The sequence below is a fragment of the Sphingomonas sp. 77B genome, assembly GCF_056497825.1.
Map to the genome: position 1 here is coordinate 803,272 of NZ_JBWMBY010000001.1, position 226,729 is coordinate 1,030,000.

The 226,729-nt window shown below is 66.2% G+C and carries 198 protein-coding genes, 4 tRNA genes and 2 rRNA genes (2 of these 204 running past the window's edge); 70 read left to right on the forward strand and 134 right to left on the reverse strand.

All coding sequences use genetic code 11. The annotated features are described in order from the left end of the window. On the forward strand, positions 1–357 hold the 3' end of the coding sequence (locus AC1GI4_RS03715; RefSeq protein WP_479628588.1) for an IS481 family transposase. The gene continues 594 nt to the left of window position 1, outside the view; only the last 357 of its 951 coding nucleotides appear in the window; its start codon lies beyond the left edge, outside the window; it ends in the stop codon at positions 355–357. Between the two features lie 79 nt (positions 358–436). Here the strand turns inward: AC1GI4_RS03715 and AC1GI4_RS03720 are convergent, their stop codons facing one another. Continuing rightward, positions 437–688 (reverse strand): Rho termination factor N-terminal domain-containing protein, encoded by a 252-nt coding sequence (locus AC1GI4_RS03720; protein ID WP_294275475.1) that lies wholly within the window; start codon positions 686–688, stop codon positions 437–439. 144 nt (positions 689–832) lie between these two features. Between AC1GI4_RS03720 and purF the strand changes: the two genes are divergently transcribed. Both purF and AC1GI4_RS03730 read left to right on the forward strand, forming a co-directional pair. Next, positions 833–2,284: an amidophosphoribosyltransferase gene (gene purF, locus AC1GI4_RS03725; protein ID WP_433910915.1), complete on the forward strand. Its 1,452-nt coding sequence runs from the start codon at positions 833–835 to the stop codon at positions 2,282–2,284. Continuing rightward, positions 2,284–2,994: an SDR family NAD(P)-dependent oxidoreductase gene (locus AC1GI4_RS03730; RefSeq protein ID WP_479628600.1), complete on the forward strand. Its 711-nt coding sequence runs from the start codon at positions 2,284–2,286 to the stop codon at positions 2,992–2,994. Before purF ends, AC1GI4_RS03730 begins: the two co-directional genes overlap by 1 nt. Before the next feature lie 122 nt (positions 2,995–3,116). On the opposite strand, the gene AC1GI4_RS03735 is transcribed toward AC1GI4_RS03730, so the two are convergent. From AC1GI4_RS03735 to AC1GI4_RS03750, 4 genes are read right to left on the reverse strand one after another with little or no spacing between them, the layout of a single operon-like run. Further along, positions 3,117–4,088 carry an AAA family ATPase gene (locus AC1GI4_RS03735; RefSeq protein WP_479628601.1) on the reverse strand — a complete coding sequence of 324 codons (972 nt, stop codon included), beginning with the start codon at positions 4,086–4,088 and terminating at the stop codon, positions 3,117–3,119. Positions 4,089–4,098: 10 nt separating this feature from the next. Next, positions 4,099–5,271 carry a D-alanyl-D-alanine carboxypeptidase family protein gene (locus AC1GI4_RS03740; protein WP_479628602.1) on the reverse strand — a complete coding sequence of 391 codons (1,173 nt, stop codon included), beginning with the start codon at positions 5,269–5,271 and terminating at the stop codon, positions 4,099–4,101. Positions 5,272–5,302: 31 nt separating this feature from the next. After that, positions 5,303–5,980, reverse strand: a complete 678-nt coding sequence (locus AC1GI4_RS03745; protein ID WP_479628603.1) for a septal ring lytic transglycosylase RlpA family protein — start codon at positions 5,978–5,980, stop codon at positions 5,303–5,305. Beyond that, the gene (locus tag AC1GI4_RS03750) at positions 5,964–7,007 is read right to left on the reverse strand and encodes a lytic murein transglycosylase (protein ID WP_479630342.1); all 1,044 of its coding nucleotides are present in this window, start codon (positions 7,005–7,007) and stop codon (positions 5,964–5,966) included. Before AC1GI4_RS03750 ends, AC1GI4_RS03745 begins: the two co-directional genes overlap by 17 nt. A 141-nt stretch (positions 7,008–7,148) precedes the next feature. On the opposite strand from AC1GI4_RS03750, the gene AC1GI4_RS03755 reads away from it, so the two are divergent. From AC1GI4_RS03755 to AC1GI4_RS03770, 4 genes are all read left to right on the forward strand, one after another. Beyond that, positions 7,149–7,238, forward strand: a tRNA-Ser gene (locus tag AC1GI4_RS03755). 115 nt (positions 7,239–7,353) lie between these two features. Beyond that, a complete protein-coding gene (locus tag AC1GI4_RS03760; RefSeq protein WP_479628604.1) occupies positions 7,354–8,346 on the forward strand; it encodes an SDR family oxidoreductase in 993 nt (330 codons plus the stop codon). Positions 8,347–8,441: 95 nt separating this feature from the next. Next, on the forward strand, positions 8,442–10,487 hold the full coding sequence (locus AC1GI4_RS03765) for a M13 family metallopeptidase (protein ID WP_479628605.1): 2,046 nt from the start codon (positions 8,442–8,444) through the stop codon (positions 10,485–10,487). Positions 10,488–10,878: 391 nt separating this feature from the next. Further along, positions 10,879–13,314: a TonB-dependent receptor plug domain-containing protein gene (locus AC1GI4_RS03770; RefSeq protein ID WP_479628606.1), complete on the forward strand. Its 2,436-nt coding sequence runs from the start codon at positions 10,879–10,881 to the stop codon at positions 13,312–13,314. A 43-nt stretch (positions 13,315–13,357) separates the two neighbouring features. On the opposite strand, the gene AC1GI4_RS03775 is transcribed toward AC1GI4_RS03770, so the two are convergent. Next, positions 13,358–14,581: a histidine-type phosphatase gene (locus AC1GI4_RS03775; protein ID WP_479628607.1), complete on the reverse strand. Its 1,224-nt coding sequence runs from the start codon at positions 14,579–14,581 to the stop codon at positions 13,358–13,360. 145 nt (positions 14,582–14,726) lie between these two features. On the opposite strand from AC1GI4_RS03775, the gene AC1GI4_RS03780 reads away from it, so the two are divergent. Further along, on the forward strand, positions 14,727–16,535 hold the full coding sequence (locus AC1GI4_RS03780; RefSeq protein ID WP_479628608.1) for a DUF885 domain-containing protein: 1,809 nt from the start codon (positions 14,727–14,729) through the stop codon (positions 16,533–16,535). 6 nt (positions 16,536–16,541) lie between these two features. On the opposite strand, the gene AC1GI4_RS03785 is transcribed toward AC1GI4_RS03780, so the two are convergent. Further along, on the reverse strand, positions 16,542–18,281 hold the full coding sequence (locus tag AC1GI4_RS03785) for a chloride channel protein (protein WP_479628609.1): 1,740 nt from the start codon (positions 18,279–18,281) through the stop codon (positions 16,542–16,544). 148 nt (positions 18,282–18,429) lie between these two features. Here AC1GI4_RS03785 and AC1GI4_RS03790 point away from each other — a divergent pair, with 148 nt between their 5' ends. Further along, positions 18,430–20,052, forward strand: a complete 1,623-nt coding sequence (locus AC1GI4_RS03790; RefSeq protein WP_479628610.1) for an alpha-N-arabinofuranosidase — start codon at positions 18,430–18,432, stop codon at positions 20,050–20,052. Positions 20,053–20,095: 43 nt separating this feature from the next. Continuing rightward, positions 20,096–21,205, forward strand: a complete 1,110-nt coding sequence (locus tag AC1GI4_RS03795) for a DNA alkylation repair protein (protein ID WP_479628611.1) — start codon at positions 20,096–20,098, stop codon at positions 21,203–21,205. A 29-nt stretch (positions 21,206–21,234) separates the two neighbouring features. On the opposite strand, the gene AC1GI4_RS03800 is transcribed toward AC1GI4_RS03795, so the two are convergent. Next, the gene (locus tag AC1GI4_RS03800) at positions 21,235–21,555 is read right to left on the reverse strand and encodes a hypothetical protein (RefSeq protein ID WP_433910938.1); all 321 of its coding nucleotides are present in this window, start codon (positions 21,553–21,555) and stop codon (positions 21,235–21,237) included. A 161-nt stretch (positions 21,556–21,716) separates the two neighbouring features. Between AC1GI4_RS03800 and AC1GI4_RS03805 the strand changes: the two genes are divergently transcribed. The 4 genes from AC1GI4_RS03805 to AC1GI4_RS03820 are packed head-to-tail and all read left to right on the forward strand — an operon-like array spanning position 21,717 to position 26,274. Further along, the gene (locus tag AC1GI4_RS03805) at positions 21,717–22,211 is read left to right on the forward strand and encodes a Csu type fimbrial protein (RefSeq protein ID WP_294270904.1); all 495 of its coding nucleotides are present in this window, start codon (positions 21,717–21,719) and stop codon (positions 22,209–22,211) included. Positions 22,212–22,233: 22 nt separating this feature from the next. Beyond that, positions 22,234–22,950, forward strand: a complete 717-nt coding sequence (locus AC1GI4_RS03810) for a fimbrial biogenesis chaperone (protein ID WP_479628612.1) — start codon at positions 22,234–22,236, stop codon at positions 22,948–22,950. Continuing rightward, positions 22,928–25,327 (forward strand): fimbria/pilus outer membrane usher protein, encoded by a 2,400-nt coding sequence (locus tag AC1GI4_RS03815; RefSeq protein WP_479628613.1) that lies wholly within the window; start codon positions 22,928–22,930, stop codon positions 25,325–25,327. The genes AC1GI4_RS03810 and AC1GI4_RS03815 overlap by 23 nt, the downstream gene beginning before the upstream one ends. After that, on the forward strand, positions 25,324–26,274 hold the full coding sequence (locus tag AC1GI4_RS03820) for a Csu type fimbrial protein (protein WP_479628614.1): 951 nt from the start codon (positions 25,324–25,326) through the stop codon (positions 26,272–26,274). Before AC1GI4_RS03815 ends, AC1GI4_RS03820 begins: the two co-directional genes overlap by 4 nt. 131 nt (positions 26,275–26,405) lie before the next feature. Here AC1GI4_RS03820 and AC1GI4_RS03825 read toward each other — a convergent pair whose 3' ends face one another. Together AC1GI4_RS03825 and AC1GI4_RS03830 are read right to left on the reverse strand one after the other, a co-directional pair. Further along, positions 26,406–26,774, reverse strand: coding sequence for a DUF4440 domain-containing protein (locus tag AC1GI4_RS03825; protein ID WP_294270893.1), 369 nt, complete (start codon positions 26,772–26,774; stop codon positions 26,406–26,408). A 325-nt stretch (positions 26,775–27,099) separates the two neighbouring features. Then, a complete protein-coding gene (locus AC1GI4_RS03830; protein ID WP_479628615.1) occupies positions 27,100–27,345 on the reverse strand; it encodes a hypothetical protein in 246 nt (81 codons plus the stop codon). A gap of 137 nt (positions 27,346–27,482) precedes the next feature. Between AC1GI4_RS03830 and AC1GI4_RS03835 the strand changes: the two genes are divergently transcribed. Continuing rightward, on the forward strand, positions 27,483–27,815 hold the full coding sequence (locus AC1GI4_RS03835) for a hypothetical protein (protein ID WP_479628616.1): 333 nt from the start codon (positions 27,483–27,485) through the stop codon (positions 27,813–27,815). A 174-nt stretch (positions 27,816–27,989) separates the two neighbouring features. On the opposite strand, the gene katG is transcribed toward AC1GI4_RS03835, so the two are convergent. After that, positions 27,990–30,215 carry a catalase/peroxidase HPI gene (katG, locus tag AC1GI4_RS03840; RefSeq protein WP_479630343.1) on the reverse strand — a complete coding sequence of 742 codons (2,226 nt, stop codon included), beginning with the start codon at positions 30,213–30,215 and terminating at the stop codon, positions 27,990–27,992. Between the two features lie 299 nt (positions 30,216–30,514). On the opposite strand from katG, the gene AC1GI4_RS03845 reads away from it, so the two are divergent. Further along, positions 30,515–31,063 (forward strand): pseudouridine synthase, encoded by a 549-nt coding sequence (locus AC1GI4_RS03845; RefSeq protein ID WP_479628617.1) that lies wholly within the window; start codon positions 30,515–30,517, stop codon positions 31,061–31,063. A 192-nt stretch (positions 31,064–31,255) separates the two neighbouring features. Here AC1GI4_RS03845 and AC1GI4_RS03850 read toward each other — a convergent pair whose 3' ends face one another. Then, complete coding sequence (locus tag AC1GI4_RS03850) at positions 31,256–32,197, reverse strand: IS481 family transposase (protein ID WP_479628618.1); 942 nt, start codon at positions 32,195–32,197, stop codon at positions 31,256–31,258. A 171-nt stretch (positions 32,198–32,368) separates the two neighbouring features. Here AC1GI4_RS03850 and AC1GI4_RS03855 point away from each other — a divergent pair, with 171 nt between their 5' ends. Then, positions 32,369–33,199 carry a 23S rRNA (adenine(2030)-N(6))-methyltransferase RlmJ gene (locus AC1GI4_RS03855; RefSeq protein ID WP_433910946.1) on the forward strand — a complete coding sequence of 277 codons (831 nt, stop codon included), beginning with the start codon at positions 32,369–32,371 and terminating at the stop codon, positions 33,197–33,199. A gap of 39 nt (positions 33,200–33,238) precedes the next feature. Here the strand turns inward: AC1GI4_RS03855 and AC1GI4_RS03860 are convergent, their stop codons facing one another. From AC1GI4_RS03860 to AC1GI4_RS03870, 3 genes are all read right to left on the reverse strand, one after another. Further along, positions 33,239–34,714, reverse strand: a complete 1,476-nt coding sequence (locus AC1GI4_RS03860; protein WP_479630344.1) for a glucoamylase family protein — start codon at positions 34,712–34,714, stop codon at positions 33,239–33,241. 62 nt (positions 34,715–34,776) lie between these two features. Next, positions 34,777–37,860, reverse strand: coding sequence for a TonB-dependent receptor (locus AC1GI4_RS03865; RefSeq protein ID WP_479628619.1), 3,084 nt, complete (start codon positions 37,858–37,860; stop codon positions 34,777–34,779). A 4-nt stretch (positions 37,861–37,864) separates the two neighbouring features. Then, positions 37,865–38,929 carry a LacI family DNA-binding transcriptional regulator gene (locus AC1GI4_RS03870; RefSeq protein WP_479628620.1) on the reverse strand — a complete coding sequence of 355 codons (1,065 nt, stop codon included), beginning with the start codon at positions 38,927–38,929 and terminating at the stop codon, positions 37,865–37,867. Here AC1GI4_RS03870 and AC1GI4_RS03875 point away from each other — a divergent pair. From AC1GI4_RS03875 to AC1GI4_RS03885, 3 genes are all read left to right on the forward strand, one after another. Beyond that, positions 38,928–39,143 (forward strand): hypothetical protein, encoded by a 216-nt coding sequence (locus tag AC1GI4_RS03875; RefSeq protein WP_479628621.1) that lies wholly within the window; start codon positions 38,928–38,930, stop codon positions 39,141–39,143. The two genes, AC1GI4_RS03870 and AC1GI4_RS03875, sit on opposite strands and share 2 nt — an antisense overlap. A gap of 32 nt (positions 39,144–39,175) precedes the next feature. Continuing rightward, on the forward strand, positions 39,176–41,431 hold the full coding sequence (locus tag AC1GI4_RS03880; protein ID WP_479628622.1) for a glycoside hydrolase family 3 N-terminal domain-containing protein: 2,256 nt from the start codon (positions 39,176–39,178) through the stop codon (positions 41,429–41,431). A gap of 288 nt (positions 41,432–41,719) precedes the next feature. Continuing rightward, on the forward strand, positions 41,720–42,697 hold the full coding sequence (locus AC1GI4_RS03885; RefSeq protein WP_294270866.1) for a potassium channel family protein: 978 nt from the start codon (positions 41,720–41,722) through the stop codon (positions 42,695–42,697). 102 nt (positions 42,698–42,799) lie between these two features. Here the strand turns inward: AC1GI4_RS03885 and AC1GI4_RS03890 are convergent, their stop codons facing one another. Both AC1GI4_RS03890 and AC1GI4_RS03895 read right to left on the reverse strand, forming a co-directional pair. Continuing rightward, a complete protein-coding gene (locus AC1GI4_RS03890) occupies positions 42,800–43,459 on the reverse strand; it encodes a hypothetical protein (RefSeq protein ID WP_294270863.1) in 660 nt (219 codons plus the stop codon). A 66-nt stretch (positions 43,460–43,525) separates the two neighbouring features. Continuing rightward, positions 43,526–44,101 carry a hypothetical protein gene (locus AC1GI4_RS03895; RefSeq protein WP_479628623.1) on the reverse strand — a complete coding sequence of 192 codons (576 nt, stop codon included), beginning with the start codon at positions 44,099–44,101 and terminating at the stop codon, positions 43,526–43,528. Positions 44,102–44,718: 617 nt separating this feature from the next. On the opposite strand from AC1GI4_RS03895, the gene AC1GI4_RS03900 reads away from it, so the two are divergent. After that, positions 44,719–45,540, forward strand: a complete 822-nt coding sequence (locus tag AC1GI4_RS03900) for a sensor histidine kinase (RefSeq protein WP_294270858.1) — start codon at positions 44,719–44,721, stop codon at positions 45,538–45,540. Here AC1GI4_RS03900 and AC1GI4_RS03905 read toward each other — a convergent pair. Continuing rightward, entirely contained in the window at positions 45,478–46,137 is a 660-nt protein-coding gene (locus AC1GI4_RS03905) for a response regulator transcription factor (protein ID WP_479628624.1), read from the reverse strand. The two genes, AC1GI4_RS03900 and AC1GI4_RS03905, sit on opposite strands and share 63 nt — an antisense overlap. Further along, positions 46,127–47,407, reverse strand: coding sequence for a sensor histidine kinase (locus AC1GI4_RS03910; protein ID WP_479628625.1), 1,281 nt, complete (start codon positions 47,405–47,407; stop codon positions 46,127–46,129). Before AC1GI4_RS03910 ends, AC1GI4_RS03905 begins: the two co-directional genes overlap by 11 nt. 575 nt (positions 47,408–47,982) lie before the next feature. Here AC1GI4_RS03910 and AC1GI4_RS03915 point away from each other — a divergent pair. Further along, positions 47,983–48,318 carry a carbohydrate porin gene (locus AC1GI4_RS03915; RefSeq protein ID WP_479628626.1) on the forward strand — a complete coding sequence of 112 codons (336 nt, stop codon included), beginning with the start codon at positions 47,983–47,985 and terminating at the stop codon, positions 48,316–48,318. 354 nt (positions 48,319–48,672) lie between these two features. On the opposite strand, the gene AC1GI4_RS03920 is transcribed toward AC1GI4_RS03915, so the two are convergent. Further along, on the reverse strand, positions 48,673–50,229 hold the full coding sequence (locus AC1GI4_RS03920) for a DHA2 family efflux MFS transporter permease subunit (protein WP_479628628.1): 1,557 nt from the start codon (positions 50,227–50,229) through the stop codon (positions 48,673–48,675). 125 nt (positions 50,230–50,354) lie between these two features. Between AC1GI4_RS03920 and AC1GI4_RS03925 the strand changes: the two genes are divergently transcribed. Together AC1GI4_RS03925 and AC1GI4_RS03930 are read left to right on the forward strand one after the other, a co-directional pair. Beyond that, positions 50,355–51,407 (forward strand): type III polyketide synthase, encoded by a 1,053-nt coding sequence (locus AC1GI4_RS03925; RefSeq protein ID WP_479628629.1) that lies wholly within the window; start codon positions 50,355–50,357, stop codon positions 51,405–51,407. Next, positions 51,404–51,922: an isoprenylcysteine carboxyl methyltransferase family protein gene (locus AC1GI4_RS03930; RefSeq protein ID WP_479628630.1), complete on the forward strand. Its 519-nt coding sequence runs from the start codon at positions 51,404–51,406 to the stop codon at positions 51,920–51,922. Before AC1GI4_RS03925 ends, AC1GI4_RS03930 begins: the two co-directional genes overlap by 4 nt. Here the strand turns inward: AC1GI4_RS03930 and AC1GI4_RS03935 are convergent. Both AC1GI4_RS03935 and AC1GI4_RS03940 read right to left on the reverse strand, forming a co-directional pair. Next, positions 51,885–52,124 (reverse strand): hypothetical protein, encoded by a 240-nt coding sequence (locus AC1GI4_RS03935; protein ID WP_479628631.1) that lies wholly within the window; start codon positions 52,122–52,124, stop codon positions 51,885–51,887. The genes AC1GI4_RS03930 and AC1GI4_RS03935 overlap by 38 nt on opposite strands. 539 nt (positions 52,125–52,663) lie before the next feature. Then, positions 52,664–53,542: a LysR family transcriptional regulator gene (locus tag AC1GI4_RS03940; RefSeq protein ID WP_479628632.1), complete on the reverse strand. Its 879-nt coding sequence runs from the start codon at positions 53,540–53,542 to the stop codon at positions 52,664–52,666. 89 nt (positions 53,543–53,631) lie between these two features. On the opposite strand from AC1GI4_RS03940, the gene AC1GI4_RS03945 reads away from it, so the two are divergent. The 4 genes from AC1GI4_RS03945 to AC1GI4_RS03960 all read left to right on the forward strand — a co-directional run bounded on the left by AC1GI4_RS03945 (position 53,632) and on the right by AC1GI4_RS03960 (position 56,479). Then, positions 53,632–54,735, forward strand: coding sequence for an NAD-dependent epimerase/dehydratase family protein (locus AC1GI4_RS03945; protein WP_479628633.1), 1,104 nt, complete (start codon positions 53,632–53,634; stop codon positions 54,733–54,735). A 21-nt stretch (positions 54,736–54,756) separates the two neighbouring features. Beyond that, a complete protein-coding gene (locus AC1GI4_RS03950) occupies positions 54,757–54,876 on the forward strand; it encodes an ATP-binding cassette domain-containing protein (protein WP_479630345.1) in 120 nt (39 codons plus the stop codon). A 240-nt stretch (positions 54,877–55,116) separates the two neighbouring features. Further along, entirely contained in the window at positions 55,117–56,316 is a 1,200-nt protein-coding gene (locus tag AC1GI4_RS03955) for an FAD-dependent oxidoreductase (RefSeq protein ID WP_479628634.1), read from the forward strand. 25 nt (positions 56,317–56,341) lie between these two features. Further along, positions 56,342–56,479, forward strand: coding sequence for a hypothetical protein (locus AC1GI4_RS03960; RefSeq protein WP_479628635.1), 138 nt, complete (start codon positions 56,342–56,344; stop codon positions 56,477–56,479). A 39-nt stretch (positions 56,480–56,518) separates the two neighbouring features. Here the strand turns inward: AC1GI4_RS03960 and AC1GI4_RS03965 are convergent, their stop codons facing one another. From AC1GI4_RS03965 to AC1GI4_RS03975, 3 genes are all read right to left on the reverse strand, one after another. After that, positions 56,519–58,477 (reverse strand): AAA family ATPase, encoded by a 1,959-nt coding sequence (locus AC1GI4_RS03965; protein WP_479628636.1) that lies wholly within the window; start codon positions 58,475–58,477, stop codon positions 56,519–56,521. A 253-nt stretch (positions 58,478–58,730) separates the two neighbouring features. Next, positions 58,731–59,744 carry an RNA 3'-terminal phosphate cyclase gene (gene rtcA / locus AC1GI4_RS03970; protein ID WP_479628637.1) on the reverse strand — a complete coding sequence of 338 codons (1,014 nt, stop codon included), beginning with the start codon at positions 59,742–59,744 and terminating at the stop codon, positions 58,731–58,733. A 27-nt stretch (positions 59,745–59,771) separates the two neighbouring features. Beyond that, a complete protein-coding gene (locus AC1GI4_RS03975; RefSeq protein ID WP_058717031.1) occupies positions 59,772–60,998 on the reverse strand; it encodes an RtcB family protein in 1,227 nt (408 codons plus the stop codon). Between the two features lie 257 nt (positions 60,999–61,255). Between AC1GI4_RS03975 and rtcR the strand changes: the two genes are divergently transcribed. Further along, positions 61,256–62,848: an RNA repair transcriptional activator RtcR gene (gene rtcR, locus AC1GI4_RS03980; protein WP_479628638.1), complete on the forward strand. Its 1,593-nt coding sequence runs from the start codon at positions 61,256–61,258 to the stop codon at positions 62,846–62,848. Between the two features lie 40 nt (positions 62,849–62,888). Here rtcR and AC1GI4_RS03985 read toward each other — a convergent pair whose 3' ends face one another. After that, a complete protein-coding gene (locus tag AC1GI4_RS03985) occupies positions 62,889–63,086 on the reverse strand; it encodes a hypothetical protein (protein ID WP_479628639.1) in 198 nt (65 codons plus the stop codon). 287 nt (positions 63,087–63,373) lie between these two features. Here AC1GI4_RS03985 and AC1GI4_RS03990 point away from each other — a divergent pair, with 287 nt between their 5' ends. Beyond that, positions 63,374–63,577, forward strand: coding sequence for a hypothetical protein (locus AC1GI4_RS03990; protein ID WP_479628640.1), 204 nt, complete (start codon positions 63,374–63,376; stop codon positions 63,575–63,577). Here AC1GI4_RS03990 and AC1GI4_RS03995 read toward each other — a convergent pair. Then, a tRNA-Gln gene (locus AC1GI4_RS03995) sits at positions 63,544–63,618 on the reverse strand. The genes AC1GI4_RS03990 and AC1GI4_RS03995 overlap by 34 nt on opposite strands. Before the next feature lie 63 nt (positions 63,619–63,681). Beyond that, entirely contained in the window at positions 63,682–64,779 is a 1,098-nt protein-coding gene (locus tag AC1GI4_RS04000) for a branched-chain amino acid aminotransferase (RefSeq protein ID WP_479628641.1), read from the reverse strand. 57 nt (positions 64,780–64,836) lie between these two features. Here AC1GI4_RS04000 and AC1GI4_RS04005 point away from each other — a divergent pair, with 57 nt between their 5' ends. Then, the gene (locus AC1GI4_RS04005) at positions 64,837–65,334 is read left to right on the forward strand and encodes a MarR family transcriptional regulator (RefSeq protein ID WP_294275867.1); all 498 of its coding nucleotides are present in this window, start codon (positions 64,837–64,839) and stop codon (positions 65,332–65,334) included. A 203-nt stretch (positions 65,335–65,537) separates the two neighbouring features. Here the strand turns inward: AC1GI4_RS04005 and AC1GI4_RS04010 are convergent, their stop codons facing one another. From AC1GI4_RS04010 to AC1GI4_RS04240, 47 genes are all read right to left on the reverse strand, one after another. After that, positions 65,538–66,935: a polysaccharide deacetylase family protein gene (locus AC1GI4_RS04010; RefSeq protein ID WP_479628642.1), complete on the reverse strand. Its 1,398-nt coding sequence runs from the start codon at positions 66,933–66,935 to the stop codon at positions 65,538–65,540. Further along, positions 66,935–67,387: a hypothetical protein gene (locus tag AC1GI4_RS04015; RefSeq protein WP_479628643.1), complete on the reverse strand. Its 453-nt coding sequence runs from the start codon at positions 67,385–67,387 to the stop codon at positions 66,935–66,937. The genes AC1GI4_RS04010 and AC1GI4_RS04015 overlap by 1 nt, the downstream gene beginning before the upstream one ends. A gap of 20 nt (positions 67,388–67,407) precedes the next feature. Further along, positions 67,408–68,175: a hypothetical protein gene (locus AC1GI4_RS04020; RefSeq protein WP_479628644.1), complete on the reverse strand. Its 768-nt coding sequence runs from the start codon at positions 68,173–68,175 to the stop codon at positions 67,408–67,410. Then, positions 68,172–68,576 carry a hypothetical protein gene (locus tag AC1GI4_RS04025; RefSeq protein WP_479628645.1) on the reverse strand — a complete coding sequence of 135 codons (405 nt, stop codon included), beginning with the start codon at positions 68,574–68,576 and terminating at the stop codon, positions 68,172–68,174. Before AC1GI4_RS04025 ends, AC1GI4_RS04020 begins: the two co-directional genes overlap by 4 nt. Continuing rightward, positions 68,552–70,006, reverse strand: coding sequence for a hypothetical protein (locus AC1GI4_RS04030; protein ID WP_479628646.1), 1,455 nt, complete (start codon positions 70,004–70,006; stop codon positions 68,552–68,554). The genes AC1GI4_RS04025 and AC1GI4_RS04030 overlap by 25 nt, the downstream gene beginning before the upstream one ends. Before the next feature lie 4 nt (positions 70,007–70,010). Next, complete coding sequence (locus AC1GI4_RS04035) at positions 70,011–73,991, reverse strand: coiled-coil domain-containing protein (protein WP_479628647.1); 3,981 nt, start codon at positions 73,989–73,991, stop codon at positions 70,011–70,013. Positions 73,992–74,136: 145 nt separating this feature from the next. Further along, the gene (locus AC1GI4_RS04040) at positions 74,137–77,886 is read right to left on the reverse strand and encodes a TIGR02594 family protein (RefSeq protein ID WP_479628648.1); all 3,750 of its coding nucleotides are present in this window, start codon (positions 77,884–77,886) and stop codon (positions 74,137–74,139) included. Between the two features lie 4 nt (positions 77,887–77,890). After that, positions 77,891–78,325 carry a DUF1799 domain-containing protein gene (locus AC1GI4_RS04045; protein ID WP_479630346.1) on the reverse strand — a complete coding sequence of 145 codons (435 nt, stop codon included), beginning with the start codon at positions 78,323–78,325 and terminating at the stop codon, positions 77,891–77,893. Further along, positions 78,241–78,561 (reverse strand): hypothetical protein, encoded by a 321-nt coding sequence (locus AC1GI4_RS04050; RefSeq protein ID WP_479628649.1) that lies wholly within the window; start codon positions 78,559–78,561, stop codon positions 78,241–78,243. The genes AC1GI4_RS04045 and AC1GI4_RS04050 overlap by 85 nt, the downstream gene beginning before the upstream one ends. A 14-nt stretch (positions 78,562–78,575) precedes the next feature. Then, positions 78,576–79,517: a phage tail tube protein gene (locus AC1GI4_RS04055; RefSeq protein WP_479628650.1), complete on the reverse strand. Its 942-nt coding sequence runs from the start codon at positions 79,515–79,517 to the stop codon at positions 78,576–78,578. 4 nt (positions 79,518–79,521) lie between these two features. Next, complete coding sequence (locus tag AC1GI4_RS04060) at positions 79,522–79,701, reverse strand: hypothetical protein (RefSeq protein ID WP_479628651.1); 180 nt, start codon at positions 79,699–79,701, stop codon at positions 79,522–79,524. After that, entirely contained in the window at positions 79,698–80,132 is a 435-nt protein-coding gene (locus AC1GI4_RS04065) for a phage tail terminator protein (protein ID WP_479628652.1), read from the reverse strand. Before AC1GI4_RS04065 ends, AC1GI4_RS04060 begins: the two co-directional genes overlap by 4 nt. After that, positions 80,132–80,554, reverse strand: a complete 423-nt coding sequence (locus tag AC1GI4_RS04070; RefSeq protein ID WP_479628653.1) for a gp436 family protein — start codon at positions 80,552–80,554, stop codon at positions 80,132–80,134. The genes AC1GI4_RS04065 and AC1GI4_RS04070 overlap by 1 nt, the downstream gene beginning before the upstream one ends. A gap of 232 nt (positions 80,555–80,786) precedes the next feature. After that, positions 80,787–81,380: a hypothetical protein gene (locus AC1GI4_RS04075; RefSeq protein WP_479628654.1), complete on the reverse strand. Its 594-nt coding sequence runs from the start codon at positions 81,378–81,380 to the stop codon at positions 80,787–80,789. After that, positions 81,368–82,261: a Mu-like prophage major head subunit gpT family protein gene (locus AC1GI4_RS04080; protein ID WP_479628655.1), complete on the reverse strand. Its 894-nt coding sequence runs from the start codon at positions 82,259–82,261 to the stop codon at positions 81,368–81,370. The genes AC1GI4_RS04075 and AC1GI4_RS04080 overlap by 13 nt, the downstream gene beginning before the upstream one ends. A 15-nt stretch (positions 82,262–82,276) precedes the next feature. Further along, a complete protein-coding gene (locus tag AC1GI4_RS04085) occupies positions 82,277–82,678 on the reverse strand; it encodes a hypothetical protein (RefSeq protein ID WP_479628657.1) in 402 nt (133 codons plus the stop codon). After that, complete coding sequence (locus AC1GI4_RS04090; RefSeq protein WP_479628658.1) at positions 82,678–83,694, reverse strand: phage protease; 1,017 nt, start codon at positions 83,692–83,694, stop codon at positions 82,678–82,680. The genes AC1GI4_RS04085 and AC1GI4_RS04090 overlap by 1 nt, the downstream gene beginning before the upstream one ends. An 83-nt stretch (positions 83,695–83,777) precedes the next feature. Then, complete coding sequence (locus AC1GI4_RS04095) at positions 83,778–84,269, reverse strand: phage virion morphogenesis protein (protein WP_479628659.1); 492 nt, start codon at positions 84,267–84,269, stop codon at positions 83,778–83,780. An 87-nt stretch (positions 84,270–84,356) separates the two neighbouring features. Further along, on the reverse strand, positions 84,357–85,610 hold the full coding sequence (locus AC1GI4_RS04100) for a phage minor head protein (protein WP_479628660.1): 1,254 nt from the start codon (positions 85,608–85,610) through the stop codon (positions 84,357–84,359). Next, positions 85,603–87,174, reverse strand: coding sequence for a DUF935 domain-containing protein (locus AC1GI4_RS04105; protein WP_479628661.1), 1,572 nt, complete (start codon positions 87,172–87,174; stop codon positions 85,603–85,605). Before AC1GI4_RS04105 ends, AC1GI4_RS04100 begins: the two co-directional genes overlap by 8 nt. Positions 87,175–87,272: 98 nt before the next feature. Further along, positions 87,273–88,973 (reverse strand): hypothetical protein, encoded by a 1,701-nt coding sequence (locus tag AC1GI4_RS04110; protein ID WP_479628662.1) that lies wholly within the window; start codon positions 88,971–88,973, stop codon positions 87,273–87,275. Further along, positions 88,970–89,542 carry a phage protein Gp27 family protein gene (locus AC1GI4_RS04115; RefSeq protein WP_197939203.1) on the reverse strand — a complete coding sequence of 191 codons (573 nt, stop codon included), beginning with the start codon at positions 89,540–89,542 and terminating at the stop codon, positions 88,970–88,972. The genes AC1GI4_RS04110 and AC1GI4_RS04115 overlap by 4 nt, the downstream gene beginning before the upstream one ends. After that, on the reverse strand, positions 89,539–89,703 hold the full coding sequence (locus tag AC1GI4_RS04120; protein ID WP_197939202.1) for a hypothetical protein: 165 nt from the start codon (positions 89,701–89,703) through the stop codon (positions 89,539–89,541). Before AC1GI4_RS04120 ends, AC1GI4_RS04115 begins: the two co-directional genes overlap by 4 nt. A gap of 169 nt (positions 89,704–89,872) precedes the next feature. Then, positions 89,873–90,157: a hypothetical protein gene (locus AC1GI4_RS04125; protein ID WP_197939201.1), complete on the reverse strand. Its 285-nt coding sequence runs from the start codon at positions 90,155–90,157 to the stop codon at positions 89,873–89,875. A 3-nt stretch (positions 90,158–90,160) separates the two neighbouring features. Continuing rightward, complete coding sequence (locus tag AC1GI4_RS04130; protein ID WP_197939200.1) at positions 90,161–90,460, reverse strand: VpaChn25_0724 family phage protein; 300 nt, start codon at positions 90,458–90,460, stop codon at positions 90,161–90,163. Beyond that, positions 90,460–90,786 (reverse strand): DUF2730 family protein, encoded by a 327-nt coding sequence (locus tag AC1GI4_RS04135; RefSeq protein ID WP_479628663.1) that lies wholly within the window; start codon positions 90,784–90,786, stop codon positions 90,460–90,462. Before AC1GI4_RS04135 ends, AC1GI4_RS04130 begins: the two co-directional genes overlap by 1 nt. Next, the gene (locus tag AC1GI4_RS04140) at positions 90,783–91,004 is read right to left on the reverse strand and encodes a hypothetical protein (protein ID WP_479628664.1); all 222 of its coding nucleotides are present in this window, start codon (positions 91,002–91,004) and stop codon (positions 90,783–90,785) included. The genes AC1GI4_RS04135 and AC1GI4_RS04140 overlap by 4 nt, the downstream gene beginning before the upstream one ends. After that, complete coding sequence (locus tag AC1GI4_RS04145; protein WP_479628665.1) at positions 91,001–91,366, reverse strand: hypothetical protein; 366 nt, start codon at positions 91,364–91,366, stop codon at positions 91,001–91,003. Before AC1GI4_RS04145 ends, AC1GI4_RS04140 begins: the two co-directional genes overlap by 4 nt. After that, positions 91,363–91,671 carry a hypothetical protein gene (locus AC1GI4_RS04150; protein ID WP_479628666.1) on the reverse strand — a complete coding sequence of 103 codons (309 nt, stop codon included), beginning with the start codon at positions 91,669–91,671 and terminating at the stop codon, positions 91,363–91,365. Before AC1GI4_RS04150 ends, AC1GI4_RS04145 begins: the two co-directional genes overlap by 4 nt. Further along, complete coding sequence (locus AC1GI4_RS04155) at positions 91,668–92,255, reverse strand: glycoside hydrolase family 108 protein (protein WP_479628667.1); 588 nt, start codon at positions 92,253–92,255, stop codon at positions 91,668–91,670. The genes AC1GI4_RS04150 and AC1GI4_RS04155 overlap by 4 nt, the downstream gene beginning before the upstream one ends. Before the next feature lie 61 nt (positions 92,256–92,316). After that, positions 92,317–92,673, reverse strand: a complete 357-nt coding sequence (locus AC1GI4_RS04160; RefSeq protein ID WP_479628668.1) for a hypothetical protein — start codon at positions 92,671–92,673, stop codon at positions 92,317–92,319. Further along, positions 92,673–92,948 (reverse strand): hypothetical protein, encoded by a 276-nt coding sequence (locus tag AC1GI4_RS04165; protein WP_479628669.1) that lies wholly within the window; start codon positions 92,946–92,948, stop codon positions 92,673–92,675. Before AC1GI4_RS04165 ends, AC1GI4_RS04160 begins: the two co-directional genes overlap by 1 nt. Next, positions 92,945–93,637, reverse strand: coding sequence for a regulatory protein GemA (locus AC1GI4_RS04170; RefSeq protein WP_479628670.1), 693 nt, complete (start codon positions 93,635–93,637; stop codon positions 92,945–92,947). The genes AC1GI4_RS04165 and AC1GI4_RS04170 overlap by 4 nt, the downstream gene beginning before the upstream one ends. Further along, on the reverse strand, positions 93,634–93,810 hold the full coding sequence (locus tag AC1GI4_RS04175; RefSeq protein ID WP_479628671.1) for a hypothetical protein: 177 nt from the start codon (positions 93,808–93,810) through the stop codon (positions 93,634–93,636). The genes AC1GI4_RS04170 and AC1GI4_RS04175 overlap by 4 nt, the downstream gene beginning before the upstream one ends. Next, positions 93,807–93,938, reverse strand: a complete 132-nt coding sequence (locus AC1GI4_RS04180; protein ID WP_479628672.1) for a hypothetical protein — start codon at positions 93,936–93,938, stop codon at positions 93,807–93,809. The genes AC1GI4_RS04175 and AC1GI4_RS04180 overlap by 4 nt, the downstream gene beginning before the upstream one ends. A gap of 3 nt (positions 93,939–93,941) precedes the next feature. Beyond that, the gene (locus AC1GI4_RS04185; protein ID WP_479628673.1) at positions 93,942–94,907 is read right to left on the reverse strand and encodes an AAA family ATPase; all 966 of its coding nucleotides are present in this window, start codon (positions 94,905–94,907) and stop codon (positions 93,942–93,944) included. 87 nt (positions 94,908–94,994) lie between these two features. After that, on the reverse strand, positions 94,995–95,177 hold the full coding sequence (locus tag AC1GI4_RS04190) for a hypothetical protein (RefSeq protein ID WP_479628674.1): 183 nt from the start codon (positions 95,175–95,177) through the stop codon (positions 94,995–94,997). 43 nt (positions 95,178–95,220) lie between these two features. Next, on the reverse strand, positions 95,221–97,155 hold the full coding sequence (locus AC1GI4_RS04195; RefSeq protein WP_479628676.1) for a transposase domain-containing protein: 1,935 nt from the start codon (positions 97,153–97,155) through the stop codon (positions 95,221–95,223). Then, positions 97,152–97,616, reverse strand: coding sequence for a hypothetical protein (locus tag AC1GI4_RS04200; RefSeq protein ID WP_479628677.1), 465 nt, complete (start codon positions 97,614–97,616; stop codon positions 97,152–97,154). Before AC1GI4_RS04200 ends, AC1GI4_RS04195 begins: the two co-directional genes overlap by 4 nt. Next, positions 97,613–97,840, reverse strand: a complete 228-nt coding sequence (locus tag AC1GI4_RS04205; protein WP_479628678.1) for a hypothetical protein — start codon at positions 97,838–97,840, stop codon at positions 97,613–97,615. Before AC1GI4_RS04205 ends, AC1GI4_RS04200 begins: the two co-directional genes overlap by 4 nt. Further along, positions 97,833–98,015, reverse strand: coding sequence for a hypothetical protein (locus AC1GI4_RS04210; RefSeq protein ID WP_479628679.1), 183 nt, complete (start codon positions 98,013–98,015; stop codon positions 97,833–97,835). The genes AC1GI4_RS04205 and AC1GI4_RS04210 overlap by 8 nt, the downstream gene beginning before the upstream one ends. Further along, positions 98,012–98,272: a hypothetical protein gene (locus AC1GI4_RS04215; protein WP_479628680.1), complete on the reverse strand. Its 261-nt coding sequence runs from the start codon at positions 98,270–98,272 to the stop codon at positions 98,012–98,014. Before AC1GI4_RS04215 ends, AC1GI4_RS04210 begins: the two co-directional genes overlap by 4 nt. 8 nt (positions 98,273–98,280) lie before the next feature. Next, positions 98,281–98,967 carry a hypothetical protein gene (locus AC1GI4_RS04220; RefSeq protein ID WP_479628681.1) on the reverse strand — a complete coding sequence of 229 codons (687 nt, stop codon included), beginning with the start codon at positions 98,965–98,967 and terminating at the stop codon, positions 98,281–98,283. Positions 98,968–99,092: 125 nt separating this feature from the next. Continuing rightward, a complete protein-coding gene (locus AC1GI4_RS04225) occupies positions 99,093–99,329 on the reverse strand; it encodes a hypothetical protein (RefSeq protein WP_197939182.1) in 237 nt (78 codons plus the stop codon). Further along, positions 99,326–99,829 carry a winged helix DNA-binding protein gene (locus AC1GI4_RS04230; RefSeq protein WP_479628682.1) on the reverse strand — a complete coding sequence of 168 codons (504 nt, stop codon included), beginning with the start codon at positions 99,827–99,829 and terminating at the stop codon, positions 99,326–99,328. Before AC1GI4_RS04230 ends, AC1GI4_RS04225 begins: the two co-directional genes overlap by 4 nt. Further along, the gene (locus AC1GI4_RS04235) at positions 99,826–100,764 is read right to left on the reverse strand and encodes a ParB N-terminal domain-containing protein (protein WP_479628683.1); all 939 of its coding nucleotides are present in this window, start codon (positions 100,762–100,764) and stop codon (positions 99,826–99,828) included. Before AC1GI4_RS04235 ends, AC1GI4_RS04230 begins: the two co-directional genes overlap by 4 nt. A gap of 2 nt (positions 100,765–100,766) precedes the next feature. Beyond that, a complete protein-coding gene (locus tag AC1GI4_RS04240; RefSeq protein ID WP_479628684.1) occupies positions 100,767–101,030 on the reverse strand; it encodes a helix-turn-helix domain-containing protein in 264 nt (87 codons plus the stop codon). Between the two features lie 28 nt (positions 101,031–101,058). Between AC1GI4_RS04240 and AC1GI4_RS04245 the strand changes: the two genes are divergently transcribed. Both AC1GI4_RS04245 and AC1GI4_RS04250 read left to right on the forward strand, forming a co-directional pair. Then, a complete protein-coding gene (locus AC1GI4_RS04245; RefSeq protein ID WP_479628685.1) occupies positions 101,059–101,778 on the forward strand; it encodes a helix-turn-helix domain-containing protein in 720 nt (239 codons plus the stop codon). A 12-nt stretch (positions 101,779–101,790) separates the two neighbouring features. Further along, entirely contained in the window at positions 101,791–102,321 is a 531-nt protein-coding gene (locus AC1GI4_RS04250; RefSeq protein ID WP_479628686.1) for a hypothetical protein, read from the forward strand. Positions 102,322–103,212: 891 nt separating this feature from the next. Here the strand turns inward: AC1GI4_RS04250 and proC are convergent. The 5 genes from proC to AC1GI4_RS04275 all read right to left on the reverse strand — a co-directional run bounded on the left by proC (position 103,213) and on the right by AC1GI4_RS04275 (position 106,331). Then, the gene (gene proC, locus AC1GI4_RS04255; RefSeq protein WP_479628687.1) at positions 103,213–104,013 is read right to left on the reverse strand and encodes a pyrroline-5-carboxylate reductase; all 801 of its coding nucleotides are present in this window, start codon (positions 104,011–104,013) and stop codon (positions 103,213–103,215) included. Next, on the reverse strand, positions 104,010–104,513 hold the full coding sequence (locus AC1GI4_RS04260; protein WP_175312383.1) for a type III secretion system chaperone family protein: 504 nt from the start codon (positions 104,511–104,513) through the stop codon (positions 104,010–104,012). The genes proC and AC1GI4_RS04260 overlap by 4 nt, the downstream gene beginning before the upstream one ends. A 138-nt stretch (positions 104,514–104,651) precedes the next feature. After that, entirely contained in the window at positions 104,652–104,933 is a 282-nt protein-coding gene (locus tag AC1GI4_RS04265; RefSeq protein ID WP_294275017.1) for an accessory factor UbiK family protein, read from the reverse strand. A 21-nt stretch (positions 104,934–104,954) separates the two neighbouring features. Next, complete coding sequence (locus AC1GI4_RS04270) at positions 104,955–105,524, reverse strand: TspO/MBR family protein (protein WP_479628688.1); 570 nt, start codon at positions 105,522–105,524, stop codon at positions 104,955–104,957. A 72-nt stretch (positions 105,525–105,596) separates the two neighbouring features. Next, complete coding sequence (locus AC1GI4_RS04275; RefSeq protein ID WP_294275015.1) at positions 105,597–106,331, reverse strand: TlyA family RNA methyltransferase; 735 nt, start codon at positions 106,329–106,331, stop codon at positions 105,597–105,599. 164 nt (positions 106,332–106,495) lie between these two features. Here AC1GI4_RS04275 and AC1GI4_RS04280 point away from each other — a divergent pair, with 164 nt between their 5' ends. Then, positions 106,496–107,176: an RBBP9/YdeN family alpha/beta hydrolase gene (locus AC1GI4_RS04280; protein ID WP_433910966.1), complete on the forward strand. Its 681-nt coding sequence runs from the start codon at positions 106,496–106,498 to the stop codon at positions 107,174–107,176. Positions 107,177–107,503: 327 nt separating this feature from the next. On the opposite strand, the gene AC1GI4_RS04285 is transcribed toward AC1GI4_RS04280, so the two are convergent. The 6 genes from AC1GI4_RS04285 to AC1GI4_RS04310 form a co-directional block, all read right to left on the reverse strand. Continuing rightward, positions 107,504–107,677 (reverse strand): hypothetical protein, encoded by a 174-nt coding sequence (locus tag AC1GI4_RS04285; protein ID WP_479628689.1) that lies wholly within the window; start codon positions 107,675–107,677, stop codon positions 107,504–107,506. Next, complete coding sequence (gene dxs, locus AC1GI4_RS04290; RefSeq protein WP_433910968.1) at positions 107,674–109,599, reverse strand: 1-deoxy-D-xylulose-5-phosphate synthase; 1,926 nt, start codon at positions 109,597–109,599, stop codon at positions 107,674–107,676. The genes AC1GI4_RS04285 and dxs overlap by 4 nt, the downstream gene beginning before the upstream one ends. Positions 109,600–109,722: 123 nt before the next feature. After that, the gene (locus AC1GI4_RS04295; protein WP_479628690.1) at positions 109,723–110,427 is read right to left on the reverse strand and encodes a hypothetical protein; all 705 of its coding nucleotides are present in this window, start codon (positions 110,425–110,427) and stop codon (positions 109,723–109,725) included. A 98-nt stretch (positions 110,428–110,525) separates the two neighbouring features. After that, positions 110,526–110,837 (reverse strand): hypothetical protein, encoded by a 312-nt coding sequence (locus tag AC1GI4_RS04300; protein WP_479628691.1) that lies wholly within the window; start codon positions 110,835–110,837, stop codon positions 110,526–110,528. Positions 110,838–110,993: 156 nt separating this feature from the next. After that, the gene (locus AC1GI4_RS04305; protein ID WP_433910971.1) at positions 110,994–111,587 is read right to left on the reverse strand and encodes a hypothetical protein; all 594 of its coding nucleotides are present in this window, start codon (positions 111,585–111,587) and stop codon (positions 110,994–110,996) included. Between the two features lie 54 nt (positions 111,588–111,641). Further along, a complete protein-coding gene (locus tag AC1GI4_RS04310) occupies positions 111,642–113,453 on the reverse strand; it encodes a DUF885 domain-containing protein (protein ID WP_479630347.1) in 1,812 nt (603 codons plus the stop codon). A gap of 191 nt (positions 113,454–113,644) precedes the next feature. Between AC1GI4_RS04310 and AC1GI4_RS04315 the strand changes: the two genes are divergently transcribed. The 3 genes from AC1GI4_RS04315 to AC1GI4_RS04325 are packed head-to-tail and all read left to right on the forward strand — an operon-like array spanning position 113,645 to position 117,482. Next, positions 113,645–115,180, forward strand: a complete 1,536-nt coding sequence (locus AC1GI4_RS04315; RefSeq protein WP_479628692.1) for a DUF4153 domain-containing protein — start codon at positions 113,645–113,647, stop codon at positions 115,178–115,180. Then, on the forward strand, positions 115,177–115,899 hold the full coding sequence (locus tag AC1GI4_RS04320) for a response regulator transcription factor (protein WP_479628693.1): 723 nt from the start codon (positions 115,177–115,179) through the stop codon (positions 115,897–115,899). Before AC1GI4_RS04315 ends, AC1GI4_RS04320 begins: the two co-directional genes overlap by 4 nt. Beyond that, the gene (locus tag AC1GI4_RS04325) at positions 115,896–117,482 is read left to right on the forward strand and encodes a sensor histidine kinase (RefSeq protein ID WP_479628694.1); all 1,587 of its coding nucleotides are present in this window, start codon (positions 115,896–115,898) and stop codon (positions 117,480–117,482) included. The genes AC1GI4_RS04320 and AC1GI4_RS04325 overlap by 4 nt, the downstream gene beginning before the upstream one ends. On the opposite strand, the gene AC1GI4_RS04330 is transcribed toward AC1GI4_RS04325, so the two are convergent. The 3 genes from AC1GI4_RS04330 to AC1GI4_RS04340 all read right to left on the reverse strand — a co-directional run bounded on the left by AC1GI4_RS04330 (position 117,473) and on the right by AC1GI4_RS04340 (position 120,080). Next, positions 117,473–119,089: a DUF5597 domain-containing protein gene (locus AC1GI4_RS04330; RefSeq protein WP_479628695.1), complete on the reverse strand. Its 1,617-nt coding sequence runs from the start codon at positions 119,087–119,089 to the stop codon at positions 117,473–117,475. The two genes, AC1GI4_RS04325 and AC1GI4_RS04330, sit on opposite strands and share 10 nt — an antisense overlap. An 81-nt stretch (positions 119,090–119,170) precedes the next feature. Next, the gene (locus tag AC1GI4_RS04335; protein ID WP_294275005.1) at positions 119,171–119,563 is read right to left on the reverse strand and encodes a hypothetical protein; all 393 of its coding nucleotides are present in this window, start codon (positions 119,561–119,563) and stop codon (positions 119,171–119,173) included. Positions 119,564–119,624: 61 nt separating this feature from the next. Then, entirely contained in the window at positions 119,625–120,080 is a 456-nt protein-coding gene (locus AC1GI4_RS04340) for a hypothetical protein (RefSeq protein ID WP_479630446.1), read from the reverse strand. Between AC1GI4_RS04340 and paoA the strand changes: the two genes are divergently transcribed. The 5 genes from paoA to AC1GI4_RS04365 all read left to right on the forward strand — a co-directional run bounded on the left by paoA (position 120,034) and on the right by AC1GI4_RS04365 (position 128,282). Next, a complete protein-coding gene (gene paoA, locus AC1GI4_RS04345) occupies positions 120,034–120,621 on the forward strand; it encodes an aldehyde dehydrogenase iron-sulfur subunit PaoA (protein ID WP_479630348.1) in 588 nt (195 codons plus the stop codon). The genes AC1GI4_RS04340 and paoA overlap by 47 nt on opposite strands. Continuing rightward, entirely contained in the window at positions 120,618–121,568 is a 951-nt protein-coding gene (locus tag AC1GI4_RS04350; RefSeq protein WP_294275003.1) for an FAD binding domain-containing protein, read from the forward strand. Before paoA ends, AC1GI4_RS04350 begins: the two co-directional genes overlap by 4 nt. Further along, positions 121,565–123,775, forward strand: coding sequence for an aldehyde oxidoreductase molybdenum-binding subunit PaoC (gene paoC, locus AC1GI4_RS04355; RefSeq protein WP_479628696.1), 2,211 nt, complete (start codon positions 121,565–121,567; stop codon positions 123,773–123,775). The genes AC1GI4_RS04350 and paoC overlap by 4 nt, the downstream gene beginning before the upstream one ends. A 166-nt stretch (positions 123,776–123,941) precedes the next feature. Beyond that, positions 123,942–125,303: a cation:proton antiporter gene (locus AC1GI4_RS04360; protein WP_479628697.1), complete on the forward strand. Its 1,362-nt coding sequence runs from the start codon at positions 123,942–123,944 to the stop codon at positions 125,301–125,303. A 510-nt stretch (positions 125,304–125,813) separates the two neighbouring features. Beyond that, complete coding sequence (locus AC1GI4_RS04365) at positions 125,814–128,282, forward strand: glycoside hydrolase family 9 protein (RefSeq protein ID WP_479628698.1); 2,469 nt, start codon at positions 125,814–125,816, stop codon at positions 128,280–128,282. On the opposite strand, the gene AC1GI4_RS04370 is transcribed toward AC1GI4_RS04365, so the two are convergent. Then, positions 128,231–128,659, reverse strand: coding sequence for a hypothetical protein (locus tag AC1GI4_RS04370; protein WP_479628699.1), 429 nt, complete (start codon positions 128,657–128,659; stop codon positions 128,231–128,233). The genes AC1GI4_RS04365 and AC1GI4_RS04370 overlap by 52 nt on opposite strands. A 169-nt stretch (positions 128,660–128,828) precedes the next feature. Here AC1GI4_RS04370 and AC1GI4_RS04375 point away from each other — a divergent pair, with 169 nt between their 5' ends. The 5 genes from AC1GI4_RS04375 to AC1GI4_RS04395 all read left to right on the forward strand — a co-directional run bounded on the left by AC1GI4_RS04375 (position 128,829) and on the right by AC1GI4_RS04395 (position 134,384). Beyond that, positions 128,829–129,281, forward strand: coding sequence for a MarR family winged helix-turn-helix transcriptional regulator (locus AC1GI4_RS04375; protein WP_479628700.1), 453 nt, complete (start codon positions 128,829–128,831; stop codon positions 129,279–129,281). Then, positions 129,278–130,681: an efflux transporter outer membrane subunit gene (locus AC1GI4_RS04380; RefSeq protein ID WP_479628701.1), complete on the forward strand. Its 1,404-nt coding sequence runs from the start codon at positions 129,278–129,280 to the stop codon at positions 130,679–130,681. The genes AC1GI4_RS04375 and AC1GI4_RS04380 overlap by 4 nt, the downstream gene beginning before the upstream one ends. Further along, positions 130,678–131,862: an EmrA/EmrK family multidrug efflux transporter periplasmic adaptor subunit gene (locus tag AC1GI4_RS04385; protein WP_479628702.1), complete on the forward strand. Its 1,185-nt coding sequence runs from the start codon at positions 130,678–130,680 to the stop codon at positions 131,860–131,862. Before AC1GI4_RS04380 ends, AC1GI4_RS04385 begins: the two co-directional genes overlap by 4 nt. Further along, a complete protein-coding gene (locus tag AC1GI4_RS04390; RefSeq protein ID WP_479628703.1) occupies positions 131,862–133,421 on the forward strand; it encodes a DHA2 family efflux MFS transporter permease subunit in 1,560 nt (519 codons plus the stop codon). The genes AC1GI4_RS04385 and AC1GI4_RS04390 overlap by 1 nt, the downstream gene beginning before the upstream one ends. A 162-nt stretch (positions 133,422–133,583) precedes the next feature. Continuing rightward, a complete protein-coding gene (locus AC1GI4_RS04395; protein ID WP_479628704.1) occupies positions 133,584–134,384 on the forward strand; it encodes a ThuA domain-containing protein in 801 nt (266 codons plus the stop codon). On the opposite strand, the gene AC1GI4_RS04400 is transcribed toward AC1GI4_RS04395, so the two are convergent. The 14 genes from AC1GI4_RS04400 to rpsB form a co-directional block, all read right to left on the reverse strand. Next, positions 134,385–135,785, reverse strand: coding sequence for an L-serine ammonia-lyase (locus AC1GI4_RS04400; protein WP_479628705.1), 1,401 nt, complete (start codon positions 135,783–135,785; stop codon positions 134,385–134,387). It abuts the gene before it with no gap. A gap of 73 nt (positions 135,786–135,858) precedes the next feature. Further along, entirely contained in the window at positions 135,859–136,173 is a 315-nt protein-coding gene (locus tag AC1GI4_RS04405; RefSeq protein WP_294274991.1) for a PilZ domain-containing protein, read from the reverse strand. A 137-nt stretch (positions 136,174–136,310) separates the two neighbouring features. Continuing rightward, the gene (gene rpmE, locus AC1GI4_RS04410) at positions 136,311–136,541 is read right to left on the reverse strand and encodes a 50S ribosomal protein L31 (RefSeq protein WP_042487709.1); all 231 of its coding nucleotides are present in this window, start codon (positions 136,539–136,541) and stop codon (positions 136,311–136,313) included. Between the two features lie 100 nt (positions 136,542–136,641). Beyond that, positions 136,642–137,085: a 3-hydroxyacyl-ACP dehydratase FabZ gene (gene fabZ / locus AC1GI4_RS04415; RefSeq protein WP_294275020.1), complete on the reverse strand. Its 444-nt coding sequence runs from the start codon at positions 137,083–137,085 to the stop codon at positions 136,642–136,644. A 52-nt stretch (positions 137,086–137,137) separates the two neighbouring features. After that, on the reverse strand, positions 137,138–137,806 hold the full coding sequence (locus AC1GI4_RS04420; RefSeq protein ID WP_433910992.1) for an OmpH family outer membrane protein: 669 nt from the start codon (positions 137,804–137,806) through the stop codon (positions 137,138–137,140). Then, positions 137,806–140,541: an outer membrane protein assembly factor BamA gene (gene bamA / locus AC1GI4_RS04425; protein ID WP_479628706.1), complete on the reverse strand. Its 2,736-nt coding sequence runs from the start codon at positions 140,539–140,541 to the stop codon at positions 137,806–137,808. Before bamA ends, AC1GI4_RS04420 begins: the two co-directional genes overlap by 1 nt. A 79-nt stretch (positions 140,542–140,620) precedes the next feature. Beyond that, on the reverse strand, positions 140,621–141,757 hold the full coding sequence (gene rseP / locus AC1GI4_RS04430; RefSeq protein WP_479628707.1) for an RIP metalloprotease RseP: 1,137 nt from the start codon (positions 141,755–141,757) through the stop codon (positions 140,621–140,623). Beyond that, positions 141,754–142,911: a 1-deoxy-D-xylulose-5-phosphate reductoisomerase gene (gene dxr / locus AC1GI4_RS04435; RefSeq protein ID WP_294274987.1), complete on the reverse strand. Its 1,158-nt coding sequence runs from the start codon at positions 142,909–142,911 to the stop codon at positions 141,754–141,756. Before dxr ends, rseP begins: the two co-directional genes overlap by 4 nt. Continuing rightward, entirely contained in the window at positions 142,911–143,678 is a 768-nt protein-coding gene (locus AC1GI4_RS04440; protein WP_479630349.1) for a phosphatidate cytidylyltransferase, read from the reverse strand. The genes dxr and AC1GI4_RS04440 overlap by 1 nt, the downstream gene beginning before the upstream one ends. A 65-nt stretch (positions 143,679–143,743) precedes the next feature. After that, positions 143,744–144,412: a polyprenyl diphosphate synthase gene (gene uppS / locus AC1GI4_RS04445; RefSeq protein ID WP_479630350.1), complete on the reverse strand. Its 669-nt coding sequence runs from the start codon at positions 144,410–144,412 to the stop codon at positions 143,744–143,746. Positions 144,413–144,501: 89 nt separating this feature from the next. After that, a complete protein-coding gene (gene frr, locus AC1GI4_RS04450; protein WP_042487694.1) occupies positions 144,502–145,059 on the reverse strand; it encodes a ribosome recycling factor in 558 nt (185 codons plus the stop codon). Between the two features lie 3 nt (positions 145,060–145,062). Beyond that, positions 145,063–145,788 carry a UMP kinase gene (gene pyrH / locus AC1GI4_RS04455; protein WP_294273174.1) on the reverse strand — a complete coding sequence of 242 codons (726 nt, stop codon included), beginning with the start codon at positions 145,786–145,788 and terminating at the stop codon, positions 145,063–145,065. A gap of 445 nt (positions 145,789–146,233) precedes the next feature. Beyond that, positions 146,234–147,169 carry a translation elongation factor Ts gene (gene tsf / locus AC1GI4_RS04460; RefSeq protein WP_294273177.1) on the reverse strand — a complete coding sequence of 312 codons (936 nt, stop codon included), beginning with the start codon at positions 147,167–147,169 and terminating at the stop codon, positions 146,234–146,236. A gap of 160 nt (positions 147,170–147,329) precedes the next feature. Beyond that, on the reverse strand, positions 147,330–148,139 hold the full coding sequence (gene rpsB, locus AC1GI4_RS04465; protein WP_294273180.1) for a 30S ribosomal protein S2: 810 nt from the start codon (positions 148,137–148,139) through the stop codon (positions 147,330–147,332). A gap of 284 nt (positions 148,140–148,423) precedes the next feature. Between rpsB and AC1GI4_RS04470 the strand changes: the two genes are divergently transcribed. After that, positions 148,424–148,747: a hypothetical protein gene (locus AC1GI4_RS04470; RefSeq protein WP_479628708.1), complete on the forward strand. Its 324-nt coding sequence runs from the start codon at positions 148,424–148,426 to the stop codon at positions 148,745–148,747. Here the strand turns inward: AC1GI4_RS04470 and pssA are convergent. Together pssA and AC1GI4_RS04480 are read right to left on the reverse strand one after the other, a co-directional pair. Beyond that, positions 148,683–149,507 carry a CDP-diacylglycerol--serine O-phosphatidyltransferase gene (pssA, locus tag AC1GI4_RS04475; protein ID WP_433910996.1) on the reverse strand — a complete coding sequence of 275 codons (825 nt, stop codon included), beginning with the start codon at positions 149,505–149,507 and terminating at the stop codon, positions 148,683–148,685. The two genes, AC1GI4_RS04470 and pssA, sit on opposite strands and share 65 nt — an antisense overlap. Before the next feature lie 11 nt (positions 149,508–149,518). Further along, complete coding sequence (locus AC1GI4_RS04480; protein ID WP_294273194.1) at positions 149,519–150,241, reverse strand: phosphatidylserine decarboxylase; 723 nt, start codon at positions 150,239–150,241, stop codon at positions 149,519–149,521. Between the two features lie 142 nt (positions 150,242–150,383). Between AC1GI4_RS04480 and AC1GI4_RS04485 the strand changes: the two genes are divergently transcribed. Then, positions 150,384–151,604 carry an NADP-dependent isocitrate dehydrogenase gene (locus tag AC1GI4_RS04485; protein WP_058717884.1) on the forward strand — a complete coding sequence of 407 codons (1,221 nt, stop codon included), beginning with the start codon at positions 150,384–150,386 and terminating at the stop codon, positions 151,602–151,604. A gap of 269 nt (positions 151,605–151,873) precedes the next feature. Here AC1GI4_RS04485 and AC1GI4_RS04490 read toward each other — a convergent pair whose 3' ends face one another. Next, the gene (locus AC1GI4_RS04490) at positions 151,874–152,326 is read right to left on the reverse strand and encodes a c-type cytochrome (protein ID WP_433910997.1); all 453 of its coding nucleotides are present in this window, start codon (positions 152,324–152,326) and stop codon (positions 151,874–151,876) included. A gap of 113 nt (positions 152,327–152,439) precedes the next feature. On the opposite strand from AC1GI4_RS04490, the gene AC1GI4_RS04495 reads away from it, so the two are divergent. Next, positions 152,440–154,218, forward strand: coding sequence for a cation:proton antiporter domain-containing protein (locus tag AC1GI4_RS04495; protein WP_433910998.1), 1,779 nt, complete (start codon positions 152,440–152,442; stop codon positions 154,216–154,218). A 136-nt stretch (positions 154,219–154,354) separates the two neighbouring features. Here the strand turns inward: AC1GI4_RS04495 and AC1GI4_RS04500 are convergent, their stop codons facing one another. The 6 genes from AC1GI4_RS04500 to AC1GI4_RS04525 form a co-directional block, all read right to left on the reverse strand. After that, positions 154,355–157,027 (reverse strand): valine--tRNA ligase, encoded by a 2,673-nt coding sequence (locus tag AC1GI4_RS04500; protein WP_479628709.1) that lies wholly within the window; start codon positions 157,025–157,027, stop codon positions 154,355–154,357. Positions 157,028–157,122: 95 nt separating this feature from the next. Beyond that, positions 157,123–158,745: a histidine kinase famiy protein gene (locus AC1GI4_RS04505; RefSeq protein WP_479628710.1), complete on the reverse strand. Its 1,623-nt coding sequence runs from the start codon at positions 158,743–158,745 to the stop codon at positions 157,123–157,125. Positions 158,746–158,806: 61 nt separating this feature from the next. After that, positions 158,807–159,382, reverse strand: a complete 576-nt coding sequence (locus AC1GI4_RS04510; RefSeq protein ID WP_479628711.1) for a DUF2497 domain-containing protein — start codon at positions 159,380–159,382, stop codon at positions 158,807–158,809. Between the two features lie 42 nt (positions 159,383–159,424). Beyond that, positions 159,425–160,957, reverse strand: coding sequence for a TolC family outer membrane protein (locus AC1GI4_RS04515; RefSeq protein ID WP_479628712.1), 1,533 nt, complete (start codon positions 160,955–160,957; stop codon positions 159,425–159,427). 6 nt (positions 160,958–160,963) lie between these two features. Further along, positions 160,964–161,632, reverse strand: coding sequence for a protein-L-isoaspartate O-methyltransferase family protein (locus AC1GI4_RS04520; protein ID WP_479628713.1), 669 nt, complete (start codon positions 161,630–161,632; stop codon positions 160,964–160,966). Between the two features lie 151 nt (positions 161,633–161,783). After that, the gene (locus AC1GI4_RS04525) at positions 161,784–162,215 is read right to left on the reverse strand and encodes a hypothetical protein (protein ID WP_479628714.1); all 432 of its coding nucleotides are present in this window, start codon (positions 162,213–162,215) and stop codon (positions 161,784–161,786) included. Positions 162,216–162,386: 171 nt separating this feature from the next. Here AC1GI4_RS04525 and AC1GI4_RS04530 point away from each other — a divergent pair. The 5 genes from AC1GI4_RS04530 (at position 162,387) to AC1GI4_RS04550 (ending at position 169,023) form a co-directional block, all read left to right on the forward strand. Continuing rightward, positions 162,387–162,460 (forward strand) — tRNA-Cys (locus AC1GI4_RS04530). A gap of 157 nt (positions 162,461–162,617) precedes the next feature. Beyond that, positions 162,618–164,504 (forward strand): M61 family metallopeptidase, encoded by a 1,887-nt coding sequence (locus AC1GI4_RS04535; protein WP_479628715.1) that lies wholly within the window; start codon positions 162,618–162,620, stop codon positions 164,502–164,504. 132 nt (positions 164,505–164,636) lie between these two features. After that, positions 164,637–165,197: a PAS domain-containing protein gene (locus tag AC1GI4_RS04540; protein WP_479628716.1), complete on the forward strand. Its 561-nt coding sequence runs from the start codon at positions 164,637–164,639 to the stop codon at positions 165,195–165,197. Next, positions 165,194–168,640: a CheR family methyltransferase gene (locus tag AC1GI4_RS04545; RefSeq protein ID WP_479628717.1), complete on the forward strand. Its 3,447-nt coding sequence runs from the start codon at positions 165,194–165,196 to the stop codon at positions 168,638–168,640. The genes AC1GI4_RS04540 and AC1GI4_RS04545 overlap by 4 nt, the downstream gene beginning before the upstream one ends. Continuing rightward, on the forward strand, positions 168,637–169,023 hold the full coding sequence (locus AC1GI4_RS04550; RefSeq protein ID WP_479628718.1) for a response regulator: 387 nt from the start codon (positions 168,637–168,639) through the stop codon (positions 169,021–169,023). Before AC1GI4_RS04545 ends, AC1GI4_RS04550 begins: the two co-directional genes overlap by 4 nt. A 220-nt stretch (positions 169,024–169,243) precedes the next feature. Here the strand turns inward: AC1GI4_RS04550 and AC1GI4_RS04555 are convergent, their stop codons facing one another. Genes AC1GI4_RS04555 through AC1GI4_RS04575 form a run of 5 tightly spaced genes read right to left on the reverse strand, consistent with a single transcriptional unit; the run spans position 169,244 to position 175,637 of the window. Next, a complete protein-coding gene (locus AC1GI4_RS04555; protein ID WP_479628719.1) occupies positions 169,244–170,524 on the reverse strand; it encodes a TolC family outer membrane protein in 1,281 nt (426 codons plus the stop codon). Then, positions 170,517–172,919, reverse strand: a complete 2,403-nt coding sequence (locus AC1GI4_RS04560) for an FtsX-like permease family protein (RefSeq protein WP_479628720.1) — start codon at positions 172,917–172,919, stop codon at positions 170,517–170,519. Before AC1GI4_RS04560 ends, AC1GI4_RS04555 begins: the two co-directional genes overlap by 8 nt. Before the next feature lie 25 nt (positions 172,920–172,944). Then, positions 172,945–173,703 carry a GIN domain-containing protein gene (locus AC1GI4_RS04565; RefSeq protein WP_479628721.1) on the reverse strand — a complete coding sequence of 253 codons (759 nt, stop codon included), beginning with the start codon at positions 173,701–173,703 and terminating at the stop codon, positions 172,945–172,947. Positions 173,704–173,717: 14 nt separating this feature from the next. Continuing rightward, positions 173,718–174,395: an ABC transporter ATP-binding protein gene (locus tag AC1GI4_RS04570; protein ID WP_294273249.1), complete on the reverse strand. Its 678-nt coding sequence runs from the start codon at positions 174,393–174,395 to the stop codon at positions 173,718–173,720. Positions 174,396–174,407: 12 nt separating this feature from the next. Continuing rightward, a complete protein-coding gene (locus AC1GI4_RS04575; protein WP_479628722.1) occupies positions 174,408–175,637 on the reverse strand; it encodes an efflux RND transporter periplasmic adaptor subunit in 1,230 nt (409 codons plus the stop codon). Between the two features lie 90 nt (positions 175,638–175,727). Here AC1GI4_RS04575 and AC1GI4_RS04580 point away from each other — a divergent pair, with 90 nt between their 5' ends. Beyond that, complete coding sequence (locus AC1GI4_RS04580; protein WP_479628723.1) at positions 175,728–177,035, forward strand: sigma-54-dependent transcriptional regulator; 1,308 nt, start codon at positions 175,728–175,730, stop codon at positions 177,033–177,035. Then, positions 177,025–178,206, forward strand: coding sequence for a sensor histidine kinase (locus tag AC1GI4_RS04585; RefSeq protein ID WP_294273259.1), 1,182 nt, complete (start codon positions 177,025–177,027; stop codon positions 178,204–178,206). Before AC1GI4_RS04580 ends, AC1GI4_RS04585 begins: the two co-directional genes overlap by 11 nt. Positions 178,207–178,445: 239 nt before the next feature. Here AC1GI4_RS04585 and tpiA read toward each other — a convergent pair whose 3' ends face one another. Together tpiA and glpK are read right to left on the reverse strand one after the other, a co-directional pair. Next, positions 178,446–179,171 carry a triose-phosphate isomerase gene (gene tpiA, locus AC1GI4_RS04590; RefSeq protein ID WP_479628724.1) on the reverse strand — a complete coding sequence of 242 codons (726 nt, stop codon included), beginning with the start codon at positions 179,169–179,171 and terminating at the stop codon, positions 178,446–178,448. A gap of 2 nt (positions 179,172–179,173) precedes the next feature. Beyond that, positions 179,174–180,667, reverse strand: a complete 1,494-nt coding sequence (gene glpK / locus AC1GI4_RS04595) for a glycerol kinase GlpK (protein WP_479628725.1) — start codon at positions 180,665–180,667, stop codon at positions 179,174–179,176. 121 nt (positions 180,668–180,788) lie between these two features. Here glpK and AC1GI4_RS04600 point away from each other — a divergent pair, with 121 nt between their 5' ends. From AC1GI4_RS04600 to AC1GI4_RS04610, 3 genes are all read left to right on the forward strand, one after another. Next, positions 180,789–182,294 carry a glycerol-3-phosphate dehydrogenase gene (locus tag AC1GI4_RS04600; protein WP_479628726.1) on the forward strand — a complete coding sequence of 502 codons (1,506 nt, stop codon included), beginning with the start codon at positions 180,789–180,791 and terminating at the stop codon, positions 182,292–182,294. Next, complete coding sequence (locus tag AC1GI4_RS04605) at positions 182,291–183,100, forward strand: DeoR/GlpR family DNA-binding transcription regulator (RefSeq protein WP_479628727.1); 810 nt, start codon at positions 182,291–182,293, stop codon at positions 183,098–183,100. The genes AC1GI4_RS04600 and AC1GI4_RS04605 overlap by 4 nt, the downstream gene beginning before the upstream one ends. A 62-nt stretch (positions 183,101–183,162) precedes the next feature. After that, positions 183,163–183,915 carry a FadR/GntR family transcriptional regulator gene (locus tag AC1GI4_RS04610; protein ID WP_042490680.1) on the forward strand — a complete coding sequence of 251 codons (753 nt, stop codon included), beginning with the start codon at positions 183,163–183,165 and terminating at the stop codon, positions 183,913–183,915. A 134-nt stretch (positions 183,916–184,049) separates the two neighbouring features. Here AC1GI4_RS04610 and AC1GI4_RS04615 read toward each other — a convergent pair whose 3' ends face one another. The 5 genes from AC1GI4_RS04615 to AC1GI4_RS04635 form a co-directional block, all read right to left on the reverse strand. Beyond that, positions 184,050–186,302: a TonB-dependent receptor gene (locus AC1GI4_RS04615; protein ID WP_479628728.1), complete on the reverse strand. Its 2,253-nt coding sequence runs from the start codon at positions 186,300–186,302 to the stop codon at positions 184,050–184,052. Positions 186,303–186,447: 145 nt separating this feature from the next. Next, a complete protein-coding gene (locus AC1GI4_RS04620; RefSeq protein ID WP_479628729.1) occupies positions 186,448–187,443 on the reverse strand; it encodes a DUF2891 domain-containing protein in 996 nt (331 codons plus the stop codon). Further along, positions 187,440–188,345 carry a DUF979 domain-containing protein gene (locus tag AC1GI4_RS04625; protein ID WP_479628730.1) on the reverse strand — a complete coding sequence of 302 codons (906 nt, stop codon included), beginning with the start codon at positions 188,343–188,345 and terminating at the stop codon, positions 187,440–187,442. Before AC1GI4_RS04625 ends, AC1GI4_RS04620 begins: the two co-directional genes overlap by 4 nt. Further along, entirely contained in the window at positions 188,342–189,004 is a 663-nt protein-coding gene (locus AC1GI4_RS04630) for a DUF969 domain-containing protein (RefSeq protein ID WP_433911025.1), read from the reverse strand. The genes AC1GI4_RS04625 and AC1GI4_RS04630 overlap by 4 nt, the downstream gene beginning before the upstream one ends. Beyond that, on the reverse strand, positions 189,004–192,594 hold the full coding sequence (locus AC1GI4_RS04635) for a hydantoinase B/oxoprolinase family protein (RefSeq protein WP_479628731.1): 3,591 nt from the start codon (positions 192,592–192,594) through the stop codon (positions 189,004–189,006). Before AC1GI4_RS04635 ends, AC1GI4_RS04630 begins: the two co-directional genes overlap by 1 nt. A gap of 160 nt (positions 192,595–192,754) precedes the next feature. Here AC1GI4_RS04635 and AC1GI4_RS04640 point away from each other — a divergent pair, with 160 nt between their 5' ends. Next, positions 192,755–195,442 (forward strand): TonB-dependent receptor, encoded by a 2,688-nt coding sequence (locus AC1GI4_RS04640; RefSeq protein WP_479628732.1) that lies wholly within the window; start codon positions 192,755–192,757, stop codon positions 195,440–195,442. Here the strand turns inward: AC1GI4_RS04640 and AC1GI4_RS04645 are convergent. Beyond that, entirely contained in the window at positions 195,420–196,154 is a 735-nt protein-coding gene (locus AC1GI4_RS04645; protein ID WP_294275467.1) for an acid phosphatase, read from the reverse strand. The genes AC1GI4_RS04640 and AC1GI4_RS04645 overlap by 23 nt on opposite strands. 240 nt (positions 196,155–196,394) lie before the next feature. Here AC1GI4_RS04645 and AC1GI4_RS04650 point away from each other — a divergent pair, with 240 nt between their 5' ends. From AC1GI4_RS04650 to AC1GI4_RS04675, 6 genes are all read left to right on the forward strand, one after another. Next, entirely contained in the window at positions 196,395–199,124 is a 2,730-nt protein-coding gene (locus AC1GI4_RS04650) for a TonB-dependent receptor (RefSeq protein ID WP_479628733.1), read from the forward strand. 141 nt (positions 199,125–199,265) lie between these two features. Further along, entirely contained in the window at positions 199,266–199,769 is a 504-nt protein-coding gene (locus AC1GI4_RS04655; RefSeq protein ID WP_479628734.1) for an RNA polymerase sigma factor, read from the forward strand. Further along, on the forward strand, positions 199,766–200,776 hold the full coding sequence (locus AC1GI4_RS04660; RefSeq protein WP_479628735.1) for a FecR family protein: 1,011 nt from the start codon (positions 199,766–199,768) through the stop codon (positions 200,774–200,776). The genes AC1GI4_RS04655 and AC1GI4_RS04660 overlap by 4 nt, the downstream gene beginning before the upstream one ends. A 512-nt stretch (positions 200,777–201,288) precedes the next feature. Beyond that, a complete protein-coding gene (locus AC1GI4_RS04665) occupies positions 201,289–204,072 on the forward strand; it encodes a TonB-dependent receptor (protein ID WP_479628736.1) in 2,784 nt (927 codons plus the stop codon). A 76-nt stretch (positions 204,073–204,148) separates the two neighbouring features. Then, complete coding sequence (locus tag AC1GI4_RS04670) at positions 204,149–206,431, forward strand: alpha-N-acetylglucosaminidase (RefSeq protein ID WP_479630351.1); 2,283 nt, start codon at positions 204,149–204,151, stop codon at positions 206,429–206,431. Next, positions 206,428–207,546: an acyltransferase family protein gene (locus AC1GI4_RS04675; RefSeq protein ID WP_479628737.1), complete on the forward strand. Its 1,119-nt coding sequence runs from the start codon at positions 206,428–206,430 to the stop codon at positions 207,544–207,546. The genes AC1GI4_RS04670 and AC1GI4_RS04675 overlap by 4 nt, the downstream gene beginning before the upstream one ends. A 51-nt stretch (positions 207,547–207,597) precedes the next feature. On the opposite strand, the gene galA is transcribed toward AC1GI4_RS04675, so the two are convergent. From galA to AC1GI4_RS04690, 3 genes are all read right to left on the reverse strand, one after another. After that, a complete protein-coding gene (gene galA / locus AC1GI4_RS04680; RefSeq protein WP_479628738.1) occupies positions 207,598–210,483 on the reverse strand; it encodes a beta-galactosidase GalA in 2,886 nt (961 codons plus the stop codon). Continuing rightward, complete coding sequence (locus AC1GI4_RS04685) at positions 210,480–213,287, reverse strand: glycosyl hydrolase 115 family protein (protein WP_479628739.1); 2,808 nt, start codon at positions 213,285–213,287, stop codon at positions 210,480–210,482. Before AC1GI4_RS04685 ends, galA begins: the two co-directional genes overlap by 4 nt. Before the next feature lie 332 nt (positions 213,288–213,619). Continuing rightward, positions 213,620–215,302 carry an alpha-L-fucosidase gene (locus tag AC1GI4_RS04690; RefSeq protein WP_479628740.1) on the reverse strand — a complete coding sequence of 561 codons (1,683 nt, stop codon included), beginning with the start codon at positions 215,300–215,302 and terminating at the stop codon, positions 213,620–213,622. 350 nt (positions 215,303–215,652) lie between these two features. Between AC1GI4_RS04690 and AC1GI4_RS04695 the strand changes: the two genes are divergently transcribed. Next, a complete protein-coding gene (locus AC1GI4_RS04695) occupies positions 215,653–217,782 on the forward strand; it encodes a TonB-dependent siderophore receptor (protein ID WP_479628741.1) in 2,130 nt (709 codons plus the stop codon). A 15-nt stretch (positions 217,783–217,797) separates the two neighbouring features. On the opposite strand, the gene AC1GI4_RS04700 is transcribed toward AC1GI4_RS04695, so the two are convergent. Beyond that, a complete protein-coding gene (locus tag AC1GI4_RS04700) occupies positions 217,798–219,003 on the reverse strand; it encodes a carbohydrate porin (protein WP_479628742.1) in 1,206 nt (401 codons plus the stop codon). Between the two features lie 762 nt (positions 219,004–219,765). Between AC1GI4_RS04700 and AC1GI4_RS04705 the strand changes: the two genes are divergently transcribed. Beyond that, complete coding sequence (locus tag AC1GI4_RS04705) at positions 219,766–220,572, forward strand: transporter (RefSeq protein ID WP_479628743.1); 807 nt, start codon at positions 219,766–219,768, stop codon at positions 220,570–220,572. Between the two features lie 59 nt (positions 220,573–220,631). On the opposite strand, the gene AC1GI4_RS04710 is transcribed toward AC1GI4_RS04705, so the two are convergent. After that, entirely contained in the window at positions 220,632–222,395 is a 1,764-nt protein-coding gene (locus AC1GI4_RS04710) for a methyl-accepting chemotaxis protein (protein WP_479628744.1), read from the reverse strand. Positions 222,396–223,021: 626 nt separating this feature from the next. On the opposite strand from AC1GI4_RS04710, the gene AC1GI4_RS04715 reads away from it, so the two are divergent. Beyond that, positions 223,022–224,151 (forward strand): IS3 family transposase gene (locus tag AC1GI4_RS04715; RefSeq protein WP_479628745.1). Its coding sequence is split into 2 segments (ribosomal slippage): positions 223,022–223,274 and positions 223,274–224,151, totalling 1,131 coding nucleotides; the frame shifts between segments, so codons are not numbered across the junction. A 264-nt stretch (positions 224,152–224,415) separates the two neighbouring features. Here AC1GI4_RS04715 and AC1GI4_RS04720 read toward each other — a convergent pair. From AC1GI4_RS04720 to AC1GI4_RS04730, 3 genes are all read right to left on the reverse strand, one after another. After that, a tRNA-Met gene (locus tag AC1GI4_RS04720) sits at positions 224,416–224,492 on the reverse strand. A 47-nt stretch (positions 224,493–224,539) separates the two neighbouring features. Beyond that, a 5S ribosomal RNA gene (gene rrf / locus AC1GI4_RS04725) occupies positions 224,540–224,654 on the reverse strand. A 135-nt stretch (positions 224,655–224,789) separates the two neighbouring features. Further along, positions 224,790–226,729 (reverse strand): 23S ribosomal RNA (locus AC1GI4_RS04730); it runs 851 nt beyond the window's last position.

Consider the following 226,729-nt stretch of genomic DNA (forward strand, 5'->3'; position numbering starts at 1 on the left):
ATCCAGTTCACCAACCATGCCCACCAAAAATACGCCTTCCACCACATCTTCGATCGCGTCTGCGACGAGAACGGCATCGAGCACCGGCTCACCAAGGTGAAGCATCCCTGGACCAACGGCCAGGTCGAGCGGATGAACCGCACCATTAAGGAAGCGACCGTCAAGCGCTACCATTACGACAGCCACGACCAGCTCCGGCAACATCTCGGCGACTTCGTCGCCGCCTACAACTTCGGCCGCAGGCTCAAGACGCTCAAAGGCCTCACGCCCTACGAGGCCATCTGCAAAGCATGGCAGAACGAGCCAGCACGCTTTACATCAAACCCGCACCATCAAATACTGGGACCAAACACCTAGGCCTCCTCTTAAAATTCCTCCCCAAGCTCGCTTGGGGAGGGGGACCGCCGCGAAGCGGTGGTGGAGGGGCAAGCCCCTATCACCCGTGCCCCCGAATCGCCTCGACCAACTCCGCCTTGTTCATCTTCGACCGCCCCTCGATGCCGATCTTGCGCGCCTCGGCCATCAGATCGTCCTTGGTTCGATCCTCCAGACGGGTGGACCTATGGTCCAGGCTGCCGTTCGCCTTGGCGTTGGCGATGCGTGCGGCTTTTTCCTTGGACTGGCCCTGCTTGCGCAGTTCCTCGTACAGGGCGTCGTCCTTGATCTGCGCGCCGTGATCGCGGGCCATGTGGCATCTCCTGATTTCGGGCCCGAAACGCCGGTCTGGCGAAAATGATCCCGGCAACGATGACAAACAGGCGACAAACGTGGCCGACGTTCCTATATGCGCCCCGTCTGCCCCTTAGTTGCGAACGTTGCGAGCGCCTCTCTTATGCTGACCACCAACCCCTTCGACGACGACAAACTCCGCGAGGAATGCGGCATTTTCGGCGTGTCCGGCGCCGACGGCGCGGCCGCGCTGACCGCGCTCGGCCTGCATGCGCTCCAGCATCGCGGACAGGAAGCGGCGGGGATCACCAGCTTCGACGGCACGCTGTTCCACACGCACCGCGCCATGGGCCATGTCGCGGGCAATTTCGACCGTGACGACGTGATCCGCGGCCTGCCCGGCGACGTCGCCTGCGGCCATGTCCGCTATTCGACCACGGGCGAGACCGCGCTGCGCAACGTTCAGCCGCTCTATGCCGACCTGTCGACCGGCGGCTTCGCGATCGCGCACAACGGCAATATCTCCAACGCGATGAAGCTGCGTCGCGAGCTCGTCCGGCGCGGTTCGATCTTCCAATCGACCAGCGACACAGAGACGATCATCCATCTGGTCGCGACCTCCAACTACCGCACCCTGCTCGACCGTTTCATCGACGCGCTGAAGCAGGTCGAGGGTGCCTATTCGCTGATCGTGATGACGCCCGAGGGCATGATCGCCTGCCGCGACCCGCTGGGCATCCGTCCGCTGGTCATGGGCCGCCTGGACGGCGCGGTGATCTTCGCGTCGGAGACGGTGGCCCTCGACGTGTGCGGCGCGACCTTCGAGCGCGCGGTCGAGCCGGGCGAACTGGTCATCGTGCAGGGCACCGAAATCCGCTCGATCCGTCCCTTCCAGGCGGTCGATGCGCGGCCCTGCATTTTCGAGTGGGTATATTTCAGCCGGCCCGATTCGATCGCGGGCGACCAGTCGGTCTATTCCGTTCGCAAGGAAATCGGCGCACAGCTTGCGATCGAGACGCCGGTCGACGCCGATCTGGTGATCCCGGTCCCCGATTCGGGCGTGCCCGCGGCGATCGGCTATGCCCAACAGTCCGGCATCCCATTCGAGCTCGGCATCATCCGCTCGCATTATGTCGGTCGCACCTTCATCCAGCCGGGCGACAAGGTCCGCCATCTGGGCGTCAAGCTGAAGCACAATGCGAACCGCGCGCTCATCGAGGGCAAGCGGATCATTCTGGTCGACGATTCGATCGTGCGTGGCACCACCAGCCTCAAGATCGTGCAGATGATGCGCGAAGCTGGCGCGGCAGAGGTGCACATGCGCATCGCGTCGCCGCCCACGCGCCACTCCTGCTTCTACGGCGTCGACACGCCCGAGCGCGCCAAGCTGCTCGCGGCCAAGCTGGACCTGGGCGGCATGACCGACTTCATTCATGCCGACAGCCTGTCCTTCGTGTCGATCGAGGGCCTGTACAAGGCGCTCAATGCGGCGCGCGGCGACAAGCCGAGCTATTGCGACGCCTGCTTCACCGGCGACTATCCAACGACACTGACCGACCATGACGAAACCGCCTCGGTCGACCAGTTCGCGATGCTGGCCGAGCGGGTCGCCTGATGGCGGGTCCGCTCGACGGCAAGCTGGCGCTGGTTACGGGTGCCAGCCGGGGCATCGGCGCGGCGACGGCCATCGCGCTGGGCGCGGCGGGTGCGCATGTCGTCCTGACCGCGCGCAGCCCCAAGGGGTTGGAGGAGGTCGAGGAGACGATCTTCAACGCCGGGGGATCGGCAACCATCGCGCCGCTCGACCTGACCGAGAATGAGTCGATCGGACGCCTTGCAGGGGCGATCGGCGAGCGCTGGCAGGCGCTGGACGTGCTGGTGCTGAACGCCGGGATGCTGGGTTCGCTGGCCGCTGTGCCCGCGATCGACGCCAAGGAGTTCGCCCGCGTCCTGACCCTGAACGTCAGCGCGCAGGCCGCGATGATCGCCGCCTTTGACCCGATGCTGCGGCGTTCGGGTGGCGCGCGGGTGATCGGCGTAACCTCGTCCGTCGGGCGCAAGCCGCGCGCATATTGGGGTGCTTACGGCGCATCCAAGGCGGCATTCGAGACACTGATCGGCGCCTATGGCGACGAGACGGCGGAGATCAGCAAGATCCGCACCGCCATCGTCGATCCCGGCGCAACCCGCACGCAGATGCGGGCCAAGGCCTATCCGGGTGAGGATCCGGCCTCAGTCAAGGCACCCGAGAAGGTGGCGGAACGGATCGCCGCGCTGGCGATCGAGGGTTTTGCGTCCGGGCATTTCGAACGGGTGGGTTTGTAAGGGCGGCTTGATTATCGGTGGGGCGTGGGCTTCGACTTCGCTCAGCCTGAACGGCTGTTCTCATTTGCCGCCACGCCCCACAGCCGTTCAGCCTGAGCGAAGTCGAAGCCCAAGGGAATCGTTCACCGCAAGGTCGCGATGATCCCCGCCATCTCGAACACCGTCCCTTGCGCATCGAGCGACAATCCGCGCGCCGCCCCGGCCAGATCCTGCGCGGCGGCATAGGCGTCCAGCGCCACTTTCAATCCCGGCCCCGACCGCCCGCGCGCGCGGCCTGCGATAAAGGCAGGCACCCGGTCCAGGAACGCTTCGTACCGCGCCTGCGAAGCCTTTCCCGCCAGCGACTTGGCCAGCTTCACCCGCTCGGCATTGCCGGGGTCGCCGGTCTCCGCGATCCGCGCGATGGCACTATCCAATCCGGCGATGTTGAGACCGGCAAAGCGCAAGGCCCGGCCCGGCGCTCCGTCCGCCACCGCGACCAGCGAGGCGATTTCGTCCTCGTCCGCCTCCGGCAGTTGCTGGCGCAACACGCGCGCAACGTCGCCATCGGACAGACGCTCGAACCGCAACAACCGGCACCGCGACCGGATCGTCGGCAGCAATCGTCCCGGAGCATGGCTGACCAGTAGGAAGATCGTGCCCGCGGGCGGCTCCTCCAGATTCTTCAGCAACGCGTTGGCGCCGCCGCGTTCCAGATCATCGATCGCGTCGATCAATACGACTCGCGCCGGGCCCATGGCCGGCGCGGTGGCGAACATCGGCTGCAGGGTGCGTACTTGCGCGATGGTAATCGACCGCGCGAGGTCCTGATCGGGCTTTTCCGCATCCTTGGGCAGGCGCGCCATCACCCGGAAATCGGGATGCGACCCCGCCGTCATCAGCTTTGCCGTCGGATGATCCTCCGGCACCGCCAGCCCGGGCGGAAGGGCCCCTGCCCCGCTCGCCCGCGCCAGCAGCCGCGTGGCCGCCGCGCGCGAGAAGCTGGCCTTGCCCACGCCCTCCGGCCCGGCGATCAGCCAGGCATGGTGCAGTTTGGCCCCGCCCAGCGCAGCGGCGAAGGCAGCCTGGCCCGCATCATTGCCGACCGGCAGCATCGTCAGGAGATCAACCGAAGAACGAGGTCAGTCCGGCCCAGGCGCGGCCGAAAAAGCCCGCTTCGGCGACATCCTTGTCCGCCACCAGCGGCAAGCGCTGCGCGGGCATATCGGGCGAGCTGACGACCAGATCGGCGATATGCTGGCCCGCCTTGATCGGGGCCTTGATCGGGCCCTGATAGACGACCTTGGCGCTGATCGCGGGGTCCAGGCCTGCGGGCAGCGTCACGGTCAGCTGGCGCGGCGCGATCAGGCCGACCTTGCTCGACGAACCCATCTGGACCTCGGCATCGGCGACCTTCTTGCCCTTGGCGACGACCGGCTTGGCCTGCCACGCGCGGAAGCCCCAGTTCATGAACTTCACCGATTCCTCGGCCCGCGCGCCGAAGCTGTTCAGCCCGGCGACGACCATCACCAGACGGCGGCCATTCTGCTCGGCAGAGCCGGTGAAGCCATAGCCCGCTTCCTCGGTGTGGCCGGTCTTCAGACCATCGGCGCCCGCGACGCGACCCAGCAGCGGGTCACGGTTCGCCTGGGTGATGGCGTTGCCGCCCATCGTCTTGCCCCAGGAGAAGTCCCGGCGCGAATAGAATTGCTTATAGAGCTGCGGGAAGTCCTGGATCGTGTGCTCGGCCAAGTCGGCGAGGTCGCGTGCGGTGACATAGGTCACGCCGCCGTCCGGCCAGCCATTGGCGGTGCCGAAATGGCTGTTGTTCAGCCCGATCTGCTTGGCGGTGCGGTTCATCCGCTCAACGAAATTCTGCTCGGTGCCCGCGATATGCTCGGCCAGCACGACGCACGCGTCGTTGCCCGAAAGGGTGACGATACCATAGAGAAGGTTGGCGACGCTGACCTGTTCGTTCGGCGATAAGAACATGGTCGAACCCGCCTGCGGCCCGTGCCACTTCTTCCACGTCTCCGGCTGCACCGTGACCATGTCGGTCAGCTTCAGCTGGCCCTTCTTGATGAGGTCGAAGGCGACATAGACCGTCATCATCTTCGCCATCGAAGCGGGCGGCATCCGGCGGTCGGCATCCCGCTGGAACAGGATCGCGCCCGAGGACAGGTCCTTCATGAAGGCGACCGGCGCGGGCGTGTCGAACTGCGGCGCCGCCGCGATCGAGGGGGTGACCATCGCGACGAGGGCGAGCGGGGCGGCGAAGGATGCGTACAGGGTCTTCATGGGTGTTCCGTGACCAAAGGGAGCCGACAGGTCAATCCTGATGCAGGATGCGGGCGTCGTCATAGCCCGCCTCTGCCGCCGCGTCACGCAACGCTTTGGCGGAATCGGCATTCAGTCCGGCGCGTTCCACCCGCCAGACACGACCGGCGGGCATCGCCCGAGCCGCGAAACGCCGAGCCAGCGCTTCCGCGCGGGCATGGCTGGAAAAGCTGGCGATCTGAACGCGGTAGCGGGCCTGCGGATCGAGCGCGATCGGACGGGCGACCGGCGGAACCGCGCTCGCCCCCGCCAGGATCAGCCCCGGCTTGTCGCTACCCGGCGACAGCGCACGCACCCGGATATGCGCGACCGAACGACGGTTCGTGCCCAGCAGCTTGGCCGCACCCAGCGACAGGTCCGCCACCCGGTCGGCACGCCCCGGCCCCCGATCGCCGACCCGCGCGATGATCGTCCGCCCGGTATCGACATCCGTCACCTCGACCATCGATTCGAGCGGCAGCGTGCGGTGCGCGATCATCACGTCATCGGGATCGAAGCGCTTGCCGGTCGCAGTGCGCCGCCCGGCCAGCTCATGCCCGTACCAGCTCGCCTGTCCGGTGGCGTCGTACCTTCCGTAGCGTGCGGGCGAGGCTTCCTCTGCCGGAGCGGCCCAGACCGGCGCGGCGAAGGCCAGCGCCAGCAGTGCGATCGCCTCAACCCGCAATCGCATCGGCCAGCAACCCTACCGACAGCGCGTAGAAGTTCGAGCAGTTGTAATCCAGGATCACGCGGTAATTGCCGGTCAGCAGATAGGCGGTCGCCCCCTGCCCGTCCGGCTCCATCAGCGTGGCCAGCACCTGATCGTTGGGCCAGGCCGCCCCTTGCGGCACGATGCCCATTGCGCGCCACTCCGCGATGGTCCGCCAGCCGCTATGCCGCTCGAACACGCGCGGGCAGCGCGGGCTGACCAGCCGGTTGCGCACCAACGAGCGGTCGAACCCGGCGGGCACCGTCACCGCAAAGCCCCAGGGCTGGCCCGCGCGCCATCCGGCATTGACGAAATAATTGCCGATCGAGGCCAGCGTATCGGCCTCGCTGTTCCAGATGTCGGCGCGCCCGTCGCCATCGCCGTCGCGGGCGAGGCGCAGATAGATGGAGGGCAGGAACTGCGGATTGCCGGTCGCGCCTGCCCAACTGCCCTTCAGCTGGTCGCGGGTGACGCCCCGGTCCATCATCTTCAGGGCGGCGATGAACTCGCCCTCGAAAAGAGGCCGCCGCCGCCCTTCATAGGCCAGGCTCGCCAGCGAGCGCAGCAAATCGAAATTGCCGGTATAGGCCCCGTAATTTGTCTCATGCCCCCAGATTGCGACCATGATCGATTCCGGGACGCCCGTCTCACGCTCGATGCGCGACAGGCGTGGGCGCTGCGCCAAATATTTGGTCCGCCCCCGCCCGATCCGCGCGGCATCGACATGCGCGGCCTTATAGGGCGCGAAGGGACTGAACCCGCTATTCGCCGGGCCACCGGGCTGGCGCCGGTCCAGCTCGATCACGCGCGAATTGAGCGTCAGCGTCGGTAGCACCGAGTCCAGCGTCGTGCGACTGACGCCTTGCGCCAGCGCGGTGCCGCGCACCTGTTGCAGATAGGTCTGGAACCCGGCCTCGTCCTGCGCGCAGGCGGGTGCCGCGCTGACCGACGCCGCAAAGATCGACACGATGGCGAGGCGCTTCACACGCCGGGTAATGTCCCCCCACATGGGCATCTATGTGCCACAGCCGAGCCAAAGCCGGAACCTCGCGCCACCGCAACACTGGCACGCCCAGCCGCTCTGTCCGCCCCCAAATCGATAGTGGATTCAGCCAGCGGCTTGGCGTAGAGCCCCCTTCCACCGCGACCCGGAAGAGTGGCCGAGCGGTTTAAGGCACCGGTCTTGAAAACCGGCGATGGTGCAAGCCATCCGTGGGTTCGAATCCCACCTCTTCCGCCAGACGACGCTCGCGCCCATGCGCTTTCAAGCCCGATGAACCCTATCGGGTTTCGCCCGTTACGAACCCCACGCAATTTCAGGCCTTAAACCCCGGGCTTTCGTGAAGGATATCGACATGGGCGACATGGAAACCTCGCGGCGCGGTGTCCTCGGCGGAGCGGCCCTGGGGCTGGCGGCGACGGCGGCGCCTGGAGCGGCTCCGGCGCAATCGGGTGGCGACGGCGTGCCCAGCCTGCGTGATCCGCGATCGGCTTATACCCGAACGCCCTTTCCCGAGCAGCGTCAGCCCTGGCCAGCGCTCGCCAGCAAGATGACGCCCCGGCCAGACCATGGCGAGGCCAGCTATCGCGGGTCGGGCAAGCTGACGGGACGGAAGGCGCTGCTGACCGGCGGCGACAGCGGCATCGGGCGTGCCGCGGCCATCGCTTTCGCCCGCGAAGGCGCCGATGTTGCGATCAACTATCACCCAAGCGAGGAGCCGGACGCCCGTGAGGTCGCCGACCTGATCCGTCAGGCGGGGCGCAAGGCCGTGCTGCTGCCCGCCGATATCCGCACGCAAAAAGCCAGCGAGGACGTGGTGCGCAAGGCGATCGGGCAGCTCGGCGGGCTGGACCTGCTGGTCAACAATGCCGCCTATCAGCAGTCCAAGGCGGACATCATGGAAATCAGCGACGAGCAGTTCGTCCGCACCTATGAGACGAACGTCTATCACGTCTTCCGCTTTTCCAAGGCGGCGATCCCGTCGATGCCGCCGGGCTCGGTCATCATCAACACCATCTCGCAGAACAGCTATGATCCGGGCGAGGACCTGATCGACTATGCCTCGACCAAGGCAGCGATCCAAAACCTGACGCGCGGCATGGCCAAGCAGCTGGCCAAGAAGGGTATCCGCGTCAACGCCGTGTCGCCCGGCCCGATCTGGACGCCGCTTCAGGTCGCGGGCGGGCAGTTGGCGGGTAAGATGCACGAGTTCGGCCAGGACACCTCGCTCGGCCGCGCGGGGCAGCCCGCCGAGCTGGCCTCGCTCTATGTCGCGCTGGCGAGCGGAGAGGCGACCTTCTCGACCGGCACCGCCGTCGGCGCGCATGGCGGCAAGGGCTTTCCGTAAGCGGCGATCATGACATGAAGTTCATGCTATGATCCTTGACTTGCGGGGGGTTAAGGGTGCTCCATCGAGCATAATCTCCCGTTTGCAGGATCATCATGAAGCGCTTTGCTTTTGCCGCCGCCCTTCTCGCCTCCTCCGCCGCCATCGCCCAGACGGGCCTTCTGCCCGGCGTCGACAAGGCCCTGATCGACCCCAGCGTCAAACCCGGCGACAATTTCAACGACTATGCCAATGGTACGTGGATCAAGACCGCGCAGATCCCGGCGGATCGGTCCTCGATCGGCGTCGGCCTCGACGTCTCGCTACGGGCCGAGGCGCGTACCGCCGCGATCATCAAGGGCGCGGCATCGGCCAAGGGCGCGCCCGGCAGCGACGAACAGCGCATTGCCGACTATTACGCCGCCTATACCGATACCGCCGGGATCGAGGCGCGGGGCCTGAAGCCGATCCAGGGCGATCTGGCCGCCATCGCCGCGATCAAGGACAAGCGGGACCTGTCGCGCGCGATCGGTGCGGCGATGCGGTCGGATACCGATCCGTTCAACAACAACAATTACGCCAGCACCAACGACCTGTTCGGCCTGTTCGTCAGCCAGGACCTGAACCAGCCGACCCGCAACGTGCCCTATCTGATGCAAGGCGGCCTGGGCCTGCCCGACCGGGATTATTACCTGTCCGACAAGCCGGAGATGGCGGAAATCCGCACCGCCTACCGCGCCTATCTGACCCAGTTGATGACGCTGGCCGGACTGTCCGATCCGCAAGGCCGCGCCGACCGGGTCTTCGCGCTGGAGATGAAGATCGCCGCCGCGCAGACCGATATCATCGCCAGCCAGGACGCGCATAAGGGCGACAATCCCTGGACCCGCGCCGATTTCGCCAGCAAGGCGCCCGGCATCGACTGGAACGCGTTCTGGACGGCGTCGGGCGTGCCCGCCAGCCAGCAGGACTTCATCGCCTGGCAACCCGACGCGATCACCAAGCTGTCGGCGCTCGTCGCCAGCGTGCCGCTGCAAAGCTGGCAGGACTGGTTGGCCTTCCACACCATCAATCAGGTCACGGGTTCGCTGCCCAAGGCGATCGACGATGCCTCGTTCGGCTTTTACGGCCGCACGCTGAACGGCACGCCCGCGCAGCAGCCGCGCGAGAAGCGGGGCATCTCGGCCGTCAACGGTGCGCTGGGCGAGGCGGTCGGCAAGATCTACGCCGCGCGCTATTTCCCGGCCTCGTCCAAGGTCGAAATCCAGAAGATGGTGAAGAATATCGTCGCCGCCTTCGACCGCCGCATCGCCGCACTCGACTGGATGGCGCCCGCGACCAAGAAGGAAGCGCGCGCCAAGCTGGCGGTGCTGAAGGTCGGAGTCGGCTATCCCGACCATTGGTGGAATTACCCGAAGTTCGAGGTCCGCGCCGACGATCCCGTCGGCAACGCGCAGCGCGCTAAGCTGTCGCTCTATCGTTATCATCTGGCGAAGCTGGGCAAGCCGGTCGATCGCGGCGAATGGTGGATGACGCCGCAGACGGTGAACGCGGTCAACCTGCCACTCCAGAACGCACTGAACTTCCCCGCCGCGATCCTCGAAAGCCCCTATTTCGACCCGAAGTTCGACGCGGCGGCCAATTACGGCGCGATCGGATCGGTGATCGGGCATGAGATCAGCCACAGCTTCGACAATCTGGGGTCGGATTTTGATTCGACCGGGCGGCTGCACAATTGGTGGACGCCCGCCGACCTGAAGCGGTTCGAGGGTGCCGGTCAGTCCCTGGTGGCGCAATACAGCGCCTATGAAGCGCTGCCCGGGCTCCACCTGAACGGAGAGCAGGAATTGGGCGAGAATATCGCCGACGTCGCCGGACTGACCGCCTCCTATGAGGCGTACAAGGCCTCGCTGGGCGGCAAGCCCGCGCCGGTGATCGACGGGCTGACCGGCGACCAGCGCTTCTTCCTGGCCTTTGCGCAGAGCTGGCGGACCAAGATGCGCGAAAAGGCGCTGCGGGCGCGGATCGCAACCGATGTCCACGCACCTGCTCCGTGGCGGGTGCTGACCGTGCGCAATCTCGATGCCTGGTACGGCCCGTTCAAGGTACAGCCCGGCCAGAAGCTGTACCTGACGCCCGAACAGCGCGTCCACGTCTGGTAAGTCTTTTTTTGCTTCCCTCTCCCCTGGACAGGGGAGAGGGTTAGCGGAGCTTGCCAGCCTTCTGGCTAGCGCAGCTTGGGTGAGGGGTCGAGCGAGCCAAAGGCTCGCGCGCTCTTCGAGCGCTTCACCCCTCACCCAGCTCCGACTAAGCCTTTGCTCTCGCAAAGACCAAGTCTGCGCAACCCTCTCCCCTCAGAGAGGGGCGAGGGAAATCGAATAACGAATGTCTTTAGAATGGGCGGCATTCGATCATCGCATTGGTCAACCATCCGTCACCGCCAAGCCAACCTTATCGCCCCCCAAGGAAGCCTTGCGCCCCAATTCCCAGCATCGGTGTAGAGATAGAAGCAACAAAGCTCATCTCGTTGATAAAGATAGGGGGAATGACCCGATGCGCACCGCGCGATCGCTGCTGCTTGGCGGCACCATTTTGCTGAGCCCGCTGCTGGCGGCACCCGTTCTGGCCCAGAGCACCACCGATGCCCCACCCCAGGCCCAGGCTGAACCCGCCGCCGCGCCTGCCCAGAACGACATCGTCGTTACCGGCACCCGCGCACAGGGACGCAGCCGTCTGGACTCCGTGTCGCCCGTCGATGTCCTGAGCGGCAATGCCCTGCGCGCGCAAGGGACGACCGAGCTGGCGCAGGCGCTGTCGAGCGTCGCGCCCTCGATCGACTTCCCGCGCCAGGCGGCGGTCGACGGCACCGACGCGATCCGGCCCGCCACGCTGCGCGGCCTGTCCCCCGACCAGACGCTGGTGCTCATCAACGGCACCCGCGCGCACACCTCGGCGCTGCTCAACATCAACGGTTCGATCGGGCGCGGCGCGGCGGCGGTCGACCTGAACACCATTCCGACCGTGGCGCTCGACCGGGTCGAGGTGCTGCGCGACGGCGCGTCGGCACAATATGGCTCGGACGCGATCGCGGGCGTGGTCAATCTGCGCCTGCGCGAGGCTCGTTCGGGCGGCGGCGCGAACGTGACCTTCGGCACCTTCGCCACCCAATATGACGCGGCCCGCACCTCGCGCTCGGTACGCGACGGCGAGTCCGTGACGATCAGCGGCTGGAAGGGCTTCGGCCTGGGCAGCGACGGCTTCCTGACCCTGTCGGGCGAATATGTCGCGCGCCAGCCGACCAACCGCGCCGATATCGACCCGCGCGGCCCGGCGCCCCAGCGGATCCGCGCCCGTTTCGGCGATCCGCAAATCGAACAGGGCACCGTCTACCTGAACGCCGCGCTGCCGCTCGCCGACACCGGCTGGACCGCCTATGCCAATGGCGGTTTTCAGCAGCGCAGCAGCGAAAGCGCCGCCTTCCCGCGCGTCGCGGGGGCGAACAATGTGAATGCGGAGGCGGTTCGCGGCCTGTATCCGGACGGCTTCCTGCCGCTGATCGGCACGACCTCGCGCGACTATAATGCGACCGGCGGCGTGCGCGGCACGATCGGCGAGTGGAATGCCGACCTGACCGTCAGCTATGGCCGCAACACGATCGACTTCGCGACGCTGAATTCGGCCAATTCGACCTATGGCAATGCGACGCTTCGCGACTTCGACGATGGTCGCCTGACCTATGACCAGCTCGTCACCGGGCTGGACCTGTCGCGCGAATACACGCTGGGCGCAGCGGTCTTCAACGTCGCGGCGGGGGCCGAGTATCGCCGCGAGGGCTTCAAGATCGACGCGGGCCAGCCCGAAAGCTACAACCGCGCACCCGGCGCGGCGGCCAACCTGGCCTCGGGCGCGCAGGGCTTTGTCGGCTTCCGGCCGGAAAACCAGGTCGATGTGCATCGCAGCAACGGCAGCCTCTATCTGGATGTCGAGGCCAAGCTGTGGGATCGCCTGACCCTGGGTGCCGCCGTCCGTGGCGAAAGCTATTCGGACTTCGGCGAGACGGCGACCGCGAAATTCTCGGCCCGTTACGACGTCGCACCATGGCTGGCCTTCCGCGGCACGCTGTCGACCGGCTTCCGCGCGCCGTCGCTGCAGCAGCAATATTACACCTCGACCCAGACACTGGTGACCAACGGGCAGATCCTGGAGACGGGCCTTTATCCGGTCAGCGACAACCTCGCCCGGACGCTGGGCGCATTGCCGCTGGAGCCGGAGAAGTCGCGTAATTATTCGCTGGGCACGGTCGTCCGCTTCGGCGGGTTCAGCCTGACCGTCGACGGATACCGCATTCGCATCCGCAACCAGATCGTGTTGTCGGAGAACATCCAGTCTTCCGCCAGCACCCAGGTCGCAGGCCTTCTTGCACCATTCGGCGTGCAGGCGGCACGCTTCTTCATCAACGGGGTCCAGACCACGACCAAGGGCCTGGACATCGTCGCCGCCTATAACTGGCGCACCGAGACGCTGGGCAATTTCAACCTGAGTGCGGCGGCGAACATCAACGACCTGTCGGTCGACCGCGTACCGACCTCGACGGCCACGCTAAACCCCGCGCCCAGCCTGTTCGGTCGCAACCGTATCCTGACCATCGAGCAGGGCACGCCGCGCACCAAGGTCGTCGGCTCGGTCGACTGGACCCGTCAGGCCGTCGGCGCGACGCTGCGCGCGGTCCATTACGGCGATGTGCTGCAACCCGGATCGGTCGTCGCCAACGACCTCCATACGGGTGCACGCACCATCGTCGATCTGGAGGGGCGGTATCGCTTCAACGACAATGTGTCGCTGGCGCTGGGTGCGTCGAACCTGTTCGACGTCTATCCCCGCACGACGCCCGCCGCGCTCAACAACAATGGCGTGACGGCATTCCCCTATTACTCGCCGTTCGGCTTCAACGGGCGGCAGCTTTACGGCCGGTTGAACCTGACCTGGTGAGTCTTTGCCAATTCCTCCCCAAGCATGCTTGGGGAGGAATAATTTAGCGGGTCAGCTGCGCCTGGAACGCCTGCATCGTGCAGAGCCCCACCACGCCCCGTGCCGTGCAACCCGCGATTGGCAACACCGCCACATAAGGCGCCTCGACGGCCGGATCGGCCAGCTTGCGCAGCTGCTCCAGCGTCTGTGAGCGATAGAGCGCGCGGACATAGGCCCGTCCCCGCGCATCGACCAGCCGTTCCAGCACGATCGCCCCGCCGGGTGCCGGATCGTCCGCCGCCAGCCCCGGAACCTTCCAGTGCAGGTCGAGCAACCCGCCCAGGCTGGCGATATTGGTATCGTGGCCCGAGATCATGGTGACGGCCGGTGCCTTCGCCGCCGTCAGCCCCTGGAGGATCAACGGCGCGATCCCCGCCATATTCGCCTTGGCGACATAGCGCGGGCGGGCGAGAAGGCGGAACTCCTCGGCGTGAAAGACACCCAGCCGCTCGATATCGGCGGGCGTGGCGCGCCCCCAGCCGACCTCGGCCATCGGCTTGCCCTCGGCATATTCGAGCAGCAGGATCTGCGCGGCCGTCGAGGCGCGGTCGATCGCGCCGTTCAGCTTGGGCCGCTTGTCGGGCTTGGCCGGAGCGAGGCCGGTCGGCTTCTGCCGCACCCCGCAGCTGGGCGTGACGGGCTGGCAGAGGATCGTATCCAGCCGCGCCAACTCGGGTGCGAGCCGTTGGTCGAGCGCCGCAAGGCCTGCCTCGCCCCCCGCCCCGGCCAGCACCGCCGCTCGCGCCTTGGCGGCATCGAAGGGCACCGCACGTTCATCGATCGGCGAGAAGATTGGGTCGGCCACATCCTGCGGCTTGTGCTCGATCGCGACGCTGCAACCTGGCGCGAGCGCTTCGGCATAGGCTTCGGCCGTCCGGATCGTCCGTTCGTCGCTGTCGGCGACGATCCGGATCGTGGCACAGCCCGAACGCGGCAACAGGGCCGCCGCCGTCCATGCGCTCCGATCATAACCGCCCAATCGCTCGACGCCCACGCGTCCATGCGGGGTCAGATAACCGGGTGCGACCGGCCACTTCGGCCAATTTTGATTGGACGTTCCTTCGGGCATGGGCGGCGACTTGGTCGGCGGCCGAACGCCGTGCCGCATGAGCAGAACCACCCGGTCGAGCTTCAAGCCGGTTGGCGGCGCGGGCTCCTGCGCCAATGCCGCCCCCGCCAGCGACAGCCCGACGATCGAAGCTCCCGCCAGCCGTAGAAATTTCCGCATGATGTCGCCCCGCCCCTTTGGTGTCACGGCGTGGGTAGGGCGGCCGAAAGACAGCAAAGCGACACCTGCATGAACTTTATGTTACACGTCGAAGTCGGGCGTATCCCCGTTTGACCTGGATCGAAGCGCCGGTCATCCTGTGGACATGACCAGCTTTTTCTCCCGTCGCGAAACCCTGGCGGGCATCACCGCCCTCTCCGCCACCGCCTCTGTCCGGGCGGCCGCCCCCGCCAGCGATGCGAGCGCATTGCTCGATCGGCTGGCGTGGCAGTTGCTCGAACTGGTCCCCGAACGGGCGACGACGCTGGGCGTGGATACCGGCACCCATGCCGATCTTCGGCGCAGGCTGGAGGATCGCTCGCCCACGGGTATCGCAGCGCGCCAGCGTTTCCTGACCGATGCCCTGAAGCAGGTGGCACAGGTTCCGCGTGCCGGGCTCGATCCCTCGACACAGACCAGCCTGGCTGTGGTCGAGAGCGCCTTCCAGACCGCGCTCGACGGCATGGCGCTGCCGTACGGCGTCGCGACCATCGGCGACTGGCGCAACACGCCCTATGCCGTCATCCAGAATGTCGGTTCCTGGCTAGACGTGCCGCAGATGCTGGACGGAGACCAGCCGGTTCGCGACAAGGCGGATGCCGAGGCCTATCTCGCCCGCCTCGCCGCCATGCCCGCGCAATTGGACGGCGAGACGCTGCGTATCCGGCAGGCGCGCGAGCAGGGGCTGGTGCCTCCCTCCTTCCTGCTCGACAAGACGATCAAGGGCATGACCGGCACCATCGCCGAGGCGGCGAAGGCGGACGGCCCGCTGATCGGCCCGCTCGCTCGCAAGACGAAAGAGATTCCCGGCGACTGGACGAACCGCGCGGCGCAGATCGTGCGCTCGGCGATCGTGCCCGCGCTGGAACGGCAGCTGGCCGAGTTGCAGGCCGAGCGCGCCGTCGCCGTCGCCGCACCCGGCCTGAATGTCCGCCCGCATGGCCCTGAATGGTATGCCTGGGGCCTGCGCGCGGGAACCACCACGCGACGCAGCGCGGCGGACCTTCACGCCATGGGCGTCGCCCGGCTCGCCGACCTCCAGGCGCAGATGGACACGATCCTTCGGAAGGAAGGTCTGACCCAGGGCAGCGTCGCCGAGCGCGCCATCGCGTACCAGAAACGGCCGGGCATCGGCTTTCCCGATGGCGACGAAGGGCGGCGGCAGATCATCGCCTATATGCAGGGCCGGATCGACGCGATCCGCCCGCGCCTGCCCGATGCGTTCCGGCGTCTGGTGCGCGGCAATCTGGAAATCCGGCGGATGCCGGTGGCGCAGGAGCCGGGCGCGCCCGCAGCCTATGGCGGCCCCGGCACCATCGACGGCAGCGTGCCGGGCAAGGTCTGGGTCAATCTGGGCGATCCGTCGATCCACAACCGGGTCACCATCCCCGATCTCGTTTATCATGAGGGGATACCCGGCCATGTCTGGCAGGGCGAATATGCGCAGAAGCTGCCGCTGATCCGCTCGATCCTGGCCTTCAATGCCTATTCGGAGGGCTGGGCGCTCTATTCCGAACAGCTGGCGGACGAGCTGGGCATGTACCGGGACGACCCTGCCGGGCGGCTCGGCTATCTGATGGGACTGGCATGGCGCGCGGTTCGGCTGATCGTCGATACCGGCATCCATGCGATCGGCTGGTCGCGCGACAAGGCGCTGGCCGAGTTCATCGCCGCGACCGGCCTGCCCCGCAGCAATGCCGAAAGCGAGGTCGACCGCTATTGCTCATGGCCGGGTCAGGCCTGCGGCTATGAGGTCGGACGGGCGGAGATCGTCGCGCAACGCACCCGCGCGCAAAAGGCGCTCGGCCCCCGCTACGATCTGCGCGATTTCGACCAGGCGGTGGTCGATGGCGGCAACGTGCCGCTCAACGTGCTGGCGGAGAATGTGACCCGCTATATCGACGGGGCCCGCTGAGCGAGATCAATCCTCGCCGAACAACGCCCGCTGCGCCTTGTCCATCTCTTCGGCATAACGGCGGCGGACATAGGGTTCGGACAGCAGGCCCAGCACCGTCCGATCCGGGCCGACGACCGCCATTTCGTCGGCCCCCGCCGCGTCCAACGCGCGCATGATCGCCTGCACATCGGTATCGGGCGACAAGGCCCGGTCCTGATGGATGGCGAGCGTCGCGATCGGCTCGGCCGCGTCCAGACCGTCGACATAGGCTCGCGCGGTCTGGACGATCCCGGCGTAACGGTCCTGATCGTCGACCAGCACGACGCGGCTTGTCGAACCGAGCGGAAAGGCACGGCGAAACTCGGCGATGGTCCACTGGGCGGGCGTTCCGCGTTCGACCCGGCGCATCATCCGCCCGGCGGTCAGGCTTCGCATCCAGCCGACATCACGCGCACTCTTGATCGTCTCGCCACGCAGGTGAAGTCGCCAGGTCGAGAAGGAATAGCCGAACGTCTCGCGCACGATCGTCGTCGTGACCAGCGACGCCGCGATCGCCGCACCCGCCAGCGAAAAGTCGTGCGTGGCCTCCAGCACCAGCATCGCCATGGTCATCGGCCCGCCGACCACCGCCACCGCAAAGGCGGCCATGCCGACCAGTGCGGCATTCTGCGGATCGACGACCGGCGCCCCGACACCCAGGGCGATCAGGTCGGCATAGATATGCCCGAGCAGACTGCCGAGGAACAGCGAGGCGAAGAACAGCCCCCCGCGAAACCCGAAGCCCAGCGACACGATCGACGCCGCGCTTTTCATCACGAAGATGGCGGCGAGAAAGCTGAGCGGCAGGCCATATTCCAGGTCGAGATGCAGCGCCCCATGCCCTGCCGACAATACCTGCGGCGTCAGCCAGGCGAGCGGGATCAGCAGGACACCGCCCAGCACCGGCCGCCACGCCGCCGGGATCGGCAACCGACGGGTCAGCGTCTCCATCTCCGCGACCGCGCGCATCAGGACGATGCCCAGCGCCGCCGCCACCGCCCCCAGTCCGGCATAGACGAGATAATGATGGGTCAGCACGGCCTCGCCCGCAACCGCATTGACCAGATAGGGTTGCGCCCCCAGCATCTGCGCGACCAGCACGCCGGTCAGCGTCGCGGCGGCCACCGGCGCGATGGCGGCGGGTGTATAGGCGCCGATCACGATCTCGAACGCATAAAAAGCCCCCGCCAGCGGCGCGCCGAACGCCCCCGCGATGGCGGCGCCCGTCCCTGCCCCGACCAGTACGCGCAGGTCGCCGCGCCGAAGCCGGAGCCAGCCGCCGGTGATCGAGGCCAGCCCCGCGCCCAATTGCGCATAGGCCGCCTCCAGTCCGACCGACGCGCCGAAGCCATTGGAAATGATCGTCTGGCCCGAGATGACGAGGCTGTCCGACCAGGACATACGCCCACCATGCAGCGCATTGGCCTCGACCGCATCGACCAGCCGCCGCTGGCGCGCGCCGGTGACCCGCGAAAACAGGACCAGCGCCAATCCTCCCAGCGGCAAGGCAAGCAGCGCCAGAACCGGGACAGTGCCGGTGGCGCTCAATCGCTGATCCCCCTCCAGCGCGAACAGCAGGCGCTGCAACCCCCGCGCGATCGCGCCTTGGGCGACACTCATCAATCCCGCACCGGCCCCGATCGCGATCGCCAGCAGGACGAGACTCGCCTCGCTCGATCGAACCCGATGACGAAACCAGGATGGGGAGAGTCGGGGGAAGGACATGGCTTCGCTATGTCGCGAAACCGGCAGGCCTGCCAGCGTTCTCGATGTCTGTCGTGACGGATCGGCGATAGGTTGCCCCCGTGCGCGCGCCCTATTAGTCTTACAACATAACGATTCCTGGGGAGGATGACGGGTGGGGACGATGACCATGATGCGCCGCTTTGCATGGGCTGTCAGGCTGGTATTGGCGTTGGCGGCTACGCCTGCGGTGGTCCAGGCAAGCCCTGCCGCCCTTCAAGCCGCCGCGCCTCGCACCACCCTGCTGCTGCATACCGATCGCGCCGGTCCCCGGATCGCGCCGGAGATTTACGGGCAATTTGTCGAACATCTCGGACGCGGCGTGTATGAAGGAATCTGGGTCGGTGAGGACTCGTCCATTCCCAATACGCGCGGCATCCGCAACGACGTGACCCAGGCTTTGCGACAGGTGAAAGTGCCCGTGATCCGCTGGCCCGGCGGATGTTTCGCCGACGGCTATCACTGGCGCGACGGCATCGGCCCGCGCGACAAACGGCCGCGCAGCATCAACGCGGCCTGGGGCAACGTGCCCGATACCAACGCCTTCGGCACGCACGAATTCATGGACTTTCTGGACCAGATCGGGGCCAGGTCCTTCGTCTCCGTCAATGTCGGATCGGGCAGCGTGCGCGAGGCCGACGAGTGGCTGCGCTACATGACCGCCCCCGCCGAAAGCTCGGCCGGGGCGGAGCGGGCCGCCAACGGCCATGCCGCGCCATGGTCGGTGCCCTATGTCGGCGTCGGCAACGAAAGCTGGGGCTGCGGCGGCAAGATGACGGCCGAGACCTATGTTGCCCAGTATCGTCAATATGCCGCCAATCTGCGCACCTTCCACGGCGATCCGGTCAAGCTGATCGCCGTCGGCGCGGACACGGACGATTATGAGTGGACCGAAAAGGTCATGGCCGGAACGATGAAGTCACGGCCCCATCCCACCCCCCTCGCCTATATCAATCCCCGGCCGCTTCTGTGGGGGCTGTCGCTTCATTTCTATACCTTCACCGGCAATGACTGGTACGCCAAGGGCCGCAATGTCGGCTTTAACCGCGACGACTGGGCCAGGGCGTTGGGGCGGGCGCAACTGACCGACGAGATGGTCCGTCGCCACGCTGCGATCATGGACCGGCACGACCCCGAGAAGAAGGTCGCGCTGGTCGTCGACGAATGGGGCGCCTGGTTCAACAGCGAAAAGGACGCGCCCTCCGCCCTCTATCTGGAAAGCACGCTGCGCGATGCGGTAATCGCCGGGCTGAGCCTCAACATCTTCAACAATCATGCCGACCGCGTGCGGATGGCCAATATCGCGCAGATGGTGAACGTCATCCAGTCGTTGATCCTGACGCGCGGCAAGGAGATGGTCGTGACGCCGACCTGGCACGTCTTCGACCTGTACAAGGTGCATCAGGGCGCGACGCAAATACCCGTCGATGTCGATACGCCCGATTATGTCCAGGGGACGACGCGCCTGCCGACGATCAGCGCCTCGGCCTCGCGCGATGCGGCGGGCAAGCTGCACCTTTCGATCGTCAATCTCGATCCGGACAAGCCCGCTCCCATCGACGTGGTGGCGAGCGGCCTGTCCGGTCGGCGCGCGCAGGCCTCCGCGATCACCGCCGACCGGATCGACCGGAAGGTGGAGTTCGGACAGCCCGATCCCTTTCTACCGACGCCGGTGCGGGGGATCGCGATCAACGGCGACCGCGTGACGCTGACCGTTCCGGCCCGTTCGGTGACGATGGTGACGGTGCAATAGCCGCTGGATCGGCAGCGATATCGCGGGCAGATCATCGCCCATCATGAGCGAACCCAAAACCTATCCCCTGATGAAGGACATTCTGGGCCCCGAGGCGGTGGCGATCATCGCAGATGCGGGCGAAGCCGCGGCGTCGGTGTTCGATCGAGCGGCCTTTGTCGATACCGCGCTGGCGGGGCTGGACCCGCTGTCGATCATGGAGCGTGTCCGCCACATCGCGGATGCGCTCCATACGGCCCTTCCGACCGATTACGCGACCGCGCTCGGCATCGTCCGCGCCATTGCGCCGCGCCTGACCCACAGCTTTCAGGCGATCGCCGTGACCGAATTCGTCGCGCGTTATGGGCGACAGGATTTCGAACGGTCGATGGCGGCGCTCGCCGATCTGACCCGCTTCGGTTCGGCGGAGTTCGCCATACGCCCCTTCCTCGCCGCCGATCCGGAGCGGACGCTGGCACGGATGCAATGCTGGACCACCCATGACGATGCGCATGTCCGCCGCCTGGCCAGCGAGGGAAGCCGCCCCCGCCTGCCCTGGGGATCACGCGTCCCCGCGCTGAAAGCCGATCCCACCCTTGCCGCGCCGATCCTCGACGCACTGCGGGACGATCCCAGCCCCTATGTCCGCAAGTCGGTCGCCAACCATCTGAACGACATCGGCAAGGATCGCCCGGACTGGCTGCTCGATCACCTGCAGCAATGGGACGGTGGCGCGCCGCGCACGGCGTGGATCATCCGCCATGCGTTGCGCACGCTGATAAAGAAAGGCGACCGGCGTGCCCTGGCGATGATCGGGGCCGGACATGGCGCAAACGCTCGGGTCGAACGCTTTGCGGTCACGCCGCCCGTCGTGTCGCTCGGCGAAGCGATCGCGATCACAGTCGATCTGACGTCCCTGGCCGAGGCCAGCCAGCGCCTCGTCGTCGATTACCGGCTCCATTATGCGCGGGCCGGGGGCAAAACGGCGGCCAAGGTCTTCAAGCTCAAGACCTTCGATCTGGCCGGATCGGCAACGGCGACGCTGCGTATCGGGCAGACGATCCGGGATTTCAGCACGCGGCGCCATTACCCGGGCCGCCACGCGGTGGAACTGCTGGTCAACGGCCGGGTCATGGCCACCGCCGCCTTCGACCTGATTTTGCCGGAGGCTTAGCGCTTCTCCCCGAAAAGCGCCAAGCCGCGTCAGTTGCCCTCGGCGTCGACCGTGAACACGATCGGCTTGCCGCGCGAATTGGGGTCCCAACCGGCGGCGAGTGCCGAGCGTACGCACCGCGACATCGTCGCGTCATCCAGTTGGAGCCGCCCGCGCGGCAACCCCTTCAGCAAGCGCTTGGGGGCCGGAAATTCCATCTGCGCCTCGCGCTTGGCGCCTTGTTCGACAAGCGCGATGGTCATGCCTTTCCACCCCTCATCGTCCGACAGATGAGGCTCGCAATGGAGGCGCCAGTCATAGGTGACGCCGTCGACGGTCACGCTACCGGCCTGAATCTGGGATTTCGACATGCCGCCAGCCTCTAGCATGGCAACCGGGCAAAGGCACGGGCCGCCGTGACCAGCCCTGTCAAGCGACGCGCCAATCCAAAATCTCGTCCGATTCCGAAGCTTTAGCGGCTCGGTAACCTCGTTGCGCTTTTTTCGGAGAGTGATTTGGAGGCACCACGACCGTGAAATCCTATCTCGCTCCCCTCGGCCTGACTGCGCTGGCCAGCATCGCGATCGCCGATCCGGCCGCCGCACAGCAGAGCACGCAGTTCCAGGTATCGATGACGATCCAGGCCGAGTGTCGGCTGACCTCGGCCAGCGACCTCGCCTTCGGCAATACCGGCGTGATCCAGACGGCGATCACCTCGACCAGCACCATCGGTGTCCAGTGTACCAACACGACGCCCTATAATATCGGCCTCAATGCCGGGGCGGGTACGGGGGCGACGGTGGCTACACGGCGGATGACGTCCGGCTCGGGCGCGACGGTGGTCTACGAACTGTTCCGCGACCCTGCCCGGTCCCAGATATGGGGCAATACCGCAGGCACCGACACGCTGGCCGGGATCGGCAATGGCGCGGTGCAGTCGCTGACCGTCTATGGACGCGTCCCACCCCAGACCACGCCCGCGGCGGGAAGCTATACGGACACCGTCCAGGTCACGGTGACATACTGATGGGGCCGCAGGAGAAGCGCGCATGAAGGCGTCCCTCGCGGCAGCGGCGATGATGCTGGCGATCCCGGCGATCGGCCACGCTTCCGACATCCGGGTGGCGCCGGTTGCGATCGATCCGTTGCCGGGCGCGCGCACGACCTCCCTGACGCTGACCAATGCCGAACAAAGGCCGGTGCGTGTCCAGGTCCGGGTGATGAGATGGACATCGCGCGACGGCACCGATGTGCTGACCCCGACCAGCGACGTCGTCGCCAGCCCGCCCTTCTCGACCCTGGCGCCGCAACAGCAATATCTGGTCCGCGTCGTACGCACCGCTAAGGCCGCGCCGGTGGGCGAGGAGGCGTACCGGGTCCTCATCGACGAGGTGCCCGAACCCACCCAGGCGCGGCCGGGCACCGTCAATCTGGTCGTCCGCCAGTCGATCCCCGCCTTCTTCTCCGACATTCCCCGCCGGACCCCCGATGTCGAATGGCGGATCGACCGGACGGGGAACGGCGCGGCCCTGCTCGGGCGCAACAAGGGCAATCGGCGCCTGCGTGTTGCCGACCTTCAGCTGATCGCGGGTAGCCAGCAGCTTCTCGCCCGGTCAGGTCTGGTCGGCTATGTGCTGGCCGGGTCGGAGCTTCGCATTCCGCTGAACCCCGGCACCGCCCTGCCGAGCGAAACCGACCTGCGGATGCGGGCGGTGTCCGATGGTGGCCCGATCGAGGTCTCCCTTGCGACCCAGCCGCGCCGGTGAACTGGCCTGGATTCTCCTGGTCACGCTGGGCTGCGCGAAGGCGGCATGGGCGCAGGACAGCGACACCCTTCGTGTCGGTGTCGATGTCGATCCCAGTCGCCAGGAACAGGCGCTCCAGCTCGAGGTCTATCTGAACGAGAAGCCCACCGGCTATGTCGCCTCGTTCACGCAGCGCCCCGATGGCGGGTTCACGGCCCCCGTCGCCCAGTTGCGGACGCTGGGCGTCCGGGTGCCCGCCGAGGCGGGCGCCGGCGATGTCCCCCTCGAACGCATCGAAGGCCTTCGTTACCGCTATGAAGAGATGCGCCAGGTGATGTGGCTGGCCGCGGGACCGACCGTACAGCGCCCGACATTGATCGACGGGGGGCGCGGCGATCGGACCATCACGACGCCCGAACGACCGCCCTTCGGGGCGGTGCTCGACTATACGTTGTTCGCCAGCGGCGACCGAAGCGCGGTCGGGCCGCGCTTCACCGGCGCGTCGGGCGCGTTCGGCACGCGCGTCTTCGGCGCGTTCGGCCTGTTCGAGAGCAGCGCGGTCGGCCTGTTGTCGGGGGGCATGCGCTTCACCCGGCTGGCCACGACCTATAGCTATGAAGACCCCGGCCGCCTAGTGACGCTGCGCGCGGGCGACACGATCAATGGCGGCCATGCCTGGACCCGGCCGATCCGCATGGGCGGCCTTCAGATCCAGCGGACATTCGGGATGCGCCCGGACCTCGTCACCATGCCCGTCCCGCGCCTCAGTGGTACGGCGGCGGCTCCCTCGACCCTGAACCTGTTCATCGATCGCGTCCGCGCCCTGTCGACGGCTGTGCCGCAGGGCCCCTATGCGGTAATGCACCCGCCGGTCGTGCAGGGTGCCGGCATCGCCACCGTCGTCGTGCGCGATGCGCTGGGCCGCGAGACGGTGTCGACCGCGCCCTTCTACGCCTCGCCCCAGTTGCTGGCGGACGGATTGACCGACTTCAGTGCCGAGATCGGCTTTGCCCGGCGCAATTATGCGATCGTGTCGAACGATTATGACCGGCGCCTGATCGCTTCCGCGTCGGCGCGGCACGGCGTAACCGACCGCCTGACGCTGCAAGGCCATGTCGAGCTGGGCGCGGGCCTGGTGCAGCTCGGCGCGGGAAGCGTCGTGACGCTGCGGGATCAGGCGCTGCTGTCGCTGGCCGGAGCGGTCAGCCGATCGGGCGAAGGCACCGGCGGCCTGATCGACATCGCCATCGAGTCGCGCCGTCCCGGCATTTCCATCCTCCTGCGCTCGATGCGGACGCTTGGCCACTATGCCGACCTCGCCTCGCGCACCGCCTCGTTCGGCCCGGTCCTGGCGGGGGATCGGCGCATCTTCGGTGCCCCCCGAGAGATCGATCAGTTCTCGCTCTCGCTGCCGATCGCCACGACATCGGCCTCGATCGGGGTCAGCCTGGTCAATTCCAAGACCGCATCGGGCGACCGCTATCGCCTCGCCAGCCTATCCTCGACGGCCAATGTCGGGCGGCTGTCGCTGTTCGCCAATGCCGTCGCGGACCTGAGCGGCGACCGCAACTTCGCCCTGTTCGTCGGGGCAAGCCTGCCTTTCGGACGACGTGCCTCGGTCACGACGGGGGCGACCGTATCGGACGGCCGCGTTTCGGGCTATGCCGAGATGTCGCGTCAAGGCGCGCATGAGCCCGGTTCCTGGGGATGGTCAGTGCGAGTCGCCGACGGCCGCGAGCGAGCGGGCCACGCCATCGTCCGCCACACGACCGGCTTCGCGCAGTTCGAGGCGACCGGCCTGTATGTGGGCGGCAACGTCTCCGGCACCCTGCAGGCGGAGGGCGCCATCGCGCTGATCGGCGGCGATCTCTATGCCGCGCGACGCCTCGACCAGTCCTTCGCAGTGGCCGATGCGGGCGCGAGCGGCGTGCGGGTCTACCGCGAGAACCGGCTGGTCGGCACCACCGGCGCGTCCGGCAAGCTGCTGGTCCCCGACATCGCCCCGTTCGAGCCGAGCGCGATCTCGATCGACCCATCCTCGCTGCCCGTCGATGCCCGCATCAACTCCACCCATGCCGAGGCGGTGGCCTTTACCCGCGTCCCCGCCTTCGTCACGTTCGGCATAGCGCGCGAGACCGACACCGCACTGGTGGAGTTCGTCGATGGCGACGGGCGGTTGCTGCCGCTCGGCTCGGGCATTGCACGGCCGGGATTGTCGGAGGATGTCGTCGGCTATGACGGCGTCGCCTTCCTGGGGGCCCTTCGCGCGCAGAACGAAGCGATCGTCACCGATCCCGACGGTCGACGCTGCCGCGCGCGTTTCCCCTTCGTCAGCCAGCCGGGCGAGCAGGTTCGCATCCGTGCCGTCTGCGCCCCGATGGCGGGGCCGAGCACATGAAACCGTTGCTCCTCGCATTGCTGGCCGCCTTCGCCCTTCTCATGATGCCCGGCACCGCGCAGGCCCAGACCTGTTCGGCGACGGTGTCGTCCATCGATTTCGGCAGCCCCTCGCTCCTGTCCGGCGGCTCCGTCGACGTCACGGGCACGGTCACCGTCACCTGCACCGGCATTCCATTGCTCAGCGTCGTCAAAATCTGTCCCGGCATCGGCGCGGGCAGCGGCGGCACCGACGGATCGGCCCGGTTGATGACGGGCCCGGCGGGATCGCTGCGCTTCCAGCTCTATCAGGACGCGGCGCGATCGATCGCCTGGGGATCGCTGGACAATCCCAGTTTGGGCAGCGTGCCGCCAATCATCATATCCAACCTGCTCAATGGCGCCGGTTCGGCGACGCGCAGCATCTATGCGCGGCTGTTCGATGGCCAGGCGACGGCGGTGCCGGGCGCCTATCGCGCCAGCTTCATCGGGAATGCCACTTTGTTCAGCTATGGGGCCGAACTGCTCGGCACCAGTACCAACTGCACGGGGTTCGCGGGCTCCGCCTCGATCCGGCCGACCTTCGAGGTCACGGCCGCCCCGGCCAAGGGCTGCACCGTGGCGGCGACCGACCTGACATTTCCGCCAACCGGCGTGCTGTCCCGCGTCGTGACGGCGCAGAGCGGCATCAGCCTGACCTGCACCAACCAGACGCCCTACGCCCTGCGCCTCGATGCCGGACGCAATGCCGATGCCTCGGGCACCCGGCGGATGCGCGGCGCGTCGGGCGGCTTCATTACCTATGGGCTGTTCCGCGACGCCGCGCAGTCATCGTCCTGGGACAGCGGCGTGCAAGCCTCCGGCACCGGCCTTGTCCAGGCGCTCGCCGTCCACGGTCGGGTGCCCGCCCAGGCAACGCCTGCGCCCGGTGTCTATACCGACACCGTCGTCGTCACCGTCACCTATTGAGGTCGATACCCGATCTCGCGCGAGGTTCGCCCCCAGGCAGGAGCGGGTCGAGACTTTTCAGACGACAAGGTTTCGTAAGCCCCGCGTCGCGACCGGGCCAATGGGCCTGGCCGCGACGCGGGGCTTCGCCGTTACGCTTCGGCCAGGGGCTTGGTCAGTTTCGGCGTCTGCTGATGCTGCACGACGCGCCAGACTTCATGTTCGAGCCGCCGGATCACCGAGGTGCAATAGGCCTCATAGGCTTCTTCGCCGCGACTGGCGGCGACGTGATAGCCGATGACGATCAGGCCCTCCTGCGGGCGCGAGACCTGTCGTTCGGTCAATTCGGCATGGTCCCAGACGGGCGTATCCGCCACCGCCGATACCGCCGCCTCGCCGGTCAGGACGAAGGGCGGCCGGGGCAGGACCATCACGACCTCGGCATCGACCTTTTCCCGGTAATTCTCCGGGCCCTGGGTCCACAGGCTTTCCTCAAAGCTCCAAAGGCGTTCATCATCCATCTTGGGACTCCCGATTGTAAACGGATTGCACGCGCGGTGGCGCTCGTCAGGCAAAGTCGCCGAATGTGACGACTTCGGCCTCAACACGATCGGTCACGGACTATTCGTCCAGCGGAGGGTGGCCGGGACGCAATGCCCGGGCATCGTCCGCCGCCTGTTCGTCGCGCGGAATCGCCTGCGGATCGTGCAACTTGCTGGGCTGATCGGACATGACGGCTCCACTCGCGCGACCGGCGTTTGTACGCCGGTCAGCCGATAGAACGCCGCCGAACGTCATCGGAGCCGTTCAGGAAAAAGGAAATTTCCCCGGCGCCGGATCGGGCCGTCAGCTTTTCGCCGTCACCGGAACAGACGCCCGCGCGGCGGGGGACGGCGCAGGGTCGACCGGCTGCCCCGCCTGCGCCTGCCTCCGCGTGGCGTAGAGGTGCCGAAGGATGAGGGCCAGATCGTCCTCGGTCAGGTCGGATGCCGGATCGATCACCGCCCCTTCGGGCAAAGCCTCCACCCATGCCGCCAGGCGGTTGCACGCTGCCCCCAGATCGGGATCGAAGCTGTCGTCAAAAGCGGCCATTCGATCAACCTAATGTCTCCGACGTCGCCTGCAAAGGACCTTGCCGCCGGAACGACCCTGATCGGCAATCGTCTGTTCCTGACCCTGATCGAGAGGCCCATCATGACCGGCATGACTTCCGCACGACATATCAGAGCATGAAGCCGCCACTGACGACGCCCGACGGCCGCTATATCGTCGTCCGGGGCCGGTTGTGGCGCAAGAGCAATCCTGCCCTGCCCCCGGACGAACGGCAGATGCAGGTCGATGCACTGATGCAAGCGCGACGCGCGGTGCGAACCGCCATGGCGGAAGGCGATGCGACACGCCTCGCCTATGCGCGGGCCGAGGTGGATGCTGCCAAGGTCGCGTTGGGCGAACGAGGTCCGGTCTGGTGGAACGACGGCGCGCCGGATCTCAACCGCTATATGATCCGCAACACCGATTATGCCGAATGGTATGCGCGTTGCCGCCTGGACCCGGAAACTTGAGGCCCGGTTAATCCAAAGCTCCCCAGGCGCGTCGCCGAATAGTGACGCTTTGGCGCCAAAGGTCACACTGGCTTGGCACCCCATGGGCATTCCGCCACGCCAGCGCATGAAAAAGGGGCGCAGCGACCCGGACCTGCGTCCGGGCACGCCGCGCCCCCATCTCGACCTACCGGCTTAGCTGGCCTGGTTGGCCGATACCGGCTTGGCCGTCACGTCGAAGCGATCGGCATTCATCACCTTAACCCAAGCCCGCACGAAGTCGCGTACGAACTTCTCCTCATTGCCGTTCTCGGCATAGACCTCGGCGGTCGCACGCAGCTGCGAGTTGGAGCCGAAGATCAGGTCGGTTCGGGTCGCGCGCCACTTCTCCTGGCGGCCGCCCCGATCATAGCCGATGAACTTCTCGTCGCTCGACGCATCGACCAGATCCCAGAAGGTATCATTGTCGAGCAGGTTGACGAAGAAGTCGTTGGTCAGCTGTCCCGGACGATCGGTCAGCACGCCCTCGGTTGCGTCGCCGACGTTCGCGCCCAGCACGCGCAGGCCCCCGACCAGCACCGTCATCTCCGGCGCGGAGAGGCCGAGCAGCGCCGCACGGTCGAGCAACAGCTCCTCGGTCTTCACCGGGTTGCGGGTCTTCAGATAGTTGCGGAAGCCATCGGCCTGCGGCTCCATCCACTTGAAGCTCTCGACATCGGTCCATTCCTGCGTCGCGTCACCGCGACCGCCCAGGAAGGGCACGCTGACCTCGAACCCGGCATCGCGCGCGGCCTTCTCGACCGCTGCCGAACCGGCCAATACGATCGCATCAGCCAGCGAGATGTCGCCACGCAGCTCGTTCAGCTTGGCGAGCACCGTCTGCAACTGCTCGGGCTCATTGACCGCCCAATCCTTCTGCGGGGCCAGCGCGATGCGGGCACCGTTCGCGCCGCCGCGATGGTCCGACCGGCGATAGGTCGATGCCGAGGCCCAGGCGGTCTTGACCAACTGTGCAACGGTCAGCCCGCTCGACAGCACCGCTTCCTTGAACGCGGCGATCGCCACGTCCGAAGGCGCGGTGCCTTCCGGCACCGGGTCCTGCCAGATCAGCGTCTCTTCGGGCGCTTCCGGCCCGAGATAACGAATCTTCGGCCCCATGTCGCGGTGGGTCAGCTTGAACCACGCACGGGCGAAGGCATCGTCGAGCGCCGACTGGTCGTCGCGGAAACGCAGCGCGATCTCGCGGAACTCGGGGTCCATCTTCAACGCCATGTCGGCGGTGGTCATCATGGTCGGCGCGCGCTTGTTCGGGTCACGCGCGTCGGGGGCCATGTCCTCGGGATCCGGATTGACCGGGGTCCACTGCTTGGCGCCCGCCGGGCTCCGCGTCAGTTCATAGTCATATTTGAACAGCAGGCGCAGATAGTCGCCGGTCCACTTGGTCGGATTGTTCGACCACGCACCCTCGATGCCCGAGGTCGTGATATGCCCCTGGCCGATCTCCTCGCTATCGGTCAGCCAGCCCAGCCCCTGCTGGTGGATCGCTTCGGCCGCCGGGTTCTTGAAGCCCGTCGGCGGCTTGGCGCCATGCGCCTTGCCGAAGGCATGGCCACCGGCGGTCAGCGCGACAGTCTCTTCCGAGTTCATCGCCATCCGCTGGAACGTCGCCTTCATGTCGCGCGCGGATTTCAGCGGATCGGGTTCACCGCCCGGCCCTTCGGGATTGACGTAGATGAGGCCCATCTGGATTGCCGCGAGCGGCCCCTCCAGTTCGGGCAGTTCCTCGGTGATGCGCGTCTGCGCACCTTCGTCGACCCACAGTTCCTCCGCGCCCCAGAAGGTGTCACCTTCCGACGCATAGACGTCCTTGCGGCCGCCCGCGAAACCGAAGGTCGGCCCGCCCATGCTCTCGATCGCAACATTGCCGGCGAGAATGAACAGGTCGGCCCAGCTGATATGCTTGCCGTATTTCTGCTTGATCGGCCACAACAGGCGCCGCGCCTTGTCGAGATTGCCGTTGTCCGGCCAGGAGTTCAGCGGCTCGAAACGCTGCTGCCCCGAGGACGACCCGCCGCGACCATCGGTCACGCGATAGGTCCCGGCGGCATGCCACGCCATGCGGATCATGAACGGGCCGTAATGGCCGTAGTCGGCGGGCCACCACGACTTGCTGTCGGTCATCAGCGCCAGCAGGTCCGCCTTGAGCGCGGCATAGTCGAGCGTGTTGAACGCCTCGGCATAATCGAAGTCTGCGCCCATCGGATCGGGCGAGACGCCGTGCTGGTGGAGCATATCGATGGGCAGCGCGTCGGGCCACCAGTCCTTGTTGGTCCGTCCCAGCAGCGACCGGGCCTTGACCTCGCCGCCACCCTTGCCGCCCATCGGGCAACCACCGCTCTTGGGCTGTTCGTAATCGGCCATCTCGATGTCCTCTTCCAATCGGTACTGTCTTCTGGAACGAAGATCGCACATGCACGGAAAATCTGTCCAATCGATTATTCGGAACGGATAGATCACCTTAATCGATCGCAAAAACGGTATCACGGTCTTGAAGCGAATGCCCGTGACGACGACGGGTTGCGTCCGGACCCGGAAGGCTGCGGCCCGCCGTGTCGAAGCATCGGCCAAGCGCGCGGGCTTGCAGCCCGGCGTCGACAGAGCCTAACCGACGGGACATGCGGCGCAAGACATCACCGTAGCTGGGCGTTATGGGCAACAGCATGCCCCGGCTGCTCCTGTTCAACAAACCCTTCGGCGTCCTGTCGCAATTCACGGATCGCGGATCGCCCACGGTTCGGTCTACCCTATCGGACTTCATCACGGTGAAGAACGTCTACCCCGCCGGGCGGCTTGATCGCGACAGCGAGGGCCTGTTGCTGCTATGCGATGACGGACGGCTTCAGGCACGTATCGCCGATCCGCGCTTCAAGATGCCCAAGACCTATCTCGTGCAGGTCGAAGGCGATCCGCAGGAGCCCGAACTGGAATGTTTGCGGCGCGGCGTCCAGCTGAAGGACGGCATGACGCTGCCCGCCGAGGTCGCACGCATCGACGCGCCCGATCTGTGGCTGCGCGATCCGCCGATACGCCAGCGCAAGCTCATTCCCGACAGCTGGTTGAAAATCACCATCCGCGAAGGGCGCAACCGCCAGGTCCGCCGCATGACCGCCGCGGTCGGGTTGCCCACCCTCCGACTGGTCCGCTGGTCCATCGGCGACTGGTCCGTCGCCGGGATCGCGCCGGGTCAGTTCGAAACCTTATCGCTTTAGGACCGATCGACATTCAGGCGAAATGCCACACATTCCTCCCCTGCAAGGGGAGGGGGACCATCCAGAGGATGGTGGAGGGGTGTCGCCGGTGGTAATGGAGGTCCAACCTCTCCAACCGGGACACCCCTCCGTCAGGCCTTCAGCCTGCCACCTCCCCTTACAGGGGAGGAATAACATAAATGTCGATCCGGCCTAGGTGTTTGATCCCGGCATTTGATGGTGCGGATTTGATATAAACCGAGCGGGCTCGTTCTGCCATACCTTGCAGATGGCTTCGTAGGGTGTGAGGGTCTTGAGTCTGCGGCCGAAGTTGTAGGCGGCGACGAAGTCGCCGAGATGTTGCCGTAGCTGGTCGTGGCTGTCGTAGTGATAGCGCTTGACGGTCGCGTCCTTGATGGTTCGGTTCATCCGTTCCACCTGCCCGTTGGTCCACGGATGCTTTACCTTTGTCAGCCGGTGCTCGATGCCGTTCTCCTCGCACACGCGGTCGAAGATGTGGTGGAAGGCATATTTGTGATGAGCGTGGTTGGTGAACTGGATGCCGTTATCTGTCAGCACGATGTGGATACGATAGGGCACGGCCGCGACCAGATTGCGCAGGAACTGCGCCGCGATCATCTTGCCGCCTTCCTGATGCAATTCGACGAACGCGAACTTGCTGGTCCGGTCGATTGCAACGAACAGTCGTAGTTTGCCTTCGGCAGTCTGAACCTCGGCAATGTCGATGTGGAAGTAGCCGATCGGGTACGTCTTGAACTTGCGTTTCGGAGCCTTGTCGCCGGTGACCTCGGGCAGGCGGCTGATCCCGTGACGCTGTAGACAGCGATGCAACGACGAGCGCGTCAGGTGTGGGATCGTCGCCTGAAGCGCGTAGAGGCAGTCATCCAGCGGCAGTAACGTATGCCGGCGGAAGGCCACGATGACAGCCTCCTCCTCGATGGTCAGTACCGTGGAGTGCGGATTCTTCGGTCCGGTCGGCAGATCCTTGACCGCTGTGCGCTTCTTCCACTTCGCCACGGTTTTTTGGTTGATCCCGTGGCGCTTCGCCAGAACCCTCAGGCTCTCTTGACTATGCTGTATCGCTCGACGGACTGCCTCTGTCGTGCGGGCGCTCCCGTGTAAAACCTGTCCCATAAGGCTTCCTTCCAGGCTTGCGCCGATGATGCACCATCAAATGCCGGGATCAAACACCTAGCTCCCGCGCAGGCGATACAGTGCGGCTTTGACGCCCCCTCCCCGGCTCTCCTATGAGCGCCGAACAGGTCGCTTAGTAATGCGCCCCATCGGCAGGTTTCTGGATTTCGAATGAATTATCGCCACTCCTTCCATGCTGGCAACAGCGCCGATGTCGTGAAGCACAGCCTGCTGATCGCGCTGGTCCGGGCCTTGCAGCAAAAAGAGGGTGCGTTGACCCTGATCGACACCCATGCCGGTTGCGGGCTGTACGACCTGGGCGGCGAGCAGGCGCAACGCACCGGCGAGGCCGCGCACGGCGTGGTGCGGGCATTTGCAGATGCGAACCCGTTGCTGGACGACTATCGCGCGGCGGTGCGGGCCGTAAATGTCGAGGCGGAGCCGCGCCTCTATCCCGGCTCGCCACGGTTCCTGGCGCAACTCCTGCGCCCGCAGGATGTGCTGATCCTTAACGAAAAGCATCCCGAGGACGTGCGGGAGCTGCGCGGCGCGATGCGCGGTACCCCTGCGGCCGTGCATGAGCGCGATGCCTATGAGCTGTGGCTGGCGATGCTGCCGACCCGCACGCCGCGCGGCGTGGTGGTGGTCGATCCACCCTATGAACAGACCGACGAACGCGCCCGCATCACCGCGACGCTGGCGGCAGCACACCGCAAATGGGCGCATGGCGTGACGGTCGTCTGGTATCCGCTGAAGGACCGCGCGACTCACCAGCGCTGGAAGCACGATCTGCGCAATCTCGGCATCCCCAAGTTCCTGTCGGTGGAACATTGGATTTATGACGCCGACCAGCCCGGTATCTACAACGGCGCAGGCCTCTTCATCGTCAATCCGCCCTATGCCTTCATGCAAGGGCTGCCGCCCCTGCTGGAAGCTCTCCGCGCCGCGCTGGCGCCGGAGGGGCATAGCGGGGAAATTACGGCGGATTGGCTGAACGCCTGAGGACAAAGCCGGAGCAACGTTCGCCCCGACGCCAGTCGCTTATGCCGATGACAGCCAGCCGCCGGTGAACCCGGCCCGCTCGAGCCCTGCGCGGATATAGGGGTTCTTCTGCATCGTCTTCCAGACCAGCCCGCTGCGCCAGTTTTCGATCATGCAGGCGATCGGCCCCTGGTCGATGCCGAGATAATCGTCCGCGACCCAGCCGATATAGGGCACCACCTTGTCGTGCTGCAGCTTGACGTCGGTCAGGGTCAACGTCGGGTTGAAGCTGTCGCGAAAGCCGTAGCGGTCGTAGATGGCGGTGCCATAGGTCGAATACATCGCCCGCGCCGCAGGCAGCACGATCTCCGGTGCGAATGCGATCGATCCCAGCGCCGCGGTCGGCGCGATCGTCCCGTCGTCGCGGTCACCGGGTCCCCGCGCGGAGTAGGAGAAGAACTGGCGCTTGCGCCCGTCGATCTCGCGGACGAAATCGCCCGGCCCGTCGCACGCGGTCAGCCCCCAGACATTCTCGCCATAGCCGCGCCAGCGTCCGGGATTGTTGATGGCATAGCGGCGCTGCGCATAGGTCGCGCGGCGGCTATTCTCGAAATAGCCGAACCCGCGCCGCTTGGAATAGGTGTCCATCAGATCGCGAAAGTCGATCCACACCTGGCTATATTGATGCCCGAACAGGGGCGGAAAGGCGGTGAACGGGTCGTCATATTTCTCGTCCCAGGACGGGTCAAACTTGGCGGTCCACGCGTCCCAGGTCGTCGGTGGCAACGCATGCGTCGGTGAGCCGAGCGCCAGGACGTAGAGGATCAGGCTCTCGTTATAGATATTCCAGTCCGAGCCGATGAACCCGCTCTCGGGATGCCAGCCCATCGACACGAACGGCTTGCGCGGCGTGATCCAGTCCCATTCAACCGCGCGGTAAAGCTGATCGGCCAGCGCCCGGATTTCGCGCTCGGCCGGGTCGGTTTCGTCGTCGAACCAGGTCTGCGCGAAGAGCACGCCACCCAGCAGGAGCGCCGTGTCGATCGTCGACAGCTCGGTCTTGGCGAAGCGATGCCCCTTGGTGACGCCCAGGAAATGGTAGAAAAAGCCCTTATAGCCGCTCATCCCCTCCTTGTCGGGGCCTTGCGGCGCATTCGCGAAAAAGCGCAGCGTCGCCAGCGTCCGCTGCGCGGCGGCGGCCCGCGTGATCCAGCCGCGCGTCGCCGCGATCGGATAGGTGGTCAAGGCAAAGCCGACCGCCGCGATCGAGGCGAAGCTGGGGGTCGGCCAGCGATCGGGGGCGAGGCCCGTCACCTGGTCGGTCGTATTCCAGAAATAGCTGACGGTGCGCCGCTGGATATCGTCCATCAGCGGGTCGCTGGCGTTCGCGGGCGTGGTGCCTATCCTGGGCAGTACGCCCGGGAAAGCCATCTGCGGCGCACGTCTTGGCGCCAGCGGCCCGGCGGTACACCCCGCCAGCCACCCCGCCCCGCCCAGCGCCGTGGCGCGCAGGATATCGCGTCGATCGAACGTCATGCGGTCATTCTCGAAATTGAACCGCCGCCCCGGTGCTGGCCGGGGCGGCGGTGGAGGACGCATCAGAAGTTGAACCCTGCCGACAGCTTCACCGTGCGCGGCGGATTGCCGCCGATGCTGTAGGTCGACACTTCCCGATAGATGCTCGGCGAACCCGGGGTCCGCGTCGTGTCGCTGGGGTCGTTGTTATAGTCGACATAGTTGCGGTCGTTCATCGCGTTGATGATGTCGACGCGGAAGCGGATACGCGTCTGGTCGCTGATGAACTTGAGCGGCACATATTTGGTGAACGCCAGGTCAAGCTGGCGACGGCCCCAACGATCACCCAGCCCGAACACTTCCGAGCCCACCAGCGTCCGCTGATACGGGTTCGACGTGTCGAGCAGCGCGCGCTGGAAGGTCGGGCTCTCGATCTGGAACTTCGCCGACATCGTCACGCCCAGCGGCGTGTCGACGCTGCCCGCCACCACGAAGCGGTGACGCGGCACCACGCCCGAACGCAGCATCGGGTAATCCGACGCCTTGGGGAAATCGAGCAGGAAGTAGGACGACTGGTCGTTGTTAGGCCGGTTATCCACCGCCGCCGTGAAGGTATAGGTGGCGTCGATGCTCCAGGGCGAGGCCGCCGAATAGGCCTTGGTCAGCTTGGCATAGGCCGAGTCCGCGCGCGTCTCCAGCCCATTGTCGCCGAGGATAATCGCGCCGTACCCGCTGGGCGCAAAGCTGGTGTTCGGCCCCTGCGGCGCGCCCGTGGTCGGCGACGGCGCGAAGAACGAGCCGTCGGGACGACGCGTGCCGAGCAGATAGACGAAGCCGTCCTTGCTGACGATGCGCGTATAGCCGACCTCCAGCTCGACCGGGTTGAACCGCCCGCGCAGGCCCAGGCTGAACTGGTCCGAATAGGGGATCTTCAGGTCGTTCTTGATGAAGCGGAACTCGCGCCCGCCCGGGCTGCCATTGCCGATCAGCTGCTGTCGCCCCGCCTCGGTCAGATAGACCGGGTTCCAGGGAATGCAGTTCGGCCCGGGCGTACACGGATTGATCGTGTCGGCGCCCTGGAACAGGAACTCGCGGCGCTGGAAACGGCCGTTGGACAATTCCTGCTGCAGGAAGTCGAACTGATTGCGGTCATAGGACCGGCCATAGCCGCCGAACACCGCGAACCGGCCCTGCTCGTCCAGGCGATAGGTGAAGCCGACGCGCGGCTGCCACGCGCCCTTGAACGCCTTCCGATTGCTGCCGGTCGAGATATAGTCGCTGATCCGGTAGTCGGCGTTGACCAGGTTCGGATAGTTGGCGGGCGACACCGCGTTGACGTTCTCGGTAGTCGTCACATAGTTCAGGAACGCCGGGGTCCGCTCATAATCCCAACGCAGACCGAGGTTCAGCGTCAGCCGGTCGGTCACGTCCCAATCGTCCTGCGCATACAGGCCCAGCTGGAAGTTCTTGGAGCGGATGCGCGGATCGCCCAGGGTGCCGTTCGTGCCGAATTGCAGGCTGTAGGGAATCTGGTCGTTGAACCCGCTCGCCGAGGGCAAGGTGGTATCATAGAGATAGAGTGGATTGATGAGGTTCTGCTCCAGCGAGTTGAGCGTCACCCACTTCGCCTTCGCGCCGACCTTGAAGGTGTGGTTCTCGACCCCGGTCCAGGTGAAGTCATCCTGGATGGTCCAGCCCTTCTGCCCCTTGTCCTGGAAGCCCAGCCCGGCCCCGGTGCGGAACAGGTCGAAGGTCGACACGCTGCTGCCGTTGCGCGTCGTGGTGCGGAACTGCTGCCCGATGCCGTTCTCGGCGGGCTGCGGCGACCAGGCGACATCCTCATAGGACAGGCGCACGTCGTTGATCCACCGATCCTCGCTATGCTGCCAGCGCAGCATCCCACGCTTCTCGTTCACCTTGCTCAGCGTACGCGTGGAGAAGGCGGCATTGCCGTTGCCGATCTGCACGCCGGTCTCGTTGCGGTACTTGCCGGTCAGCTCGATCAGGTCCTTGTCGGTCGGCTCCAGGTCGATCTTGCCGAAATACAGGTCCTGGCGGAAGCTCGAGTTGAACGACCCGAAAATGTCGCGATACTGCGCAGGCAGGCTCGACACCGCGACGCCGTTGGTCGGCAGGATGTCGATCGGCACCTGCCTCCGCTTGCCTTCGTAGCTGACGAAGAAATGCGCGACGTCCTTGACGATCGGCCCGCCCAGCGCGACGCCGAACTGCTTGTCCTCCGAGGGGATCTTGGCAATCTTGGTCGGGAAGATTTCAGTCGGGCGACGGTCGCGCAAATTCTGGTTGGTGAAGTCGAAGAAGCCCTCGCCATGGAACTCGTTGGTGCCCGACTTGGTGCCCGCGATGATCGCGACCGAGCTGACCTGATCCAGCTCCGCCTTGTAGTTGGACGACAGCACCTGATACTCGCCGATCGCGAGCTGCGGGAACGGGTTGCCGGGCGAACTGTCCTGCCCGGTCAGGCCGCCGCGCAGCACGTAATCCTTCTGGCTGACGCCGTCGATGAAGACGTTGACCGAGTTCGACCCTTGCGCCCCGCCCTGGATGCGCGAGCTGCCGTCCGAGCTTTCGATAAAGCGCACGCCGGGTGCGAGATCGGCGAAGGCCAGGAAGTTGCGGCTGTTCTGCGGCAGCTGCTCGATCAGGCGCGGCGTGATGTTGATGCCGACCTGCCCGCCGGACAGCGAGCGGATGCGGCTGCCGGTGACGATGATGTCGCCCTGCTGCGCTTCCGCGGGCGGCGGTGCGGTCTCGCCGGTGGTGGTGTCGCCCGGCGCGGGCTGTGCAGGCGCCGGAGGGGTGGTCAGGTCGAGGTCGAGCCCGGCATTCTGCCCGACGCGCAAGGTAAACTGATCGGAATTGCGCGTGCCTTGCTTCAGGCGGATTTCCAGCCGGTACGACCCCGCCCGCAGCGACGGGAAGTTATAGCTGCCGTCCGCGCCGGGGACGACGGTGCGACGAAAGCCGGTATCGGCCTCGATCAGGGTCACGTCCTGCACGGGATTGTCGGGTGCGCTGCGGATCACGCCACGCAGCGCGGCCTGCCCGGCCTGGGCGGCTGCGGGCGCGCTCCACATCGTCGCGGTTCCCAGCCCCGCGAGCATCGTCGCGCCCGCCAGCGCCAGCCTGAATGCGTTCCTCTTCATAACCCTATCCCCTGTCGGTTTCTCTTGTTGTTTCACGCACCATCAGATGCGGCACGATCACCTCGTCCGCCGTGGTCACCCGGCCTTCCGAAGGCGGTTCGCGCTTCGCTGCGATCTGTTCGGCAAGATGGGTCACGGCGCGCGCACCCATCGCCGCGATGTCGATCGCGACGCTGGTCAGCGCCGGGCTCACCAGCCGGGCCAGCGGAATGTCGTCGAACCCGGCGACCGCTACCTGCTCCGGCACCGCGACACCACGACGCTTCAGCGCCATCAGCGCGCCGATCGCCATCATGTCGTTCGCTGCGAAGATCGCATCCGCCTCCAGCGACCCGCTTGCGACGCGTTCGCCGACCATGGTCCCGCTGGCCTCGTGGAAATCACCCTCGATCACGTTCAGCGCCACGCCCGCCGCCGCTGCGGCGGCCTCGGCGCCAGCGCGTCGCTGCTGCGCGTCGAAATTGCTCGCCGGGCCGGAGATATGGACGATCCGCTTCGCCCCGCCCGCCGCGAGATGCGCGACCGCCGCAGCCGCCCCGCCATGATTGTCGATGCGCAGATTGAGACTTCCGTCCTGCGGCGCGCATGCCAGGAAGACGGCCGCCGGCCCGCGCGGCATGTGCCGGGCGAGGACGGCCGGATCGAGTTCCGGCGCCATCACCACCAACCCGTCGACCTGCCCGCGAAGCGCCGCCAGGGTATCGACCCCGCGCCCCGCATGGAGCACGGTCAGCAACAGGCCGAGTCCGCGCTGGCTCGCCTCGCGGTCCATGCCGCGCAGCAGCTCGGAATAGAATTCGCCATGCAGGTCGGGCAGCACCACGCCGATCGCGCCGGTTCGTGCCATGCTCAGGCTGCGTGCGCCCGCATGGGGAACATAGCCAAGCTGCGCCGCCGCCTCCTCGACCCGCACGCGCATCTCCGCGCGGACATGGTCGCGCCCGTTGAACACCCGCGACACCGACGCGACCGAGACACCCGCCACGCGCGCGACGTCATGGATCGTCGCATACGCGCCGCGCGCCGCCGGAGCAGCGGCAACAACCGAGTCGGGTCGGTCGGACGACATGATCGACGAAGCATCCTCTCTGTTTCGCGGGCTTGTAACCGCTTACAGAAACCGCTTACATGAACCAGGAATGACAATCAATCGGCTGATTGTTCAGCTGGGCGCCATCCCGACGGTCGCTGGTTATGTGATCCAAGGTCCTGTTTTTGCTAACCGCAGCGATCGCGGTGGGCAGACATGGGGGACCTGGATCAAGTTCCCGGCCACGGCGTAGATGGCGCTTGAAAGAAGACGAAAGGGAGCAGGATGAACGGTCAGGATCGGCGGATATCGCGGCGGGCATGGCTGGCGGGTGCGGGCGCGGCGCTGGCCTGGTCGGCCAGTCCGGCACGCGCCCTGCTTGCCATCGCAGGCGAACGCCCGCTTCCCGCCTCCGTCGAGTCGCTGCTCTCGCGAATGACGCTCGCCGAGAAGGCGGGGCAGCTCAATCTGCTCGCTGCCGCCTGGGCCGGGGGGGCCGCCATCTCGCTCAACCCGGCGGGCGCCGCGTCGAGCTTCGACGCGCAATTGCGCATGGTTCGCAGGGGCGAGTTGACCGGCGTCTTCAACGGCAACGGCGCGGAGATGGCGCGGCGGATGCAGACCGAGGCGGTACGTCGCTCGCGGCTGAAAATCCCGCTGCTGTTCGCGGCCGACGTCATCCACGGCCTGCGCACCGTGTTCCCGGTCCCGCTCGCCGAAGCCGCGAGCTTCGACCCGGACCTGGCGCGTCGCACGGCGCGCGCGGCGGCGGTCGAGGCGTCGGCGTCGGGGATCGACTGGACCTTCGCGCCGATGATCGACATCGCACGTGACGCCCGCTGGGGCCGGGGCGTCGAGGGATCGGGCGAGGACGTGCTGCTCGGCCGACTGATGGCGGCGGCCCGGGTCGAGGGTTTCCAGGGCAGCGGGCTCTCCGCACCCGACGCGGTTGCCGCCTGCGCCAAGCATTTCGTCGCTTACGGCGCGGGCGAGGCCGGGCTGGACTATAACAGCGTCGATGTGTCCGAACGGACGCTGCGCGACATCTATTTCCCGCCTTTCCAGGCCGCCTTCGCGGCGGGCGCACCGACCGTGATGGCATCGTTCAACGATCTGTCGGGGATCCCAGCAACGGGGAACCAGTGGCTGCTCGATACGGTCCTGCGCAAGGAATGGGGTTTCGGCGGGCTGGTCGTTTCCGATTACACCGGCGACGAAGAACTGATCGCGCACGGCTTCGCCAAGGACAGCCGCGATGCGGCGCGCCTTGCCTTCCTCGCGGGCGTCGACATGTCGATGCAGAGCGGGCTCTACCTCAAGCATCTCCCCGATCTGGTCGAGAAGGGCGAGGTGCCGCTGGCCCGGCTGGACCAGGCGGTGCGACGCGTGCTGGCGCTCAAGGTCGCGCTGGGCCTGTTCGACGACCCCTTCCGCCGCATCGACCCGGCGCGCGAAAAAGCACGACTGCGCACCCCCGAGGCCCTGGCGCTCGCGCGCGAAGCGGGTACGCGCAGCATCGTCATGCTCCGCAACGAGGGCAACCTGCTCCCCCTGCCCCGCACGGGAAAGAAGATCGCGCTGATCGGGCCGTTCGCAGGTGACCGGCACGACCTGATCGGGCCATGGAATGTCTATGGCACCGATCGCGAGGCGGTAGACCTCGTCACGGCGGTGCGTGAGACCTTGCCCGACGCGACCCTGGACGACGGCAGCGATCCGGCACGCGCGGTCGCCGCGGCGCGTGCCGCCGATATCGTCGTGCTCGCGATCGGCGAGACCCAGAATATGTCGGGCGAAGCGCAGTCGCGCACCGAGATCACCGTGCCTGCAGAGCAACAGGCGCTTGCCGAGGCGATCGCCGCGACCGGCAAACCCTATGTCGTGCTGCTGCGCACCGGGCGGGCGCTGGCGCTGAGCGGTGCGGTGGCGAAGGCCCCCGCCCTGCTGGTGACATGGTTCCTCGGCTCGCAGGACGGCCCGGCCATTGCCGATATTTTGTTCGGCACGGCATCCCCCTCCGCGCGGTTGCCGGTGTCCTTCCCGCGCGCCAGCGGGCAGGTCCCCTATTATTATGCGCATCGCAACACCGGCCGTCCCAACCCGCCCGGCGCGCTGCAGCCCTATAAGGCACATTTTCGCGGCTATCCGAACAGCGCCTTGTTCCCGTTCGGGCATGGCCTGACCTATGGCGACATGGCGTATTCGGACCTTCGTCTGAGCAGCCAGACGCTGGGCGACGCACCGCTCACGATCCGCGCGACCATCGCCAATAACGGCCGCATGACCGCGACCGAAGTCGTTCAGCTCTATATCCACGACGTCGTCGCCAGCGTGACCCAGCCGGTACGTGTGCTGAAGGCTTTCACCCGCGTCACCCTTGCCCCGGGCGCGCGTCAGGACGTCACCTTCACCCTCACCCGGGCCGACCTGTCCTTTATCGGTCGCGAGCTGACACCGACCACGGAACCCGGCGCCTTCCGGCTGTGGGTCGCCCCATCGGCGGAAGTCGAAGGACTTGGCGGTACGTTCACGCTGACGTGACCAATGAAGGCAGCTCGGAAGTCGTATCGGCTCGGTGCGCACGTCGTGCTTCGCCCGACCGCTGGTGACCGGGACCAGCATGTTCGATCCACCCGCCTTCGCGTTAAACCGCGATAGCATGAGATGGGCTCACCCCTCCCCTTCAGGGGAGGGACAAGTGCTCGTTCAACGACGGGCGACCTATCCATGTCTGCGCCCATACGTTAGCCCCGTGGGATGACAGCGCGCGGTTCGCACAAATTATGGCCTGCAACCGGCACCACGCCTTCGCTCCGGAGGCGGCTCGGCATGCCCGTCTGGCTATCGCTGCTGTGGCGCGTCGGCCTCGTCATCGCGTTGATCGGCATCGCGTTGGCGGGGCACTGGTTCGACCGGGCCGGACTTCGCGACAATATCGACGGCCATATCAGCTTCGCCGACGTGCTCTACTTCACGATGATTACCATCACGACGGTCGGCTATGGCGACATCGTGCCCGTGACAGAGGGGGCCAGGCTGTTCGACACGTTCGTCGTTACGCCGATCCGCCTGTTCGTCTGGCTTATTTTCCTGGGAACTGCCTATGACTTTCTCCTGCGACGCGTCTGGGACCGTTGGCGTATGAAGGTGATCCAGCGGCGATTGAGCGATCACACGATCGTCACGGGCTTTGGAACATCGGGCAGCGAGGCGGTCGCCGAGATGCTGCGGCGTGGGGCCGATCCCGCCACCATCGTCGTGATCGACGAACGTGCCGCGGCGATCGAACTGGCCGAACAGTTGGGCGTCAACGTCATGCAAGGCGACGGCAGCCGCAACACGACGCTGGAGGCGGTGCAGATCGCGCGCGCCAGGGCGGTCATCGTCTCCGCCGGGCGCGACGACACCTCCATCCTGATCGTCCTGACCGCCCGCCGCCTGGCCCCCGGCGTGCCGGTCAGCGTCATCATCCGGTCGGAGGACAATGAACCGCTGGCCCGTCAGGCGGGCGCAACCACGGTCATCAATCCGGCCAGCTTCGCCGGATTGCTACTGGCCGGCTCGACCTATGGCGAGCATCTGGCCGATTATATCGCGGATTTGGCCGCGCACGGTGGACGGGTTTCGCTGCACGAACGCGACGTCACGCCAGCCGAATACGGCAAGCCACTGTCGGCGCTCACCACCGGCCTGGGCGTCCGGATCCATCGCGGGGGCGGCGCGATCGGCTTCTGGGAGGACGCGGCCCGGCGGCTCGAACCTGGCGACCGCCTTGTCGAGATCGTTCCGGCCGAGCGCCTGTCCTGAACGGCGCCATCTCGCTACGCTCGCTCCAGCGTCCGCCATCGGCCCGGCTGACGCAATCCCGAGCCACGCCAGCTGGTCGCCAGCCGGGCTCACCCGACGGGATCATGGCGTCGGCGCGGTTTTCGGGGCGGTGATGGGCGCGCCGGTGACGGCGGCGGAGGTTCGGATCTGCGCGGCGACGATCTTTTGCGCCTCCATGCGAATGGCCGCCTGCACGACGGGGTTGGCCAGGTCGATCGGCCCGGCATTCGGGTTGCCCGCGATCGCACGACTGTTGGACACCAGGGTCGCGATCGGGGCAGCAGAGCCGTCCGCCAGCTTGTAGCGATCGGCCATGGCACCGGGGCACGTCTGGCCGGTCGCGGCGAAAAAGGCGTCCGCGCTCTTCACGTCCTGACACATGCGGGCGATCGCCACATTGTCAAAGCCCATGGCGTGCCAGGCGGCGGCGTCGGAGCGGCGTTGGCACCCCTCGTCATTGCGGCCGACATTGATGTTGAAGGCGATCGGCCCGCCCGCCGCACCGCCGCCGGTGCCGACCAGGCAGGGATTGGCGCCGCCGAAATAACTGCCCTGCGCGCTGGGCGTCGTCCAGGTGTGGCCGCCATAGGTCACCTCCTGCTGCTGCGGCACCTGGGTTTGCGGCCCCGTGATCGCCATGACATTGACCGTGCTATTGGCCTGCGAGTCCATCTGCTGCGCTGCCACCGCCGCCGGAAGGATCGCGAGCGCCGCAGCCACACCACTGACGAGACGTTTCATCATTCCTCTCCTTGCATCCGAACAAAGCCGGGGTGGCACGAGGGCCACCCCGCGAGGCGCCGGGCTTTAGTTGACGTCCCAGCCCAGCGAGCCGAAGGTGAAGGCCCCGACGCCCGCCGCGCCCGCCATCGTCCAGTCGGTCGAGGTGGCGTTGAAGGAGTCGTTGTGGGTCGAGTCGAACGAGGAGGTCAGCTTGAAGTCGGCGCTGCTCTGGCCGAAGTTCATGACCTGCATGTTCAGCGCCGCCGAGCCGCCGGTGATGCCGCCGTACAGACCCGCGTTGAAGCTGGTCGACACGATCGACCCGTTGTTCGAGGCATCGACATTGGCGAGGATCGAGGTACCCGACGAACCGACGCCGCCGACCACGGCATAGCTGGAACCCAGCGGCAGGCTGCTGATGTTCATCGTGCCGCCAAAGCCGCTGCCCGAACCGCCCGAAAGCTCGCGGTTCATGTCGATGCTCAGCGTCTGGCTGTTGGTGCCGTTCACGCTGCCCGTGTCGATCGCGCCGTTGGTGAAGCCCCCGGCGCCCAGGCCGATCCCGGCCCCGCCGTTAATGGTGCCGGACGTCTGCGCGGCGGCGGGTACCGCCAGGCCCAGCGCCAGAACCGAGATCGAGGCATAAAGTACTTTCTTCATGATACGCTCTCCTGTTGCCCATGGTCATGGGTGTTCGTCCGGCGGATCGCCCACCGGGCGGCCTTGTCGCACCATGGGGGCGGCCTTCCCCATGGCGACGGACGTCAGGACCGGCGGCGATGTCGCCGGAGCTGCGAGGGTCCGTGCCTCGCTTCCCGAGGGAAAGCGGCGCAGTGCCGTCGGTACCGCGCAGATACCGACGGACACCGCCGGGAGATCGGATCGGTCGATGCGATCGGGTGCCGGGCGCCGCCGCCCGGAAAGCCCGTCGCCACGGGGGGCAGAGTGTGCGACCCGATGGTCCCAAGCCCGATGAAGGCGGGGCAGCGGCCATTCGTTCGCCCGCGCGCCGCCGACAGAGGTGACGGGGTCCGCCGGATCAACCGCCAGTCTCGACGCTCACCGCCCGGTTTGTCGTCCGTGTCGAACATCCCGCACCTCCTGAACGAAGGCATAAATCGGCGACCGGCGATCGAAAATTCCGCACGATTACGGACGCCTAGGTGTCGGCATCCGCAATCCTACGGAATTGCCAGCCCCGTCGTGCGGGCGCAGCAAGGACGGGTCGGGCGCGCGATCCGGGGATCGCCGAACCCGTAGCGCAGGGGAGTCTGGAGATGCCGGGGGAAGAACCGATCATGTATGTCACGATCCGCTGCGCGGACCTGCCGCCCAGCCTGAGCATCGTCCCGCACGAGCCAGGCGCAAGCCTGACCACCCCAGGCGCAAGCCAGACCGCCGAGGCGCTTTCGATGGCGATCCGCGTACCGGCCGTCACCGATATGGGCCGCCGGGTGACCCTGTCCATCCTGCCGCCGCCCCGCGACGCGCTGGACGTGCTGATGCAGACCGAGGCGCAGCACCGCGCGCGCAACCTGGTGTCGCTGTCGATCGCGTTGGCGCATCAGTCGCTGGGACCGCTCACCGCCGATCCGGCGGTCGCGGCCTTTATCGATCGCCTGCGCAGCCTGGATGCGGTGGCCCGCATCGGATGCGACGTCGCCGGGGAATTCTGCACCCTGCCCAGCGTGTTCGGACAGGTACTGGCGCGGTTCGACGATCCCACTTGCCCGCGCATCACCCAGTCCGGGCCGTCGGTGGCGATCGCGGCGCGCTGGGCGCATCTGCTTGCGATGGTGACGCACGAGCTGGCGGCCAATGCGATCCGTCACGGCGCCCTGGGCCTGGGCGGTGGACGGGTCGATCTGCGCTGGACGGTGGTTCGTCACCCGGACGACCCGGAACCCGATTTGCATCTCAGCTGGCGGGAATTGGGCGGCCCGCCGGTATCCCCGCAGGCCAGAAGCGGTTTCGGCACCCGCCTGCTGCGTGACATGATCGGCGCACAGGCAAGGTGCGAGCCCGCGATGCGCTTCCTACCGGGCGGGTTGGTCTATACCCTGACCATCAAGCTCGCCACCAGCGATGTGCGCGACTGACGCCGACACGGCGTGGTCGGCCTCCAGACCCAGCCGGATCAGCTGGGCAAGACTGGTCGCGCCGGTCTTTTCCATCAACTTGGTACGATAGGTCTCGACGGTGCGCGGGCTGATCCCCAGCTCTCGCGCCGCCTGCTTGCTGGTCGAGCCGGCGGTGATGAGCGCCAGGACTTCGCGTTCGCGGCGCGACAAGATCTCCACGCATTGCAGAGGCGCCGCGCGCTCGTCGGCAAGACGCCGGGCATTCTCGATCGCGTTCATGATCGTGCATGCCTCGAACGGCTTTTCTATGAAGTCCAGCGCGCCCGCCTTCATGGCCTCCACGGCCAGCGGCACATCGGCATGGCCCGCAATGACGACGACCGGATCGCTGCGCCCCATCTGCGGCAGGCGACGCACCAGCTCGATCCCGCTCGTTCCCGGCATCAGGACGTCGCAGATGATGATGCCGACGGGCAGCGCGTCGATCATGTCCAGGAACAGGTCCGCACTGCCGAAGGTCCGCGCGGGAACGCCGCCCGTGGACAACAGCAACGCGAGCGAGCGACACATTTCCGGCTCGTCGTCGATGATGTAGACGGATGCGTCATGCGGCATGGCCGGTCTCCCCCTGCAAACGGCTTGGAACGGTAAAAAGAAAACGGGCGCCCCCCAATTCGGTGATCGCATCGCACCAGATGTGCCCGCCATGCGCCTCGACGATACCGCGACAGATCGCCAGACCGATGCCGACGCCCTCCGGCTTGGTCGATCGGAAGGGCGCAAAAAGTCTGTGGCCGTCGCCGTCCGGCAGGCCGCAACCGCTATCCTCGACGGCAACGATCAGCCTGTCCTCCGACGGCTTGCGCCAGGTGCGGACGACGATCCGCCGGTCGGGTCGTTCGCGCACGGCATCGACCGCGTTGACCACCAGGTTCAGCATGACCTGCTGAAGCTGGACCGCGTCGCACAGTATCTCGGTCGGTTCGTCGGGGAACACGATATGCAAGTCGGCCCCCGCCTCCCTGACCGCCATTCGCCCCAGCTTCTCGACATCGACCAGCAGCGACGACATATCGATCCAGGACAAGGTCGGGGCGCGCCGTCCGACAAATTCCTTCAACTTCTTGAGCACGGCCGAGGCCCGAAAGATCTGCTTCAGCGCATCGTCGAGCGCGCCGCGGGCGATATCCAGATCGGGGGGATTGCGCGTTATCAGCGCATGCGCCGCGCCGACATAATTGGCGACGAAGGCCATCGGTTGATTCAGCTCGTGCGCGATCGAGGAACCGAACTGGTTCAAGGTCGTCGCCCGCGCCATCCGGTATAATTCGCGCTGGGTCACGGACAGATTTTCGGCCGCGACCATCGCATCCGTCTCGTTGCGGATATAGATCATGCGATACGTCTGGCCCTTGATCGGCAGAGGCTTTGCAAGGACGTTGAGATGGAGCGCTCGCCCCGGCCCCATCTCGACCGAGCAAACACCCGCGTCTCGAACGGTGCCGAGCGGCAGGACCGCACTGAGGCGCAATCCGATCAGATTGGTGCAAGACATACCGAAAAGAGCCGCCGCAGCCTCGTTCGCGGCTGCGATCGTATCGCGCGAATCCGCGACCAGCATGGCGGCCGGCGAGTCTTCGAACATCGTCTGCAACGTCTGTTCACGCCGGAACATCCGCGCCGCCGCCCGACGCTCACGACGGCGCAACCGCTGCGTCATTTCACCGCTGATGGCCAGTCCCGTGCAAAAGAGCAGCACGATCCCGACATTGCGCGCCGTCACCAGTGCCACACCGCTGCTGGCGAACAATGCGGTCCCCGAGATGGAAAAGGCCGTCGCAATCGCTCCGGCAGCAAATCCGCCCTGGAGCGAAGCAAATATCACCGCGCCGATGCAGAACAGGAAAGGAAGCTCAACATCAAGCCATGATCGCAATATCCATGTTATTGCGACGGCCAGAATACTGGCCGATATAGCAAGGTCGAACCTGGGCGCGGACACCTCATCACTTCCGCTATCATCAATCAATGCCCAAAATCGCTGCATCGCCCGACGTCGACCGAGCCACCCTATGCGATCAGGAATATTTCAGCAATACAATACCTTATAATGCCTCTTGTCTGAGCTTTATCGCAATGCAGCATGTATGGATGGGATCATCCGCTTTCGATTGATCCTTCTCCTAAGAGCTACCGACAGATTTCGAACAAATCACATTTTGGAATATTTTAGGATCCACCTGGCGTTGATGAAGATGCGGATACAATCGCCCCTTTGACATCAATCGTTTGACTAGGATGGTGATTTCCGAGCAAATTGAATATTCTGGGAAAACATCACAATGGTCCACGCCTTTATTGCCAGCGAATAGGCAGAAATCTGGCACCCTATTTTTACTCCATCCGCTTCACTCTTCCCGCGCCTCGACCTTGGCCGCTCGTTCACTCCGGGCTTTGACCATGGTAGAGCGTCGCGGGATGAGCGTCGGCGCGGCCATCTGGACCGGCTCGCACGGCCGACTCCGGCTCGGCGATCGCCAGCGTCCGTTTCTCCAGGCGTCGCGTGCTCTGGCCGGTGGAACCGACAGGGTCTTTCCAGACGAGGGCGTGTTCAAAATCAACTACGGCATCGCGGCCTCTCGCAACGTGCGGATCAGCCCGAACATCCAGTATGTCGTAAGCCCGGACAATTTCGCCAAGCGACGCGCGGTCAAGCGGTCGGGCAACATCTTGGCGTACGGCCTGCGCGTTTCGATCGATGGGGCTGCCCTGCTGCGAATGCCCGCGCCGCGGTGACGCGCCTCCTTAACGCTCTGGAGGGCAAGGCGTTGATCTTTCGCCGACGCTGCGTCGCGGATCGACGCATCGTGCAGGTCACGGTCTCAACCTCCGGGACGGCCCTGGTAGCGCGGTCGACCACCGCGATGCGCTTATACCTTTAGATTGGGATGACATGATGTTGACCCGTCATTGCGAGCGCAGCGAAGCAATCCAGGGCAGCGCACGGAACCCTGGATTGCTTCGCTGCGCTCGCAATGACGGGTGATTTTTCGTGGTGTCATCTCGCGATAAGCCCCACATATTCTCGGTTTGTCGCCGGTTTCACTGATACGAAACCGGGGTCCGCAAACCTGCAGGTCTGTACCGGCATCATTCCACGGGGGTGCGCCGTACCCACAGCACAGCGATCACGATGATGGCGGTCAGTACGCCACACATCGCCCAGGCCGCGTTTACGGCGGGGACGAGTGCGGCCTTCTCGACCAAGGGCCGCACCATCTCGACAGCGAAATCGTCCAGCGGCTGGCCACGCTGTTCCAGGAATGCGTCCCTGGGAATACCGATACGCAACGCGGTGCCCAGGTCGCCTGCCTGCAGTCGGCTGGCGATGTGGTGGCCTTCGGTTGCGGCCCGGCTGAAGATGATCGTGTCGACCAGCGCCAGGCCCACCGCGCCGCCCAGGTTGCGCATCAGATTGAACAGCCCGCTGCCATCGGCGACCAGCGTCCGGGGCAACCGGCCCAGTGCCATGCGGGTCGGCGGCAACAGACAGAACATGATCGCCGCCCCGCGCACGACCTGCGGCAGGATCATCTCATGGAAATCGGTCTGCGCGGTCTGGCCCATACTCATCAGCAAGCCGACGCCGAACAGGCCGAAGCCGAAGGCGGTCAGCCAACGCGGATCGACGCGCCGCTCGGCCCACACGGCGATGGGGGCGGTCACCAGCTGCGCGATGCCGGTGACCAGCATGATCTCGCCGATCCGCAACGCACCGTGCCCGCGCACCAGCCCGAGGAAGAAGGGCATCAGATAGGTCGAGCCGAACAAGCCGAACCCCAGCACGAAGCTGAACAGGCATCCGATCGCGAAGTTGCGGTCGGCAAAGCAATGCAACTCGACCAAGGGCACCGCCGCCCGCCATGTCCGAACGACAAAGCCGATGCCACACGCGACGAAGACCGCAAGCAGACCCGCGACCCGCGCATCGCCCCAGCCGCGCGTCGGCGCATCCTTCAGGCCGATCTGAAGCGCGACGAGCGCGGCGGCGAGGAGGATGAGTGCCAGAATGTCGATGGCCCGACGCTCGCCGGATCGCTCGACCGCCGCCTGCCCACGCAACAGCCACGCGACGCCAAGCGCGGCGACGATGCCCGGTACGATGTTGATGCGAAACAGCCAGTGCCATGAAAAAGACTGCGTCACCCATCCGCCGACGATCGGCCCGACCGTCGGCGCCAGCACGGCGGCGACCCCGGCGATCGTCGTCGCCAGCCCCTGCAGCCGAACCGGAAACAGGAGGAAGACGGCGGAAAATACGATGGGGATCAGCGTGCCGCCGGAAAAACCCTGTACGACGCGCCAGAGGATCAGGCTGTCGAAACCGTCGCTCATCGCGCACCCGATCGAGGCGAGCGTGAACAGGCTGACCGCGCCGACAAACAGCCGTCGCATGCCCAGCACATCGGTCAGATAGCCGGTCAGCGGGATCGCGACGATCTCGGCGGTCAGATAGGCGGTCTGGATCCACACCATCCGGTCGGGCGGAATACGCAAAGCCGCCTGGATCGTGGGGAGCGAAGTCGCGACGATCTGCACGTCCAGGATGGCCATGAACATGCCCAGGCACATGAAGGTGAAGCCCGCCCAAGCGGCGAACCCTGCCGCCTGCGGCTCCGGTGCGATCGATGCGGCCTCGGGTGTCATATCGTCGCTTCGCCTGCCATGGATCCGCCCTATCCTGTATTTTTCGACACGTTGAACAAGCTGCGACGCGGATCGTTGCGCTCCGGTATCCATTTCTGCCGGTTGCCCGGCTACTCGGACGATGCATGGTTCAATCGGTTGCTCTTCTGGCGCTCGCAACGCGTACGCCCCGTCATCGACTGTCCCAGGATCAGGCCCTCGCCACCGCGCGCGAGCTGATCGGCGACCGTTTCGCCGACTTCGATCGGCTGGCCCCGGTGTTCGCCAATGCGGGCATCGCCGAGCGTCAGCTGGCGATGCCGCTCGACTGGTATCGCACCCCCCGCTCCTTCGAAGAGCGGAGCGCCGCCTATCTAGACGTCGCGCTCGACCTGTTCGTCGCGGCATCCGACGGCGCGCTGGCCGAGGCGGGACTGGCGGCGGGCGATGTCGATGCGATCGTCACCGTCTCCTCGACCGGGATCGCCACGCCCAGCCTGGAGGCGCGGGCGATGGGGCGGCTGGGGTTCCGCAACGACGTACGCCGGGTGCCGGTCTTCGGCCTGGGTTGCGCGGGCGGGGCCACCGGGCTGGCGCTGGCCGCCGATCTGGCACGGGCCCGGCCGGGTTCGACCGTGCTGTTCGTGACGGTCGAGCTGTGCAGCCTGGCGCTCAGGACCAACGGCGCGGACAAGGCCGACCTGATCTCGACCGCCCTCTTCGGCGACGGCGCGGCGGCGTGCCTGCTGCGCACCGGAGCGACTGGTTTCGCAAACATTGTCGGCAGCGCGGAAAAGACGTGGAACGACACGCTCGACATCATGGGCTGGCGAACCGAACAGACCGGGCTGGCCGTGGTCCTGAACCGTGCGATCCCGACCTTTGTCGAACGCGAGATGCGCCAGGCCGTCACCGAAATGCTGGGCGCGCAGGGATTGGCGCTGTCGGACGTGGACCGCTTCATCTGTCATCCGGGCGGCGCACGCGTGCTGGACGCGCTGGAAAGCGCGCTGGGATTGGAACATGGCGCGATGGTGCAGGAACGCGCGGTGCTTCACGATCATGGCAACATGTCCGCGCCCACCGTGCTGTTCGTACTGGACCGCTATCGCCGTGAAGGCCTGCCGCATCGCTCGGTCCTGAGCGCGTTGGGACCCGGCTTCACGGCGTCCTCGCTGGTGCTGGAGTGTGATCGATGAACCTGCCCTATGCCATCATGGCGTTCGTCACCCTCCAGCGGCTGAGCGAACTGGTCATCGCCAAGCGCAATACGGCGCGGCTGATGGCGGCGGGCGCGCGCGAATATGGCGCCAGCCATTATCCGGTGATGGTGGCGATGCACACCGCCTGGCTGCTGGCCTTGTGGGTCAGCGTGGGCGACCGAACGGTGTCCTGGCCGCTATTGCTGGTCTTCGCGGTGCTGCAGGCCATGCGTATCTGGGTGCTGGCGACGCTGGGGCCGCGGTGGACGACGCGGATCATCGTCCTACCCGGCGCGTCGCTCGTCGCGAGGGGACCGTTCCGTTTCCTGCGCCACCCCAATTATGCGGTCGTCACCGCCGAGATCGCGGTCCTGCCCCTCACCTTCGGGCTGATCGGCATCGCCGCGGTGTTCACGGTGTTGAACGCGGCGATGCTGTACGTCCGTATCGGCACGGAGAACCGCGCGCTCGGTCTCAGCGCCGGGTCGCCGCCGCCTCCCGCTCGGCCTTGATCCGCAGCATCGCGGCGTGACAGACGGCCGAGGTCTGATCGATCTTCTGGATCATACAGCCTTCGACCTTCTTGCGGCTCATCGACTTCATCTCCATCGGGCACAGGCGCCGCGCCTCGGCCACGCAGGCCTTCTTGCCCTGATCCGACTCAGCCTGCGCCGTGGCCGCGCTCATCGCGACGGGCAACAGAACGGCGCTCACGGCGAGAATGGCATATTTCATCATAGTGACACCTCATGGCGGCGCGAAAATCGGACAGCGCCTGCACAGCCCTTCCTGATACGCGGTAGCGACAGGAAAGACGCATCGCCACTCACCTTTTCCATCCAAAAAGGCCCTCCGCGACATGAAACGGGAGAGGTGCTCGTTTTGTCGGCACAAGCTGGCGGCGCTAATAGTGGATTACCATTGGTTGCTCATGCCGCTGCAAAAACCGGCTGTCCGAAACATGCCTGGCCTAGCGTTCGCCCGCCAAGCGCAGAATGCGCTCCGATAGCGTTATCGAAGCCGGGATAGCGGCCGATCCCGTTGGTGATCTCATAACGCCGTGCCGCCTCACGCCGCGACAAACCCTCATCCTCAGACTGCCGCAATCACTCGATCGCGCAGATCATGCGAATATGCTCTCGGCGTCCATGCCGACGTCGAACGGCTAGCAGGGTCGAACTACAGCGCGACTTTTTCCAAAATCCCCGTTGCTTCCGGCAATTTGCAAACAGCTCTAAAAAATCGGGTCGGGGTCAGCGCATGAACGCTGTCGCCAACATGTCGAATACGACACGACATCGCCTGATGCGCTTCAAATCCTCGTGCATCACGATCCAGATAGGCAAAGGCAGGTCCAGCGCATCGGCGAGGATACGCACCAGCGCCGGATCGCGCTTGGCGACGACTGCCTGGCAAATGCCGATCCCGAACCCCGCCTGGATGGCCGCGAACTGCGCCGCGTCATTGTCGACCCGCAAGGCGAACGCCGACCGATCGATACCCGGCAGGTGCCGCATGGCCGCGCGGATGAAATCCGTCTCGGTATCGAAGCCGATCAGGTCGTGGCCGGACAGGTCGGCCAGTATTTTCGGCACCCCGCGCCGGTCGAGATAATCGCGGTGCGCATGGAAACCGAGACGAACATCCCCGACATGGCGGGCGACCAGGGCTTTCTGGGTCGGCGTGAACATCCGCACCGCTATGTCGGCATGGCGTTGGAGCAGATCATCGGGCTGATCGGACAGTGTCAATTCGATCGTCAGTTCGGGATGCGCCCGGCGGAGATCCGCCAGGATCGGTGGCAGGTGCATGACGCCGACTGACTGACTGGCGCTGATCCGCACGACACCGGAGACGGCATCCGGATCGCCGCTACCCGATCGCCGTAGCGCCGCCGCGGCGGCGACCAGCGCATCGGCATGGGGGCGCAGCGACAACGCATGATCGGTCGGCGACAACCCTCGTTGCGAGCGGACGAACAACTTGCCATCGATCGCCTGTTCGAGCGCATCGATATGGCGGGCGATGCCCGGTTGCGTCATGCCGAGCGCCCGAGCCGCCCCGGACAAGGATCCCTCGCGCAGCACGGCGGCGAAACTGCGATAGACGTCCCAGCTCGGTTCGTTGCTCATCGATTTCCGTATAGCAGCTTGTCGCTTTTCAACAATTCCCGTTGCATCAAACCTCACCCATCATCGCCGCCATAACGATGGAGGCGATGATGACACAGCGAACAGCCCTGATCCTGGGCGCTACCGGAGGTATCGGCGGAGCGATGGCCCGGCGACTGCTTGCCGCCAATTGGACCGTCCGGGCTCTAATCCAAGGCGATACCGCCCGCCTCCCTAAGGGATGCATCGGCGTGACGGGCGATGCGCTGAATCCGGCGGCCGTGATGGCCGCAGCCATGGGAGCGGACGTCATCGTCCATGCCGTGAACCCGCCGGGCTATCGCGACTGGGAGAAGCTGGTCCTGCCGATGATCGACAGCACGCTGGCGGCGGCGAAGGCGAGCGGCGCCCGTATCCTATTGCCGGGGACGGTCTATAATTTCGGCACGGATGCCTTTCCAAGGATCGCCGAAGATGCCCCGCAGCATCCGCATACCCGCAAGGGCGCGATCCGCGTCGAACTGGAACGGCGCCTGGAAGCCGCCGCCGACGCTGGCGACGCCAGGGTCCTGATCGTCCGCGCGGGCGACTTCTTCGGCCCGGGCGCCGCGAACAACTGGTTCGGTCAGGGACTGATTACACCCGGTTCGCGCCCCCGCGTGATCCGTAATCCCGGAACGCGCGGCGTGGGTCATCAATGGGCCTACCTGCCCGACGTCGCCGAGACGATGGCGCGGCTGCTCGACTGCCCGAACCTCCCGGCCTTCGCGCGTTTTCACATGGACGGACATTGGGACCCGGACGGCCGCCAGATGGTCGAGGCGATTGCCCGCGTGCTCGGTGACCCAGCCGTGCCGATCCGCCCCCTGCCCTGGTGGCAGCTTCGCTTGGCCGCGCTGCTCGCCACGACGCCGCGCGAGTTGATGGAGATGCGCTATCTCTGGCGACAGCCGGTGCGCCTGGCGAACGATCGTCTGGTGGCGGAACTCGGGCAGGAACCCCACACGCCCCTCGCCGACGCGGTTCGCGTGACACTGGCGGGCCTCGGCTGTCTCCAACATCGGGTGACGCGACCATGCACGACTGGAAGATCAGCGCCACCCGCCCTGCCCTTTCCGTCCACCACGATATCTATGTCGAGCTTCCTCACGCTCTCCAACCTCTCCGCCGCCACGCCTGACGGTCGACCGCTCGTCCATGATCTGACTTTGTAGGTCGGTGCTGAGCGTACCGGCCTGGTCGAGCGCAACGGATCGGGCAAGTCGACGCTGCTGCACATCGTCGCAGGCGAAGCGCTTCCCTCGTCCGGCACGGTCCACCGCGCGGGCACGGTCAATCGGCCTGCCCGGCTTTAGCACGGCGGGGATAGCGTCGTCCCGGCGCTCAGTGTCCACAGCCAGCTGTCGATCCTGACCAGGATCGAAGCCGGGGATGCACTAAGGCGGACTTCGACACCGCCGACTGGGTACTGCCAGCCGCGATCGATAGGAAGCCTGTCCGGCGGTGAGCGGACGTCGGTCGGCATAGAGCAGTCCGTGGCCATCGCCAGCATCAAAGAGGATGCCGTCACGCCAAAGCTCGGTTAAGCTGGTGCGATGCAGCGTCTTCATATTGCCATAGCGGGCTGTGGCCCGGCCGGTCTCGCCACGGCGTTGTTGCTGCATCGCGACGGCCACCATGTCACGTTGTTCGAGCGGTTCGATGCGCCCCGCCCGGTGGGATCGGGGCTCATGATCCAGCCGACCGGCTTTGCCGTTCTGCGCGAACTCGGGCTGGCCGATACGTTGCTCGGCCACGGTGCGCGCATCGATCGGCTCCATGGCGAGGCGGGAAGCAGCGGCCGGGTCGTCCTCGACGTTCGCTATGCCGCGCTCGGCAAAGACGCAGGGTTCGGGATCGGCGTCCACCGCTCAACCTTGTTCGCCATGCTGCATGAGGCCGTCACTGCCGAGCGGATCGCCATCGAAACCGGATGCGCGGTGACAGGGAGCGAATTGGCAGCAGATGACCGCCGACTTCTGCTCTTGGAGAGTGGCCGTCGCATCGGGCCGTTCGACCTGATCGTCGATGCGCTCGGCACGCGGACGCCGCTGGCGCCACCCTGTGGTCGCCAACTCGCCTATGGTGCGCTCTGGGGCACGTTGGACTGGCCGGATAATGCCGGTTTCGATCCAGGCACGCTCGAACAGCGCTATCGGCGGGCGAGCGTGATGGTCGGCGTTCTGCCTATCGGCCGGTTTCCCGGCGGCATGCGCCTTCAGGCCGCGCTATTCTGGTCGTTGCGCGCGGATCGGCTGGCCGAATGGCATATGGCGGGAATCGATGCCTGGAAGGCCCAGGTAGCCGCACTATGGCCAGCAACGCGAGGATTGCTCGATCAGATTCGATCGGCCGATCAACTCGCCTTCGCCCATTATGCACACCGCACGTTATCGACGCCTGCGGAGGCGGGCATGATCCACATCGGCGATGCCTGGCATTCTGCCAGCCCGCAACTGGGCCAAGGCGCGAACATGGCGCTGCTCGATGCCTATGCCCTGGCGCTAGCGTTGCGACGATCACCGGATGTCGCGGCGGCACTCGGTTCGGCGGTCTCGATGCGGCGGCGGCACGTCCGCCTGTACCAAGCACTGACCGCGCTGCTCACCCCCGTGTACCAGTCCGACAGCCGTACGATCCCATTCGTGCGCGACCGCATCGTCGGGCCCTTGTCCAAGCTCTGGCCAGCCACCCGCATCCAGGCAGCGACGGTCAGCGGGCTCATCGGCAATCCGCTGAAGCCGCTGTTCGGTTAGCAAGTCTGCGCGCTGGAATGGACGAATGCAACGTATCGCACCGACGGAAGGCTACCATTCCATCATCCTAAAAGCGGACACTGACACGGGTCGCCACCTCAAACAGGCGTTCGAGGCCGCCGTGCTGGCGCGGGCGCCCAAGACAGACCGGGCCGCGTTCTGACGATCGAGCGGGGTGGCAGCGGCCACCCCGCCCATCGAATCAAAAGCCAAGTCGCACCGATTGGCCAGGCTTCACGGCTACCTCCGCGCGCAGCCGTTCAACCAGTTCCAGCGCATCCGCCGCTGGCCAGTGACGCAACTGGCGCACGACCACCGCGAAGTCGCCGGGAGTCAGCCCCTCTACCATGCCAAGGCATGCCGGGGCGGGCTCTCCGAAAAAACGCAGGAAGGCGGCGGCGGCGCGCTCTGCCCCGAGCGGTTTCAGCCGGAGTTTAAAGACGAACCGCCGCAATGTCGCCGGGTCCAGCCCCGCCTCATGGTTCGTCGCCGCGACGACCGGCAACGGATGCAAGTCGAGCCATGTCAGCAGTTCGTTGACCTGCCCCACTTCCCAACTCGTTCGCGCGGTGCTGCGGTCGAACAGCAGCGAGTCCGCCTCGTCGAACAATAGCACAGCCTCCCGCCGCCGCGCCTCGGCAAAGGCGTCGGCGATCTGCGCCTCGGTCTCGCCGACCCATTTGGACAGCAGGTCGGACGCCCGCTTGACCAGCAGCGGCCGGTCGAGCGCCCGTGCCAGATGATGCGCAAAGGCGGTCTTGCCGGTGCCCGGCGGGCCCGTCAGTAGCAGCGACACGTCGCTTGCCCCGCCATTTGCCATGGCTGCGAACAGGCGATCGACCGGCCGATCGGTCTCGAACAGGTCGAGGTCGAACGCGGCCGGGCCGGGCGGCGGCAGCGTGCCACCGCGTAGCGCCCGCACCAGCGCCTCGGCTGCGACGGTGCCGCCATCTTCTTCACCGGCCAGTTTACCCGCACGCGCCGCCATGCGCAGGACGGTCGCCGCTTCGGGCGCGGCGTCGAGCAGGGTGGAAAAGCCCGGACCGGGCGTCACCTGCTCCTCCCGCGCCACCCGGTCGAGCATCGCCGCTGCCGCCGCCCGCGACGGCAGGTCTAGCCGCAGCACGAAGCTCATCCGCCGCAGTATCGCCGCATCGACATTGCCGATCGCGTTGGTCGTCCAGATCACCGGCACCGGGTTGGCCTCCAGCAGCCGGTTGACGAAGACCTTGCTGCCCTCGCGCCGGCTGAACCAGTCGCCACCCGTGGACGGGCTGGCATCGCCGATCAGGTCCTCCATCTCGTCGAACAGCAGCACCGCTGGTCCCCGCCCGCCGAGCAGACGTTGTGCCAAGGCCAGCGCCGCGACGCGCTCCCACCGACGCGGTTCCTCGCCGTCTTCGTCCGCCTCACCCACACCGTGCAGCACCGCGCCTGCCGCCGCCGCCAGCGTCCGCGCGAGTTCGGTCTTGCCGGTGCCAGGCGGGCCGTAGATCAGGATGTTGACCCCCGCCGCCGCCTCGCCCAGCGCACCGCGCAGCAGGCGGACGAGGAAGTCGATCGGTTCGACATGCGCAAAGGCGTCGAGCCCCAGCGTGGCCGCCTGCCGCCGACCGACCAGCGTGTCGAGCATCGCCTCTTCGCTTGCCGGAGCCCGGTCGAGCAGACGTTGCAAGGTCCAGCGGATCTCGACATCCGCCTCACCCTCGCGGGTTGCCGTGAAGCAAGCCAAGCCCAGCCGCGTGACCGCACCCCGCCGCGCCGCGCGGTCCGCGTCCTCCGCACCCGCCCCGGCCATCTCGCCGAGGAGTTGCGGCAGATCATGCCCGTGACGGCTGAGCAATCGCACCAAGGCACCGACGCGCGGCAAGCGGTCGCACGCGACTATGAGCCGCAGCAGGGCTGCATCGATCGGCGACAATCCCAGCAACTGCGCCAGCGTGGCCGCCAGTTCGAGCGCCTCCGCCCGCACCGGTCCCCCGCGCGGAGCAGCGAGACCCGTGAGAAGGGTTTCCCAACTCCATTCGCCTTCCATGTCGGGCAGCAGCCAGGGCCGATGCGGCTCCGCCCATTCCAGCAGCGCCTTGGCGAGCGCTGCCGTGGCGGGCAACGCGCCCGCCGTCCGGAGCATCAGGCCCCGGACGATACCCAGTTCGTCCATGTCGTATCCACGAGTCTCTCAGGCCGACGGCGCAAGCGCGCGTCGACGTCATTCCTGTCGAAAGGGTGAGGTGCGGCGGGGGCGGATGCCGGCCCGCCGCCAACGTCGTGGGACGTTTACGCGAAAGGCCGGAGACCGCCGACCCGTGCACCGCAATAGGCGGCAAGGTCGAACACAACATGTCTCCGTATGGCCCGCCGGTTGGTGCGGGCTCGAGGGGCAGATAGCAGAAAGTCGTTACGCTCGCAATCCGTCAGGCGATCGTCAAGGTATGCGCTCCTCCTGCCTGCTGCTCGAACCGGGTGCGCCGCCCGGTGAAGCGCTCGATCACCGTCGCCGCCGTGCGGGCATGCTCGCTCGGCTTGACCGTGGTGAACACGCCGCCCCCCGCCAAGGCCATCGGCAACAGCAACTGGTCGGCGAGATACGGCCCGGCAAAGGCCTCGCACCCCAGATAGCCGCGCATCCGCCCCACCGCCGTCTTCGCAACCCGTTCCGCCGTCACGCCCAGTTGGGCGAAACCACTGACAATCTCGGTGACATGCTCGAACTTCGCCTCCAGTAACAGGATGTTGCCCGGCCCCTGATCGACCGGCAACTCGCGCATGAAGCATTCGCGCTCCGACCAGTCGAACGCCTTGCGGACAACGGCGATCTCGCGTTCGGCGATCGACATGGGCAGCCCGGCGAACAGCGCGCAGGCCGACACGCCCAGCGCCTCACCCCGCGTCAGGCATTCGATCGGCCGGAGCGGGCCGGGGTTGATCTCCACCTCGATCCGCCCACCACCGCGCGGGTAGAAACCATGCCGGACCAGCCGCGCCTCCACCTGCCCGCCCATCCGCCGGACGACGGACAAGAAGCTGCGCTGGATGAACTCGAACGGCGGGGCCAGCATGTTGTGGGTCCCGCCCTCCAGCACCAGACGCGACGGACCGTCGGCGAGCAGCAGCGGCATCAGCACCGTCTGCAACACCAGCCCCGTCGATGCCGCCGTACCGACCGAAAAGCGATAGTCGCCCGCCATAACCCGGCCGGGACGGAAGGTCAGGTCGGACGCTCCAACAACCAGCCCCTCGCACGTCGCATTGCCGATCGCGCACGCCGCCTCGATCGCGGTGACATGCTGACGCATCAACCCCGGCTTCGACCGCTTGGCGCGGACATTCGTGATGCGGATCGGCTCCCCGGTGACGAGCGACAACGCGCACGCATTGCGCACGACCTGTCCCCCGCCTTCGCCCTCGCTGCCATCAATCTCGATCATGATATTTACTCTGACCAATGGTGTGCGTCACCCTTTGACGCACACCACCTGTTTCAACGTGTGGACGATCTCAACCAGATCGGCCTGGGCGGCCATCACAGCTTCGATCGGCTTATAGGCCTTGGGCGTCTCGTCGATCACGCCCTCGTCCTTGCGGCATTCGACACCGGCGGTGTCGGCGATATGCTCGTCGAGCGTCACCAGCTTCTTGGCCGCCGTCCGGCTCATCACCCGACCCGCGCCGTGGCTGCAGCTATCGAACGAGTCCGGGTTGCCGAGCCCACGGACGATGAACGACTTGGCGCCCATCGATCCGGGGATGATCCCCATCACGCCCTTGGCCGCACGCACCGCGCCCTTGCGGGTCACCAGCACGTTCTCGCCGAAGTGGTTTTCGCGCGTGACGTAATTGTGGTGACAGTTGACCGCCTCCAACTCCGCCTCGAACGGCTTGGCGATGACCTTGCGCAGGGCGGCGATGACGTTGGTCATCATCATCCGCCGATTGAGCGCCGCATAATCCTGCGCCCAGCCGACCGCCTCGACATAATCGTCGAAATGGTCGGTCCCTTCCGGGAAGTACGCCAGGTCCTCATCCGGCAGGTTCAGGTGCCATTTGCGCATGTCCTGCTTGGCCAGTTCGATGAAGAAGGTGCCGATCGCATTGCCGACCCCGCGCGATCCCGAGTGCAGCATCACCCACACTCGCGCCTCTTCGTCGAGGCACAGCTCGATAAAGTGGTTGCCGGTGCCCAGCGTCCCCAGATGCACGAGGTTGTTCGTGTTCTTGAGCCGCGGGTGCTTCTCGCAAATCCGGTCGAACCGTTGGACGAGCGTCGCCCACGCCGAGACGATCGCGGGCGGCGGCGAGCCCCAACTCCCATTGTCGCGCTTGCCCCGGCCGACGCTGCGGCCATGCGGCACCGCCTGCTCGATCGCCGAGCGCACGCCCTCGAGATGATCAGGCAGGTCGCTCGCCATCAGCGAGGTCCGCGCCGCCATCATCCCGCAGCCGATGTCAACACCGACCGCCGCCGGAATGACCGCGCCCTTGGTCGGGATCACCGAACCCACCGTCGCACCGATGCCGACATGGACGTCGGGCATGGCGGCGACATGCTTGAAGATGAACGGCATCTGCGCCGCCCGCGCCAATTGCGCCCGCGCGCCGTCCTCGACCGGCACGCCCCGCGTCCAGGCCTTGATCGGCACCCCGCCGGGGACGTCGGTGTATTCGTAAGCGGTGGCGGTCATTGTCTAACTCCTCGGACTTACCTGTGAGGCGGCCGGCCTATTCCGGCCGCCTCTGCCGCGTGTCGGACCGCTCGATACCATGCGATCCGACAAATATGGCTCTGCGAGGAGCGTGCCAAATGCCGCGCGACCGTCGAAAATCATGCCTATCCACTTCGTAATTGAGGATTTTGCCGACACTTCGATCATGAGCGGGTTGATCCATTCCTCAAGTGGTTACGATCGACATGGATCGTCGTTTATCCTAACGTATCGCCATGAAGCCCACTGTCGCTATCGGTTTCCTTGGCTCGACGCTCGATGCCGCTAAGTTCGACGCCGGGCGGTGGAACCGATGGCGGCCGACGGTCGGCCTCACCATGCACGAAGACCTGCGGGTCGACCGGCTCGTCCTGATCCACGGGACTCAGCATGCGCGCCTTGCCGCATTCGTGGCGCTCGACATCGCCTCCGTGTCGCCGGAAACGCGGGTCGAGATGCAGGTGATGGACTTCGCCGACCCATGGGACTTCGAGGAGGTCTATGGAAAGCTGCTCGACTTCGCGCGGGCCTATCCGTTCGATCCGGATGCGGAAGACTATCTCGTCCACATCACGACCGGCACGCACGTCGCGCAGATCTGCCTGTTCCTGCTGACCGAGGCGCATTATCTGCCGGGTCGGCTGCTTCAGACACAGCCTGCCCGTGGGTCTGGCGGCGCGGCGGGGACGTGGAACATCATCGACCTCGACCTGTCGCGCTACGACAGCATCGCCACGCGGTTCGCCGCCGACAGCGCCGAGAGCACCAGCTTCCTGAAATCTGGCATCGACACCCGCAACGCCGCCTTCAACGCGATGATCGACGAGATCGAGCAGGTCGCGGTCCGCAGCCGCGCACCCTTGCTGCTGATGGGTCCGACCGGCGCGGGCAAGAGCCAGCTCGCCCGGCGCATCTATGAGTTGAAACGGGTCAAGCGGCAGGTGAAGGGTCCGCTGGTCGAGGTAAACTGCGCGACGCTGAAGGGTGACAGCGCGATGTCGGCCCTGTTCGGCCACCGCAAGGGCGCCTTCACCGGCGCCGCTGCGGATCGTGCCGGGCTGCTGCGCACGGCGGACACCGGCGTGCTGTTCCTCGACGAGATCGGCGAACTCGGCCTTGACGAACAGGCGATGATCCTCCGCGCGATCGAGGACAAGCGCTTCCTCCCCGTGGGCGCCGACCGCGAAGTCGACAGCGACTTCCAACTGATCGCCGGCACCAACCGCGACCTTGCCGCCTGCGTGGCGGCGGGGACGTTCCGCGACGACCTGTATGCGCGGCTCAATCTCTGGACGTTCGCGCTGCCCGGCCTTGCCGAGCGCCGCGAGGATATCGCGCCCAACCTCGACTATGAGCTCGATCGCCACGCCGAGCGTGAGGGCGACCGCATCACCTTCAACAAGGAAGCGCGCGATCGCTATCTTGCCTTCGCGACCAGTGCCGAGGCGCGCTGGCCGGGCAACTTCCGCGACCTCGCCGCCAGCGTCACCCGCATGGCGACCTTCAGTCCGTCGGGACGGATCAACGTCGACTGCGTCACCGCTGAGATCGCGCGGCTCAAGCGCCTATGGACGAGCGGGTCGGACGCACCCGATACACTCGCCGGACTGATGTCGCCGGAGCAGTTGGAGGCGCTCGACCCGTTCGATCGGGTCCAACTGGCGCATGTCGTCGCAACATGCCGGGTCAGCCGCTCCTTGTCCGAAGCCGGCCGCACCCTGTTCGCCGCATCCCGCCGTCAGCGCACCTCGACCAACGACGCCGATCGCCTGCGCAAATATCTGGCGCGGTTCGATCTGAGCTGGACCGACGTGATGGGCGATCGCTGACCGTGTAGGATAAGGGGCGGCTGATGCCGCCCCGTGCCGCTCAGGCCGCCGCCGTGATCCTGCTCCATCCCGTGCGGAAGGCGCTGATCTCGTCCGCCCAGAGGCGATGCGCCGTGTCCACGAGATCGGGATACTCACCGGCCCATCCGCTCGGCAGATGCTGCCGCGCCAATACGCAGAGGTGAACATGCTGACGGGCGACACGGAGTCCGTCACCGGCGAAGTGCAGCACTGCCATCGTTGACAGGCGGCAACAGCCCGCCAGATGAACCGCCGCATAGGCCACGCCATGTCGAGCCCGTCCCGCTCGCTGAAAGCGCTGCTAGATCCGCAGCCGCGCACAGCCGCGAGGATCCTGACACGCAATGGAAAGCCATAGGAATCAGTCGATTTTGACCACCGCTGGCGCGAGACCTTGCAGAAGGCGGATCGCAACGGCCTACATTTCCACGACCTGCGCGGCAACACGTGCACGGTCCCGATGCAAGCAGGCGCCACGCTATCCGAAATCGCCGCGATACTTGGATGGACCATCTCAACGATCGCCCGAATGCGAAACCTTTACCAGGCGATAGCCGCCTTGCGCAGCGATTCTGCGGTCGCAACCCTGGAAGCCGGATAAACGAAATTGTGGAAGAGGGCGCGGAACACCGCGCCCCGCAAACCGAAATCGATGGAAAATCCAGTGATTTCAATGGCTGGGGCGGCAGGATTCGAACCTGCGTATGACGGTACCAAAAACCGTTGCCTTACCGCTTGGCGACGCCCCAGTGGAGAGGCGCGCCTTATACCCGGCGCGCCGCACTTGAAAAGCCCCAAAACAGGGGAAATCGTCAGCCGAGGCGGCGCATCCAGCCATGCGGGTCGGGGGCTTGGCCGCGCTGGATCGATACCAGCTGCTCGCGCAGGCGCGTGGTCAGCTGGCCGGGGCCGCCGCTGCCAATGGTGAAGCGGCCCGCGGGCTCGGCGACGCTGCCGATCGGGGTGACGACGGCGGCGGTGCCGCAGGCGAAGGCCTCGACCAGGCGGCCGCTGGCGGCGTCGGCGCGCCAATGGTCGATGGCATAGGGTTCCTCGCGCACGGTCAGACCCTGCGCCCGCGCGATCGTCAGGATCGAATCGCGGGTGATGCCGGGCAGGATCGTGCCGGTCAGCGGCGGGGTGACGAGGCTGCCATCGTCGAACACAAAGAAGACGTTCATGCCGCCCAGCTCCTCGACCCAGCGGCGCTCGACCGCGTCGAGGAAGACGACCTGGTCGCAACCATTGGCGATCGCCTCCTTCTGGGCGAGCAGGCTGGCGGCGTAATTGCCGCCGCACTTGGCTGCGCCGGTGCCGCCGGGGGCGGCACGGGTATAGCCCTGGCTCACCCAGATCGACACGGCAGGCGCGCCGCCCTTGAAATAGGCGCCAACCGACGAGGCGATGACCATATAGAGATATTCGGCGGACGGCTTCACGCCCAGGAACACTTCGCTCGCGAACATGAAGGGGCGCAGATAGAGCGCGCCGCCATCCTGTTCGGGGATCCAGTTGCGCTCGATCTCGACCAGTCGCTCGACCGACTCCAGGAACAAGTTTTCGGGCAGCTCGGGCATCGCCATGCGTCGCGCCGAATCCTGGAAGCGGCGGGCATTGGCCTCGGGCCGGAACAGCGCGGTGCCGCCATCGGCCAGGCGATAGGCCTTCATGCCCTCGAAAATCTCCTGCGCATAATGCAGGACCGAAGCGGCCGGATCCAGCTGGAGCGGCGCGCGCGCGGTGATCTGCGCATCGTGCCAGCCCTTGTCGTCGCTGTAGCGGATCAGCGCCATGTGATCGGTGAACACCCGGCCGAAACCCGGATCGACCAAACGTGCCGCCCGCTCGCTCGCTGCGACCGGCGTCGCAGAAGGATCGAAACGAAACGTAAGGGCTTGGGGCGCTTCCATGGTCATCTCTCTGTTTTGGGTTGCCGTGGCCTAGGGCGTGTGAGTAGACGGGTCAACATGGCTGCCTCTAACCAGTCCGCATCGGCACAGTTTCTCCGTGAACCAGAACTCCGCAGGGGTATGGAATTGCTGTATTTCGGCAATAGCCACCTCGTGCGCTCGATCGATCGCGGCCTCGCCGCGCAAGGGCTGGGCCGTGCCCATCACCGGGCGCTGTATTTCATGGCGCGCAAGCCCGACATGACGGTCAGCGAGCTGTTGTCGCTGCTGGCGATCACCAAACAGTCGCTGGGCCGCGTGCTCAACGAACTGGCGACGCGCGACCTGGTCGAGACGCGGCCCGGCGATCGCGACCGGCGGCAAAGGCTGCTCCGGCTGACGCCTGCCGGAGCGGCGATGGAGGCCGAGCTGTTCGATGCGCTGCGCGAGAAGCTGTCCAAGGCTTATGCGCGCGCAGGGCAACAGGCGGTGACCGGGTTCTGGACGGTGCTGGAAGGGTTCATCCCCGAGAATGAGCGCGCCCGGATCGAGGATTTGCGGTCCAACGACGGCTGAGGGCGACTGCTTCCTTGCTGATTTTCCTGCCCACAAAGGGAGTTGGCAGGCCGGAGGCTAGAGCAAGATGACATGAGATGAACTCACCCCTCCCCTTCAGGGGAGGGGCCGGGGGTGGGGCGCCTCCGCTGAAGCGGGACAAGAGAAGCTGGAGTCTTTGACAAGACAACCTAGAGCATTCTCATTCCCGCTTCAGAGCCCGATCAGGGCGTTTCCAAATCCTCGACCGTGACGACGTCGATGCTCGCCCGATTGGCGTCGAGGTACGCTAGGAGCTGGTCGAACGCCCCCTGCCAGTTCGACATCGATCCCGATAGGCCGTCATGAAAGACTAGGAAGCCAACGCCCTTTTGCGCGATCGCCCGATCGACATGGTTCTTCCAATAGGTGGTGAAGATAGCGCTGTTGTTGCCCCACTGAAATTCCCCGGCTCCCATCGCCCGAATGCGCATGGGATCGCCCCACGGGTACGTCTCGACCAGGTTGAACTCGCCAAAATAATAGGCCCGCATCGAGCGATAGGACTGTCGAAAGGCCGGGTACGCGATCATGTCCGTCACGCCGACGTTGCTATAATAGGAGCCTGTGTTGCCGCCGCTTAGACCCCAGGCGTTCTGTAGATTGCGCAGCTTCGCAATGTCGGCCGTGCGCTGGTCGGCCGACATGACGTCGATGCCGCCGGGGCCGGTCGCCGCCTCGGTCGAATAGGCCTGACTTGCGATTTGCCATCCCAGATTGTCGTGGAGGGTCTTAATCGTCGTGACCGAGAGCCTGCCCGCGCGCCCCGCATCGATCGCAGGCGACAGGTACAGCACACCGCGAAAGCCGTAGCGGGCGAGCGCGCGCGACGCATAGGCGATCGTCGCGGGATACTGGTCGTCGAAGCTAATGATGAACTTCGCTTTCGTCAGCCCATTCGCGACGACCTCGACGTTCCCCACGGCCAATGCGGTGCTGGTCGCGGAATTGGGGGCGACTTCGACCATAGCCCAGGTCAGCGCTGAAAGATTTGCCCCCGTCCCCGTCGCCGTGAAAGCCGAAACAGGCACAGTGAAGCTCCCCCACCTCTGCTCGCCACCTTTCTGCCCTTCGCGGATCAACGAGGCGGCGTTGTAGACGTGGTAATTCGCGCCGGGGCTGCCGGGGCTCCCCTCCGAATACAGGCGGATTTTGAAGTCACCGAGACGAGGGTCGACCCCGCTGATCGGCTTGGTCCAGAAGCGGATCAGCTGCCCGGCTGCAGGGACCGCCGTGGCCTGCACGGCCGCCGGTCGCAGTGATCGCGTCCCGAATCCCGCCATGGTCAGCGTCAGGCGGGTGTCTCCGTAAAGCGGATCTGCGGCGACATCGCTGGCATCGCTGGGCGGACTGGTCAGACGGCTGACCTGATCGAAGGACGCCAGCACGCCGATAGGCGTCGCGATGCGATAGCGCTGATAGGCACGCCCGCCGACCGCAGGCCCCTTATCTCCATCGGCGGGCGCTTGCGGCCAATCGGGACTGGGCAATGCGCCGCCAGGCGCGGGCGGCGGCACCACGACCTGGGCGACGACGGGCGAAGTGAGAAGAAAGGCGGCCAGTGCCGCGATGATCTTGCGCATCAGGGAACCCTCGAAAGAATGACGTTGCAGCCGGTGGTGGATGTCAGTGCGACGTCGACGACCTGACCGGACCCGAACTGGAGCAATGTTCCAGCGGTATCCGGGCTGGATTTGGTGGTCAGCGTGACCATCGTCGCGCCGTCAGGAGCGCGATATCGGAGCGCGATGGAACCATAGCCCGTACACAGTTGCGTCAGGATATAGTTGCCGCCGTACAGCGTGGCGGGACCAGACGGTGCGTTGGCCGTTGCCAGCGGGACCGATTGATCGCGCGCGGCTGGACCAACCGGCGTACCGTCCTTGTCGACTGTAACCGTGACAGACGGAGTGATATAGCTGCCGTCCGGTAAGGTGATCGGCATGACGGCTGGCGAATTGATGACCGCCCCCGCACGCTTCACCTGCGCGGCCGCTGGCGCGGCGACCGCCGCCAAAGCCAGAGCCGCGCACAAACCAATTCTCATTTTCATGGTCACACCCACTGTTCGATGGAGATGTCCCAGCGCGTCTGGGGCCGGTTGCGGCGCTCGAACGGCTTCCATTTGCCGAACAGGCCGTAATGCATTCGGGCGATCAGCCCGGCCGAGCGCGTCGCGTCCTCGACCAGCAGGCCCGGCCGGACGGTGCCCAGCCCGGTGGCAATCGCTTCGAGCTGGAGTGTCTCGGCCTCTGAAAGGTCGCTGAACGTACAGCTGAAGGCGCTCTTAACGACGCCTTCGACGGTGGCGAAACCACCGTCTGGGAGGGCCGTAGCGCTTCCCGTATCGATCGGTTGACGACCAGCGCCCCAGTCCTGGCCAAGCTCCGGGCTGAAGGCCTTGCCGATGACCAGGACGCCTGCGCTCAGCCGGGCTGGCCCGGGGTGCGTCAGCGCGATCGAGATATAGCGCACGGTCACCGCTGCCCCCGTCCAAAGGGCGTGGGTAGCGCTGGCAAAGGTGCCAGGCGCATCAGGAACGCGCAGCGCGGTCGCGGCCTGGATCGCGATCTGGTCGGCCGATATCGCCCCGCCGGTGATCGCCCAGCTGCTGCCCGCGACGCTGCCCCGCACATAGCCGAGCATGATCGTGTCGATCTCCACAGGCGCGCCTAAATCGATCGTGATCGTCACGGTCCCGCCGGTGGCGCTGTCCATCCACACCTCCTTCGGGTTGACCGATCGGAGGTTATCCACGCCCGTCCCCCGCGATGCGGCGGCGGCGGCGATCAGACGCGGTTGAACGATCATCAAGCGGCTCATGAGAGGCCCTTCAGAGGCCGCAGCACGGTCACCGCGCTGATGCCGGTGGAGGCGTCGCTTTCGACCGCCAGCACGAAGACATCGACGCCGCCAGCATAGCCCAGCTCGTCATTGGTAATGGTCACGACGATGCCCAGCGAGGCCAGCCAGTCGGTCGAGGCGAACTCGTGGACGTCGATCGCGAAAGGCCCACGCGACAGAAAGGCGAGCTGGCGCTCCGCCTCGGCTTGCGCGCCAGCCTTGGTTGCGATGGCGGTTGACCTAGACGTCGTGACGGCCGTTGCCGACCAGCGCGCCACGCCCGCCGCGTCGGTGGCGACGACGTAATCGGCCTGCGCCTGAAGCCATTGCGCAAAGAGAGGATCGACCGCAGCCATCAGCCGTGCTGCACGTCCACCCATGGGCGGCCATCGCGGATCGCCAGCACCTTCCCGACACGACGGCGATACTGGTCGAAGGTGATCGCCGCGTCAGCGACCGCGACGACGCCGATGCCGTCGCCATCCTGCGCCGCCACCAGATAATCGCCCGGCTGGACCGGTCCGGTCATGTTGACCGGCACCTGACCGCAATAGGCGATGCGGTCGACCTTCTGGCGGGCGGTCTCCAGCGCCGCTTCGTAGATCGGCAGATCGCGTTCATAGGCCGCGCTCTCGGCTGCCCAGGCGGCATGATCCGCCTCATAGGCAACGCAGGCGGCCTGTTCGTCCTCCTCATGTTCCGACGCGCTTGGCGCGACCGGCTCAGGACGCGGCTCGACAGGACGCGGACCCAGATGCGCAGCCCAAGTGTCGCCGCCAACCAAGGACGGGTCCGTCGATTTGACCATGAAGCTGATCGCGTCCGCCCATTTGTCGGTCAGCAAGCCATCGCGGTCGACGCCGCAAACATCGCCCTTTTTGATAACGGCGCAGCCATTCGCCTTGACCATGTATTCAGCATAGTCAGCACCGCTCGCGTTGACGGTCCCGGCCGCTCCAACCGATCGGCCGTTGACCGAATTTTTGCCGAGAAGAAGAGCAGCAGGACCCTGCCAGCCGCCCGCGCCGACCGCCTGAAAAACAGCGGAAACCTGACCGGCGGTGTTGCGGACATAAAGGATGTCATCACCCTCACTGGACGCTCGCGCGATTGTATGTCGCGCGCCCGAAGTGACGCCGACAAGCAGATTGCCACCCGCGTCAATTCTCATCCGTTCGGCCCAACCGCCCAATGACGTAGCAAATATGAGACCAGCCGAATCCTGGAATCCGTTTGTCGGCTGGTATGCTGATATGCCACCAACCAAAAATCCGGAGTCAGACAGAAAATGCAGCGAGGTGTAAGTTCGCTCGACTCCCGTGTTGTTGGGATTCAGCTGCTCACCAACGCCCCGAAGCATCAAGCGCGTCTGCGAAAACCACGCAGACCACTTTCCACCACAAACGACGCCAAGTGTGTCCACGGCCGGATTGATCAGCCCGGTATCCTGATCGCCTTGGAAGCGAATGCCCGGGATGTTTAGCGTGCCGCCTGGAAAATTGCCTTGACCAGCGCCGTCACGTACGCCCGCGAAGGTAGCGAGCAAATTGCCCGCCTCTAGCGCCAATTCGCGGATATAATTTTGCGTCATCTGGATGGAATAAGCCTGACCACCCCCGCTCGCGCCCTGGTAACCTTTTACGAGCCGCAATTCCGTCGCGGATATAATCTGACCGATTTCATAGCAGCGGCCATCCTGACTGATAAAGGCATCGCCTGCGAACGCATTGGAAACGAAGTCCGTCCCCGCCCCAACGACAACGGTCGAGCCGACCGCCACGGTGACGGAGCCTGCGCTATACCAACTCATGATCTTACTCCTCGACAGCGACGATGGTCAGGCGCTGGATCACGCCCTCGGAAAGGTTGAAGCCACGCGACAGCGCCAGCCGGAGCGACCGGTTGGCGGTGGATTGGACGTGATCGAGCACGGTGAAGCCCCCGCCGATCGTGGCGGTGAAGACGGCATTGCCCGCCTCGCCAGCGCCGGTCACAGGCCGCAGCCCGCGAAAAGTCAGCTGCTCGGTCGTGAAGGACCGCTGCTCCAACTGCTCGTAAGTCTGACCGAAGGCGCGGCTCAGCGTGATCGTGGATGACGCCCGCTCTTCGGGCTTCGATCCGAAGTAGGTCAAACCACCGTCATCCGTGGTCGCGTTGAACGCCGCGCGGGCATCATCGAAAGCACGCAGGCCGTTGCTGTCGGCCTGATAGATGTTCGTCCATTCGCTGGTGTAAGACCAGCTTGCGACGTAGCGCACCGGCTTGCCGTTCGACCCGAAACTAGGCACCTCGGCCGTCGCATCGGCGGCTAGGCTGCTCGACGCTCCGCCGTTGCGCAACGTGCCAGCCGACAGGCTCCCGCTCGTATAAATCGCACCATCCGTGGCCTTGAACGACAACGCGTTGGCGCGACTGCACTTATCGACGGTCATGGTCGGACCGAACCATTCGATCAGGTCCTTCGCGACACCGAAGCCGACACCCTCGACCTTCATGAATGTGCCGGTGTCGAAGATGACCCGGCCGGTGCCCAGCTTCAGGTCGGTATTGATCAGGTTGAACGACGCGGGTCCGCTCGACGAACCGATCAGCTGAATGCCGGAAAGATTGCCGTTGGCATCGATGACGATCGACCAGCGACCCTCCACCTTGCCCAGGCGATTGACCACCGCCTCGAACGCCTGTTGAAGCCCGACATTGCCGATGCCGTCGAGATACGAGCGAACCTGCTGGATCGAACTCGCCAGCGAATTGTCCCGGTCATTCGTGACCCGCGCCAGGTCGGCGATGGCCGATCGAGCCCAAGGCAAACCGGTCGATGGGTCATTGACCTGACTGGACAGCACGCGACGCGCCTCAGCCTCCGCCTGATCGGCTTCTGCGCGAACCCTCCGTTCCGCCCCGATCTCCGCCAACGCTTGCGTGGCGTCATCGCCCACCGCGTTGACCTGCGCCGCCAACGTTTCACGCGCGACCGCCTCGGCTTGATCGCCCTCGACACGCGCCTGCCGCTCGGCACCGACATCGGCCAGCGCCTTGGCGGCATCACCCGCAACACCATTGACCCGCGCCGACAGCGCATCGCGCGCCCGCGCCTCTGCCGCCAATCCATCGGCACGAGCCTGTTCCTCGCGTGTGATCCGCGAAACAGTCGTGACGATGTCCGCCGCCTGCGCCGCGAACTGTGCGTCCAGCGCCTGCAATCTGGTCGCGGTAGATGCGTCCAGCGCCGCCACGACTTTGGTCAGGTCGAGCGCGGCCGATTCCGCCCGACCCATGCGCGCCAGCAAGGCTTGCCGAGCCACCGCGCTGGCGGCTTCATTGGCGACCATCGTCGTGGTCAACTCGGTCTGGATTTGCACCAACTGCGCCTGCCGTCGCTGGTCCGCCTGATCGCCCGCGATTAGCGCCCGAAGGCTGGCTTCATCGGCCGTGGCATCGCGACGGGCGATCTGGCGGATGGTGGTCTGCGTCCCAGCGACCCCGCCCGCCACGCCGATGACCGCCTGATCGAGCCGCCCGATCGCGACCGACTGCGCATCCGTCGTCACCCCCAGCGCCGCGATCGAGCGCGCGGCCGTTTCATCGCCCGTGATCCGCGCGGTCGTCTCCGCGATCGTCAGCGCCCGGACGTTTGCCACCTCGACCGCCAGCGCCAACCGATAGGTCGCCTCGGTCAGCAACCCCGCGTCCATCCGCGTGGTCAGTTCCTGACGCGCCTGCGCCACTTGCGCGATCTGGCGCTGGTTCGCATCATCACCCGCCAGCAGCGCCCGCAGCGCGCCTTCCGCCGCCTGATCCGCCACGATCCGCGCTTGCCGGACGCTGACCGACAGCCCGATCGTATCGCCGATCGTGCCCAGCTGCTGTTCGACCGCGCTCAGCGTAGCTCCCAGCCGGTCGACCACTGTTTGCGACGCCTTCGTCGCAACCAGCCCCGTCACCGCGTCCAACCCCTGTTCCACGGTCGACACCCGGCCGCCCACGCGCGTCAGTTCGATCAGGTCGGCTTTCTGGCGGACCAGCGCATTCAGGCCGTCGATCGACTGCTCGGCAGAGGCCAGCCGGGCGATGATCGGCTCCAGCTGCGCGGCCTGCGCCGGGTCGAGGACCGCCAGCGCGATCTTCTCATTGACGTAATCGGTCGACGCCTTCGTCGTGATCAGCGCCTTTTGCGCATCCAGCGTCAGTTCGACCTTGGACGTCTTTTCCGCCAGCTGGTCGACCGCATAGATGCGGACGATGCCGGTGACCGGATCGACCACGATTCCCGCATCGCGCAGCACCGTGCGCGTGCGGTTCGCCTCCGCTAACAGTCGCAAGGTCGCTTCGCTCAAGCGCCCCGCATCCCGCTCCATCTGACGCTGGACCGCTTCCATATCGATCCGGGCATCGTCCAGCACCGCCAGTTCGGCAGCATGCCCGGCCTGCGCCAGCGCGATCGCCGATACGTCACTTTTGATCTGCTCGATCTGCTCAATCTTTTCGAGCTGGAGGACGACGGTCTGCGCAAGAACACCGCCGACAGCCTTGGTGTCCGCCGCCGTGTTCTGCCCGGTCACGTCCGCGCCAGCCTGCGCAGGTTTCAGCGCCTCGACGGGCGTGCCGTCGTCATAGGCGACGTCCTGCGCCAGCACGATTGCCGCCAGGTCGCCACGCGCCATGGGGCTCCAGTTACGGCGATAGCCCAGCTTGCGGGTGCCGATCGGCTTGACGGTCGACCGCCGCATCACCCGGTGGCTGCGCGCCACCCGAGTCGACGCGCTCCATTCCCAGCGGCGGAAGCGGATTTCCCCAGCGGTCAGCAGCCAGCTAAGCGATACATCGCCCAGCAGCTCGCTCACCGCATCGGCGGCGGTCACCGTGTCATTGTCGATCCGCCAGCCGCATGGCGCGGGCCGCCAGGCCACCGCCTCCGCCAGTGCGCCCGCCGCGATCGGCGTCGTCGAACGCACCGCGACCAGGCGCGCGACGATCTCCGGCGCGGTCTCGACATAGCCACCCGCCGTCTCGCCCTCGATGTCGGCTTTCAGGTCGCCCGACGGTGCCGTCCACCACTTCACACAGGCGATCGACGGACAGACCACGCATCCGCCCTCGACAGCCGCCGTACCTTTCAGCGCCGCGAAGGTCGCCTCCGCCGAACCTTGCCAGCCCAGGATCAGGACGGCCGTCGCGGCGACGCCCCGGTCGCGTACCTGAACGAAGCTGCGCCAGGACTGACGCGGATCGCCAAAGCACCAGATGTTGTTGGCCTTGTCGATCAGCAGGCCCGGCACGTTGAAGCACCGCCCCCAGGCGCGGGACTTGATGACGTTTTCCAGCTCGGTCGGACCTTCCAGCCCACCGGTCCCCGCAAAGCGGTCGGTCAGCAGCGACTTCTTCAGGTCGGCGGCGGCGTCGGACAGGGTGATGCGCAGGCTGTTCGCCTCGACCGGCGCGTCCAGTACCAGGCCCGCCGTGGCGATCGGCGGGAGCGCGTCGCCTTCCGGCCCGACGCGCACGGTGATCGGCGCGTCGGCCCAATAGAGCGCGGCCGCCTCCGACAGCAGCGCCCGGCCCGCAGGCGACCAGCGCAGCTCCATGGCCTGCGGGACGCCGCCTCCGCCCAGCTGCTCGCCGTCGAAGTCCAGCGACGCGATGGTGCGTGGCAGGCCCGCGATACCGGCGCGCCAGTGCTGCTCACCGTAGAAATAGGGATAGGCCCCGCCGCCACCTGCCAGGCGCAGCGTGACGGGCGCACCGCTCGCCGGGTCGCGCGGGCTTGCTTCGACCAGGATGACGGCAGCGGCCATCAGAAGAGGGGATGGAGATTGCGGGGCACGTCCAGCGACGTGCCCAATTCAGTCGGGAGAGGTTATGCCCGACCGGGCGGGCAACACCCGTTTGGAGGCCTAATCGGCGGCCGCATCCTTAACGCGAAACCGCCAGCTGCGCCAGTCAGACAGCTGCTTGGCGAGCGAGTTCACGGCTGTCGATCGTGACGCCGATCGACCCTGCGCTTTCGCGCATGAGGTTGCCGCGCTCGACCGCATCGACCAGCCGCGCGGTCTGGTCCGCCATTTCGTCGAGCGTCTTGTTCGCCACCGCCAGCGCCTGGTTGGTGGTCGCCAGGGCCGGGTCGCTGACCTTGCCGCCCGATGCCGCCGCGATCCGCGCATTGGCCTGTGCGATGGCATTGCGCGCTTCGTCGATCGTGGCGGTACGGTCGGCCGCGTAAGCGGACGTGGTGCCATACGCCTCTTTCGACGCCACCAGGCGCTGCTGATAGAGATTGGCCAGCGCATCGCCCGCGCCGTCCACGCCCGCCTCCAGATCGGCCTTCGCCTTGGCGATCTGGTCGTTGATCGCCTTGATGCGGTCCATGGCCGTGCCCTCGAACAGCGAACCGGCGGTCATCTCGTCGATCAGCTTTTGCAGGCCGCCCACCTGGCTCTTGGCCAGCTGCTGCGCCAGCTTCAGCCGGTCCTCGCCGTTGCGCTTCTCGATCGCCACCACGTCGAAGCCATAGGCTTGCGCCAGGCGCACCCGCTCGGCCGCCTGGTTCTCGAAGTCCCGGAACGCCTTGTCGATCTGCGCGGTGATGCCGCCCATGGTCAGCTCAAGGTTCTGGACCTTGACCGCCTCTGCCAGCGCCTTGTCGATATCGGGTTGTGACTGGAGCGCCTTCTGCACCCGCGCGGACAGCCCGGTGACCGCGCCATCGGCAATCGCATTGGCGATGGCCGCCATGATCGCGGCGGTCTCGTCGGTGCCGTTGTACAGCAGGCCCGACCCCGGATGCTTGGCGGTGACGCGGCTGGAGCCGTCGCCATCGACGCGGAAATAGTCCTCCCGCTTGCCGATGCTGACATTGAACGACCCGACCCCGCCGCCCAGCTGATCGGCAATCTTCTGGATGCCGGACTGGATCGACTTGGCGCTGCCCGACAGCGCGGCCGTGACTTCCTTGTTGCCCGACATGACGGCATTGGCGTCGACCGACGTGATCGCCGCGAAACCCGTCTTCGGCTTGTTGAAAAGGTTGCCGACCACGCCGCCCAGGATGCCACCCACGATCGACCCGATCGGCCCGGCCGCACTGCCCAGCAGGCCGGTCAGCAGCTTCGACGCCGCATAACCGCCCGCCGCGCCACCGATGCCGCCACCGATCTGGTTGCCGCCGGTCAGCGAGGCGGCCGTCACCCCAAAGCCGGCATTCTGGATGATCTTGCCCAGGCCGGACTTGCCGCCGAACACGCGGTCCAGCACGCCCTCCAGGCTCTTGCCCGACTCCTTGCCCGCCGCCTTGCCGACCAGCTCCAGCCCGATCGCCCCGGCCGCACCCGCGCCGGAGCCGGTGATGGCCGCGATCCCGCTCACCGGCGGCGCGATCGGCGGCGTCCCGGTCGGCAGCTTCTTCAGCAGCGCGGCCAGCGGCCCGGTGTTGAACAGCGCGGCTTCCATCGCGGCCGATGCGACCAGCGACGCGAGCCGCTTGAACGTATCGCCCGCCTTTTCCCCGCGCAGGACGATCGCGTCGAAGGCGTCGAGCGCCATGTCGCGAAACACCTGCTGCGCCTGTGCGGCGGCGCGGGTGGCTTCCTCGACGGCCTTCATGGCCTCTTCCTGCGCGTAGAGGCCGCGCAGGGCCGCCTCACGCTGCACACGCTCATCCCCGGTCAGCTTGGCCAGCTCGGCTTGATGCTGCGCCATCTTGACCTGCACGGGGTCCAGCGCCTGGCGCGCGGTCAGCTCCTGGCCTAGCGAGGCGATCACGCCGTCGATCGACTTCTTCGCCTCCTCGGCCGCCTTGGCCTCGGGCGTCATGTTCAGGTCCTTGACGCGCGCGTCATACGCCTTCTTCAGCGCCGCGCGGGCAGCGGCGGCGTCCTCGGGCGACAGTCCGCTATCCGGCTTCTTCGCGTCATAACCCTTGGCCAGCGCGTCGATCCGCGCCAGCTCGTCCGCATAGTTCTTCGCCGCGTCCTTCAGCGGCAGGTAGCGCTTGGTAACGTCGTCGAGGGTCTTCTGATATTCCTTCAGCGCATCGGCCGCCTCTTTCTCCGCCTCCTTGTAGGACTGCGCGGCGGTCGGAGCGCGGCGGAAGCCCAGGACATCGGTCCGCGCATAGGTCGACACCCCGACCTTATCGTTCGTGTTGCCACCCAAGACGCGGATGCGGCCCCGCGCGTCGGTGCCGTCGTAGAAGCCGACATGGCCCTTACTCGGGTCATTCCCGCGCCCGGTAACGACGATATCGCCCTTGTTCGGGGTGTCGGTCGACTCCCCAAAGCCCAGAAACGAACGTGCCGACAGCTTGCCGGTGCCCTTGATCCCGTTCGCCGCCAGGACCGAGTTCACGAAGGCTGCACACCAGGCGACCATCTGCGGGTCGACATTCTGGTTCGCCTTGGTGAACAGCTCGCGAAGCTGCCCGCGATCGGCGGCGACGTTCTCTGACAGGCCGCTATACCGCTTGGCATAGGCCAGCAGATCGCCCGCCTGGTCACGCTCGACCTGGTTGCCGATCGACACCTGGCGCGGCTTCTTGCGCTCCTGCGCCTGGCGTTCCTGCTCTTCCTTCAGCGCTGCCGCGCGGCGGCGCTCGATCGCCTCGACCGTCTTATCGATCGAGGCGGCCAAGCGGTTGTTGCCCTTCGCGGCCTCTTCGGCGCGCTGGCGCTCCAGATCATAGGTCCGGTTGATGGCCTTGATCGGATCGGCGGCGGCCTCACCCGCACGCGTGCCGTTCTGAATGTAAAGGTTACGCTGCGCCTGACGCAGCTTCTCTAGTTGCTCGTCCTGGAGTTTGACCTGCGCGGCAAGACTTGCCGCTTTCATATTGTCAAGGAACCCGGCTGCACCGGGAACGGTGCCACCCGGCGCGCCGATCGACGCCGTTGCACGCGCTTGCGCCTGCTCCAGCAGCGCCTTGGTTTCCTGACGTTTCGCCTCTGCCGATTTCAGCGTTGCGGCAGCTTCGTCCAGCCTCTGCTTGATCGCAATGTCAGTATTTTCGCGCGCTCGGCCCTGCGCGTCATTGTAATCGTCGATCGCCTTCGTTGCGGCTTCGGTGCCGAACTTCTGCTTCGACAGGGCATCGACCAGCGATAGGCCCTTTTCCTTGGCGGCGTCCTCGCCTTCGCCCACCTCGAAAAACTTGGCCGCCAGTGGTCCCAGCATCGCGATCGCGGTCAGCGTCACCGCGCCAAGCGGCCCCGCCAGGAACGCCGCCAGGCGGCCGCCCGCGCCCTTGACGCCGATCATGTCGATCGCGGTCGCCAGCTGGCCGCCCTGCATCGCCATGACGCGGAAAAGGTCGGTGCCCATCGACACCTGCACGCCGACGTCCTGCAAGTTCTGGCTGAACTGGAACATGCCAGCCTTCTGCTGGCCGACCGATCGATAGAGGTTGTCGTTGGCGGCGGCGGCCGCGCGGCTGGCCGTCGTCTGTTGGCCCTGTGCGGCGGTCAGCTGCCGAGCCGCGACGGCGGCATCACCATAGGCCTGTTCGACCCTGTCTTCCGCTTGCACCGTCTGCTGGGCGGTCGTGGCAACGGTCTGTTGCGCCTCGGCCAGGTCGCGGGTTGCCGTCGCCGTGCCGCGCGCGGCGGTGGCGAGGTCGCCAACGCCGCCCTTCAGATCGTCGACGGCCTTCTTCGCGCCGCTCGCATCGCCGGTGATGATAAGCGATGTCTTGAGCGTCACGAAATCACCTCTTGCCGTTGAGCGTTGCGGCGGCCACCCGCTCCATCAGCCTCAGTCGGGACCATTGCTCGGGCGTCAGCGCTATGTGCGCCTCACCGAGCGATACCTTCACATCGCCGTATCGCAGCCCCAGCCAGAGGACCTGGCCATTGGGCAATGAGAGGGCATTCCACTGCGTGTTGACGATCATCCACGCGTCGACGATCGCCATGTTCTCGGGCCAGACGGCAAAGCCCTGGGGGCGGGACTGGCGGAGCCGGTCGGCCAGCTCGGACAGCCCCGCCAGGGCGGCGTCCTCGATGGCCTCACTATGATCCGCCGCGCCGCCTTGCGCCCAGGTCCGTGCCGCCGCCTCTAGTTTCCCAGCAGCGCCCCGTAGACGTCCTTGAAGTACGCCTTGACCAGGGCGGCGCGCGTCCAGGGCTTGTCGACCAGCCAGTCGCGGGTCTGATCGTTGTAGGGAACCGGCGTCTCGTCGTTGGCCAGGACGTCGCTGAAGCCGCGCGTGACGTGCCGCACGAAAGCCTTGGTCCCTGCATCGGTCGATAGGTCGTACTCGGCCTGCGCATCCGAGCCCAGCGCCGCGAAGGTGGCCTTGAAACTGAAGTCGGCCCCTCCCGGCTGCTTACCTTCCACGGTCGACTCGAACGTCGGCTCGTCTGCCATAATGAACATGATCGTATTCCCCCTTAGGTCAGCGAGATTTTCCACTGGTCGTTGCCGGTGCCGCTGGGCAGCGGCTTGAAGCCGAGCTGCCACTCGACGACGTTCTGCGTGTTCTGAAGGCCGCCGGGGCGATCCTGCTCGGCCTGCGCCGTCGTGATCGTCGCCTTGCGTCCGGCAATGATCCCATGTTGCAGGACCACCGACTGAAGCGTGTTGTTCAGCGCGATCGCGAACGGGTTGTAGACGGCATAGGGCACCGCCTCGACAGTGCACTGCATCGTCTCCGCCTTGTCGACGATCACCACGCGCTCCGCGCCGATCAACATGCGCGGCTCCACCTGGTTGCCCAGGTTCAGCTCGTAGGAGCGCAGGATGAACGGCAGGCCGCCAATGGTGAAGCCCGGCGTGTTCTTCTTGGTCGCGACCTCCGGTTCCTTGAAATTGGACAGGTCAACGACCGGCCGCGCCTGGTCGGCGGGGAGCGTGAACAGGCCGGTCATGGTGAAGCGGATGACCGGGTTGCCATTGGCGTTGACGCTCAGAACGGCCGTACCGCGCGACCCCAGGAAGATGTGGCGCGACGGCCCGATCCAGAAGTGCATGACGACGGACTCGTGCCCGGTCGTCACCGGCATGTACTCCACCGACGTGTTGGCGGTGACGATCTGCGCCGCGCCGCACGCCCGGATGATCGGCCCCCAGGCGGGCGGCGTCCCGGCCGTGCCCGATCCCGCCAGTTCGACCGTGAAGGTCAGCACCGCCCGCAGAGCGACCTTCTTGGTCGACTGCGCGCCCATCCAGGGCAATTCGAGATTGCGCGCAACGTCTTCGCCTTCCATCGGCTGAAGCTGGACGTCAGTCGCCAGGATCGCGTTGAGTGCGCCGGTCGGACCAGAGTCGACGCCATAGTCGGCCTCGGTCTTGACCAGCAGGATTTTGGATTTCCAGACGATCGGATCGGCCATCGTATCAGCCCTCCTTCTTCAGCGTGCCGTCCGCCTGGCGGACATAGCAGCCGCCCTCGGACGGCCATTCCAGCGCCGGGTCGAACGCCGGGGCTGCTTCCTCGACCGGCGTCGCGGCCGGGGGCGTCTGTTCGATCGGCGTGTCGGTCTGATCGGCCGCCTGGCCGTCCTTCGTCGTCTTCATCGTTGGAACCTCAACTGGTCCTCGATCGCGAAATCGAGTTGGTAGGTCAGCGTGCCCGCCGACAGACTGATGAGTTCGCCTTTCGCGAGGCGATAGGTGCCGCCGACCCGGTTCCCTTCGGGACCCCAGCCCACGACTTGTTCGATCACTTGCTCGACCAGTGGTTCGAGCTGTTGCAGCGCCTGTTCGCCGGTCGGATCATTGATGCCGCGCACCGCCAGCAGAATGCCGTGCAGGCGCTCGATATTCTGGCGGTAAAGGCCCGTGACGGCGTCGACCGAACCGCCGCCGATGCCCAGCGGCAGAAGGAAGGCGGCCGGGCAGACTTGGCCAAGCGCGTTCTGCGCCATCAATGCCGACAGCTTGGCGGCCGGGTAAATGCGCCCCTTCAGCACCGCAATCTGGGCGACCCGATCCGCCAGTGTCGCCATCAGATGTAACCGCGCATCGTCTCGGGCGTGATCGGCCGTTCGCGATCGGTGGCGATCACGCCACCCACGCCCGACGATGTCGGCTCAATACCGGCCACGTCCAGCTTGCGATTGCCCTTGGCGATCGCGTCCAGGTCCTTCAGCGCCTGGTCGTAATCGTCCTTGATCTTGGGATCACAGGCGAAGACATGGAGCTTGTAGACCGCGATCGCCAGCGCGATGTCCGCCACCACGGCCGGGACCGTGGCGAGGGGCAACTGATAGCGAACCGCCAGCGCGGCGTTCACCGTGGCATCGGTGTTCGCCAGCGCCTGGTTGACCATCGCGACGTCGACGACGCCAGCGCCCGCCCGGTCGGTCGCCTGGATCAGCAGCACCTCCCCGAAGCGAGTGCGTAGCGCGTCGAGCGTCGTGTAGGTCACGCGGCCACGCTCCGGTACTTGGCCTTGCGGGCCGCGCGGACCTGCTTACGGTTGGGACGTCCCTGCATCCGGCGGACATTCGCCTGGCGGCTAGCGTAAGCGGTGGCGCGGTTTCTCCGGTTTGCGGGAAGCCGACCGGCATTCGACCGGGCGAAGTCGACATAGTCATGAAACCGACGGGCGGTAGAAGGCAGTTCCGCAGCCGCTAGCGCGAGGACCTGAACGATCTGCATCACATCGCCCCCGCAGCATGGACGGGCACCTGGCTGACACCGACCGTCAGCAGCGGATCGGCCTGGATCGCCTTCAGCTCGTCATCGGTCAGCTGCCCCTCGACGAACGTCTGCGCCTCCGGTCCGAACCGGCGACCGGCACGCCAGCGGCCCGCCGCTGGCCCGACGACTTCGATCGCCCACACCGTCTTGCCCGCCAACAGCGCGTCCAGGGACGGTTGTCCCTCGACATTGGCCGGGCGCGCCGATGCTTCGAGCAAGTCGACCCGCGCCTGAAGCGCCGCATTCCGGGCAGTCAGGGCCTCGACCTGTTCGACAAGCGCTGACTCGACACCGCTTGCGTTCGACGGGGCGGCGTTCCCGCCGCTTACGTCCGTGTCGATGCTGACCTGGCTCTGGCTGTCGGCGCCGGTCGCCTGACCTTCCGAAGCGGACGTCGTCGAGCTGGACGACGCGCCGCCGTCCGCATTCGCCGGGGGGGCATTGTCGCCGCCCTCGGCCGCGCCGGTCGCCTGGTTCTGCTCGACCGGATCGGTCGACGCGTCGGGGGTGCGGCGCTGGGTGCGCGAGCTGCTACCGCTTACGCCAGCCACGGGGACACCTCCAGCTTGGCGCTGCCCTGGAACTCGTTGTCCTCACCGGCCGCATTCTTCGAACTGACGACGATCTTCTTGCCCGCTCGCTCCAGCGTGGGCGGCACCAGCAGTGTCGTGGGCTTGATACCAAGCGGCCGACCGTAATCGCCCTTCATCGACTGGAGAGCGGTCCTGGCCTTCTCGTAGTTGTCCGGCGTCAGCGGCTGGCGAGAGCCCCAGCAGAACTGCCAGAAGCCATAGCCCGCATTGGCACGGGCATCCGCGCCGTACAGGAACTCGTTCTTGTCGAAGACATTGTCATCCGTCTCCTTGTCCTTGGAGACGAATTTGAAGTCCTTGCGCTTCTGGAGGATGATCGGCTTGATCGCGCGGCTGTTGTCGAACAGGAACCACGCGGGCCCGCTGCCGCCATCCGTGTTCGCGACGGTGACCGTGTTGCCATTCGCGTCGAGCACCGGATGATCGGTGTCGAAGTAGAACTGGCCATCATAGCAGTTGGACGTGAAACCGCCGTTCAGCATCGCGAACGTCAGCTCATCCCACTTCGCGCCGGTCGACTGCCCCATTTCCTCGAACAACGGCGAGTACGTCCCCAGGTTGTCCGTTTCGATATCGTCGCGATCGACGCCCAGGGTCAGCTCCCAGGACTTTTCCTTAATCGAATAGTCCGACTCGCTGATGTTCTGGACGACACGAGAGCCGATCCATTCACGGACGCTGGGCACCTTGCCGAGCCAACCGTAGCGTTGTTCCTTCGTGGTCGAAGGAACAACGGTCGCGACGGTCAGATAATCCGACGACGCTTGACCAAGTCCCTTCTTGAAGGTGGTGGAAAAGCCGACCCGCAGGGCGGCCAGATTTTCGGAATTGATAATCATTGGTCAGTCGCGCCCTTAAATCGCGATCCAGACGCCTTGGGCGTCCACGTCGCGGATGGTCCCGGCGGCGCTGCGCGCGCCGCTGTTCGAGGTCTTGGCCAGTGTCTGGTCGTCGACGGCAAAGGCCTGGTTGCCGATATCGGCTCGCGTGATGGCGTCAGCGCCGTCGCTGTTGGCAAAGCGGAACACGCCGCGACGAACGCGGATGCGTTGTTCGCCGTTTGCGGCCGACGCCTTGGTTTCCTGCGCGCAGCCTACCGGCTTCAGTGTGGCGGACGTTGCGCCCGGCCCAGCCCACCCGGCCCCGTCGATCATCACCAGCGAACCGATGAAAATCTTGACGCCGCCACGCATCGGGTGGCTTTCCATGTCGCGGTCTCGGCGGGGCGTGTTCCGCCCGGCGGTCAGAGCAGCCATTACAGCGCCTCCACTTTGGTTTCCGCCAAGGTCTTGGCGTATTCGGCCGGGTCGATGCCCATCAGGGCGATGACGGTCTTATCGGCCGCGCTCAGACCGTCCTTGCCGCGCTCGGGATCGCCGGTCAGCGTCGCACCTGCCTTGACAATCGGCATGGCGCTGATGAGGCGTTCCGCACGCGCCGGATCGGCGGAGTGCATCGAGATATAATCCTCCCGTGCCGCCTGAATGCCCACCCGACCGGCGGCGATCGCCGCGTCGACAAAGGCCGTCGCCTTATCCTTGGCGACCTGATCCCTCAGCGTCGCCATCTCGGATTGCAGCGCGATGACGCGGTCGTCGCCGTCACCGACCAGCTTCTGGACGCCCAGCACGATGGCCGCGGCGTCCGCGCCGACCGCCAGGCCAGCGGCCTTGGCGATCGGGGCCAGGGCCGATTGCAGCGCGGTTTCGCTGCCCTCGGCCCTGGCCAGTTTCGCCTTCAGCGCGGCGGCGATCGCCGCGTCGTCGGCATCGCTATCGAGGCCCAGCGCCTCGATCAGCAGGGCACGAAAGTCCATGTTGGTCTTCTCCACGGAATGCAGGGAGGTAAGCCCTGCCAAATTGGGGGTGTTGGTCAGGCTGGCGCGCAGGATCGCGTCGATGACGCCGCTGCGCTTGTCGTGACGGATGACAGGCGAGATGCCGCGATAGCCGCGCACCAGCTCGCGCCCCTCGGGCGTCCAATCGACCTTGCCCCACACGCCGTCCTGGCGCTCCTGAAGCTCGACGATCCAGCCGCGTGCGGGCGCGGACAGCCCAAGCGGGGCAGCCTTGTCGGTTGAATGATTTTCGTCCAGCGCGAGCTTGCCGCCGCGCATGGAGGCGGCACATAGCGCTGTCACGTCCGCGACCGAATAGGGACCGCGCCCGTCCACCGTGCGCACCTGCCCGGCGGGCAGAAGGTGCACCCATTCGGGCGCTTCATCGCCCTTGATGTCGATTGCGGCGCAGAGCGCCGTGGCCATCCCCGTCATGGCGCCGTTGTGGACGGGGCGGGGAGCTGAAAACATGCCCGCCAGGGCGGGCAGCAGAGGTGTCTTAGACGCCTCTCAAGCGATCAATCGCCGGTGGCTTCTGCCAGATGTTCGTCGGCAATGTCGAGAATGTTTCGGTTGTCGTTGTCTGACAAGCCTAGCCAGACGCGGGCCGGGATACGCCCCCAAGGTATCGGGCTGCCATTCGCTGCGGTGCCGAAAGCGCCCTTCGCTGCGCCATCCTGCATAACGCCCGAATATTCGAGCGGCGATCCAATTTCGACCTGGTCACGCGTCGCCAGTTGGTTGATCTCGCGCCCCAAGCGGCCGGATGGGCCGATCAGCGGCTTGGGGCGGTTGCCGTCCTTCTTTGCCTGGTAGCGCGCGATCGTCGCCGGGCTCTTGGGTTGCCACTTCGTCCCATCCGGTGCGGTCGAGATGGTGAAGCGCTTCTTCGTCGCTTCGACCACATACTCGCCGATGTCCTCGAAGACCGGCTTCATGTCGTCGAACAACTGGCTGACCCGGCCCAGCCGGGCGATCACCGGCTCGACATTGAAGACGATGCGGATCATGCTACATTGCTCCCCGTGAGGCGCGGGCATCGCGTCGCCGGGCCCATAACCCGGAGCCGTCTCGGACGTTCAGACCCTGGACGCGCCTCACGCTTCCCGCCGAATGTAGAAGGTCTTCAGCGCCAGCGTGCGGCGCTTGTTGCGGATCGCCATTACCGCGACATAGCGCAGGCCGTCGATCGCCTTGCTGTAGCGAACCAACGGCTCCCCGATATCGGACGTACCGGCATCCTCCACCGTGTCGGGCGACGACAGGATCGACGGTAGAAGCGCATAGTCACCCCACTGCACCCCGACCTGTTGGCCATCACGCTCATTACCTTCGCCATGCCGACGCTGGACGTGCAGCACGTCGGAGGGAGCGAGCGAGAAATCGAAACCCTCGACCGATTTGCCGGTCAGTTGCTCGACGGAATTACCTTGCGCCGTCGTCACGCCGCCAAGCGTCCAGTTCGGCTGGATCACCGCCTCGCCGCCATCGCCCAGAACGCGCCGAGCGTAGCGCCGGGCGTCGTCCGCGACCGATGGCAGGCGACGATAGGCCTCGGCGATCGCATCACGCGCGGCGGGCGGCAGATCGGCGTAGAACGCCTTGCCGATCGCATAATCCCAATGGCGCATCTTCTCGGCCGCCGCCTGGACGATCGGTGCGACGCTGGCACCCGGTGCATAATCCCACCCCTTGCCGATCCCGACCGGCGCGCCGGTGCGTGGATCCACGGCGCGCCAGTTGTCGGGTAGTTTCTTGTCGGGATCTCCGCCCAGGCGACGGACACCGGCGGCCGTGCGCGCGCCAACGACATAGCAACTGCAACCCCAGTCGCTCGGGGGATAATGCGTTTCCCAAAAGGGATGATCGGGCGGCAATGCCACGCCGTCCCAACTCAGATGCTCGGGGCGTGGTTCGACCGATCCGCCATGACGATAGACCCAGAACTTGAAACCGGCCGCCTCCAGCTGGGCGCGCCGCCCCGCCGCATAGCTGACGCTCGTATTCGTCCGATAGATCGTGCGCGTCCGCCAGGCGCGTCCACCCTTGGTGTCTTCGCCGGTCCAGCCGTGCCAGTCGTGCCGCTCGACGGCCGCCGCGAAATCCTTGCGGAATGCGTCCAGGCTTTTGCCTTCGGTGATGGCGCGATCGACGGACGCGGCCAGGTCCGCCAGCAGGTCCGCCTTTTGCGCGCCTGCCACCATGAACGCGGTGTCGTGATCCTGGCGTTCGATATCGTCCCAGCGCTCGGTCGGCACCAGCTTGCCCAGCTTCCCCCGAAAATAGGCGACCTGCTCCCGGAATGGCCGCCGCAGCACGCCGCCGATTGCGGACGGTTGTGGATCAGGCACCGGCGGCCTCGATGTCGCTCATGCCCGCTACCCGCGCCGCCGTCAGGCCGCCCGCCAGCTGCTCGACCAGGCGACCGGCGTCCAAGTCCGGCCAAGCCGACACGATCATTTCCCGCAACTCGGGCAGGCTGGTCGCCGCCTGCATCATCAGCGCCAGCTCCGACATCATGGCGCGCATCTCGGGTTCGGTCACGACCGCCAGCTGGTCGGTAATTTGTGCGACAGGGCTGGCGACTGGCTTCTGTTCGGATTGCAGGCTCAGCGTCGGGGAGGTGACACGCTCGACGGTGGTCGGGGCTTGGACGCGGGGGCGCAAGAGCTTCGATCCGGGATCAGGGTCGGACAAGCCCAGCTTATCGCGAACCTCGGATTGCTGCACCTCCAGTCCCAGGTCGACCAGCTTGTCCAAAGCGTCCGCCAGGCCGTTGACGTCCTCGGGCTCGCGCTCTTCGATCCTGATGCGCGGATAGGCCTTGCGAGGTCCGCGCGCCAGGTCGACCCAAGGCCGCACCAGGTCGCGATTGAGCGTCGCCGCCAAGCCGCGCCCGTCCGACTTCTTGATGTCCTTCTTGACCTCGCCATGGACCTTGTTGCCGCCGTCGCCCAGGCCGCCTTGCTTGGCATCGGTCGTGCCGGTCTGGCCCAGCACCGCTTTGGACACCTGCTTGTCGAACCAGTCGGCGCGGCGCTCGTACAGGTCGGAGCCCGCGCCGACATTGCCGGATTCGATGAATTGGATGTCCATGCCCTGGGGAATGATGGCGGCGCAGTCGCCCGCGATATTGGCGACCGCCCGCCACAGCGTCATGCGGTCTTCCTTGCTCGCATTGCTGTCGAACTTGCCGATCCGCACCGGCTGGCCATAGGTTTGCGCGAAGATCGCCCAGTCGCGCAGCGTGTACGCCTTGAACATCCACGCCCAGGCAACAGCGCGGGCCAGGCCCGACCGCATCGGCAGGCCCGACTTCGCCTTGACCCGGTGATGGATGAACTTGAACGGCGGCAGCGGCGAGTCCTGGCCATTGCCCTCCACGCCACCGCGCAGCAGCGGGGTGGTGCCGTCGCGCCGGTCGAAGGTGAAGAAACGCGGGTCGCGCCATTCGAGGCGGGCCGGTTGCCATTGACCCTCGCTCGTATCCCAGATGATTTCGGTGAAGGACGAATGCTTGCCGATCGCGTCGAGCATATCGAACTCTTCGTCGGCCAATTCATCCCGGTCGATCCAGTCGCGCACCATGTCAGCGATCGCGACGTCGTCTTCCTCGTCGCTGGCGGCCTCCACCGTCACTTCAATCTGGGTCACGGCACGCTTGCGGGTGCCCAGCACGCCCAGGTAATGGAGGTCGCGTTCTTCGATCTGTTCCGCCAACTCCAGATAGGCGAGCGGATCGCCCTGGTCCGCTGCGCGCAGGATGTTTGCCAGGCGAACCGGCGTCAGGCCATCGGCGGGGTATCCCGCTTCAGGCTGGCGGACACCGGCAAGGGTCGGGGCCGCGACTTCGCGGGTCAGGACGTCGCGGCGCAGCGGCATCCCATGAACATCGACCAGGCCGGTCATCATCATATCTCCGAATAAGAGGGTTTCAGAGGCCCTAAGAGGCCTGTTCGGGCGATTTCGGGCACCCGCACCCGTCTGGGTCGCTTGTGGCGCTCACAGGGCGTTTAAATCCCGGAGCGCATCCGAGCGCCCATCGGTGGCCGCCACCAGTCGCGCGGGCTGCCTTCGCCCTCGTCGTCGCCGCCGTCGAAAGCGTCGTCCGCACGACCAGGAGCGACCGGCTGATAGCCATATTCGAAAGACGCCTGGCGCGAGGCATACCAAGCGAGGATACCGGCGATCGCGACGTCACCGTGCCGAGTCTGACCGTCCTCACCCTTGTAGCGCATGTCCTCGGGCACGCGGACGACCCCGTTCACATAGGACAGCGCCTGATGATCGCGCATCACGTCCTTGTCGGCCGCGATCGACACGGTGCCGTCACCGAACGCCAGCACATAGGGGCCGCTGTTGGTGCGATACCATTCGGCCGACAGCTTGATTTCGCTGACCCGCTCGCCCTTTTTCTGGCGGCACACCTCCGCTAGGTACGCACCATTGCCGGTGGCGTCGAAGGCAGCGTGACCGAAGCGCGGCAGATGTTCCAACACGAAGAACGCAACGTCACGCTGCATTTCGAACGGTACATTGCGCAGCTCGACGACCATCCGGCCGCGCCGCATCATGTCGGTGCCCAGTTCGTTGATGACGAACGCCGATCCGTCCCCCGATCGCGCGAAGTCCCAGCCCAGATCATGGCGCCGCTCGATATCGAGCTGGGCGAGCGCTGGTGAGAGCTTGGTCCGACAGAACTCCGAGACGACGACCTTGCGGACTGCCTCCGGCGCGGTCTTCACATCGTCGGGCAGCGTCCAGCGAATGACCTGGGCCGACGCGTCCGAACGCGCCTCGATCGCGACATAGGTCAGCGCCGCGCCGTCTGCGTCAGCCGGGATCGCGTCCAGCTCCTGGCGCATTTGGGCGGTGCGAACGCCATAAGCCCCGCGTATCTTGGCTTCCCACTCGTCCTGCGCCTCTTGCGACCATTCTTTGCCGCGCAACAGGCAGACGCGCTTGTACAGCCCGTTTTCGACCGCCTTGCTGAAGGGGATGAAGTGCAGGCTGTACGGGACCTTGCCCGCCTTGGCTTCGCGGATCAGCTCGTTGAACGGATTGAGGACGCCGTTGTGCGTCGAGATGATTCTGATCTTGCCGCCCCAGATCAGCAGCGCGTTGACGGCGTCCAGCACGGCGCGGACGTCCTTGTGGAACGCCGCCTCGTCGATGACGACGACGCCCTGAAGACCACGGATATTCTCGGGGCGGCTCGACAGTGCCTCGACACGGAAGCCCGACGCGAAGCGGATGCGATAGGCCGAAATCTGCGCGGAGCTGCCATCATCGCGCAGGTCCTCGAACAGGAACTCTTCGATCTCGACCAGCTGTTCACCAAGCCGCCGCGCGAAGTGCGCGACATAGCCGATGAACTCGCGGCCCTTGTCCTTCGTGTCGCCGATATAGAAGACGTTGTCGCCGCCAGCGTCACGCGACGATGCGGCGATCAGGGTGTCGTCCAGCGCCTCGGCATAGGTGATGCCGGTACGCCGCCCTTTCTCGCCCAGCTTCAGGTCCGACTTGTCTTCAAGCCATTCGGCCTGGTGACGCATCAGGATGCCATCCGCCAACGGATCGTGATCGGCGGGCAGCTCGGAGCCGCGCGGCAACTCGACCGGCAGCGCCTCGGGCGACCTGGGCATTTGCGGCGGGGCGGCCGACACGGACGATGCCGCCAGCGCGGCCGCCATGGCGATGCGGGACGCGGTCATGCCCGCACGCCCAGCACGTCGCGGCGCAGCTGCGCCACGCGATCGGCGCTAAGTCCGGCCTGGCGACCGGCGTCGGCCGCGCGATCGGCGGCCTGCTCGACTTGCGCTGTCACCTTCTCTTCCAGCTTGCGGCGATGCTCGGCCGACGTCTTTTGCGCCGCGACCGCCGAATTGAGCGCTCGGCTCAATGCCATGATCCCCTTTGGGTCCAGTGTGCCTTCCAATGACTCGTAGATCGCGACCTTCAGCATTTCGGCGATCGTCACCGTCACGTCGTCGGCACCGTCCGCGCCCAGGCCGCTGACGACGTCGGTCGTGATCGCGCGCACTTCGTCCAGGCGGCGCAGCTGGATGGCCTTGCGGATCGACCAGCGGCTGAAGGCCGACTTCGATATCTTGGCAATGCCGCGATCGGCGAGGCGGCCGTTAAACTCGTCCAGGATCGCATTGGCGGGCATCTCCCGCTTGCGCAGCTCTTCGAGCGCCCAGAGGATATCGGGCTCGGCTTCGTCGGGCAGCTGATCGATCGACGACAGCCGCCCGCGTCCTTCGCGACGGATGACGGTCATTTCGTCTTCCTCAGGGAGATTTCATACTCGACGCCGTCGACCTCGAACGACGTCTTGGCGATCATGCCGGGCGGAACAAGCGCCAGCTTTTTAAGCATCGCCTGAACGCGCTCGCCAAGGACGGCAGCCTCTTCATCCTCGTCCAGATAGCCGTGATCCATTATCGGGTCCTCCGATCTCGACAGGGTGCGCAGCGGCCGCCGATCAGGCGAGGTGACTGGCGGCCGCAATCGTCGCATTCGCCCGCGACGCCTGGCGCCAGCGGGGGCGACGGCCGGTGATGCGACATGGCGCGCTCCATGATCTCGCCTGCGATGTCGGCAGGGTCGCTCACAGCGCCATCTCCCGCGCGGCCGCCGGACGACCGGCGACCTGCAACCGAAGCGATTGGCTCATGCTGTAGGAGCCGTCCGCGCGAAGGTTCACGACGCATGTCCAGCCATCCGGGTAGTGGGCATGAATGCGCCGCCAGCGGCCCGTGTCGTCATGGCTGGCCGTCACGCGGCACGGATCACCTTCAGGCCCGACGAAGCCCAGTTCTCGCAAGATCGGCCCGATCTGGGCGGGATCGGGCCGAATGGTCCGCCAGCGTGGGCGACGGGTTTTCTTCGCCACGGCTCAGTCTGCCTCGGAAGGATGCGAGATGCCCGCGACAAAGGCCCGCCGCTCGACGTGATGCCGCCCGGCCTGGCGCAGCTGCGCGACATGAACAGTGCCGATCTCGGATACGCGGACCACTTCCAGTTCCGCCAGCCGGGCCAGCTGCGTCCTGATCCAGTCGCGGGTGCGCGAAATGGCGAAGGCGTCCAGCACGCGCTGGATCGACACTTCATTCAGCCGCCCATCCGGCTGCTGGCACAGCTCCTTGAGGATGATGAGTCGGGCATCCTCGGTTACGCGCTCTTCGTAGCTCTTCATCAGGCCTTCTCGCTAAGTAGATGATCTTCGACGCGGCGCATGGTCCGTGCGGCCGACCCCAATTCAGATTTCACGACCTCCAGCGATCCGTTCATCGCGGTCATCTGCATCTCGACTTTGTGCAGGTCAGTCTTCGTCGGCATGTGCGGGATTTCGCTCTCAACCTTGGCGATCCGCTTGCCATGGTCCTCGACCTCGCATTCCAGCTCGGTCAACTTCTGCACGGTCGGCTGGCGAGTGGCGTTCAGCCAGGTCAGCAGCAGGTTGGCGATGCCCAACAGGGCAGCAAGCCCGGCGATCGCCTGCCAAATAGTCGTGATATTCACGGTTCCCCCCGGCGGGCGGCCGCCATCAGCTTTTCATGGCGACGCGCGCGATCGGCATCGTTCTTTTCGCGCAGCTCCATCAGCCGCGCCTTCAATTCGGGCTGACCAGCATCTGCCAGGACCACCGAAATTGCGTCGCCCAGGTCGCGGACCAGATCGAATGCGGCTTCCGCGCGCGCCAGCGCGTCGAACACTTCCTCAATATCGACCTGGGTCATGGTTGGTCGCCCGACAGCCGCCGCAGCTCGGCGATCAACGGCTTGGCCTGGGCAAGCGCCGTCATGTAGTCGGCGGCATTCCCCGCGTCATAGGCGGCGCGTGCCAGCCCCACGAAGCGCTCCGCCTGCGCATCGATCCGATCGGCCTTTGCTGCCGCCGCGCCGGTCAGGCGACCGCTGTCGACGGCCGCCTCCAGCGCCGCACCGGCTGCGCGCCAGGCGACCTCGATGGCGAGTGCGCCGCGCTCGTCGACCGTCGTCATGTCCGCGATCGCGGCGGGCGGCGGGGCAATCTGCTTCAGGGGCGTACAAGCCCCCAGCGTCAGCAGGGCAACGCCCAGCGGCGCGATGAAATGCATCACGATTTTTGCTCCGGTTCGGGCTTGTGGGGCGGCAGGCGTTCGACGGCCGAGTTCAGCCCCGTCAGCAGCGAGGCAATCTGCTCACGATCCTTCGACGGATCGCGCAGGCCCACGGCGAAGCCGATATAGCCGGTGACGACAATCGCCGTGGAGAGCGACTTGAAGAACTCGTCGTTCCGCAGCTCGGGGAGGAACGCGATCATAACCAGGATCACGAGGGTCAGCACGAACAGGCCGACTGCGTACCAGCCGCGCGCGCTTGGGTAGCCAGGGCCAAGCCGATGGAGAAATTCCCAGAAGGTCATCGCGCGAACGCCTTCTTGACCATCTCCACCATCCGGCCGAACCAGCCATAGGTGAAGGCCTCGTTCGCCGGGCGCGCCTCGCTGATCTCGATGTAGCGCGCGCCCCTCAGCGAACAGATCGCGACCAACAGGCGCTCGCCGCCCTCTGCGCCCCGTCGACGGCGGAAAGCATCGAGCGCCGACATCGAAACGCGGCCCAGGCGCGCGTCCACCAGCAAATCCGCATAGTGGCCGCCGTTCTGATTGAAGGCGTTAAGGCACCGCTGAAGGAAGGTGCAGGCAACCGTCACGCCCATGTTCACGGCAATGTCGAACATCTCGACCGCGACGGCCGGGTAGTGTTCCGCTACCTGGGCAATCCCGCTGTCGACCCAATAAGCCCGTCGATAGGTGTCGATGGCGGTGGCGCGCGGATAGTTGCGCATGTCGCCGCGATAGCCGAACGCGCGGGCGACCTGTTCGGTCACGCCCCACTGCGTCGGCCCGCCCTTGTCGGCCGGATGATCGCTGTAGCGTCCCTCACGACCGATCAGGTCGTTAATCATCGTCAGGACGGCATCGGTGCTGCTTGGAAGGGTCCCCATGCCGGGACCATGCGGGTCTGCGCCCGATAATATTATGCCCGCCTAGGCGGGCATGAGAGACTTAACGGAACATATCCAGCTGGGGGCTGCTCTTGGCATCGTCGGGCACGCGACGGAAGAGCTTTTCGACGCCGCTTTCCGTTATTTGCAGCGCCCTTGCAATCTGGGCATTGCTCCAGTTGCGGGCGCGATAATGCCGCGCCCGGATTTCGCGCGCAAGGGGCACCTTGATGACGTCAGGGGCCAGGCGTTCGACCAGCAGGATTGCGGCGTCCTTGCCGACCGCCTCGACGATCTCATGATCCGGCCCCAGTTTGTTGGGAATGTAGAGGCGCGTGCCGCCGAACGCCTCGGCGAGGCGGACGAACGCCGCCTCGCCGATCAGCTCCACCAGGTCGGAGGCATGACGCGTTCGCATTACCGTCCGTGCCTCAATGCGCGGGCGCTGTCCGCCGGATGGCTGGTCGGCAGGACCGTCGTCACGACGCCATCGCGCACGACATAGGTCAGCCCGTCGATCACGATCAGCGCCTGGCCACCGCCCATCTTGGCAATCGCGCCGTGCGCGGTGGCGAGCTGCGCGGACAGCGAGGCGCGGACCGCCTCGACGTCCATCCCGGCGCGCTGAAGGAAGCGCAGCAACGCATGGTCGCTGACACGCGGGCCGACCGACAGGGTTTCGCGCGGCTTCACTTGCGCCCCGCCAGCACGTCGCCGAAACAGCGGGCGACCAGGTCCAGCGTCTCGGCCGACGCGAAGACCAACTGCACTTCGACGCCCGCCAGCGAATAGGCCGCCTGATCGACGGTCCAGTCGGCAGCGGCCAGCTCGGCTTCCTTCAGCTTCGCCAGGATCGCCAGGCACAAGCGCCGCTTCAGGTTGATCGCCACCGCATTGGACGGCAGGCCCGCCACCGACTGGTCCCAGCCGTGCCGCTCGGCGATCGCCTTCAGGGCTTCGACCAGGCGGTAGACCAGCGACTGGTTCGCCCATTGCAGCTTGTCGCACCCCAGCTGGCGGCGCGCGAAGGCCTCCAGGGCGCGGTCGCTTGGATCGTGGATCGCCCTCAGCAGGTGCAGCGAAGTCCACAGGGCGCGGGCCTTGCGTGCAGATGGATGGTCGGCCACCGCCGGATTGCCGCGCCGCGCGCCGGTCGCGGGCTTCGGCTTGAAGCCCTTGGCCTTGAACGCCTCCACCAGCTTTTCGAGCTGGGGGACCGTGCACTTGCCCGCGCTGTTCGTCTTTACGATGTCGATCAGGATGGCTTCATAATCGTCGTCGCTTAGCCGCAGCTCCTTCTTGGCGACATGCACCTTGGCCAATAGCGAGCGACGGCGCTGGTCGCTGGCGTCGAAAGTCGCTTTGCGTGCGGTCGCGGTCATATCTCGCGATCCTCCATGATGGCGCGGATTTCGGAACGCGGGCGGCAGCAGCGCAGGGCCATCGTCGAGACGGGCTGACCCTCGGCCTTCCAGACCGCCAGAGAAATCATCTCTGCAATCGTCGCGGGGGTGCCGCGACGATCATATTGATTGTTGGGGTGATGTCGCTTCACGCCAGGATACCTCGGATCAAGTCGATGATGTCCGGCAGCGCCAGGCCCAGCGTCCCGCAGGCGGACAGCTCGACGATGCAGTAGAACACCGGATGGGCGCGGCGCTCGGCCGCATAGGCCTGCCACATGGGTCAGGCCGCCATCTGGCGGGTGGACAGCTGGCTCCAGGCGTCCTGCATGTGGATCAGCTCGATCGCGGCCGCGCGATCGGCAGACATCAGCATCCCCGCCGTCTCCAGCATCATGGTGCAGGTCCGCAGGCCACCCGGCTGGCGCGCGATCTGGACGATGAACGACCGCATGGCTTCGTCCGTGATGCCCCAGGCATCCGCCAGCGCCAGCGCATCGGACTCGCGCGGCCCGTCGAAGATCATGCGCTGGGCGATCCGGCTGGCCAGGCGCGCAAAGGTCTGGGTACGATTGCCCAGCGTCAGGCGGGTCAGCACGTCGGAATTGCCAACCAGGGCGATCCCGGCCCCCGTGCTGTCATGCCAGCCGCGGATTTCCTCCAGCGCCTTCTCGCCCAGGTGCTGCGCTTCATCAAGGATCAGCAGACCATTACGGCCCCGCATGATCCCCTCGATCCGCCCGGTCAGCGCGATCGGCGTTCCCTTCCGCTTCTCTTCGTCAACGCCCAGCGCCTCCAGCACCTTGTACTGCATCGTGCTGATCCCGCCCGACGACGGCTTCATCGTCGCGATCCACACGTTCGAGACAGCCTGCTGATAATTCCGGCAGGTCGAAGTCTTCGACGTTCCAGGACCACCCGCGATTACGACCATGCGACCACGCTGGCCGATCGACAGGATCGTCTCCATCTGGCGGGTGGTGTCGGTGCGGAAGAACGACGGCACCTCGGGCATCTCGATCGCAATCGCGGCCTGCGCAGCGAGCATCTGACGATAGCGGTAGACCGCCTCAGCCACCCGCTTCTGATCGCCCTTATAGACGCCGCTGGTGAACTGGCTGATGGTCCCATAAGGGATGCCCACTTTCGGGGCGAGGTCGTTCCAGCTCATGCCCGTGGCCGCCTTATGCTCGGCCAGCCACTTCTGCATTTCCAAGATGTCGATCGGTAGGTTCTGGGGGTCGTTCATGGTAGGCGCGTCCTTCGCTTTGTGTGGGGTCGTGTCTTCGTGCAGAGCGGGTCGCGCGGGGGTGGCACCCCCCGCGCGGCCATTGGGTCAGATCAGGTCGTGGTAGAGGCCCTGTTCGCACTGGGCGGTCGGATGGGTGTTGTGTTCATCCGCAGAGTGGATGACGCGGGTCTTGATCGTGATCGGCTCGCCGTTTGCGTCGAAGCCCTTGATCCGAATGGTCGCGCCCGACCGGGTCGCGCTCCATTTCTTGATAGTCCTGGTTGGCATCGGCATTGTTCATCTCCAGGCCCGGAAAGCGCCGGGCATCGCGTCAGCCGACAAGCCGCAGATGCGACAGGCGGTCGAGGACGGGGTTGAGAGGGGCCTGAACCGCCTCTGAAACGGGTTTGAGCGCGGCGGCCGTCTGGCCACGGTGGCGCACTGGGCGCACCACTGATGGATTCGGCGCAGGGACTTCGTCGGGATACTCCGGCATCATGGCCGCCAGCTTGGCCGCCTCAATCAGGCCGGTTGCCTTCTCCACATCGCGCATCTGGCGACGCAGCTCGGCTTCCTGGGCGCGGCGCTTGCCCGCGCTGGCCTTGTCGAAGAACCCCGTCTTTTCGATCGCGGGGGCGGTGCATAGGAATGCGCCTGACCGCTCATAGACATGGACTTCGCCGTGCAGATTGTCGGGGTCGAAGCGGACGGTGACGCGCTTAGCGCAATGGTCCGAAAGCTCGGGTGCCCAATAGCGATTGCCCTCCAGCGTCAGCTCGCCGGTCTTGCGATCGGTGAACCGATCCTCGGCGGTCAGCAGCGCCAGCCGCTGTTGCTCGGGCGTGGCCTTGCCGATCGGCGCGACCGCATAGGACGCGGTGAACACATCGTCGAAGCTATGCCGCCCTTGCGCGGTTTCGGTTCGCCGATTGGGCTTGGCATTGTGCGCGGCGATTCCGGCGTCCACCAGGGCGCGAAAATCGTCGATCGGGATCGCGCGCGACCCGTAATTCTCGGGCTTCGCATCAGGCTTGTTGCCGGTGTACGCGCCCGCCAGCGCCGGATGCTTGGCGATGGTGTCGCACAGGTCGCGGAACGCGCGTTCGATCGGCTTGGACTGGCCGCGATAGGGCGTCGCCCAGTGAATTTGGATGCCCAGCGCCGTCAGGACGCCGGTCGGCTCTTCTTCTTTCACCTTGAACCGGAACCGATTCTTGGCACCGCCCGTAATCGTCTTCGACGCGAAGGCGCGGCCGTTATCCAACAGGCAATGCTTGGGGATGCCCCATTTCGTGAACAGGTCGGCAAAGACCAGCCGGGTCGACAGCGCGGACTCGCTTTCGTCAATCCGCCAGGCAAGGATTTTGCGGCTGTAGATGTCCTGGATCGTCACCATCAGCGCGCGACCGATCCGGCCGTCCGGCCAGCGACAGAACACGTCGAACTTGTGGCCGTCGATATTGACCGCCTCCAGCGCGTGCAGCTCCAGCACCGAGCGTTCTTGCGACGGCAGCGTCTGACGCAGGGCCTCAGCGCCCTTGCGCTTGGCGATGACCAGGCGCGCGTCGATTTCGCGATCGAACTTGCGGCGCAGCGTCCGCTCGGCCGGGAAGGTCTGGCCAGGAAACGCGCCCAGCATCCGCGCGTAGCAGGCGCTAAACGTCGGCTGCTCGGGCCGCAGATAGTCCGAAATCAGGAACTGCCAGGCGTCGGCGGGGACCGCCGCCTCGACACCACCGCCCTGGCGGCGCGGGGCCAGATGCGCCAGTCGGTCCGCTGCTGCGACGCCGTCGAGCAAGCCCAGCCAGCCCCACAGGGTCGAAACGCCGACACCCTTGTCCTTCGCTGCTGCCGGGACAGCCGCCGATCGCGTCATGCCAGCCGCGACCAGCGCGTCCACCAGCTGCACGACCTCCAGCCGCTGCCGGGCCACGCACTGGACGCGCTCGCCCGCCGCCTCGAACCAGCGCCACAGCTGCGTCGCGGCCGTGGGCGGCGCGTCCGACACGTCCGCGACTGCCGCGACGCCCATCGCCGCCAGCGCGCTGCGCGTGGTCGGGGGCAACAGCGACAGGTGATATTCCATGCCGCCACCGCGCGCCTGGCGCGGACGGGCCAGCGCCGCGCCCTTGGCATCAACGGCGATCGCCCAGCATTCCTCGGACGCCTTTTCGTTGATCTTGCGCTTGGTGGTCGGCAGACCAGCCAGCGAAAGCTCCGCCAGCTCTGCCGCCGTGAACCACTCTTTGCCCCCGTGCAGTTTCACATCGCCTCCCGTGCGATCGGCTGCACCCGCTGGCGCAGCACCTTGATTTCTTCATCGAGCTTCGCCCGCTGCGCCTTCAGATGGCCCAAGCGCGCAGTGTGGATTTCTTCGCCGACCAGCAGCGCCCCGCCGATGCGGCGTACCAGGCTGTCCAGCAGGTCGAACCGCTCGGTCACGGCGACCAGCGCCAGCAGCCGGGCGGCGGAGATATTGTGTTCTGCCCGCGCCTCGGAGGCGTAGGCGTCGAGCATGTCCTTGCTAACGCGCTCATCCAGCAGCGCGGACATCGCGCCCGCGATTTCGTGACGGGTCCGGTCTTCGCCCTTCAGGATGATCGACACGCACCCCGACACGACCCGGTCGAGGCCCGCCAGATCGGCCTCCGCGCGCGCAGGCACGGGCGGATCGAAGGTGAAGCCCAGCTGGATCGTCTCGGAGGTGCGAATCTTGCGCTTGGTCACGCCAGCTGCCCCTCAAGGACGGCCACGGCCTTGGACCACATCGCATCGGCGATAGGGCCGTGGCGCGACATCGACAGGCGCTTGCGCGCATCGCCGGGCAGCGCGACCCAGTGCGTTTCGCAGACACGCTGCCCCCGCCGCATCACGACCGCGCAGCCCTTCACCTGGCACAGGCGATCGGCACCTGCGGCCGACTTCGTGCTTTCGGGTACGAAATCAGCCACGACGCACCTCGGCCACGGGTGCGAACGGCAGCGCCGTTGCGCACCGCGCGCATTCGGCGGAATGGCGACCGATATGCCAGCTGGTCGACCCACAGGCCGGGCAAATGCTGCCCGCCTGATACAGCGGTCGATAACCGCGTACCGCCGGGGCGGCCGGAAGCGCCGCCGCGATCATTGGACGACACCCGAAGGCGCACCGGCTTCCAGCCGTCGCAAAGCCGCCAATCCCTTGGTCAGATCGTCGATGACCATCTGCGCTTGCGTGGCGTCCAGAGCGACGATGTAGGCCCCTATGGGACTCGTCGTCGCCAAGGTGATGCGATCGCCCAGCACAGGCAGGGCCTGCACATGGACGGCCACGCCCATGTTCGGTTGCGCGTCGGACGACACGGCTACGGACGCCAGGATGACCGGGCCACTGAATAGGGTCATGCCGCCCATCACGCCGCAGTCCCGCCGAGCGTTGCGTGGATCATCGCCAGCTTGGCCTCCGCCGTCTCCGCCCGCGCCGTCACGGCCGCCAGCTCGACGCTTGATGCGGACTGCGCCAGGCGATGGCCGATTTCCTCCAGCAAATCGGCCACCGGCAAGGCGGAGAGGTCGAACAGCGGCTGTTGCGGGCGATCGGCCAGCGCGTCTTCGATCAAACTGATCGCCGCCTTGTTCAACGACAGATCGCGTTCGTCGGCACGGTCAACGATCGCCTTCAGGACCGGCCCGCGTGCCAGCACGGAGACATTGCGGAAGTCGTCGGACGGTTTGGGATTGGCCACGTCATGGTCCTTCTCTTGAGGAATGACGCCAGGCACCGGCGTCGGGGCGGCCTGGGCGACCGGAGCGTCGTCCTTGGCGATCTGCGGGGATGGGGAGGCCCGCTGGAGCATCGCGGGCGCGACCTCGGCGGTATCCCGATCGGCTTTAGGCGCGGGCGCGGGCTGGCGGCCGAAGTGCGGGCGGCGTCCATCGCGACAGAAGCCGCAACGTCCCCCGACCAGGCGCTCGAAATGATCGCCGCAATTCTCGCAATACCCTTCCACACCCGGAGCCATCGTCGGGTTGATCCGCGACAGGCTCGCCGCCAGGTGCTGGTCCTGGATGTCGCTGGCGTCGTCCGCAAAATCACTCATGGAGCGGCCTTTCGGCAGGCAGTTGAACATGGTTGCGAGCTGATCGGCGCCGCAGGGCAGCGCAGCGTCGCGAAGATTGGCCGGGGCCGGACGGCGGGCCGGGAATGGGACCACCTCGGCTTCCATCACGCGTAGCTTCCACCTGATGCCGCCAGCGCGGCGCGGTAGCGCGCGTCACTCCGCCGCGTGGCGCGCTCGAACCGCGTCAGAACGTTCTCGTTCACGACGAAATGGCTGGCGTAATAGGCAACCATCTGGTGGCTCAGCCCCAACGCCGCCGCGACGCTTTCCTTGGACTCGCCTGCTTCCAGCCGCACGACCGCAGCTTCCTCGCGTGGGGTCAGTCCATATCCGTGGCTCACTGCTTCCTCCATTTTCCAGAATCGATCAGGTCGCGCGCCTCGGTGACGGCGCGTGCAAAAGCGTCGCGGTCACGGCGCGCATTGCTGCGTGTGATCCGCTCCCGCAGCGTGGGCGGCAGCGCGAACCAATGCTGGCGACACATCAGGTGCCCGCGCTCGACCGCGACTGCGCAGCTATCCGCCGCGCAAGTGACGACCCGGCCCAGCGCGCGCGGTGCGGTGCGGTCCAGGCTGGCCAGCGTGACGCCGCGCCGGGCAAGTTCGCCCGCCAGTTCGTCGGTGGCGACCCCGCGCAGATCGGGGGCATCGGCCAGGCGCAGGCCACGGCCCGACTTCTCCTTGGCCAGCAGCCCGGCTTCGACCAGCGCGCGCACAGCATAAAGGGCGGTGCCGTAGGGCGTGTCCGTCAGCTTCGCGACGTCCGCGATCGTCGGCGTCAGCCCACCAACCGCGATCGCTTCGCGCACATTGTCCAGGACGCGGGCGTGCAGCGGGGTCATGCCGCATCCTTCATCGGGCCGCGCCGCAGCGGGGCCAGCAGGCGCTGCGCCTCAGCGGGGATCGCATCATGAAACTGCGGGCTCTGGAACAGCGCCAGCCGCTCGGCCGCACTCATGCGGGCCAGCGTATCGATCACGCTGTTGAACCGCTTCTGATCCGGCTGGACTGGCGCACGGGGCGGCTTCGTCCGCTTGATCGCGTCGGCCACCGTCTTGCACGGTTCCTCGCCCGCATCCCCGACCAGCGCATTGAGCGCCTTCGCCTGGTCAGCACCCTCCAGCTTGGCGAGTGCGCGCAGCTGGGTCGCGTTCTTCAGGATCGGATGACGTGCCGCCCGCAGCCGCTCCACGATGGAGGGAGCCAACCGGCGGTAGAGCATGAGGTCACGCTCGACAGTTCGAGGCGACAAACCCAAATCAGACGCGATCTGGTCGGTGAAGCCATATACAACCGCCATCGTGGCGGTTGCATCAACCGCCTCATCTTTTACGGCTTTTTGCCAACGCGCCGCCGCCGATCCAACACGCCCGTCAGCGGCGGGGTCGATACCGGCGCGGCGCTTATGAATGGCAACTGCTTCTGCGATGAACGCCGCACGATCAACAGGTGCTAGGTCCGAACGCCACAGATTTTCGCGGACTTCGCGCAACCGGCGGTCATCGCGGTCGGCGCTGACGACCTCGGCCTTGAGATATTCTATCTCTGCGGACTTCGCGCCTTCCAGACGATGCGCACCAACAACCAGCGTCCATCGATTTTTGCCCGGCAGGCGGCAGACTTGGATCGGGGTGTCCTGGCCTTCGCGTGCCATGACTTGGCCGAGTGCTTCGGCCCAAACCATATCGATCGGACGCAAGCGATCCACCGCGTCGATCTCGTCAGTGCGGATCAGAATGAAGTCGGCCAGCGCCTCTTCGTGCAGGGGGGCGGCCATGTTCAATTCGCCGTCCCATTTTGACGATGCCTGTGTCCCGATTTCCGTCTATGGTCCACATTTATGGACAAGGACGCAGCATGATGGAGAGCCTCCACCCCCAGCTCTTCGGCCACGGCGCGGGCAACGACTGCGCTGGTGCGTCCGCGCATCCAGTCGTTCACCTGCTGGGGCTTCAGACCCTTGTGCTGCGCAAAGGCAGTCACAGTGCCGTGACGCTTACGAAGCGCCGCCTTCACATCCTCCCGATGAAGAACCTCGCTCATGCCTGCCTCTGAGTTAAAATCCACATTCGTGGACCATGGGACCACAAAAACGGACAGTCAAGACACATTCGCGAAATCAATGGCGTCGCGCGTTCGCGCTCGTGCGCAGGAACTTGATCTAAGTCAGACGGATGTGGCGGATCGGGCGGGTATCAAACGCTCAAGCATGGGCAATTACTGGCCTGGCGACCGAGCTTACCCGGTTGAGGTGGTTCCACGTTTGGCTGAAGCCCTTTCTACAAACGTAGAATGGCTCCTAACCGGGCGCACAGTGGTGTCACGCGGGGCTCTCACAGACGCCTCCGACGCCGACTGGATCGACGTTCCTTTGTATGACCTGCGGAATGTCGAGGACCATTCCTTGGGCCTGCCTGAGCTGACGACGCCAGTCCGCCGCGATTGGTTGAGCACGAATGTCCGCACGACCTCGGGCCTATGGCTGACCAGGCTGCTAAGTGACTATCGCGCCGCCGATCTGCACGAAGGCATGATGGTTCTTTGCCGTTCTATTGAGGCGGCGGAACTGGCTGAAGGCCACCTATGCCTCTGGCGATACAACGGCAGCATCGTGATCGGTCGTTTTTCGGTGGTCGCTGATGCTCTTGCATCGGCGGGCATCAAGTCGTTTAGCCCGGATGGCGATTACCAAACCCACGAACTTGCAATTGCGCCATCCAAAATCGCAGACGGAGACGACGGCTATCATTTGGTTGGTCGCATTCTAAGCACCTTCATGCGGCCAATTTAAAAGGGGGACAGCATGGCTTTCACGGCTTTGGTCGCTTTGATTGCGATCAGCACACCTCAGGTGCCCGATCGTAAATACGAGGGCGACTGGTACGTCAGCGACACCACAGACAATAACACTGGCGAGCGGGAGGTGTATGCTTTCCAAACTCACATTGAAAAAGATGATCCGTACGTGACCCTCTCAATGCGCTGTGTTGCTGGCAAACCGGAGTTCGTGGTGGAGTGGCAGGACGTCGAATTTCCCACGACGACCGCCTTGACGATAGGGCCGGTGCGTGACGCCGACTCTGAGCCGGATGAAAAGCCGTACGTATTCGTCAAGGCCGATCCCAAAGACGTTTTGCAGCGCGGCCTTCATGCTTCACCCGAGACGTCTCGTTCGATCATCGCGGCGCTTGGCCCGTCAAAATATGCCACGTTCACCGCCCATGTGCCGTCCCGCAGCCTGACGGTTGGCATAAAGGTCAACGGCACCCAACAGGCGTGGGCCCGCGTCATCCGACACTGTCCTGTGAAGACCCTCCAGCGACCGCCGCTATAAGATGGCTGGGCGAACCGCAAAGCCGCCCCTCGAACGGATAGCCCGTGCCCTTTGCATCGCCGAAGGGCATTCGCCTGACATACGGTTCGAGGGGCGGCCGATGTGGGTAAGCTATTTACCAGCAGCTGAAGCGGCGCTTGCCGCGATCGGCGAGCCCAGTACGGCTATGATCGACGCAGCGGGAAGCGTCGGCTTCGATCAGGATGCGGCGCGACGCTGCTGGTCGGCGATGTACCTGGCCGCAAAAATGGGTCCCACTTAATCCACGAATGAAATGCTGCACCGACGCGGGGCAGACTATAAAATCGCGTTAAATCAATGACTACCCACTTTATGCGGCTTTGCGGGTAAGTGGGACCGGCTGGGTCCCACTTCTTTATGCATAAACGGTCGCCGATCGTGGCAGCGCGATCCTCTAAGAGGTCGCTGAAAGCCCACTTTTCCGTCACTCAGAGGTGTCTAAGAGGCCCGCGCCGCCGCCGCGCCCGACTCCAGCTGCTCTTGTCCAGGACCTGTCAATTTGCCCCACGACTCTTGACAACCCAGCGCCCGCGCCGCGCCGCCGATGATCGGTGGAAAGTCCCGGAAAACCGCCATTGGCTCACCAAATCCCGGATGATCCCACCTGATCCCGTCTACTCCAGCCTGTCCTGTCACCCCTCATCCGCAAGCGTGCGACCCGTGGCGAGGCCCCACCCCAACCCCTCCCCTGAAGGGGAGGGGCTCGCCTTGGTTCAACGCAACGTCATCACGGTCTAGACGGTAGGGTGTCATGCTCTCGAAACGGGGACACCCCTCCACCAGCTTCGCTGGCCCCCCTCCCCTTGCAGGGGAGGAATGTACAGACATCCCGTCTTCCGGGTGTCCTTACTTCCGAAATTGGCGGCTGTGTCAGCGTCGCGCGGCGGCTGCCATTTCGCGATTGCGCCGTTCCGAGGCCGTCAGCGTATCGGCCATGAGGCGTTTAAGCGCGTCGCCCGCGTCGAGCACCTTCAGCCCTTCGCGCGTCGAACCACCGGGACTGGCCACCCGATCCGCCAGCACGGCGGGCGGGGCATCGGCTGTGATCGCCATGGCCCCTGCCCCGTCGACGGTCGCCAGCGCAAGCTGCTGCGCCAGTTCGGGCGATAGCCCCAGCCCGACACCAGCCTGCGCCATGGCATCGATGAAGCGGAACACGAAGGCAGGGCCACATCCCGCCAGCGCGGTGACGGCATCGAAGCGCGCTTCGTCCTCCACCCAGGGGGCAAGGCCCAGCGGGCGAGCCAGTGCCTCGGCGGCGGCGCGGACGGTTGGATCGGTGGAGCGGGTGTAGAGCGCCGTCACCCCCTGCCCGATCGCGACCGGCAGGTTGGGCATCATCCGCACCACCGCACCCGCCGGGATACGGCTGGCCAGCGCCTGTTCCTCCACCCCGGCCAGGATCGACAGCAGGATCGCGGGGTTCAGATGCGCCAGCGTCGGGGCAATGTCGTCCAGCTGCTGCGGCTTGAACCCCAGCATCAGGATCGCGGGCGTCTCGTCGACCGGCAGTGCCGTCAGCGAGCGGACGCCCTCGGGCGCGCGCATTCCACTTCGGGTAATGACGGTGACTTGCGCGTGATCCAGCCCTTCGGCCAGCCAGCGGCGGAGCATCGCCCCCGCCATATTGCCGCAGCCGATCAGCCAGATCGGGCCGGACGGGAAACTCACGCCTCGCCCTGGGTTTCGATCAGCGCGGCGGCCAGTGCCTCGCGCGGGGTCTTGCCGCCCCACAGGACGAACTGGAAGACGGGATAGAAGCGTTCGCACTCCTCGATCGCCGATTCGACCAGCAATTCGGTGGCGGAGAGCGAGATGGTGCCGTCCTCGCCGCCATCGACCATCGCGGCGTGGCGATAGAGCAGGATGCCGCTGTTGGACCACAGCTCGAAATGGCCGATCCACAGCTGTTCGTTGACCAGCGCCAGCGCCTCATAGATGCTGGCACGGCGGTCTTCCGTCACCTTAATGTCGGGAAAAGCCAGGAATTGCAGGACGCTGTCATCGTCGCGCCAGAGCGCACGGAGTTCGTAGCTGGCCCAGCTGCCCTTGACCGTCGCGACGATTTCCTCGTCGTGGCGTTCATGCTCCCATCCATGCGCGGCGAAATAGGCCTCCAGCATGTCGATGGGGGCCGATTCTTCGGCTTCATGATCGGTCGATTCAAGCATCACAGGCCCTTGCGAACAAACCCAGACCAGCGCAGGTTGCACTGCGCGGGGCCGGGCCGCAAGCCGCCGGATGCTGAAATCTGTGGATAGCTGTCCGGCCATACGGGCCGGACAGACGCCGTTCAGATATCAGGCCGGTCAGGATTCCGCCCCGATCGTCGTGCCGCCGGTCGTGCCGTTCATGCGCTCTTCCAGCGCATCGAGGCGCGCCTTCAACGCATCCGCCTCGTCGCGCGCGGCCACGGCCATCGCCTTGACGACCTCGAACTCTTCGCGGCTGACGAAATCCAGCCCGCCGATCCATTCGCGCGCACGGGTCCGGGCACTCGCCTCGGCCTCGCGGCCCATGCCCGCCACGGTGCCCGCCAGGCCGTTCATCACCTTGGCGAAATCGTCGAACAGCTTGTTGTCGGCCTGCATATCAAATTCCCAAAATTCGTTTCACAGCATTTGGGAGGTCTGCGCCCCCGGCACAAGCCTTTCCGCGCCCGGATTGAGCTGATCGATCCGCCAGTTGAGCACGCCGGCAAAGGACAGCCACACCAGATAAGGCAGCATCAACCACGCCGCGCCCTTGCGAATACGCGAAAAAGCGACGGTCGTGACGATCGACAGGATCAGGATGGCGATGATGACGAACAGCGCGGGGCCGACCTTGTGCGCGCCGAAGAACAGCGGCGTCCAGGACAGGTTGAGCAGGAACTGCGCGGCGAACAGACCGATCGCGACACCCCGCCCCTTCGCCCCGCGCGCATGGACGATCATCGCCAGCGCCAGTCCGATCAGGATATAGAGCGTCGTCCACACGACCGGGAAGACCCAGCCGGGCGGGTTCAACTCGGGCTTGGTCAGCGCGACATACCAGCCATTCTCGCTGCCCGAAGGCACCGTCCGCCCCGAGGCGAAGCCCAGCAGCAGGATCAGCGGAACGATCACGACCGCCCAGCGCAGGAATGACATGCGCAACTGCCCCTTAGACGCGATCGTGCCCACTCGTTCCTCTTTCGTCATGATACCCGTCGATCTGCCCCAGGGTCGGGGCGCAGTAAACGGAAAGGTCAACGCTATCGTGCCCTAACCCGTTCAATTTCGGGAAGCGGCCACCAAAAACTCGATATTTCCCTCCGGCCCGGTGATCGGGCTCCGGGTCACGCCCGCGACATGCCAGTCGCTTTCGGTCAGCCATGCGACCACCTGATCGCACACCCGCTGATGCACCGCCGGGTCACGGACCACACCGCCCTTCCCGACTTCCTCACGCCCCGCCTCGAACTGCGGCTTGATGAGCGCGAGCAGCCGTGCGCCGGGCCTGGCGAAGCTCAAGGGCCGCTCCAGCACCTTGGCCAGCCCGATGAAGCTGGCGTCGCACACGATGATGTCGACCGGCTCGGGGATATGCACCTCGGTCAGGATGCGCGCGCTGGTCTGTTCATGGACGATGACGCGCGGGTCCTGACGCAGCGACCAGGCGAGCTGGTTGGTGCCGCTATCGACCGCATAGACGCGTGCGGCACCCTTTTGCAGGAGGACGTCGGTAAAGCCGCCGGTCGAGCTGCCCACATCGATCGCGACCGCATCGGTTACGTCCCAGCCGAAATGCTCCAGCCCGTGCGCCAGCTTGATCCCCCCGCGCGACACCCAGGGATGATCGCGCCCGCGCACGTCGAGCACGGCATCCTCGGCCAGCTGCTGACCGGGCTTGGCGATCTTCGTCTCGCCCGAAAAGACGAGGCCCGCCATCACCAGCGCCTGCGCGCGGGACCGGGATTCCACGAGTCCGCGATCCACGAGCATCTGGTCGACACGCTGCTTGGCCATCGCCCGCCCCTACAAGCCGCCTCGGCCCGTCGCAAGCGATCTTCCGCCGGGCGCATCACCTATTGCCTATTAGATTGATAGGAATATGTTCAAGCCATGGAGCGGGAGTCGGTCAGGCATCACGCCTAGCCCGCGAACCCACTCCGCTATCGAGGAGATGCCATATGGGTTCGTTCGCATCCTATGAGGCCCGCAAGCCCACGGTCCTCACCGTCCCCGGTCTCGGCGGCTCGGGCCGCTCGCACTGGCAATCCCTGTGGGAAGAGGCGCGGCCCGATACGATCCGCGTCGAACTCGGCATGTGGTCGACCCCGCATCGCAACGCCTGGGTCACGCGGCTGGATCAGGCGATCCGGCAGGCGCAGGCGCCGGTGATCCTGGCCGCGCATTCGCTGGGTTGCCTGGCGGTCGCCTGGTGGGCGGAGCTGTCGCCGCAGCCCTATGGCTGGCCGGTCGCGGGCGCCCTGCTGGTCGCGCCCGCCGATGTCGACCGCGCCGACGCGCCCGAAGCGTTGAAGGGCTTTGCGCCGTCGCCGCGAACGCCGCTCCCCTTCCCCTCGATCCTCGTTGCCAGCCAGGACGATCCGTGGATCTCGATCGACCGCGCGCACAGCCTGGCGGTCGACTGGGGCAGTCATTTCGTCGATGCCGGGCATCAGGGGCATATCAATGCCGCCAGTGGTCTCGGCTGGTGGCAGGAAGGGCAGGAACTGCTCGGCCGGGTGATCGCCGCGAGTGGAACGGATCGGCCGTCGCCATCCGGGCCTTTATCGCCGAGTGATGCGCGCGCGGTACTGGCGGTGAACGCCACCGACGCGGCGCAGGCGCATTATCTGGGACGGTGAGCGAAGCGGGGCGGATGTCGGGGCGTGCGCTTCGACTTCGCTCAGCGTGAACGGAGTTGAGGTGGCATTACCACCAACCTCCGTTCGGCCTGAGCGAAGTCGAAGGCCACGCGAAGACCTCACCAGTTGGTGCTCCCCGGCAAAGGCCGGGGTCCAGTCTCGACGAAGGTAAGAGGGAATAGCGGCATTGCGTGGGAGGCCATGGCGATCGATGGCGAGGCCTCCCACGCCTATTCACCACGCCATTGCAATCGCGCCGAAACTGGGCCCCGGCCTTCGCCGGGGAACAGCTTGGCTTTCAGGTACGTCCGTGGCCTTCGACTTCGCTCAGGCTGAACGGGAATAGGGCTCTTCTTCGGCATCGATCGCTTCCCGCTCCGCTTCGGCTTTCGCCGCTGCGGTCGCCGCCTTCATTCGCCGCCACATGCGCACGTTCACACCGATCATCATGACCACCGCCAACGTCGTGAAGACGATGACGGCGGTCCAGCCACGGATCACGCCCGCGCGCCTTCCGTGACATTGGCGCTGTTGTGGCGCAGCGCCTTCAGCACCGTCTCGACGATCGCATCGGCATCGAGGCCAGCCTGGGCATATTGCACCTCTGGCTTGTCCTGATCCTGGAAGACGTCGGGCAGGCGCATGGTGCGCAGCTTCAGCCCGCCGTCGATCAGCCCTTCGTCCGACGCCATGGTCAGGACATGCGCGCCGAAGCCGCCGATCGCGTTTTCCTCGATCGTCACCGCCACCTCATGGGTGGTCAGCATCCGGCGGATCAGCGCCTCGTCCAGCGGCTTGGCGAAGCGCAGATCGGCGACCGAGGTCGACAGCCCCTTGGCCTCCAGCGTGTCGGCGGCGCGCAACGCTTCGGCTAGGCGGGTGCCCAGCGACAGGATCGCGACCTTCTTGCCCTCCCGCACGACACGCCCCTTGCCGATCTCCAGCAGCTGCGGCGTTTCGGGCAGCGCCACGCCGACGCCGTTGCCGCGCGGATAACGCACCGCGATCGGCCCGGAGTCATGGTTGACGCAGGTGTGGACCATGTGGACCAGCTCCGCCTCGTCGGCGGCGGCCATCACCACCATGTTGGGCAGGCTGGCCAGATAGGTGACGTCGAACGACCCCGCATGGGTCGCGCCGTCCGCACCGACCAGACCCGCGCGGTCAATCGCGAAGCGAACCGGCAGGTTCTGGATCGCCACGTCATGGACCACCTGGTCATAAGCGCGCTGGAGGAAGGTCGAATAGATGGCGCAGAACGGCCGCATCCCCTGCGCCGCCAGACCCGCGGCGAAGGTCACGGCGTGCTGTTCGGCAATGCCGACGTCGAAGAAGCGCTCGGGATGCGCCTGCGCGAATCGATCCAGCCCGGTGCCCGAGGGCATGGCGGCCGTGATCGCACAGATACGCGGATCGCTGTCCGCTTCCTTCGCGAGCGTCTCGCCGAAGACATTCTGATAGGCGGGCGGCCCCGGCGGCGCCTTGGCCTGCGCGCCGGTGATGACATCGAACTTCTGGACGCCGTGATATTTGTCCGCCGCCGCCTCGGCCGGGGCATAGCCCTTGCCCTTCTTGGTGACGACGTGGATCAGGATCGGGCCTTCCTCGGCGTCGCGAACATTCTCCAGCACCGGGATCAGATGGTCGAGATTATGACCGTCGATCGGGCCGACATAATAAAAGCCCAGCTCCTCGAACAGCGTGCCACCCATGGTCATGCCGCGCGCGAACTCGTCGGTCTTCTGCGCCGCCTTCTGGAGCGGACGCGGGAAGCGCTTGGCGAGCTTCTTCAGCACGTCGCGCACGCCCAGGAACTCGCGGCTCGACACCATGCGCGACAGGTATGCCGACAGGCCACCCACCGGCGGGGCGATCGACATGTCGTTGTCGTTCAGGATCACGACCAGGCGATTGCCCGCCTGCTCGGCATTGTTCATCGCCTCATAGGCCATGCCCGCCGACATCGCGCCGTCGCCGATGACCGCGATGCCCTTGCCCGGCGTGCCCGCGAGCTTGTTGGCAACCGCAAAGCCGAGCGCGGCCGAGATCGAGGTCGAGCTGTGCGCCGCGCCGAAGGGGTCGTACTCGCTCTCGGATCGCTTGGTGAAACCCGACAGGCCGCCGCCCTGGCGAATGGTGCGAATCCGCTCCCGCCGCCCGGTCAGGATCTTGTGCGGGTAGCATTGATGCCCGACGTCCCAGATCAGCCGGTCGTCGGGCGTATTGAAGACATAATGGAGCGCGACCGTCAGTTCGACGACCCCCAGCCCGGAGCCGAGATGCCCGCCGGTGGTGCCCACGGCCGAGATCGTCTCGGTACGTAACTCGTCGGCGAGCTGCCGCAACTGATCGGGTGCCAGACGACGCAGGTCGTCGGGGGTGTGGACCGTGTCGAGCAGCGGGGTCTGAGGAATGTCTGCCATCACACCGACTTATCGCAGCAAATCGATGGTGTCGATTGCAACCGTTCACCAGATCGTCATTGTTGGGGACAGCGCCACCGCCCGAACGGCTTGCAAAATGCGCATCCCAAGCGGTTGGCAGCTTTACCCCTGGCCGGCGACCTGGGTGTGGAGGCGCGGGAACACCTCCTCCAATGTCTTGGTATCGGGCAGGATGTAGACATAGCCGCCCTTCTTGCGGAAGGTCGGGCGAAGCTGCCTGGCATAGAAGGCCTGGGGCACATTGATGCAGCCGAAGGTGATGCGATTGTCCTCCGGGGTCGGCGACAGCATCCGTTCGCGGCGCTTTTCCCTGGCCCCTGCATCCTTCGGGATCGGGTGAAGCGCGACCGAGGTCGCATAGTCGACCCACAGCACTCGCTCGCCCGCGACCGGCAGGCCGAACTTGGCGAGATAGCGCCCGGCGGGCGTCGTCTTTTCGGCTGGACCCAGCGAAGCCAGCGTCTTGGTCCCGACGCCGGGACTGGCGTCGTCGCCCGGCATGATGCCGATCAGCACCGGCTCGGCGGCCAACGGCTTGCCGTCGGGGGCGAACAGGAAGATGGTCGCATGGACCTTGTCGACGACCGCCCAGGGCAAGCCACGATTATCGTGATCGCCCATTACCCAGTTGATGACCCGCTGCGCGGCGGGTGACGGGATGACCGGGGGCGGCGCTTCGGCCACGACCTTCGGCCTGGCCTTGGCCTTGGATTTCGATTTTGCCGCCGTCGCCTTAGGCGCGCTGGCGGGAGCCGCTGCCGGGAAAAGCAAGGTCAGCGCGACCAGCGGCGCCATCAGGGATTTCATCGGGGGAGCTTACTCACGCAAAAGGCCGGTCCCTCCCCATCAAGGGGAAGGACCGGCACGGCAGGTCACATTCGTCTATGGCTTACCGTGTGACGGCATCAATGCCGCGGGCGCCGCGCTGGCTTCTGCTCCTGCACGGTCAGGCGCTGCTCGACGCCGTCGACGCGACCGCCGAGCTGGTCGAGCCGCTGACCATTTTGCTGCGCCTGGCCCGACGCGGCCTGTGCCTCGGCCAAGGCCTGCTTGGCCGTACCGTCGGTCTGCTGGAGCCGCGATTCGAGCGAGTCGACGCGCTGACTTACCGGGGCGATCTGTTCCCGCACGAAGGATTTCGTCGCGCAGCCACCAAGACTGACGGCACCCGCCAGCGCGACCACAGCGAAAAGGGATTTAGATGCAAAAGCCGACATAATTGTTCATCCAGTCGTTAACCAACCGCAACAACGAAGCCGAGCCGGATAAGTTCGACAATCCTGTTTCTGTTCGACCGTGCCGGTTTTTCGACCAAATGTTTACTGAAACTCTGTTTGTCGAATACTTTTCCGTGTTAATATGCCGTTCAGGGTTCAACGTTTGCGCGGAGCTTTCCTGGCAAACGGATCGCGCGGAATGCCGTCCGTCGCTTCATCGGGGCGGGTCACCTTGACCGGCTGGGCCTTCAGCGTCGCCACACAGTCCCGAAGCGCTGCGATCGCAACCCCGCTACCCGCCAGCGACAGGCGTTCGACCGGCACGTCGCCACGCGCGATGTTGAGCGCCAGCGACTGGGCGAGATAGGTCGGGAACGGCTTTTCGAAGCTGGTGACGAATCCCTGCTTCTCGTCCGTCGCCAGCCCGACGGCGAAATGCTTCGGATAGCCGCCGCTCGTCAGCTTGAAGTCAAGCGACAGCCGCTCCTTGGGCTTGATCGACCAATTCGCGTTCAACACGGTCAGATGGTTCGATCCGTCGCGGTCCAGCCCCAGCAGCAACGTCGTATCACCCGGCCGGTCATAGATGCGCGTCAGGAAGCACCCGTCGCCATCCTCGCTGAGCGCCAGTGTCCAATCACCGATCTTGCGCGGCATGGCATCCTTGTCGGCAGCACTCGCCCCGGTCGGCGATAGCATGGCGACCAGAGCGAGCAGTGACAGGGCGGACAGGAAACGGGACAGGTTCATGGGCATCTTCCTCCACGACCGACCCTATCCGCCCCGACCGCGATTGGCCAAGCCCTACGCCATCCGCTCGCGCACCACGCGTTCCAGCACGTCGAGCGGCATCGCGCCCAGCGTCAGGACACGGTGGAAGGCCTTGGGGTCCCATTTCGCGCCCGCCCTGGCCTTCGCCTCATCGCGCAGGCGGGTCCAGACGGTGTGCCCGATCTTGTAGCTGCACGCCTGACCCGGCCAGACGGTATAGCGGTCGATCTCGCCCTGACTGCGCCCGCGTGCGATGCCTGTGGTGGCGATCAGATAGTCGGTCGCCTTCTCGCGGCTCCAGCGCTTGGCGTGCATCCCCGAATCCACGACGAGGCGGGTCGCGCGGAACAACAGCGACTGCAGATAGCCGACCTGTCCCAACGGATTGCCCTCATACATCCCCATCTCGTCGGCGAGCTGTTCGGAATAGAGCGCCCAGCCTTCCGAATAGCCCGAATAGAAGCCGCGCCTGCGGATCAGCGGAATATCCTGGCTCTCCAGCGCCGACATGACCTGAAGGTGATGGCCCGGCACCGCCTCATGATAGGTCAGCGTCGCGAGCCCGAACTTCGGCCGATCGAACGTGTCGCGCAGATTGATGTAATAGATGGCGGGCCGCGCCCCGTCGAGCGAGGCCGACTGGTAATAGCCGCCCGGCGCGCCCGCCTGGATCGCTTCGGGCACGCGGCGAATCTCGACCGGCGCCTTGGGCAGGACCGCGAATTGTTCGGGCAGGCGCCGGGTCATGGCCGCGACCTGCGACCGCAATTGTTCGAGCAGGGCTTCGCGCCCCGGATCGGTATTGGGATAGAGTTGGTCGGGCCGCTTGTTCAGCGCGACCAGCCGCTCGCCGACGCTGCCTTGCGCCATGCCCTGCGCCTTCAGGATGCCGTCGATGCGCGCGCCGATCTCCGCCACCTGCGCCAGCCCGAGCCGGTGGATCTCGTCGCCGGTAATCTCGGTGGTGGTCGCTGCGGCGGCCGCGGCGGTATAATAGGCCTCGCCGTCCGGCAGCCGCCAGACGCCCGCGTCATGAACCGCACGGCCCCGCAATTCGGTGACGAGCGCGCGCTGCCGATCGAGCGCCGGGAAGACCCGCTCGCCCATCAGTCGCGCAACCGCCTGCGCCCGTTCAGGGGGCAGGTTGGCCGCCTTCAGCTTGGCGGCGATATCCACCGCCGGGCCGGTCGCCTCGGGCGCCTTGTCGCGCACCGCCGCCAGCTGCTTGAGCGTGGTGTCGAGGATATAGTCGGGGGCGAAGACCCCCTTGGCGGCGTCCTCCCGCTGCCGTTCGGTTTCGGCGTCGATCGTCGACCCGAACGCCTCGACCCGTGCGACATAGGCGTCGGCATCGGCGGCATTGGTGATACGGTGCTGGCCGTTGAGGAAATCGGGCACGTCGCGATAGGCGCCCGACAACTGGCTGAGAACATAAGGCGCATAGCGTCCCGCGCTCGCCCCATAAGAAAAGCGTTCGCCCGCGATTACCCGGTCCAGCCCATAGGCGAGGATATCATAGTCGAGCCGCGCCCCCTCCCCCAGCGCATCGCGCGGGATGGTGGCGAGCTGGGCACGCTCCTGCCGGGCCCGCGCGAACTCGCGCCGCTCGCCTGCCCGGGAGGCGTCGCCCAGCCGCGCCTTCAGATGCGCACGCGGCCCGGTGTCGAGGCCCAGCGAGGTCGCCTGCTCCGGGCTGTCCTCCAGCCGCGCGTAAAAGAAACGGTCCAGCATCGCCCGCAGCTCCGCATCGCGCGCGCCCGCGCTCAGAGGGTTCTTGCCCCAGGACGGCGTGGCGGCGGCCGCCGCGACCAGGCTGGCGGAGGCGAGGAACTGGCGACGCTGCATGAACACTCCCATGATGATCTTGTCATCCATGACGCTAAGCCGTTGATCCGATGCTGCAAAGCGATTTGTCGACAGGCGCGCACCGGCCCGCCTGCATCGTTTCTGCACTGCTTTCGCGCGCGAATTGCGCCGATCCGACCCGCTGCCCTCCACCCGCCCCCGGCATAGCGGCCCGATCAAGGGAGACCGGCATGACGCCCAGGACATCGGGACCATTCACCTTTCGCTTCAAGCTGATCGGCGGCGCCGCGCTGATCGGACTGGCGCATCTGTTTTTCTATGGCGAAGAACCCGGATGGACGCTGGGCGGCTTTGCACTCGGCTGGACCATCGTCCTGCTGCTGACCCGCCCCGATGTCCGCGCCAGCCGATCGGCGCGGACGGCGATCGCGGCGGCGACGCTGTTCGGACTGATGCTGGTCGACGATCCGGGGCCGCTGAAGGTCCTGATGTTCCTGATCGCGATCGGCATGGCGACGCTGTTGCCGCTGCGCCGCTTCGACGATGCGATCCATGCGGCGGGGCGGCTGCTCATCCACGGCATCCTCAGCCTCGCCGCGCCGATACGCGACGCGGCGCGCCTGTCCCGGATAGAGCGGGGCCGCAGCGGGCCGAAACTGGTCGCGGCCGCCGCGATGCTGGTCGTGCCCGTGGTGGGCAGCGCGCTGTTCCTGGCCCTGTTCGCGCAGGCCAATCCGCTGATCGACGACACCTTTACCGCGATCCGCTTTCCCGACCTTCGGGACATATTGTGCCGATTGCTGTTCTCGGTGCCCTTCCTTCTGCTCACCTGGTCCAGCCTGCGGCCGCGCGGCACCCTGCTTACGCCCGGCATGGCTGGCCGGAATTCGTCGCCGCCGCTCCCGCCCCTGCGGCGCACGACGCTGATCCTGTCTCTGGTCGCGTTCAACCTGATCTTTGCGGTGCAGAACGGCCTCGACCTCGCCTTTTTGTGGAGCGGCGCGCCGTTGCCCCGGGGGGTGACGCTGGCGGACTATGCGCATCGCGGCGCCTACCCCCTGATCGTGACCGCGCTGCTGGCGGGCGGGTTTGTTCTGTACGCCGCCGGGTCCGAAGACACGCCGGTGCTGCGCCGCCTCGTCACGCTCTGGATCGCGCAGAACGTGCTGCTGGTCGCCTCCAGCATCCTGCGGACGATCGACTATATCGCGGTCTACTCGCTGACCCCGTGGCGGATCGCGGCATTGGCCTGGATGGCCCTGGTCGCCGTTGGCTTGGTGCTGATCCTCTGGCGGATGTGGCGAGGGCTATCGGCCCGCTGGCTGGTCAACGCCAATGCGCTGGCGGCGGGCGTGGTGCTGACCGCAGGATGTGCGAGCGACCTCGGTGCGATCTCGGCCAGCTGGAATGTGGCGCACGCCCGCACCGCCAGGGATATCGACCTCTGCTACCTCGAACGAACGGGTCCGGCGGCGCTGTTGCCGTTGATCGCGCTGGAGCGCCGCGCCGCCGGGCCGATCCTCCGCGAACGCACCGGCTATGTCATCGGCCAGGTGGCCACGGACCTGATCCGCGAGCAGGCCGATTGGCATAGCTGGACCTGGCGCGGCGCACGGCGACTGGCCGCTGCCCGCGGCCGGATCGGATCCCGCACCGAGCGACGCTATGAACGCCAGTGCGGCGGCGCGCCCTTCCCGCCGCCGTCGCCGTCGCTGCCCACGCCCACGCCCACGCCCACGCCCGTTGACGCAGGACGCCGCCCATGATCCTGTGCCCCATGCCCCGCACGATCCTGGTCGCCGATGATGATCCCAATATCCGCCAACTGCTCGTCTTCGCGCTCGGCAAGGCGGGGCTGGACACGATCGAGGCGGCGGACGGAGAGACGGCCCTGACCGAGGTCGCCGCGCACCATCCCGACCTCGTCGTGCTGGACATCAACATGCCGCGCATGGACGGGCTGGAGGTGTGTCGCCGCCTGCGCAGCCAGGGCGAGACGCCGATCCTGTTCCTGTCGTCGCGCGACGACGAGATCGACCGGGTGCTGGGGATCGAGCTGGGTGCGGACGATTATGTCGTGAAGCCCTTCTCCCCGCGCGAGGTGGTGGCGCGGGTCATGGCGATCCTGCGCCGCACCCATGCCCATCCGCCCAGTGTCGAAAATGCGGGCGTCATGATCCGGCAGGCACGACTGTGCCTCGACATCGAAGGGTGGCAGGCGCGCTGGGGGGACGTCGAGGTGCCGCTGACCGTCACCGAATTCTCGATCCTGCGCACGCTGGCGGTGATGCCGGGCAAGGTGTTCAGCCGCGACGCGATCATCGACCGGCTGCACGGGCCGGGCTTTGCGGTGACTGACCGGACGATCGACAGTCATATCCGCAACCTGCGCGCCAAATTCGCCGAGCATGGCGGGAGCGATGTGATCGAGACGCGCCCTGGCATCGGCTATCGGCTGGGGGCGTGCAGCGGCGGGGCAGCGTGATCGCACCCCTCAAGACATGGGCCAAGCGCCGCTGGCCGCGCCTGTCGTTGCGCACCTATCTGTTCGCCAGTTTCTTCCTCGTCGCCGCACTGCCCGGCGTCGGCGCGGTCGGCTTGCGCGTCTATGAGAACACACTGGTCCGCCAGACCGAGGCGGAACTGGTCGCGCAAGGCGCCGCTCTCGCCGCCAGCGCCGCCGCCTTGTGGCCGGAGGCGCCACCGGGGCGGAGCGTGGCGGATAGGCCAGCCGAGCCGTCAAACCCCTATGGCCCGGCCCCGGCGACCGCCGTCGACCTCAGCGCCACCCCGATCCTGCCCGAACGCCCCCTGCCCCGTCCTGCATCCCCACCAACCCGCGATGCGGAAGACGCCGCCACACGCCTGACCCCCGTTCTGGCTGCCACACGGCAAGCGACGCTGGCTTCGATCATCCTGCTCGACCGGGACGGGCGGATCGTCAGCGGTTCGACGCGGCAGGGAAGCTATGCCGCCCTGCCCGAGGTCGCCGCCGCGCTGACCGGCACGCCGCGCACCGTGCTGCGCCGGGATGCGCGCTACAAGGCGATCTATCGTTTCGACTGGTTGTCACGGGCGGCGGCGACGCGGGTTCATTATGCCCGGCCGATAATGGTGAACGGCCGGGTGGTCGGCGTCCTGCTGCTGTCGCGCTCGGCGCGGTCGCTGTTCGTCGGGCTGTATCAGGACTGGGGCAAGATCGTCATCGGCGTGCTGTCCATCCTGGGCACGCTGATCCTGCTGTCGGGCCTGTTGTCACGCGGTATCGCCCGCCCGATCGAGGAGTTGCAGGACGCCGCGCGCGACGTCGCCGCCGGGCGCGGCACGGTGCCCGCCATCCCCGCGACGGCAGCGATCGAGATACAGGATCTCTACCGCGACTTCGCCGTCATGGCGCAGGCGATCGAGGCGCGCTCGCTCTATCTGCGCAACTTCGCCCATGCGGTCAGCCATGAGTTCAAGACGCCGCTGACCGGCATTCGCGGCGCGATCGAGCTGTTGCAGGATCACGGAGCCGCCATGTCGGCGGAGGAGCGCGACCGCTTCCTCGCCAATGCCGATGCCGATGCGGAGCGGCTGACCCTGCTCGTCTCGCGCCTGCTCGATCTGGCGCGGGCGGACATGAGCGTCATGGCGGCGGATCGATCCTGCGATGTCGTCGCGATCGCCGCCAAGCTCGCCGATGCGCATCGCACCCGCCGCATCGTGGTTCACGTCGAGGCGAAGGACTTGGCCCTCCCCGCCGGGATCGCCCCCGAAACGCTGGAGGCGGTGCTGACCACGCTGATCGAGAATGGCGTCCAGGCAGGCGCCGACTCGATCACCCTCTGCATCGAGGCGGGCGACCCCATCGCCATCACCGTCGCCGACAATGGTAGCGGCATCCCGCCCGGCGACCGGGGCCGCATCTTCGAGCCCTTCTTCACTTCGCGCCGGACCAGCGGCGGCACCGGCCTGGGCCTGTCGATCGCGCGCGCGCTGCTGGCGGGTTCGGGCGGCACGCTCACCCTGGCGGAAGCGCGCCGGGGCACCGCGATGCGGCTGACCCTGCCCCCGGTTCAGCGATAGCGGCCCATGACGACCTTCAGCACGACCGGACGGTCGATCAGGTTGATGCCGTAATCGGTCTGGTCGCCGTTCCACACCCGGTCCATCACCCAGCGACCGTCGGTGAAATGCCCTTCCTCGACCCGGACGATCATCGCTCTGGGGTCGGGCGTCGCCGGCTCGAAGCGGACGCGGACATGGTCGCCGGTCATCAGAAACGCATCGCGCGACAGTTGCACGACCGCCATGCCGCCGACCGGCTCCGCCTTCCACGGCGCAGGCTCGGACTTCAGCCAACTCCAGCTCTTCTCGCCGAACTGCCACTGGCCGAACTCCGCGCGGATACGCCAGTCGCCCAGAACGCCCTCCCGATCGCTGCCGTCATCGGGCCTGGCGGTGCCCCAGCTCGGATGCTCGAACGCCGCCTTGGCCCAGTCGCGCATCACGCCGCCGATGGCGGCATAGGGTCCGGCGAACGCGTCGAGCGTTGCGGCATCCAGCGCCTTGGCCCCGAGCGGATAGTTGAAGAAGCCCGTGTCATCCATGCCGAACGGCGCAAAGCCGATCGCCCCGCGCCCCAGCGCCTCGTAGAAATAGCGGGCGAACTCACGCGCATTGCCGATCTCGGGCACCAGCAGTGGATTGTCGGGCCGGGCATAGGCCTTCAGGTATGCGACAACATTGGCGCTCGCCCGATCATAGATGTCGGGCGCCTCGGCCTCGATCGAGGGGGCCGCAACCTTCCAGATGTCGAGCACGTCCTGCTGCGGCCCGCCGCTTGCCACGCCGTCGGGATCGGGCACGTTGGACGGCCCCGCAAGGGCTGCGTTGACGTACATGGGCAGCGGCTTGACCGCCTTGCCTGCCGCGACGATCTCTTCGATGTAGCGCGCCGTATACCAGGTGTTGAACGCGCGGTCGGCCTGCGTGCCGAACACCGCCCGCCAAGTGCCGGATGGCTTGCCCAGCCTGCGGGTCAGCGCTTCGGGCACGGCGGCGTCGAACAGAGTCTGCGCCGCCGCCGAATAGTCGCGCGGGTTGCGATAGCTGCCGACCTCATTCTCGGGCTGGACCATGATGACCGTGTTCTGCGGATCATGCTGCTTCAGATAGGCCATCAACCGGACGAAGGCGCGCTTGTCCGCCTCCAGCGTGGTGCGCGCCATCGGGGTCAGCGCATAATGATCCTTCCCGTCGCGCGTCTTCATCCGGGGAAAGCGGCGATTGTCGAGCTTGACCCAGTCAGGGGTATAGCCCGGCGAGGTGTTCTTCCACGTCGCGAACCACAGCAGTACGACGCGTTTGTCATGCGCACGCGCCTGGTCGAGCAAGGTCTGGACGAAGGTGAAGTCGAACCGCCCCTCCTCCGGCTCGATCTGCTGCCAGGCGACGGGGATTTCGATCGTGTTGGCATGGATGCGGTCCAGCACCGGCCAGACCTGCGGCAGCGCGGCGGCGTAGTTGCTGGAGTTGTTGACCTGCGCGCCCAGCATCAGGAAGGGGCGGCCATCGACGATCAGTGCGTGGCGACCGTCCTTGCCAACGATCTTCGGCACCGCCGTCGTCTGCGCGGCCAGCGGACTCGCCAGCCCCAGCGCCAAGACGGCGATTCCCTTTGCCAGGCGCATCACATCCTCCCCATCCGCGATTATCGGCCCCAGGCTGTGCACCGGACGGTACGGGCGATCAACGCCTATCGAACCGGCCGCTCAAACCGCCCGACCGGAAGCGCGCGATACCCCGTCCGATGGGCAGAGCGTCGGTGCGGCCAGGCGGTAATCGGCGGCCATCCGCATGATTTCGGATGAGGTGAAGTCGCGGTCATAGCGCCCCGCATCCTCTTCTTCCTGTTCACGCCAGTCGCCCATTTCCGCCATCCGAACCGGCCGATAGGCGACCAGACCGATCCAATGGGCGAGCAACACGTCCAGTTCGCGCAAGCCGTTCGCCGTAACCCGCGCCCGGACATAGCGATGCCGACCGGACAAGGCGGACGCCTCGACGATCCAGAGCGGTGCGATCCGCCGTTCCAGCACGGCAATGCCCGTCATCAGCGCGCCATAGGTCCGGGCCCGCTCCGCCGCATCGATCGGCCGCGGCATTATCGGCGATCCATCCGGCGCCAATACCAACGTCGCAACCAGCGGCCCAGCAATCGGCCGATCACGAGCACGCGTCCGTCAGACAGGAAAAATAGCTCACCCTGATGGCTCCGTCGCGACAAGCGGGAGCACAAGGGTCTCTCAGCCGCCAGCGCTTGCGTTCGTCAAACCGGCGATGCTTCATGCTACCACGCCAGGGCTGCGGCGTCTTCGCAATTCTGCTGTCTTCGTCCTTGGCGATCGCCAGCCCGGCAATTTTATCCCATGATATTTTTGTCCCGCCACAAAAGCGGGTGAAATGCGTTATGAACGAAATGTCAGCTTGCGACGTCGGCGTCAGCGCCCGATCGACCGCAACCGGAATAGCATCCGGGGGCTGGACAGGGTGCAAGGGAGCCGGGACAGTGGCGGATAGCAGTGAATTTACCGTGTCGCGACGCGGCGTGATCGTCGGGGGGGCGGCCTCCGCGATGGCGGCGTCGGCCCCGGCCGAAGCGCAGAGCAGAAGGAGCACCATGCCCGCCGATCCCCCCGCCATGCCCGTCACGCTGAAGGTCAACGGCAAGGCGCAGACCCTGTCGCTCGATCCACGCACCACCCTGCTCGACACGCTTCGCGAACATCTCCACCTGACCGGCACCAAGAAGGGCTGCGACCATGGCCAGTGCGGCGCATGCACCGTGCTGGTCAACGGAGAGCGGATCAACAGCTGCCTGTCATTGGCGCTCCAGCATGACGGCGACAGCATCACCACGATCGAGGGACTGGGCACGCCCGAGAAGCTCCACCCGATGCAGGCCGCCTTCGTGCGCCACGACGGATATCAGTGCGGATATTGCACGCCGGGCCAGATCTGCTCGGCGGTGGCGGTCCTCGACGAGATCAAGCGCGGCGTGCCCAGCCATGTCCAGGCCGACCTGACCGCCAGGCCCCAGGCATCGGGCCTCGAGATGCGCGAGCGGATGAGCGGCAATATCTGCCGCTGCGGCGCCTATTCCAACATTGCCGATGCGATGACAGAGGTCGCAGGGGTCGCAAGCAAGGAGATGGGGGCATGAAGCCCTTCACCTATGAACGCGCGAAGGACGCGGTATCGGCGGCGCGGGCGGCGACCAAGCCGGGTGCCAAGTTTCTTGCGGGCGGCACCAACCTGCTCGACCTGATGAAGATCGAGGTCGAAACGCCGACCCATCTGATCGACGTGCAGGACCTGAAGCTCGACCGGATCGAAAAGACGAAGGACGGCGGCCTGCGCATCGGCGCCTTCGTGACCAACACGGCCCTGTCCGCCGACGAGCGGGTGCGGCGCGATTACGGCGTCCTGTCCCGCGCGATCGTCGCCGGAGCGAGCGGACAGCTTCGCAACAAGGCGACGACGGCGGGCAACCTGCTCCAGCGGACGCGCTGCCCCTATTTCTACGACACCAACATGGCCTGCAACAAACGCAGGCCCGGCAGCGGATGCAGCGCGATCGGCGGCTATTCGCGCCAGCTGGCGGTGGTGGGGTCCAGCGACCATTGCATCGCCACCAACCCCAGTGACATGAATGTCGCGATGCGGGTGCTGGACGCGGTGGTCGAGACGGTGAACCCGGACGGCCGGACCCGCGCCATCCCCATCGCGGACTTCCACCGCCTGCCCGGCGATACGCCGCATATCGAAACGGCGCTCCAGCCCGGCGAGCTCATCACCGCCGTCACCCTGCCCCGCCCGGTCGGCGGCACGCATATCTATGAAAAGGTACGCGACCGCGCTTCCTATGCCTTCGCGCTCGTGTCGGTGGCGGCCATCGTCCAGAAGGACGGCTCGGGCCGGGTCGCGGTCGGCGGCGTCGCGCACAAGCCCTGGCGGGTCGAGGCGGCCGAGGCCGCGATGCCACAAGGGGCCAAGGCGGTGACGGCGACCCTGCTCGCCGACGCCCGGCCCACCAAGGACAACGAATATAAGGTGCCGCTCGTCGAACGGACGCTGGCGGCGGCCATCAGCCAGGCGAGGACCGCATGAAATTCACCGAGCCAGCCGGTACCAACCCCATCGACCGCATGACCGTGGTCGGCCGACCGCAGGACCGGATCGACGGCCCGCGAAAGACGACCGGCACCGCGCCCTATGCCTATGAACGCCATGCCGAGGCCCCAGATGCCGCCTATGGCTGGATCATCGGGGCCGCCATTGCCAAGGGGCGCATTCGATCGATGAACCTCGACGATGCGCGCGGTGCGCCGGGCGTGCTGGGCATCGTCACCGCCGCCGAGGCAGGCAAGTTGAACAAGGGCAATTTCAACACGGTCAAGCTGCTCGGCGGGCCGGAGATCGACCATTATCACCAGGCGATCGCCATCGTCGTCGCCGAGACGTTCGAGCAGGCACGCGCCGCCGCCGGGCTGGTGCAGATCGACTATGAGCGCGCCAAAGGCCAATTCGATCTGGACGAGGCGTTGAAGACCGCGCCGCTGACCGGCGGTGAAGAGGGCAAGCCGGGCAAGGAAGACCGGACGGGCTCGTTCGAGAGCGCCTTCAGCGCCGCGCCGGTGCAGCTTGATGCGACCTATACCACCCCCGATCACAGCCATGCGATGATGGAACCCTTCGCCTCGATCGCGATCTGGAAGGGTGATGAACTGACCGTCTGGACGTCGAACCAGATGATCGCCTGGGGGCGCGGCGACCTCGCCAAGACGTTGGGCATGCCGAAGGAGAAGGTACGCCTGGTCTCGCCTTATGTCGGCGGCGGTTTCGGCGGGAAGCTGTTCCTGCGCGCCGATGCCGTGATGGCGGCGCTGGGCGCGAAGGCGGTCGGGCGGCCGGTCAAGGTCGCGATGCAGCGGCCGCTGATGGCGAACAACTCGACCCATCGTCCGGCGACGAGCCAGCGCATCCGTATCGGCGCGACCAAGGACGGCGCGATCCAGGCGATCGCGCATGAAAGCGGATCGGGCGACCAGCCCGGCGGCGGACCCGAGACGGCGGTCAACCAGACCAAGCTGCTCTATGCCGGTCCCAACCGCCTGACCTCGATGCGCCTTGCCGTCCTGAACCTGCCGGAGGGCAACGCGATGCGCGCGCCGGGCGAGGCGCCCGGTATGATGGCGCTGGAAATCGCGATGGACGAGATGGCGGAGAAACTGGGCATGGACCCGGTCGCCTTCCGCGTGAAGAACGACACCCAGGTCGATCCCGAAAAGCCCGACCGCCAATTCTCGCAGCGCCAGCTCGTCCGCTGCCTGGAGGAGGGGGCGCAACGTTTCGGCTGGAACCAACGCAATGCCAAGCCTGCCCAGACCCGCGACGGCCGCTGGCTGGTCGGTATGGGCGTCGCCGCCGCTTTCCGCAACCACATGAACATGAAGTCGGGCGCGCGGGTCACGCTGAACAAGGACGGCCGGGTCGTGGTCGAGACCGACATGACCGATATCGGCACCGGCAGCTATACGATCATCGCCCAGACCGCCGCCGAGATGATGGGCGTGCCGATGAGCGCGGTCGACGTCCGGCTGGGCGACAGCGACTATCCGGTGTCAGCGGGTTCGGGCGGCCAGTTCGGCGCGGCCAATGCGACGGCGGGCGTCTATGCGGCCTGCGTCAAGCTGCGTGAGGCGGTGGCCCAGCGGCTGGGCTCCAACTCGGCCGAGTTGAACTTCGCCGATGGTCAGGTGACGGGCGGCAACCGATCGGTCGCCCTTCGCGATGCGGCCTCAGCGGGACCGCTGACCGCCGAGGACCGGATCGAGTTCGGCACTCTCGACAAGACCTATCAGCTGTCGACCTTCGGTGCGCATTTCGTCGAGGTCGGGGTCGATGCCTATACCGGCGTCACGCGGCTTCGCCGGATGCTCGCGGTCTGCGCGGCCGGGCGTATCCTCAACCCCAAGGCGGCGCGCAGCCAGATGATCGGCGCGATGACCATGGGCGTCGGCTCGGCGCTGATGGAGGAACTGGCGGTCGACAAACGGTTCGGCTTCTTCGTCAACCACGACCTGGCGGGCTATGAAGTGCCGGTTCATGCCGACATTCCGCATCAGGAGGTCGTCTTTCTGGAGGAAGCCGATGACAAGGCCAATCCGATGAAGGCCAAGGGCGTCGGTGAACTGGGCCTGTGCGGCGTCGGCGCTGCGGTGGCCAACGCGGTCTATAATGCGACGGGTGTCCGTATTCGTGACTATCCGCTGACGCTGGAAAAGCATCTCGACCGGCTGCCCACTATCGCCTGAGCGGTATTTCATGCGCCCGGCCCCGGCCGCGACATGACGTCGCGGCCGGGGCGAGATTGGCGACAGGCACCGTCAATCCATCGGACTTCCCCCCGATCCCGTTGCAATATAGGGCAATACCGCACTGGCCGGATCGAAGCGGCCGGGCATGGGGGGATAGGCGCGGATGAACGACGCGATCGACAGTTTCTGGACGACCTTCACCGGCATCCTGGCGCCCCATGGCCCGGCAAGTACCGGAGCCGCCGCGACCTATGTGCCGGGCGACTACAGCATCCACTTCTTCCTGCAGCTGGCGGTGATCCTGTTCGCATGCCGCATCGTCAGCTGGGCGGGGCAGCGCTTCCTGGCCCAGCCGCCGGTGGTGGGCGAGATGATCGCCGGGGTTCTGCTGGGGCCATCGCTGCTTGGCCTGTTCTTTCCGGATCTGCAGGCCGCGATCTTTCCCAAGGAAACCCGCAACGTCCTCTATGCCGGATCGCAGCTCGGCGTGGCGCTCTACATGTTTCTGGTCGGCCTGACGCTGCGCATCGATCACTTCCGGTCGAAGGCGCGCAGCGCCATGGCGGTGTCGGCGTCGGGCGTCATCGCGCCGTTCCTGATCGCGGCGGCGATCACGCCCTTTCTATTGCAGGTGCCCGGCCTGTTCACCGCCGGGATCAGCCAGGCCAATGCGACGCTGTTCATGGGCGCCTGCATCGCCCTGACCGCCTTTCCGATGCTCGCCCGGATCATCAACGAGCGGGGACTGGCGGACAGCCCGCTCGGCACGCTGTCGCTGGCAGCAGGAGCGTTTGACGACGCCGCATCATGGTGCGTGCTGGCGATCGTGCTGGCGACCTTCGGCGGGGGTAGCGGGGTGGCCATCCTCGCGATCGGGGGGGCGTTCCTCTATGTCGGCTTCCTGATCCTGTTCGCCCGTCGACTGCTGGCGCCGCTAGGCCGTGCGGTCGAAGCGAAGGGCGAGATGAGCACGACGGTGCTGGCGATCACGCTGATGGCCTTTTGCGTGTCGGCCTTCATCATGGATGCGATCGGCGTGCACGGCATTTTCGGCGGCTTTATCCTGGGCGTGTTCATGCCGCGCGGCCTGTTCGTCACCGAGTTGAAGAAGAAGGTCGAGCCGCTAGCGGTCGTCCTGCTGCTGCCGATGTTCTTCACCTATTCAGGGCTGAACACGCGGATGGACATGGTCAATTCGGTCTCGCTGCTGCTGATCGCGCTGGGCATCCTGGCCGTATCGATCGCCGCCAAGTTCGGCGCCTGCTATCTGGCGGCACGGGCCTGCGGCGAGGACAACCGCACCGCGATGGGGATCGGCGCGCTGATGAACTCGCGCGGGCTGATGGAACTCATCATCATCAACATCGGCCTGCAAAAGGGAATCATCGGCCCCACCCTCTTCTCGATGCTAGTCCTGATGGCGATCGTCACCACCATGATGGCCAGCCCGCTGTTCGAATATGTCTATGGCCGCAAGGCGCGGGTGTTGGGCGAGATGGAAACCCTGAACGGGGTCAAGGTCTGATCGATCGGAGGTCATCGTCTCGGTCGGGTCAATCGGATCCAGTCTGGGATCGGGCCGCCTATCGTGCTTCGCTGGCGATGGATCTCAATCGGTCAGCCCAACGTCCAGTTTATCAAGCCGGCGGCGGACGAGCCAGGCCCGGCCCAGCCGCGCTACAAGACCCATAAACAAGCGCTAACCAGGCAGCCTTTTTAAAACCACTGGGCCTTTATGTGAGCGTTATAAAATCGAGCTGTTGGTGGGAGCCAAGGAGCTGTCGGCTTGCAGCGCTTGCCCCGCCTTCAAAACATGCCACACATTTAATCACGATTTTTTCGTTGTTTAATATCGAAGCCTGGCACAGATTGCGCGCAAGGTGAGAGCGGCAAACGCTTCGCCCCGCGTTTCGGACATGGACGTCGGCCTGACCATTGCCCGCCCTGTCCACCGCTAAAAATGATAGCGCTATCTATATCAGGAGAGGTTATGCGGATAGGAATGGGTGCCGCCTTGCTGGCGTCGGCAAGCATCATGACATCGGCCATGGCCGCCCCGTTGCAAACGGGAGCGCAAGGCTCGGCATCCGCGCTCGCCGTCACGCCCGCCGAGACGCTGGAGCGGCAAGGCCTGACCGTGATGGTCGACCAGAACCAGTTCAGCCCGATCTTCTTCGACGAAAAGAATGCCGGGATTCAGATCGTCCTGCATGGGGAACGGATCGCCACCGACGGTGCTGTACGGCTCAATCCCACGCCCGAGCAATGGGACCCCGTTCCGGCCTTTGTCAGCCGTACGCGCGGGACCGAGCCCAACCAGATCATCGTCCGATCCGCCTATAAGGACCAGAAGCTCGCCTATCGGGTAAAGGTGACGGCGGAAGGCGACGGCTTTCGCATCGCGGTCGACCTCGACCAGCCGCTGCCTGCCGCGCTTGTCGGCAAGGCGGGGTTCAATCTCGATTTCCTGCCGACGCGCTATTTCGGCAAGACCTATCTGATGGATAGTGCGCCGGGTCTGTTCCCGCGCCATCCCACCGGCCCGATGGCCAGGGACGGATCGGGCGACCCCATGCCGCTGGCTTCGGGCGGCAAGTCGATCACCTTGTCACCGGAGGACCCGCTGACCCGCGTGACGATCACCTCGGATGCGGGTGGCCTGGCGCTGTATGACGCGCGCAACCGGGCGCAGAATGGCTGGTTCGTCGTCCGCTCGCTGATCGCGGCCGGGGCCACGGAGAATGCCGTCGTCTGGCATGTCCGCCCCAATGTCGTGAAGGACTGGGTACGCCCGCCGGTCGTCTCGTTCAACCAGGCGGGCTATACGCCGGGCCGGTCGAAGGTCGCGCTGATCGAAACCGATCCGCACGGCACCGCGCCGGGCGAGGCGGAACTGGTCCGGCTTGCCGCCGACGGCACGCGCCAGTCGGTGTTGCGCAGCGCCGTCATTCCGCGGGGGCGCTGGATGCGGTATAATTATGCCGCGTTCGACTTCTCGCAGGTCCGCGAGCCGGGCATCTATGCGATCGCCTATGGCGGCCAGGTCACCAATCCGTTCCGTATCGCCGCCGACGCCTATGACCACATCTGGCAGACCTCGCTCGACACCTTCATCGCCGAGCAGATGGATCATGTCGGCATTCGCGAGCAGTACCGCGTCTGGTCCGCGCCCTCCCACCTCGACGACGCGCGCCAGGCCCCGCCCGACCATGTCCATTTCGATGGTTACAAGATGGGCCCGAACCTCGACTCGCCGTTCAAGCCCGGCGAGCATATCCCCGGCCTGAATGTCGGCGGGTTTCAGGATGCGGGCGACTATGACATCCAGACACCGCAAAATGCGCAGGTGGTCCGCGATCTCGCCTGGGGTCGCGAACTCTATGGCCTCGATTGGGACGAGACGAGCGTGGACGAGGCCGCCCGCGCGGTCGAGATCCGCAAGCCCGATGGCAAGCAGGACGCGGTGCAGCAGATCCGCCACGGCGTCCTGCAGTTGCTCGCCCAGTATAAGGTGTTCGGCCATGCGATCGTCGGCATCATCGATCCGGTGCAGCGCCAATATGCCCATCTGGGCGATGCGGGGTCGCAGACCGACAATCTGACCTATGACGCCTCGCTTGGCGTCAATGAGCGCAAGGGTGGGTCGTCGGGCGCGCAGGACGATCGCTGGGCGTTCACCACCGATCTGCCCGCCAACAATCTGGCGATGGCGGGTGCACTCGCGGCGGCATCGCGCGCGTTGTCGGACAGCGACCCGAACATGGCGGCCGAGGCCTGGGACGCCGCCAAGGTCCTATGGGGACGCTATCAGAAGGGGCCGATCAAGTCGGGCGACGGCCGCGACGACTCCGGTACGCCCTGGTCGGCGGACGGCGCCAATGTCGGTGCGACCGTCGAGATGCTCATCACCAGCAAGGGCGAGCGCGTCTATGCCGATCGCCTGCGCGCGCTGATGCCCGTCATCGCGAAGAATTTCGCCTGGGTCCGCGCGCCAGCGGTGCGCGCCATTCCGTTCATGGACGCCCAATACCGCGCCGCGCTGGTCCCGCTCGTCCGGCAGGCCAAGGTGAAGATGGATGCGGAGGCCGCCAAAAACCCCTTCGGCGTGCCGATCAGCGAGGGCAACTGGGCCGGTTCGCATCAGGTCGTCGAGTTCGGATCGACCGCCTTCCTGATGCACAAGGCGTTCCCGGAGATCATCGACACCGACTACACGCTGAACGCGATCGACTATGTGCTGGGACGGCATCCGGCGAACAATCTTTCGCTGGTCTCGACGGTGGGCACCGCGTCCAAGCTGATCGGCTATGGCCACAACCGCGCCGATTACGGCTTCATCCCCGGCGGGCTGGTGCCGGGCGTTCTGATCGTGAAGCCGGACTTCCCCGAGTTGAAGACCGACTGGCCGTTTCTGTGGTTCGAGAATGAATATACGGTCGCGACGACCTCGGCCTATATCCTGGCCGCGAATGCCGCAATCGAGGCGACGAAGGAAGAGCGCTGACCGATAGCGGGGCGAGACGTCACGGCCTCGCCCCGCCTGCCCTCAATAATCGAAGCGCAGCGTCGCCATGATGCTGCGCGGGGCAGCGAGAAGGCCTGCCGGTATTTCAGCGTACCCCGATATTTGGCGTTCGTCACGTTGCGCAGGTTCACGCTGGCGCGGACATGGTCGACCACGCGCAGGCTGCCCAACAGGTCGAACGTGGCAAAGGCGTCCTGCCCCACCGGGATGGCCTCGCCTGCGGCGGTGACGGCACCGCTATTGGTGCTGATCCGGCTCAAATAGCGAAACTGGCCGGCCAGCTTCAGGTCGCGGGTATCGGCCTGCTGCAACCGGGGCGTATCGGCGACCTGCAGCGCGCGGAAGCTGGGCGTCATTGTTCCTCCACTGATACGCCCGAGCACGGCCCGGTGTGCTTTCGCATGGCCACCAATGCAACGATAGTGACAACCAATTGCATTTTCTTCGCCGATGATGATGCATGAAATTCATGTCATGATCGCAACGAGAATTGACTGCCCAGGCAACCATTGCCATGGCAGCGACATGACGTCCGACAACCCAGACCCTTTCAATCCCGAACGCTCGGTCGGCTATCTCACCAAGCGCGTATTCCAGCTTGCCCGGATCGGCCTGGAGCCGGTCTTCGCCGATGAGGAAGTCACCCATGTCCAGTGGAGCGCGCTGATGGCGCTGCAATATGGCGTCGGCGGCACCGCGGCCGAACTCGCCCGCCACCTGTGCCACGACACGGGCGCCACGACCCGCATCGTCGATATGCTGGAGGAGCGTGGCCTGATCGAGCGCTGCCGCTGCACCGAGGATCGCCGGGTCGTCCGCCTGTCGCTGACCGAAGCGGGCCATGCCATTTCCGATCGCTGCAAGGCCAAGGTGTTCGCCCAGTGGAACGAGTGGCTGGCCGACTGGTCGCCGCAGGAGATCGAACGGTTCGTCGGCGATTTGCTTCGCCTGCGCAACAAGCTGGAGACGGTGGCATGAAGCGTTTCGCATGTCTGACCGGGTTGCTGCTCGCGAGCTGTTCGGTGCCGCAGGCGCATCCCGCCATCACCCCCACCGCCCCTGAAAAGCTGGGTCTGGGAACGGCGCAGGCGCCGCTGGTCGCCGCCGACTGGTGGCGGGGCTTGGGCGATCCGCAGCTCGATCGGATCGTCGGCGACGCGTTGGCGGGCAACCCTTCGCTCGACATCGCGCTGGCCCGGTTGCGGCAGGCCGAGTCGGTGCTGGCCACCCGCCGCGCCGATGACGGCCCGTCGGTATCACTCGACGCTCAGGAACAGTATAATCGGCTGTCGGGGAAGTACATCATCCCGCCGCCCTATGCGGGGACGACCCAGTGGCTGGGGCAGGCGCAGGCCAATCTGAACTGGACGATCGACCTGTTCGGGCGACAGGCCGCCGCGATCGAGGCCGCCCGCGCCTCGACGCGCGCCGCTGCGCTTGACGTGACGGCCGCTCGGCTGGCCTTGGCCGGGTCGGTCGCGCAGACCTATGTCGAACTGGCCCGCGCCGAGCGACAGGCCGCGATCGCGCGCCAGACGATCGCGACCCGCACCCGCTCGCTGGGGCTGGTTCAGGCGCGGATCCGGCACCAGCTGGCCAGCCAGATCGACGCATCCGGCGCGCGGACGCTGCTCGCTCAGGCGCGGGTGGCATTGGCCCGGGCCGAGACGCAAGCCGCGCTGTCCCGCAATGCCCTGGCGGCGCTGGCCGGTCGCGGCCTCGACTATCCCGCGACCATCGCGCCGACGAAGCTGGCCTTCGACGCCGCTTTGCCCATCCCCGCCACCGTGCCCGCCGACCTGCTGTCGCGGCGCCCGGACATCGCCGCCGCGCTCGCCCGGATCGATGCCGCGAGCAAGGGGCAGGAGGTTGCGCGCAAGGCGTTCCTGCCCAATATCAACCTGACCGCGCTGGCCGGTTTCCAGGCCGTCGGGCTGGGCAATCTGTTCACCGCCGATGCGGCGGCCGCCGCGGCGGGTCCGGCGATCCATCTGCCGATCTTCGACAGCGGACGGCTGCGCGCCGGACTGGCGGGCGCGACCGCCGCGCTCGATCTGGCGACGGCCGACTATAACAACCGTGTCGTGGGTGCCGTCCGTGAGGCGGCCGATGCAGTCACGCGCAGCCGCACCATCGCCACCGAACGCGCCCGCCAAGCCGAGGTGACGCGTGGCCTGTCCGAAACCCGCCGCCTGAACGCCATTCGCGTGTCGAGCGGGCTGCAATCGCAACTCGGCCTGATCGATCCCGACATCCGCCAGCTGGAGTCGGATCAGGCCGACGCCAATCTCGCCGCCGACGCCGTCCAGGCGCGCATCGCGCTGGCCGTCGCCCTTGGGGGCGGCTTCTCCTCTTCTTCGCAGGGTATCACGCAATGAGCGACACCGAAGCCGCCACCCCCTCCCCCGCCGCTCCGACCACGCAAGCCCCGAACGGCGGCAAGCCGAAGGCGCGCAAGCTCGGCCTGACCATCCTGGTCGTCGTTGTCGTGATCGCCGCCATCGTCTGGGCGGTGTTCCACTTCCTGCTCGCCAAGCCCGAAGAAGAGACCGACGACGCCTATGTCGCGGGCGACGTGGTGGCGATCACCGCGCGCGATCCGGGACAGGTCCTGGCCATCCATGCCGACAATACCCAGACGGTGAAGGCGGGCCAGCCGCTGATCGATCTCGACCCCGCGACCGCCGATGTCGGCGTCGCCTCCGCCGCCGCCGAGCTGGCCCGCGCGGTGCGCGCGACCCGCGCCGACTTCACCAAGGTCAACCAGAGCGGTGCCGCCATCGTCCAGGCCCAGGCCGAACTGACACGCGCCCGCGCCGACTATGCCCGCCGCCAGGGCGCCGCCGGCGAGGGAGCGGTGTCCGGCGAGGAACTGTCGCACGCCGCCGATGCGGTGAAGGTCGCGAACGCCAACCTCGCCCTCGCCCGCGCCCAGGCGGCGCAGGCCCGTACCGCAGTCCAGGGCACGGACGTAGACACCAACCCCGCCGTGATGGCGGCCATCGCCGCCTATCGCCGCGCCGCCATCACGCGCAGCCACATGCACGTCGTCGCACCCATCGGCGGCGTCGTCGCCCAGCGCACGGTCCAGGTGGGGCAACAGGTCGCGGCGGGCACGCCGTTGATGGCGGTCGTCCCGCTCGACCGGCTGTGGGTCGACGCCAACTTCCGCGAGACCCAGCTCAAGGACCTACGCATCGGCCAGCCCGCGACGATCACCGCCGACATCTATGGCGGCAAGATCGTCTATCACGGCAAGGTCGTCGGCCTTGGCGCGGGCAGCGGCAACGCCTTTGCGCTGCTGCCGCCGCAAAATGCCAGCGGCAACTGGATCAAGATCGTCCAGCGCGTGCCGGTACGCATCGGCCTGAACGCCAATGAGCTGCGCCAGAACCCGTTACGCGTCGGTCTGTCGGCGACGGTGACGGTTGATACCGCCGACCAGAACGGCCCGCGCATCGGCACCGCCGCGACCCAGGTCGACAGCACCAGCGGCACCGATGGCAAGGATCCGGCGATCGAGGCCCGTATCGCACAGATCATCGCGGCCAACCGCTGATGGCCGGGGCCCCCGCTCAGGCGGGCGCGGGGGAAGGCCCCGCCCCGCTGAAAGGCGCCTCGCTGGCGCTGATCGCCTTCGCACTGGCGCTCGGCACGTTCATGCAGGTGCTGGACTCGACGATCGCCAATGTCTCGCTGCCCACCATCGCGGGCAATCTGGGCGTCAGCTCGGACAACTCGACCTGGGTCGTCACCGCCTTTGCCGTCGCCAACGGCGTGGCGGTGCCACTGACCGGCTGGCTGATGGGCAAGTTCGGCGTGGTGCGGACCTTCTGCGTCTCGGTCTTCCTGTTCACGGTCGCCTCCTTCCTGTGCGGGATAGCCTGGAACCTGTCCTCGCTGATCGGCTTCCGCATCCTGCAGGGCGCGGTGTCGGGGCCGATGATCCCGGGCAGCCAGGCGCTGCTGATCTCGATCTTCCCGCCGCAGAAGCGATCGACCGCGCTCGGCATCTGGTCGATGACCACGCTGGTCGCGCCGATCATGGGGCCGATCCTGGGCGGGTACATCTCCGACAATTATCACTGGAGCTGGATTTTCCTCATCAACGTGCCGGTCGGCCTGTTCTGCGCAGGCGTATGCTGGCGCGGACTTTCCGACCGAGAGACGCCGACCCGCAACCTGCCGATCGACAAGGTCGGGCTTATCATGCTGGTCGTCTGGGTCGGCGCGCTGCAGATGATGCTGGACCTCGGCAAGAATGACGACTGGTTCCACTCGACCCGGATCGTCGTGATGACGGTGATCGCCATCGTCGGCTTTATCGCCTGGCTGATCTGGGAGCTGACCGACGCCAACCCGGCGGTCGACCTGTCGCTGTTCAAGGGGCGCAACTTCAGCATCGGGACACTCGCCTTTTGCCTGGGCTACGCGGTGTTCTTCGCCAACACGCTGCTGCTGCCGCTCTGGCTCCAGACGCAACTGGGCTATACCGCGACCTGGGCGGGTCTGGTCGCGGCACCCAGCGGGGCGGTGGCGGTGGTGCTGACCCCCATCGTCGCGCGGCTGTCGGGCAAGGTCGATGCGCGGATCATGGCGACGATCGCCTTTGCGGCGTTCGGGGTATCCTATTGGATGCGCTCGGGGCTGAATACGCAGGCCAGCTTCAGCGATTTCGTCCTGCCGCTGATGGTGCAGGGTATCGCGATGAGCACCTTCTTCCTCGCCATGCTGACCATCGCGCTGGACGGCGTGCCGCAGGCGCGCATCCCCTCGGCGACCGGCATCTCGAATTTCGCGCGCATCACGGCGGGCAGTTTCGCCGCGTCGCTGACCACGACCATGTGGGACCGGCGCGAGGCGATGCACCAGGCCCATCTGTCCGAAGCGATCGGCCAGGGTCCGGTGTGGCAGATGGCGCGGAACGGCCTGAACCATCTGGGCCTGACCGACGTCCAGGCCGCCGCCGCCGTCACGCGGCAGATGGTTGGGCAGGCCTATCTGCTTGCCTCGACCGACATCTTCTATGTCTCGGCATGGTTGTGCATCGTGCTGGCGGCGCTGACTTGGTTCACCCGGCGACCCAAACCGCATGACGGCCCCATCGCGGCGGATTGACGACGATCCTCCCCGGCACGGGGAGGTGGCAGGCCGCAAGGCCTGACGGAGGGGGGCATCCGTAAGGGACGCCCGATATGGAAAGCCCCCTCCACCATGCTGCGCATGGTCCCCCTCCCCGTGCCGGGGAGGATTTGCTACGCTCCCCGAAAAGGGAGACGGATGATGCTGAAAACACTGGTGATGATGGCGCTCGTCGCCGTGGCACAGGCGCCATCCGATCCGCATCTGCCGCCCAAGGTGGTCGACACCGTCGCCCCCACCCTCCCCGCCGGCCTGAAGCGGGGCGTGCTGATCGTCTCCAAGACCAATGGCTGGCGGCACTTCGAGCATATCCCGCATTCCAATGTCGTGCTGGCCGATATCGCCAAAGCGCTCCACCGCCCCAGCTTCACCACCGAGAATGCCGCGGTCTTCAACGACGACCAGCTATCCCATTTCTCGGTGGTGGTCCTGAACAGCGCCAGCGGCGATTTCCTCACGCCCGAGCAGCAGGCCGCCTTCGCCCGTTTCGTCGCGCGCGGCGGCGGGGTGGTCGCGCTTCATGCGGCGGGCGACAACAGCCACAAGGCGCCTTGGTATGTCGACACGATCATCGGCACGACCTTCACGGGCCACCCCAACGGCGAAGACCATATCCAGCCCGCCCGTGTCGAGATTATGCAACCCCGCCATCCGATCATGGCGGGCGTGCGGACTCCGTGGGTCCCGCGCGACGAATGGTACAGCTTCGACCGCAACCCCGCGACGCGCGGCATGACGATCCTGGCGCAGGTGGACGAGGCCAGCTACCGCCCCGGCGATACGCTCCGCATGGGGGCCGCGCATCCCGTCATGTGGATCAATCCACGCGCGAAGGGCCGGGTCTTCTATTCCGCGCTGGGGCATGAGCCGCAGCTTTACGACGCCCCCGATTACCGCCGCATCCTGACCAACGCGGTGCGCTGGGCCGCGGGGACGTAATCAGCACTCGACGACGTTGACCGCCAGACCGCCGAGGCTGGTTTCCTTATACTGCGACTTCATATCCTCGCCGGTCTGACGCATCGTCTCGATCACCTGGTCCAGGCTGACGATGTGCTTGCCGTCGCCGTGCAGCGCCAGATAGGCGGCGTTGATCGCCTTGATCGCCCCCATGGTGTTGCGCTCGATGCACGGGATTTGGACCAGCCCGGCGATCGGATCGCAGGTCAGGCCGAGATTATGCTCCATGCCGATCTCGGCCGCATTCTCGACCTGCGCCGGGGAGCCGCCCAGGGCCGCCGCCAGCCCCGCCGCCGCCATCGAGCAGGCAACGCCGACCTCGCCCTGGCACCCCATCTCAGCCGCCGAAATGGACGCCCGCTTCTTGTACAGCATCCCCACCGCCGCCGCCGTCAGCAAGAGCGTGCGCACCCCGTCGCGCGTCGCACCATGGACGAAGGTTTCGTAGTAACGCAGCACCGCCGGGATGACACCCGCCGCGCCATTGGTCGGCGCGGTGACGACCCGGCCGCCCGCCGCATTCTCCTCATTGACCGCCAATGCCCAAAGGCTGACCCATTCGAACACCAGGCTGGGATCGCTGCGCGGGCCCCGGTCGAGCAGCTTCTGCTTGATCGCCTGTGCGCGCCGCTGAACCTTCAACCCGCCGGGCAGGATACCCGAAGCCGCACAGCCGCGCTCGATCGAAGCGCACATGGCGTCGCGCACCCGGTCCAGGAACGCATCGGTTTCACCATCCTCCCGCCACGCCGCCTCGTTGGCGCGGACGATCTGGGCGATCGACAGGCTGGTCTCGTCGGTGCGCTCCAGCAATTCGGCGCCCGAGGCGAAGGGATGCGCCAGCCTGCGGTTCGTGCGCATCGGCTCGGCACCCTCCATGCGGATCGCGCCGCCGCCGATCGAATAGAAGCGGCGGACGACCGAACTGCCGTCGGGCAGGAAAGCGGTGAAGACCATGCCGTTGGGATGCGCGGGCAGGAAGCCGGGTCGGAACAGCAAATCCTGTTCGGGATCGAAGGGCAGCGGGTGACGGCCGTCCAGCATCAGCTGGCGAGTCTCGGCGATCGTCGCCAGCAATCCCTCGATCGCATCGGGATCGACCCGCTCGGGCGTCTCGCCCGCCAGCCCCAGCAAGACTGCCCGGTCGCTGTGATGTCCCCGCCCGGTCAGCGAAAGCGAGCCGAACAGCTCCGCCTGCACCCGATCGGGGATCAGGCCGGTATCCAGCATCTCGACCGCAAAAGCCTTGGCCGCCCGCATCGGGCCGACGGTGTGCGAGCTGGAAGGGCCGATGCCGATCGTGAACAGCTCGGTCACGCTGACCGCGGCGATGCTGTCCTCGCTGCGCGGTGTGCCGACGGGAATGGCGGAGAGGGTCAAGATCGTTCCATTTGTTACGGCTTTGCCCTTGCCTAGCCGAACCGCTGGCCAGTGACCAGCCTGATGGACGCGATCAGGTCAGCGGCGCGAGATACTCGAAATCCTCGCGGGCGAGCGGCGTGTCGAAATGGCATCCGGCGGCAAAGTCCTTCGCCCACACGATACGTGCCGCCACTTCCCCCACTTTGGGCAGGCGCAGCCAGATCTTCAGGCCGCGCTTCAACTCGGTATAGGTTTGCAGTCGCGCGCCCTGGACCGAGATGTCCGTTACCCGGCACAGCGCCCGGTCCAATCCGCCGCGCGCCATGTCGGTGTCCAGCGCCACCGACGCGCGGGGTGCCCGGCGGCGATTGGCCAATTCGGCAGGTTCGAATTCAGCGGCGAACATGGAGCCACCCTAAACACCGCTGGTTAACAGACTGCAAACCCATTCGCGCAGCATCGCCTTTGGCCGATACAAAAAACCCGGCGCTTCGTGGGGAAGCGCCGGGTCCTTCGATCTTGCGGCACGGATGCCGAAAGCGATTACTTGCGGAGCGTGAGACCGCCACCGAAACGCTTGTTGAAGCGTGCGACCTGACCGCCGGTGTCCAGCATGGTGCCACGGCCGCCGGTCCAGGCCGGGTGCGCCAGCGGATCGATGTCCAGCTGCATCGTGTCGCCTTCCTTGCCCCAGGTGGAGCGGGTTTCGAACACGGTGCCGTCGGTCATCTGCACCTTGATCATGTGATAGTCGGGATGCGTGTCGGTCTTCATGATATTGCTCCGGAAAATGGCTGGTTCCGACCAGCCTTAAAGCTCAAGGCGCGGCCCATAGCGGACCAAGCCCCGTTAGTCAAAAGCCCGTGACGATCGCTTACGCGTCCGCTGGCGGATCGGCGATCATCGCGGTGAAATTGGCCTCAGCCACGGCAACGCCGTCGATCTTGGCGACGCCTGCGAACTTGCAGACGCGGGTCCGCTTCGACACGAACTCGACCTCCAGATGGAGGAGGACGCCGGGCTCCACGGGCTTGCGGAACTTCACGCCGTCGATCGACATGAAATAGACCAGTTTGCCCGAATTGGCGAGGCCCAGGCTTTCCACGCCCAGAACGCCGGCGGCCTGCGCCAGCGCCTCGACGATCAGCACGCCCGGCATGATCGGACGGCCGGGATAATGGCCCTGGAAAAAGGCCTCGTTCATCGTCACTGCCTTCACTGCGCGGATCGACGTGTCGAGGACCAGTTCCTCGACACGATCGACCAGCAGCATCGGATAACGGTGCGGGATCGCCGCCATGACCCGGGTAACGTCCATCGGGCCGATGACGGTCTTCGCCTCTTCGTTCGCGACGTCGCTCACCGGGATATTACCGGCCGCTGTTCTGGCGACGGGCAGGCGCCGGGGCGGCGGCGGCCGGAGCAGTGGCGGCGGGAGCCGCACCCTGCTGACCCTGCTGGCCGGGCTGCCAGTTGGCGGGCGGCGTGATGCTGACGGTCGGGACCAGCTTGTCCAGCTCGGCAGTCACCGCCGAGGTAATATCGGCGGTCGGCTGCATGAACAGCACGGCCTGCGGGCTGACCAGCAGGCTGACATTCTTGGCGCGCACGGCGTTCTGCACCGCCTCGCCCAGACGGGCCTGGATCTGCTCGACCGCATAGGTCTGCGCGCGGACGGCGGGCTGGGTCAGGCGAGCCAGCTCCTGCTCGGCGGCCTGCTGCTTGGCCTGGATCGACTGGGCCTGGGTGCGCAGCGCGGCCTCGTTGGCGTTCGGCGCGGCGCGGGCGGTCTGGAACGCCTGGACCAGCGGCTCCAGCTCACGGCCGAGCGCGGTGCGGCGGGCTTCGGCCTGGTCGAGCTGCGCCTTGTAGGTCGTCTCGATCTGCTGGCGGGCGGCGGTCCAGGCACGCGAACCGGCGATCGCACCCTGCGGGTCGGCGACGGCGACGCCGTTCACCTGCGCACTGGCGGTGGTGGCGACGGTCGCGGCCGGAGCGACAAGGGCCGCCGCGAGGAGGAGCTTGGAAATCGTCTTCATCAGAACTGCGTCCCTACGTTGAAAGTAATGAGCTTGGGGTCGTCGCCCGGCTGCGTGACCAATGCCTTGGCCAAGTCGATGCGCAGCGGTCCAAATGGTGAATTCCAGTTCACGCCGATGCCCACCGACACGCGCGGCTTCCAAGTGCCGCCGTAGAATTCCTCGACGGCGTAGCTGGTGTTCTGAAGCGCGGTGTTGACCGAGGTGCCCGAGCAGGCGACCGTGCTGCCCAGCGGCGCATAGCCGGTCGGGCAGATCGTGCTGAGCCCGGCCGTGCTGTTGGCTGTCGTGGTGGCGTCAGTCGGCACGGCGTACAGCGGACGCCCCTGCCCGTCGGTTGCCGCTACCGGGGCCAGCGTGGGCGAGCCATCCTTGTTGAACAGCAGCTTGCCGCTGGCGTCTTTCGCCTGCGGGAAGTTGAGCGACGGCAGCGGACGCGTGACGCCCCACAGGCTGCCCGCCTGGACATAGATGCTGGGCCGCAGACCCATTTCCCGCGCACCCGAGCCCAACGGGATCTCGAGTTCCGCGCGCGCCAGATAATAGGCGCGACCGCCCAGCGAGTCGTCGACGATCTGGTCGCGATCGGTCTGCTTCGACTGGCTGCCGTCATTGCCGATGACATAGGGCACGCGCAGCACGCGCGGGCCGACGCCGCGAATGTCGAAGCCACGGAATTGCGGCTCGCCCAGATAGAAGCGGTCGACGATGCGAACCGGATCGATACCCGGACCACGGCTCTTCTCCAGCGAGTGGATATAACCGCCCTCGCCCAGGATCGAGAAGACGAAGCCCTTGCCCAGCCCCTTGAACTTGGCACCTTCCGCACGGGTGCGGATGTACTTCACGTCGCCGCCCAGACCCGCAAAGTCCTGGCTGAACGAGAAGCGATGACCGGCGGTCGGGCGCAGACGGCTGTTCAGGCTGTCGTAGATCAGCGAATAGCCGACCGATGATGTCCAGCGATTACCGATCGAGTCGCAGAGATAGCGCCCCGCCTGCTGGAAGTTACAGGTGCCGTCCGAGTTGAAGAACGAAGACGCCAAACCAACCTGGTCATAGGTCAGGCCATAACGGCCCGACAGCGACCAATATTCGGTCAGCGGAACGCCCGCGCGGACCTGGAAGCCGGTCGACACCTGGCTATAGGTCGTCTGACGCGTGGTGCCCAGATAGTTGAACGAGTTGAAGTCGCGGCGAAACACGTCAACGCCCAGCGCGATATTCTTGTCGAACACATAGGGCTCGGTGAAGCCCAGCTCGATCGACTTGGAATAGGCGGAGTAGTTCACGCCCGCGCGCAGTTCCTGGCCCTTGCCGCGGAAGTTGCGCTGGGTGATGTTCGCCTGGATGATGAAGCGTTCCAGCGACGAATAACCGGCCGACAGCTGCAGCGAGCCGGTCGACTGTTCCTCGACATTGGTTTCCAGGACGATACGATCCGGCGCCGAACCCGGGTTCTGCTTGATCTCCAGCTTTTCCTGGAAATAGCCGAGCGAGTTGATGCGGTCCTGGCTGCGGCGGACCTGGAAGCTGTTGAAGGCATCGCCCTCCGCCACGCGGATTTCACGGCGGACGACCTTGTCCTGCGTCTGCGTGTTGCCGTTGATGTCGATCCGCTCGACATAGGTGCGCTTGGCTTCGGCGATGTTGAACGTCACCGACATGGTCAGCGTGTCCTTGTCACGCTGAATGTCCGGGTTCACGTCGGCAAAGGCATAGCCGAACAGACCGGCGGTCTGGCTGAGGCTGTCGATCGAATCCTCGATCAGCTTGGCGTTATACCACTCGCCCTTCTTCATGGGCAGCGACTGAGCCAGCTTGGCATTGTCGAAGTCGCGGATCTGGCTGTCGACCTTGACGTCGCCGAACTTGTAGCGCGGACCTTCCTCCACCACGTAAGTGATGATGAAGTCCTTCTTGTCCGGCGTCAGCTCGGCCACCGCGCTGGTCACGCGGAAATCGGCATAGCCGTTGGTCAGGTAGAACAGGCGCAGCTTCTGCTGGTCGGCGGCCAGGCGATCCTGGTCATAGCTGGTGGCCGAGGACAGGAAACGGAACCAGCGCGACTGCTTGGTGTACATCGCACCGCGCAGTTCATCGTCCGAGAATTTCTCGTTGCCGATGATGTTGATCTGGCGGACCTTGGACTTCGGCCCCTCGTTGATCTCGAACACCACGTCGACGCGGTTCTGGTCGAGATTGACCATCTTTGGCTCGACCACCGCGCCGAACCGGCCCTGGCGGCGATACAGCTCGACGATGCGCGCCACGTCCTGGCGAACGGCGGTACGGGTGAAGATCTGGCGAGGAGACAGCTTGATCTCCTTCTTGATCTTGTCTTCCTTCAGGCGCTTGTTGCCCTCCAGGATCACCCGGTTGATGATCGGGTTCTCCCGCACGCGCAGCACGATATCGCCCGTTTCCACGCCGGAGATCGAGAAGTCGGCGAACAGCTCCGACGCCTGAAGGTCCTTCAGTGCCTGGTCGAGCGTTTCCGGGGTGTACGGAATGCCGACCCGCAGCTTGGTGTAGGACAACACCGTCTCGGGCTCGATACGCTGAGCGCCCTCGACGCGCAGCGTCTTGATCGTGCGCACCGGCGCCGGTGCGACCAGCGGTGTCGGCGTGGCGGCCGGAGCCGCTCCGGCACCCGGAGCGGTCTGTGCCATGACCGGCACACCCGACAGCATCGTGCCCGCCAGCAATATGGCGCCCGCGCGCACAGTCTTCATACCCGTCATTGCTGTCACCAAACCCACCCCAGAAAAGTCGAACCGACCCCTGTCGTCGTCGCGCCCTGCCCCATCGGCGTCAGCCGATCAAGCTGCGGATATTTTTCCATAGCCCCAAATTGCCCAGATCGTTGAAGGTCACGAAGAGCATCAGGGCCAGGATCGCGATCAAACCGCCGCGAAATGCCCATTCCTGCGCCAAAGGCTCCAGGGGGCGTCGCCGCACTGCTTCGATCGCATAGAAGAGGAGATGACCGCCATCCAGCATCGGCACTGGCAAGAGGTTGATGAACCCCAGATTGATGGACACCAGCGCTACGAAGAAAACAAAGGCATCCAGGCCCAGCGACATCTGCTCGCCCGACACCTTGGCGATCGACACCGGCCCGCCCAGTTCCTTGACCGAGCGGCGGCCCGAAATCACCTGGCCCAGCGTCTCGACCATCATGCGAACGATCTCGCCCGTCCGCTGTACCGCGACGACCGGCGCGCGCAACAGGCTGACCGGACGAATGTCGACCGTGCCGGCCCCGCGCAGGCCCAGGCGGCCGATGCGATAGATATTGCCGAAACGGTCGCGCTGCTCCTCGGTGCCGATGGTCGCGCTGGTGGTGAAGGGCCTGCCGCCCCGCGTCGCCGCGATCGTCACCCGGTCACCCGCACGAATCTGAACATAGCGGGCGATATCGGCAAAGTCGGTCACGGTGCGGTCGTCGATCGCCGTCACCCGGTCACCGGGACGAAGGCCGGTCGCCGCCGCCGCGCTGCCCGGCATGATCTGCCCGACGAGCGGCGGCACCACCGCTTCGCCATAGGCATAAGCGAAGCCCGCCAGGATCAGGATCGCCGCGACGAAGTTGATCGCCGGTCCCGCGACCACGATGACCGCGCGCTGCCATAGAGGCTTGGCCTGAAAGGTCCGTGCGCGCTCCTCGGGCGGCAGCGAAAGCCATGCGGCATCAGGCTGGCTCGCCGGGTTCATATCGCCCGCGAATTTGACGTAGCCGCCCAGCGGTAGCCAGCCGATCTTCCACCGCGTATCGCGCTTGTCGGTGAATCCGGCGATCTCGCGCCCGAAGCCGATCGAGAAGGTCTCGGCCTTCACGCCGAACAGTCGTCCGGCGAGATAATGCCCCATTTCGTGCACGAACACGAGCGGGCCGAGGGCAAGGACAAAGGCCAGAATCGTCAACAACAGGCCGGGGGTTTCGATCAAACGACGCAATCCTCAACGCGCTCGGCCGTTATCGCCCTGGTTTCCGCATCGATCGCGATCACCGCGTCGAGCGACTCCGGGGGCGCGGGGTCGTAGCGATGAAGAACATCCTCGACGATTGCGGCAATTTCGAGGAAGCCGATGCGACGGGCCAGAAAAGCCGCGACCGCGATCTCGTTGGCGGCGTTCAGAATGGCCGGAGCCGCCCCGCCCGCCTCCAGCGCCGCGCGCGCCAGACGCAGCGCGGGGAAGCGCACCGGGTCGGGTGCGGCAAAGTCCATGCGGCCCAGCGCCACCAGGTCCAGCGGCGCCATCGGCGTCGGCATCCGGTCGGGCCAGGCCAGGCAATGCGCAATCGGAACACGCATATCCGACGGCCCCAGCTGCGCCAGCATCGAGCCGTCGACATAATCGACCGCCGAGTGGATCACCGATTGCGGATGCAGCACGATCTCGATCCGGTCGGAGGGGACCGGGAACAGGCGGGCAGCCTCAATCAGCTCCAGCCCCTTGTTCATCATCGTCGCCGAATCAACCGAGATCTTGGCGCCCATCGACCAGTTGGGATGCGCCACCGCCTGTTCGGGAGTGACGCGGCGCATGTCCTCGGTCGTCCATGTCCGGAACGGCCCACCGCTGGCGGTCAGGACGATCCGGCGTACCCGCTCGGGCCGCGCGAAGTCGAAACACTGATAGATGGCGTTGTGTTCGCTGTCGGCCGGGAGCAACGTCGCACCCGCCTTCGCCGCCGCCGCCAGCACCACCTCACCCGCCGACACCAGCGGCTCCTTGTTGGCGAGGACCACCGTGCCGCCATTGGCGATGGCGGCCATGGCGGGCTCCAGCCCGGCGCAACCCACGATCGCACCCATGGTCCAGTCGGCGTGCATCGCCGCCGCCTCGATCACCGCCGCGCGACCGCCTGCGGCACGAGTTTCCGTGCCCGCCAGCGCCGCCCGCAGATCGGGCAGGCAGCGTTCGTCCGCCACCACCGCCAGCTCGGCATGGGTCCGCTTCGCCGCCGCCGCCAGCTTGGCCACGTCGCAATTGGCGGTCAGCGCACGCACGCGGTAGCGATCGGGCTCGCGCTCGATCAGGTCCAGGGTCGAGGTGCCGACCGATCCGGTCGCGCCCAAAATAGTAACGCTACGCATCAGAACAGGTCCGGCAGGAAGATCAGGAGAGCGGCGATCGGCGCGACCGGCACGATACCGTCCAGCCGGTCCATGACGCCGCCATGACCAGGCAGCACGTTCCCGCTGTCCTTGACGCCCGCACGCCGCTTGAGCGCGCTCTCGAACAGGTCGCCCATCTGCGCCAGCACCGCCAGAAACGGCGTGGCGATGACAAGGATCAGCGGCAGACCATGTGCCCAGCGCATCAGCACCGCCAGCAACGTCGCCGCCGCCACACCGCCGATCAGACCCGACCAGGTCTTGGCCGGGCTGATACTGGGCGCCAGCTTCGGGCCGCCGAACTGCCGCCCGACGAAGAACGCCCCGCTGTCGCAGGCCCAGACGATCGCCATCGACCAGAGCGACAGCACCAGCCCGTCGTCATGCAACCGGATCGCCAGCAGCGAAAAGACGGGAAGCCCGACATAGAAAGCCCCCGCCCCATATTCCGGGCGGCGCGATACGATGGTCAGGAAGAAGAAGGTCGCCGCGATCAGGCCCAGCGCGAAAAAGCCCGGCCCGGCCGCCAGACCCGGCGCCATGATCGCCAGCGGCACCGACAACGCGAACTGCGCCAGTCGCTTCTGCTTGGCGTCGACCTTCAGCAGGTCCGACCATTCGGCCATCATGAACAGCCCAACCACGACCGCGAGCAACCAGAAGGCCAGGCCTCCCAGCACGAGCGAAACACTGGCCACGGCGATCATCACGATGCTGGCCAGCACCCGCTTGGTCAGGTTCGACATGCCGGATGCGGGAGGATTGGCCGGGGCCGCCTCGGGCGCTCCGACCTTGGGGGATTCGGGGTCGGTCACAGGCCGCCGAAACGCCGGTGTCGTCGCCCGAACTCGGCCACCGCATCGGCCAACGCCGTCTCGTCGAAATCGGGCCAGAGCGTGTCGACGAACAACAGCTCGGCATAGGCTGCCTGCCACAGCAGGAAATTGGACAGGCGCTGCTCGCCCGAGGTGCGGATCACCAGGTCGAGCGGCGGCAGGCCGTTGGTCTGCAGCTCGCCCTCGATCGCCTCCGGCGTGATAGCATCGGCCGCCATCTCGCCCGCCGCGACCTTGCACGCCAGCCGCTTCGTCGCTTCGACCAACTCGGCCTGCGCCCCGTAATTCAGCGCAATGGCGAGGACCGGGCCGCTATTGCCCGCCGTCCGTGCCATCGCATCGTCAATCATCGCGACGAGATCGGCGGGGAAGCGGCGATGGTCGCCGATCACCCGCAACCGGACATTGTCCGACACCAGCTCGGCCAGGTCCTTGCGCAGGAAGATGCGCAACAGGCCCATCAGGTCGCTGATCTCGGTCTCGGGCCGCCGCCAATTCTCCGAGGAAAAGGCATAGAGCGTCAGCGCCTCGATCCCCATGCTCCGCGCCGCGCGCGCGATCCGGCGCACGGCATCGACCCCGGCCTTGTGACCGGCGAAGCGGGGCAGCAGACGGCGTTTGGCCCAGCGGCCATTGCCGTCCATGATGATCGCGACGTGACGCGGGACCGCACCCGTATCGGGCACGGCCACCAGCGACCCCAGAGCCGTCTGGGCCGAGGCGGCCGGAGGACTCACTTGCCCAGGATTTCCTTTTCCTTGGCCGCCGCGGCCGCATCCAGCTCGGCGATGGTGGCGTCGGTCAGCTTCTGAACCTCGGTCTCGTGGCGCTTGCGCTCGTCCTCGCCGAAGACGCCCTTCTTCTCGTCGACCTTCAGGCTGTCCATACCGTCGCGGCGAACGTTGCGCACCGCGATGCGCGCGCCCTCGGCATATTTGCCCGCCAGCTTGGCGAGTTCCTTGCGGCGCTCCTCGGTCAGGTCGGGGATCGGCAGGCGCAGCGTCTGGCCGTCATTGATCGGGTTCAGGCCCAGACCCGCCGAGCGGATCGCCTTTTCGACCGACGACACGTTCGACTTGTCCCACACCTGCACCGACAGCATGCGCGGCTCGGGCGCGGAGACGGTCGCGACCTGGTTCAGCGGCATGTGGCTGCCATAGACCTCGACCGTCACCGGATCGAGCAGCGCCGTCGAGGCGCGGCCGGTGCGCAGGCCGTTCAGGTCGTGCTTCAGCGATTCGACCGCGCCCTGCATACGGCGCTCGAGGTCGGACTTGTCATAGGCTGCCATGATTTAAGCTCCTGCGTTCTGGACGATCGTCGACACGCCTTCGCCAGCGAGCACGGCACCGAAATTGCCATGTTCGCGGATGTTGAAGACGACGATCGGGATATTGTTGTCGCGGCACAGCGCGATGGCCGAGGCGTCCATGACCTTCAGGTCGTCGGACAGAACCTTCGAGAAAGTGACGGTTTCGTAGCGGGTCGCGGTCGGCACCTTCTTCGGATCGGCATCATAGACGCCGTCGACGCTCGTCCCCTTGAACAGCGCGTCGCACTTCATCTCGGCGGCGCGCAATGCAGCGCCGCTGTCGGTGGTGAAGAACGGCGAGCCGACACCGGCGGCGAAGATCACCACGCGGCCCTTTTCCAGATGCCGCTCGGCACGACGACGGATGAAAGGCTCGCACACGCTCGACATCGGGATGGCCGACTGGACGCGGGTGTCGACGCCGATCTGCTCCAATGCATTCTGCACCGCCAGCGCGTTCATCACGGTCGCCAGCATGCCCATATAATCGGCGGTCGCCCGCTCGATCCCCTTGGCCGCCGCCGACAGGCCGCGGAAGATGTTGCCGCCACCGACGACGATGCACAGCTCATAGCCCTTGGCACGGACATCGGCGATCTCCTGGGCGACGCGCGCGGTGATCTCCGGCGAGATGGCCAGGCCACCCTCGCCCATCAGGACCTCACCCGACAATTTCAGAAGGATACGTTTGAAGCGCGGGGTGGTCATCGTTTCTCGGATCTTGGTGATGAAAGTGGCGCGGACCTTAGGCGGCGTCAGGGCGGCGGGCAACCATGGAGCGGCAGGTTGCGGGGATTTTCGTGGGACAGCGGGCGAGCGCCCCCGGCCCGTTACCCCACCGCCGTTCGGGCTGAACGAAGTCGAAGCCTACGGGACTCCGGTCGGCCCATGCCCTTCGACTTCGCTCAGGGCGAACGGAGGGTGCAATTGCATTCCCCCCCAAGCTCGCTTGGGGAAGGGGACCGCGCCCGCAGGGCGTGGTGGAGGGGCATGGCCGGTTCGTCGCAGCCCCTCCACCATCGCTGGCGCGATGGTCCGCCTCCCCGAGCATAGCTCAGGGAGGACTTGAATGCCCCACACACAAAGAGAGCGGCCACCTTGCGGCGACCGCTCCCCTTCACCCTCACCGTCCCATCAAGGGACGGCGCAGGAATTAGGCCTTCTGCGGAACGCCCGACGCGGCGGCCACTTCGGCCGCGAAGTCCGACGCTTCCTTCTCGATGCCTTCACCCAACTGGAAGCGGACATAGTCCACCAGCTTGATTTCGGCACCGGCGTCCTTGCCGGCCTTCGCCACGACGTCGCTGATCTTGGTCTTGCCGTCGATCACGAACAGCTGGCTGACCAGCGCGTGCTCCTTGCGATACTTGGCGATGCCGCCCTCGACCATCTTGGCGATGATGTCGGCCGGCTTGCCCGACTCGGCGGCCTTTTCGGTCGCGATCGCGCGCTCACGCTCGATCTCGGCTTCGTCCAGGTCTTCCTCGTTCAGCGCCTTGGGGAAGGCAGCGGCGATGTGCATCGCCAGCTGGCGACCCAGCGACTGCAGCACGTCGTCGGCGGCCTCCGACTCCAGCGCGACCAGCACGCCGATCTTGCCCAGGCCCGGTGCCTGCTGGTTGTGGACGTAGGACACGACCGCGCCCTTCGACACTTCGAGGCGCTTGGCGCGACGCAGCGACTGGTTCTCGCCGATGGTGGCGATGTTGTTGGTCAGCACTTCGGCCACGGTGCCGCCCTGCGGCATCGCTTCGTTCTTCAGCGCTTCGATATCGTCGCCGGTCTTCAGCGCGATTTCGGTCACGTCCTTCACGAACGCCTGGAACTGGTCGTTCTTGGCGACGAAGTCGGTTTCCGAGTTCACTTCGACGGCAGCGCCGACGGTGCCGTTGGTGGCGACGCCGACCAGACCTTCAGCCGCGGTACGGCTCGACTTCTTCTGCGCGGCCGCAAGGCCCTTCGTGCGCAGCCAATCCAGCGCGGCGTCCATGTCGCCAGCGGCTTCGTTGAGCGCCTTCTTGCAGTCCATCATGCCCGCGCCGCTCTTTTCGCGCAGGTCCTTGACCATCGCTGCGGTGATATCGGCCATTGTCTCAATCCTCTGTCTGAAAAGGGGGATGCGGGTAGGGCCGCCCCATCGGAGGCGGCCCTTAGCACGGCTTGCATGTCAAGCCGATGTCACCGACCCGCGAGTTGCCCCGTCCGGTCGCTGATCGCCCCGCCCGCACCGCGGGGCTCGGTCCACGCGATTACGCGTCGATCTGGCGCTCGGCCTCGACCGCCTGCTCGGCGGTTTCGGTCGGGGCGACGGTCAGCGCCTCCTCGACGGGCGGCTCGGCCATCGCGCCGAAGTCGGCGCCGCTGCGACGCTGCTGCTCATTGTTGCCACGGGTCGCGGCGATGGCCACGGCCTCGCAGTACAGACGGATCGCGCGGCTGGCGTCGTCGTTCGCCGGAACCGGGAACGCGATGCCGTCGGGCGAGACGTTCGAGTCGAGGATCGCCACGACGGGAATGCCCAGCGTGTTGGCTTCCTTGATCGCCAGCTCTTCCTTGTTGGCGTCGATCACGAACATCACGTCCGGAATGCCGCCCATGTCGCGGATGCCGCCCAACGACAGCTCGAGCTTGTCGCGCTCGCGGGTCAGGTTCAGCACTTCCTTCTTGGTCAGGCCGTGCGTGTCGCCCGACAGCTGCTCCTCAAGGGTCTTGAGGCGCTTGATCGAGTTCGAGATCGTCTTCCAGTTGGTGAGCATGCCGCCCAGCCAGCGGTGGTTGACGAAGTGCTGGCCAGCGCGGCGAGCGGCCTCGGCGACCGGCTCCTGCGCCTGGCGCTTGGTACCGACGAACAGGACCTTGCCGCCGCCAGCGACGGTCGAGCTGATGAACTCGAGAGCGCGCGCGAAGAGCGGCACGGTCTGCGACAGGTCGAGGATGTGGACGCCGTTGCGGTCGCCGAAGATGTAGGGCTTCATCTTCGGGTTCCAGCGGTGGGTCTGGTGGCCGAAGTGCGCGCCGGTTTCGACCAGCTGCTGCATGGTGACGACGGGTGCCGCCATAATCTAATTCCTTCCGGTTATGCCTCTGGGAAGCGGATGACGCGGCGGGCAAAGCCCATGCGCACCGAAATATGATGCTTCCCATGCGGTGTTGAGGAGCGCGCCCTTAGCGGACGAAGAGCTCCATGGCAAGCGGCCAGCCTCGTTCACTTTTGTTCCAAGGCCGATTGACATGAGAACATCGGCGGAACATAAGGCGATCACAACAGGGAACGCAGGTTGATCGTCGCATAACGCTTTCGCAACATCGCGAAATTGGCACGGTTCAACCTGATGTAGCCATTTTGGCGACGGAACTGGACGAAAAAATCAATGGTTACGACCAGGTTAATATGCCGGTTCGTAACGTACGGCAGGAGGCTGACATCATGATGATCGTGGTGAGTGTTCTGGTTTTCACGGGCGCCCTGGCAGCGGCCCTGACCACCATTGCGATGATGATCGCACCACAGTGGCGCCGCATCCTGCATCTCGCCACCGGCCATGTCGAACCTGCTTTCACGCCGCTGGCTACCCTGGTGGTGGCCGAGCGTCGGATCGCCGTCAGGCGTTGGGCGGCGGGCTCGCCTGCCCCTTCGTCGCTGGTGCGCCGCCGCGTTGCCGCTTGAGTCGGGCATAGGCGATCATGGTGACGGGAATGCTCAACAAGTAGGCAAGGCATAGCGCGGTCAGCGCATGCCAGGGGGCCGAGATCAGCGCGACTCCGACCAGCACGATGATCGCCAGCGCCTCGAACCGAACATGGCGGCGCAGGCGGAACGAGGTCCAGGACAAGGTCGGCAGGCTAGACACCATCAGCAGGGCGACCAAAGCGACCCAGGGTGCGACCAGATAGGGCGAGGAAAAGATCGGCTCGCCCGTCCAGAACCAGAGATAGAGCGGCAGCATGGCGAGACCCGCCCCGGCAGGGGCCGGAACGCCGGTGAAGAAACCCGCCGTCTTGCGAGGCTGGTCGGTCACGTCGAGTTGCGAATTGAATCGCGCCAGACGCAGCGCGCAGAAAACGGCCTGGAGCACGGCGCAAATCCAGCCGATGCGCGGCAGGTTCTCGAGCGACCAAAGATACAGGATCAGCGCGGGCGCGACACCAAAGGAAATGGCGTCGGACAGCGAATCGAGTTCCGCCCCGAACCGGCTTTCCCCGCGCAACAGGCGGGCAATCCGGCCATCAAGTCCGTCGAGCACCGCCGCGACCATAATCATGGTGACGGCCGCTTCCCAAGACCCGGCGATCGCGAACTTCACCCCCGTCAGTCCGGACACCAACGCCAGCGCGGTCACGGCATTGGGGATGATCGCCCGAAGGGGAAGGCCGCGCGGCGGAGCGCCATCGGCACGGCGCCGCGCGAAACGGGGGGAAATGGCCATCGCTTTTCGGCTTACTGCGCGATGCCGGTCATCGGCTTGCCGCCGACGCGGCCGATCACGGTCTCACCCGCAACCGAACGCTGGCCCAGGCAAACCTGCGGCGTGACGTCATCGGGCAGGTAGACGTCGACGCGGCTGCCGAAGCGGATCAGGCCGACGCGTTGGCCAGCCGCGACCATGTCCCCGGGCTTCACGAAGCCGACGATGCGGCGCGCGACCAGACCCGCAATCTGGGTGAAGCCATATTTGCGACCGTCGCGCCCTTCGACCACGAAATGCTGGCGCTCATTCTCATCCGACGCCTTGTCGAGATCGGCGTTCAGGAACTTGCCCGAGATATAGACGACCTGGCGGATAACGCCCGCGACCGGCGTGCGATTGATGTGCACGTCGAACACCGACATGAAGATCGACACGCGGACCAGCGGCGCCTCGCCCAGTTCGCCGACCAACTCGCGCGGGATGGGCACGCGCTGGATCATGGTGACCAGCCCGTCGGCGGGCGCGACGATCAGGTCGTCGCCCTGCGGCGTGGTGCGCACGGGATCGCGAAAGAACGCCGCGATCCAGATGCACAGGCCGACGAACGGCCAGAACAGCACCTTGGTAATCAGCGTGGCGACGATGGTCAGGCCCACCCCGATCAGCACATATTTGCGCCCTTCGGGATGGACGGCGGGGAAGCGCCACTTGACGGTGGTCGTGGCGATGGGAGGCTTTTCAAGCGAAGGCATCGGACCTGTCTACCTGTCCACCGGCCATCGCACAATCTTTTCGGTTCGCCCCGGCCCTTTCCGTTGGCCCAAGGGGTGGTTGATCCGCCGCGCCCCCTCCCCTAGACGCGTGCCAAACCCGCCTAATCTGAAGGATGCGCACATGGCGAAGATCAAGGTAAACACACCCGTCGTGGAGATCGACGGCGACGAAATGACCCGGATCATCTGGGAGTGGATTCGCGAACGCCTGATCAAGCCGTATCTCGATATCGAGCTGGCCTATTTCGACCTGTCGGTCCAGAATCGCGATGCGACCGCCGACCAGGTGACGATCGACAGCGCCCATGCGACCCAGAAGTACGGCGTCGCGATCAAGTGCGCCACCATCACCCCCGACGAGCAGCGCGTCGAGGAGTTCGGCCTGAAGAAGATGTGGAAGTCGCCCAACGGCACGATCCGCAACATCCTGGGCGGCGTGGTGTTCCGCGAGCCGATCGTCATCAAGAACGTTCCCCGCCTCGTCCCCGGCTGGACCCACCCGATCGTCGTCGGCCGTCACGCCTTCGGCGACCAGTATAAGGCGACCGATTTCAAGGTCCCCGGCAAGGGCAAGCTGACCCTGAAGTGGGAAGGCGAAAATGGCGAGTCGATCGAGGAGGAGGTGTTCAACTTCCCCGCCGCCGGCGTCGCCATGGGCATGTACAATCTCGACGAATCGATCCGCGACTTCGCGCGCGCCTCGATGAACTATGGCCTGAACCGTGGCTGGCCGGTTTATCTGTCGACCAAGAACACCATCCTGAAGGCCTATGACGGCCGCTTCAAGGACATCTTCCAGGAAGTGTTCGACGCCGAGTTCGCCGAGCAGTTCAAGGCGGCGGGCATCGAGTATCAGCACCGCCTGATCGACGACATGGTCGCCTCGGCCCTCAAGTGGCACGGCGAATTCGTCTGGGCCTGCAAGAACTATGACGGCGACGTTCAGTCGGACACCGTTGCACAGGGCTTCGGCTCGCTGGGCCTGATGACCTCGGTCCTGATGACCCCGGATGGCAAGACGATCGAGGCGGAAGCGGCGCACGGCACCGTCACCCGCCACTATCGCCAGCACCAGCAGGGCAAGGCGACCTCGACCAACCCGATCGCGTCGATCTTCGCCTGGACCGGCGGCCTGAAGTATCGCGGCAAGTTCGACAACACGCCCGACGTCGTCCGCTTCGCCGAGACGCTGGAAAAGGTCTGCGTCCAGACCGTCGAGAACGGCCAGATGACCAAGGACCTCGCCATTTTGATCGGCCCGGACCAGCCCTGGATGACCACCGAGCAGTTCTTCGAGGCGATCCGCGTCAATCTTGAAACGGAAATGGCCAACTGGCAGTAATTTCTGCCGTCAGGTTATGAAAAAGGGGCTCGGAGGCATTGCTTCCGGGCCCTTTTTTGTGTCCCCGCCCCACCGCCGTTCGTCCTGAGCGCAGTCGAAGGCCACGGGAAGCCCTTTGCTACGCCGATCTTGGAGAGGTCTTCGCGTGGCCTTCGACTACGCTCAGGCTGATCGGAGGGTGGGGTTTGTGAGGTGGCCCCTGTCCCCACGGCCGTTCACGCTGAGCGAAGTCGAAGCGCACGCACCGCCCTCACCGCTCGAGCAAGACTTTATTCCCGCCCTTCCCGCTCCAGATAGGCGATCACATCCGCCCGTGCGAGCGGGTCGGGCAGGCCGGGGAAGGTCATCTTCGTCCCCGGCGCGAAGCGTTGCGGGGAGGTCAGCCAGCGGTTCATCGTCGCCCGGTCCCATCGCCCGCCGACGCCCATCAAAGCGGCGGTATAGCCGAACCGCGCGCTGCCGCCTGCGACGGGCTTGCCCATGATGCCGTGCAGGTTGGGCCCGGCCCGGTCCAGTTCGCCCTTGCCGATCGTGTGACATGCCAGGCATTGGCCGAAAGTGCGCGCGCCCGCATCGGCATCGGCCACCCGCATCAGCGCATCGAGCGAAGGGTTCGGCCCCGCCGCCTTCAGCCGCTCGGCGCGGTTGTCGTCGCCGCACGCCGCCAACGCCAGACAAGACAACAGGGCAAGCAAGGAGCGGCGATAGCGGGACGGCATCATGCCCCCGCCCTACCGCCCAGGGTGCGTCCCGCCCCATAGGACGAATCGCCCCATCGTCGTTTCGACCGATTAACGACCTGACAAGCGCGGCAAAGGCGGGTTAGTCTGTCGCCATGGCACTTCGGTTAGACAATCAGGGCTTTTCCGACGCCCTCGTGATCCTCGGTTCGGCGGGGATCGTCATTCCGGCCTTTGCCCGCTTCCGGGTCAGCCCGGTGATCGGGTTCATCCTGGTCGGCCTGCTGGTCGGCCCGGCCGGGCTGGGGTCGCTCGTCCCCCATGCGCCCTGGCTCTATTATCTGACCATTTCCAACCCGGAGTCGATCGAGCCATTCGCCGAGTTCGGCATCATCTTATTGCTGTTTTCCATTGGCTTGGAGCTGTCCTTTCGCAGGCTTTGGGCGATGCGGCGACTGGTGTTCGGGACTGGTGCGGCCGAGTTGATCGGCTCGGCCGCGCTGATCGGCATCGCGCTCCACATGCTGGGGCAAGGCTGGGCCGGAGCGATCGGGCTGGGCCTGGCGCTGACCCTGTCCTCCACCGCGCTGGTGTTGCCACTGGTCGGCACGACCAGTCCGGTCGGGCGCGGCGCATTCGCGATGCTGTTGTTCGAGGATCTGGCGCTGGTCCCGATCATCTTCGCGCTGGGCGCGATGGCGCCGACCGCCAGCGACGAAGGCTGGGTCGGTATTGCGGGTGTCGCACTTCGTGGCGGACTGACGGTGGTGGCCATGTATCTCGGCGGCAAGTTGGTCCTGCCGCGCCTTTTCGCCCAGGCCGCGCGCACCAAGAGCCCCGAGCTGTTCCTCGCCGCCTCGTTGCTCGTCGTCATCGTTGCCAGCGTGGCGACGACCGCCGCCGGGCTGTCGCCCATCGTTGGTGCGCTGCTCGCTGGCCTGCTGATCGCCGAGACCGAATATCATTCGGAAGTCGAGGTGATGACCGCCCCGTTCAAGGGCCTGGCGCTCGGCGTGTTCCTGATTACGGTCGGCATGAGCCTGGACCTGCGGTTGATCGCACGGAACTGGGACTCGCTGCTGCTGGCGGTGGTCGGGATCGTCGCGGTCAAGGCGATCGTCACCTATCTGTTGCTTCGGATCGCCCATGCCCGGCGCGGCGTCGCGGCGGAGACGGGGCTGCTGATGGGCAGCCCGTCCGAAACCACGCTGATCGTGCTGGGGACGGCGGCGCAGGCGCAGTTGATCCTGCCATCGACTGCCGCATTCTGGCAGACGGTGACGGCGATCGGCCTGACCATCACCCCGTTGCTCGCCAAGGCGGGCCGCGTGATCTCCCGCCGGATCGAAGCGCGCAGCGGCGACCTGCCGCCCGCGCCCGACACCGATGGCGATACCGGACGCACGGTCATCATCGGCTTCGGTCGCGTCGGCAAGATGATCGCCGACATGCTGACCGTCCATGGACAGCGCTATGTCGCGGTCGAGGCGGATATCGACTCGGTCGGCGAAGCGCGGCGTGCGGGCTATCCGGTCTTGTTCGGCGATGTGGCGCGGGCCGAGCTGGTGGATCGGCTGAACCTGCCCGCCGCGCGGGCGCTGATCCTGACCATGGATGATCCGGTGCTGACCGTCAGGCTGGCCCGGCGCATCCGCGAGACCGCGCCCGACCTGCCGATCATCGCGCGCGCCCGCGACATGGCGCATGCGACCGAACTCTATCGCGCAGGCGTCAGCGAGGCGGTGCCCGAGACGTTGGAAAGCTCGCTGCAGCTTTCGGAGGCGGTGCTGGTCGATCTGGGCGTCGCGATGGGGCCGGTGATCGCGTCGATCCACGAAAAGCGGGATGAGCTGCGGCAGGTTATCCGGCGAGAGGCGCAACTCCAGCGCGAGCCGCGTATCCGGCGGCTCCGGCGCTTGGGGGAACAGGGGTAAGGCAAATCCTCCTCAAGCTCTGCTTGGGGAGGGGGACCATCGCAAAGCGATGGTGGAGGGGCTTTGCCCCTCGCCCCTCCACCACGCCCTGCGGGCGCGGTCCCCCTCCCCATCTGACGATGGGGAGGATTTGGGGTCAGCCCAAACGGCCTAGCGCCGCGTGCAGGCGTGCGGCCTCCGCCATCTTGTCGGCGTGGTCGGCGCGGGCCTTTTCGACCGCTTCGGGCTTGGCGCGTTCGACGAAGCTGGCGTTGCTCAGCCGCCCGCCCAGCGCGTCGCGCTCCTTCTCCACCGCCGCGATCGCCTTGGTCAGGCGCTGGCGCTCGGCGTCGAGGTCAATCACGCCCTCCAGCGGCAGTACGAAGGTTGCCTCGTCCACCACCACTTGCGCCGCACCGCCGGTCGCGTCGTCATCAGCCGCCTCGACGCGGGCGAGACGCGCCAGCGCCGACGCCTGCCGCAAGAGACGCGCCTGCGTATCGGCATGGGCTTCGCGGACGTGCATCGGCAGACGCGCACCCGGCGGCACGTTCAGTTCGGTGCGCGCGGCGCGGATTTCGCTGACCAGACGGATCAGCCAGTCGATCTCCCGCTCCGCCTCGGGGTCGAGCGCGCGGGCGTCGGCCATCGGCCACTGCGCCACGATCAGGTCATGATCGCGCGCGCCCATGGCGTGCCACAGCTCCTCGGTGATGAAGGGCATGAACGGGTGGAGCAGGACCAAAATCTGGTCGAGCACCCAACCCGCGACCGCGCGCGTTTCCTCACCGCCCTCTTCGCCGCCCTGCAGGACCGGCTTGATGAGTTCGAGATACCAGTCGCAGAAGCGGCTCCAGACGAACTGGTAGATCGCGTTCGCCGCGCCGTCGAAACGATAATCGGCCAGCGCCATATCGACCGCCTGCACGGTCTTCACCGTCTCGGCGATGATCCACTTGTTGACCGCGAGGCTGGCGTTCGGAGCCTCCAGCGTGGTCGATGCGCCGATGCCGTTGGCCTGGGCGAAGCGCGCCGCGTTCCACAGCTTGGTCGCGAAGTTGCGATAACCCTCGACCCGGCGCTCATCCATCTTGATGTCGCGGCCCTGGCTCTCCATCGCCGCCATGAAGAAGCGCAGCGCGTCGGCGCCATATTGGTCGATCAGGCCCAGCGGATCGACCGTGTTACCCTTCGACTTCGACATTTTCGAGCCATCGGCGGCGCGGACAAGACCGTGGAGATACAGAGTCTTAAAGGGCACAGCTTCCATGAAGTGCATGCCCTGCATCATCATCCGTGCATCCCAGAAGAACAGGATGTCGAAGCCGGAGATGAGCACGTCATTGGGGTAACGCCCCGCCAGCGTCTTGTCGCTGTTGTCGGGCCAGCCCAGCGTCGCGAAGGGCCAGAGCGCGGAGGAAAACCAGGTGTCGAGCACGTCGGAGTCGCGGGTCAGGACGACGCCCTCACCCGCTTGCGCCTGCGCCTCGTCCTCGCTTTCGGCGACGAACACGCGGCCATCCTCGGCGAACCACGCCGGAATCTGGTGCCCCCACCAAAGCTGACGGCTGACGCACCAGGGTTGGATATTCTCCATCCAGTTGAAGAAGGTCTTTTCCCACGCCTGCGGCACGATCTTGATGTCGCCGCCGCGCACCGCCTGGATCGCGGGCTGGGCCAGCGTCTTGGCGTCGACATACCATTGGTCGGTCAGCCAGGGCTCGATCACCACGCCGGAGCGGTCGCCGAACGGCGTCTGGATCGTGCGCGGCTCGGCGTCATGCTCTTCGCCGTCCTTGTCGATATGCGGGATCAGGACGCCTTCGTCCTTCAGCCGCGCGACGACGGCCTTGCGCGCCTCCGCGGTCGACAGGCCCAGGAAGGCGTCGGGGATCAGTCCGTCCGCCGTCTGGACGATGCACGCCTTGGCATCGAGCATGTTGAGCATATCGCGTGCCTCAATGCCCGCACGGCGGCCGACCTCGAAGTCGTTGAAGTCATGGCCGGGCGTGATCTTGACTGCGCCCGATCCCAGTTCGGGATCGGCATGTTCGTCGGCGACGATCGGGATCAGACGGCCGGTGATGGGCAGGCGCACCTGCTTGCCGATCATCGCGGTGTAGCGCGCATCGTCCGGGTGGACCGCGACCGCCATATCGGCGAGCATCGTCTCGGGCCGCGTCGTCGCGACCTCGATAAAGCCCGATCCGTCGGCCAGCGGATAGCGCAGGCGCCAGAAGCTGCCCTTCACTTCGCGCGTCTCGACCTCCAGGTCGCTGATCGCGGTGCCCAGCCCGGCATCCCAGTTGACCAGCCGCTTGTCACGATAGAGCAGGCCTTGGGCGTACAGGTCGACAAAGACCTTCAGCACCGCCTTGCTGAAGCCCTCGTCCATGGTGAAGCGTTCGTTCGCCCAGTCCATCGAGCAGCCTAGGCGGCGAAGCTGGCCGGTGATCTGGCCGCCGCTCTCCGCCTTCCAGGTCCAGACCTTTTCCAGGAACTGGTCGCGGGTGAAGTCGGTGCGCTTTTCGCCACGCGCGTTCATCTGGCGCTCGACCACCATCTGGGTCGCGATGCCCGCATGGTCGGTGCCGACCACCCACAGCGCGTCCTTGCCCTTCAATCGGGCATGGCGGACCAGGATATCCTGCAACGTGTTGTCCAGCGCGTGGCCGATATGCAGGTTCCCGGTCACGTTGGGCGGCGGGTTGACGATCGTCCAGGGCTCGGCGTTCGGGCGGTCGGGGCGGAACAGGCCCTTTTCCTCCCAATGGCCATACCAGCGGGCTTCGATTGCGGCGGGGTCGAACGTCTTGGGCAGCTCAGTCATGCCGCTGCCTTAATCACCCGCGCCGCGTGACGCCAGATGCTATACGGTACGGGATGCCTGGCGACTCATTCCTCCCCTTGCAGAGGAGGAATTTGTCAGGTCCGGGCGCCCGGCCGGTCGAGCACCGCTCGGATCCGCTCGTTCAGCTCGGCGCGGCGATAGGGTTTGCGGATCAGCTCATAGGAGCGTGCACCTTCGTCGATCGCCTCGTCGGCAAAGCCGGTGGTCAACAGGACCGACAGATGTGGATAATCGCGCCGCACCACCTGCGCCAGCGCGACGCCGTTCATGCCGCCGGGCATCAATATGTCGGTGAACAGCAGCTGGAACTCGCTGTTCTTCGCCAGATGGTCCAGCGCCTCGCGCGCGCTGCGGGTCAGGACGACGTCATAGCCCAGATCCTCCAGCATCGACCGACCCAGATCGCCGACATCCTCCTGATCCTCGACCATCAGCACCCGCTCGACCCCGCCGCTCCGCGCGGGCTGGATCGGCGTCGTGCGGCGTTCGGTGACACCGGCGGCGCGTGGGAAATACAGCGCGATCGCCGCGCCCTCCGCATCGGGTTCGACCGTGGCCAGCCCGCCCGATTGGCGCATGAAGCCATAGACCATGGCGAGGCCCAGCCCGGCCCCCTTCCCCATCTCCTTGGTGGTGAAGAACGGATCGAATATCTTGTCGGCGATCTGCGGATCGATGCCCGGCCCGTCATCGGCGACGCGCACCATGACATATTCGCCGGGTTCCAGATTGGCGGGCCCCTCGGGGCTGTCACCGGACTGGATCACGTTGCGGGTCGAGATGGTGACCTCACCCTGCCCCGTGTGACGGCCGATCGCCTCGCGCGCGTTGCTGACGATGTTGAGCAGCGCCATCTCGGCCTGAACCGGGTCGATCCGGCAGTTCCAGAGATTCTCTTCCAGCCGCTGGCGGACGATCACGCTTTCGCCCGCCGTCCGGTTCAGGATCGGGCGGAAATCCTCGATCAGCTGGTTGAAGTTGAGCAGCCGGTCGCGCAGCTCCTGCTTGCGGGCAAAGGCGAGGAGCTGCTGCGTGAGGGTCGCGCCGCGCGCCGCCGCCGCGCCGATCGCCTCGACCGCGCGTCGGCCGCTGCGATCGCCATCGTCGATCCGCGCCTCCAGGATGTCGGCATAGCCGATGATGACCTGGAGCAGATTGTTGAAGTCGTGCGCGATGCCGCCGGTCAGCTTGCCGACCGCCTCCATCTTCTGCGCCTCGTGCAGCGCATCCTCGGCCTCGCGGCGGCGCGAGATGTCGAGCTGGCTGCTGAAGAAATAGACGAGTTCGCCCGCATCGTCATAGACCGGCGAGACGAACAGCGCGTTCCAGAAGGTCGAGCCGTTCTTGCGATAGTTGAGCAGCTCGACCGCGATCTCGTCGCGTCGCTCGATCGCCGCGCGAACCTGCGCCACCACGTCGCGGTCGGTTTCCGGGCCCTGAAGAAACCGGCAATTGGTGCCGAGAATTTCTTCCTCGGAATAGCCGGTCATGAAGCTGAACGCTTCGTTGCAGAAGACGATGGGATTGTCCGGCTGGCGCGGATCGGTGACGATCATCGGCATCCGCGTCGTCTTCACGGCGGCGAAGAAGATGTCCGACTGGCCCGAATGCGGCTGTTTCGCATCGGCGATCGGCGGGGACGACACGTGCGAGCGCGTCGATTTCGACAGATCGGGCGTCTCGGGTGTCGGGTTCATGACCATCGAACCCGGACGCGTGCCGCCGGTTCCCCCTGTATGGAAAAGCCGGCGGACAGGATCAGCGGCCTTCGCGCGTGATCCGGGCGATTTCGCGCGCGACCATCGCCTCGACCATCTCGGGCAGATGAGTGTCGAGCCACTCGCGCAGCATCGGGCGAAGCATGTCGCGGACCAGCCCTTCGAGGGTGCCGTCGCTGGTGGGTTCGGGCTTGACCATCATACGGCTGAGCGCCTCCAGGGAACCACGGCTGGCCTCGGCGACGCGAGGGGAAACGATCGCCTCTTCGGCATCGTCCGCATCCGCCTGAACAGGCGCAGCGGCGGGCGCGGGCGCGGCAACCTGCGCCACCGGCTCGGGCGCAGGCGTGGGAACGGGTGCCGGGGCCGGTTCCGGCGCGACGGCGCGCATCGCCGATTCGGCGGCGCGGGCGGCGGCGGCGGCCTCGACCTTCATGCGCAACGGCATCGGATCGCTGAGTTCCAGGACCTCGGGCGAATCATCCTCGACTGCGGGGGCGGGCACCGGGCGCGGCTGGCGACGCTGGCGCGCGGGCACTTCGCCCTCTTCGGCAATGATCCGTTTGATCGAGGAAAGGATCTCTTCCATCGACGGCTCGGCGCTGATCTCACCCATGACCGCAAACCCCATTCTTGCCCCCAAGGCCCCTGTCCGGCCTTATTGCCGGCTTGGTGCCTCCGCACCTGTGGTTAATGCGGGGCTTCTGTCAACAGGGGCGTTGACGTCGGGGTCGAGCGGACGGGTGATCGCCGCCGTCTGGGCCGGGGTTCCGGCGGTGGTGCTGGCGACCGGCGCGGGCTCGCCGTCGCCGTCCCAGTCGTTGATGCGGTTGCGGACGCGCTTGTAATTGGCGACCGGATCATACAGCGCGCCGCCGTCCAGCCCCAGGTCGCGCGCCTCGGCATTGCCCATCGCCGCGATCAGCGCGAAGCCCGCGACATAGGCGTCGCGTCGCGCCGTCACCAGCGTCACCTGGCTGTTCAGCAATTCCTGCTCGGCGTTCAAGATGTCGAGCACGGTGCGGGTGCCGACGCTGTTCTCGGCCCGCACGCCTTCCAGCGACAGCGAATTGGCGCGCACCGCCGATTCGGCCGAGGCGATCACCTCCTGCGACGACTGCCAGACGGCATAGGCGGAGCGGACCTGCGCCACGACCTGCCGCTCGGTGCCGGTGGCGTTCTCCAGCGCCTGCCCGCGCAGGGCCTCGGCCTGGCGGACCTGCGCCGCCGGACGACCGCCCTGGAACAGCGGCATGGACAGCTGCACCCCGACCGTCGCATTGATACCGGAGGTCGGCACGTTGCCCGCCCCCGGCGGCGCGTTCAGCGAACCAAGATAGTTGAAATAGTTACCGCTCGACACCGCCGCCACGCGCGGCAGCCGGTTGGCACGGGCGACGTTGATGTCATAACGGGTCGCATCGGCCGAGCGCCGTGCGGCGATCAGCTGCGGATTCTGGTCGAGTGCGACCGCCACTGCCTGGTTGGGCGACGCGGGCAAAGCGGGAAGCGCGGGCGGCTGTTCCAGACCGACCGGCGCGACGCCGACGACGTTGATGTAATTCTCGCGACTGGAGATCAGATTCGCCTGCGCCGACTGCAATTGCGCGCGGGCCTGCGCCAGCCGCGCCTCGGACTGGGCGACATCGGTGCGGGTCAGGTCGCCGACCTGGAACCGATCGCGCGAGGCGCGCAGGTTCGTATCGAGCACATTGACGTTGCGGGTGTTGAGGTTGACGATCGCCTCGTCGCGGATGACGTTCATGTACGCCGCAACGACATTGGTGAAGAGGTTCGCCTCCACCCCGCGCAACTGCGCCCGGCCCGCATCGACCCGCGTTTCGGCCGCGCGCACCGCATTCTTGACCGCCCCGCCCTGATAGAGCGGCACCGACAATTGCACCTGGCCCGAGCCGACGCGTTCCGGGTTCAGGAAGTTGTTGTTGGCGACGACGATATTGTCGATGATCTGCGCGTTGGATTGCAGCGACGGCAGGCCGTTCGACTTCGCGATCGGCACATTCTCATCGGTCGCACGCTGGGCGGCGCGCTGTCCAGTGATCGTCGGATTGCTCTGATACGCCCGCACCATCGCCTCGCGCAACGTCTCCGCCGAAGCCGATCCGGCCAGCGACAGGGCCGACCCGATCAGAACGCCGGAGGTCAGGGAGGAAGTCAGGTGCAGGCGCATGGTCCCTCAGAATTGGAAGGCGCGAGGACGGGCAAAGCCCGGCAGGATGGTGCATTCGGCGTCGGCAAAGGCGCGGACGCCATGGCCGCCCTCGGTTCGGCGACCGCTGGCCAGGCGGGTGACGCCGTTCTCGACCAGGCCGGTGACGATCCGGCCGCCGATCTTGACCTGCTCGACCAGCGCGGTCGGCAGTTCCTCGACGGCGCCGTCGATGACCAGCACGTCATAGGGGGCCGCAGCGGGGTGCCCGGCGTTTAGCGCGCCCTGCACGACCTCGACCTTGGTTTCACCGGCCAGCGCGGTGCGCGCGGCGGCGACCATCTCGGCATTTTCCTCGACCGCGATGACCTGGGTGACGATCCCGGCCAGCAGTGCTGCGGTATAGCCGGTCGCCGCGCCGATCAGCAGCACACGGTCGCCCGCCTCCAGATACGCCTCGGTCAGCAGGCGGCCGGTCGCCATCGGCAGGTTCACCGCCCGGCCCTGGCCCAGATCCAGCGTACCGTCGCGATAAGCCACGGGGCGCAGCGCCTCTGGCACGAACGCCTCACGCGGGACACGCGCCATCGCGGCGACGACCCGCTGGTCGCTGACCGCCGTGGTGCGCAGCTGGCTCGCCACCATCGCATGGCGCATCGCGTCGAAATTCGAGGAATCGTTGCTGGTCGTCATCATCGCCCTACCCTGTCGCACAGCCGTTTTAGTTGTGCAATACACTAAATTGGTTCCCGCCGCTTCTATCGCGTGGGGCGATTTCCGCCAAGCGTGGTTGCATTAGCTACGCTCTTCACTGCGATGCAACTTCATCCCAGGACGTAGAGCGTCGTCAAAACACTCCCCCGCGCGGTATGACCGGATCTTGTCGACGCCGGATCGCTCCTGGCTGGCCAAGCTTTACCGAGAATTTTACGCGACTAATTGCTTCCTCACGAGCTTCCCGAACCCCCTCACCCGTCGTTTGAGCATTTGCTCTAAGAGCAACAACTGCCAATACGCCACCTGCGCCACCGCCGATTTGGTGCCCCTCCCTATCGCGCTCAGCAGATGCAACCGTGACGGCAACGTCGAATTCTACGTCGCTAGCGCGGGCGTGATCCGGTGCAGATTGACTTACCAGGTCGGGATTAACGGCGGCCCCTATTCCCAAGCCATCGATATGCTGCTTCGCTTCACTAATTCCTTCCACAATTTGAATAAGCGTTTGCGACACAAAGTTTTTCAAATCCATCTTCGGATGCTCCCGGATATTCAGCTGCACCAAATACCGAAGGTCTAGCCTACGCCGCACCGTGGCAGCGGCCTAGCGGGCAAGAATTTTGCACTGGAGTAGGTACGCGCCACTTCAAGGACACACTTTTTCCCGCTGCCCCACACTCCCCTGTTGACGCCGCGCGAAAAACCGCACACATGCCCGCCTCCCACGCATCGAGGCGCGATGGCGGAGTGGTGACGCAGAGGACTGCAAATCCTTGCACCCGGGTTCGATTCCCGGTCGCGCCTCCAGATTTTCCTGACATTTCGGACAACTGGACCAGCCCTGCGGGGCGGGCAGCGCACTGATTCGACCTTCTCCCGGCGGATCGGCCTTTCCCGAAAAGCGGTGGACCCTGGCCCGCCTCCATGCCTAAGTCGCGACCGTACAAGCGCGAAGGGGAATGGAATGCGGTTTCTGGCGATGACGGCGGCGTTGGCACTGGCCTCCACGGCGATGCAGCCGGTTGCGGCGCAGACCGCTTCCGCGCCGCAAGCTACGCAGGCGCCGGTCGAATATGACATCGCCTTTCCCCGCGCCCAGCATCACGAGGCGCAGGTCAGCGTCACCTATCGCGGGCTCGACCGCACGCCCGTCCGCTTCCAGATGGCCCGCTCCTCGCCCGGCCGCTATGCGCTGCACGAGTTCGCCAAGAACGTCTATTCGGTGTCCGCCGTCGATGGCACGGGCAAGCCGCTGACCGTCGAGCGAACCGATCCCTATGGCTGGACGGTGGCGGGCCATGACGGCACGGTGACGGTGCGCTACACGCTGTTCGGCGACCGGGGCGACGGCACCTATGCGCAGATCGACCCGACCCACGCCCGGTTGAACATACCCGCGACCTTCCTGTGGGCCGTGGGGCAGGACGCGCGGCCGATCCGTGTCCGCTTCCACCCGCAAGCGGGCTGGAAGATCGCGACGCAGCTGGCCCCGACCAGCGATCCGACCGTCTTCACCGCGCGCGACCTGCAATATTTCATGGACAGCCCCGTCGAGCTGTCCGCCTGGGACGAGCGTCACTGGCCGGTGACGAACGGGGCCAAGACCTACACCATCCGCCTGACCGTCCATCATGACGGCAGCGCCGCCGATCTCGACCGCTTTGCCGCGATGGCGCAGAAGGTCGTGGCGCAACAGATCGCGATCTTCGGCGAAACACCCGCCTATGACTATGGCACCTACACCTTCCTCGCCGACTATATGCCGCAGATCAGCGGCGACGGCATGGAGCACCGCAATTCCACGGTTATCAGCCAGGCCCGGTCGCTGGCAGCGGGCAAATTCTCGCAGATCCAGACGCTGAGCCACGAATTCTTCCACAGCTGGAATGTCGAGCGCATCCGCCCGGCCGAGCTGGAGCCGTTCGATTTCACCCGCGCCAATGCCACGCCGTCGCTCTGGCTCGCCGAGGGCTTCACGCAATATTACGGCCCGCTGGCGGTGGTGCGCGCGGGCGAAATGCCGGTGGCCGATTATGTCGGCCAGCTGTCGGGCACGTTGAACGCACTCATCAACTCGCCCGCACGCCGCTATGGCGGGCCGCAGGAGATGAGCCTGCGCGCGCCCTTCGTCGATGCGGCGCAGTCGATCGATCCGACCAATCCGAACATCTTCTTTTCCTATTATCCGTATGGCGCGGTCATCGCGCTGGCGCTGGACATGGAGCTGCGCCAGCATTTCCCGCAGCTGTCGCTCGACGATTATATGCGCCAGCTCTGGCGCAACTTCGGCAAGACCGAGCGCAGCTATCGCCCCGACGATCTGCGCATCGCCCTGGGCCAGGTGACGGGCGACCAGGCCTTTGCCGACCGCGTCTTCGCGCGCAGCATCACCGCCAGCGGCCTGCCCGACTTCGCGCCGCTGCTGGCGCAGGCGGGGCTGACCCTGCGCAGGAAGAACCCGAATGCCGCCTGGGCGGGCGGCATGCCGGGCCCGGTCGAGGGCGTCATGCAGATGACGGCCGCGACGATACCGGGCACGCCGCTCTACGATGCCGGGCTCGACAAGGGCGACCGGATCGTCAGCGTCGATGGCCGTCCGCTCGCCGACCAGAAGGATTGGACCGCGATCCTGTCGCGCCATGCCCCCGGCGACCATATTCCGATCGTCTATCGCCAGCGCGGCGGCGAGCGCAACGCCGTCCTGACGCTGGTCGCCGACCCGACGATCGAGGTCGTCACGAACGAAAGCATCGGCCAGCCGCTGACGCCCGGACAGACCCGTTTCCGTCAGGCCTGGCTGGGCCCGCGCCCCGTCGCCGCGGCCCCCTCGCCCATTTCGACTTCGCAATGATTTTCGGCCCCGTCGGGAACGCGGCGTGATCTCGACGGGTTTACACAGGTGAAGTTTTTGGGGGACACCGGGTATCCCGGCACTTGCGGAGGGACAGGCGCCATGCGAATGCGCGCCATGGAGCCAGATTTCGTGCACGATATTGAAATTCCCAGCCATCTGGCCGCCTATCTGGACCAGTCCCCCGTCGCCTTGGCGCTCGCCGACGCGCGAGGCGACAGTCCCTTGATCTTCATCAATCACCGCTTTCGCGAATTGACCGGCTATACCAGCGAGGATGTGATCGGACGGAATTGCCGGATGCTCCAGCGTGACGCCGAAAACGAAGAGGCCCGCGAGCGTATCCACGAATTCCTGGCCAATGATCGCCAGTCGAACGTCCGCACCATGCTCATCAATTTCCGCAAGGACGGCTCGCCCTTCGTCAACCTGCTCTACATGTCGAAGTTGCGTCACCTGGGTGGCGAGATGCCCTATATCTTCGCCTCGCAATTTGACGTCAGTCGGTCGCAGCCCGAACGGCTGGCCGCCTATGACGCGGAACTGGGCCGCACGCTGGGCAAGCTGACCCCGATCCTGGCGGAAAGCGGCATCGTGCTGGAGGGCTCGCTGACTGCGATCGCCAACACCGCCGCGACCATCGCCCAGGCCAAGCTGACCTTGTCGGACCTAGACCGGGCCGCCTTTCCATGAGCGCGGACGCCGAGGCTCCGCAACCCGCTCCGCGTCAGGATAACGGCATCGCCCCGGTGCCCGTGGTCGGCATCGGCGCCTCGGCGGGTGGGCTGGAGGCGCTTCGCGAAATGCTGACCCCGGCGCGTGCGCCGACCGGCATGGCGTTCGTCGTCGTCCAGCATCTCGACCCCAATCACGAATCCATGCTCGCCCAGTTGCTCGACCGGCACACCAATCTGGAAGTGCGCCAATGCGAGGGGTTGGAGCGGATCGAGGCGGATCGCGTCTATATCATCCCGCCCGGTCGGGGCCTGGCGATCCGGGACGGCGTGCTGGAGTTGACCGACTTCGTCCAGCCGCGCGGGCTGCGCCGCCCGATCGACGATTTCTTCCTGTCGCTGGCCAGCGACCAGCAGGCCAACGCCGCCTGCGTCATCCTGTCGGGTACGGGCGCGGACGGCACGACGGGCCTGCGCGCGATCAAGGAAAATGGCGGGGTCTGCGTCGTGCAGAATCCCGAAACGGCGCGTTATGACGGGATGCCCCTGTCGGCGGTGGGCACCGGGCTGGTCGATTTCATCAAGCATCCCGGCGAAATTCTCGACTGCCTTCATGGCTTTTTCGCGCGCCGCTCGGGCGACCCGAAGGAGCAGGAGGCCGAGGTCGTCGCCGATCATGTCGACGATCTGTGCCGGGTGCTGCGCAACGCGGTCGGCCACGACTTTTCGGGCTATAAGCGCACCACCCTGGTCCGTCGGGTCGAGCGACGGATGCACGTTCTGGGCATCGGCACCGGCTCGGCCTATCTGGCGCGGGTCAAGAGCGATGCGGACGAGTGCGAGGCGCTGTTCCGCGACCTGCTCATCAACGTCACCCGCTTCTTCCGTGATACCGAACTGTTCGAGACGCTGCGGACCAAGGCGATCGAACCGCTGTCCCGGACACGCGACCCGGACGAGGATATCCGCGTCTGGATACCGGGCTGCTCCAGCGGCGAGGAAGCGTACAGCATCGCCATGCTGTTCGCCGAAGCCGCGCGCGAAAGCGGACAGCCGCTGGCGGTGCAGATCTTCGCGACCGACATCGACGAACAGATGCTCCAGATCGCGCGCGAGGGCAGTTATCCCGCCTCCGCCATGGCCGACATCCCGGCCCATCTGCGCGAACGCTATACCATGCCGCACGCCGAGCGATTCAGCATCGCCGCGCCCATCCGCGACATGATCCGCTTTTCCAACCACAGCCTGGTCAAGGACCCGCCCTTTTCGCGGATCGACCTGGTGTCGTGCCGCAACCTGTTGATCTATTTCGACGATCGGTTGCAGCAATCAGTGCTGCCGCTGCTCCATTATGCGCTGCGCCCCGGCGGCTATCTGTTCCTGGGACCGTCCGAAAGCGTCGGGCGGTTCGATCACCTCTTCCCCGCGATCGACGGCCATGCCCGGTTGTTCGAGCGTTCGCCCGGCTCACCCTCCTACCCCATCGACCTGCCCGGCGGCATGAGCCGCAGCCCGCGTCGGCGCGGCGAACGCGGTGAGCGCGACGGGGCCGCCCCCAGCGGTGACGAGAGCATGGCAATGCGCCGCATCGTCGACCGCTATTCCCCGCCCAGCATGGTGGTGAATCAGGATGGCGGCATACTGGCGGCATTCGGCAAGCTCAGCCGCTATTTCAACTTCCCCGTGACCCGTGCCGGCGGATCGAGCGCGATGACGCTGGCCCGCCCTGGGCTGCGCGAGGTGATCGGCCCGATGCTCCGCCAGGCCCGCGACGCGCGCAAGCGGATCGCGGCACGCGACGTGGCGGTGACGACCGAGTTTGGCGTGCAGAAGGTCGAAGTGGTCTGCGATCCGCTGACCGATGGATCGCTGCTCTTCCTGTTCCGCGATTCCGCGCCGTTCAGCCCGGTCGAGGCGAGCGACCTCGCCGATCTGGAACCGGGTGACGACCATATCGAGGCGCTGGAGGACGAACTGCGCCTGACGCGCCACCGGCTGCGCTCGACCGTCGAGGAGCTGGAGACGGCGAACGAGGAGCTGAAGAGCTCCAACGAAGAAATGATGTCGATGAACGAGGAGCTTCAATCGACGAACGAGGAATTGTCGACCGTCAATGACGAGCTGAAGACCAAGGTCGACCAGCTGACCGTCGCCAATGCCGATTTGCGCAATTTCTTCGAATCGACCGACCTCGCCGTGGTGGTGCTCGACCGCAATCTGCGCATCCGCAGCTATACCGAAGCAGCGCGTTCGATCTTCCCGCTCCAGCCCAGCGACCGGGGACGGTTGCTGGCCGATGTCTCGACCCGGCTGGCGACGACCGACTATCTCGACGGTGCCGCTGAAGTCGCGGGTGGCGGCTCGGCGATGCAGCAGCGGGTGACGACGCGCGATGGCGGGCGCACCCTGTCGCTGCGTATCCTGCCTTACCGGACGCAGGGCGACGGGATCGATGGCGCGACACTGGTCCTGACCGACATCACCGACGCGCTGAGCATGGAGCGCGAGCTGGCCGCCGAACGCGAGCGGCTGGATCTGGCGATCAAGGCGGGCGGCATCGGCATATGGGAATATCGCGGCGGCACCGGCGAGATCTTCCTCGACGAGACGGGCCGTCACCTGTTCGGCTTCGCGGCCCGGGACACCGCCGATCAGGTGCATCAGGTCTTCGATCGGATCATCCCGGAGGACCGGCCCGGCGTCGAACTGGCACTGGCCGAGGCGATGGCCGGGCGTGGCGATTTCGAGATGACCTTCCGCCTCGACCTGAACGGCCAGGAGCGCTGGATCAAGGGTTTCGGCCGGGTGGTCACCGCATCGGCGCCACACCGGATGGTCGGCGTATCGATCGACGTGACCGCCGAATATGCGATCGCGGAGACGCGCGAGCTGATGCTGCGCGAGATGAACCACCGGGTGAAGAACCTGTTCGCGATCATCTCCGGCATCGTCTCGGCGGCTTCGCGGTCGCATGACGACGTGACCGAGATGGCGGACGACGTGCGCGAACGCATCGCGACGCTGGGTCGTGCCCATTCGCTCGCCTCGCCGGCAGGCGAGCAGCAGGCGATCGACCTGGCCGCGCTGGTAGAGGCGACGATCGCGCCCTATCGCGGCCAGTCGACCATCACCATCGACGGCCCCCCGTTGCTGGTCGACCGCCGGTGCCTGTCGCCGCTGGCGCTGATCCTGCACGAATGGGCGACCAACTCGGTCAAATATGGGGCGCTGGCCCAGCCGTCGGGCGAACTGGCAGTGTCCTGGGCCCTGGCCGAGGGTAAACTCCGGCTCGACTGGACCGAAAAAGGGCGGCCAGGTGCCCGACGAGACCGACGCCAAGGGCTTCGGCACGCTGCTGGTCCAGACATCTTCACGCCAATTGGGCGCAGCGCTGGACCGGAAAAGCGTCGACGGGCGTTTCCTGCTCAGCCTTACCTTGCCGGAGACGGTGCTCGCGCATGACTAAAACCATCTTGCTGGTCGAGGACGAGTTCTTCGTCGCCCTGGATCTTCAGTCCATCATCGAGGATGGCGGCTATCAGGTCGATGGCCCCTATGTCAGCGTTGAGGAGGTGCTGGCGCATCTGGACGGCGACAAGCCCGAACTGGCCTGCGCGATCCTGGACGTTCGCCTGCGCGACGGCGAAGTCTTCCCGGCCGCCGAACGACTGCACGAGGCGGGCGTACCGCTGATCTTCCATTCGGGCCATGCCGACGAACACGCGCTTCAGTCGCGTTATCCGGGTGCGGCGGGATGCGGCAAGCCATGCTCGCCCTCCCTGCTACGGCGGACGCTGTCGATGGCGGTGTCGGGACCGGCCGAGGGGGACCGGGCGGCGGGGTAAATGGGGTCAGGGCAGGTCTCTGCGACGCACCCTGCCCTCCCCCAACCCAGTTTCGGGTAAACGATGCCCCGCATCGTTTAGGTCATGCCGAGGGCATGACCGACCCGAAACTCCCTTGCGGGAGGGGAGTGATTAAGGGGCTACCTCCGCAAATGACCTCTCCCCTCCCGCAGGCGGGAGGGGTTGGGGGAGGGAAAGAGGTCTTACCGAGACCAACCCCTCAATCAAACGCCCCCCGCCCCATCCGCCCCGTCGCGCGCAGCAGCGCCGCCTCTGCGATCAGCACATCCACCTGCGCCCGCGCCACCGCCAGCTGCGCCGAGCGATAGCTCTGGTCGGCCACCAATATGTCGATCGTCGAGCGCAGGCCGAAGCCATATTCCGCCCGCACGCCCTTCAGTGCCAGATCGGCTGCCTTCAACCCCTCCGCGCTGGCCGTCAACCGCCCTTGCGCGGCGGTCAGCGAGGCCCAGGCGGTATCCGCGGCCCGCACCACGCCCCGTGCCACCGCATCCGCGTCGAACCGCTCCGCCCGCCGCGTCGCCTCCGCCTGCCGCACGCGCGAGGCGACGAGGCCGCCGGTCAGCAAGGGGATACGCAGCGCCAGCCCCGCATTGGCCGCGCTGTCGAAGCCGTTCGCCTGGCCCCCCGCCCATTGCACGCCGCGCCCATAGCCTCCGGCCAGATCGATCGCCGGTGCCCGGTCTGCCCGTGCCTGGTCGATCCGTGCGGTGGCCGCATCCACCCGGCGTTGCTGGGCGAGCAGCAGCGGATTGCTGGACTCCGCCGCCGCCCGAGCATCGGCCAACGTGCGCGGCAAGGCGGCGGGCGTTCCGATCGTCGCGTCCAGCACGCCCGCATCGCGCCCCACCATCGCGCGGTACGCCGCCGCTGCGGTGGCCGCCGCCCCCTCCGCATCGACCAAGCTGGAGACGACGCTGGCCCGCTGCGCCTCCAGCTGCGCAACGTCGGTGCGGGTCGCCTGTCCCAGGCCGTAGCGGGATCTGGCCTCCGCCACCTGGCTGTCGAGCCGCTCGATCCCGACCCGCGCGACGTCGACCGCCCGCTGGGTATAGAGCAGGTCGGCATAGGCGCCGACCACCCGCTCCAGCACATCCGCCTCGGCATCGCGCAACGCCTGATCCCCGGCCGCGACATCGCCCTTTGCCGCCCGTACCGCCGAGGATACCCGCGCGCCGGTCCAGATCGGCAGGGTCGCGTTGATACCGCCGAGGACCGAGGCCGCACCCGTCCGCACGCCGCTTCCATCATAGCCCAGCCGGTCATACCCAGCATTGCCCGTCGTCCCCGCCGTCAGCCGCCCGGCGGCGCGCGCCTGGTTGGGCGTCTCGGCCAGCGCATCCTGCCGGGCGCGCGCGGCGGCGAGTTCGGGATTGCCCTCCCACGCCGCCGCGATCGCCTCCCGCAGCGTTTCGGCCGAAGCGGGGGCAGCGACCACCAGCGCCGCTCCGAACAGCAACCATGCCCGCGGCTTAGTCATGACGCAGCGCCCAGGCGGGAGCAGCCCGGCTGGCGCGCAGCGACTGGCCCAGCACGGTCAGCACCGCGATGACGAGCGCCAGCATCGTCGCCCCGACGAAATAGAGCGGCGACAGGCTCACCCGGTCATCGAACCCCGCCAGCCAGGCCCGCATCGCGACATAGGCCAGCGGCCAGGCGACCAGATTGGCGATCAGCACGGGGCGCAGGAACTGCCCGACCAGCAAGCGCACGATATCGGTGGCCGAGGCGCCCAGCGTCTTGCGGATGCCGATCTCCTTCACGCGCCGCTGCGTATTGAACGAGGCCAGACCCCAGAGGCCGACGCAACCGATCAGGACGGCCAGCGCGGCGCCGATACCGAACAGGCGGGTCGCGCGATCGTCGGCCTTGTAATACTCCTCCATGTTCTGGTTCGCGGTCTTCGCCTCGAAAGGCACTTGCGGTGCGACCTGTCGCCAGATGCCGCGCAGCGCCGCGATCGTCTCACGCGGGTCACCCTCGACGCGCAGGGTCGTGCGCGGGATCGTCGAGAAGCGCGACTGGTAATAGTACATGGTCGGATTGATGAACTCGCGAGGCGAGAAGAAGCGGGCATTCTCCACCACGCCGATGATGGTGCGGGGATTGTCCCGCCCGACCGACTTGCCGATCGCGGCCTCCGGACTGTCGAAACCGAGGGCCTTTACCCCCTCGCGATTGATGACGACGTTCATGACGTTCGGTGGTGGATTGGTGGCGTTGCGGCTATCATCGGCTCGGTGGGCATCATCGGGCAGGCGACCCGCGATCAGCTTGAGGCCGAAAGTCGGGAAGAAGTTTTCCGACACGATGATCGCTTGCAAGCTGGGGCCAGGTTCGGGCTTGCCGGGCACGGCATAGCTGTCGCTGTTGAGGCTGCTCGCCCCCGGCGAGGAGTCTGACGTCGTGATCGACCGCACCCCCGGCAGGGACGCCGCACGCGCAAGAAATGCGGTCATTTGCGGTTCTGTAACGGCACTGTCGCTGGTGGAGCTGACGATGACCAAGCCATCACGGCGGAACCCGACATCGGTGTTACGAACGTGGCGGGTCTGCGCGATCAACACGACCGTCCCGATCATGAAGGCGATGGCAAGCGCGAACTGAAAGACGACCAGCAACTCGCGCACTCCCGCCCCGGCCCGCCCGCCGCCCGGCGAGCGTGACGAAGCCAGTACCGCGGCCGCCGGAAAGCGCGACAGCAACACCGCCGGATACAGCCCTGCGAGCCCGCCGACCAGCAGCGCCAGCAGGATCAGGGCTGGTATGACGACCGCGTAATCGAGCGAGAGCTTCAATCCCCCAGCTGCATTAATCATCGGCAGCCCAAGCTCGGCGAGGATCAGGCCGCCCAGCGCCGCCAGCAGCGCCACGAGCAGCGCCTCGCCCAGGAACTGCCGGACCAGCGCGCTGCGGCTCGCCCCCAGTACCTTGCGCATCGCGACCTCGCGGGCGCGCAGCCCGGCCCGGGCGGTCGCCAGGTTCACATAATTGACGATCGCGATCAGCAGGGTCAGTACGCCCACGATACCCAGCGTCGCCACCGTCATCTTGCGACCCGGCGTGCTTTGCAGGTGGATGTCAGTGATTGGGTTGATCCTCAGGCTGAGGTTCTTGATCGAAGGCCCTTGATCCTTGCGTCCTCGGCGATCGACGAAGCTACGCATCTGCGCCTGCCGGTCCTTCACCGCCTGCGGGGTATCAAGGCGCAGGATCGTCCAGACGCGCGAGCTGCCCCAATGGAACCACATCTTGTCCGGGTGCGGATTGGGTGTCCTGGCCAGGATGGAATATGTCAATTCGGTATCGGGCGGCAGGTCGCGAAAGATGCCAGCAACACGATAATTGGCGGTCTTGCCGAGTGCCGTCAGGGTCATCGTCTGCCCGATCGGATTGGTGCCGGGAAAATAGCGTTTTGCGATGGTTTCGCTGATGAGCACATTGTTCGGGGCCTGCAATGCCCGGGCCGCGTCTCCGGCGACGATCGGCAGGCGAACGATGTCGAGAAAGTTGGTGTCGGCATACGCGAACTTCTCGCTGGTCGCGGTCCCGCCGCGCACGACATTGGCATCCATCGCCTGGATATGCGTTCCCACCGTATCGAGGAAATCCTCCCGAAGCTGATCGATCAGCCCGCCCATCGTGCCGGTGGAATAGCCATTGGCCGGACTGCCGGGCATGTTCCAATATTCTTCGACCAGGTACAGCTTGTCATACCCGGGCAGCCATTTCTCATAGCCCGTCTCGAACCGGACATAGAGGCCGAGCACCAGGAAGACGGCGATGCCGACCGCCAGGCCGCCGATGTTGAGGGCGGCATAGAGCTTGTGGCGCACAAGCGAGCGATAGAGCGACAGAAGCGCGAAGCGGTTCATGATGGCGTTCCCCCGGAAGACGCGGTCATCGGCCGCAGGCGATGCGGGCCAGCCCGCTCTTGGACACGGTGCAGCGCGCCTCGCCCTCGACGGTGACGTTGGACATGCCGCTCGCGCCGATCTGCGCCTGCTCCGCGCGGCCGACCCGGACCTTGGCCGTCCCGCTGGCGCCGACCGTCACGACCGGCGCGTTCAGGGCACGGGCCTCCACGTCGCTGGCGCCGCTGCTGTCGATGGTCAGCTGTCTCGCCGCGCCCCCGACCCGCAGGTGGCTGGCGCCCGAGGTGTCGAGCTTCACCCGATCGGCCCGAAGATCGCCAACGGTCGCCTGGCTGGCGCCGGACAGACCGAAGCTGGCCGATCCGCCATGCAGGGCCGCGAGGCGAAGCACGCTCGCACCGCTGGTCTCCGCCGCGAAAGCCCGAACATCGAGCGCGGGCAGGTTCATCTCCGCCGCGCCGCTGACATTCACCGCCTGGAGCGACGGCAGAGTGATGGCGATCGCCACCCGCCGGTCGTGGCCGTTGCAGCTATTGTCCCTGCGCCGGATGCGCAGCGCGCCGCCGGTCGTGTCGATGCGCAGATCGGCGATATTGTCCGCCCGCCCCTGCGCCGTCACGGCAAAGCGCGACCCCAGCGAAACCGTGGCGATATCACACCCGGCCATGTCGATCCGGTCGAACCCGTGCACGTCGAAGCTGCGCGAGGTCCGGGCGTCGTCCTGCGCGGCGGCACCGACGGCGGCGAAGGACAGGAGGGCGATGGCGGAAAGTGTCTTCTTCATGTCCGTGGTCCTTTTCAAATCGCGCGCATGGCGCTGGCGACGATGCGGCCGTCGAGCATGTCGATGCGGCGCTTGGCGAGGTCGGCATGGCTGGGCGAGTGGGTGACCATCACGATGGTCGCGCCCGCATCGTTCAGCCCGGTCAGGATGTTCATCACCTGCTCGCCATTGGCGGTGTCGAGATTGCCGGTCGGCTCGTCCGCCAGGATCAGCTTGGGATCGCCGACGATCGCACGGGCGATCGCGGCGCGCTGCTGCTGACCGCCCGACAGCTGGTGCGGGAAGTGGCGCGCCCGGTGGGCGATGCCGACCTTGTCCATCGCGGCGGCCACCCGGCCCCGCCGGTCACCGGCATCTCCGCGATAGGCGAGGCCCAGCGCGACATTCTCCTCGATGGTCAGTTCGTCGATCAGGTTGAAGCTCTGGAACACGAAGCCCAGGGTTTCGGCGCGGAACTTCGCCAGTTCCTTTTCGCCCAGCGCCGCCAGGTCGCGATCTCCGAACAGATAGCGCCCGCCGGTCGGCCGATCGACCGTGCCCAGCGTGTTGAGCAAAGTCGACTTGCCGCAGCCCGACGGCCCCATGATGGCCAGGAACTCGCCCGCTGCGACATGCAGGTCGATATCGTGCAGCGCAGTCGTCTCCACCTCGTCGGAAACATAGCGGCGCTGAATGCCTTCCATTCGGATCATCGGTCTTCCCCCTTATCGGATGTTCAGGATATCGCCCTTCACGGACGCGGTGTTGCTGGTGACGATGCGCTCGCCGGGATTGAGGCCGGAGAGGACCTCCACCTGTTCGGGATTGCGGCGGCCGATCTTGACACTGCGGCGACGGGCATGGGCGCCATCGGGATCGAGCACGAAGGCCGAGCTGCCGCCCGCCTCCAGCCAGCCGCCGACCGGCGCCACCACCGCGCGGCTGGCCGCGCCCAGCGTGATACGAATATCGATCGTCTGCCCGCGATTGAGCCCTGCGGGCGCCTTGTCGAAGGCGAGTTCGACCTGGAACCGTCCGTCCTTCACGGCGGGCAGGACCTTGGACACGGTCAGTGCGGCGCCGTCCGAGGTGGTCGCCGTCTGCCCCACCGCGACGCGGCCGAGATAATATTCGTCGACCTGCGCGACGAGTTTCCACGAACCTTCGCTGTCGACCTGCCCGGCCGGATCGCCGGGTTTCAGCGTCTGGCCGGGCTGGATGGTGAAATTGGTCAGCCGTCCGTTCGCGGGCGCACGGATGGTCAGCGCCTCCAGCCCGGCGCGCACCGCTGCCAGATTGCCCGACAGCCGCACCTGCGTATCGTTCAGCCGCGCGGACTGGGTGGCGGTGATCCGCGCCTCCGTCGCGCGGCCCGATTTCAGCTGGGCGAGCCGCTTTTCCTGATAGGCGGCCTCCTCCTCGAAGCTCTTCACGCCCGCATCCGACAGAAAGCCCTGATCGTGCAACTGGCGGCGAATGCCCAGGTCACGCCTGGCCTTGATGAGGTCATATTCGGCCTGCGCCACCTGCCCCGCCCGGTCGAGCTTGTTGCGTTCGATCCCCAGCCCCTCGCTCGCCACGCCGCCCAGCTGGCTGGCGATCTGCGCCTCGCGGGTCAGCACGTCGAGCTTCAGCTGCGGATTGGCGAGGGTGGCGAGCGGCTGTCCCTCGCGGACCATCTGCCCGTCCTGCGCCAGCAGCTTTTCGACCTGACCGCCGGACAGCACGCCGACCAAGGTGGTGATGCGCGGGGTGACGGTGGCGCGAACCGGCAGATAATCGTCGAATGCCGCGCGCGTCACCTCGCCCGTCTCGATATTGGCGGCGGCGATATCGGTGGAGCCTGCGGCGGGCAGCATGCGCCACACCGACACCGCGCCGATCACCAGCAGCACAGCGACCACCAGGCGGCGGCGCCACCAAGGCACGGCCTTGCGGGCGATCCGGCGGTCCATTCCCGCCCCCGGTGAAGCGCTTGCGTGTACGGGTTGTTCGGTCATCATGGCGCCAGTGTCACCTCGAACGGCCGAAAAACCTAAAGCCCTATGAATACGCCATTTTCATCCAAGCCGGTCGAATCCGACCGTTCGGGACCGGACGCACCGTCCGGAAATGGACGGTGCGGCGAAGCGTCAAGCGCGCTTTCTATCCTGGTCATCGACGACAATCCGCGCATCGCCGAATCGCTGGCCATCGCGATCGATCTGGCGGGGCACCGGCTGGACGTGGCGCAGGGGCGGGAAGAGGGCTTTTCGCGTCTGGCGGCCAAGCGCTACGACGCGATCCTGCTCGACCTCAACTATGCCGCCGGGCGAACCGACGGGGCGGAAGGGCTGGCAATGCTCGACCGGCTGCTCGCCGACGATCCGGGCGCGTGCATCATCGTCATCACCGCGCATAGCGGCATCCGGCTGGCCGTCGCCGCGATGCAGGCGGGCGCGCGCGACTTCGTGATGAAGCCATGGCGCAATGCCGAGCTGATCGCCAAGATCGAGGTCGCCGCCCATCGTCGTTCAACACCGCGCGACCATTTGGCAACAGCCGGGGACACCGTCGAACCCGCGCGCCTGCTGGGCGACAGTCCCGCCATCGGCCGGGTGCGCGACCTGATCCGCCGCGTCGGGCCGACGATGGCGGGTGTCGTCGTGACCGGACCTTCGGGGGCCGGGCGCAGCCTGATCGCCGCCGCGATCCATGCCGCCTCCAGCGCCACCGGGCGACCGATGCAGCGGATCGACATACGCGATCCGCTGGCCTGGGAGCGGCTCGATACTGCCGAGCGGGGGACGAGCTGGCTGCTCCGCCATCCCGACCGGCTCGACGAGATCGGCCAGTCCCGGCTGCTCGACCGATTGCGTCCGGACGATCGCTATATCGCCATCGCCGACGATCCCGTCGCGATCGCACCCGCCCTCGCCCGGCGGATCGCGGCGGTGGAGATCGCGGCCCCAGCGCTGGCCGAACGGCGCGAGGACGTGCCGCTGCTCGCCCGTCACTTCGCGCGGGTCGCAGCCGAGCGGCACGGCCTGCCCACACCCCGCTTCACCCCCGCCGCCGAAGCGCTGCTGGCGACCGCCCACTGGCCCGACGAGGCACGCGGCCTCGCTGCCGCGATCGAACGCGCGCTGCTGCTCGGCGAACAGGGCGTGATCGAGGCCGCTTTGCTCGCCCCGCCGATCGCGCAAAATCCCGCCCCGGCCGCATCCCGCGCCAGCTTCGACCTGGACGAAAGCGAACGCGCGATGATCGAGGCCGCGCTGGCCAGGCATCACCACAATGTCACCCAGGCGGCGCAGGCGCTGGGGCTCAGTCGCGGCGCCCTGTATCGCCGGATGGCGCGTCATGGGCTTTGAGCTGTCGCAGCGTCGTGCGGTGGCGGCGGCGCTGTCCGGGCTGGCGCTGGCCATCCTTGGCGCGGCGATCCTGCTGGCATGGCAAAGGGGCATGTTGGGGTCGATCCTGGGCGCGGGGCTCTGTATCGCGTGGCTGATCGGCATGGGATGCTGGGTCGCTGTGCGCGCAGGGATTGGCCGAGGGGAGGGAGAGCTGACACGCCCCGCCCCGGACGGCCCGCCGATCGACGCTCTGTTCGACCAGATCCCGCTGCCGCTGCTGCGCGTCGATGCCGGGCGGGCTCAGGCGATCAACCGGGCCAGCCGCCGCCTGTTCGCCACCGACGACCGGGTGATCCCGACGCCGCCCGCGCTTCTGGATGCGGGGCAGACGCAATTGCGGCACGAGGGCAGAAGTTGGCGGATCGAGCGCGTTGCAGGTTTGGGCCGCACGCTGGCGATGCTGGTCGATATCGAAGCCGAACGCCGCGCCGCCGAAGCCCATGCCGATAACGAGATGATCGACATTCTCGGCCACGAATTGCTGAATGGCCTGTCGCCGATCGTCTCGCTGGCCGACAGTGCCCAGGTGGCGGCTGAACGTGGTGACGCAAGGCTGCCCGGCATCTTGGCGACGCTGGCCCGGCGGATCGAGGGACTGGAACGCTTCACCCGCGCATACCGAATGCTGGCGCGCCTGCCCGATCCGGTGCGAGCGGCGGTGGACATGAACGAACTGGTCGGCGATCTGTCCCGCCTGTTCGCCGAGCGTTTCGACGGCCGGGTGATGCTGTCGGTCGAGGTGCCCGAGGGCGCGACCGGCTGGTGCGACCGCGACCAGATGACGCAAGGGCTGTGGGCCCTGCTCCATAATGCGGCCGAAGCCGCCCTGGCCGGTACGGTCGCCCCCGCGGTGACGCTGTACGTCGCGGCGGAGGTCGATCGGCTGATCGTACGCGTGTCCGACAGCGGCCAGGGCGTCGCCGCGCCGGAGCGGGCACGCATCTTCCGCCCCTTCCACACGACCAAGCCGGAGGGGTCAGGCATCGGCCTGACCCTCGCCCGCCGCATCGCGCAGGCGCATGGGGGGACGTTGAACCTGCTGCCGATGGCCGTGACGACATTCGAATGGGTGGTGCCGGACACCCCGCCTTCCTCCCCTGCAAGGGGAGGTGGCAGGGCGCAGGCCTGACGGAGGGGTGTCACCCTTTCGATAGCGGGACACCCCTCCACCAGCTTCGCTGGTCCCCCTCCCCTTACAGGGGAGGAAGTTTAGACCGTGGTGACGTTGCGTTGAACCAAGGAGAGCCCCTCCCCTTCGGGGGAGGGGTTGGGGTGGGGCCTCGCCAGGGGCTGCACGCTTGCGGCGGCGCCCCACCCCCGGCCCCTCCCCTGAAGGGGAGGGGTGAGTTAACCTCATGTCATCATGCTCTAGCGTGCCGTCCCGTCCATCAGTTTCAGGATCGCAGTAAACGCATCTGCATCCAGGCTTTGTCGACCGACGAGGAAGCCATCGATCCCGCCGTCCACGAACAGCGCCTCTCCATTATCGGGCGTCACCGAGCCGCCGTAAAGGACGCGCGCCTCCGCAACCGTATCACGGATCAGCCCGGCTATGCCCGCGACCTCTTTCGGTTCGGGAGTCCGGTCACCGCCAATCGCCCAGACGGGCTCATAGGCGATGGCGATCCCCTGCCCGTTCATCCCGGCGAGTGAAAGGGTTAGTTGCCCCCGAACCATCTCCGCCGAGCGACCGGCGGCATGATCCTCCGCCGTCTCGCCGACGCACAGTATCACCTCCAGACCCGCCGCCCGCGCGGCGCGCAGCTTGGCCGCGATCAGCGCGTCGTCCTCGTGATGATCCTGCCGCCGTTCGCTATGGCCGAGCAGGACCAGCGAGGCTCCCGCTTCGCGCAGCATCGGGGCGGAAATATCGCCGGTGTGCGCGCCATTCGGTTCGGGATGACAGTCCTGCCCCCCGATGGCGAGGCCGGGGCAGACGCGTCGCGCCCGGTCGATCAGGGTCGCAGGCAAGCACAGCGCGACATCCACCGCCGGATGCCGCCGCGCCGCCTCACCGATCGCGACGATGACGGCCAGGTCGCCGCCATCGCCGTGCATCTTCCAGTTGCCGACCAGCAGCGGTCGCTTCGCCATGGTCACGCGCCGGGCTTGGCCAGCGTCCGCGCCACCGCGTCGCGCCACCCGGCGACCAGTGGCGCGCGGGCATCCTCCGCCATGGAAGGTTCGAAACATTCCTCCCGCGACCAGAGCTTTTCCAGCGCATCGAGGCCCGACCATAAGCCGGTCGCCAACCCGGCATGAAACGCCGCTCCGCGCGCCGTCGTCTCGAGGTCAACAGGCCGTTCGACCGGCGTCTGGATCATGTTGGCGAGGAAGCGGCACAGCCAGTCATTCGCCGCCATGCCGCCATCGACACGCAGGATCGCGGGCCCCTCCCCCGCATCGGCCATCATCGCCTCGGCCAGGTCCATCGTCTGATAGGCGACCGACTCCAGCGCCGCGCGCGCCAGATGCGCGGCACTCGCCCCCAGCGTCAGGCCATAGATGGCGCCGCGCGCATCCGGCTCCCAATAGGGCGCGCCCATACCGACGAAGGCAGGGACCATATAGACGCCGTGGCTGTCGGGCACCTGCGTCGCCAGATCATCGGTCTGGCTCGCATGGGTGATGACGCCCAGCCCGTCGCGCAGCCACTTCACCGCCGCCCCTGCGACGAAGATCGACCCCTCCAGCGCATAGGTCGTCCGGCCGTTCAGGCGGTAAGCGGGCGTGGTCAGCAGCCGGTGCCTGGAGGCCACCGCCGTCTCGCCGGTGTTGAGCAGCATGAAACAGCCGGTGCCATAGGTCGACTTGGCCATGCCGTGGCGGAAGCAGGCCTGCCCGAACAGCGCCGCCTGCTGGTCGCCCGCCATGCCCGCGATGGGGATCGCCGCGCCGAGCAGGTCCGGTGCGGTGGTGCCGAAGATATGGGCGTTGTCATGCACCTGCGGCAGCATCGCCATCGGCACGCGCAGCAACCGGCACAGTTCTTCGTCCCACACGCCGCGATGGATGTCGAACAGCATCGTGCGGCTGGCATTGGTGATATCGGTCGCGTGGACCGTGCCGCCGGTCAGTCGCCAGAGCAGGAAGCTGTCGATCGTGCCGAACGCCAGTTCGCCGCGTTCCGCCCGTGCCCGCGCACCCTCGACATGGTCGAGCAGCCAGGCGAGCTTGGTTGCCGAGAAATACGGGTCGATCAGCAGGCCGGTTCGCTCACGCACCAAGTCCTCGGCGCCGTCGGCCTTCAATTTCTGGCAGAGATCGGTGCCGCGGCGGTCCTGCCAGACGATCGCGCGGTGGATCGGCTCGCCGGTGGCACGGTCCCAGACCACCGCCGTCTCACGCTGGTTAGTGATACCGATCCCGGCGATCTGCGCTGGGGCTACGCCGCTCTCGGCGATTGCCTTGCGCGCGGTGGCCAGCGCATCGCGCCAGATATCCTCCGGATCATGCTCGACCCAGCCGAGCGCGGGGTAATGCTGCGAGAACTCGGCCTGTGCGATGGCGACCCGGCGGGCCTGTCCATCGAACACGATGCTGCGCGTCGAGGTCGTGCCCTGATCGATCACCAGAATGTGCGACGCCATCGCTCACCCCTCTCCTTGTTTTCGTTTCAAACGGTCACACGCTTTCATACGAACGTCAATGCTTTCGTTTTTCACTGACATGGTATAGCAAGGGATGCGCTCAGGAACAGGGACAAGCGGTATGATGGACCATGCGATGGACAGGATAGACCTGCTGATCGTCGGCGGCGGCATCAACGGCGCGGGGATCGCGCGCGACGCCGCCGGGCGCGGCCTGTCGGTGCTGCTGGTCGAGCAGGACGATTTGGCGAGCCACACCTCCTCGGCCTCGACCAAGCTGATCCATGGCGGCCTGCGCTATCTGGAATATGGTGAGTTCCGACTGGTGCGAGAGGCGCTGATCGAGCGTGAGCGGCTGTTGAACATGGCGCCGCACATCATCTGGCCGCTGTCCTTCGTCCTTCCGCAGACCCAGTCGCCGCGCCCCGCCTGGATGGTGCGGCTGGGCCTGTTCCTCTACGATCATCTGGGCGGTCGCGAAAAGCTGCCGGGTACGCGCACGGTGGCGCTGGAGCGTTCACCGCTGGGTGACGGGCTTTCGCCGCGAAAGGGCAAGGCTTTCGTTTATTCGGACTGCTGGGTCGAGGACAGCCGCCTGGTCGTGCTCAACGCGATGGACGCGGCCGAGCGCGGTGCGACGATCGCGACCCGCACGACGCTGGTCGATGCAAAGCGCGAGGGCGATGGCTGGGTCGCGACGACCGAAGCAGCGGGTCGGACCCGCACCGTCCGCGCCCGCGCACTGGTGAATGCGGCGGGCCCCTGGGTCGCCGACGTCATCGGCCGCACCCATGGGGCGTGGCGCGATCGTGGGGTCCGGCTGGTCAAGGGCAGCCATATCATCGTGCCGAAACTCTATGACGGCGACCATGCCTTCATGCTGCAGAATGACGACCGGCGGATCGTGTTCGCCATCCCCTATGAGGGCCGGTTCACATTGGTCGGCACCACCGACGAACCCTGGACCGATGCGCCCGCCAAGGCGTCGATCAGCGCGGCGGAGACCAGCTATCTGCTCGACACGGTAAACCGCTATTTCGCGCGGAAGACCGGGCAAGCCGATATCGTGTGGAGCTATGCCGGTATCCGGCCGCTCTATGACGATCATTCGGCCAATGCCTCGGCGGTGACGCGCGACTATGTGCTCGACCTCGATACGGGTGCGGAGGGCGAAGGCCGGGCGCCGATGCTCAACATCTTCGGCGGCAAGATCACCACCTATCGCAAGCTCGCCGAGCACGCGATGCGCGAACTGGCGCGCTTCTTCCCCGCGGCCGGGGGGGCGTGGACGGCGGGGGCCGCGCTGCCCGGCGGGGATATCGCCGACGCCGACTTCGACACTTTCCTGCGCGCGCTGACCGCCCGGTATCCTGCCTTGCCCCCCGCCCTGCTGCGCCGTCTGGCCCGCGCTTATGGCGCGCGCGTCGATGCGGTGCTGGGCCAGGGCGATCTTGGCCCCGATCTGGGCGGCGGGCTGCACACCGCCGAGGTCGATTACCTGGTTAAGACAGAATGGGCGCGCACCGTGGAGGACATCCTCTATCGCCGCAGCAAGCTGGGCCTGCACGTGCCCCCCGAGACACCCGAGCGGCTGGCCGCCTATCTGGCCGGGCAGGGTGTGGCGTGAAGCCCCCCGCCCCCGGATCGGCGGAGATCGTCGCGGCCCGCCATGCCGCGATCCTCGACGTCGCGCGGCGGACGGGCAGCGTCGGCGTGGACGAACTGGCCGAGAAACTGGGCGTGACGCCGCAGACGATCCGCAAGGATCTCAACATCCTTGCGGGCCAGTCGATGCTGGCGCGGGTCCATGGCGGCGCGGTCGTGACATCGGGCACCGACAATCTCGCCTATGCCGAGCGGCGCAGCGTCGCCGCCCCCGCCAAGGCCGCGATCGGAGCGGCGGCGGCCGCGCTGGTGCCCAACGGAGCCAGCCTGTTCATCAATATCGGCTCCACCACCGAAGCGATCGCCAGGGCGCTGGTCGATCACCGCGACCTGATGGTCATCACCAACAATCTGAACGTCGTCGACATATTGGGCGGCCGCCCCTCGATCGAGGTGATCGCCGCAGGCGGCCGGGTCCGCGCCAGCGACCGTGCGGTGGTCGGCGCGCTGGCGATGGACTTCATCCGGGGGTTCAAGGTCGACATGGCGCTGATCGGTGCATCGGCGATCGACCCGGACGGCAGCTTCCTCGACTTCGACGTGGACGAGGTGCGGGTATCGCAGACGATCATCGCCCAGGCGCGGCAGGTACTGCTGGCCATCGACGGCTCCAAGCTGGAACGCGCAGCGCCCGTCCGGGTCGGCGACATGGGGGATGTCGACTTCTTCGTCACCGACGCGGCGGATGCCCGGCTGGCGGAGGCCGCACGCGCCGCCGGGACGGTCGTCGTCGAAACCCATCGCGGCGAAATGTCCCGATTGGCCTGACATGATTTGGTCTGACACTGGCGCTTGACCAGCATCCCGCCTCGCCCCCTATAAGGGTCGCGATGGACAACAACACGACCCAGGACCGGCTCTACCGGGAACTCGCCCGCACGCTCATCACCGAGTTGCAGGAGGGCCGCTACCCGATCGGCACGCGCATGCCCGCCGAGCGCGAGCTGGCGACGCGGTTCGACGTCAGCCGCCCGGTCATTCGCGAGGCGCTGATCGCGCTGGAAGTCCAGGGTTTCATCGAGGTGCGGATCGGGTCGGGTGCGCATGTCGTGGCGCTGCCGGGCCAGGGCGAGACGCCTGATTTCGGCGTCTCCGCAATGGAGGTGGCCGAGGCGCGCCTGTTGTTCGAGCCGGAAGCGGCGGCGCTGGCGGCCTCGCAGATCACCGACAGCGAGTTGGACGAGCTGGCGACGCTGGTCGATGCGATCGAGGAAGAAAACAACACGGTCGGCGGCGCCTTCCATGCCGATCGCGCGTTCCACACGCTGATCGCCCGCTCGACGCGCAACAGCGCGATCCTGGAGACGATCGACCGCCTTTGGGAACAGCGGTTGCGCTCGGCCGAGAGTGTGTTGCTCGACGCCAAGGTGCGCGAGATCGATGTCCGCCCGATCGTCGAACATCACGCCGCCATCCTGGAGGCGTTGCGCTCGCGCGATCCCGTCGCGTCGCGGGTCGCGATGCAGCGGCACCTGACCGCCGCACTCGAAGGCCTGCTGATCGCCAGCGAGGCCCGCGCGGTGGCCGAAGTGCGTCAGGCGCTGGCCGCCAAGCGCGACCGGACGGCGCATCTGAAGATTTGATGCCAGTAGCATTCCTCCCCTTGTAGGGGAGGTGGCAGGCCGTCAGGCCTGACGGAGGGGTGTCCCGCTCTCGATAGCCCCCCCCCTCCACCATGCTGCGCATGGTCCCCCTCCCCTTGCAGGGGAGGAAGAGATCAGAAGTTCACGCCGAACCGGACGCCCGCATAACGGCGGAAGTCGCGCGGCAGCACGGCCTGGGTCGCCATACGCCCGGCGAAGTTGCCCGCCGTGTTCACCAGCGAGGCATAATATTGCTGGTCGAACAGGTTGTTGACGAACGCCGTCACGTCCCAGCGTTTGTCATGCGAGCGGACGCCCAGATGCAGGTCGAAGATGGTGAAGCCCGGCTGGAAGGTCTGGGGATCGGCCGCGACATAATAGAGGCTCGACTGATACTCCCCGGCGACCTGCGCGAAGCCGTCCAGCGTGTCGGTCAGCGGCGGGGTGTAATCCACCGACCAGTTGCCCTTCCACACCGGGGCCTGCGGCGCGCGAACGCCAGTCAGATCGCGGCGCGCGGGCGAGCCGCTGCATCCCTGCGCCGCCGTCTGCATCGGATAGCATTGCGCCGAGGGGAAGGACGTGTACTTGGCATCCAGATAGGTGATCGCCCCGCGTAGCGCGATGTCACGGCCCAGCCGCGCCGCCGTCTCGATCTCGATACCGCGCGTGTTGAACTTGCCGACATTGGTCAGGCGGAAGTTGCTGGTGCCGTCCGCCAGCGTCTCGATCGTCTGCGCCTGGAGATTGGTATAGTCGGTATCGAACAGCGTCGCGTTCAGCGTCAGGTGCCGGTCGAAGAACTGGGTACGGATGCCCAGTTCCCGGTCGCGCGACCGCTCCGGCTTGACCGGCCCCGCTGCCGCCCGGTTCTGGTTGAACCCGGTCGTCAGGTCATAGGTCTGGCCCTTATAGCCGGTCGAATAGCTGGCGAAGGTCATGACATCGGGCGTCGCCTGATAGGTCAGGCCGAGATGATAGGTCGCGGCGGTATCGTCCGCGCGTCCGGCATAGTTGGTGCGCGCCAGATTGTCGGCGAAGGTGTATTTGACCCGCTCGTTCTGGATACGACCGCCGACCGTGCCGGTCAGCTTCGGAACGAACTCCCAGTCGATCTGGCCGAAACCGGCGATCTGACGCGAACTCGTCGTCGCATACCAGTTGGCGAGCGAGAAGACCGGGCCCCGCTGGAACGGGCGATCGAACCCGGTATTGGCGTAATAGACACCCAGCGCATAGCGGAACGCATCCTCGCCGGGCGACAGCAGGCGCAATTCCTGCGTGAACATGCGCGACTTGAAGGCGCCGACCTGGATATTGCTGCCGACCGCCGCTGACGACGAGGAGTCATCATGGTCGAGATAATCGTCCAGGCGGAAGCGGTCATAGGAGGTCAGCGACAGGACGTTCATCCGGCCGATATTGGCCTCGCTGCGCAGCAGCGCGCCGCCGCCCGAGAACTTGTTGTGCGACCAGTAGTTGTTGCTGACGTCCTGATTGTCCCGGTCCAGCGTCACGCCGGGGAAGATGACCGCCGGGGTCTGCCCCGCGACACCCCGCAGCAGCGCGTTCGACGCGACCGCTACGAAAGGCCGCGCGATCGTCGCATTGCCGTCGACATAATTGCCCGAAAGGGTGAAGGTGACGTCCGGCGACGCCTTCCAGCGCAGCTTGCCGCGCGTGTTGAAGGTTTCGCGGCCGTTGGTCCGCTTGCCGTTGAACAGGTTGCGGACGTTGCCGTCCCAGTCGGAATAGCCGGTCGAGAAGACATAGCCCAGCGTATCGCTGATCGGCCCCGTCAAGCTGACATTGGCGCCATATTCGCGGTCGCCGGTGACGGTCATGTTGCCGCGCACATGATAATCGTCGGTCGGCTGCACGGTCATGATCTTGACCAGGCCCGCCGAGGCCGCCTTGCCGTACAGCGTGCTCTGCGGGCCGCGCAGCACCTCGATCTGGGCGATATCGGGCAGATCGGTATAGACGCGCGCCATGAAGGGCAGCGCCGCACCGTCGACGGTGATCGCGACGGCGGTCTCGACGCCGATGCCGAAGGCCAGCGTGCCGACGCCACGCAGCGAGACGGTGCCGTTGACCGGCTGTTCGGCCGGGCGGATGACCAGTGACGGGCTGACTTTCCCCAGTTCCTGGAAGTGGCGCACCCCATGCGCTTCCAGTTCGGCGGGGGAAATGACCTGAACCGCCAGCGGTACGTTCTGGATATTCTCGAAACGCTTCTGGGCCGTCGTGGTGACGACGATGGCGTCCTTGTTCGCCGCAATCGCATTGTCCTTCGCAGCGCCGCTCGCCGCCTCGGCAGGCTTGGCCGCACCGGCCGATGCAACGACAGGTGAAGTCTCGGCATGTGCCTGAGCCACTGAAAACACACACAAAGCTACGCCACACATCAGACGCGGGACAAATACGTTCATTGCGACACCCCTCCTTGAATGATTAGGAGGAATAGAGGCGACTGCTTAAATTAAGATTATTCAGCTGTCATGTTCGTGACAGAACTTTCTACTCTTTCGATCAACCAGCTTCGAGCGCCAGCAGTGCGAAGGTCGCCAGCCAGTGTTCGCCCATATAGTCGTCACCCAGATGCGGCAGGCTGGCGGCGAGATGCGCCTCCGCCGTCGCCTTTGCGCGGTTCGTGACCGGATGCGACGGTCCCAGCTTCGCGGCGATCACCCGCCAGCACCAGGCACGGGTCAGGTTCAGTCCGTCGAGATGCGCGATCTTGCCGTCGCTTCGATCGGACACGATGGCGGGCGTGAACAGTGTCGCGGGCTCGCCGATCGCAACCCGCGGCAGGAAATCGTCGAACCATTCGCGAAAACCGGGGCCGTCGAGGACGCGGCTCATGACCAGGGCCTCGGCCAGCGCAGGCGACAGAAACTCGTCGCCGCCCGGCTCCCAGGCTTGGCAATCGGCATCGCGCGCGAACCAGCCAATGACGCTCTGCGCGATCAGCGAGCGGAGCCCCTGATCGCGATGCTCGGCCCAGTCCCATGCCAGCGTCAGGGCAAAGCCGCTGTTGAAATGGGTGCCGACCCGCAGCGGATAGGTCAGACGCGGCAGGAAGTCGGCGAAACGACGCGCGAAAAGCCGGGCGAGCGGCTCCAGCATCCCGGCCCAGCCTGCGTCATGGCGGCTCGCCTCGTCATGCAGCGCCAGCATCCAGGCCCAGCCATAGGGACGCTCGAACCCCGCCGCGCCGGGCCGCTCCAGATAGGCCAGCTCGCCCGCGACCTTCTCGGGCACGAACATCGCATCCGCCCGCGCCCGGATGGCGGGCGCAGCCTCCAGATCGGGATAGTGGCGGATCAGCCGAAGCAACTGCCACCAGCCATGCACGCAGCTATGCCAGTCATAGCTGCCATAGAAGATCGGGTGGAGTTCGGATGGCGTACGCGCATCCTCCGGCCCGTTCAGAACGTGCATCAGGACATTGGGATATTCGCGCCCGACATGGCCGAGCGTCATGGCGGCGAAGCGTTCGGCGACGGATCGGTCCAACCGGGTCATGCGATCATTCCGTAAAGCAGGAGGATGTTGAAGGCGAGCAGCGGCAGCGCGGTCGGCACCTGCGCGCGGATCACCGCATATTTGTCCTTCAGGCCCAGCAGCACGGCGGGCAGCAGATTGAAGTTCGCCGCCATGGGCGTCATCAGCGTCCCGCAAAAGCCCGCCAGCATCCCCACCGCCGCGACGACGGCGGGGTCCGCGCCCATCTGGCGGATCAGGATCGGCACGCCCACCGCCGCCGCCATCACCGGAAAGGCGGCGAAGGCATTGCCCATGACGATGGTGAACAGCGCCATGCCCAGCGCATAGGCCAGCACCGCGCCGATCACGCTGCCCGCCGGGATCACCGCGCCGACCAGTTCGCCGACGACACCGCCCACCCCGGCCAGCGCGAAGACCGCGCCCAGGCTGGCCAGCATCTGCGGCATCACCGCGACCCAGCCGACATCGTCGATCAGCCCGCGCCCCGCGACGAAGGGTTCGGCGGGCCTTGCGCGCAGCAATGCGCCGCAAAGGACCAAGGCGATCACGGTCCCCAGCGTCAACGCCACCAGCGTCGCCTGCTTGGGATCGACCAGCGTCGGCACATGCTTGAACGCCAGCGTGCCGACCAGGGCGACCGCCGGGATGACAAGCGCGGGCACGAACACCTTCGCGCCATGGCAATCCTCGGCTGGCTCGACCGCGTCGGCGCGACGCATACGCCCCGATGCCGCAATGGCGACCAGCGCCAACACCAGCACGCCATTGGCGACGTCACCCAGCCGGTTGCCGAACAGAAACGACACGGTAATCAGCGCATAGAAGGCGGCATTGGCCCAGCGCCGGTCGCGCGCCGACAGAAGCGCGAAGACCGCAAAGACGATCCCCGCCGCCGCATAGACCAGGTTCAGCCCGATCATCGCGCGCCGCCCCGCGACAGCCGCCGGTCGAGCCACCATAGCCGCGTGCCATGGATCACGAACGCCGCGATCGCGGTCGGGATCGCCCAGATCGACAGCTGGAACGGCTCCAGCATGATGCCATAGCCCTCCAGCACGCCCTTCATCAGCAGGATCGATCCGACCGCCAGGAAAATGTCCTCGCCGAAGAACAGCCCGACGGTATCGGTCGCCGCCGCCATCGCCTTGACCCTTTCGGCGTCGTCGGGCGCGCCGCCCTGGCGCTCAGCGGCGGCTTCCGCCATCGGCGCGACCAGCGGGCGGACGGTCTGGGCAGGCCCGGCGACCGACGTCAGGCCCAGCGCCGCCGTGAGCTGCCGGAACAGCAGATAGCCGGTCAGCAGCCGCCCCGCCGTCGCACCGCGAAGCCCGCCGACAAGCGCCCGCGCCCGCGCCTGAAGCCCCCGCCGTTCCAGCAGGCCGATCACCGGCAGGACCATGTAGATCGCGGTCACATAGCGCGTTTCGTTGAAGGCATGGCCGAAGGTCGCGACGATCCGAACCGGGTCCAGCCCCGCCGCGAAGCCGGTGACGAGCGCCGACGCGATGATGACCAACAGCGGGTTGAAACGAAGCAGGAAGCCGCCCGCGATGACGACGATCCCCGCCAGCACCCACATCAGCGTATCCCCCGCCCAAAGCCGCCGCCGCCGGGCGTGTCGATGACCAGAACGTCGCCCTCACCCATGGCGATTCCGGCGGTCGAGGCTAGGTCCTGCACGCTGCCATCGGCTCGCTCGACCCGGTTGCGGCCCGGCTGTCCTGCCTCGCCACCGTTCAGGCCGAAGGGCGGCACGACCCGGCGGTTGCTCAGGATCGCCGCGCGCAGGGGCTGGCGGAAGCGCAGGCGGCGGATCGTGCCGTCGCCGCCATGCCACTCCCCCGCACCGCCCGATCCGCGCCGGATGGCGAATTGGTCGAGCAGCACGGGATAGCGCGTCTCCAGCACCTCCGGGTCGGTCAGGCGGCTGTTGGTCATGTGCGTCTGGATCGCATCGGCCCCGTCATGTCCCGGCCCCGCGCCCGCGCCCCCCGCGATCGTCTCGTAATATTGATAGCTGTCGTCGCCGAAGGTCAGGTTGTTCATCGTCCCCTGACTGGCCGCCATCGCCCCCAATGCACCGAGCAGCGTGTCGGTCACGACCTGACTGACCTCGACATTGCCCGCCACCACCGCCGCTGGAAAACGCGGGTTGAGCATCGATCCTTCGGGCACGACCAGCGTGACGGGACGCAGGAACCCTTCGTTCAGCGGCACCGCCTCATCGACCAGCAGGCGCAGGACATACAGGGCGGCGGCGCGCGTTACCGCCAAGGGCGCATTGAAGTTGGTTGGCCGTTGTTCGCTGGTGCCGGTGAAGTCGATCGTGGCGCTGCCCTGTTCGGCATCGATCGTCACGCGCACCGCGACGACCGCGCCATCGTCCAGTTCGTAACGGAATTGACCGTTGGACAGCGTCGCTATCATGCGCCGCGCCATCGCCTCGGCATGGGCCTGGACATAGGCCATGTAGCGCGTGACGACGCCCTGCCCCTGTTGCGCGGCCAGTTGGCGAAGTCCGTCGGCCCCGCGCGCGCAGGCGGCGACCTGCGCGGCCAAGTCGGCGATATTCTGGTCGACATTGCGCGCGGGCCAGGGACCGCTGGCCAGCAGTTCGCGGATCGCCTGCTCGCGCATGGCGCCGTCCTCGACGATCAGCACATCGTCGAAGACCACGCCTTCATCCGCCAGCGTCCGGCTGTCGGGCGGCATAGAGCCGGGCGTCGTGCCGCCGACATCGGCATGATGCCCGCGCGCCGCGACGAAGAAGGCGGGTGCCTCCTCCCCGCCCGCAAAGACCGGCATGATGACGGTGATGTCGGGCAGGTGCGTACCGCCGCGATAGGGGTCGTTCAGCGCATAGACCTGCCCCTCGCGCATCGTGCCCCCGCGTGCCTGGATGACGGTGCGGATACTCTCTCCCATCGACCCCAGGTGAACCGGGATATGCGGCGCATTGGCGACCAGCCCGCCGTCCGCGTCGAAGATGGCGCAGGAGAAATCCAGCCGCTCCCGGATATTGACCGAGGCCGCGCTCCGCTGAAGCGCTGCGCCCATTTCCTCGGCGATGCCCATGAACAGCCCGGCGAAGATTTCCAGCCGGACGGGATCGACCGTCTCCTCCACCGCCTGCTCTCGCCGCGCCGCGATCCGCTCCAGCAGCAGCGTCCCCTCGGGCAACACGCGCGCCTGCCAGCCGGGCTCGACAACCACGGTCGACACCGGATCGATGATGAGCACCGGCCCCGCCAGCACCGCACCGGCCGCCAGCCCCTGGCGGCTATGGACCGGCACCTCATGCCGCTCGCCCGCCAGATACATCGCCACGCGGTCGACCGGATCGGCGGTTCGCTCGGCGAGAAGGGGCGTGGGCAGGTCCTGCGCCTCGCCGCCCGCAATCGCCTCGACCCGCAATTGCTCGACGACCAGCGCGTCCTCGCCGACAAAGCCGAAGCGTTGCCGATGCGCCTCGGCAAAGGCAGCGGCCATCACTTCCGGATCGTCCCACGCCACGCCGATCGTCTGGTCGTTCCGCGCATAACGAAGCTGCGCCAGCACGGTCAGCCGCACCGCCGCCGGATCGACGCCCTGTTCGGCAAGCCCCGCAATCGCGGCCGCACGAAGCTCGGCGAGCGCGCCGTCCAGCGCCTCGTCACCCAGCGGCAGGCCCACCGTCGCCTCGCGCACCACGCTGCGATCGGCCAGCCCGATGCCGACCGCCGAGAGCACGCCCGCCAGTGGATGGATCAGCACCTGCGCCATGCCCAGCGCATCGGCGACCAGACAGGCATGTTGGCCGCCCGCCCCGCCGAAACAGGCCAGTGCGTAAGAGGCCGGGTCCTCGCCCCGTGCGACCGAGACGGCACGGATCGCGCGCGCCATGCTGGCCACCGCGATCGCCACCAGTCCCTCGGCCGCCGCCATGGGATCGAGCCGCTCGCCGGTCGCCGCCTCGACCTGGTCGAGCAGTGCGTCCAGCGCGCGCTCGGCGGCGGCGCGGTCGGGCGGCAGGTTGCGATCTGGCCCGAACAGCGCGGGGAAGTGCCCCGGCTGGATCTTACCCAGGATCATGTTGCAGTCGGTGACTGTCAGCGGCCCGCCGCGCCGGTAACAGGCCGGTCCCGGCTCCGCCCCTGCCGAGGCCGGGCCGACCAGCAACCGCCCCCCGTCGAAATGGCAGATCGAGCCGCCGCCCGCCGCGACCGTGTCGATCCGCATCATCGGCACGGCGACGCGCACGCCCGCCAGCACCGCGTCGGAGCGACGATCGTAACTGCCCGCGAACAGCGACACGTCGGTCGAGGTGCCGCCCATATCGAACCCGATCACCCGGTCGAAGCCCGCCCCCATCGCCGTGCTCGCCATGCCGACGATGCCACCGGCCGGACCCGACAACAGCGCGTCCTTGCCATGGAAACGATCGCCCGCGACCAGCCCGCCGCTCGACTGCATGAACAACAGCCCCCCGGCGGCCGCCTCACCCAGCCCGGTTTCCAAGCCCTGCACGTAGCGGCCCAGCACCGGCGACAGATAGGCGTCGGCCAGCGTCGTATCGCCGCGCGCGACCAGCCGGATCAGCGGCGCGGTTCGGTGGCTGACCGAAATCTGGGTGAAGCCCGCCGCCTCGGCCAATTCGGCCAGTGCCAGCTCATGCGCCTGATGTTTCCAGCCGTGCATCAGGACGATCGCGATCGAGCGCAACCCGCGCGCATGGGCCTTTGCAAAGGCCGCCGCCACCGCCTCGCGGTCGAGCGGGGTCAGGACGGCGCCGTCCTCCGTCACGCGCTCGTCGATCTCGACGACCTGCGCAAACAGCGGCGGCGGGCGACGGATATCGCGCGCGAAGATGTCGGGCCGATCCTGATAGCCGATCGCCAGCGCATCGCCAAAGCCGCGCGTGATCGCCAGCAGCACCGGCTCCCCCTGTCGCTCCAGAAGGGCGTTCGTCGCGATCGTGGTACCGATACGAATGCCGCACGCCGGTATCCGCCCGTCACCCACGCCGGTCAATTGCCGGATCGCGGCTTCGGCGGCGTCGTAGCGGCGATCCGGGTCTTCGGACAACAGCTTGGTCGTGACGACCCCGCCATCGGGACGCCTCGCCACCACGTCGGTGAAGGTGCCGCCGCGGTCGATCCAAAACTGCCACCGCGCCATCGCATCCCCCATGTCGCCCTCCGTCGACGCCCGCGGCATCGATTGAAACGGCTTTTGCCAGTGACATGCGCGTTACACAATTGGCGCCTATCCGCCCGGCGACAGAAATTCGGATTGGCGGCGACAGGGACGGCAGGCGACGAATGAATTGCGGTTCGCCAGGGGAGCGGCCATGACGCCGTTCGTCGCGCTGGCCCTTGTCGCGGCGCAGGGTGATGCGCTGCTTGCCATCGATCTTCCCGCCCAGTCCGTGGGCGCCGGGCTGGACCGGCTGGCGCGTCAGGCGGGCGAGGCACTGGTCGCACGGCCCGGCGATCTGGCCGGGCGCCGCTCGCCCGCGCTGAGGGGAAGGATGCGCCTGTCGACCGCACTTGCTAGATGGTGCGCGCCCGCCGGTCTGTCGTGCCGCCGCATCGCGGGCGGTATCGTCGTGCGCGCCATCGGGCCGATGCCGCGTGAGACACGGCCGCGCGCAACTGCCACGCCGCCGCCCGAAGACCCGATGACCGGCCCCGACGTGATCGTCAGCGGTCGTCGCGGGATCGGGGTGCAGGGCGAGCTGGAGCGCAGCTATTCCGCGTCCCACATCGATGAGGTCGAGTTGGCCCGCCGTCCGCCGAACAGCCTGGCGGAGATGCTATCCGGCCTGCCTGGCCTGTGGGTCGACACCTCGGCCGGGGTGGCCGCCAACACCATTCGCGTGCGCGGCATTCCGCTCGACGGGTATCAGGCGATCGCGGTGCAGGAGGACGGCCTGCCGGTGCAGCACGACACCCTGCCCTGGACCGATATCGACCAGTTCGTCCGCCCCGACCTGATGATCGAGAGCAGCGACTATGTGCGCGGCGGCCCGTCCGCGATCTTTGCGAGCAACGCGCCGGGCGGCGTGCTCAATCTGCGCACCCGTGCGCCCCGCGACCGTCCGGGCGGAGCGATACGGACGACCGTCGCCGATTACGGGCTGATCCGCTGGGAAGGCTATGCGACCGGGCCGGTCGGCGGGGGCTGGCGGTTGATCGCAGGCGGTTCGGTGGCACGCGACCCGACGGTGCGGCGGATCGCCTCGACCCTGGGGGGCGGCCAGTTCCGGGTGCGCGCCGATCATGATCTGGTCGGCGGCGGGCGATTGACGCTGGCGGTGCACGCGCTGGACGACGACACGCTCAACATCTCGTCCTTTCCCATGCGGTACGAACGCGGGCGGATCATCCCGCTGCCCGGCTTCGATCCCCGGCGAGGCAGTTTCCTGGGGCCGGAGCTGTCCCGGCTGCGCTTCGCCGCACTGGGCGAGCGACCGCTGGGGCGCAACAACCGCAATCGCCTGGTCACGCCCGCGCTGGCCTGGACCCGGCCGCTCGCGGGTGGCGTCGTGACCGTGAACGCCCATTATCGGGCTTCGCGAACCGAGCGTTATGCGCTGTCCTCCTCGGGCACCGCATTCCCGGCCACGCAAGCCATTGCCGACGCGCTGCCCCGCCTCGCCGCCGCCTTTCCCGCGACGGCGCGCGTCGTGCTTCGCCATGCCGAAGACGGCAGTGCCTTTGTCCCGCTGCCCGGTAATGACCGGGTCATCGTGCTGAACCCGGTGGCGGCGGATACCCGGCTGAACGAGGGGATCGTCGACCTGTCCTATGTCCATCCGCTGGAGGCGGCGGGGCACCACGATCTGACGCTCGGGCTGTATGCGGTCGGCTATCGCTGGGACTTCCGACGGGCGGTTGCGCGCGCGCTGCTGGAGGCGCGCGAACAGGGGCGGCGGCTCGATCTGGTCGCGTTCGACAGCGCCGGACACCTGCTGGGGCGGGCGACCGATGACGGGCTGCTCAGCACGGGCTCGACCTATGAGGCGGTGCATAGTCGCCAGCGCATGGTCGCCCTCTACGCCGCCGACGAGTGGCAGCTGGCGCCGCGCTGGCGGCTCGACTGGGGTCTGCGGCACGAGCGCGCAGCATTGTCGGCGACGGTCGAACGGCCGACGCTCATTGACGGCGGCGATCCGACGACCCTGGCCGACGACCGGATCGCCGTCGGATCGGGGCTGTGGGATGCACGGTCGAAACGCATCGGCCGAACCGCCGCGACACTGGCGTTGCACTGGCGGGCCAGTGACCGACTGGGCGCATTTGCCCGCGCGACGCGCGCGATGCGCCTGCCCGACCCCGGCGTCTTCCGCATCGGTGGCGACGCTCCGCGTGCGCTGACCATCGAGCAAGCCGAGCTGGGGCTGATCTGGCGGCATGGCACGAGTGGCCTCGATGCGACGCTCTTCGCCAGCCGCTTTCCCGACATATCCCTGCCGGACCTGTCGCTCGACCCGACGACCGGGGCGGTGCGCATCGGGGCGTATCAGGCGGCGGCGCGGACCATCGGGCTGGAAGTCGCAGCAGGGGCCGCGCCCCTGCCCGGCCTGTCGCTGCGGGCGACGGTGACGTGGCAGGACCCGCGCCTGCAATCCTATCGCATCACCAGCCTGACCGGCGACACGGTGACGGTGAACGACCTGAGCGGACGCATGCCGCGCCGGGTGCCGCGCATCATGGCCAGCCTGTCGGCCAGTGCCGTTCTGCCCGGCACCGGGGTCACGCTCGACGGCGACCTGTCGGCGATGGGGCGGCGCTATGCCGACGACGCCAATAGCCTGACCTTGCCCGGCTTCGCGCTGGTCGGCCTCGGCGCGAGGTTGGACGCCACCGAGACGCTGACGCTGGGGCTGCGCGCGACCAACCTGTTGGACCGGATCGCGATCATGCAGGGCGATGCGCTGGGCGGCGAAATCCGCGCCGGGGACAAGGACGGCGTCGTCACCGTCCGCGCGCAGCAGGGTCGGGTCGTCTCGCTTAGCGCGGACTGGCGATTTTAGCGCGGTAGCGCGCCAGCTCCTCGGCCGCCGCCTCCATGTCGTGCCGGAACGCGGTATTGCCATGTTCGCGCGCCACGATCGCGCTCGCCGCCATATAGCCGCCCTCGACCGCGCTCTGGCTGTGCGATCCGCAGATCCAGCGGCTGTTGCCATAGTCCCGCCCCCGCGCCAGGATCGCCTGCGCTCGGTCTGGCAGCAACTCGGCCATCAGCAGCGCAAAGCCCCAGCCATGCGCGGTATGGCCCGACGGGTAATCGCCATTGGCGATCAGCGCGGGCCGGCGTGGCTCGCAGATCGGCAGGTCGCTGCCGATAAAGGGGCGCTTCGACTGCCAATGCGCCTTGGCCGATCCGATCGCGGCCGAGCGATCCGCATCGAACTTCGCCAGCATGGCGCGGGTGACGGGCAGCTTGGTCCAATCGGGCCGGAAGCCCAGCGCGGCGGCGAAACGCTCGCCCATGTCGCTGGAGACATCGGCGGTCGCCTGCTGCCACCGCGCCATGCCGTTCAACGCCCGGCTGTCGCGAAAGGCCCGCGCATCGGCCAGCGCGCGCGGCGATCCCGGCGTCGGCGGCCCCGGCAACACCGCCGCCAGGTCCAAGCCCTCGCCCGCCGCCAGATAGCCGGTCTCCCGCGCTGACGCCGCCGCTGGCGCCAGCGCGATGAGCGTCAGCGCGACCGCCAGCCGCCAACCCTTTGTCCGCTTCGTCATATTACCCACCCCCAAGACTTGAACCAGTGCCCCAAAGAGCTCCGCGGTGGCCTATCGGGGACAGGGTCTTTCCAAACTTTCAACGACCAAGACAAGCCCGGCCACGCCTGTAACAAAAACGCCATAAATGTCTTAAAACTTTTACAAAAATCCTTGTCCCCGTTTGCCGACGCTCCCCCGTCTTCCCCGCGATCGTCCTTATGGCTGGGCGAGCCATTTGTCTTTTGGGGGTTTGAAGTGATGGGAACGAAGCGGACGCTGTTGCTGGCGTCGAGCGCGCTGTTTGCTGCGCAGCCGGTGCTGGCGCAGGATCAGGGCGAACAGACGACCGCAACCACCGGCGGTGCGACCAACGAAGGCGGCGATGTCGTCGTCACCGGATACCGCACCAGCCTGGCGCAGGCGCGAAACTCGAAGCGCGACGCAACGATCATCAAGGACTCGATCTCTGCCTCCGACATCGCCGCCTTCCCCGACCTGAACCTCGCCGAAGCGCTCCAGCGCCTGCCCGGCGTCGCGATCAACCGCGAGGCGGGCGAAGGGCGGCGCATCTCCCTTCGCGGGCTCGGTCCCGACTTCACCCGCGTCCAGCTGAACGGCATGGAAGTGCTGGGCAATGTCGACTCGCCGCAGGACAGCCGGGGGCAGACGACGCGCGACCGCGCCTTCGACTTCAACCTGTTCGCCGCCGAACTGTTCAACCATGTCGATGTCGAGAAGTCGTATCAGGCGCAGCAGACCGAGGGCGGTCTGGCGGGCACCGTGGGCCTCTTCACCGCGCGCCCCTTCGATTACAAGGGCACCAAGATCGCGCTGTCGGCGCAGGGCGGCAGCAACACGCTGACCCGCGATTTCCAGCCGCGCCTGACCGGCCTCATCTCCAAGAACTGGGGCAATTTCGGCATATTGGTGTCGGGCGCATACAGCCGCCGCAACACGCGTGAAGAGGGTTTCGACACCTATCGCTGGCGCCGCAACCGCGCGAACGGCAGCAACATCAGCGGCCTGACCGCCGCCGAGCAGGCCAAGATCAATTCCGGCGACCTGCTGTTCGCGCGCGGCAACCGCCTGTCGGTGTGGGACAGCAAGCAGGAGCGGATCGGCCTGACCTCGTCGATCCAGTGGGCGCCGACCGACAAGGTCCATGTCACGCTCGACGGGCTGTACGGCCAGTTCAAGGGCGACCGCTTCGAAACCCACCTCGCCTCGCGCGGCGGCGGCAGCTCGACCTGGCTGGGCGGCGGCGAGACCTTTGCGGGCACCGTCTATCCCAACTCGCGGGTCAACGCGATCCAGTGGAACGACCGCAACGAGGTGACCTATCTCGACGTGTCGGGTGGCAAGGCGTCGACCGAAACCCGCGTCCAGAACACCAAGAACATCTTCAAGCAGGTCGTCCTCAGCGGCGACGCCGAGCTGGTCGATGGGCTGACCTTCACTTGGCTGGGCGGTGTCGAGCGTTCGCGCTACGACATGCCGGTCAACGACAAGTTCACCCTCGAAGGCTTCGGCGACGTCACCTCCGACTATCGCGGCGGCACCTATTCGCTGGTCAATACCTATAAGTTCAACACGACCGACCCCAATTTTTGGCACGCCAAGCGCCTGTACGTGAACAACACCTTCCAGGATTCGGCGTTCGACAATATCAAGGGTCGCTTCGACTATAAATTCACCCCCGACGACACGATCAGCGTCGGCGGCGAATGGCGGCGCTTCTCGAACGGCGGCTATTATGCCGAGCAGGACAATATCCTGACCAGCAGCTTCGTGTCGGGCAAGGTCAACGCCAATCCCAGCGCCTATGCCCAGACCTATACCGGCTATTCGGGGCAGGACTGGACGATCGTCGACTTCCCCAAGATGCTCCAGACGTTGGGCATCAACCGCGCGCAATATCTGACCAACAAGATCGGCGTGTATGCGGTCGAGGAGCGGACCAGCGCCGCCTTCGTCCAGTATGACTGGAACCATATCCTGGGCGGCATCCCCTTCCGCGGCAATGTCGGTGCGCGCTATTACCGCACCAACGTCACCTCGAACGGCACGGCCAATGTCGGCCCCATCACCGTGCGCGGCGAATATGAGGGCGTACTGCCAGCGGCCAATCTGATCTTCGAGCTGGACCGGGGCCTGATGCTGCGCTTCGCCGCGTCGAAGAACATCAACCGTCCGGCGCTCGGCGCGCTGGCGGTCAACGGATCGGTGACGAACGACAATGGCAATGTCACCGTGTCGATCGGCAACCCGAACCTGCGCCCGTACAAGTCGAACGACTATAACATTTCGACCGAATATTATTTCGGCTCGGTCGGCTATGTCGCGGCCGCGCTATTCTACAAGAATCTGGACGGCTATATCTCGACCCAGACGATCAACAACGTGCCCTATTCGCAAACGGGCCTGCCCGACAATCTGTACCCAGGCGTGACCGGATCGACCGTGGTCGACAGCTATTCGCGCCCCGTGAACCTGGCCAAGACCAATTTGTTCGGCGTCGAGCTGTCCGGCCAGACCGACTTCAAGTTCCTGCCCGCCCCCTTCGACCGGCTGGGGACGGCGGTGAACTTCACCTATGTCGACTCGCGGCTGGATTATTCGAAAATCTATCAGGGCAGCATCCCGACCACGCTGGAGGGGCTGAGCAAGTATAACGCCAACGCCACCCTCTATTATCAAGACAAGGCGTTCGACGCCCGCGTCTCGGCCAATTACCGAAGCGGCTATATCTTCAGCGCCTCGCCGGTGCTGACCGCGCTGGGGCCGGACCAGGACGTGACCGGGTTCGAGGGCACGGTCTATGTCGACATGTCGGCGCATTATGCAGTCACGAAGAACGTCCAGCTAACGCTGAACGGCATCAACCTGACCAACCAGCGCGAGAAGCAATATTCGAACAGCACCAGGCGACTGTACGTCGTGACCCGTTCGGGCACGACGCTGCTGGGCGGTATCCGCGTCACCTTCTGATCCCCGACGCCCTTGATGTCCTGCCCCTGAGGGATATCAAGGGCCCCTGTGCCGCGTCGGCCCGTCACGGGTCGGCGCGGTCTTTTTCGACGAGGATTGTCCCCGGATGCGATGCGACCGGCTCTTCCTGAACGGGACCGAATGACCGCCGCGAACGCCTGGATCGCGGAGGGACGGACGCGCCTGCTGACCTATGTGCGCAGGCGGATCCGCGAACCCGAACAGGCGGAGGATATCGTGCAGGAGGCGATCATGCGGGTCATCGAGCAGGAGCGGAAGCAGGTCATCGACCAGCCGCTCGCCTATGGCTTTCGCGTGGCGGACTCTGTCATCTACAATCGCGGGCGGCGCGGGAGCGAGAACCACGCGCCGGTCGATCCCGAACTGGCCTGCGCCCTGCCGCTGGCTGACGAAATCCTCGACTATCGCCAGCGTTACGACCGGTTCCAGACCGCCCTGTCACGCCTGCCCGCGCAGCGCCGCGCGGTCTTTGTCGAGCGCCATCTGGAGGGCAAATCCCGCCAGCAGATCGCCGAGGAGATGGGCCTGAGCATCGAGGCGGTGAAGAAGCATCTGGTCCGCGCGATGATCGACCTCGACGGGTGCATCGACGATCTGCCCAGCGCACGGAGGTCGCCCGCATGACGGATCGCGACACCATGCTGGAGCAGGCCGCAGACTGGGCCGACCGGCTCGATACCCTCTCGCCCGAGGCGCGCGCGGAGTTGGGCGCCTGGCTGAACGCCGCGCCCGAGCACCGCGCCGCGCTGTCGCGGATGGTGCGCCTGCTCGGCGATCCGGCGCTGTTCGATGTGGTCGAGCAGGCGACGCGCGACGCCGTGCCTCTCCCGCCCCGCCCGCGTGCACGCCGCTGGGCTGCATCGGGGGCGGCGCGGAGCCGCCGCCGGGTCACGGTCGGCATCGCTGCGGCGCTGGCCGCCGTCGCCATCGCGCCGATCGTCTGGCGTGTCGCGACCCCGGACACGGCACCCGTCGAGCGTGTCTATGCCTCGACGGTGGGGCAGCAGCGTCAGGTAGCGCTGCCCGATGGGTCGGACATGGTGCTGGATGCGAACTCGCGCGTCGCCATCGCCTTTTCAGGCCACGGCCGCGACCTGACGCTGGAGCGCGGCGCGGCGCGGTTCGAGGTTCGCCACGACGCCGCCCGCCCCTTTGCCGTCACCACACCCGAGGGGCAGATGGTGGCGCTAGGCACCAATTTCAGCGTGGATCGCGGCGCCGGGCATAGCGAGTTGCGCGTGTATCGCGGGCGCGTGCGGCTGACCGTTCCCGGCCAAGCGGCGGTGGTCGTGACCGGCGGGCATTGGGCCGAGGCGGGCGCGGGGCGGATCGTCGTCCATGATTTCGACATCGCCCGCTATCAGGGATGGCAGGATCGCTGGTTGAGCGGCGACCGGATCAGGCTGGGCGATGCGGTCGCCCGGCTCGGTCGCTACAGCACGCGGCCCATCCGGCTGGCCGATCCGGCGCTGGCGGGCGAGACGTTCAATGGTCGCTTCCGACTGGACACGCCGGTCGAGAGCCTGACGCTGATCGGGGCGCTGTTCGACCTGTCGGTCAAGGATGACGGGCGCACCATCCATCTAACGCGGGCCAACAAAAGCAGACAGGCCGATTGGCCGAACCAATAGGCCCAATACCAATTCTTCTACGGTCCTAAGCGGTCGTCAAATCAGGATACCGCAGCCGGAGGGATCCGGTGATGCGATACGCTGCACGTCCGCATGACAACAATTTCATAATCTTAACGCATTCAGGTCAAACGGTTTATTTCCAAATTTTACCGTTCTGACCAATTTTTGCGCGAAACCTCGTTACGCCCCGTTGACAGGCATGACCATTCCATGTCACCGATAAGACCATAAGATTACAACACCGTGATGCAGGACGACATATTCGGTCCTTCGGCGCCTGTGTCGCACACGACCCAAAGGGTCGGGCGGCCATTGCGATGACGGACTTCGGACAGGCTTCGCGTCCCGACGCAGCAGATGAGACGGCCGATCCCGGTCCGTGAACGCTCACCCCGTTCCGGCCGCTGACGCCCCCTGCTTGCCGCCGGTCGCGAAAGGCCTGCCCGGCAAGGTCTCGGGGAAGTCCGGCGTGGTTTGCCCCGCGCTGGGATCAGAGGGAGGGAAAGAGCATGACCATGTCACCGTGCCACGACGCATCGCGTCTCCGGCGCAAGCGCCTGCTTCAGACGACGGCCTTTACGGCGGCCTGGGCCGCCTCGGCGATGATCGCCGCGCCCGTTGCGGCGCAGACCAGCGGCCCCGTTGCCGCTTCCACCACCAGCATCGCCGCCGCCGATGCCGCGCAGGCGACACCCCAGACCGATACCGCTGGCGGCGACGCCCAGAATGAGATCACCGTCACCGGCTATCGCCAGAGCATCGCCTCCGCCCTCGCCGCCAAGCGCAACGACATCCGCATCACCGACGGCATCTCGTCGGAGGATATCGGTAAATTCCCCGCACAGAACATCACCGAAGCCATCCAGCGCATCGCGGGCGTCCAGATGTCCAACATCAACGGCCGCGGCTCGACGATCAGCATCCGTGGCCTGGGCCCGCAATATGCGCGCACCACGATCAACGGCCAGACCTTCGCCAGCGCCGACTTCAAGGACGGCTTCCGCTACGACATCATCCAGACCGATCTGGCCAGCGCGATCCAGGTCATCAAGTCGCCGACTGCCGACATGGACACGGGCGGTCTGGCGGGCACCGTCAACATCGATACGGTCAAGCCGCTGGCCTATAAGGGGCCCAGCTTCATCGCAGGCATCAAGGGCTATTATTCCGACTATCGCAAGGCCGCGACGCCCAAGGTCAACGCCGCCTATATCAAGCGGTTCGCCGATGACACGATCGGCGTCATGCTGGACGTCGGCTATCAGAAGCTGAAGGATCGCGGCGACTATCTGTTCATCAAGAACTGGTATCAGCCGGGCGCGGTCGCGGGTGCCCCCGATGCGCAGGTGCCGGGCAACCTGCGCTATCGCCGGATCGACCGCGATACCGAGCAGCTGATGGGCAGCGGCGCGATCCAGTGGAAGCCGCAGGACAGTTTCGAGGTCCTGTTGCAGGGCGAATATTCGCGCGACCACACCCGCTATGACACGCGCCAGATGGTCTTCGGCCGCTGGGCCGCCTCGGCGGTGACGGTGAACAGCACCAGTAACGGCGTCGCCGACAAGATCGGGATCAGCAGCTTCAACGTCGACAACAACGACCAGCCCGAACTGCGCAACCTCCAGACCCAGGCCTATACCGGCACGGTCAACTGGAGCCCGACTGACACCACCCATATCCGCGCGATCGGCCATTATACCCAGGGCGACGCAAAGCTCTACGAATGGGCGACGATTGACGAGGTGCGCTTCGCGAATGGCGGCCAGCTCGACATTTCCGATCCGTTCAACGTCAAGTGGAGCACTGCCAGCCTGACCGACGGGTCGATCTACAATATGGCGAACCGCACCTGGTACGCGTTCGTCGACGGCGCGACGCATATCCAGTCGGCCCGCGACCGCGCGATGCAGACCGACCTGACCCAGGACCTCGATTGGCACGGGATCAAGGCGCTGGTCTTCGGCGCGAAATATCACCACGAGAGCTTCGACACCAAGGCCTATCGTCACGACCGCGACGCCGATGTCAGCGACCCGGTGACCTATCCCGAATTCGCCTGGATCCCCGATCTGTCGAAAACCGGCGTGCTGGTGAACAACTTCCTGGGCGGGTCGATGTCGATCCCGCACAGCTTCTTGTCGGTCAATGCCCCGCTGTGGCAGCAGATCCTGCGCGACAAGGGTATCAGCGTGCCCGACACGCCCGACTGGCCCAACACTTACCGCGTCGACCGCTATATCCCGGCCGTCTATGCGATGGCCAATATCGACGGCACGTTGTTCAACCTGCCGGTGCGCGGCAATGTCGGCGTCCGCTACGAGCATACCCACCAGAACGTCACGAGCAGCCTGACCAACGGCACCGGCAGCGACGCCACCCTGCTCGGCCAGCAGCATGTCGTGCAGGATTATGGCAATGTCCTGCCCAGCGCTAGCTTCGCGCTGGACGTGACGTCGCACCTCGTCGCCCGCATCGCCGCCGCCAAGGTGCTGGTCCGTCCGCTGCTCAACAGCCAGACGCAGATGGCCGACACCATCACCCGCGTCACCACCAGCCTGCGCCCCAGCGTCTCGGTGGCGCAGGGCGAGAGCCGGTTGAAGCCGCTGACCGCCAACCAGCTGGACGTCAGCCTGGAATATTATCACGGCAAGGGCAATTCGATCACCCTGGCCGGTTTCTACAAGGCGGTGAAGAACGGCACTTTCACGCAATTTTACTGCCCGTCCTCCTATGACGGCGTCGCGCTGAACGGCGTGGTCAGCGATTGCCAGTCGGCGGACCTGAAGACCGATTACAGCTTCAGCCGGGTGCTGAACGACGACCGGGTCATCCATATCAAGGGCCTGGAACTAGGCGCGTCGCAGAATTTCGACGCGATCCTGCCTGTCAAGGGCTTCGGCGCGGTCGGCAACGTCACATTGGTCGATACCGATGCCAGCGCGATCGGCACCGGCTTCAACCTGCGCGACCTGTCGAAGCTGACCTGGAACCTGACGCCCTATTGGGAAAATGAGATGTTCAGCGTGCGGCTGTCGGTCAATCACCGCAGTTCCTATGTTCAGGACGCGGCGTCGAGCTTCTTCGTCAATGGCGGCCTGACCCATGTGGTGCGCCCGCGCACCCAGATGGACTTGGCGCTGGGCTACACGCCCGCCAGCTACCTGAGCTTCACGGCGGGCATCATCAACCTGAACAACACGCACGAAGACGCCTATCAGACCAACGCGAACACCTTCCAGCTCGCCAGCCGGACGGGTCGCACCATCTACCTCTCGGCATCGACGCGCTTCTAGACCTCCCCTCTGGAGGGCGGGCCAATCATGGTCCGCCCTTCCCTTTTGTCATGAACCGGGGACAATGCCGTCCGTGATGACCTATCCCAAGACGCTCGGCCTGATCGGCACTCTGTTTCTCACCGCCGCGACGACCCATGCGCAAAGCGATGGCGGGCAGGCAGCCGGCGCCGCGCTCCGGCGGCTGGGCGTGCCCAAGCGACAGGTTTCGGTCGCGATCCAGCCCTCGACGACGCCCCGCTACCGCGTCCGGGTCGACCATGACCGGCTGAATGTCGAAGCCTCCTCGGCCGTAGCGGCGGTGCGCGGGGCAGCGGCGATGCTGAACGCGCAAGGGCGGCTGGCGATCAGCTGGGAGGGCAACCGGATCGGCCCGATGACCCGGCTGACGCCCGGCGACAGCGGCTGGGTGACCTCTCCCTTCAACGTCCGCGCCTATCTGAATACTTGCACCTTTGGCTACACCACGCCCTGGTGGAACTGGGCCCGCTGGGAGCGGGAGATCGACGCGATGGCGGTGCATGGCGTCGACATGCCGCTGGCGATGGAGGGCCAGGATTATGTCTGGCGCCAGCTCTGGCGCGAACAGGGGCTGAGCGAGGCGCAGCTCGCCGCGCATTTCTCCGGCCCCGCCTTCCTGCCGTGGCAGCGCATGGGCAATATCGAGGGCTATCGCGCGCCCCTCCCCCAGGGTTGGATCGACAAGAAGCACGACCTGCAGAAGCGCATCCTCGCCCGGATGCGCGATCTGGGCATGACGCCGATCCTGCCCGCCTTTGCCGGGTACGTGCCCAAGGCCTTTGCCGAGGCGCACCCCAAGGCGCGCATCTACAAGATGCGGTCCTGGGAGGGGTTCGAGGGGACCTATTGGCTCGATCCGTCCGATCCGTTGTTCGCGCCGCTCGCCAAGCGGTTCCTGCAACTCTACACCGCCGAGTACGGGCCGGGGCAATATTACCTGGCCGACGCCTTCAACGAGATGGTGCCCCCCATCGCCGAGGATGGCAGCGACACCGCGCACGCCTCGTATGGCGACGCGACCGCCAATACCCCCGCCCTGGATGCCGCGACCAAGGCGGCCGCCCTGCCCCGCGAGGTGCGTGACGCAAGGCTGGCGGCTTACGGCCAGCGGCTCTACGCCTCGATCGCCGCCGCCGTGCCGGGGGCCACCTGGGTGATGCAGGGCTGGCTGTTCGGCGCGGACAAGAAATTCTGGACGCCCGACGCCATCGCCGCCTTCCTGCGCGACGTGCCCGACCGGAAGATGCTGATCCTCGACATCGGCAACGACCGCTATCCCGGCATCTGGAAGACGACGAACGGCTTCGACGGCAAGAGCTGGGTTTACGGCTATGTCCATAATTATGGCGGCAGCAACCCGATTTACGGCGCGCCCGACTTCTATCGCCGCGACGTCGCCGCGCTGTTCGCCGACAAGGGGCGCGGGAATGTGCGGGGCTTCGGCATGTTTCCCGAAGGGTTGCACAATAACAGCCTGGTCTATGACTATGCCTATGACGTCGCCTGGCCGGGCGGCGACATGGCGATGGGGCCGTGGCTGACCCGCTATACCGCCGCGCGTTATGGCCGGAGCGATCCGGCGATGGTCGCGGCGTGGCAGGATGTCGTCGCGGGCGCCTATGACGTGCGTTACTGGACCACGCGCTGGTGGAACGAGCGGGCGGGTGCCTACCTCTTTTTCAAGCGCCCCGCCGCCGATGCGCCCACCTATCCCGCCGAGCCGGGCGACCGCGTGAAGCTGCGCGCCGGGATCGCGGCGATGCTGAAGCTCGCGCCCGCCTACGCTCGGAGCCCGCTCTATCGCTATGATCTGGTCGACCTGACCCGCCACGCCGCCAGCCTGTCGCTGGACGATAGCGTGAAGGCCGCCGTCGCCGCCTATCAGAAGGGCGATGTCGCGACCGGCGACCGAGAGACGGCGCGGGTCAAGGCGCTGGCGCTGGCTATCGACCATCTGATCGGCGGACAGCAGGAAAGCCTCGCCAGCTGGATCGCCGATGCGCGGGCCTATGGCGACACGCCCGCCGAGAAGACCGCCTACGAACAGAATGCCAAGGCGCAGGTGACGATCTGGGGCGGGCGCGGCCATCTGGGCGATTATGCGTCCAAGGCCTGGGCGGGCATGTATGCCGATTATTACCTGCCGCGTTGGACCCGTTACCTGACCGAGGCACGCGCCGCCGCCCTCGCAAAGCGGCCGGTCGACGACGCGGCGTTCACCGCCAGGCTGCTCGATTGGGAAAAGAACTGGGTCGCCTCGCCACGCACCTACAAGGCCAGCCCGCCCGCTGATCCCGTGGCCGAGGCCCGCGCGCTGATGATGGAGACCGCCCGATGACCGCCGCCAGACCAGAGCGCTTCGCCTCGCTCGACATGTTTCGGGGCGCGACCATCTTCCTGATGATCGTGGTCAACACGGCGGGAGCGGGCGGCGCGTTCACCCAGTTGCAACATGCGCCGTGGATCGGCTTCACCCTGGCCGACCTGATCTATCCGACCTTCCTGTTCGCGGTCGGCAATGCGATGAGCTTCGCGCTGAACCGCCCGATGCCCGAAAGCGTGTTCCTGCGCCGGGTGTTCAAGCGGGCCGCGCTGATCTTCCTGCTCGGCGTGCTGATGTACTGGTTCCCCTTCGTCACGCATCAGGCAGACGGCAGCTGGGTCGCCAAGCCCTTTGCCGACACGCGGCTGACCGGCGTGCTGCAACGCATCGCGCTCTGCTATCTGCTGGGGGCGCTATGCGCGCGCTATCTGAAGCCCAGCCAGCTGGTGATGGTCGCCATCGGCCTGGTCGTCGCGCACTGGGCGATCCTGGTCGGCCTGAGCCCATCGGGCGAGGCATTCGGGCGCTATCGCAATGCGGGTACGCTGTTCGACCTGCGGGTGATCGGGCTGAACCATCTCTACAAGAAGGATCACGGGTTCGATCCCGAAGGGCTGCTCGGCACCCTGCCCGCCACCGCCAATGTCATCGCAGGCTATCTGACCGGCCTCGCCATTCAGCGTTGGGGCAAACATGGTGCGACCGTGGCGAAACTGGCCGCGATCGGCGCGGTGCTGGTCGTCGTCGCGCTGCTGCTCTCGCCGGTGTTGCCGGTGGGCAAGAAGCTGTGGACCGGGTCGTTCGTCGCGCTGACCACCGGGCTCGACCTGATCCTGCTGGGCGGCGCGCTGTGGCTGGTCGAGGTGCGGGGCGTGACGCTGGGCCGCGCCTTCCTCCAGATGCTGGGCCGCAATCCGCTCGCCATCTATCTGTTTTCCGAGCTGCTGGTCGTCCTGCTCGAACTGATCCATGTCGATGGCGAGGGGCTGTATAGCTGGGTCGGGCTGACCGCATTCCAGGCGGTCGCGCCGGGGCCGGTCGGATCGCTGCTCTGTGCGCTGGCCTATACGCTGATCTGTTGCGCGTTCGGCTGGGCGCTGGATCGCAAGGGGATTATCCTGAAGGTGTGACCCTTGGCCTTCGACTTCGCTCGGGCTGAGCGAAGTCGAAGCGCACGGGCATTACCTCTCCCGCACCGAAATCGTCCGCCCAAGCCCCGAAGCCTTGCCCGGCTCCGCCTCGACGACCAGCACGACCTGCCGCTCGCCCGCTCCGGCCGGGAACGGCACCTCCAGCGGCGCGGGGGTGAAGTCGGTCTTCTCCGCACGCTTCACCCCATCCACCCAGGCTTCGGCGCGCCCGGCGACTTCGGCGAAGACCACCGCCCCACCCTGCTCCGCCACCCGGCGGCGCGGCTTGAAACTGGTGCGATAGGTCGACCAGACGCCCTCGCCCGGCCCTTCCAGCCTGCCGGACCGCGCATAGACAAGGCTGTTCATGTCATTGCCCGCATAACGCCGCAGCGGATCAGGCCGGGTCGCGGTGAAGTCGCTGCGCTTCCAGTCGGTCAGCATCGCGACGGGGCGCGTCGCCGGGAGCGCGGGCAGTGGCTCGGCCGCGATCACCCGCACCGTTGTGCGCGTGGGCTTCAACCCCGGCGCGCTCGCCTCGACAGTCAGTGTGCCTGTCCCCGGCTCGGCGCGGACCAGTGCCTGGGCCAGCCCATGGAACAGGCGACGCGCGGGCACGATCTCCGAGTCATGGTCGTTGGGGTCACCATTACCGACCCCGATCACCGCGCCCTTCGTCACCCGGAACGTTACCTGTGCATCCGCATCGGGCACCACCCTCCCCCGCGCATCGACAGCCGCGACGGTGAAGGGCTGCACGTCGCTGCCCGTGCCCAGCATCCCCCGCCGATCCGCGATCAGTTTCAGGGCGACCGGCAGCCCCGCGGTTTCGACCGCGGTGCGCGACACCTCGCGCCCGCCACGATAGCCGACCGCCTCCAGCCGTCCGGGGGCATAGGACACCTGCCATTCGGGCATCGCCAGCCGGTCGACCGCCTTGCTCCCCAGGCTCTTGCCGTTCAGGCGCAGTTCGACCGTCTCGGCATTGGTCAGCGCGATCACCCGGATCGGCTGCCCCTCACGCCCCGGCCAGGTCCAGTGCGGCGCGATGGCCAGCGCGGGCGCATCGTCCACCCATTGCGCGCGGCGCAGGTGGAAGGCCATCTTGGCGAAGCCGCACAGGTCCATGATGCCGAACACGCTGCTCGTCGTCGGCCATTCGAACGGCGTCGGCTCGCCATGATAGTCGAAGCCGGTCCACACGAACGTCCCCGCGACGAAGGGTCGCGTGTCGATCATCTTCCAGCTTTCATGATGGGTCAGCCCCCATTCGGCGGCGTCGGTGTCGTAGGAGCTGACCTCATGGCGCGCCATGTCGGTCCTCCAAACACCGCGCGTCATGAAGGCGCTGGTATCCTCCGAGCTGGTCATCGGCTTGGTCGGGTGGGCGGCGTGAAAGCTGTCGTACCGGCGATGCTGATAGTTGAAACCCATCACATCGACCGCGTCCGACACGTTAAGCGGTGAGAACATCCCGTCGTTCATCGCCGCCGTGACGGGGCGCGAGGTGTCGAGCTCCTTCACCGCCTCGGCCATGCGGCGCACCATCTCATAGCCCTGTTCGGTGCCCTGCATCGGTTCCTCGTTGAAGACCGACCAGAGGAAGACGCTCGGGTGATTGCGGTCGCGGCGGACCAGCCACTCCAGCTGGCGCAGATAATCCGGGCTGGGGTTGAAATTGCGGTTCTCGTCCATGACGAGCAACCCCAGCCGGTCGCACGCATCGAGCAATTCGGGCGCGGGCGCATGGTGCGAGCAGCGCAGCGCGTTGCAGCCCATCGCCTTCAGGCGCCGGATGCGCCAGTCCCACATCGCATCTGGCATGGCGACGCCGACCCCGGCATGGTCCTGATGCACGCAGACGCCCTTGATCTTGGTCGCCACGCCGTTGAGATAGAAACCCGTCGCGGCGTCGAAGCGGATTTCGCGAAAGCCGATCCGGGTGGCGCGCGCGTCGATCGCCTTTCCGTCACGCAGCAGCCGCGTTTCCACCCGGTAGAGTATCGGCTGGTCGACCGACCAGAGCTGCGGCGCGGCGACCGGGATTGAGACCTTCAACTCGGCGGTCTTGAGCGGATCGACGGTCACGTCCGCCTCCGCCCGATCGATGGTGCGGCCCGCCGGATCGATCAGCACCGCCTCGGCGCGAACGGTCGCCGCCATCTTCTGGATGTTCGAGACGGTCAGCGCGACCGGCACGGTCCAGACTGCCCCCTCACGGCGCGGATCGGCGTGGAGGCCGTCGGTGACGATGCTCACCCCGTCGCGCACCGCCAGCCAGTTGTGGCGGTACAGCCCCGCGCCCTCATACCACCAGCCCTCCATCGTCTCGGCATCGACGCGGACGGCCAGCGTGTTCACCTCCTCGCCGAACCGGGCATAGGGGGTGATGTCGATTAGGATCGCGGTATAGCCGCTGAAGCTGTGCGCGACGAGGACGCCGTTGAACCAAACCTTCGCGTTGGTCGCCGCCGCGCCCAGCTGTACCTCCAGATAGCGGCCGCGCCACTCGGTCGGCAGTTTCAGCGTCCGGCGATACCAGCCGATCCCGCGCCGCCGATAGCCTTGCGCGACATTAGCGTTGGGGTCGACCACCTCCTCCATCGCCCAGTCATGCGGCAGCTCGACGCTGCGCCAGTCGCTGTCGTCATAGCTGACGGCAGCGGCCCCTTGCGCGATCCCGGCCTTGGCGTTCTGATAGCTTTCCTCATGCCCCAGGATCGGCGGCACGGTGATGTCGCCCTTGTGGAACAACCAGCCATCGTCGAGCCGCAGCAGGCTCGGATCGGCGACGAAGGGCGGTTCGGGCATCGCGTCGAAGGGTGCGGGCGCATCGCCACTGTCGAGCATCACGGGACGGTTCGCTGCCAGAGCGGGCGCCCCCAGCGCCGGAGCGGCCAGCCCGCTGGCGAGCAGAGTGCGGCGGGTCACGGTCATCGGGCAGTCTCCGGCGAAGAATCAGAGGGGAGCGGCGCATAGAGCGGGCGGGCGCCATCGAGCACCAGCTCGACACGATCGAGGGTCAGGCCGGGATCGAGCGGCACAATCGCCACCCGGTGATGCCCGGCGGCAAAGGTCTTGAGCGGCAGGGTGGCGATGGCGGTGTTGGTCAGGACATTCTGCCGCCACTGGTCGCTGCGCCCGATGGTCGCGAAATCGACCGTCTGCCAACCGCCGTCATCCAGCTTCACCGCCGCGCGCAGGCCGTGCGCGGGATCGCGCGGATGGGTCGGCAACGCGACGATACGCAAATTCGCGCCCGCCTCGGTCATGGTGGCGAAGCGCCAGGTGGCGGGCGTGCCCTGCTCGGCGGTGCTGCGGCTCGGCAGGCTCAGCCTGGCGCGGAGCGCGCCGCGCTGGCTGCCCAGATCGGGGATCGCCTCCCAGTCTGCACCGAACTTTGCCGCGAGCGCGGGCATGGTCACGCGCCGCTCATCCTCCAGCACCTCACCGGGGTCGAGCGCGGGCGGGGTCAGCGCGGTCGCGTGGATCGTCACCACCTGATCGTTGCAGCGAAGCGTCACCGGCGCGACCTCGCCCTTGCCGTCATAGGACAGGGTCAGCCGCTGCTCATACCCATTGTCGGCGTTCAGCAGCCCCCGCTCCCCCGACAGGGTCAGCCCATCCGGCCGCTTCGTGACGGCCCAGTCGGCATATTTATATTGGTGCGTGTAGAGCGTGACCGGCCGTGTCGCGGGCACCCCCTTGGTGAAGGTCAGGACATTCTCGTCACCGATCCACGATCCCCACAGGCCGACGGCGCAGCCGCTTTTCAGGATCTCGCCGTAGGAAGGCCATTTGGGCTCTTCGAAGACCGGCAGGCGGCGCGGCGCGGCGTCCATCATCTCGCGCCACTTGCCCCCGGCCAGGGCGTTATACTGGGCGGTCGCCTCGGTCAGCGACCTATACGCCGTGCGAGCCGCGTAGAGATAGAGGTCCGCGCTCGCCCGCTGATCGCGCGCATAAAGTTCAGCAAGATCGAGCGACAGGATACGCCAGTTGAGCAGGGTCGCCCCCTGCACCGGATAGCGCACCAGTTCGTAAAAGGCGTCCTGCCGGTCCTTCGGCATACGCGCCGCGATCGCCGATGCCTGGTCCATCAGCGCCCTATACGCCGCCAACCGTGCCTGCGCCTCCTCGCCATCCGACTGGACATAGGCGCTCGGCCGGTTGGGCGTGACCCATTCGGTCTGGCCGAAGCCCATGAACTCCGGCTTTCGCGGCCAGGCCAGGTCGTAGAAGCGCATCATCACATCGGCGATCTCGCCCGCCTCCGCCTCGCCGAATTGCTCGGCCATGAAGCGGCGAAGATGCTCGCGCGGAGATTGGTCCAGCAGCCGCGCGTCGAAGGCGAGGTCGAGGAAATATTGCGAGAGATATTCGATCGGCTTGATATCGCCGACATTGACCATCCAGATGCGCCGCGCGTCCGTATCCCAGGCGCGCCCCATCTCCTCGCGGATCAGGGCCGGGTGGGTGGTGCCCAGCCATAGATAGTCGTGCGGCCGCCCCCAATAGGACAGATGATAATAAACTCCCGCCCCGCCTGGCCGCTTCTGTTCCTCCGGTGTGCTCAAACGGCGCAGATAACCGTAATTGTCGTCGGTCCACATCAACGTGACATCGCCCGGCAGCGTCAGCCCGGCATCATAGGCCTCCTGCAATTCATGATAGGCGACATAGAGCTGCGGCACCTGCGCCGCCGGTTTGCCCAGCGTGTCGGCGAGCAATGTGCGCTGCCGCCCGACCACATCCTCCAGGATACCGCGCCGCGCCGCCGTCGTCGTCACGCCCTGCATCGGTCCATCATGCAAGCCGCGCAGGCCTACGGTGTAGAACGCCTCCTGCCCCCTGGTCTCGGCCACCCGCTCGCGCCAGTAATCTAGGATCGCCTCTGGCCGCCGGGTGAAGTCGAATCCGCCTCGCTTCCCCTCGTCCCATTCGCGCAGATTGTTGCGGAGCATCGGCTCGGCATGCGAACTGCCGATGACGATGCCATAGCGCCGGGCGAGCGGCGCATTGCCCGGATCACCAAAGAAGGGCGTCGAAACCGAGTGCATCGCAGGCCACAGCGTATTGGCCTTCAACCGCCACATCAGTTCGAAGACACGCTGATAGGTCTTCGGCCCGATATTGCCCTTTTCCGGGTCGAAGGTCTTGGCCGCCCAGGGCTCCAGCCCCCAATCCTCGTCGTTCAGGAAGATGCCGCGATACTTCACCGACGGCGCGCGCGAGACGAAGGGCCGGTCGGAGACGACAATCCGGTCGCGACGACGCGGCGTGACATCCGCCCACCATTCCCAGGGCGACACGCCCAACGCACGGGACAGGTCGGTCACGCCATACGCCGCCCCGCGCGCATCCGATCCCACGATCAACAGATAGCGCCGCCCAGCCACGCGGACCCCGGCCCGGACATAGCGTTCCCAGCCGCCCGCGATCGGCGACAGGTCCACCCCGCCCTCCCGTGCCAGCCGCTGCACCACCGGCGAGGCGATCGTCCCGATGACGACGCACATATCGATGCAGTTCGCCCTATCCGCGACGATCGGCCCCGGCCGCCCGCCCAGCGCGGTCAGATCGCGGGCCAGCAGTTCGGCGGCGATACGGGTCGTCCCCTCGCCATCGGCGACCGCCAACAGGCTTGCGCGCGCCAGGTCCAGGTCGGCGGCATGAACGGGGGCGGTGATACCCAGCATCGCTGCAAGGCCGGCACCCAGCCCCATGATCCTCGCCCGCATCGTCCCTCCGCCACCATGACTGTCGGCAGCAATCTAACCCGGCCTACCAAGCTGTAAAGCTTATTTGCCTGACCAATTGAAGGCCGATACAAGCCATCCAAAGACAGGCATTTGGGTCATCGCCCACACTCCCCGGCTGGCAAAACCCTGACAAGCGCAGAACAATCCGCACAGCGCCTATCTGCCAGTTTGACCGAGGCGGATCGGGCGGAACGCAGTATCCCGCCGCCGAGACCGGCCCCCGAAATGATGAAGGCCCAACATGCCCTGGGACGGCCGAGCTCCCCTTCATTGGGTCGAAGGGGCCGCATGAAACGACCCCCCTCACATCGTCAGGCTGTGACGCCGTTGCCCGCGATAACCAGCGGAACGCCGATCGGATGACGCGCGCCCTGGGGTAGCGTGACTTCCAACGCCTCGGCGGTACGCCGGAAGACCAGCGGGGTATTGTCGCCCTGGATCGTGACCCGCGCGATCCGCCCCGGCATCGTCGGGTTGCCCTGCGCCAGCAGGGTCATCCGCACGACGCCGTCCTCGGGCCACCCCATCACCAGCGCATGGAGATTGCCGCCCCGCGTCACGTAGCGAACGTCGCGCGCCGTATAGGGCGACTTCGGACCACCCTCGGAAAAGTTGCCCGCATTGGGGCGCGTCGGGCCTTCGCCGTTCAGCTTCCACGGGCGGCTGCCGTAGATCGCCTCTCCGTAACGGCCCATCCATTCGGCGATGTCGTTGACGACCTTTTCTTCCTTGTCGTCGATCGTGCCGTCGCCCCGCATCGGCACCGACAGCATCAGGTTGCCGTTCTTCGACACCACGTCGCACAGCGTATGGATGACGTTCGCCGCCGTCTTGTAGCCGTCGTTGTTGTACACATCGATGTCGTAGTGCCAGTTGCCGATGCAGGTGTCGGTCTGCCACGGGAAGCGCTCGATATAGCTTTTCCCGCCGCGCTCGACATCATCGACGATGCCCATGCGGCGCTGGGGCGGCGTGACCTTGCTGGTGACGACGGCTTCCAGCCGACCGCCATTCCACTTCATCGACTGGTTGTAGAACCAGGACGTGAAATCCAGGCCATATTGTTCGAGCGGCAGGTCGAAATTGTCGAAATAGACCATGTCCGGCCGATATTTCTCGGCGAGGTCCTTCACGCGCATCAGCCAGTTGGTCGCGAAATCGCCCGCGGGAACGCCCTCGTTCCACAGGCGATCGGTGGCTTCGTGCCAGGCATTGGCTTCGTCCAGCGTGCGTATGCCATCGGGCATCGGCATGAAGCGGCCGGTATAGAGCTGCTGGGGGTCCAGCCCGTCCCACCACTGGCCGCGACCCTGCGCCGCGGTCAACTTGTAGGCGTCATAGCGTTCGCCCGCGCGCGGCCCGGTCGGATCATAGCCATAAGCGGGCTGGTTCCAGTGCCAGGCATGGGCCGAATGGTTGGACACGGCAAAGCGCAGGCCGCGTGCACGCGCCGCCTTTTGCCATTCGCCGATGATGTCACGACGCGGGCCGACCCGCGTCGTGTTCCACGGGTGATATCTGGAGTCATAGGTATCGAGATTGTCGTGGTGATTGGCCAGCGCCATGAAATATTTCGCGCCCGCCTTCTTGTAGAGGTCGAGCAACCGGCCGGGGTCCCAGCGATCCGCCTTCCATAAATTCTGGATCTGCATGAAGCCGACATCGGCCGGATGGCCGTAATGTTTCAGATGATGCTCATAGGCGCGACTGCCCGGCAGATACATGTCGCGGGCATACCAATCCCCCGCTTCGGGCACGCATTGCGCCGTCCAGTGTGCCCACATGCCGAACTTGGCGTCCCGGAACCAGTCGGGCACGCTATAGCCGGTGGTCAGCGACTCCCAGTCCGGCGTAAATCGTGCGGGCGCCGGCACCTTCAGCGCACGTCCCACCCCCGGTGCCTGCCGTGCGGTCGTGACTGCCGACGCCGCCGCAGGGGCCAGTGCCGCCGCCGCGATCGCTCCCCCGATCATTTCGCGCCTGTTCGCCTTCATCCGTTTCTCTCCCGCCATCGCGCCGATCATTCAGGACCAGCCTTTTCCAAGACCCATTTGCCAAGCCCTGCCGCCACTCTCTTATGTGAAAGTGATCTGTTATACACGCGATCGTAAGTCACATCGGCCGTGATAGGCAAGCGAGACCGATCGACGATTCCAAACTTTGATTGCCCTCCGGTCGTCACCGCCCCTTGACCCGACAGCCCGCGAAATGACGGTCGCCCTGATCGTTCGACAGAACATCGAACGGCGGCATGCCGGGAAAGTCCCTGCCGCCAAAAACTACACTGGGTTGCACCTGCGAACCATTCTCGTTAATGCGACCTAATAGCATTAAGGGGTTGATCGTGGAATCGTGGAACTATGCCGCTGGTCTGGCGGCGATGATGCTTTGCGCGCCCGCCATGGCGGAAACGGTGAGCGATCCCGTTGCCTCCGACGCCCAAGTCGCCGACATCATCGTGAATGGCCGGGCGCAGCATCTCTACCGCGTCGACACGACGACCGTGGGCAAGTCGGCCGAGGACCCGCTCGACATTCCGCAGGCTTTGCAGGTCATCAACGAGGAGCTGTTCACCGACCAGGGCGCGCGCGACGCGACCGACATCTACCGCAATATCTCCGGCGTCAGTGCCTTCAGCTATGCGGGCATTACCTTTCGCGGGTTTCGGCAAGACCAGTCCTTCTATGACGGTCAGCGCGGCAATCCGTTCATCGGCTTTTCAGTGCCGCAGCTGTTCACCATCAGCCGGGTCGAGGTGCTGAAGGGCCCGGCGGGCCTGTTCTTCGGCCCCGGCTCGCCCGGCGGCATCATCAACTATGTCTCCAAGACGCCCAGCGACGTCAGCAGCCTGCGGACGGTCGCGACGCTCGGCAGCTATGGTCGCGCCGGTATCTCGTCGGAGGCGACGGGCAAGGTCGATGCGAAAGGCATCGTCACCTATCGGCTGGGCGGCTTTTACGAGGCGATGTCGCCCTTCCGCTACAACACTCACAACACGTCGCTGATCGGCGACGGCGGCCTGTCTTTCCGGACCAACGAGGGCGGCAAGCTGACCATCCAGGCAACGGTCTATGACAATTTCCTGCGCGGCAATCGGCTGCGCGGGGTGCCGGTCGACAATGACGGCAACTTCCTGGCCGACATCCGCTGGAACGCCAACGAACCGACGGACTTCCTTCATCTGAAGTCGCAGGCCTATCAGGCACGCTATGCCACCAGCATCGGCGACGCGGTGACGTTCGATGCGGGCGCACGCTATTTCAAGGCGACCGAGACCCAGCAATATCACGAGGCGCGCGGCTTCGTGCCCGGCAGCACCTACCTGATCGCCCGGGAATTTCGCGACCAGATCCGCGACGTGGACGGCCTGTCCTTCATGGCCAACGCCACGGTGAAGGCACGACTGATCGGCATGGCCCACAAGTTTCAGATGGGGGCGGACTGGTATGACGAGACCAGCATCCTCAACTCGCGCATCCTGCGCTCGGGCGTCACGCCGTTGAGCCTGAGCAAGCCGGTCTATAGCGTTACCGCGCGCGACGTGGCGCGCGCCGCCTCTCTGCCCTTCGCCAAGACCGACACACGCACCCGGCGCAAGGGCGCCTATCTCCAGGATCAGATCGGCATCACCGATGCGCTGCTGCTGATCGGCGGTGTCCGCTATGACAGGTTCGACGATGGGGTGACGACCAGCACCGCCGGGCGCATCACGGCGAATCCGTCCTATAGCGACGGTCGCTTCACCTATCGCGCCGGGGCGATCGTCAAGCCACGCTCCGGCGTATCGCTCTATGCCAGCTGGTCGGGCAGTTTCGAGCCGCAGAGCGCCGCCAGCCAGAACACCGATGCGGGCGGCCCTTTCGCCCCGGTGACGGGCAACCAGATCGAGGGCGGTGTCAAGTCGGTGCTGCTCGGCGGGCGGCTGCAGGCCAATGCGGCGGTGTATCGGATCATCCGCCGCAACATGCTGCAGGTCGACCCAAGCCTCGCCCCCGTCAACGGGCAGGATCAACTGCGCCCGATCGGCGAGGTCACGAGCAAGGGCTTCGAGATCGACCTGTCCACCGACATCACGCGCAACTGGGTGCTGCTCGCCAACTACGGCTATAACGACACCCGGATCACCGGGACGGTGGCGGGGCAGTCGCTGACCAACGCGGTCGGCAACCGCTTCGCCAATGCACCCCGGCATCAACTGGGCTTCTGGACCCGCTATCAGATTGCGCCGATCGGCACCGCAATCGGTGTCGGTGGCGAATATCTGTCGCGCCGGGTCAGCCTGTCGGGCCAGGCGGTGCAGCCCTATATGATCTTCGACGCGTCGATCACCAAGTCGCTGGGGATCGCGGAACTGATGCTGCGCGTCGATAACCTGTTCGACAAGCGCTACGCCGCCTCCGGCTTCTCATTACAAAGCGGCAGCTTCCCCGGCGAACCGCGCACCCTGCTGGCCGAGCTGCGGTTCCGCTTCTGACCCGAGACGACGCGCCTAGTGGATCTTCCAGGCGACGATCGCCCGCAGGCCCAGCACCACCACGCCGGTCGCATCACGCAGGCCCGATGCACGATGGACATATTGGATATCGGGCTGAAGCGTCAGGAAGGGCGCGACCCGATCGCTATAGGTCAGCTCGACGGTGCTTTCCGTCTTGGTCAGCGACGGTTCGTCGGGTGGATTGGCGCGGCGATAGGCACGGCTGAGCCCGGCGGTGGCCAGCCCGATCGACAGCAGCGACTCCGGGCGCGACCGCAGGATGCCATGGCCGGTCACCCCGACCTGCACCCCGTCGGCGAACGGCGTGGTCAGCCCGTCGGACAGACCGGCCCGCAGAAAGGCGCACCAATGGCCGATCTTGCCCGCCTCGCCCGCCAGATCCCGCTCGACCAGAGCATAGAGGCCATGCGACGCAGCGGTGTCCGGGCCCGGCGTGATGCCCGGCGGAACGATCCGCTGCTGGCGATGGCTATAGGTCCAGCCGCCGACCGTGATCGCCGTTCGGCCCTTCAGCCCCGCCTCGGCGATCAACAGGGCCGAACGCGGGCCGTTCTCATCCGCCACCCCGCGCGGGGCGCGAACGGCGGCCGCCTGCACATAATGGCGCTTGCCCTTCAGCCGCACGCGGATCGCCAGGTCGGTCTGGGGAAAGATCGACGGCCCGTTGGGGCCCGTCGCCGCCAGTTCCGACCCGATGCCGAAGGCCGGCGCGATCAATGCCGCCGCCGCAGGATTGGCATAAAATTCGCTGTTCAGGTCATATTTGCCGACCAGCACCGAGCCACGATCTCCGGCGAAGCGCTGCTGCACCCAGGCCTGATAGAGCAACAGGTCCGGGCTCATGACCTCGATATTGTTCACGCCCTGCAACGTTCCCGCGATATCGTTGGGCCGCGCACCGGCGTTGCTTAAGGCGCCGACATAGGCGCTGCCGCCCCGCCATCCCGCCGCGCGCTCCAGGTCGAGCGACGCGATCAGATCCAGATTGTCCAGGAACCGCGCGCCGCGCCGCCCCTTTCCCGCCGAGACGCCGACCAGATCGGCCTTGTAGAGCAGATCGAGACTGAAGGCGCTGGAAGCTGCGTCCTCCCCCTCGCCACCGGCTTCGGCGCGCGGCTCCTCTTCCTGCGCCAAAACGGGCGTCGGCAGAACCGCCAGCATGGGGGCGGTCAGCAGCATGATCGATTGACGAAACGTCATCGCCATCGCCTCTTTCCCCGAGGGTCGGCAGGAAGCGAGCGCCCCCGCGGCTGCGTCATGCGGCCACGGCTCGCCGGGCGTCGCGCGGGTTTCCGGTCAGGGTCGACAAGCAATCGACGCTGAACCCCATAAGCATCGGAATTACGGCTGCAAATGTCGCGACCAATTTGATCCGGATCGTGGCGCGCATGTCTCCCCCCGTTTACACATCGCGAAGCCAGTCCCATCAAAATGCCGATGCCTCGGTTCGATAGATGCGTCGACGAGCGCCGAAGCTGCCCAAAATTCCGCATGGCTCGCGACTTCCTCGTGAGAGAGCGCTTAGAGCAGCGGGATTTAATATAGAGTTCCTGCCGCAGGCAGTTTTCATTAACCAAACATACTTTCGAAGTGTCGGCCCGCGCTGGAAAAACAGTCAAGGCGCTATATATCGCGAATAGGTTCGGCGACTGAACGGTCTCCTGCTCTTGCACAGCTCGGGTTGTATTTTACGGCTGCGTCCGATCTCGATGTGACATATCTGATGCCGTCCGGAACACGGTAGCCGATTGCGGACACGGCCATTCTTTATGGCCCCGCAAGGCCATGGGCCTGGCCGGTGCGCCCCATCGAGTGCCTCCCCTATCTGAAAGCCACGCGGGGCGCGGTGACGGTTGTGACAATCGGATAGGTCAAAATGCCTCTGTCGCGGCGGGACGAGACGAACGGAACGAAAGCCTATGTAAAGTCTTTCCGATCAGATATTTGTAAGGGGGGAAACAAATGGCGAAGGTTTTGGCGTGGGCGCTGAGTGTGGCGGCCATCATGATCGACACCCCTGCCCTCGCCCAGGACGAGCCCCGCTTCTGCCCCACGCGTCCCAATCTCGGCGGATCGAGCTGCACGACCGAACCGGGGCGGGTGCATGTCGAGATGTCCGCGCTGGATTGGGAGCGAGACGACCAGTCCGACCAGCGCGAGGACCGTATCGTCACCGCCGATATCCTTACCCGTCTGGGCGTGGGCAAGAATACCGAGCTTCAGCTCGAATGGGTCGGCTATGGCCGGGACCGGACACGCGACAAGGCGAGCGAAACGGTCGACACGGTGACAGGCACCGGCGACGTGACCTTCGCGATCCGCGAGCATCTTGCCGGGCAGAAAGGGAAGCCCTTTTCGGCGGGCATACAGGCCTTTGTCACGGCCCCAACCGGACGCTATCCGGTCGGGGCTGGCACCTGGTCGACGGGGGTCATCGTCCCCATCCAATATGAGCTGACCGAGAAGATCGCGATCGCGGTAACGGGGGAAGCCGATGCAGCGGCGAACCAGTCCGGCATGGGACGGCATCTGTCGTACAGCGAGATCACCGGCGTGCGTTACAAGTTCACCGATCAGATCACCGCCAACGCCGAGCTGTCGCTGGAGCGTGACGACGATCCCGACCAGCATGAGACTCTGGCCCTGGCCGCGCTGTCGGCCGCCTGGCGACCGACCAAGGTCGTTCAGTTCGACATTCTGGCCGCGGCGGGCCTCAACCATGCCGCCCCCAGCCTCCGCCTCGTGACCGGCGGCGCCATTCTTTTTTGAACGCGGCGGAAGCGATCGGGCCCGGCAAGGCCGCCCCGCTCCCGCCCGTCCGTCATTCCTTACGCCACCGCCGCGCGGCGATAGCGGTGATCGTCGAGGCTGGAGATATTGGCGGAGGGCCGCCCGCTATTCCGAACGATGGAAAAGCGAGCCATCTGCCGCGAGAGTTCGTCCGCCTCCCCCGCCAGACTGCGGGCGGCGGCCGTCGCTTCTTCGACCATGGCGGCATTCTGCTGCGTGACCATATCCATCTGGTTGACGGCGATATTGACCTGTTGCAGCCCGGTGCTCTGCTGTTCCGCCGACACCGCGATGTCGCCGATCAGGGCGTTGATCTCGGTGATACGCGTCACGATCCGGCCGAGCGCCTCGCCGGTCTGGTTGACCAGTCCCACGCCTGCATCGACCTGATCGGCGGACACCGAAATCCGCTCCTTGACGTCTTTGGCCGCATCGGCGGATCGCTGGGCCAGCGCGCGAACCTCGGAGGCGACGACGGCAAAGCCCTTGCCCGCATCCCCTGCGCGCGCGGCCTCGACCCCGGCGTTCAAAGCCAGCAAATTGGTCTGGAACGCGATGCCGTCGATGACCGAGATGATGTCGGATATCTCGGTCGAGGCGCGCTCGATCCCGTTCATCGCGGCGACCGCATCCTCCATGATCCGGCCCGAATGCTGGACCTCGTCCTTGGCCTGACCGACCATCTGGCGAGCCAGCCCCGCCTGCTCGGCGGTCTTGCGCACGGTCGTCGTGATCTCGTCCATGGCGGCCGCCGTTTCCTCCAGGCTGGCCGCCTGTTGCTCGGTGCGCTGCGACAGGTCGTCGGAGGCTTGGCGGATGTCCGCCGCACCGTTGAGGATGCCGCCGGTCGATACGGAGACCTGCGACATGGCCGTCTGCAGCGCATCCGCCGCGCGGTTGAAATCGGTCTTGATCGCGGCGAAGGGCCCGTCGAGGTCGCTATCCAGACGGGATTGCAGGTCACCCTCCGCCAGCCTGGACAGGGCCGCGCCGACGCTGTCGACGATCAGGCGGGTCTGCGCCCTCTTGGCCTCGTCCGCCGCCAGCAACTGCGCGCGCAGATTATCGAGTGCGACCGCCAGCCGCCCGACCTCGTCGCGGCGATCCTGATCGACCGACGTCACGCTCATATCCCCGCTTGCCAGCGCGACGAGACCGTTGGTGACCGCATTCACCGGCCGCGCGATCTGGCGGACCAGCAGGACCAGGATGGCGATGGCCAGTATCAGGCTGAGCATCATCCCGCCGAAAATGGCTTGGGAGATCGTGGCGAAGGCCTGCTCCTGCGCAACCTGTCGCTGCGCCAGAAGCTGGTTTTCCATGGTGATGACGGCGCCCGCCTGGTTGCGGAGTTGATCCATCAGCGACTTGCCCACGCCCTTCGCCGTGTTCGCGCGTGCGACGCCTTGCGTCGCGGGAGCAGCCATCAACGCAATGTTGGGCTCCGCGACCTCATTGCGCCAGTGCTGCGCCAGAGCACCGATCTGGGTCAGGCGGCTCTGTTGTTGCGGATTGTCGCTGGTCAGCCGCCGCGCTTCTTTCATGGCGCGGTCGAAGTCGGCCGCTCCATCAGTGTAGGGAGCCAGAAAATTCCGGTCGGCCGTCAGCAGATAACCGCGAAGACCTGTCTCTTGGTTGACCATCCCCTCGACGAGCTTGTTCGAGGCCATGATGACCTTGTACGTATGCTCATTGATACTCGTCGTTTCGCGAACCTGGTTCTTCTTCGTATAAATGACAAAGTTCGTCGTGAGGGTCAGCGCCAGAATAACTCCCAGACACAGGGTAAGCTTTCTTACCATCGAAAGGTTATCAAAAAAGCGCATGGATCATGCTCCGATGATGCTCGCCCTTTGCGCTACGCTTGCATCAGGCGATAAGCCAACAACTCGCCCACGACGCCCGAACGCCTCTGCAAGAACCTGCACAGAGCAACCTTGCACGCCATCACCATACGTCGCGGCGAGCGATTGCATAATGAAGCCGCGTTAAAGAAAACTTTCAAAAAGCAACACAACCGCCACTTCGAAGTATATCAAATTTCCGCAAAAACACCGATCTTGCGGGAACCAATAGCGGCGCCAGTCATTGTAGACCGTTTTTGCGGACTCTACCTACTGAATAGATATCCACTGGAGCCTCATCAGCAGTAATGTAGCTGGAGTAACAACCTTTATGGATGATTGCATAGCTGCGCAATAAACCGCGCCGGGTTTGTCGGAGACTGTCGGGTGGGGGTTACGTTGCCGTGTCGATGAGGCGCGCGACGACATTCAGGTGGCTTCCAAGCTGCGCCACGGCCTGTGTCGGCAGATCGCACCGGCCTTATGAGGCCGTTGACCGTCTCGATTGGTACGTTATCGCACTGACGTGCTCCCCTGAAACTCTGCCAGTTTGAACTAGAGTCCGGCTTCGTGAGGAGACGGACGTGAAGAAGACGAGGTTCAGCGAGGAGCAGATCATCGCGGTGCTGCGCGAGCAGGAGGGCGGGATGAAGACCGCCGATGTGTGTCGTAAGCACGGCATCAGCAGCGGGACGCTGTACGCGTGGAAGGCGAAGTATGGCGGCATGGACGTGTCGCAGGCACGCAAGCTGAAGGTGCTCGAGGAGGAGAACGGCCGGCTCAAGCGGCTGCTGGCCGATGCCATGCTCGACAACGCCGTGCTGAAGGAGGTGGCGGGAAAAAATTGGTGAAGCCCGCCGCTCAGCGGAAAGCTGTCGAGCACGCTCGACAGCTGTTCGGCATCAGCGAGCGTCGGGCCTGTACGATCTTCGGCGTGGACAGGACGTCGGTGCGCTACGCGCCCCGGCGTAGTGATGATGGCGACCTGCGGTCGCGGTTACGGGAGATCGCGGCGGAGCGTCGCCGCTTCGGCTACCGGCGGCTGGGGATCATGCTGGCCCGTGAGGGGCTGGTCATGAACCACAAGAAGCTGCTGCGGCTATACCGCGAGGAGAACCTGCGGGTCAGGCGCCGGCGCGGTCGCAAACGAGCCATGGGCACCCGAGCGCCCATGGCGCTGCCGCAAGGTCCAAACCAGCGCTGGAGCCTCGACTTCGTGAGCGATACGCTGATCAGCGGCCGTCGCATCCGCATCCTGGCGGTGGTCGACGACTTCACGCGGGAATGCCTGGCGCTGGTGGCCGACACCTCGCTGTCAGGCGCGCGTGTCGCTCGTGAGCTCGACGCCATCATCGCCGTCCGAGGCGGATCGCCGCTGATGATCGTCAGCGACAACGGCACCGAACTGACCAGCTTGGCGATCCTGAGATGGACGCAAGGGCGCCCCATCGAGTGGCACTACATCGCGCCGGGCAAGCCGCAGCAGAACGGCTATGTCGAGAGCTTCAACGGTCGCCTGCGCGACGAATGCCTCAACGAGACGCTGTTCGTGTCGCTTGGCTATGCCCGCTCGGTGCTGCGGCTATGGCGCGACGACTACAACCATGTGCGCCCGCATAGTGGTGTTGGCGGGCTGACGCCCGCCGATGCTGCCAGGCGGGTTGTGCAACACCGCCCCGAGGGGCACCATACCAACCCCGGACTCCAGTTATGACTGGTAGAGCTTTGGGGAGCACGTCACGCCCCTCGCACCACAGTGCACGCTATATCCTGTGCAAGCCGCAGACACCGCCGTGCTGGCCCATACGGCAGGCAGGCGGCTGTATCGTGATATCGCGGCTTACCGAGCGGGTGACGACCTATGCGGCTGAACCGGGAGGTCCTGCAGCGGAGGTGGTGACCGGCGTAGCGTCATTGGTGGGGTATGCCCTAAACGACAACGCCGCCCTGGAGGGCGGCGTGTGGCGTTGTAATGCGGTGGTTGCGGGGGCAGGATTTGAACCTGCGGCCTTCAGGTTATGAGCCTGACGAGCTACCGGGCTGCTCCACCCCGCGAGAAGGGGGAAATTGTGAATGGGTTTTGTGTATTCGCGGGCTGTAATGCCTGGCGACGCCCTACTCTTCCACTGCTTGAGCAGTAGTACCATTGGCGCAGTCGGGTTTCACGGCCGAGTTCGGGATGGGATCGGGTGGGACACCGACGCTATGGCCACCAGGCAATAGAGTCCGCGAATACAGGCCCCATCTGTTGGGATGGGGTGTTTGGGTATAAAATCGATGCGTGCACTGGCTGTGTTGATGACCGCACCCGTTGTGTCATCAGCCCAGGGCTGATGGTGGGGGTGTGGAGCTCTCAAGCGCGAATAGGACAATTAGTATCGGTTAGCTCCATGCGTTACCGCACTTCCACATCCGATCTATCGAGGTCGTGGTCTTCGACCGTCCTGAGAAATCTTATCTTGAGGGAGGCTTCCCGCTTAGATGCTTTCAGCGGTTATCCCGTCCGTACATAGCTACCCTGCTGCGCCGTTGGCACGACGACAGGTACACCAGAGGTACGTTCAACCCGGTCCTCTCGTACTAGGGTCAACTCCTCTCAAATTTCGACGCCCACGGCAGATAGGGACCAAACTGTCTCGCGACGTTCTGAACCCAGCTCACGTACCACTTTAATTGGCGAACAGCCAAACCCTTGGGACCTGCTCCAGCCCCAGGATGTGATGAGCCGACATCGAGGTGCCAAACAACCCCGTCGATATGAGCTCTTGGGGGTTATCAGCCTGTTATCCCCGGCGTACCTTTTATCCGTTGAGCGATGGCCCTTCCACGAGGGACCACCGGATCACTATGACCGACTTTCGTCTCTGCTCGACTTGTCAGTCTCGCAGTCAGGCTGGCTTATGCCATTGCACTCTAACAGACGGTTTCCAACCGTCCTGAGCCAACCTTCGCGCGCCTCCGTTACTCTTTAGGAGGCGACCGCCCCAGTCAAACTACCCGCCACAGAGGGTCCCTGTACCGGTTTCACGGTACGAGGTTAGACATTAAACAACAACAGGGTGGTATTTCACCTATGGCTCCACATCGGCTGGCGCCAATGCTTCAAAGCCTCCCACCTATGCTACACAGTTCTTGTCCAATGCCACTCTGAAGCTGCAGTAAAGGTGCACGGGGTCTTTCCGTCTAACCGCGGGTACTCCGCATCTTCACGGAGAATTCAATTTCGCTGAGCATGTCCTGGAGACAGTGGGGAAGTCGTTACGCCATTCGTGCAGGTCGGAACTTACCCGACAAGGAATTTCGCTACCTTAGGACCGTTATAGTTACGGCCGCCGTTTACCTGGGCTTCATTTCAGAGCTTGCACTCCTCCACTTAACCTTCAGGCACCGGGCAGGCGTCAGGCCCTATACGTCGTCTTGAAGCCGACTTAGCAGAGCCCTGTGTTTTTGCTAAACAGTCGCTACCCCCTGGCCTGTGCCCCCCACAAAAGCTTGCGCTCATGTGGGGCCTCCTTCTTCCGAAGGTACGGAGGCAATTTGCCGAGTTCCTTCAGGACACTTCTCTCAAGCGCCTTGGTATACTCTACCTGACCACCTGTGTCGGTTTCGGGTACGGTCTATACGGTGGGGCTATTTCCCGGGACAGTTTCGAAGCACGTCCAATCCGATAAGGACGTACAACACACACCATCCGTCACACACCACCAGGCCCACGAATATTAACGTGGTTCCCATCGACTACCCCCTTCGGGCTCGTCTTAGGGGCCGGCTCACCCTGCGCGGATTAGCCTTGCGCAGGAACCCTTGGTCTTTCGGCGAGAGGGCATCTCACCCTCTTTATCGCTACTCATGTCTGCATTCGCACTTCCGATACCTCCACGACCCATTACCAGATCGCTTCGCAGGCTTACGGAACGCTCCGCTACCGCGTACACAAAGTGTACACCCTAAGCTTCGGTGCGTGTCTTGAGCCCCGTTACATCTTCGCCGCAGAAACCCTTGTTTAGACCAGTGAGCTGTTACGCTTTCTTTAAAGGATGGCTGCTTCTAAGCCAACCTCCTGGTTGTTTTGGGATTTCCACATGCTTTCCCACTTAGACACGACTTGGGGACCTTAGCTGTAGGTCAGGGCTGTTTCCCTTTTGACGACGGACCTTAGCACCCGCCGTCTGTCTCCCGAGTATCACTCATAGGTATTCGGAGTTTGGTTAGTATTGGTAGATCTCGCGACCCCCGCAACCATCCAGTGCTCTACCCCCTATGGTGTCCGCTCGAGGCACTACCTCAATAGT

What these genes read in the sequence shown, in the direction of transcription:
- AC1GI4_RS03720 (WP_294275475.1), bottom strand. Translation starts at nt 688, where the DNA reads ATGGCCCGCGATCACGGCGCGCAGATCAAGGACGACGCCCTGTACGAG.
- purF (WP_433910915.1), top strand. Translation starts at nt 833, where the DNA reads ATGCTGACCACCAACCCCTTCGACGACGACAAACTCCGCGAGGAATGC.
- AC1GI4_RS03730 (WP_479628600.1), top strand. Translation starts at nt 2,284, where the DNA reads ATGGCGGGTCCGCTCGACGGCAAGCTGGCGCTGGTTACGGGTGCCAGC.
- AC1GI4_RS03735 (WP_479628601.1), bottom strand. Translation starts at nt 4,088, where the DNA reads ATGCTGCCGGTCGGCAATGATGCGGGCCAGGCTGCCTTCGCCGCTGCG.
- AC1GI4_RS03740 (WP_479628602.1), bottom strand. Translation starts at nt 5,271, where the DNA reads ATGAAGACCCTGTACGCATCCTTCGCCGCCCCGCTCGCCCTCGTCGCG.
- AC1GI4_RS03745 (WP_479628603.1), bottom strand. Translation starts at nt 5,980, where the DNA reads ATGCGATTGCGGGTTGAGGCGATCGCACTGCTGGCGCTGGCCTTCGCC.
- AC1GI4_RS03750 (WP_479630342.1), bottom strand. Translation starts at nt 7,007, where the DNA reads ATGTGGGGGGACATTACCCGGCGTGTGAAGCGCCTCGCCATCGTGTCG.
- AC1GI4_RS03760 (WP_479628604.1), top strand. Translation starts at nt 7,354, where the DNA reads ATGGGCGACATGGAAACCTCGCGGCGCGGTGTCCTCGGCGGAGCGGCC.
- AC1GI4_RS03765 (WP_479628605.1), top strand. Translation starts at nt 8,442, where the DNA reads ATGAAGCGCTTTGCTTTTGCCGCCGCCCTTCTCGCCTCCTCCGCCGCC.
- AC1GI4_RS03770 (WP_479628606.1), top strand. Translation starts at nt 10,879, where the DNA reads ATGCGCACCGCGCGATCGCTGCTGCTTGGCGGCACCATTTTGCTGAGC.
- AC1GI4_RS03775 (WP_479628607.1), bottom strand. Translation starts at nt 14,581, where the DNA reads ATGCGGAAATTTCTACGGCTGGCGGGAGCTTCGATCGTCGGGCTGTCG.
- AC1GI4_RS03780 (WP_479628608.1), top strand. Translation starts at nt 14,727, where the DNA reads ATGACCAGCTTTTTCTCCCGTCGCGAAACCCTGGCGGGCATCACCGCC.
- AC1GI4_RS03785 (WP_479628609.1), bottom strand. Translation starts at nt 18,281, where the DNA reads ATGTCCTTCCCCCGACTCTCCCCATCCTGGTTTCGTCATCGGGTTCGA.
- AC1GI4_RS03790 (WP_479628610.1), top strand. Translation starts at nt 18,430, where the DNA reads ATGATGCGCCGCTTTGCATGGGCTGTCAGGCTGGTATTGGCGTTGGCG.
- AC1GI4_RS03795 (WP_479628611.1), top strand. Translation starts at nt 20,096, where the DNA reads ATGAGCGAACCCAAAACCTATCCCCTGATGAAGGACATTCTGGGCCCC.
- AC1GI4_RS03800 (WP_433910938.1), bottom strand. Translation starts at nt 21,555, where the DNA reads ATGTCGAAATCCCAGATTCAGGCCGGTAGCGTGACCGTCGACGGCGTC.
- AC1GI4_RS03810 (WP_479628612.1), top strand. Translation starts at nt 22,234, where the DNA reads ATGAAGGCGTCCCTCGCGGCAGCGGCGATGATGCTGGCGATCCCGGCG.
- AC1GI4_RS03820 (WP_479628614.1), top strand. Translation starts at nt 25,324, where the DNA reads ATGAAACCGTTGCTCCTCGCATTGCTGGCCGCCTTCGCCCTTCTCATG.
- AC1GI4_RS03825 (WP_294270893.1), bottom strand. Translation starts at nt 26,774, where the DNA reads ATGGATGATGAACGCCTTTGGAGCTTTGAGGAAAGCCTGTGGACCCAG.
- AC1GI4_RS03830 (WP_479628615.1), bottom strand. Translation starts at nt 27,345, where the DNA reads ATGGCCGCTTTTGACGACAGCTTCGATCCCGATCTGGGGGCAGCGTGC.
- AC1GI4_RS03835 (WP_479628616.1), top strand. Translation starts at nt 27,483, where the DNA reads ATGAAGCCGCCACTGACGACGCCCGACGGCCGCTATATCGTCGTCCGG.
- katG (WP_479630343.1), bottom strand. Translation starts at nt 30,215, where the DNA reads ATGGCCGATTACGAACAGCCCAAGAGCGGTGGTTGCCCGATGGGCGGC.
- AC1GI4_RS03845 (WP_479628617.1), top strand. Translation starts at nt 30,515, where the DNA reads ATGCCCCGGCTGCTCCTGTTCAACAAACCCTTCGGCGTCCTGTCGCAA.
- AC1GI4_RS03850 (WP_479628618.1), bottom strand. Translation starts at nt 32,197, where the DNA reads ATGGGACAGGTTTTACACGGGAGCGCCCGCACGACAGAGGCAGTCCGT.
- AC1GI4_RS03855 (WP_433910946.1), top strand. Translation starts at nt 32,369, where the DNA reads ATGAATTATCGCCACTCCTTCCATGCTGGCAACAGCGCCGATGTCGTG.
- AC1GI4_RS03860 (WP_479630344.1), bottom strand. Translation starts at nt 34,714, where the DNA reads ATGACGTTCGATCGACGCGATATCCTGCGCGCCACGGCGCTGGGCGGG.
- AC1GI4_RS03865 (WP_479628619.1), bottom strand. Translation starts at nt 37,860, where the DNA reads ATGAAGAGGAACGCATTCAGGCTGGCGCTGGCGGGCGCGACGATGCTC.
- AC1GI4_RS03875 (WP_479628621.1), top strand. Translation starts at nt 38,928, where the DNA reads ATGATCGACGAAGCATCCTCTCTGTTTCGCGGGCTTGTAACCGCTTAC.
- AC1GI4_RS03870 (WP_479628620.1), bottom strand. Translation starts at nt 38,929, where the DNA reads ATGTCGTCCGACCGACCCGACTCGGTTGTTGCCGCTGCTCCGGCGGCG.
- AC1GI4_RS03880 (WP_479628622.1), top strand. Translation starts at nt 39,176, where the DNA reads ATGAACGGTCAGGATCGGCGGATATCGCGGCGGGCATGGCTGGCGGGT.
- AC1GI4_RS03885 (WP_294270866.1), top strand. Translation starts at nt 41,720, where the DNA reads ATGCCCGTCTGGCTATCGCTGCTGTGGCGCGTCGGCCTCGTCATCGCG.
- AC1GI4_RS03890 (WP_294270863.1), bottom strand. Translation starts at nt 43,459, where the DNA reads ATGAAACGTCTCGTCAGTGGTGTGGCTGCGGCGCTCGCGATCCTTCCG.
- AC1GI4_RS03895 (WP_479628623.1), bottom strand. Translation starts at nt 44,101, where the DNA reads ATGAAGAAAGTACTTTATGCCTCGATCTCGGTTCTGGCGCTGGGCCTG.
- AC1GI4_RS03900 (WP_294270858.1), top strand. Translation starts at nt 44,719, where the DNA reads ATGCCGGGGGAAGAACCGATCATGTATGTCACGATCCGCTGCGCGGAC.
- AC1GI4_RS03905 (WP_479628624.1), bottom strand. Translation starts at nt 46,137, where the DNA reads ATGCCGCATGACGCATCCGTCTACATCATCGACGACGAGCCGGAAATG.
- AC1GI4_RS03915 (WP_479628626.1), top strand. Translation starts at nt 47,983, where the DNA reads ATGGTAGAGCGTCGCGGGATGAGCGTCGGCGCGGCCATCTGGACCGGC.
- AC1GI4_RS03920 (WP_479628628.1), bottom strand. Translation starts at nt 50,229, where the DNA reads ATGACACCCGAGGCCGCATCGATCGCACCGGAGCCGCAGGCGGCAGGG.
- AC1GI4_RS03925 (WP_479628629.1), top strand. Translation starts at nt 50,355, where the DNA reads ATGGTTCAATCGGTTGCTCTTCTGGCGCTCGCAACGCGTACGCCCCGT.
- AC1GI4_RS03930 (WP_479628630.1), top strand. Translation starts at nt 51,404, where the DNA reads ATGAACCTGCCCTATGCCATCATGGCGTTCGTCACCCTCCAGCGGCTG.
- AC1GI4_RS03940 (WP_479628632.1), bottom strand. Translation starts at nt 53,542, where the DNA reads ATGAGCAACGAACCGAGCTGGGACGTCTATCGCAGTTTCGCCGCCGTG.
- AC1GI4_RS03945 (WP_479628633.1), top strand. Translation starts at nt 53,632, where the DNA reads ATGACACAGCGAACAGCCCTGATCCTGGGCGCTACCGGAGGTATCGGC.
- AC1GI4_RS03955 (WP_479628634.1), top strand. Translation starts at nt 55,117, where the DNA reads ATGCAGCGTCTTCATATTGCCATAGCGGGCTGTGGCCCGGCCGGTCTC.
- AC1GI4_RS03960 (WP_479628635.1), top strand. Translation starts at nt 56,342, where the DNA reads ATGCAACGTATCGCACCGACGGAAGGCTACCATTCCATCATCCTAAAA.
- AC1GI4_RS03965 (WP_479628636.1), bottom strand. Translation starts at nt 58,477, where the DNA reads ATGGACGAACTGGGTATCGTCCGGGGCCTGATGCTCCGGACGGCGGGC.
- rtcA (WP_479628637.1), bottom strand. Translation starts at nt 59,744, where the DNA reads ATGATCGAGATTGATGGCAGCGAGGGCGAAGGCGGGGGACAGGTCGTG.
- AC1GI4_RS03975 (WP_058717031.1), bottom strand. Translation starts at nt 60,998, where the DNA reads ATGACCGCCACCGCTTACGAATACACCGACGTCCCCGGCGGGGTGCCG.
- rtcR (WP_479628638.1), top strand. Translation starts at nt 61,256, where the DNA reads ATGAAGCCCACTGTCGCTATCGGTTTCCTTGGCTCGACGCTCGATGCC.
- AC1GI4_RS03985 (WP_479628639.1), bottom strand. Translation starts at nt 63,086, where the DNA reads ATGGCAGTGCTGCACTTCGCCGGTGACGGACTCCGTGTCGCCCGTCAG.
- AC1GI4_RS03990 (WP_479628640.1), top strand. Translation starts at nt 63,374, where the DNA reads ATGGACCATCTCAACGATCGCCCGAATGCGAAACCTTTACCAGGCGAT.
- AC1GI4_RS04000 (WP_479628641.1), bottom strand. Translation starts at nt 64,779, where the DNA reads ATGGAAGCGCCCCAAGCCCTTACGTTTCGTTTCGATCCTTCTGCGACG.
- AC1GI4_RS04005 (WP_294275867.1), top strand. Translation starts at nt 64,837, where the DNA reads ATGGCTGCCTCTAACCAGTCCGCATCGGCACAGTTTCTCCGTGAACCA.
- AC1GI4_RS04010 (WP_479628642.1), bottom strand. Translation starts at nt 66,935, where the DNA reads ATGCGCAAGATCATCGCGGCACTGGCCGCCTTTCTTCTCACTTCGCCC.
- AC1GI4_RS04020 (WP_479628644.1), bottom strand. Translation starts at nt 68,175, where the DNA reads ATGAGCCGCTTGATGATCGTTCAACCGCGTCTGATCGCCGCCGCCGCC.
- AC1GI4_RS04025 (WP_479628645.1), bottom strand. Translation starts at nt 68,576, where the DNA reads ATGGGTGGACGTGCAGCACGGCTGATGGCTGCGGTCGATCCTCTCTTT.
- AC1GI4_RS04030 (WP_479628646.1), bottom strand. Translation starts at nt 70,006, where the DNA reads ATGAGTTGGTATAGCGCAGGCTCCGTCACCGTGGCGGTCGGCTCGACC.
- AC1GI4_RS04035 (WP_479628647.1), bottom strand. Translation starts at nt 73,991, where the DNA reads ATGGCCGCTGCCGTCATCCTGGTCGAAGCAAGCCCGCGCGACCCGGCG.
- AC1GI4_RS04050 (WP_479628649.1), bottom strand. Translation starts at nt 78,561, where the DNA reads ATGTTCATTATGGCAGACGAGCCGACGTTCGAGTCGACCGTGGAAGGT.
- AC1GI4_RS04055 (WP_479628650.1), bottom strand. Translation starts at nt 79,517, where the DNA reads ATGGCCGATCCGATCGTCTGGAAATCCAAAATCCTGCTGGTCAAGACC.
- AC1GI4_RS04060 (WP_479628651.1), bottom strand. Translation starts at nt 79,701, where the DNA reads ATGAAGACGACGAAGGACGGCCAGGCGGCCGATCAGACCGACACGCCG.
- AC1GI4_RS04065 (WP_479628652.1), bottom strand. Translation starts at nt 80,132, where the DNA reads ATGGCGACACTGGCGGATCGGGTCGCCCAGATTGCGGTGCTGAAGGGG.
- AC1GI4_RS04080 (WP_479628655.1), bottom strand. Translation starts at nt 82,261, where the DNA reads ATGATTATCAATTCCGAAAATCTGGCCGCCCTGCGGGTCGGCTTTTCC.
- AC1GI4_RS04085 (WP_479628657.1), bottom strand. Translation starts at nt 82,678, where the DNA reads ATGGCTGCTCTGACCGCCGGGCGGAACACGCCCCGCCGAGACCGCGAC.
- AC1GI4_RS04090 (WP_479628658.1), bottom strand. Translation starts at nt 83,694, where the DNA reads ATGACGGGGATGGCCACGGCGCTCTGCGCCGCAATCGACATCAAGGGC.
- AC1GI4_RS04095 (WP_479628659.1), bottom strand. Translation starts at nt 84,269, where the DNA reads ATGATCCGCATCGTCTTCAATGTCGAGCCGGTGATCGCCCGGCTGGGC.
- AC1GI4_RS04105 (WP_479628661.1), bottom strand. Translation starts at nt 87,174, where the DNA reads ATGATGATGACCGGCCTGGTCGATGTTCATGGGATGCCGCTGCGCCGC.
- AC1GI4_RS04110 (WP_479628662.1), bottom strand. Translation starts at nt 88,973, where the DNA reads ATGACCGCGTCCCGCATCGCCATGGCGGCCGCGCTGGCGGCATCGTCC.
- AC1GI4_RS04115 (WP_197939203.1), bottom strand. Translation starts at nt 89,542, where the DNA reads ATGACCGTCATCCGTCGCGAAGGACGCGGGCGGCTGTCGTCGATCGAT.
- AC1GI4_RS04120 (WP_197939202.1), bottom strand. Translation starts at nt 89,703, where the DNA reads ATGGATCACGGCTATCTGGACGAGGATGAAGAGGCTGCCGTCCTTGGC.
- AC1GI4_RS04130 (WP_197939200.1), bottom strand. Translation starts at nt 90,460, where the DNA reads ATGAAGAGCTACGAAGAGCGCGTAACCGAGGATGCCCGACTCATCATC.
- AC1GI4_RS04140 (WP_479628664.1), bottom strand. Translation starts at nt 91,004, where the DNA reads ATGACCCAGGTCGATATTGAGGAAGTGTTCGACGCGCTGGCGCGCGCG.
- AC1GI4_RS04150 (WP_479628666.1), bottom strand. Translation starts at nt 91,671, where the DNA reads ATGACCTTCTGGGAATTTCTCCATCGGCTTGGCCCTGGCTACCCAAGC.
- AC1GI4_RS04155 (WP_479628667.1), bottom strand. Translation starts at nt 92,255, where the DNA reads ATGGGGACCCTTCCAAGCAGCACCGATGCCGTCCTGACGATGATTAAC.
- AC1GI4_RS04160 (WP_479628668.1), bottom strand. Translation starts at nt 92,673, where the DNA reads ATGCGAACGCGTCATGCCTCCGACCTGGTGGAGCTGATCGGCGAGGCG.
- AC1GI4_RS04170 (WP_479628670.1), bottom strand. Translation starts at nt 93,637, where the DNA reads ATGACCGCGACCGCACGCAAAGCGACTTTCGACGCCAGCGACCAGCGC.
- AC1GI4_RS04180 (WP_479628672.1), bottom strand. Translation starts at nt 93,938, where the DNA reads ATGTGGCAGGCCTATGCGGCCGAGCGCCGCGCCCATCCGGTGTTCTAC.
- AC1GI4_RS04185 (WP_479628673.1), bottom strand. Translation starts at nt 94,907, where the DNA reads ATGAACGACCCCCAGAACCTACCGATCGACATCTTGGAAATGCAGAAG.
- AC1GI4_RS04190 (WP_479628674.1), bottom strand. Translation starts at nt 95,177, where the DNA reads ATGCCAACCAGGACTATCAAGAAATGGAGCGCGACCCGGTCGGGCGCG.
- AC1GI4_RS04210 (WP_479628679.1), bottom strand. Translation starts at nt 98,015, where the DNA reads ATGATCGCGGCGGCGCTTCCGGCCGCCCCGGCGGTACGCGGTTATCGA.
- AC1GI4_RS04215 (WP_479628680.1), bottom strand. Translation starts at nt 98,272, where the DNA reads ATGACCCTATTCAGTGGCCCGGTCATCCTGGCGTCCGTAGCCGTGTCG.
- AC1GI4_RS04220 (WP_479628681.1), bottom strand. Translation starts at nt 98,967, where the DNA reads ATGAGTGATTTTGCGGACGACGCCAGCGACATCCAGGACCAGCACCTG.
- AC1GI4_RS04230 (WP_479628682.1), bottom strand. Translation starts at nt 99,829, where the DNA reads ATGACCCCGCTGCACGCCCGCGTCCTGGACAATGTGCGCGAAGCGATC.
- AC1GI4_RS04235 (WP_479628683.1), bottom strand. Translation starts at nt 100,764, where the DNA reads ATGGCCGCCCCCCTGCACGAAGAGGCGCTGGCCGACTTCATTCTGATC.
- AC1GI4_RS04240 (WP_479628684.1), bottom strand. Translation starts at nt 101,030, where the DNA reads ATGAGCGAGGTTCTTCATCGGGAGGATGTGAAGGCGGCGCTTCGTAAG.
- AC1GI4_RS04250 (WP_479628686.1), top strand. Translation starts at nt 101,791, where the DNA reads ATGGCTTTCACGGCTTTGGTCGCTTTGATTGCGATCAGCACACCTCAG.
- AC1GI4_RS04260 (WP_175312383.1), bottom strand. Translation starts at nt 104,513, where the DNA reads ATGCTTGAATCGACCGATCATGAAGCCGAAGAATCGGCCCCCATCGAC.
- AC1GI4_RS04265 (WP_294275017.1), bottom strand. Translation starts at nt 104,933, where the DNA reads ATGCAGGCCGACAACAAGCTGTTCGACGATTTCGCCAAGGTGATGAAC.
- AC1GI4_RS04270 (WP_479628688.1), bottom strand. Translation starts at nt 105,524, where the DNA reads ATGACGAAAGAGGAACGAGTGGGCACGATCGCGTCTAAGGGGCAGTTG.
- AC1GI4_RS04275 (WP_294275015.1), bottom strand. Translation starts at nt 106,331, where the DNA reads ATGGCCAAGCAGCGTGTCGACCAGATGCTCGTGGATCGCGGACTCGTG.
- AC1GI4_RS04280 (WP_433910966.1), top strand. Translation starts at nt 106,496, where the DNA reads ATGGGTTCGTTCGCATCCTATGAGGCCCGCAAGCCCACGGTCCTCACC.
- dxs (WP_433910968.1), bottom strand. Translation starts at nt 109,599, where the DNA reads ATGGCAGACATTCCTCAGACCCCGCTGCTCGACACGGTCCACACCCCC.
- AC1GI4_RS04295 (WP_479628690.1), bottom strand. Translation starts at nt 110,427, where the DNA reads ATGAAATCCCTGATGGCGCCGCTGGTCGCGCTGACCTTGCTTTTCCCG.
- AC1GI4_RS04300 (WP_479628691.1), bottom strand. Translation starts at nt 110,837, where the DNA reads ATGTCGGCTTTTGCATCTAAATCCCTTTTCGCTGTGGTCGCGCTGGCG.
- AC1GI4_RS04305 (WP_433910971.1), bottom strand. Translation starts at nt 111,587, where the DNA reads ATGAACCTGTCCCGTTTCCTGTCCGCCCTGTCACTGCTCGCTCTGGTC.
- AC1GI4_RS04310 (WP_479630347.1), bottom strand. Translation starts at nt 113,453, where the DNA reads ATGCAGCGTCGCCAGTTCCTCGCCTCCGCCAGCCTGGTCGCGGCGGCC.
- AC1GI4_RS04315 (WP_479628692.1), top strand. Translation starts at nt 113,645, where the DNA reads ATGACGCCCAGGACATCGGGACCATTCACCTTTCGCTTCAAGCTGATC.
- AC1GI4_RS04320 (WP_479628693.1), top strand. Translation starts at nt 115,177, where the DNA reads ATGATCCTGTGCCCCATGCCCCGCACGATCCTGGTCGCCGATGATGAT.
- AC1GI4_RS04330 (WP_479628695.1), bottom strand. Translation starts at nt 119,089, where the DNA reads ATGCGCCTGGCAAAGGGAATCGCCGTCTTGGCGCTGGGGCTGGCGAGT.
- AC1GI4_RS04335 (WP_294275005.1), bottom strand. Translation starts at nt 119,563, where the DNA reads ATGCCGCGGCCGATCGATGCGGCGGAGCGGGCCCGGACCTATGGCGCG.
- paoA (WP_479630348.1), top strand. Translation starts at nt 120,034, where the DNA reads ATGGCGGCGTCGGCCCCGGCCGAAGCGCAGAGCAGAAGGAGCACCATG.
- AC1GI4_RS04340 (WP_479630446.1), bottom strand. Translation starts at nt 120,080, where the DNA reads ATGGTGCTCCTTCTGCTCTGCGCTTCGGCCGGGGCCGACGCCGCCATC.
- AC1GI4_RS04350 (WP_294275003.1), top strand. Translation starts at nt 120,618, where the DNA reads ATGAAGCCCTTCACCTATGAACGCGCGAAGGACGCGGTATCGGCGGCG.
- paoC (WP_479628696.1), top strand. Translation starts at nt 121,565, where the DNA reads ATGAAATTCACCGAGCCAGCCGGTACCAACCCCATCGACCGCATGACC.
- AC1GI4_RS04360 (WP_479628697.1), top strand. Translation starts at nt 123,942, where the DNA reads ATGAACGACGCGATCGACAGTTTCTGGACGACCTTCACCGGCATCCTG.
- AC1GI4_RS04365 (WP_479628698.1), top strand. Translation starts at nt 125,814, where the DNA reads ATGACATCGGCCATGGCCGCCCCGTTGCAAACGGGAGCGCAAGGCTCG.
- AC1GI4_RS04370 (WP_479628699.1), bottom strand. Translation starts at nt 128,659, where the DNA reads ATGACGCCCAGCTTCCGCGCGCTGCAGGTCGCCGATACGCCCCGGTTG.
- AC1GI4_RS04375 (WP_479628700.1), top strand. Translation starts at nt 128,829, where the DNA reads ATGACGTCCGACAACCCAGACCCTTTCAATCCCGAACGCTCGGTCGGC.
- AC1GI4_RS04380 (WP_479628701.1), top strand. Translation starts at nt 129,278, where the DNA reads ATGAAGCGTTTCGCATGTCTGACCGGGTTGCTGCTCGCGAGCTGTTCG.
- AC1GI4_RS04385 (WP_479628702.1), top strand. Translation starts at nt 130,678, where the DNA reads ATGAGCGACACCGAAGCCGCCACCCCCTCCCCCGCCGCTCCGACCACG.
- AC1GI4_RS04390 (WP_479628703.1), top strand. Translation starts at nt 131,862, where the DNA reads ATGGCCGGGGCCCCCGCTCAGGCGGGCGCGGGGGAAGGCCCCGCCCCG.
- AC1GI4_RS04395 (WP_479628704.1), top strand. Translation starts at nt 133,584, where the DNA reads ATGATGCTGAAAACACTGGTGATGATGGCGCTCGTCGCCGTGGCACAG.
- AC1GI4_RS04405 (WP_294274991.1), bottom strand. Translation starts at nt 136,173, where the DNA reads ATGTTCGCCGCTGAATTCGAACCTGCCGAATTGGCCAATCGCCGCCGG.
- rpmE (WP_042487709.1), bottom strand. Translation starts at nt 136,541, where the DNA reads ATGAAGACCGACACGCATCCCGACTATCACATGATCAAGGTGCAGATG.
- fabZ (WP_294275020.1), bottom strand. Translation starts at nt 137,085, where the DNA reads ATGGACGTTACCCGGGTCATGGCGGCGATCCCGCACCGTTATCCGATG.
- AC1GI4_RS04420 (WP_433910992.1), bottom strand. Translation starts at nt 137,806, where the DNA reads ATGAAGACGATTTCCAAGCTCCTCCTCGCGGCGGCCCTTGTCGCTCCG.
- bamA (WP_479628706.1), bottom strand. Translation starts at nt 140,541, where the DNA reads ATGAAGACTGTGCGCGCGGGCGCCATATTGCTGGCGGGCACGATGCTG.
- dxr (WP_294274987.1), bottom strand. Translation starts at nt 142,911, where the DNA reads ATGCGTAGCGTTACTATTTTGGGCGCGACCGGATCGGTCGGCACCTCG.
- AC1GI4_RS04440 (WP_479630349.1), bottom strand. Translation starts at nt 143,678, where the DNA reads ATGTCGAACCTGACCAAGCGGGTGCTGGCCAGCATCGTGATGATCGCC.
- uppS (WP_479630350.1), bottom strand. Translation starts at nt 144,412, where the DNA reads ATGGACGGCAATGGCCGCTGGGCCAAACGCCGTCTGCTGCCCCGCTTC.
- frr (WP_042487694.1), bottom strand. Translation starts at nt 145,059, where the DNA reads ATGGCAGCCTATGACAAGTCCGACCTCGAGCGCCGTATGCAGGGCGCG.
- pyrH (WP_294273174.1), bottom strand. Translation starts at nt 145,788, where the DNA reads ATGACCACCCCGCGCTTCAAACGTATCCTTCTGAAATTGTCGGGTGAG.
- tsf (WP_294273177.1), bottom strand. Translation starts at nt 147,169, where the DNA reads ATGGCCGATATCACCGCAGCGATGGTCAAGGACCTGCGCGAAAAGAGC.
- rpsB (WP_294273180.1), bottom strand. Translation starts at nt 148,139, where the DNA reads ATGGCGGCACCCGTCGTCACCATGCAGCAGCTGGTCGAAACCGGCGCG.
- pssA (WP_433910996.1), bottom strand. Translation starts at nt 149,507, where the DNA reads ATGGCCATTTCCCCCCGTTTCGCGCGGCGCCGTGCCGATGGCGCTCCG.
- AC1GI4_RS04480 (WP_294273194.1), bottom strand. Translation starts at nt 150,241, where the DNA reads ATGCCTTCGCTTGAAAAGCCTCCCATCGCCACGACCACCGTCAAGTGG.
- AC1GI4_RS04485 (WP_058717884.1), top strand. Translation starts at nt 150,384, where the DNA reads ATGGCGAAGATCAAGGTAAACACACCCGTCGTGGAGATCGACGGCGAC.
- AC1GI4_RS04490 (WP_433910997.1), bottom strand. Translation starts at nt 152,326, where the DNA reads ATGATGCCGTCCCGCTATCGCCGCTCCTTGCTTGCCCTGTTGTCTTGT.
- AC1GI4_RS04495 (WP_433910998.1), top strand. Translation starts at nt 152,440, where the DNA reads ATGGCACTTCGGTTAGACAATCAGGGCTTTTCCGACGCCCTCGTGATC.
- AC1GI4_RS04500 (WP_479628709.1), bottom strand. Translation starts at nt 157,027, where the DNA reads ATGACTGAGCTGCCCAAGACGTTCGACCCCGCCGCAATCGAAGCCCGC.
- AC1GI4_RS04505 (WP_479628710.1), bottom strand. Translation starts at nt 158,745, where the DNA reads ATGAACCCGACACCCGAGACGCCCGATCTGTCGAAATCGACGCGCTCG.
- AC1GI4_RS04510 (WP_479628711.1), bottom strand. Translation starts at nt 159,382, where the DNA reads ATGGGTGAGATCAGCGCCGAGCCGTCGATGGAAGAGATCCTTTCCTCG.
- AC1GI4_RS04515 (WP_479628712.1), bottom strand. Translation starts at nt 160,957, where the DNA reads ATGCGCCTGCACCTGACTTCCTCCCTGACCTCCGGCGTTCTGATCGGG.
- AC1GI4_RS04520 (WP_479628713.1), bottom strand. Translation starts at nt 161,632, where the DNA reads ATGATGACGACCAGCAACGATTCCTCGAATTTCGACGCGATGCGCCAT.
- AC1GI4_RS04535 (WP_479628715.1), top strand. Translation starts at nt 162,618, where the DNA reads ATGCGGTTTCTGGCGATGACGGCGGCGTTGGCACTGGCCTCCACGGCG.
- AC1GI4_RS04545 (WP_479628717.1), top strand. Translation starts at nt 165,194, where the DNA reads ATGAGCGCGGACGCCGAGGCTCCGCAACCCGCTCCGCGTCAGGATAAC.
- AC1GI4_RS04550 (WP_479628718.1), top strand. Translation starts at nt 168,637, where the DNA reads ATGACTAAAACCATCTTGCTGGTCGAGGACGAGTTCTTCGTCGCCCTG.
- AC1GI4_RS04555 (WP_479628719.1), bottom strand. Translation starts at nt 170,524, where the DNA reads ATGACTAAGCCGCGGGCATGGTTGCTGTTCGGAGCGGCGCTGGTGGTC.
- AC1GI4_RS04560 (WP_479628720.1), bottom strand. Translation starts at nt 172,919, where the DNA reads ATGAACCGCTTCGCGCTTCTGTCGCTCTATCGCTCGCTTGTGCGCCAC.
- AC1GI4_RS04565 (WP_479628721.1), bottom strand. Translation starts at nt 173,703, where the DNA reads ATGAAGAAGACACTTTCCGCCATCGCCCTCCTGTCCTTCGCCGCCGTC.
- AC1GI4_RS04570 (WP_294273249.1), bottom strand. Translation starts at nt 174,395, where the DNA reads ATGATCCGAATGGAAGGCATTCAGCGCCGCTATGTTTCCGACGAGGTG.
- AC1GI4_RS04575 (WP_479628722.1), bottom strand. Translation starts at nt 175,637, where the DNA reads ATGGACCGCCGGATCGCCCGCAAGGCCGTGCCTTGGTGGCGCCGCCGC.
- AC1GI4_RS04580 (WP_479628723.1), top strand. Translation starts at nt 175,728, where the DNA reads ATGAATACGCCATTTTCATCCAAGCCGGTCGAATCCGACCGTTCGGGA.
- AC1GI4_RS04585 (WP_294273259.1), top strand. Translation starts at nt 177,025, where the DNA reads ATGGGCTTTGAGCTGTCGCAGCGTCGTGCGGTGGCGGCGGCGCTGTCC.
- tpiA (WP_479628724.1), bottom strand. Translation starts at nt 179,171, where the DNA reads ATGGCGAAGCGACCGCTGCTGGTCGGCAACTGGAAGATGCACGGCGAT.
- glpK (WP_479628725.1), bottom strand. Translation starts at nt 180,667, where the DNA reads ATGGCGTCGCACATTCTGGTGATCGATCAGGGCACGACCTCGACGCGC.
- AC1GI4_RS04600 (WP_479628726.1), top strand. Translation starts at nt 180,789, where the DNA reads ATGATGGACCATGCGATGGACAGGATAGACCTGCTGATCGTCGGCGGC.
- AC1GI4_RS04610 (WP_042490680.1), top strand. Translation starts at nt 183,163, where the DNA reads ATGGACAACAACACGACCCAGGACCGGCTCTACCGGGAACTCGCCCGC.
- AC1GI4_RS04620 (WP_479628729.1), bottom strand. Translation starts at nt 187,443, where the DNA reads ATGACCCGGTTGGACCGATCCGTCGCCGAACGCTTCGCCGCCATGACG.
- AC1GI4_RS04625 (WP_479628730.1), bottom strand. Translation starts at nt 188,345, where the DNA reads ATGATCGGGCTGAACCTGGTCTATGCGGCGGCGGGGATCGTCTTTGCG.
- AC1GI4_RS04630 (WP_433911025.1), bottom strand. Translation starts at nt 189,004, where the DNA reads ATGTGGGTGCTGGCGGGGATCGTCGTCATCGCGGGCGGCTTCCTGCTT.
- AC1GI4_RS04635 (WP_479628731.1), bottom strand. Translation starts at nt 192,594, where the DNA reads ATGGGGGATGCGATGGCGCGGTGGCAGTTTTGGATCGACCGCGGCGGC.
- AC1GI4_RS04640 (WP_479628732.1), top strand. Translation starts at nt 192,755, where the DNA reads ATGACGCCGTTCGTCGCGCTGGCCCTTGTCGCGGCGCAGGGTGATGCG.
- AC1GI4_RS04645 (WP_294275467.1), bottom strand. Translation starts at nt 196,154, where the DNA reads ATGACGAAGCGGACAAAGGGTTGGCGGCTGGCGGTCGCGCTGACGCTC.
- AC1GI4_RS04650 (WP_479628733.1), top strand. Translation starts at nt 196,395, where the DNA reads ATGGGAACGAAGCGGACGCTGTTGCTGGCGTCGAGCGCGCTGTTTGCT.
- AC1GI4_RS04655 (WP_479628734.1), top strand. Translation starts at nt 199,266, where the DNA reads ATGACCGCCGCGAACGCCTGGATCGCGGAGGGACGGACGCGCCTGCTG.
- AC1GI4_RS04660 (WP_479628735.1), top strand. Translation starts at nt 199,766, where the DNA reads ATGACGGATCGCGACACCATGCTGGAGCAGGCCGCAGACTGGGCCGAC.
- AC1GI4_RS04665 (WP_479628736.1), top strand. Translation starts at nt 201,289, where the DNA reads ATGACCATGTCACCGTGCCACGACGCATCGCGTCTCCGGCGCAAGCGC.
- AC1GI4_RS04670 (WP_479630351.1), top strand. Translation starts at nt 204,149, where the DNA reads ATGACCTATCCCAAGACGCTCGGCCTGATCGGCACTCTGTTTCTCACC.
- AC1GI4_RS04675 (WP_479628737.1), top strand. Translation starts at nt 206,428, where the DNA reads ATGACCGCCGCCAGACCAGAGCGCTTCGCCTCGCTCGACATGTTTCGG.
- galA (WP_479628738.1), bottom strand. Translation starts at nt 210,483, where the DNA reads ATGACCGTGACCCGCCGCACTCTGCTCGCCAGCGGGCTGGCCGCTCCG.
- AC1GI4_RS04685 (WP_479628739.1), bottom strand. Translation starts at nt 213,287, where the DNA reads ATGCGGGCGAGGATCATGGGGCTGGGTGCCGGCCTTGCAGCGATGCTG.
- AC1GI4_RS04690 (WP_479628740.1), bottom strand. Translation starts at nt 215,302, where the DNA reads ATGAAGGCGAACAGGCGCGAAATGATCGGGGGAGCGATCGCGGCGGCG.
- AC1GI4_RS04700 (WP_479628742.1), bottom strand. Translation starts at nt 219,003, where the DNA reads ATGACGTTTCGTCAATCGATCATGCTGCTGACCGCCCCCATGCTGGCG.
- AC1GI4_RS04705 (WP_479628743.1), top strand. Translation starts at nt 219,766, where the DNA reads ATGGCGAAGGTTTTGGCGTGGGCGCTGAGTGTGGCGGCCATCATGATC.
- AC1GI4_RS04710 (WP_479628744.1), bottom strand. Translation starts at nt 222,395, where the DNA reads ATGGTAAGAAAGCTTACCCTGTGTCTGGGAGTTATTCTGGCGCTGACC.